General features: G+C 69.5%; 191 protein-coding genes and 5 pseudogenes (2 of these 196 cut by a window edge). 101 read left to right on the forward strand and 95 right to left on the reverse strand.

Translation table 11 applies throughout. The features are described 5' to 3' along the window. Positions 1-296 carry the final stretch of a thioredoxin domain-containing protein gene (locus FHR56_RS09180; RefSeq protein WP_160947754.1) on the forward strand. 415 nt of this gene lie to the left of the window's left edge, so 296 of the gene's 711 nt are visible here — the last part of the coding sequence; the start codon falls outside the window, past its left edge; its stop codon occupies positions 294-296. Here the strand turns inward: FHR56_RS09180 and FHR56_RS09185 are convergent. The 7 genes from FHR56_RS09185 to tssI all read right to left on the reverse strand — a co-directional run bounded on the left by FHR56_RS09185 (position 223) and on the right by tssI (position 10,483). Beyond that, on the reverse strand, positions 223-1,107 hold the full coding sequence (locus FHR56_RS09185; protein ID WP_160947755.1) for an AP2/ERF family transcription factor: 885 nt from the start codon (positions 1,105-1,107) through the stop codon (positions 223-225). The two genes, FHR56_RS09180 and FHR56_RS09185, sit on opposite strands and share 74 nt — an antisense overlap. A gap of 31 nt (positions 1,108-1,138) precedes the next feature. Next, complete coding sequence (locus FHR56_RS09190; RefSeq protein WP_343160766.1) at positions 1,139-1,630, reverse strand: DUF4189 domain-containing protein; 492 nt, start codon at positions 1,628-1,630, stop codon at positions 1,139-1,141. 77 nt (positions 1,631-1,707) lie between these two features. Beyond that, complete coding sequence (locus FHR56_RS09195) at positions 1,708-2,250, reverse strand: hypothetical protein (RefSeq protein ID WP_160947757.1); 543 nt, start codon at positions 2,248-2,250, stop codon at positions 1,708-1,710. Positions 2,251-2,281: 31 nt separating this feature from the next. Further along, positions 2,282-2,605, reverse strand: a complete 324-nt coding sequence (locus FHR56_RS09200; protein ID WP_160947758.1) for a hypothetical protein — start codon at positions 2,603-2,605, stop codon at positions 2,282-2,284. Between the two features lie 4 nt (positions 2,606-2,609). After that, positions 2,610-7,424, reverse strand: a complete 4,815-nt coding sequence (locus FHR56_RS09205; protein WP_160947759.1) for a DUF6531 domain-containing protein — start codon at positions 7,422-7,424, stop codon at positions 2,610-2,612. A 44-nt stretch (positions 7,425-7,468) separates the two neighbouring features. Next, entirely contained in the window at positions 7,469-7,927 is a 459-nt protein-coding gene (locus tag FHR56_RS09210) for a DUF1795 domain-containing protein (RefSeq protein ID WP_160947760.1), read from the reverse strand. A 30-nt stretch (positions 7,928-7,957) separates the two neighbouring features. After that, positions 7,958-10,483, reverse strand: a complete 2,526-nt coding sequence (gene tssI, locus FHR56_RS09215; protein WP_160947761.1) for a type VI secretion system tip protein TssI/VgrG — start codon at positions 10,481-10,483, stop codon at positions 7,958-7,960. A gap of 273 nt (positions 10,484-10,756) precedes the next feature. Here tssI and FHR56_RS09220 point away from each other — a divergent pair, with 273 nt between their 5' ends. The 11 genes from FHR56_RS09220 to FHR56_RS09270 all read left to right on the forward strand — a co-directional run bounded on the left by FHR56_RS09220 (position 10,757) and on the right by FHR56_RS09270 (position 20,380). Continuing rightward, positions 10,757-11,704, forward strand: a complete 948-nt coding sequence (locus tag FHR56_RS09220) for a LysR family transcriptional regulator (RefSeq protein WP_160947762.1) — start codon at positions 10,757-10,759, stop codon at positions 11,702-11,704. A gap of 131 nt (positions 11,705-11,835) precedes the next feature. After that, positions 11,836-12,723: an NAD(P)-dependent oxidoreductase gene (locus FHR56_RS09225; RefSeq protein WP_160947763.1), complete on the forward strand. Its 888-nt coding sequence runs from the start codon at positions 11,836-11,838 to the stop codon at positions 12,721-12,723. 70 nt (positions 12,724-12,793) lie between these two features. Beyond that, positions 12,794-13,732, forward strand: coding sequence for a tripartite tricarboxylate transporter substrate binding protein (locus tag FHR56_RS09230; protein WP_160947764.1), 939 nt, complete (start codon positions 12,794-12,796; stop codon positions 13,730-13,732). A gap of 171 nt (positions 13,733-13,903) precedes the next feature. Then, the gene (locus tag FHR56_RS09235; RefSeq protein ID WP_237473325.1) at positions 13,904-14,851 is read left to right on the forward strand and encodes a hypothetical protein; all 948 of its coding nucleotides are present in this window, start codon (positions 13,904-13,906) and stop codon (positions 14,849-14,851) included. 386 nt (positions 14,852-15,237) lie between these two features. Then, complete coding sequence (locus FHR56_RS09240; protein WP_160947765.1) at positions 15,238-15,627, forward strand: JAB domain-containing protein; 390 nt, start codon at positions 15,238-15,240, stop codon at positions 15,625-15,627. Between the two features lie 137 nt (positions 15,628-15,764). Further along, entirely contained in the window at positions 15,765-16,208 is a 444-nt protein-coding gene (locus FHR56_RS09245; RefSeq protein ID WP_160947766.1) for a TIGR03757 family integrating conjugative element protein, read from the forward strand. Beyond that, positions 16,208-17,137 (forward strand): TIGR03756 family integrating conjugative element protein, encoded by a 930-nt coding sequence (locus tag FHR56_RS09250; RefSeq protein ID WP_160947767.1) that lies wholly within the window; start codon positions 16,208-16,210, stop codon positions 17,135-17,137. The genes FHR56_RS09245 and FHR56_RS09250 overlap by 1 nt, the downstream gene beginning before the upstream one ends. 11 nt (positions 17,138-17,148) lie before the next feature. Then, positions 17,149-18,549, forward strand: a complete 1,401-nt coding sequence (locus FHR56_RS09255; protein WP_160947768.1) for an integrating conjugative element protein — start codon at positions 17,149-17,151, stop codon at positions 18,547-18,549. Further along, a complete protein-coding gene (locus tag FHR56_RS09260; protein ID WP_160947769.1) occupies positions 18,546-19,508 on the forward strand; it encodes a phosphoadenosine phosphosulfate reductase family protein in 963 nt (320 codons plus the stop codon). Before FHR56_RS09255 ends, FHR56_RS09260 begins: the two co-directional genes overlap by 4 nt. Further along, the gene (locus FHR56_RS09265) at positions 19,505-19,846 is read left to right on the forward strand and encodes a hypothetical protein (protein ID WP_160947770.1); all 342 of its coding nucleotides are present in this window, start codon (positions 19,505-19,507) and stop codon (positions 19,844-19,846) included. Before FHR56_RS09260 ends, FHR56_RS09265 begins: the two co-directional genes overlap by 4 nt. Before the next feature lie 285 nt (positions 19,847-20,131). Beyond that, entirely contained in the window at positions 20,132-20,380 is a 249-nt protein-coding gene (locus FHR56_RS09270; RefSeq protein WP_160947771.1) for a hypothetical protein, read from the forward strand. On the opposite strand, the gene FHR56_RS09275 is transcribed toward FHR56_RS09270, so the two are convergent. The 3 genes and pseudogenes from FHR56_RS09275 to FHR56_RS09285 form a co-directional block, all read right to left on the reverse strand. Beyond that, entirely contained in the window at positions 20,377-21,558 is a 1,182-nt protein-coding gene (locus FHR56_RS09275) for a hypothetical protein (RefSeq protein ID WP_160947772.1), read from the reverse strand. The genes FHR56_RS09270 and FHR56_RS09275 overlap by 4 nt on opposite strands. A 62-nt stretch (positions 21,559-21,620) precedes the next feature. Beyond that, a complete protein-coding gene (locus FHR56_RS09280) occupies positions 21,621-22,784 on the reverse strand; it encodes a hypothetical protein (protein WP_160947773.1) in 1,164 nt (387 codons plus the stop codon). Between the two features lie 1,019 nt (positions 22,785-23,803). Beyond that, positions 23,804-25,150: pseudogene (locus FHR56_RS09285) on the reverse strand (serine hydrolase domain-containing protein). On the opposite strand from FHR56_RS09285, the gene FHR56_RS09295 reads away from it, so the two are divergent. Genes FHR56_RS09295 through FHR56_RS09305 form a run of 3 tightly spaced genes read left to right on the forward strand, consistent with a single transcriptional unit; the run spans position 25,149 to position 26,423 of the window. Next, the gene (locus tag FHR56_RS09295; RefSeq protein ID WP_160947776.1) at positions 25,149-25,811 is read left to right on the forward strand and encodes a dienelactone hydrolase family protein; all 663 of its coding nucleotides are present in this window, start codon (positions 25,149-25,151) and stop codon (positions 25,809-25,811) included. The pseudogene FHR56_RS09285 and the gene FHR56_RS09295 sit on opposite strands and share 2 nt — an antisense overlap. A gap of 8 nt (positions 25,812-25,819) precedes the next feature. Further along, positions 25,820-26,227 carry an HIT family protein gene (locus tag FHR56_RS09300; protein WP_150409877.1) on the forward strand — a complete coding sequence of 136 codons (408 nt, stop codon included), beginning with the start codon at positions 25,820-25,822 and terminating at the stop codon, positions 26,225-26,227. Between the two features lie 28 nt (positions 26,228-26,255). Beyond that, complete coding sequence (locus FHR56_RS09305; RefSeq protein WP_003467495.1) at positions 26,256-26,423, forward strand: DUF5668 domain-containing protein; 168 nt, start codon at positions 26,256-26,258, stop codon at positions 26,421-26,423. Between the two features lie 132 nt (positions 26,424-26,555). Here FHR56_RS09305 and FHR56_RS09310 read toward each other — a convergent pair whose 3' ends face one another. The 3 genes from FHR56_RS09310 to apbC all read right to left on the reverse strand — a co-directional run bounded on the left by FHR56_RS09310 (position 26,556) and on the right by apbC (position 28,672). Next, entirely contained in the window at positions 26,556-27,083 is a 528-nt protein-coding gene (locus tag FHR56_RS09310; protein ID WP_160947777.1) for an RDD family protein, read from the reverse strand. A gap of 37 nt (positions 27,084-27,120) precedes the next feature. Beyond that, complete coding sequence (gene dcd, locus FHR56_RS09315; protein WP_010340509.1) at positions 27,121-27,693, reverse strand: dCTP deaminase; 573 nt, start codon at positions 27,691-27,693, stop codon at positions 27,121-27,123. Between the two features lie 127 nt (positions 27,694-27,820). Beyond that, positions 27,821-28,672, reverse strand: coding sequence for an iron-sulfur cluster carrier protein ApbC (gene apbC / locus FHR56_RS09320; protein ID WP_160947778.1), 852 nt, complete (start codon positions 28,670-28,672; stop codon positions 27,821-27,823). Between the two features lie 759 nt (positions 28,673-29,431). Between apbC and FHR56_RS09325 the strand changes: the two genes are divergently transcribed. Both FHR56_RS09325 and FHR56_RS09330 read left to right on the forward strand, forming a co-directional pair. Beyond that, a complete protein-coding gene (locus FHR56_RS09325; protein WP_160947796.1) occupies positions 29,432-32,191 on the forward strand; it encodes a TonB-dependent receptor in 2,760 nt (919 codons plus the stop codon). Between the two features lie 282 nt (positions 32,192-32,473). Continuing rightward, the gene (locus tag FHR56_RS09330) at positions 32,474-32,863 is read left to right on the forward strand and encodes a cupin domain-containing protein (RefSeq protein ID WP_202407029.1); all 390 of its coding nucleotides are present in this window, start codon (positions 32,474-32,476) and stop codon (positions 32,861-32,863) included. Positions 32,864-33,038: 175 nt separating this feature from the next. Here FHR56_RS09330 and FHR56_RS09335 read toward each other — a convergent pair whose 3' ends face one another. After that, complete coding sequence (locus tag FHR56_RS09335) at positions 33,039-34,604, reverse strand: sulfotransferase (protein WP_160947779.1); 1,566 nt, start codon at positions 34,602-34,604, stop codon at positions 33,039-33,041. Between the two features lie 454 nt (positions 34,605-35,058). Here FHR56_RS09335 and FHR56_RS09340 point away from each other — a divergent pair, with 454 nt between their 5' ends. Continuing rightward, positions 35,059-37,866 (forward strand): TonB-dependent receptor, encoded by a 2,808-nt coding sequence (locus tag FHR56_RS09340; protein ID WP_160947780.1) that lies wholly within the window; start codon positions 35,059-35,061, stop codon positions 37,864-37,866. Positions 37,867-37,939: 73 nt separating this feature from the next. Then, the gene (locus FHR56_RS09345; protein ID WP_160947781.1) at positions 37,940-39,949 is read left to right on the forward strand and encodes a S9 family peptidase; all 2,010 of its coding nucleotides are present in this window, start codon (positions 37,940-37,942) and stop codon (positions 39,947-39,949) included. 101 nt (positions 39,950-40,050) lie between these two features. Here FHR56_RS09345 and FHR56_RS09350 read toward each other — a convergent pair whose 3' ends face one another. Beyond that, positions 40,051-41,643, reverse strand: a complete 1,593-nt coding sequence (locus FHR56_RS09350) for an NAD(P)/FAD-dependent oxidoreductase (protein WP_160947782.1) — start codon at positions 41,641-41,643, stop codon at positions 40,051-40,053. Between the two features lie 202 nt (positions 41,644-41,845). Between FHR56_RS09350 and FHR56_RS09355 the strand changes: the two genes are divergently transcribed. Together FHR56_RS09355 and FHR56_RS09360 are read left to right on the forward strand one after the other, a co-directional pair. Next, positions 41,846-43,948 (forward strand): M13-type metalloendopeptidase, encoded by a 2,103-nt coding sequence (locus tag FHR56_RS09355; protein WP_184502611.1) that lies wholly within the window; start codon positions 41,846-41,848, stop codon positions 43,946-43,948. A 237-nt stretch (positions 43,949-44,185) separates the two neighbouring features. Continuing rightward, positions 44,186-46,198 carry a M13 family metallopeptidase gene (locus FHR56_RS09360; RefSeq protein WP_160947784.1) on the forward strand — a complete coding sequence of 671 codons (2,013 nt, stop codon included), beginning with the start codon at positions 44,186-44,188 and terminating at the stop codon, positions 46,196-46,198. A 176-nt stretch (positions 46,199-46,374) separates the two neighbouring features. On the opposite strand, the gene FHR56_RS09365 is transcribed toward FHR56_RS09360, so the two are convergent. The 6 genes from FHR56_RS09365 to FHR56_RS09390 all read right to left on the reverse strand — a co-directional run bounded on the left by FHR56_RS09365 (position 46,375) and on the right by FHR56_RS09390 (position 52,330). After that, positions 46,375-47,031, reverse strand: coding sequence for a rhomboid family intramembrane serine protease (locus tag FHR56_RS09365; RefSeq protein WP_160947785.1), 657 nt, complete (start codon positions 47,029-47,031; stop codon positions 46,375-46,377). Between the two features lie 510 nt (positions 47,032-47,541). Next, positions 47,542-47,922, reverse strand: a complete 381-nt coding sequence (locus FHR56_RS09370; RefSeq protein WP_160947961.1) for an MGMT family protein — start codon at positions 47,920-47,922, stop codon at positions 47,542-47,544. Next, complete coding sequence (locus tag FHR56_RS09375; protein WP_160947962.1) at positions 47,919-48,857, reverse strand: DMT family transporter; 939 nt, start codon at positions 48,855-48,857, stop codon at positions 47,919-47,921. The genes FHR56_RS09370 and FHR56_RS09375 overlap by 4 nt, the downstream gene beginning before the upstream one ends. Before the next feature lie 90 nt (positions 48,858-48,947). Beyond that, positions 48,948-50,309 (reverse strand): glutathione-disulfide reductase, encoded by a 1,362-nt coding sequence (gene gorA, locus FHR56_RS09380; protein ID WP_160947963.1) that lies wholly within the window; start codon positions 50,307-50,309, stop codon positions 48,948-48,950. A gap of 157 nt (positions 50,310-50,466) precedes the next feature. Next, positions 50,467-51,690: a DUF418 domain-containing protein gene (locus FHR56_RS09385; protein ID WP_160948044.1), complete on the reverse strand. Its 1,224-nt coding sequence runs from the start codon at positions 51,688-51,690 to the stop codon at positions 50,467-50,469. A 160-nt stretch (positions 51,691-51,850) separates the two neighbouring features. Further along, on the reverse strand, positions 51,851-52,330 hold the full coding sequence (locus FHR56_RS09390; RefSeq protein ID WP_160947964.1) for a peptidylprolyl isomerase: 480 nt from the start codon (positions 52,328-52,330) through the stop codon (positions 51,851-51,853). Between the two features lie 109 nt (positions 52,331-52,439). On the opposite strand from FHR56_RS09390, the gene FHR56_RS09395 reads away from it, so the two are divergent. The 3 genes from FHR56_RS09395 (at position 52,440) to FHR56_RS09405 (ending at position 55,103) form a co-directional block, all read left to right on the forward strand. Next, positions 52,440-52,982, forward strand: coding sequence for a C40 family peptidase (locus tag FHR56_RS09395; protein ID WP_160947965.1), 543 nt, complete (start codon positions 52,440-52,442; stop codon positions 52,980-52,982). Positions 52,983-53,089: 107 nt separating this feature from the next. Beyond that, the gene (locus tag FHR56_RS09400; protein WP_160947966.1) at positions 53,090-53,926 is read left to right on the forward strand and encodes a C40 family peptidase; all 837 of its coding nucleotides are present in this window, start codon (positions 53,090-53,092) and stop codon (positions 53,924-53,926) included. 427 nt (positions 53,927-54,353) lie between these two features. Next, the gene (locus FHR56_RS09405; RefSeq protein WP_160947967.1) at positions 54,354-55,103 is read left to right on the forward strand and encodes a nucleotidyltransferase domain-containing protein; all 750 of its coding nucleotides are present in this window, start codon (positions 54,354-54,356) and stop codon (positions 55,101-55,103) included. A gap of 9 nt (positions 55,104-55,112) precedes the next feature. Here FHR56_RS09405 and FHR56_RS09410 read toward each other — a convergent pair whose 3' ends face one another. The 3 genes from FHR56_RS09410 to FHR56_RS09420 all read right to left on the reverse strand — a co-directional run bounded on the left by FHR56_RS09410 (position 55,113) and on the right by FHR56_RS09420 (position 57,889). Continuing rightward, positions 55,113-55,592 (reverse strand): acyl-CoA thioesterase, encoded by a 480-nt coding sequence (locus tag FHR56_RS09410; RefSeq protein WP_160947968.1) that lies wholly within the window; start codon positions 55,590-55,592, stop codon positions 55,113-55,115. A 112-nt stretch (positions 55,593-55,704) separates the two neighbouring features. Next, the gene (locus tag FHR56_RS09415) at positions 55,705-56,472 is read right to left on the reverse strand and encodes a class I SAM-dependent methyltransferase (RefSeq protein WP_345776736.1); all 768 of its coding nucleotides are present in this window, start codon (positions 56,470-56,472) and stop codon (positions 55,705-55,707) included. A gap of 76 nt (positions 56,473-56,548) precedes the next feature. Then, a complete protein-coding gene (locus FHR56_RS09420) occupies positions 56,549-57,889 on the reverse strand; it encodes a dicarboxylate/amino acid:cation symporter (protein ID WP_160947969.1) in 1,341 nt (446 codons plus the stop codon). A 151-nt stretch (positions 57,890-58,040) separates the two neighbouring features. Here FHR56_RS09420 and FHR56_RS09425 point away from each other — a divergent pair, with 151 nt between their 5' ends. From FHR56_RS09425 to FHR56_RS09450, 6 genes are all read left to right on the forward strand, one after another. Further along, positions 58,041-59,747 carry an alkaline phosphatase gene (locus FHR56_RS09425; protein WP_160947970.1) on the forward strand — a complete coding sequence of 569 codons (1,707 nt, stop codon included), beginning with the start codon at positions 58,041-58,043 and terminating at the stop codon, positions 59,745-59,747. Further along, the gene (locus FHR56_RS09430) at positions 59,744-60,319 is read left to right on the forward strand and encodes a WG repeat-containing protein (protein WP_237473342.1); all 576 of its coding nucleotides are present in this window, start codon (positions 59,744-59,746) and stop codon (positions 60,317-60,319) included. The genes FHR56_RS09425 and FHR56_RS09430 overlap by 4 nt, the downstream gene beginning before the upstream one ends. 462 nt (positions 60,320-60,781) lie before the next feature. Beyond that, positions 60,782-62,098 carry a tRNA lysidine(34) synthetase TilS gene (gene tilS, locus FHR56_RS09435; RefSeq protein ID WP_260400253.1) on the forward strand — a complete coding sequence of 439 codons (1,317 nt, stop codon included), beginning with the start codon at positions 60,782-60,784 and terminating at the stop codon, positions 62,096-62,098. Positions 62,099-62,129: 31 nt separating this feature from the next. Beyond that, the gene (locus tag FHR56_RS09440) at positions 62,130-62,393 is read left to right on the forward strand and encodes an exodeoxyribonuclease VII small subunit (RefSeq protein WP_160947972.1); all 264 of its coding nucleotides are present in this window, start codon (positions 62,130-62,132) and stop codon (positions 62,391-62,393) included. After that, complete coding sequence (locus tag FHR56_RS09445; RefSeq protein WP_160947973.1) at positions 62,383-63,264, forward strand: polyprenyl synthetase family protein; 882 nt, start codon at positions 62,383-62,385, stop codon at positions 63,262-63,264. The genes FHR56_RS09440 and FHR56_RS09445 overlap by 11 nt, the downstream gene beginning before the upstream one ends. 958 nt (positions 63,265-64,222) lie before the next feature. Continuing rightward, positions 64,223-65,317 (forward strand): M35 family metallo-endopeptidase, encoded by a 1,095-nt coding sequence (locus FHR56_RS09450; protein WP_160947974.1) that lies wholly within the window; start codon positions 64,223-64,225, stop codon positions 65,315-65,317. Positions 65,318-65,645: 328 nt separating this feature from the next. Here the strand turns inward: FHR56_RS09450 and FHR56_RS09455 are convergent, their stop codons facing one another. From FHR56_RS09455 to pmbA, 3 genes are all read right to left on the reverse strand, one after another. Continuing rightward, positions 65,646-66,023: a DUF4870 domain-containing protein gene (locus FHR56_RS09455; protein ID WP_019797965.1), complete on the reverse strand. Its 378-nt coding sequence runs from the start codon at positions 66,021-66,023 to the stop codon at positions 65,646-65,648. A 143-nt stretch (positions 66,024-66,166) separates the two neighbouring features. Beyond that, positions 66,167-66,598, reverse strand: coding sequence for a DUF4870 domain-containing protein (locus tag FHR56_RS09460; protein ID WP_160947975.1), 432 nt, complete (start codon positions 66,596-66,598; stop codon positions 66,167-66,169). Positions 66,599-66,636: 38 nt separating this feature from the next. After that, the gene (gene pmbA / locus FHR56_RS09465; protein ID WP_160947976.1) at positions 66,637-68,001 is read right to left on the reverse strand and encodes a metalloprotease PmbA; all 1,365 of its coding nucleotides are present in this window, start codon (positions 67,999-68,001) and stop codon (positions 66,637-66,639) included. Between the two features lie 95 nt (positions 68,002-68,096). On the opposite strand from pmbA, the gene yjgA reads away from it, so the two are divergent. Next, complete coding sequence (yjgA, locus tag FHR56_RS09470) at positions 68,097-68,690, forward strand: ribosome biogenesis factor YjgA (RefSeq protein WP_160947977.1); 594 nt, start codon at positions 68,097-68,099, stop codon at positions 68,688-68,690. A 156-nt stretch (positions 68,691-68,846) separates the two neighbouring features. On the opposite strand, the gene tldD is transcribed toward yjgA, so the two are convergent. From tldD to FHR56_RS09490, 4 genes are all read right to left on the reverse strand, one after another. Beyond that, positions 68,847-70,289 (reverse strand): metalloprotease TldD, encoded by a 1,443-nt coding sequence (gene tldD, locus FHR56_RS09475; RefSeq protein WP_160947978.1) that lies wholly within the window; start codon positions 70,287-70,289, stop codon positions 68,847-68,849. Positions 70,290-70,473: 184 nt separating this feature from the next. Continuing rightward, positions 70,474-74,367: a YhdP family protein gene (locus tag FHR56_RS09480; protein WP_160947979.1), complete on the reverse strand. Its 3,894-nt coding sequence runs from the start codon at positions 74,365-74,367 to the stop codon at positions 70,474-70,476. 157 nt (positions 74,368-74,524) lie between these two features. Beyond that, the gene (gene rng / locus FHR56_RS09485; protein ID WP_010340444.1) at positions 74,525-76,015 is read right to left on the reverse strand and encodes a ribonuclease G; all 1,491 of its coding nucleotides are present in this window, start codon (positions 76,013-76,015) and stop codon (positions 74,525-74,527) included. Further along, positions 76,015-76,581: a Maf family nucleotide pyrophosphatase gene (locus FHR56_RS09490; protein WP_160947980.1), complete on the reverse strand. Its 567-nt coding sequence runs from the start codon at positions 76,579-76,581 to the stop codon at positions 76,015-76,017. Before FHR56_RS09490 ends, rng begins: the two co-directional genes overlap by 1 nt. A gap of 132 nt (positions 76,582-76,713) precedes the next feature. Between FHR56_RS09490 and FHR56_RS09495 the strand changes: the two genes are divergently transcribed. From FHR56_RS09495 to FHR56_RS09505, 3 genes are all read left to right on the forward strand, one after another. After that, positions 76,714-77,451: an SIMPL domain-containing protein gene (locus FHR56_RS09495; RefSeq protein WP_160947981.1), complete on the forward strand. Its 738-nt coding sequence runs from the start codon at positions 76,714-76,716 to the stop codon at positions 77,449-77,451. A 236-nt stretch (positions 77,452-77,687) separates the two neighbouring features. Next, positions 77,688-78,359 carry an energy transducer TonB gene (locus FHR56_RS09500; RefSeq protein ID WP_160947982.1) on the forward strand — a complete coding sequence of 224 codons (672 nt, stop codon included), beginning with the start codon at positions 77,688-77,690 and terminating at the stop codon, positions 78,357-78,359. 162 nt (positions 78,360-78,521) lie between these two features. Further along, the gene (locus tag FHR56_RS09505) at positions 78,522-81,284 is read left to right on the forward strand and encodes a TonB-dependent receptor (RefSeq protein WP_160947983.1); all 2,763 of its coding nucleotides are present in this window, start codon (positions 78,522-78,524) and stop codon (positions 81,282-81,284) included. Positions 81,285-81,426: 142 nt separating this feature from the next. Here FHR56_RS09505 and rlmH read toward each other — a convergent pair whose 3' ends face one another. The 8 genes from rlmH to FHR56_RS09545 form a co-directional block, all read right to left on the reverse strand. Then, positions 81,427-81,897: a 23S rRNA (pseudouridine(1915)-N(3))-methyltransferase RlmH gene (gene rlmH / locus FHR56_RS09510; protein ID WP_160947984.1), complete on the reverse strand. Its 471-nt coding sequence runs from the start codon at positions 81,895-81,897 to the stop codon at positions 81,427-81,429. A 22-nt stretch (positions 81,898-81,919) separates the two neighbouring features. Beyond that, positions 81,920-83,074: a J domain-containing protein gene (locus FHR56_RS09515; RefSeq protein WP_160947985.1), complete on the reverse strand. Its 1,155-nt coding sequence runs from the start codon at positions 83,072-83,074 to the stop codon at positions 81,920-81,922. Continuing rightward, positions 83,067-83,486, reverse strand: a complete 420-nt coding sequence (rsfS, locus tag FHR56_RS09520; RefSeq protein WP_160947986.1) for a ribosome silencing factor — start codon at positions 83,484-83,486, stop codon at positions 83,067-83,069. The genes FHR56_RS09515 and rsfS overlap by 8 nt, the downstream gene beginning before the upstream one ends. A 56-nt stretch (positions 83,487-83,542) precedes the next feature. Then, positions 83,543-84,205, reverse strand: a complete 663-nt coding sequence (gene nadD / locus FHR56_RS09525; protein WP_160947987.1) for a nicotinate-nucleotide adenylyltransferase — start codon at positions 84,203-84,205, stop codon at positions 83,543-83,545. Positions 84,206-84,384: 179 nt separating this feature from the next. Then, entirely contained in the window at positions 84,385-85,419 is a 1,035-nt protein-coding gene (gene holA / locus FHR56_RS09530) for a DNA polymerase III subunit delta (protein WP_160947988.1), read from the reverse strand. Positions 85,420-85,523: 104 nt separating this feature from the next. After that, positions 85,524-86,138: an LPS assembly lipoprotein LptE gene (lptE, locus tag FHR56_RS09535; RefSeq protein ID WP_160947989.1), complete on the reverse strand. Its 615-nt coding sequence runs from the start codon at positions 86,136-86,138 to the stop codon at positions 85,524-85,526. A 124-nt stretch (positions 86,139-86,262) separates the two neighbouring features. Next, positions 86,263-88,905: a leucine--tRNA ligase gene (gene leuS, locus FHR56_RS09540; protein WP_160947990.1), complete on the reverse strand. Its 2,643-nt coding sequence runs from the start codon at positions 88,903-88,905 to the stop codon at positions 86,263-86,265. Positions 88,906-89,128: 223 nt separating this feature from the next. Further along, positions 89,129-89,752, reverse strand: a complete 624-nt coding sequence (locus FHR56_RS09545) for a DUF998 domain-containing protein (protein ID WP_160947991.1) — start codon at positions 89,750-89,752, stop codon at positions 89,129-89,131. 154 nt (positions 89,753-89,906) lie between these two features. Here FHR56_RS09545 and trxA point away from each other — a divergent pair, with 154 nt between their 5' ends. From trxA to FHR56_RS09580, 7 genes are all read left to right on the forward strand, one after another. Then, positions 89,907-90,767, forward strand: a complete 861-nt coding sequence (gene trxA / locus FHR56_RS09550) for a thioredoxin (protein ID WP_237473344.1) — start codon at positions 89,907-89,909, stop codon at positions 90,765-90,767. Positions 90,768-90,977: 210 nt separating this feature from the next. Continuing rightward, positions 90,978-92,600, forward strand: a complete 1,623-nt coding sequence (locus FHR56_RS09555; protein WP_160947993.1) for a FecR domain-containing protein — start codon at positions 90,978-90,980, stop codon at positions 92,598-92,600. Next, positions 92,597-94,267 carry a CHASE2 domain-containing protein gene (locus tag FHR56_RS09560; RefSeq protein ID WP_160947994.1) on the forward strand — a complete coding sequence of 557 codons (1,671 nt, stop codon included), beginning with the start codon at positions 92,597-92,599 and terminating at the stop codon, positions 94,265-94,267. The genes FHR56_RS09555 and FHR56_RS09560 overlap by 4 nt, the downstream gene beginning before the upstream one ends. Continuing rightward, on the forward strand, positions 94,264-94,713 hold the full coding sequence (locus tag FHR56_RS09565) for a DUF4442 domain-containing protein (protein ID WP_160947995.1): 450 nt from the start codon (positions 94,264-94,266) through the stop codon (positions 94,711-94,713). The genes FHR56_RS09560 and FHR56_RS09565 overlap by 4 nt, the downstream gene beginning before the upstream one ends. Before the next feature lie 209 nt (positions 94,714-94,922). Next, a complete protein-coding gene (locus FHR56_RS09570; protein ID WP_160947996.1) occupies positions 94,923-95,600 on the forward strand; it encodes a DUF502 domain-containing protein in 678 nt (225 codons plus the stop codon). Positions 95,601-95,605: 5 nt separating this feature from the next. Beyond that, on the forward strand, positions 95,606-96,379 hold the full coding sequence (locus FHR56_RS09575) for a queuosine precursor transporter (protein ID WP_160947997.1): 774 nt from the start codon (positions 95,606-95,608) through the stop codon (positions 96,377-96,379). 200 nt (positions 96,380-96,579) lie between these two features. Next, positions 96,580-98,454, forward strand: a complete 1,875-nt coding sequence (locus FHR56_RS09580) for a DUF885 family protein (protein WP_160947998.1) — start codon at positions 96,580-96,582, stop codon at positions 98,452-98,454. 344 nt (positions 98,455-98,798) lie between these two features. Here FHR56_RS09580 and mmuM read toward each other — a convergent pair whose 3' ends face one another. After that, a complete protein-coding gene (mmuM, locus tag FHR56_RS09585; RefSeq protein WP_160947999.1) occupies positions 98,799-99,737 on the reverse strand; it encodes a homocysteine S-methyltransferase in 939 nt (312 codons plus the stop codon). A gap of 190 nt (positions 99,738-99,927) precedes the next feature. Between mmuM and FHR56_RS09590 the strand changes: the two genes are divergently transcribed. The 17 genes and pseudogenes from FHR56_RS09590 to FHR56_RS09670 all read left to right on the forward strand — a co-directional run bounded on the left by FHR56_RS09590 (position 99,928) and on the right by FHR56_RS09670 (position 114,883). Continuing rightward, entirely contained in the window at positions 99,928-100,317 is a 390-nt protein-coding gene (locus FHR56_RS09590) for a VOC family protein (RefSeq protein ID WP_202407060.1), read from the forward strand. 126 nt (positions 100,318-100,443) lie between these two features. Then, positions 100,444-100,896 (forward strand): DUF2147 domain-containing protein, encoded by a 453-nt coding sequence (locus tag FHR56_RS09595; RefSeq protein WP_019798306.1) that lies wholly within the window; start codon positions 100,444-100,446, stop codon positions 100,894-100,896. A 221-nt stretch (positions 100,897-101,117) separates the two neighbouring features. Continuing rightward, the gene (gene metG, locus FHR56_RS09600; RefSeq protein ID WP_160948001.1) at positions 101,118-103,181 is read left to right on the forward strand and encodes a methionine--tRNA ligase; all 2,064 of its coding nucleotides are present in this window, start codon (positions 101,118-101,120) and stop codon (positions 103,179-103,181) included. Positions 103,182-103,264: 83 nt separating this feature from the next. Next, positions 103,265-103,866 (forward strand): annotated as a pseudogene (locus tag FHR56_RS09605) (HAD family hydrolase). 308 nt (positions 103,867-104,174) lie between these two features. Next, a complete protein-coding gene (locus tag FHR56_RS09610) occupies positions 104,175-104,462 on the forward strand; it encodes a hypothetical protein (protein ID WP_160948002.1) in 288 nt (95 codons plus the stop codon). 108 nt (positions 104,463-104,570) lie between these two features. Then, positions 104,571-104,981, forward strand: coding sequence for an Rnf electron transport complex subunit RnfB (gene rnfB, locus FHR56_RS09615; RefSeq protein WP_160948003.1), 411 nt, complete (start codon positions 104,571-104,573; stop codon positions 104,979-104,981). Between the two features lie 91 nt (positions 104,982-105,072). Next, positions 105,073-105,861, forward strand: a complete 789-nt coding sequence (locus FHR56_RS09620; RefSeq protein WP_160948004.1) for a hypothetical protein — start codon at positions 105,073-105,075, stop codon at positions 105,859-105,861. Between the two features lie 88 nt (positions 105,862-105,949). After that, entirely contained in the window at positions 105,950-106,321 is a 372-nt protein-coding gene (locus FHR56_RS09625; protein WP_160948005.1) for a DUF4345 domain-containing protein, read from the forward strand. 58 nt (positions 106,322-106,379) lie between these two features. After that, positions 106,380-106,937 carry a sigma-70 family RNA polymerase sigma factor gene (locus FHR56_RS09630; protein ID WP_160948006.1) on the forward strand — a complete coding sequence of 186 codons (558 nt, stop codon included), beginning with the start codon at positions 106,380-106,382 and terminating at the stop codon, positions 106,935-106,937. Further along, complete coding sequence (locus FHR56_RS09635; RefSeq protein WP_160948007.1) at positions 106,934-107,722, forward strand: anti-sigma factor; 789 nt, start codon at positions 106,934-106,936, stop codon at positions 107,720-107,722. The genes FHR56_RS09630 and FHR56_RS09635 overlap by 4 nt, the downstream gene beginning before the upstream one ends. A gap of 398 nt (positions 107,723-108,120) precedes the next feature. Beyond that, complete coding sequence (locus tag FHR56_RS09640) at positions 108,121-109,038, forward strand: acyl-CoA desaturase (RefSeq protein ID WP_343160771.1); 918 nt, start codon at positions 108,121-108,123, stop codon at positions 109,036-109,038. Further along, on the forward strand, positions 109,035-110,288 hold the full coding sequence (locus tag FHR56_RS09645; RefSeq protein WP_160948008.1) for an FAD-dependent oxidoreductase: 1,254 nt from the start codon (positions 109,035-109,037) through the stop codon (positions 110,286-110,288). Before FHR56_RS09640 ends, FHR56_RS09645 begins: the two co-directional genes overlap by 4 nt. Before the next feature lie 86 nt (positions 110,289-110,374). Then, positions 110,375-111,154: pseudogene (locus tag FHR56_RS09650) on the forward strand (DUF1365 domain-containing protein); the annotation flags it as partial. After that, positions 111,151-112,464, forward strand: coding sequence for a cyclopropane-fatty-acyl-phospholipid synthase family protein (locus FHR56_RS09655; protein WP_160948010.1), 1,314 nt, complete (start codon positions 111,151-111,153; stop codon positions 112,462-112,464). The pseudogene FHR56_RS09650 and the gene FHR56_RS09655, both read left to right, overlap by 4 nt. Beyond that, positions 112,461-113,006, forward strand: a complete 546-nt coding sequence (locus FHR56_RS09660) for a DUF2878 domain-containing protein (RefSeq protein WP_160948011.1) — start codon at positions 112,461-112,463, stop codon at positions 113,004-113,006. The genes FHR56_RS09655 and FHR56_RS09660 overlap by 4 nt, the downstream gene beginning before the upstream one ends. Beyond that, entirely contained in the window at positions 113,003-113,785 is a 783-nt protein-coding gene (locus FHR56_RS09665; protein WP_160948012.1) for a DUF1295 domain-containing protein, read from the forward strand. The genes FHR56_RS09660 and FHR56_RS09665 overlap by 4 nt, the downstream gene beginning before the upstream one ends. Positions 113,786-113,806: 21 nt before the next feature. Continuing rightward, positions 113,807-114,883, forward strand: coding sequence for a cyclopropane-fatty-acyl-phospholipid synthase family protein (locus FHR56_RS09670; RefSeq protein WP_160948013.1), 1,077 nt, complete (start codon positions 113,807-113,809; stop codon positions 114,881-114,883). 210 nt (positions 114,884-115,093) lie between these two features. Here the strand turns inward: FHR56_RS09670 and FHR56_RS09675 are convergent, their stop codons facing one another. After that, positions 115,094-115,438: a RidA family protein gene (locus FHR56_RS09675; protein ID WP_017910151.1), complete on the reverse strand. Its 345-nt coding sequence runs from the start codon at positions 115,436-115,438 to the stop codon at positions 115,094-115,096. Next, the gene (locus FHR56_RS09680) at positions 115,435-116,127 is read right to left on the reverse strand and encodes a DUF998 domain-containing protein (RefSeq protein WP_160948014.1); all 693 of its coding nucleotides are present in this window, start codon (positions 116,125-116,127) and stop codon (positions 115,435-115,437) included. Before FHR56_RS09680 ends, FHR56_RS09675 begins: the two co-directional genes overlap by 4 nt. Positions 116,128-116,622: 495 nt before the next feature. Here FHR56_RS09680 and mprF point away from each other — a divergent pair, with 495 nt between their 5' ends. Then, entirely contained in the window at positions 116,623-119,187 is a 2,565-nt protein-coding gene (gene mprF, locus FHR56_RS09685; RefSeq protein ID WP_160948015.1) for a bifunctional lysylphosphatidylglycerol flippase/synthetase MprF, read from the forward strand. A 435-nt stretch (positions 119,188-119,622) separates the two neighbouring features. On the opposite strand, the gene FHR56_RS09690 is transcribed toward mprF, so the two are convergent. From FHR56_RS09690 to FHR56_RS09710, 5 genes are all read right to left on the reverse strand, one after another. Then, complete coding sequence (locus FHR56_RS09690) at positions 119,623-121,047, reverse strand: virulence factor family protein (RefSeq protein WP_202407056.1); 1,425 nt, start codon at positions 121,045-121,047, stop codon at positions 119,623-119,625. Between the two features lie 121 nt (positions 121,048-121,168). Further along, positions 121,169-121,354, reverse strand: a complete 186-nt coding sequence (locus FHR56_RS09695) for an oxidoreductase-like domain-containing protein (RefSeq protein WP_160948016.1) — start codon at positions 121,352-121,354, stop codon at positions 121,169-121,171. Between the two features lie 77 nt (positions 121,355-121,431). Beyond that, a complete protein-coding gene (locus FHR56_RS09700) occupies positions 121,432-122,031 on the reverse strand; it encodes a hypothetical protein (protein WP_160948017.1) in 600 nt (199 codons plus the stop codon). Further along, the gene (gene thpR / locus FHR56_RS09705) at positions 122,028-122,648 is read right to left on the reverse strand and encodes an RNA 2',3'-cyclic phosphodiesterase (protein ID WP_160948018.1); all 621 of its coding nucleotides are present in this window, start codon (positions 122,646-122,648) and stop codon (positions 122,028-122,030) included. The genes FHR56_RS09700 and thpR overlap by 4 nt, the downstream gene beginning before the upstream one ends. Before the next feature lie 142 nt (positions 122,649-122,790). Beyond that, entirely contained in the window at positions 122,791-123,246 is a 456-nt protein-coding gene (locus FHR56_RS09710; RefSeq protein WP_160948019.1) for a PA2169 family four-helix-bundle protein, read from the reverse strand. Between the two features lie 447 nt (positions 123,247-123,693). Between FHR56_RS09710 and FHR56_RS09715 the strand changes: the two genes are divergently transcribed. Beyond that, positions 123,694-124,878, forward strand: a complete 1,185-nt coding sequence (locus FHR56_RS09715; RefSeq protein ID WP_237473345.1) for a tetratricopeptide repeat protein — start codon at positions 123,694-123,696, stop codon at positions 124,876-124,878. Positions 124,879-124,896: 18 nt separating this feature from the next. On the opposite strand, the gene FHR56_RS09720 is transcribed toward FHR56_RS09715, so the two are convergent. Next, entirely contained in the window at positions 124,897-126,099 is a 1,203-nt protein-coding gene (locus tag FHR56_RS09720; RefSeq protein WP_184502479.1) for an MFS transporter, read from the reverse strand. Between the two features lie 263 nt (positions 126,100-126,362). Here FHR56_RS09720 and FHR56_RS09725 point away from each other — a divergent pair, with 263 nt between their 5' ends. Beyond that, positions 126,363-127,451: an alkene reductase gene (locus FHR56_RS09725; protein ID WP_160948021.1), complete on the forward strand. Its 1,089-nt coding sequence runs from the start codon at positions 126,363-126,365 to the stop codon at positions 127,449-127,451. 297 nt (positions 127,452-127,748) lie between these two features. On the opposite strand, the gene FHR56_RS09730 is transcribed toward FHR56_RS09725, so the two are convergent. Next, positions 127,749-128,090: a zinc ribbon domain-containing protein YjdM gene (locus FHR56_RS09730; protein WP_160948022.1), complete on the reverse strand. Its 342-nt coding sequence runs from the start codon at positions 128,088-128,090 to the stop codon at positions 127,749-127,751. A gap of 96 nt (positions 128,091-128,186) precedes the next feature. Between FHR56_RS09730 and FHR56_RS09735 the strand changes: the two are divergent. From FHR56_RS09735 to FHR56_RS09770, 8 genes and pseudogenes are all read left to right on the forward strand, one after another. Further along, positions 128,187-129,125: pseudogene (locus tag FHR56_RS09735) on the forward strand (cation diffusion facilitator family transporter); the annotation flags it as partial. A 126-nt stretch (positions 129,126-129,251) separates the two neighbouring features. Further along, entirely contained in the window at positions 129,252-129,722 is a 471-nt protein-coding gene (locus FHR56_RS09740; RefSeq protein ID WP_160948024.1) for a peptidylprolyl isomerase, read from the forward strand. Between the two features lie 121 nt (positions 129,723-129,843). Further along, complete coding sequence (locus tag FHR56_RS09745; protein ID WP_160948025.1) at positions 129,844-131,202, forward strand: Hsp70 family protein; 1,359 nt, start codon at positions 129,844-129,846, stop codon at positions 131,200-131,202. 318 nt (positions 131,203-131,520) lie between these two features. Continuing rightward, positions 131,521-131,847: a YkgJ family cysteine cluster protein gene (locus FHR56_RS09750; RefSeq protein ID WP_160948026.1), complete on the forward strand. Its 327-nt coding sequence runs from the start codon at positions 131,521-131,523 to the stop codon at positions 131,845-131,847. A gap of 16 nt (positions 131,848-131,863) precedes the next feature. Then, positions 131,864-132,064, forward strand: coding sequence for a hypothetical protein (locus FHR56_RS09755; RefSeq protein ID WP_019797700.1), 201 nt, complete (start codon positions 131,864-131,866; stop codon positions 132,062-132,064). 242 nt (positions 132,065-132,306) lie between these two features. Continuing rightward, positions 132,307-133,101 carry an EAL domain-containing protein gene (locus tag FHR56_RS09760; protein WP_160948027.1) on the forward strand — a complete coding sequence of 265 codons (795 nt, stop codon included), beginning with the start codon at positions 132,307-132,309 and terminating at the stop codon, positions 133,099-133,101. An 88-nt stretch (positions 133,102-133,189) separates the two neighbouring features. Next, positions 133,190-133,768, forward strand: a complete 579-nt coding sequence (locus FHR56_RS09765) for a mechanosensitive ion channel domain-containing protein (protein ID WP_160948028.1) — start codon at positions 133,190-133,192, stop codon at positions 133,766-133,768. Between the two features lie 104 nt (positions 133,769-133,872). Continuing rightward, entirely contained in the window at positions 133,873-134,139 is a 267-nt protein-coding gene (locus FHR56_RS09770; protein WP_160948029.1) for a DUF2789 domain-containing protein, read from the forward strand. Positions 134,140-134,142: 3 nt separating this feature from the next. Here FHR56_RS09770 and FHR56_RS09775 read toward each other — a convergent pair whose 3' ends face one another. Continuing rightward, positions 134,143-134,409, reverse strand: coding sequence for a DksA/TraR family C4-type zinc finger protein (locus FHR56_RS09775; protein WP_160948030.1), 267 nt, complete (start codon positions 134,407-134,409; stop codon positions 134,143-134,145). A gap of 115 nt (positions 134,410-134,524) precedes the next feature. After that, positions 134,525-135,058 (reverse strand): DUF2058 domain-containing protein, encoded by a 534-nt coding sequence (locus FHR56_RS09780; RefSeq protein ID WP_160948031.1) that lies wholly within the window; start codon positions 135,056-135,058, stop codon positions 134,525-134,527. Positions 135,059-135,174: 116 nt separating this feature from the next. Between FHR56_RS09780 and FHR56_RS09785 the strand changes: the two genes are divergently transcribed. Then, entirely contained in the window at positions 135,175-135,672 is a 498-nt protein-coding gene (locus tag FHR56_RS09785) for a YgjP-like metallopeptidase domain-containing protein (protein WP_160948032.1), read from the forward strand. Between the two features lie 67 nt (positions 135,673-135,739). Next, positions 135,740-136,450 (forward strand): rRNA pseudouridine synthase, encoded by a 711-nt coding sequence (locus tag FHR56_RS09790; RefSeq protein WP_160948033.1) that lies wholly within the window; start codon positions 135,740-135,742, stop codon positions 136,448-136,450. Between the two features lie 100 nt (positions 136,451-136,550). Here the strand turns inward: FHR56_RS09790 and FHR56_RS09795 are convergent, their stop codons facing one another. Further along, a complete protein-coding gene (locus FHR56_RS09795) occupies positions 136,551-137,357 on the reverse strand; it encodes an SGNH/GDSL hydrolase family protein (protein WP_160948034.1) in 807 nt (268 codons plus the stop codon). A gap of 508 nt (positions 137,358-137,865) precedes the next feature. Here FHR56_RS09795 and FHR56_RS09800 point away from each other — a divergent pair. The 3 genes from FHR56_RS09800 to FHR56_RS09810 all read left to right on the forward strand — a co-directional run bounded on the left by FHR56_RS09800 (position 137,866) and on the right by FHR56_RS09810 (position 141,425). Next, positions 137,866-139,467, forward strand: a complete 1,602-nt coding sequence (locus FHR56_RS09800) for a PQQ-binding-like beta-propeller repeat protein (protein WP_160948050.1) — start codon at positions 137,866-137,868, stop codon at positions 139,465-139,467. Between the two features lie 255 nt (positions 139,468-139,722). Beyond that, positions 139,723-141,123, forward strand: a complete 1,401-nt coding sequence (locus tag FHR56_RS09805; RefSeq protein ID WP_160948035.1) for a serine protease — start codon at positions 139,723-139,725, stop codon at positions 141,121-141,123. Between the two features lie 134 nt (positions 141,124-141,257). Continuing rightward, complete coding sequence (locus tag FHR56_RS09810) at positions 141,258-141,425, forward strand: hypothetical protein (RefSeq protein WP_019796935.1); 168 nt, start codon at positions 141,258-141,260, stop codon at positions 141,423-141,425. Between the two features lie 95 nt (positions 141,426-141,520). On the opposite strand, the gene FHR56_RS09815 is transcribed toward FHR56_RS09810, so the two are convergent. From FHR56_RS09815 to FHR56_RS09825, 3 genes are all read right to left on the reverse strand, one after another. Beyond that, positions 141,521-141,694, reverse strand: coding sequence for a DUF1328 family protein (locus FHR56_RS09815; RefSeq protein ID WP_160948036.1), 174 nt, complete (start codon positions 141,692-141,694; stop codon positions 141,521-141,523). Positions 141,695-141,853: 159 nt separating this feature from the next. Next, positions 141,854-142,462, reverse strand: coding sequence for an N-acetylmuramidase (locus tag FHR56_RS09820; RefSeq protein ID WP_160948051.1), 609 nt, complete (start codon positions 142,460-142,462; stop codon positions 141,854-141,856). 66 nt (positions 142,463-142,528) lie between these two features. Beyond that, on the reverse strand, positions 142,529-143,518 hold the full coding sequence (locus FHR56_RS09825; RefSeq protein ID WP_160948037.1) for a lipase family protein: 990 nt from the start codon (positions 143,516-143,518) through the stop codon (positions 142,529-142,531). 313 nt (positions 143,519-143,831) lie between these two features. Between FHR56_RS09825 and FHR56_RS09830 the strand changes: the two genes are divergently transcribed. Continuing rightward, the gene (locus FHR56_RS09830) at positions 143,832-144,320 is read left to right on the forward strand and encodes a pyridoxamine 5'-phosphate oxidase family protein (RefSeq protein WP_160948038.1); all 489 of its coding nucleotides are present in this window, start codon (positions 143,832-143,834) and stop codon (positions 144,318-144,320) included. 183 nt (positions 144,321-144,503) lie between these two features. Here the strand turns inward: FHR56_RS09830 and FHR56_RS09835 are convergent, their stop codons facing one another. The 4 genes from FHR56_RS09835 to FHR56_RS09850 form a co-directional block, all read right to left on the reverse strand. Beyond that, the gene (locus tag FHR56_RS09835) at positions 144,504-145,556 is read right to left on the reverse strand and encodes a M50 family metallopeptidase (protein WP_160948039.1); all 1,053 of its coding nucleotides are present in this window, start codon (positions 145,554-145,556) and stop codon (positions 144,504-144,506) included. Positions 145,557-145,945: 389 nt separating this feature from the next. Continuing rightward, positions 145,946-147,004 carry an HDOD domain-containing protein gene (locus FHR56_RS09840; protein ID WP_184502481.1) on the reverse strand — a complete coding sequence of 353 codons (1,059 nt, stop codon included), beginning with the start codon at positions 147,002-147,004 and terminating at the stop codon, positions 145,946-145,948. A 311-nt stretch (positions 147,005-147,315) separates the two neighbouring features. Next, the gene (locus FHR56_RS09845; protein WP_160948041.1) at positions 147,316-147,798 is read right to left on the reverse strand and encodes a nuclear transport factor 2 family protein; all 483 of its coding nucleotides are present in this window, start codon (positions 147,796-147,798) and stop codon (positions 147,316-147,318) included. 153 nt (positions 147,799-147,951) lie between these two features. Further along, complete coding sequence (locus FHR56_RS09850) at positions 147,952-151,545, reverse strand: methylmalonyl-CoA mutase family protein (RefSeq protein ID WP_160948042.1); 3,594 nt, start codon at positions 151,543-151,545, stop codon at positions 147,952-147,954. Between the two features lie 219 nt (positions 151,546-151,764). Between FHR56_RS09850 and FHR56_RS09855 the strand changes: the two genes are divergently transcribed. Together FHR56_RS09855 and FHR56_RS09860 are read left to right on the forward strand one after the other, a co-directional pair. After that, positions 151,765-152,070, forward strand: coding sequence for a YXWGXW repeat-containing protein (locus tag FHR56_RS09855; RefSeq protein ID WP_237473346.1), 306 nt, complete (start codon positions 151,765-151,767; stop codon positions 152,068-152,070). A 455-nt stretch (positions 152,071-152,525) separates the two neighbouring features. After that, entirely contained in the window at positions 152,526-153,626 is a 1,101-nt protein-coding gene (locus FHR56_RS09860; protein WP_160948043.1) for a Glu/Leu/Phe/Val dehydrogenase, read from the forward strand. Positions 153,627-153,740: 114 nt separating this feature from the next. Here FHR56_RS09860 and FHR56_RS09865 read toward each other — a convergent pair whose 3' ends face one another. Then, positions 153,741-156,578, reverse strand: coding sequence for an autotransporter serine protease (locus FHR56_RS09865; protein WP_184502482.1), 2,838 nt, complete (start codon positions 156,576-156,578; stop codon positions 153,741-153,743). Positions 156,579-156,771: 193 nt separating this feature from the next. On the opposite strand from FHR56_RS09865, the gene FHR56_RS09870 reads away from it, so the two are divergent. The 6 genes from FHR56_RS09870 (at position 156,772) to FHR56_RS09895 (ending at position 162,191) form a co-directional block, all read left to right on the forward strand. Continuing rightward, complete coding sequence (locus tag FHR56_RS09870; protein ID WP_160948355.1) at positions 156,772-157,947, forward strand: thiolase family protein; 1,176 nt, start codon at positions 156,772-156,774, stop codon at positions 157,945-157,947. Between the two features lie 122 nt (positions 157,948-158,069). Next, positions 158,070-158,411: a hypothetical protein gene (locus FHR56_RS09875; protein ID WP_160948354.1), complete on the forward strand. Its 342-nt coding sequence runs from the start codon at positions 158,070-158,072 to the stop codon at positions 158,409-158,411. 577 nt (positions 158,412-158,988) lie between these two features. Continuing rightward, complete coding sequence (locus FHR56_RS09880; protein ID WP_160948353.1) at positions 158,989-159,342, forward strand: hypothetical protein; 354 nt, start codon at positions 158,989-158,991, stop codon at positions 159,340-159,342. Positions 159,343-159,472: 130 nt separating this feature from the next. Beyond that, positions 159,473-161,182, forward strand: a complete 1,710-nt coding sequence (locus tag FHR56_RS09885; RefSeq protein WP_184502483.1) for a diguanylate cyclase — start codon at positions 159,473-159,475, stop codon at positions 161,180-161,182. A 104-nt stretch (positions 161,183-161,286) separates the two neighbouring features. Next, complete coding sequence (locus tag FHR56_RS09890; protein ID WP_160948352.1) at positions 161,287-161,832, forward strand: polymer-forming cytoskeletal protein; 546 nt, start codon at positions 161,287-161,289, stop codon at positions 161,830-161,832. Continuing rightward, entirely contained in the window at positions 161,829-162,191 is a 363-nt protein-coding gene (locus FHR56_RS09895) for a hypothetical protein (RefSeq protein WP_010342294.1), read from the forward strand. The genes FHR56_RS09890 and FHR56_RS09895 overlap by 4 nt, the downstream gene beginning before the upstream one ends. A gap of 518 nt (positions 162,192-162,709) precedes the next feature. Here FHR56_RS09895 and FHR56_RS09900 read toward each other — a convergent pair. Further along, positions 162,710-164,350, reverse strand: coding sequence for an acyl-CoA dehydrogenase family protein (locus FHR56_RS09900; RefSeq protein WP_160948351.1), 1,641 nt, complete (start codon positions 164,348-164,350; stop codon positions 162,710-162,712). Between the two features lie 111 nt (positions 164,351-164,461). Between FHR56_RS09900 and FHR56_RS09905 the strand changes: the two genes are divergently transcribed. The 4 genes from FHR56_RS09905 to pdeM are packed head-to-tail and all read left to right on the forward strand — an operon-like array spanning position 164,462 to position 170,238. Beyond that, positions 164,462-165,466: a ligase-associated DNA damage response exonuclease gene (locus tag FHR56_RS09905; protein ID WP_160948350.1), complete on the forward strand. Its 1,005-nt coding sequence runs from the start codon at positions 164,462-164,464 to the stop codon at positions 165,464-165,466. Beyond that, entirely contained in the window at positions 165,463-167,055 is a 1,593-nt protein-coding gene (locus FHR56_RS09910; protein ID WP_160948349.1) for an ATP-dependent DNA ligase, read from the forward strand. The genes FHR56_RS09905 and FHR56_RS09910 overlap by 4 nt, the downstream gene beginning before the upstream one ends. Next, the gene (locus FHR56_RS09915) at positions 167,052-169,598 is read left to right on the forward strand and encodes a ligase-associated DNA damage response DEXH box helicase (protein WP_160948348.1); all 2,547 of its coding nucleotides are present in this window, start codon (positions 167,052-167,054) and stop codon (positions 169,596-169,598) included. Before FHR56_RS09910 ends, FHR56_RS09915 begins: the two co-directional genes overlap by 4 nt. Beyond that, complete coding sequence (gene pdeM / locus FHR56_RS09920; RefSeq protein ID WP_160948347.1) at positions 169,588-170,238, forward strand: ligase-associated DNA damage response endonuclease PdeM; 651 nt, start codon at positions 169,588-169,590, stop codon at positions 170,236-170,238. The genes FHR56_RS09915 and pdeM overlap by 11 nt, the downstream gene beginning before the upstream one ends. Positions 170,239-170,582: 344 nt before the next feature. Here the strand turns inward: pdeM and FHR56_RS09925 are convergent, their stop codons facing one another. From FHR56_RS09925 to rlmD, 8 genes are all read right to left on the reverse strand, one after another. Next, positions 170,583-171,833 carry an NAD(P)/FAD-dependent oxidoreductase gene (locus FHR56_RS09925; RefSeq protein ID WP_184502484.1) on the reverse strand — a complete coding sequence of 417 codons (1,251 nt, stop codon included), beginning with the start codon at positions 171,831-171,833 and terminating at the stop codon, positions 170,583-170,585. Positions 171,834-171,931: 98 nt separating this feature from the next. Next, entirely contained in the window at positions 171,932-172,138 is a 207-nt protein-coding gene (locus FHR56_RS09930) for a cold-shock protein (protein WP_003488188.1), read from the reverse strand. A gap of 88 nt (positions 172,139-172,226) precedes the next feature. Beyond that, complete coding sequence (locus tag FHR56_RS09935; RefSeq protein WP_184502614.1) at positions 172,227-172,979, reverse strand: S-methyl-5'-thioinosine phosphorylase; 753 nt, start codon at positions 172,977-172,979, stop codon at positions 172,227-172,229. Between the two features lie 86 nt (positions 172,980-173,065). Continuing rightward, entirely contained in the window at positions 173,066-173,620 is a 555-nt protein-coding gene (locus FHR56_RS09940; protein ID WP_160948345.1) for a hypoxanthine-guanine phosphoribosyltransferase, read from the reverse strand. Beyond that, positions 173,620-174,627, reverse strand: a complete 1,008-nt coding sequence (gene nagZ, locus FHR56_RS09945; protein ID WP_160948344.1) for a beta-N-acetylhexosaminidase — start codon at positions 174,625-174,627, stop codon at positions 173,620-173,622. The genes FHR56_RS09940 and nagZ overlap by 1 nt, the downstream gene beginning before the upstream one ends. Positions 174,628-174,969: 342 nt before the next feature. Beyond that, positions 174,970-175,644, reverse strand: a complete 675-nt coding sequence (locus FHR56_RS09950) for a DsbA family oxidoreductase (protein WP_160948343.1) — start codon at positions 175,642-175,644, stop codon at positions 174,970-174,972. A 117-nt stretch (positions 175,645-175,761) separates the two neighbouring features. After that, the gene (locus FHR56_RS09955) at positions 175,762-176,286 is read right to left on the reverse strand and encodes a CYTH domain-containing protein (protein WP_160948342.1); all 525 of its coding nucleotides are present in this window, start codon (positions 176,284-176,286) and stop codon (positions 175,762-175,764) included. 88 nt (positions 176,287-176,374) lie between these two features. Then, positions 176,375-177,703: a 23S rRNA (uracil(1939)-C(5))-methyltransferase RlmD gene (gene rlmD / locus FHR56_RS09960; protein WP_160948341.1), complete on the reverse strand. Its 1,329-nt coding sequence runs from the start codon at positions 177,701-177,703 to the stop codon at positions 176,375-176,377. A 150-nt stretch (positions 177,704-177,853) separates the two neighbouring features. On the opposite strand from rlmD, the gene FHR56_RS09965 reads away from it, so the two are divergent. Next, entirely contained in the window at positions 177,854-178,564 is a 711-nt protein-coding gene (locus FHR56_RS09965; protein WP_160948340.1) for a response regulator, read from the forward strand. Between the two features lie 307 nt (positions 178,565-178,871). Beyond that, on the forward strand, positions 178,872-181,016 hold the full coding sequence (locus FHR56_RS09970) for a TonB-dependent siderophore receptor (RefSeq protein ID WP_160948339.1): 2,145 nt from the start codon (positions 178,872-178,874) through the stop codon (positions 181,014-181,016). A 506-nt stretch (positions 181,017-181,522) separates the two neighbouring features. On the opposite strand, the pseudogene recO reads toward FHR56_RS09970, so the two are convergent. The 9 genes and pseudogenes from recO to rpoE form a co-directional block, all read right to left on the reverse strand. Next, positions 181,523-182,248 (reverse strand): annotated as a pseudogene (recO, locus tag FHR56_RS09975) (DNA repair protein RecO); the annotation flags it as partial. A 220-nt stretch (positions 182,249-182,468) separates the two neighbouring features. Further along, entirely contained in the window at positions 182,469-183,374 is a 906-nt protein-coding gene (era, locus tag FHR56_RS09980; RefSeq protein WP_010340598.1) for a GTPase Era, read from the reverse strand. Further along, positions 183,371-184,051 carry a ribonuclease III gene (gene rnc / locus FHR56_RS09985; RefSeq protein ID WP_160948337.1) on the reverse strand — a complete coding sequence of 227 codons (681 nt, stop codon included), beginning with the start codon at positions 184,049-184,051 and terminating at the stop codon, positions 183,371-183,373. The genes era and rnc overlap by 4 nt, the downstream gene beginning before the upstream one ends. After that, positions 184,041-184,418 carry a DUF4845 domain-containing protein gene (locus tag FHR56_RS09990; RefSeq protein ID WP_160948336.1) on the reverse strand — a complete coding sequence of 126 codons (378 nt, stop codon included), beginning with the start codon at positions 184,416-184,418 and terminating at the stop codon, positions 184,041-184,043. The genes rnc and FHR56_RS09990 overlap by 11 nt, the downstream gene beginning before the upstream one ends. Positions 184,419-184,438: 20 nt before the next feature. Beyond that, on the reverse strand, positions 184,439-185,239 hold the full coding sequence (lepB, locus tag FHR56_RS09995; RefSeq protein WP_160948335.1) for a signal peptidase I: 801 nt from the start codon (positions 185,237-185,239) through the stop codon (positions 184,439-184,441). A gap of 112 nt (positions 185,240-185,351) precedes the next feature. Then, complete coding sequence (gene lepA / locus FHR56_RS10000) at positions 185,352-187,142, reverse strand: translation elongation factor 4 (RefSeq protein WP_019796414.1); 1,791 nt, start codon at positions 187,140-187,142, stop codon at positions 185,352-185,354. Positions 187,143-187,315: 173 nt separating this feature from the next. Beyond that, positions 187,316-188,848 (reverse strand): DegQ family serine endoprotease, encoded by a 1,533-nt coding sequence (locus FHR56_RS10005; protein WP_160948334.1) that lies wholly within the window; start codon positions 188,846-188,848, stop codon positions 187,316-187,318. 96 nt (positions 188,849-188,944) lie between these two features. Then, the gene (locus tag FHR56_RS10010) at positions 188,945-189,904 is read right to left on the reverse strand and encodes an RseA family anti-sigma factor (protein ID WP_160948333.1); all 960 of its coding nucleotides are present in this window, start codon (positions 189,902-189,904) and stop codon (positions 188,945-188,947) included. Then, complete coding sequence (rpoE, locus tag FHR56_RS10015) at positions 189,901-190,521, reverse strand: RNA polymerase sigma factor RpoE (RefSeq protein WP_160948332.1); 621 nt, start codon at positions 190,519-190,521, stop codon at positions 189,901-189,903. Before rpoE ends, FHR56_RS10010 begins: the two co-directional genes overlap by 4 nt. Before the next feature lie 239 nt (positions 190,522-190,760). On the opposite strand from rpoE, the gene FHR56_RS10020 reads away from it, so the two are divergent. Continuing rightward, positions 190,761-192,824, forward strand: a complete 2,064-nt coding sequence (locus FHR56_RS10020) for a 3-hydroxyacyl-CoA dehydrogenase NAD-binding domain-containing protein (RefSeq protein WP_160948331.1) — start codon at positions 190,761-190,763, stop codon at positions 192,822-192,824. 277 nt (positions 192,825-193,101) lie between these two features. Here FHR56_RS10020 and FHR56_RS10025 read toward each other — a convergent pair whose 3' ends face one another. The 4 genes from FHR56_RS10025 to FHR56_RS10040 form a co-directional block, all read right to left on the reverse strand. After that, entirely contained in the window at positions 193,102-194,115 is a 1,014-nt protein-coding gene (locus FHR56_RS10025; RefSeq protein WP_160948330.1) for a cation diffusion facilitator family transporter, read from the reverse strand. 66 nt (positions 194,116-194,181) lie between these two features. After that, entirely contained in the window at positions 194,182-195,375 is a 1,194-nt protein-coding gene (locus FHR56_RS10030) for a zinc-dependent alcohol dehydrogenase (protein ID WP_160948329.1), read from the reverse strand. Between the two features lie 9 nt (positions 195,376-195,384). Then, positions 195,385-195,918: a hypothetical protein gene (locus FHR56_RS10035; RefSeq protein ID WP_160948328.1), complete on the reverse strand. Its 534-nt coding sequence runs from the start codon at positions 195,916-195,918 to the stop codon at positions 195,385-195,387. 73 nt (positions 195,919-195,991) lie between these two features. Continuing rightward, positions 195,992-196,603, reverse strand: coding sequence for a DUF4142 domain-containing protein (locus FHR56_RS10040; RefSeq protein WP_160948357.1), 612 nt, complete (start codon positions 196,601-196,603; stop codon positions 195,992-195,994). 277 nt (positions 196,604-196,880) lie between these two features. Between FHR56_RS10040 and FHR56_RS10045 the strand changes: the two genes are divergently transcribed. Beyond that, the gene (locus FHR56_RS10045) at positions 196,881-197,762 is read left to right on the forward strand and encodes an SDR family oxidoreductase (protein ID WP_160948327.1); all 882 of its coding nucleotides are present in this window, start codon (positions 196,881-196,883) and stop codon (positions 197,760-197,762) included. A gap of 21 nt (positions 197,763-197,783) precedes the next feature. Here the strand turns inward: FHR56_RS10045 and FHR56_RS10050 are convergent, their stop codons facing one another. Continuing rightward, entirely contained in the window at positions 197,784-198,791 is a 1,008-nt protein-coding gene (locus FHR56_RS10050) for a putative sulfate exporter family transporter (RefSeq protein WP_160948326.1), read from the reverse strand. Between the two features lie 103 nt (positions 198,792-198,894). Here FHR56_RS10050 and FHR56_RS10055 point away from each other — a divergent pair, with 103 nt between their 5' ends. From FHR56_RS10055 to mutS, 5 genes are all read left to right on the forward strand, one after another. Continuing rightward, positions 198,895-199,788 carry a LysR substrate-binding domain-containing protein gene (locus tag FHR56_RS10055; protein WP_160948325.1) on the forward strand — a complete coding sequence of 298 codons (894 nt, stop codon included), beginning with the start codon at positions 198,895-198,897 and terminating at the stop codon, positions 199,786-199,788. A 329-nt stretch (positions 199,789-200,117) separates the two neighbouring features. Further along, complete coding sequence (locus tag FHR56_RS10060; protein WP_237473370.1) at positions 200,118-202,814, forward strand: TonB-dependent receptor; 2,697 nt, start codon at positions 200,118-200,120, stop codon at positions 202,812-202,814. Positions 202,815-202,830: 16 nt separating this feature from the next. Further along, the gene (locus tag FHR56_RS10065; RefSeq protein WP_160948324.1) at positions 202,831-204,006 is read left to right on the forward strand and encodes an arabinogalactan endo-1,4-beta-galactosidase; all 1,176 of its coding nucleotides are present in this window, start codon (positions 202,831-202,833) and stop codon (positions 204,004-204,006) included. After that, positions 204,003-206,564: a beta-galactosidase GalA gene (galA, locus tag FHR56_RS10070; protein ID WP_160948323.1), complete on the forward strand. Its 2,562-nt coding sequence runs from the start codon at positions 204,003-204,005 to the stop codon at positions 206,562-206,564. Before FHR56_RS10065 ends, galA begins: the two co-directional genes overlap by 4 nt. A 260-nt stretch (positions 206,565-206,824) precedes the next feature. After that, entirely contained in the window at positions 206,825-209,416 is a 2,592-nt protein-coding gene (gene mutS, locus FHR56_RS10075; RefSeq protein WP_160948322.1) for a DNA mismatch repair protein MutS, read from the forward strand. Between the two features lie 316 nt (positions 209,417-209,732). Here the strand turns inward: mutS and FHR56_RS10080 are convergent, their stop codons facing one another. Continuing rightward, on the reverse strand, positions 209,733-210,392 hold the full coding sequence (locus FHR56_RS10080; RefSeq protein ID WP_160948321.1) for a glutathione S-transferase family protein: 660 nt from the start codon (positions 210,390-210,392) through the stop codon (positions 209,733-209,735). Between the two features lie 57 nt (positions 210,393-210,449). Beyond that, the gene (locus FHR56_RS10085; RefSeq protein ID WP_160948320.1) at positions 210,450-211,145 is read right to left on the reverse strand and encodes a YafY family protein; all 696 of its coding nucleotides are present in this window, start codon (positions 211,143-211,145) and stop codon (positions 210,450-210,452) included. Between the two features lie 239 nt (positions 211,146-211,384). On the opposite strand from FHR56_RS10085, the gene FHR56_RS10090 reads away from it, so the two are divergent. Both FHR56_RS10090 and katG read left to right on the forward strand, forming a co-directional pair. Next, the gene (locus FHR56_RS10090; protein ID WP_184502485.1) at positions 211,385-214,693 is read left to right on the forward strand and encodes an AAA family ATPase; all 3,309 of its coding nucleotides are present in this window, start codon (positions 211,385-211,387) and stop codon (positions 214,691-214,693) included. A gap of 300 nt (positions 214,694-214,993) precedes the next feature. Then, positions 214,994-217,243 carry a catalase/peroxidase HPI gene (gene katG, locus FHR56_RS10095; protein WP_160947683.1) on the forward strand — a complete coding sequence of 750 codons (2,250 nt, stop codon included), beginning with the start codon at positions 214,994-214,996 and terminating at the stop codon, positions 217,241-217,243. Between the two features lie 434 nt (positions 217,244-217,677). Here the strand turns inward: katG and FHR56_RS10100 are convergent, their stop codons facing one another. Further along, positions 217,678-218,085: a S4 domain-containing protein gene (locus FHR56_RS10100; protein ID WP_160947682.1), complete on the reverse strand. Its 408-nt coding sequence runs from the start codon at positions 218,083-218,085 to the stop codon at positions 217,678-217,680. Between the two features lie 531 nt (positions 218,086-218,616). Between FHR56_RS10100 and FHR56_RS10105 the strand changes: the two genes are divergently transcribed. After that, positions 218,617-220,077 (forward strand): MATE family efflux transporter, encoded by a 1,461-nt coding sequence (locus tag FHR56_RS10105; RefSeq protein WP_160947681.1) that lies wholly within the window; start codon positions 218,617-218,619, stop codon positions 220,075-220,077. Between the two features lie 297 nt (positions 220,078-220,374). On the opposite strand, the gene rplS is transcribed toward FHR56_RS10105, so the two are convergent. The 8 genes from rplS to ffh all read right to left on the reverse strand — a co-directional run bounded on the left by rplS (position 220,375) and on the right by ffh (position 226,923). Further along, positions 220,375-220,791: a 50S ribosomal protein L19 gene (rplS, locus tag FHR56_RS10110; RefSeq protein ID WP_010342237.1), complete on the reverse strand. Its 417-nt coding sequence runs from the start codon at positions 220,789-220,791 to the stop codon at positions 220,375-220,377. Positions 220,792-220,922: 131 nt separating this feature from the next. Beyond that, a complete protein-coding gene (gene trmD, locus FHR56_RS10115; protein ID WP_160947680.1) occupies positions 220,923-221,705 on the reverse strand; it encodes a tRNA (guanosine(37)-N1)-methyltransferase TrmD in 783 nt (260 codons plus the stop codon). A 74-nt stretch (positions 221,706-221,779) separates the two neighbouring features. Continuing rightward, positions 221,780-222,292: a ribosome maturation factor RimM gene (rimM, locus tag FHR56_RS10120; RefSeq protein ID WP_160947679.1), complete on the reverse strand. Its 513-nt coding sequence runs from the start codon at positions 222,290-222,292 to the stop codon at positions 221,780-221,782. A gap of 43 nt (positions 222,293-222,335) precedes the next feature. Then, positions 222,336-222,596 (reverse strand): 30S ribosomal protein S16, encoded by a 261-nt coding sequence (gene rpsP / locus FHR56_RS10125; RefSeq protein ID WP_010342240.1) that lies wholly within the window; start codon positions 222,594-222,596, stop codon positions 222,336-222,338. A 171-nt stretch (positions 222,597-222,767) separates the two neighbouring features. Continuing rightward, positions 222,768-223,568 (reverse strand): aminotransferase class IV, encoded by an 801-nt coding sequence (locus FHR56_RS10130; protein ID WP_160947678.1) that lies wholly within the window; start codon positions 223,566-223,568, stop codon positions 222,768-222,770. After that, positions 223,565-224,653, reverse strand: a complete 1,089-nt coding sequence (locus FHR56_RS10135) for a nitronate monooxygenase (protein WP_160947677.1) — start codon at positions 224,651-224,653, stop codon at positions 223,565-223,567. The genes FHR56_RS10130 and FHR56_RS10135 overlap by 4 nt, the downstream gene beginning before the upstream one ends. A gap of 1 nt (position 224,654) precedes the next feature. Further along, positions 224,655-225,452, reverse strand: coding sequence for a DUF2314 domain-containing protein (locus tag FHR56_RS10140; RefSeq protein ID WP_160947676.1), 798 nt, complete (start codon positions 225,450-225,452; stop codon positions 224,655-224,657). A gap of 91 nt (positions 225,453-225,543) precedes the next feature. Further along, entirely contained in the window at positions 225,544-226,923 is a 1,380-nt protein-coding gene (gene ffh, locus FHR56_RS10145) for a signal recognition particle protein (protein WP_160947675.1), read from the reverse strand. Positions 226,924-227,028: 105 nt separating this feature from the next. Here ffh and ccsA point away from each other — a divergent pair, with 105 nt between their 5' ends. After that, on the forward strand, positions 227,029-227,823 hold the full coding sequence (ccsA, locus tag FHR56_RS10150) for a cytochrome c biogenesis protein CcsA (RefSeq protein WP_160947674.1): 795 nt from the start codon (positions 227,029-227,031) through the stop codon (positions 227,821-227,823). A gap of 110 nt (positions 227,824-227,933) precedes the next feature. Here ccsA and FHR56_RS10155 read toward each other — a convergent pair whose 3' ends face one another. After that, positions 227,934-228,998 carry an aldose epimerase family protein gene (locus tag FHR56_RS10155; RefSeq protein WP_184502486.1) on the reverse strand — a complete coding sequence of 355 codons (1,065 nt, stop codon included), beginning with the start codon at positions 228,996-228,998 and terminating at the stop codon, positions 227,934-227,936. Between the two features lie 456 nt (positions 228,999-229,454). Between FHR56_RS10155 and FHR56_RS10160 the strand changes: the two genes are divergently transcribed. Further along, positions 229,455-230,686, forward strand: partial view of an alpha-L-arabinofuranosidase C-terminal domain-containing protein gene (locus FHR56_RS10160; RefSeq protein ID WP_160947697.1) — the 5' portion only. It continues 292 nt past the right edge of the window; the window shows 1,232 of its 1,524 coding nt (coding positions 1-1,232); it begins with the start codon at positions 229,455-229,457; the stop codon falls past the right edge of the window.

Below are 230,686 nucleotides of genomic sequence, written 5' to 3' on the forward strand. Positions count from 1 at the left end.
GGCAGGCGGTGGACTGGATCTACGCGCACACGCGCGCCGAGAGCCGCGCTGTGCCGGACGGCACCCTCTACCCGGGCATGACGCCCAAGATACAGGCTTGCGCGAGCGGCGAAGAGTCGAAGACCAGCGTCAGCCAGCAAGCACAGCAGGCCGCTGCAGACGGCATCACCGGGACGCCGACGCTGCGGCTGCGGGACCGCAAAAGCGGCAAGGAATTGCGCCTCACCGGAGCGGTGCCTGCCGATGCGCTGATGTCCGCGCTCGACTTGCTGGCATCGCCGGCGCCGGCGCGCTGACCGCCGGCGAGGAGCCGCCCGAAGGGCTGCCAACGCTCGACCGCCGAGCACGGCGGGGCGCTGCCTCGGGAGGATGCGCAAGCCATTTCCGGCGTTGCTCATAGGCCAGTTGCCGCGCCTCTACCTCTCCATACTCGGACACCGCGAATTGCTTGCGCCGGACGCCACCCATGGGCACGTCGCATTCGGCTATCCAGTAGTCGCGGCGGACCTCGGTACCGTCACGCCGCGTCCACTTGAGCTCCATGCGATACACCCGCTTTTCCGGCGAGGGCTCTCGCCTGGACGCCTGAGCCGGCCGCGTATTTCGCCTGGGCGTGGCGGGCGCAACGATCTCGGATGGAGTCTGCCCATCCGGTACGGCGTCCGGGTGATGCACGAACCAGCCGTCGAGCAGCTGGAGCAATTCAAGCCGCGCTTTGATGGCCCGCTCCCGCGCCTGGTCCTCGCCGTACTTCGTCACGGCGAAGGTCCTCCTGCGCGACTTTCCGTTCGGCAGCGACACCATCGCGCACCACCGCGCAAAGCCGTTCTCCTCCCTGCGCACCACGCCAGGTACGCCAGACGTGTTGTTGGAACGGACGATCGTGGCGAAGTCGCGCCGGCTCGTGGCCGGGAACTCCTTGAGCAGTTGGTCACGATAAGCGATGGCTGCGGCTTTCGCCGCCTCCACATCACCGTACGTAGCAACACGAAATTCCTTGGCAAAGTGCTCCCCCCGGCGGACGATGGATACCGCCCAGCGCAGCAACCTTCCACGTTCGTACCTCGGGGTCAGCCCATAGATCTTCGGGGGCTTGGGATCTGCCATGACAACACCCAGAGGCGCATGCAAGGCGCTCTCAGAACTTTCTGAAAATTGGGTCCGAGCATTCGGAAACCTTCACTGCGCACTCGCCCTTTCCCAGCGCTGCGCACTTGGCCTTGCCCAGGCGCACAGACTCTTCGATCGTCGGGCCGGTCATGAATACACCGCCAGCGCCCTGTGTTGGATGCACGAGCGAGACGCACTGGTTCCGGTAGGTGATCTGCACCTTGCACTCCCCGGGTCCAGCGCTTCTGCAGTTCTCCAGCGCCTTGTTGCGCGCGGCCTCTTCCGACAGTTGCTGCGAGCTCACCCCACCATTGCCGCTGGGCGAGGTGGCAATGGCTCCCCATGTTTTGATCCACTCGCCCGTCGGCCGGGGCGGCGCCTCCGGTCCACCATCAGGGCTCGGGCCGCAGCGTGCGCTACCAGGCGCAACCCCCGAAGGGCACGCCGTCTGCGCAGAGGCCCCGGACAATAGGAGCAACGAGGAGGCCAGAAAACAGGCCAACTTTAAGTACTTCATCATCTATGCGAGGTGCGCGGGCAAATTGTGTGAACCAGCTGCTGAGACTCGACAGCTAGGGCGTGTACTTCTACCGCTCATCAGGAGACAGGGTCTTCTCTCTTAGGATGGTACGTCGCCGATAAAAATGCGGACTGCACTGTGCGTCCGACCTCGAAAGCACCCGCATTCCCGGAGAGGCTGACTGCCTTTTCCTCCATGGGACCGTTCCAGTTAATTCGATTGTGATTATCGAATGGGACGACGCGGATCTCTCCCCTTTCCAGATATCGCAACACCTGAACGACCCTGCAGTTCTTCTCCAGGATACCCATTCCTCGCGCTCCGAACCATCCGGAAACCACTTTGTTGCGACCCGCGATATCGTACTCATCGAAGGAGTGAGCCTGCGTGTCAAAGTCGTTGAGGGCCTTCAGCGTGGCTTGTCCCAACTCCTCAGCGCCAACGTCGCGGTCTAGCTTCGCGCTCAACGCACAGAACTCGCTTGCGAGTTGTTCGGAGCCGTGTTGGGGCAGCAGCACCTGTCCCTGCTGGCACATCTCCAGCACAAAATAGCTGCCCTTGTATTCGTAGATCTGGGTTTCTAGGAGCTTGTAGTTGGTGTGCGAGCTGCGACGCATCATTCTGAATCTCTTGAAACGCGCCAGGAAAAGCCTAAGCTTCTGCCAATATCTTCTTTAGGCCGTTTTCCAACTGCGTGAGATTAGAAAGATTTCCATCCTTATCACGGGCACGATCCCATGCAGGAATTGCCTTTTCAAAAAGCTTTGCCCCGGCATCTGTGAGATGCGAGCGCATCAACACCAAGTCTTCAATTGCATCGCCCGACTCATCAAGCAACTCTATTTTGCTCAGGCCGTGATCCCGTAGGAATCTATAAACAATCGTTGTCTTCGCCTTCACGCGGGAGCGCCACTCTTTATTCTTCGACGACTGGTACATATCCACCAGACTTGGGGACATCATAAAATCTTCCATCAAACTACTCCACTCGAATGACTCTAGACGTGTTCCGAACTTCAACCAGAACTTTTGACCCTGGCTCCCGGACGTAAGTTCCACCTTGGCTTCTTATACGCGCTTCCTTCAAAGTCTGCGCGCGCTTATCGGCAGTTCGACTCGTCACTTCTACAGCCGTACCCTTGCCGTCTGGACCTTTCACAACAAAGTCAACACGACGTGCTTCGCCGGTCACAGGATCCCGAACAATCTTCCCATTTGCGTCGCGCAGATATCGTTCACGCAAGACATTTGACGCGCCGAACTTACCGTCCAATTTAGCACCTACGCGCGCTTCGCGTGCCGTACCTGCCACCTTGTTCGGAATACAAGCCCAGCCCCAAGGATCGATCCAGGACAAGGGATTGGACGCATATCCATGCAGGTTGATCCCGCCAGCCAATCCAATAGGATCCGGTGCGGTGAAGGCGCCAAGGTCAGGGTCGTAGTACCGGAAGGTGTTGTAGTGCAACCCCGTTTCCCGGTCCAGGTACTGCCCCTGCATCCGCAGGTTCTGCGGCATGGGGGTCGCGCTGACTTGCGCCCGGATGCCCGTCTCCACCATCGGAGCGTTCACCGGTCGGCCCGCAGCATCGAAGGCCTGCCACTCCTCGGCGACCGCGTTGCCCCACAACCGGTACTGAGCCCTCCACACGAGGTGCCCATTGAGATCGCTCATCTCCTCAGGCAATCCGCTGGGTTGCAGGTGGAAGTAGTAGATGCGCGCAGTTGGCGTCGATGCCGGCGCGGTGCGCTGTGCCGGCCCGCACGGTTCTGCAGACCCACCGGTCTCTTCTTCCTGCACGCCCCGCTCCCGTGCTTCGATGCCAGCCAGGTAGCGCGCGGTAGCCCCCACCGGCCCTGCTACGGCATGGCGAGCATCACTGGAGTCGCCGTTGGTGACCGGGATCGAACGGACCTTGCCCGCGGCGGGGTCGCCTCGCGGGTCTTCCCCTGCCAGCGCCAGCACTGCAACTGGATGCTCCGGTTCCAGCGAACCGGTACCGTCGATGCGCGCCAGAGGCCGGTAGCTGGCCGGTTCATACACATAGGTGCTGTTGTGCGCGCCACGGCTCTCCTGCAGCAGCCTCATACCTTCCCACACGAATCGCGTCTGGCCGAAGTCGTCCTCCTTGGCAATGCGCCGGCCCAGCGGGTCGTAGCGATAGCGGAAGACCTGGCGGATGGGTTCACCGTCGCGGCCCGCGCGGATGACGGAGGCATGGGTCATGCGGTGCAGTGCGTCGTAGCGGCAGTGCAGTTCGGTGTGCGCGCCGATGCGCTTGCGCACCAAGCGGCCGAAGCCGTCGTAGTCGAAGCGCTTGTCTTGCAGCACCTTCACCCGGTTGTGGCGCACCCAGCCCCGGCTGCCCTCTGCGCCCTGCGTCACGGGCGCGTCCAGCCGGTTGCCGGCCGGATCGTAGTGGAACACCTCGTGCAACGCCTGCTGCAGGGCTGGAGACACGCCGCCCACAGCGCCTGCGATCTGCAGCGTGGCCGACAGGACATGGCCTGCCGGGTCATAGCGGTAGCGGGTCTCCCCATTACGGCTGTGGCGCGTGCGCACCAACTCACCCGCGGCGTCATAGTCCCACTGCTTGCGCAGGCCGTCCGTGGGCACTGCCAATCCCGGTGCGGTCGTCGCGTCCGGCATCTGTTGCGCCCAATCGCCGCCTACACGCAGGCTCGCCGATTGGGTCCACTGTGCCCGCTGCCGGCCCAGTGGGTCGTAGGCCCGGCGGCTCGCCCAGCGTCCTTGCGTGCGCAGCACCTCGCGATGCAGGTCATCACGCTCGATGTCGGCGACCACCACGCCGTCCAGGCTGATCTGATGGACATGGCCGCTGCCATAGTGCAACTCGCGCAGCACGCGCCCATCCGGTAGTTCGGTGGCAAGGCGATTGCCCAGCGGGTCGCAGGTGTGGCGCATTACGCTACGGGTGCCGGATGCCGTGTCCTCCGCTGCCTCCAGCGCCAGATCGCCCAGCAGGGTGTAGCCGAATTCCGCCACTTGCGCGGGCGACTGGCCGGCAGCATCGAGCGTTTCCGCACGCACCAGCCGGTTCATCTTGTCGTAGGCGAAGCGCTGCACGATGACGTCTTGCGGAGACGGTGTTCCCGTCACGGCCAGCACGCGCTTGGCGATCAGCCGCCCGATGCCGTCGCGCTCGCACGTGGTGCGGATCGGCGCCGCCGGCACATGCCCCTGGATGGCCTGCTCAACCACGTCGTCCTCGCCGGGGTCTTCTCGCAGTTCCACCACGCGCCCCAGCGGATCGTGAGAGAAGGTGTGGCGGCTACCGTCCGGCCGCAATTCCTGCACCATCCGGTTCGCCGTGTCGTAGGCAAAGCGGTAGGTGGCGCCGTTCTCGCTGACGAGGCTCGCGAGGCGGTGCGCTGCGTCGTAGCCCAGGTGGACCGTGCTGCCGTCGGGCCGCTGCAGCGCCAGCAGCTTGCCGTGGATGTCGTAGCGGTACTGCGTGAGCCGGTTACTCGAATCGCCAGCTGACACGAGCTGGTCCGCGTCGTCGTAGCTATACCGTTCCGCTGTGCCGTCCGCCCGTGTCACGCTCAGCAGCCGGCCCAGGGCATCGTGCACGTAGTGCGTGGTCTGCCCCAGCGCATCGGTGTGCTTGCTCAGGAATCCGTTGGCGTCGTACTCGAAGCGCGTGGTCTTGCCCGAGCAATCGGTGTGGCGCACCAGCAGGGCGCGTTCATCCCAGGCCCATTGCTGGCGTCCACCGTTCGCGTCGATGGTGACCACTGGCAGGCCACGGGGGTCGTGCAGCGTGGATTCGCGCCAGCGCGCCTCGCCCTCGTCGCCCGGGATATGCGGCGGCGTGCCAGGGTCCAGCGGCGGCCCGAGCACCTCCGTGCGGTTGCCGCGGTCGTCGTAGGTGTAGTGCCAGCGGGTGCCGTCCACGGCGGCGGCCGCGCGCACGCGTTGCAGGCGTTCGTGCCAGTCCAGCCGGGCGGTCTGCCCCAGCGGGTCGGTGGCGCCGGTCAGGTTGCCCAGGCGGTCGTAGGTGAAGGTGAACCGGCTGCCGTCCGCACGCGTCCAGGCCAGCAGTTGCCACAGGCCGTTCCACTCCATGCGCTGCACCTGCCCCAGCGGATCCTCGATGCGCGTGACGTTCTGGTCCGCGTCGTGGTCGAAGAGCTGCACCCGTCCGAGGTGGTCCGTGACGCGCGTGCGCCGATCGCCGGCCCGTTCGCCGGGCAGGTCGTACTCGAAGGTCCAGGCCGTGGCGGGCATGCCCGGGGCCGCATCCTCCAGCCAGTGCTGCACCACGCGGCCTTCCGGAGCCGGCCGGTCCCACCGGTAGCGGGCCACCAGCCCGCTGGCGAAGGTCTGTGCGACGAGGGTGGAGCCCTCCCAGGTGAAGCGCCGCACGCAGCGCCCCAGGCGGTCGATGACCTGGGCGAGCTGGCCATGGGCGTCGTAGCGGTATTCGACCAGCGTGCCGGCCGGGCCGCCCGCCGTGAGGTCCACGCGCACGAGGCGCAGCCCGCCGGCCTGTGCATATCGCAGTGCGAGCCGGTGGCCCGCGCTGTCGGTCACATGCCGCACCACGCCATCGGCATCTCGGTGGAAGTCGATGGTGTTGCCGTTGAAATCCGCCCATTGCAGCAACCCCAGGCGTTCTCCATCGCTGCTGCCGGTGCGCTGGCCGAAGCAGTAGATCCAGCCCAGCGCAGGCATGCCGATGAAGTAGGCGCCGCCCTCCCCGCGGCTCAGTTGCACGCCTTCCGGCACGCTGAACATCTGGCCGCCGGGCGGCAGGTCGTCGAAGGGGATGTCGCGGCCGGACTCGTCGATGAAGTGCGCCTTGCCGCCTTCGAAGACCAGTTCCACGCTGAAAGGCACGCTCCAGCCCGTGCCCAGCGCGCCCGTGCGCGCATCGCAGGATGCATACGTGCGGCGCCAGACGATGGGCAGCGCCCCTGGCAGGCTGAAGTCGGTGTCATCGTCGCCCAGCAGCACCTTGGCGCCGGTCACCACGTGCACCGGCTTGCCCTGGAGGAAGTTGCCCACGGCCGTGCCCGCTCCGTCCCCCCAACTGGTTGCGGTGGACGACCCGCCGTCGAAAGACGGCATCACTTCGCCCATCACCTTCGCGCCCACCACGCCCGAGAGCACGGCCATCCCGAAACACTTGACGCCGGCCTTGAGCGCGCCGGCAGCGCCACCGAGGATGCCCGCCCAGAAGCGCGCCTTGCTGGCGAAGTCCCGATCGGACTGCGGCACCTCGCGCACGCGGAACTCCGCGATAGGCACGGACTCGCCACCGATGAAGACGTCTTCCGAGCCCTTGCTGATCTTCGCCTCGCAGTCCACGCAGTCGCCTTCGCGTGCGGCGCGGTAGCTGTCGATGAAGACGTTCTCGCTGCCGAAGATGACCAGGCTGGTGGGCATGCTGTGCTTGTCGCACATGGCCACGTCCAGCCCCGTGCGGATCGCCGGCTTGCCGTTGATGAAAACCGTGGTCGATCCGGTCGCTGTGAGCGTGCCGCACTCGGACGTGAAACTTCGCCCGAAGGCCTCGCCGAACGACTGAACGAAGTCGCCCACCAGCGAGAACGCATGTGCCACGACGAACGACGCCACGGCAACACCCAGGCCGATCGCAATCCCGGCGGCCGTGCCCAGGCCCGGACAGGCGATCGTACCCACCACGGCGCCGATCGCCACCGCGGCCCCGAATTCGATGCCGACCGCCGCGGCCGCGCCGGCAGCGTGCCCCTCCCTGGCATAGCTGTGGGCGATCGGATCGTGCAGACGGGCGGCCTTGGGCATGGCGTAGTGCGGTTAAAGCTGGTGTGGGAAAGAGACCGGTGGCCTCACGCGCGCAGGCGCAGGCTGTGCAGGACCGAGGCCCAGTGGGCGACGTGCTCCTCCTTCCAGGGGCCGGCATACGTGCCGGTCACGACCAGTGCGCGGCGCCCGGGCATCTCCGCGAGCACGATCTTCTGGTGGATGGGATGGCCCTGCTTCGTGTAAGTGACGTATGCACCCGCAGCGTTGTGCGCTCCGCCGGAAGAAGGTGCGCCCGCCGGCGAATTCAACGGCAGATGGGTCGTGCCGAACTCCAGTTCCTTGAACTGCTTGCCCGACGTGGACAGCGCCTTGACCTGCTCGCGCAGCAGTTGCTCAACGCTTCCGCCCTCGTCGAAATAGTCGCGCGTGATGACCACGCTGAAAGGCAGGGCGGGATCACCGAAGACCAGCACGTTCACGCTGCGGTCGATGAAGCTGCCCTCGGGCAGGTCGAAGGTGGCTTCCTGGATGTGGTACTGCATGGATGGTTCCGCGGCCGGGGCCGCGGGAGGTCAGTTGATGTTGACGGGCTTGCCCAGCACGGTGAGCACGTCCTTGAGCTCGATGAGCCCGTTCTTGCCGCGGATCTCCACCTTGCCGTCGCTGGTGAGGGTGATGGAGGCCCCCTCGCCCGCGGTGAGCGTGATCGTCGCGCCCGCCTGCAGGCGGATGTGCTGGCCGGCCTTGACGAGCACCGAGTCCTCGGTGGCCTGCAGGTTGACGTTCTGCTGGCCCACGACGGTGGCGGTGTCCGTGCGCGAGGCCAGGGTCGCGTTCTGCTGCGCGGTGAGGTTGAGGTTGCCCGTCTGCGCATCGGTGGCGATGTCGCCCGCGCCCACGGTGGTGCGCTGCCCGCCTTCGGAGACGTGCGTCAGCATGCCGGCCTTGGCGAGCTGTGTGAGCTGCGCGCCGCTGGAGACGGTGATGTGCTGCGTGGCGTGCATCGACGCGCTCTGGCCCGAGCTGATGACGATCGGCTTGGGGCTGACCATTGTGTGGCCCTGCGGGCTCACGATGGAGACGATGGGCTGCGTGATGTCGCGCGAGAGTTCGCGCAGCGCCTGCGACTGCGGCATGGCCGGATCGGTGTCCGACGGCAGGGCCGCTTCCGGCGCACCACCACCGCCGCCCTGGAAGGCCGACAGCGCGGCAGCCGCCTTGGACAGCGATGCCGATGCCGCCTGCGCGCCGGTCATGGCCGCGATGCCCGCGCCCAGTTCCATCATGTGCGAGGTCTTGAGCGAGTTGAGTGCGCCAAGATTCGAGTCCAGCGTCTGCGCCGCCTGGCTGGCCTGCTGCATGAGCGATGCCGTGCCGGACAGGCCCGCGCCCAGCTGGTCGAAGCCGTCCGGGTTGAAGTTGGCCACCATGGACGTGAAGTCCTGCGGGTAGGTGGTGATGAGCAGGCCCTTGTCCGCCCGGATCGAGCCCCACAGGTCCGTGCGCAGCTCGAAGCCATATCCCCGCTGCGACCCCGTGCCCTGGTGCATCAGGTACCCCATGTTCAGGTACGTGTTGCCGTACGTGTTCGACAACTCCAGGTGCTCTATCCCCTTCTGGTCCTCGAAGCGCAGCATGCTCGCCCCGCCACCTCCCTTGCTCCAGCGCGTGAGCGTGCCCGACTGCGTCTTGTGTTCCGGCAGCTTCCACGGCGGCATCTGCTCCGCGTTGTACACCCGCCCCGTGATGATCGGCTGGTCCGGGTCTCCGGAGAGAAAATCCACGATAACTTCTTGGCCTATGCGCGGCAGGTAGATGCTCCCGTAGTTCTGCCCCGCCCAGCCGTGCGACACGCGGATCCAGCAGCTGGACTGCTCGTCGAACTTGCCCTGCCGGTCCCAGTGGAACTGCACCTTCACCCGCCCGTACTGGTCCGGCCAGATCTCCTCGCCCGGCGGGCCCACCACCACCGCCGTCTGCGGCCCCGTCGTCTTCGGCTTGGGGGTCACCCGTGCCGGCGTGTACGGCAGGCTCGTGGGCTGCGCCTGCAGCGTGAACCGCTGGAACGAGCCCTCTTCCTGCACCGTGCCCTTGCCCCCCGGGTTCGCCGCGCTCACCCGCGGGTTCTCCTTGAAGTGGTACTGCAGGCCGGTGATCAGGTACTGCTGGTTCTGGTCCCCGCGCGGGTAGTTCTCCAGCGTGAAGAGGTAGCCCGTCGCCAGCGACCGGTGGCGCGATTCGCCGCGCACCGTGCTGCGCCCGCTCAGGTTCTCCTGCAGCCGCACCCGCGCATAGGCTTCTCCGTCGCCGAACTCCGTGTAGCCCCCGGGCCACTCGTAGGTTTCGTAGGCGTCGTGGCTGTGCCCGGGCGGCATCTGCCGCATGTTCGCCAGGTCCGCCTTGGGCTTCTTGAAGTCGTAGTCGTCGTTGTAGAAGCGGCCCGAGTGGATCTCCTCGTGCAGCTCCCAGGCGTGGATGTTCTCGCGGTCCGCCGTGGCCGACTTCTCGGGCGGATAGAACGGAATCGTGGCCGCCCCGGGCAGCGGCTGGTGCGAGGCCACGATGTCGTCGGCCAGCGTCAGCGTGTGCTGGCCCTGCGCATGCTGGTGGTAGTAATAGATGCCCTCGTGCTCCATCAGCCGCGAGACGAACTGCAGGTCGCTCTCGTCATATTGCACGCAGTATTCCCACGTGCGGTAGCTGCGGCTGAGCTTCTTTTCCATCGGATATCCGTACGCGCCCAGCACCTCCTCGATGATGTCGGGCACGCTCTTGTTCTGGAATATCCGGAAATCGCTCTTGCGCGAGGCCAGCCAAAGCCAGGGCTGCAGCCGCAGGCGGTAAGCGTAGAAGCGGTGGTCCTGTCCCTGCGTGCCGAAGCGCGTCACGATCCCGTTGAGGTAGCGCCGGCCTCCGCCTTCGGTCTCCACCACCACCGTGGCGCTCTTGCCCAGCAGGGCCTTGGGGTCGATGCTTTTGTCTTCGCTCAGCAGGTCGATGTCGAGGCTGAAGACCTGGCTCAGTTCTTCCCGCCCCTGCAACTGCCGGAACTGCAGTTGCTCTCCCAGGGGCGTCTGTATGGTGACGCGGCGTGTCATGGTGGTTGGCCGCGAGCCATGAGCGGCTGCACGGACGAGTCAAAACGGCGGCGATCATAGGGCCGGCGGTGGCATATTGGGTAGCCGTAAAGCGGAACAAATTTGTTTTTAAATGTTCGATACAAGTGCAGGCTACGGCTCTCACCCTTGAATCACAGAAATATTTATTGAAGGCATAACGAAAGAAGCCGGTACAACCGCTACACCAGAAGACGCATAACCGATAAACAGCGGCCATGATCTGCCAATCCTGAACGCTATCGAGTAGCCGCCATGCAGTTTCGACTCAAACAGATGGAAGTCTTCCGCGCGGTGATGCTGACCGGCACAGTGAAAGGCGCCGCCGCCATGCTTTGCTCGTCACAGCCCGCCGTCAGCCGCTCGCTTGCGCACACCGAGCAGTCACTGGGCCTCACACTCTTTCAACGCACCAAGGGTAGATTGGTGCCCACGCCGGAAGCAGAAGCGCTGATCGAGCAGGTCAACGCGTTCTTCCAACACGCGATCCGCGTAAATGATTTCGTGACAAGCCTGCGCACCGCTTCAGTGGGACACCTCACCGTGATTTCCAGCTATTGCTTGAGTCGGGGCCTGGTATCCAGAGCGGTTGTTCGCTTCATGGAGCGGCACCCGAAAGTACAGGTACAGCTGCGCACCAGTCTTCTCGCCGACATGCCCAAGGCATTGCTCAGCGAAGAAGCGGATATCGCGGTTGCCGCCGTGGCAATGGATCATTTGCAACTCCAGGTCCAACCGCTCACGGAGGGACGCATGGTGTGCGTGATGCAGAGCGGACATCCTTTGGCGACGGCCGAAAGCGTGTCCTTCACTGACTTGGCAAAGCATGCCGTGATCACACCCCACCCAAGCATCCCATTCGGGCAATTGCTGTCCGCAGCCCTGGAGCGGGCCGGCGTGTCCCTGGACGCACGCGTCAACGTCCACAACATGGACCTCGCCTGTGCATTGGTACGTTCCGGTGCCGGACTGGCCATCGTGGACGAATTCACCGTGGACGGACTGGACGGCACGCAGGGCCTCACGACTGTCGCACTCAAGGAGGACGTACTGATTGCGCCTGCCGTCCTCAGCTCCGCGCACAGAGCAACGCGGCCATGCACCGAATCCTTCTTGGACGCCTTGACGGAGCAGGCATACATGGATCGCCAAAGGCGAAGAGGCATGGACCGCGAGCAAAAGCCGTGTTTATCGGCAACATAAAAGTCGGCGCAACTCCCCTGTGAGTGTCGGAGTGCCTTAACTCGACAGTCATACTCCCAAGACGATTTTGCAATCGGTAGATTCCGCGCTGCGGCATAGCATTTCATCCAGAAGTCATTCGGAAGGAAGCTATGCGGATCGGGTTGGTAGGAGCCGGGAATATCGGCAGGCATTTTGCAGCGCGATGGGCAGCCGCCGGGCATTGCGTAACGGTGTACGACACCTGCAAGAAGGCCATGGGTCATGCAGCGAGCATGGGTGCGATACCGGCGACCGACCTCGGCGGGCTGATCGCGAACCAGGACGCGATTGCGCTGAGCCTTCCCACGCCAGAAGTCGTCATCGATGTTGCACAGGCTATCGCTGCCTTGGCCTGCGCCCATCCAGTGCGTCTCATCGTGGATCTGTCCACGACGGGCGCGGACGCCACTGTCCGCGTGGATACGATACTGAAAGAGGCCGGAGTGCCATTCTTCTCTGCGCCCGTGAGCGGTGGCACCGTCGCAGCCGCGGCGGGGCAGTTGACGGTGATGGCGGCGGGCCCGCTGCCCGGCTGGGAGCGCGCCATGCCGATGTTCGATGCCATTGCGCGGCATACGTTCTACCTCGGACCGAACATACGGCTCGGCCAGACGCTCAAGCTCATCAACAACACGTTGTACGCGGCATGCATGCTCGCCAGTTGCGAGGCCCTCGTGTGCGGAACGAAGGCAGGGATCGAGGCGCATACCCTGCTGAACGTCATCAACCGCTCCAGTGGACGCTGCTTCGCGACGATGGAGCGCCTGCCCAACGCACTGGACCGCAGCTTCCCTCTTCGCTTCAAAACCTCGCTGCTGCACAAAGACATGCATCTGGCGCTCATGGCCGCAGACGAACTGGGGGTCCCCATGCAAGTCAGCAAGGCCGCTTTGCGGCTACTGGACGACGCGATGGTCGCGAGCCTCGGAGAGGCCGACAACATCACAGCCATCCAGGTCGTCGAGCGCCATGCCGGCGTCGTTTTTGGCGAGTTGTGACATCGCCCTGCCCAAGGCGAGTGCTCGCCACACCCTACACAAGAACACCAGACCATTGAGGAGAAGAACCATGAAACGAAAAATCGTCGCCGCGCTCGTCGCAGCCCTTCCATTGCTGGCTTCGGCCTTTCCCGAGAAACCAATCAAGCTGATCGTGCCAATGGCGGCAGGGAGCATCACCGACGTGGCGGCGCGCTCGGTCGCCGAGGCCATGTCGCAACGCCTCAAACAACCTGTCGTCGTGGACAACCAACAGAACCTGGTCGGCACGATGGCCGCCGTCCGCGCTGCCCCCGACGGGTACACGCTGCTGATCGTCGGCATCACCAATGCCGCAACCAACCTCATCACCATGAAGTCGCCGCCCTACGATCCGCGCAAGGACTTCACGCCGATCGGGCAGATGGCCGAACTGCCCTACCTCCTGGTATCCAGTACGAAACTGCCGGTGCAGACGATGAAGGACCTCATCAGCTACGGAAAGTCCCATCCGGACAAGCTGTCCTATGGTTACGGCTCAGGCAGCGCCCAACTGGCGACGCTGCGCTTCACATCGATGGCCGACATAACCGCCACGGGGGTAGGCTACAAGGGCGTCCCGCAAGCCATGACGGACCTGATGGGCGGCACCATCGACTTCGTCGTCGCCGACCTGAACAACGGGCTCCAGGCAGCTCGGGCCGGCCGCGTCACGGCGCTTGGTGTGACCTCCGCGAAGCGCTCCCCGCTCGCGCCCGACGTTCCCACATTGCACGAGCAAGGCCTGGACGGCTATGACATCTCGGTTCGCTTCGGCCTTGCCGGGCCGGCGCACCTGCCCGCCGCGATCACCGAACAGCTCAACGCGGTATTGCGCGAAGCCCTCGCCGATCCTGCTGTCCGGCAACGCTTCGACGGTGCAGGCATCGCGATCGTGCCTTCCTCCCCCGAAGTCTTCACCCGGAACATCAGGGACGACATTGCCAAATGGTCGGCGATCGCTAAGGAAGCCGGCATCGCACCGCAATAGCGGCCGCGCTCGCCGATCCCTCGTCCGTCTGCACTGAGGACGGGGCGCCTCTGCGGCTGGCCGCGCTCGCCTCGCCCTGGGCGGCGGCGCCCGGCTCGCCCATGCTCCACTCGTAACAATCGCATGCCCGCGGCGGCAGGGATCGGCTCGTCCCTGTCTCTCGAAAGATCCATGACCATGACGCCAACCCGAATCAACACCCACGTGGCCCTGGCCCAGGCCATATCACCTCTCAAAGTGTGGGGCAGCTTTAAGGACGCGAATGTCCGCCAACACGTGTTGCGCGTGGCAAAGGCCCTGGTGGCCGTAAGACGCGACCTGGAAGCCAGCGCGCACGCCTTGGCGACAACCAGGTTGCGGGCCCTGGGGCACACATTGGCGCAGCTTGCACAGGTTGCGGACCGGCTACCTCGTGGGCCCCTTCACGGTGTTCTGTTGCCTCAAGACCGCAACGCCGCCAACTGGTCCAGCGGCATGCTGAAACACGGGTGGCATGGGTTGGCGACGACATCACAGATCGCCTGGGCCCTGGGATTCGACCACGCCAGCTTCGCCGGAGCCGCGGACAACCCGACACTGCGCTGGATCGCCTGCGGCGATGTGCCTCTGTATCTGCGAGGCTACTGGCAAGTGCTCGGAGGGGTGATCGACGCGCCGCTGCTACGTTGGATGAGCGACCTGGGACAACGCCAATACGAGCCGCCCGAAGCGAACTCTGCAGCGCTCAAGGGAAGCTACCGCGACACGATCCAGCAGTTGGATTTCATGGCTTCCGCGCTGCGTGACCTGGATCTGCGCATGCAGGAGTGCTGTTGGATGCTCAATAAGCTTTGCGAGCGGCTGGACCCACTGGGTCAACGGGTTCTTTCTGCTCTGGAGACTCGATACCCAGGAGCCGGCGGGGGCATCCCCACCGACCACGTGTATGCGGAGTTCGACTCGGACCAGCAACACAACATGCGAACCGGGTGTGCTGCGTTACTTCGCCTGGCGCAAATCCGGCTCATCGACGATGGGGGGGCACTGACAGATCACGGTCGCGATGCGGTGGTGGACGCTCGCCGGCTACTCCTGGGCGGTATGTCCCTGGCCGCCCCGAGCCCCATGGCCACGGCCTAACCGGGTCACCTCCAGGCCCGGATTCTGCCTGGGCGCCCGCGCTCCAGATGCGCACTATCGATCGCAGGTCGCGGAGGATGACATCCTCCCTTCCCAGGCAGCCATGATCTTCGAGGCTGCGGCGCGCCGGCGCCGATCACACCAGTCCGCCCAGCATCCGAACCGCGGACGAGCAGCGCGAAAAGCGCTGGGGATGCACTTCATCGTCAACCCATGGGGCCTTCACCCCGATGGGCGTGTAGCCCCACTTCCTATGAAAGCCGGAGGCTACATATGCCGCAACTTGCCACGTCCGAGGTGCTGCAGCCAGCACCACGCCCTGCCCCACGCTCACCGTCCAGGAAACCCGCCTGGTCCACCGCGCCCTCCACGTGCTGGAGCGGCGCATGTTCCAACGGGAAGCAACGATCTCGAGCCCCAGAGTGCTTTACGACTACCTGCGGCTGAAGCTCGCCGGTGAACACCACGAGGTCTTCGGCGTTGTCTTCCTCGACAGCCAGCTTCGGGCCATCACCTTCGAGGCCCTGTTCCACGGGACCATCAACCAGGCTGCGGTCTACCCGCGCGTCATCGTAAGGCGAGCCATGGATCTGAACGCCAGTTCGGTCATCCTCGTGCACAACCACCCGTCGGGCGCCTCCCAGAGCAGCGACGCCGACCGGGCCCTCACCGAGCGCATCTGCGCTTCGCTGGGCCTGATCGATGTCCGCGTGATGGACCACGTGATCGTCGGCTCGGGCACCCCCTACTCCTTCGCCGAAGTCGGCCTGTTGTGATCCAACGACGCCCCGGCCACCGGGGCGTTCTCTCCCCGCCGAACAACACGGCGGCGGGCGTTGCCGATTTTCCCTGGCCGCGCCCGGAGGCCTGCGTTCGACTTGGGCCCCAGCGAACACACCTCCCGGGTTCCCACGTGCCATCCCATCGCCTCTCCCTGCACCCGAGTCTCGTCCCTCTCGCGAGAGCGACAGCCGGCCTCGCCTTGATGACCTCCGCAACGGCTTTCGCTGACGACGTGAGGATCTTCACCGACGAGGCCCACCCGGTCGCCATCGTGCCCGGTGCGACCGTCGTCGAGCTGGACGCCCCCGCCCGCCTGGTTTCGGAACTGAGCGCGGGCCTGCCGGTGGACCCGCAGCGAGCGGAAGCCATGCTGCGCCAGCGTCTGGCGAGCCCTGGCTTCGCCGACAGGCAGAAGAAGATCGGCCTGGCCTACCAGGCCGTGGCTGACGCGTACTCGCTCGGTGTCGCGAAGCTGCCCGCCGTCGTTGTCGATGGACGCTACGTCGTCTATGGAGACGCGGACACGCGCCGCGCCCTGGGCTGCATCGCAGCGTATCGGAGGGCTGGCCAGTGATGCGCTCGAAGAAGCTGCGCGCCGCGACCTTCGGCGTCCTGTTCGCCGCGACTGTGCCCTCGTATGCACTGGATACGGCGACCATCGTGGCGTCGGCCCTTTCGCCCGACTGCTTCGCGTATCGGGTATCGGGCATCTGCTACTGGCTGTACTGCACCTGGAGCGGCTGCACGGTGCGCACCTCCGTGAAGGTGCGGCACTACGTACCCGATGCGGTCGTCTCCAGCTACAGCAACACCGGAGCCAACCCCTGGGTCGAAGTGCGCGCGATGAGCGTACCCAACCCCACCGCACAGGCGGGGGGCGACGGAACCACCAACCAGAGCCACGAGAACAATCTCGCCAAGTTCAAGGACGCGGACGTGATCGGGCACCCAGCCGGCGAAGCATTCTCCGCGTTCGCAAGTGCTTCCGGGTACACGTGCGAGGGAGCGGGCACGCCATTCATGCCGTACCTGCTGAGCACCTACGACACCCTGGCGTGGCGCTACAACGTGCCGGAACTGGCGTACCCCGAGTCGCTGACACCCGGCATGCGCGAGATCGGATCGCGCCTGTCGGCGGACCTGTGGGGCAATGTCTATCCGCGCGGCGGGTTCCTTCACCAGACAGACGACTACTTCAGTGGCGCCGTGGTCGCGCAGCGGGCAGGCGATGTGGTCACACGCACCGGCCAGCCGCACGTGTACCAGCCGCTGCTCGCGAGCCCGCGCGCCGGCTATTGGCCCGCAGGCCCGCTGGTCGAGAGCAACGCAGATTCGGGCAAGTGGCAAGAGCTGACGCCCACCCTCTCCAGCCAATGCGCGGTCTTCCCCAACCGCGGCCCCCACGTGCAGGCCCAGCAAGGTGACTACGCCTGGGCGCTCTGGCGCCCGTACAGCTGCTGCCAGCGGCGCGGCCAGGTCTTCCTCGGCAGCACCGATTTCTGATGGAGACGCCCATGGACAACATGGCATTCCCCCGTACTTCTCCCCGCGCAGGACTGCGCAGACTGATCGCCTGCGCCGCACTCGTCACCCTCTGCAGCACGTCGGGTGCGCAAACGCGGATCGACGAGGATGGCATCCGCACCAGCGGCAAGGTAATCGGCAGCGACGTGCTCTACAGCATCGGGGGTGGCCGCGCCGTGTCGATGACGCCTGCGGGGAACATGCAAAGCATCGGCGTCGGCGTGGGCTGGAACAGCAACCTGATCTGCGGCGACATGAGCATCACCACCACGCTGCAGAACCAGTTGAACGGCATCAGCAACGGGTTCCAGTCGATCATGAGCAACGTGATCCAGTCCGCAACGAGCGCGGTGGCCTCGCTGCCGGCGCTCATCATCCAGCGCGCAGATCCCGGGCTGTACAACCTGCTGACGAACGGCATCCTGCAGGCCCGGCTCGACTTCGACCGCTCCAAGATGACCTGCCGGGCGATCGCGACCCGGATGGCGGACATGGCGGGCGGGCAAACCGGCTGGGACCAGTTGGCCGAGGGCATGGCCCTCAAGCAGGCGGTCGCCAGCACCGATGCGGTTTCGGCCATCGAGCGCGCCGAAGCCAACAAGGGCAACAACGGCGTGCCCTGGGTGGGCGGGGGTAGCGCAGGTGGCTCGGGCCAGTCCTCGATCAAGATCGTGGGAGACGTCACGCGTGCGGGCTACAACCTGCTGAACGGACGTGGGGCCACCGATACGTCCTCCATCTCGGCGAGCGACTGCAATGGTCGCCTGTCATGCCAAACATGGAGCTCGCCCCAGGCCGCGGCCACATGGGCGACGCGGGTGTTGGGCGAGCGCGAGCAGCGAACCTGCGAGGCCTGCACGAAGACCTCGACGACACCCGGCGTGGGTCTGACGCCACTGATCCAGGAAGAGTACGAGGCTAAGCTCAAGGCCCTGCAGGAACTCGTCTCGGGGGCGAAGCCAACGACCGCTGCAAACCTGGACGCCGCCGGCAGCGCTTCGCTGCCGCTCACGCGCGGCGTCATCGAAGCTCTGCGCGACGAGCCCGACCAGGATCTGCTGGGCAAGCGCCTGGCGTCGGAGGTCGCTCTCGCCTCGGTGATGGAGAAGGCCCTGCTGCTGCAGCGCACGCTGCTGACCGGACGCAAGGAACCCAACGTCGCGGCCAACGAGCTCGCGACGAAGGCCGTGGACCAGGAAAGTGGAGCACTGGAACAGGAGATCCAGAACCTCAAGACCGAGCTCGAACTGCGCCGCGAACTCGCCGGCAACTCGCCGATGACATTGATCCAGCGCTACAGCACGCGCGCCGCCGGCTCGCGCGGCATCTACCAAGGCGATCCAACCCGTGATCGTGTCCAGGAAATTCAGAAACCGCGGAGCACGCAGTGAACGCCAGCAACGGCGTCAGGCGCGTCCAGCACCTGGTCAACGTCTCGGGCGGCAAGGACTCCACCGCGACCTATTTGCTCGCCCTGGAGTCCGGGCGGGACTTTCGTGCGGTCTTCGCAGACACCGGCAACGAGCACGAACTCACCTACGAGTTCGTGCAGCGACTGCCGGAGCGCACAGGCGGCCCTGGGATCGAGTGGGTGAAGGCAGACTTCCGCGCAAGGATGGCGAAGCACAAGGCTTATGTGCTGGAGCGGTGGCCGCAGATGGGCATCCCCCATGCGCTCGTGCGCGAGGCTGCGGAACTGCACGAGCCCACGGGCAACCCCTTCCTCGACCTCTGCATCACTAAGGGACGCTTTCCATCGAGGATGGCTCAGTTCTGTACCTCCGAGCTGAAAGAGCTGCCGATCACCGAGCAGGTGGTCCTGCCGATGCTCCGGCGCGGGCCCGTCATCCAGTGGCTCGGGATCCGTGCGGAGGAAAGCCGACATCGCGCCCTGCAGCCACGCCTCAACCGCCATGAATCCGGCTGCTACCTCTGGCGGCCGATCTTCGACTGGACGCTGCAGCAGGTCTGGAAAAAGCACGCCGACCATGGGCTCACGCCCAACCCGCTCTACTCCATGGGCATGGGCCGCGTCGGCTGCATGCCCTGCATCCACACTCGGAAAGCCGAACTCAGGTCAATTGCCGAGCGCTTCCCGGAACACGTTGATCGCATCGAGCGCTGGGAACGGGTCGTCGCGGCGGCGAACAAACGCCATGCCGCGACCTTCTTTCCGGTACGAAAGGACCCTACCGATGTCGACCGACCGGGCCATTACTCGGGCATCCGGCGCGTGGTGCAGTGGTGCCGCACCGCGCGCGGCGGCCGCCAATATGCGCTGTTCTTCGATGACCAGCCCGGCGGTGGCTGTTCCTCCGACTTGGCACTGTGCGAAAGGAGCAGCCTGTGACCAGGCCTGCCGAGGGCCGCGGCGCAATGTCGATCGTGCGATCCCTGGGCCGCGCGGCGATCTGGATTGGCCTTCTGATCGGCGTGGCGGTTACGGTCAACGTGCTGGGAATTCGGGCCGTCGGCGGCACCGAAGCCTGGGCGCAATGGCTGAAGGCGCACGCTGGCTACTTCATGGCTTGGCGCATCGTTCTGTACGCGGTTGCCATTGTGCTGTGGCGTCGCCTTCGAGTTCGACTGCAGCAAGCTGGGACCGGCGTCGAAGAACTTGCGCGTATTCGCCGCGTTGAAATCGCAGCGGTGCTTGCTGTTCTTGTCCTCGAAGCGAGCACCCTCTGAGAGTCAAAGAATAGGGGGCTGCGCGCCACCGCATTTCTCATGGCCCCACTCTGACGGATGCGTTCGACTTGCGGCATACACGCACCAGGAGTTTCACGTGCCGGTCCGTCGCCCCCCTCTCCGCCCTAGCGCATTCCATTGCATGGACGCACGGCCCAGCCATGCCGAGTGTCCGGTCGCCACTGCATTGATCGACGACCACCATGCCCACCGCGGGATCACTGAGCCGGCAGTCGCCACCCATCACTCGGTCGCGGGCCCTAAGTGGCATGAAGAGGTCCGGCGATGATCGGGACCCAGCGCACCGGCAGGCTTCCCGGCGTCGTGATGCACGCGACCTCGCATGAGGGCTTGCTCGTGGACGTGGATGGAAAGCCCGCCCGCTTGGCCATCATCGATGCTGATGGCAAGGTCATCGCGGCAGGCGCTGAGGTGGCCCGTGAAGCCGAAGCTGTGGCGCTCAACAACTACCGCAACACGCTCAAGGGCCAGGGCTTTTTGCGCACCTACGGCAGGCCTATTCAGAATGGTTAGAGTTCAGGCAAGTCGTACTCTCCAGCCTTGGCGTTTATGAAGCTAGAGAGTGGCAACCGGGTGCCTGCTGCCATTGCTGTTAAGGCCTGAGCAGACGACCAGCCAGGCTGAAGAAGCGCTGTGTTTACCTGAACATCGAGTTCCATGGCGGTCGCTTGCTGTTCCAGCGACCTCCATGCATCGGACGCATTCGCGAGGTCCGAGGCAACGGCAGCAAAATCTGCAGCACTGCCATCTGACAAGGATTGCTTCAGCAACGCTATTTCTTGCACGAGCGCGGCACTGAGGGCCTGCCAGTCAGATGTAAGAACATTGGCACTACCAATCGCCGAACTGATAGCACTAGAGACGCTCTGGTAGGCACGTACCTGAAGCTTACACGCTGCGACATCCGAGGACGCGCTAGACATCTGCGCTTGATTAACGGAGATTTTCGCAAGATCGTTTTCAATATCCACTGTATCGAGATCGATAATGTATTGTGCGGCAGCCGAAATACCCACCAAAACTAGCTTCAATGCAAGAAATGGCGGATCCCAAGCAGGAGTAAAACGAGATAACCAAAGGATGATATTCGATGCCGTAGTCTCGAAAATTATATTGTTCTGCAAGGCTCTGATATCGTTTTCTAGCGCCTCTACAGCGGCAGTCAACGCTTCGACCTGCGCTTGATCGACAGTTTCTTCGCTCATGAAATCAGCGACCAATCGCTGCAGGCATGCCGTCAAGGATGGCAGGCCGCTGTCGAACGCCTCGATATCGGAGAGGCAAGACGCGACAAAAAGTGACACCTGATTTACCTGATCAATGACCAAACCGAGCTTTTGATTCAAGTCAGATAGCACCTGCGGGTCACTTGGCGATTCCTCCAGAGAGCTCGCGTCGGCAGCGGCGGAAGCTAACACAGCCGCCACCAGTGGACCATTGGCGATCACGAACGAAGGCAGAGAACTGAACTTGCTAGCGACTCCATTGAACCAAGAAACCGCCTGCATCTGGGCAATCAGGTAGGTGCTGGTGAACTCGGACCAATTCGCCGGCGTGTTCTGCAGCACCGGAAGCGAAGATGCGGCCACTCCGGCAATCGCAACATTGACAGTTAGGAAACTTTGCCGATAGGTCTGGCCTGAGACAGTCAACTGGGGAATGCTTGCTTGGATGATCGGATGCAATGGCATGTCTTAATTCCCTAAAGCACACTACGCAGTACGATTGGGCCGGTTATGGCACAGAACGATAATTAAGCTGCTACCGCCTGGGGACCGGTCAGATAGGAAATGAGATCTTGCTTGGGCGCTCCAGCAACCTCCGCTTGTACTTGAGCGGGTGTCATACCAACTTGGATATCGGCTTCAGAGTAATTGACACTGAGAGTCAGATTGATAGCGAGTTGATCGACCGCATTCCATTCCTCAAGCGCGGAATTGATGTCCGCAAGCGCAGAGCTGTATGCCGCGCTAGTCGCATCCGCCAATGCATCGTTAGTATCGGCAATGGCAGCCTTAATTTCTGATTCAAAAGTGTTCCATTGTTCAAGGACGGCTTGCACACTCGTGGTGACTGCCGCCATGTCTTTCACGAACTTAGTGAATACTTGTACAGTCGCCACGCACGTAGCCACGTCTGCAGTGTATTCGCTCATTTGATTCGTGTCGTTGACGATTTTTGCCTTGTCGGCAGCGATTTGCTCGGCAGCAACATCGATCCCATAGGCGGCGCCTGCAATCATTGCGATAGATAAAAATTTCACAAGGCAGCCAACCGGGGTCCATCCGGATATGCGCCCAACATATAATGCCGCACCTGCTATCACAGCATCAAAGATGATCATGGACTCTTGACTACTTATGTCCTGATTGAGGCTGGCCATGTCGCTTTGGAACTGTTCGATTTGCCCCTGATCGACATTCTCCGCATTGGTAAAATCAGTCAACAAGGCATTCAGCTCCGAAAGGAGCGCCGGCAGCCCATCATTGAACGTACTTACCAAGTACTGACAATTACTGATGAATCCGCTTGAAAATTGAAGTTGCTGGATGACGTTGTTGAGATCCAGCTTCAGGAAACTCAGTGTCGACGGATCAGGGTTACTCTGGAGAGAGGTGGCGTAGCTGGCACAGGAAGTTAAAGCCTGCTGGACAACTTGGTAACTACTCTGCACGTTCTGCGGGACCGAGTAGAGTTGGACCAACACATCTTGAAGCCATTGCTGCGCATTGGCCTTGGCGGCGGTGAGCGTCGCGCTGAACTGGGGATAGTTTTCGGGAGGATGGTTCAAAGGTGGCAGCGAAGTTTTGGCCACAGCTGTCATGGCCGAGCTCACCGTCGCAACATTTTGTTGATAAGTCTGCTGTGCCGAGACAAGGTTTTGGGCATTTTTCGCGATCGCGTGAGAAAGAAGCATGGTCACTCCTTGAAATGAACTCCGGTGGGCTGATGATAGACATGGCTTAGCCCAATCTCTTAGATAGCCGTCGCATACATCCGATCGAAAACGGCGGGAACATCACGCTTGCTGCCGAAAAAATTGCACCTTAAAAGCGTCGCTTGCGGACGATCACGTAACTCGCGCCAATATGGAGCAACCGGCCCCACGCTGCAGTACCAGTGGTCGGGAGGGGTGAAGAGCTCTTTCAGGTTAACTGAGCATGCATCGATAGCGGATCATTTGCGGCGCCCGAATACATATTCTGCAGGTGGCATGCGGCCAATGCTTCCGCGCACGGGCAACTTCGTTGTAGTTCTTGCGCCACAATATGGTGCTTCTCACGCTTGGGCCAAACTCTCGGCCCGTTATTTTTGAGGCTCGCGTCTCAAAATTAGCCGTTGAGCCGTTCCATGGATGCGCTCTAGCCGCGCTTTCCTGGCACTTGTCAGCATGTACCCGATGCCTCAGGCCTGTAACCAGGCCTCGGGACCCGGCAGGTGAATTCGGATCCTTTCCGGTCCTGCAGACTTGCGGCTACCCACCGACGCACTGTCGCTAGCAGCGCCGAAGGTGTTGCTAGCGACAACACGGATACCCTCCCCAGATCCGGCCGCCACTCTTCAGTGCGGCGCGACGCGCGATCTTCTTCCACCGACTGGTCACGAATCCGGCGGTTTCCTGCATCCGCCCCTCCTCAGCATGGAGGTAGCGCATGAATGTGACTGGGAACCTGTCGACCGCCCCTACCGCGCCGGCGCTTTGTTGCGGCCTCAAGAGATAAATAGGTTGGCTTTTGGGCAGCCCAGCGAAACGAACCCCACCTTCGGAGGCAGCTGGTCAGCAGGGGAGGCAGGCAGAACGTTCTTCACAGGGTCACCGATTCGCGTGGGCGCAGATGCCCTGACTGATAAACCTTGGAATTTTACCTTGCAGAGGGTGGGGATGCGCAAAAGCGCCTCTACCGCTGCACCCTGGCGGCTGAACGCGCCGCGCGGTCAACGGGGCACGGCGATGATCTGCACCGAATCGACCAGGGTCCTGGACCACACATCGTCGCGATTGCCGTTGGTCAGGTAGACCATCACGTAATGGTCGTCCAGATTCGCGCCGTAGAGAATGCGCACGCGCACCTTGGTGCCACCGTCATGGCCCAGTTCATGCCAGCGCCCCTGTTCGCCGTAATCCCAGCCGGATGCAAAGCCGCCCTGCGCGCCATTGGGAAACAGATAAGGGCGCCAGTGCTTCAACAGCGCCGCGCGCGAGACGAGCTTCCCATCGGCGATGGCCGACATGAAGGTGTCCACGTCCTCGAGGGTTGAAACGATGCAGCCTTGGGCGATGGCGTAATCGGGCCACCGGATCGGCGCATCGACGACGGCGCGCCCGTTGTCCGCGTGGTAGCTCGCGACCATCCCGACGGGCGGACGTGCCGGCTCCAGCACCGTCCCGTGCAAGCCCAGAGGCCGGATGATCCGCTCTTCAACCAGCAACCGGTAAGGCTTGTGCGTCACGCGCTGCAGAACTGCCGCGAGCACGAGATAGTTCGTCCCCGCATAGCGCGTCTGGGCATCCGGCGCCGAGGTGGAGGGCCGCTTGCTTGCGGCGGCCAATGCCGCCTCCAGCGTCGGCGGGAACGGCCGATCCAGATGCTGGGGATCGAAGAAGTCCGGCAGCCCGGTGACGTGATTCATGAACTGCTCGACGCGGAGGGAGCGCCACGTCTCGGGCAGGTTGGGCACGTAGCGCGAAGCCGGCGCCGCCAGATCGATCCTGCCCTCTTCCACCAGTTACAGCACCAGCGTGTTGGTGAACAGCTTGCTTACCGAATAGATCGGGAATGGCGTCTTGGACGTGATGGGCTGTCCGCCGCCCATTGCCGTCGTGCCGGTGGCCCCTTCATAGACCAGCTCGCCATTGTGCCTCACCCGTACCGCCTGGGCCGGAATGCCATGACCCAAAGCATTGGCCTTGAGCTGCGCGTCCAGCGCCTCCTTCAGATCGCTGGCGCTACCCGACCCACTGGCCGCAAGAAAGAGACCGACGATGACAAACCATCGTTTCATGTTGCCTCCCGATCCCCGGGCGCAAGCGCGCCAGACGCCATGCGGCGATGCCCGGATGGTAGCAGCAGGGCCGCTCCCCACGGACAGGCCTGCGGCGCTCTGGGACGCCGAGACCGGATGTTGGATCCCAACGACAGCGGATGCCTGAAGAGGAGCGCAGCGCGTCGTCGTCCCGCAGCACCGCCGGGCGGCCGCCCCGGGCGTGCCTCCGCACTCACCCCGGTTTAGCCCGGGCGATGGATAATCGGCCGCTCCCCCACTCCACAGGATTCCCCGCATGGGCCACTGGACCACGCTCGACACCGCTCACGGCCAGGTTTCCGCCTGGCACGCCCTGCCCGAGGGCACGCCGCGCGGCGGCCTGGTGGTCATCCAGGAGATTTTCGGGGTGACCGACTACATCCGCCAGGTCGCCGACCGCTACGCCGCGCACGGCTACGAAGTGCTGGCGCCGGCGCTGTTCGATCCGGTGGAGAAGGACGCGCAGCTGGCCTACGACCAGGAAGGCGTGCGCAAGGGCCTGGAACTGGTCGGCGCGCTCGGCTTCGACCGCGCCCTGGATATCGTGCAGGCGGCGGCGCAGGCGCTGGCGCCGGCCGGCAAGGTCGGCACCCTGGGCTACTGCTGGGGCGGCAGCGTCGCGTTGCTGTCGGCGCTGCGCCTGGGCCTGCCCTCGGTGAGTTACTACGGCGGCCGCAATACCCAGTTCCTGGACGAGACGCCGAAGGCGCCGGTGCTGTTCCACTTCGGCGCCCAGGACGGCAGCATTCCGGCCGAATCGATCCAGCAGCACCGCGAGAAGCTGCCGCAGATGCAGACCTTCGTGTACCCGGCCGGGCACGGCTTCGACCGCCACGTGGATCCGAACCACTACGACGCCGACAGTGCCGAGCTCGCCCGCGAACGCAGCCTGGCGTTCCTCGCCGAGCACCTGGGCTGAGCCGCGGCATGGCCGACTTCGTCCTGGACCCGCGGCTGCAGGCCGACAGCGCGTTCGTCGCCGACGGGCCGCTGTCGCAGGTGCGGCTGATGGACGACGCCCGCTTCCCGTGGCTGCTGCTGGTGCCGCGGGTGGCCGAGGCCAGCGAGTGGATCGACCTGGACGGCGGCCAGCAGCGCCTGCTGCTGGCCGAGATCAATCAGCTCTCGCAGTTGCTGCGGCAGGAGCCGGGCGTGCACAAGCTCAACATCGGCGCACTGGGCAACGTGGTGCGGCAACTGCACGTGCACGTGCTGGGGCGGCATCCGGGCGATGCCGCCTGGCCCGGCCCGGTGTGGGGCAGCGGCGCGGCACAGCGGCTGCCGGCCGAAGAACTGCAGGCGCGTGTTGCGGCGTGGCGCCAGCGGCTACGATAGGCGCCCTTTTTGCGGAAGCCGCGCCTCCATGAAATCCAATGTGATCGCCGCCATCGTGCTGATCGTGATCGGCCTGGTGTTCCTGGCCAACAACCTGGGCTGGACCAACCTGAGCCTGGGTCGGCTGATCGCCACCTGGTGGCCGGCGATCCTGGTCGCGGTCGGCGTCGGCATGCTGTTCGGCCGCGGCAAGTAGGTGGAGCCGGGATTGGGGATTTGGGAGTGGGGATTCGCAAAAGCGATCCCCCACTCTTAGCTGCGACGTCGCGTTAGCGGCTTTCGGGAGCGGCGCCTGCGAACGCAGGGGCGCCGTGTCGCGACTGCTGGCTCAGCGGCGGACGTTGACCACGCGGGTGCCGGCGATCAGGTCGTGCAGGCAGCGCTTGTCCTGGCGGAAGATGAACAGCGCGTCCACCAGGGCGTAGATACCGCCGACGATCGGCAGCAGCGAGATCGCCTGGGTCGGCAGGTAGCGCAACGCGATCAGGCGCCAGAACGGCGGCTGCCCGCCGTCCAGGTCGGCGATGCGGATCCACAGCAGCTTCTTGCCCCAGGTCTGGCCAGTCTTGGCCAGCGGGTAGCCCTGCACCAGCAGGAAGATCACCATGCCCAGCACGCCGTAGCCGAGCGTGGTCAGGAACGACACCTGCACGCCGCTGCGCGCGGCCTCCATGACCTTGCCGAAGTAGCCGGTCAGCGCCGCCACCGGCAGGAACGTCGCCAGCGAGATCACGCCATCGATCAGCGCCGCGCCGAGGCGCTCGCCACGGCCGGCGAGGACCTCGCCGCCGGCGGCGTCCGGCAGCGCGGGCGGCAACGCCGCGTCCGGGGCCTGGTAGGGATTGGGGTCGTTCATTGCGCGCTCCTTGTGCTGTGGGAAAGATCGGGTGGGGTCAGGTCTTGGGCAGGGTCACGCCGGTCTGGCCCTGGTACTTGCCGCCGCGGTCCTTGTAGCTGGTCTCGCAGACGTCGTCGGCATCGGACTGGAAGAACAGCATCTGCGCCACGCCCTCGTTGGCGTAGATGCGCGCCGGCAGCGGCGTGGTGTTGCTGAATTCCAGGGTCACGTGCCCTTCCCACTCCGGCTCCAGCGGGGTGACGTTGACGATGATGCCGCAACGCGCATAGGTGCTCTTGCCCAGGCACACCACCAGGGTGTCGCGCGGGATGCGGAAGAACTCCACGGTGCGCGCCAGCGCGAAGCTGTTGGGCGGGATGATGCACTCGTCGGCCTCGATGTCGACGAAGCTCTTGGGGTCGAAGTGCTTGGGGTCGACAATGGTCGAGTTGATGTTGGTGAACACCTTGAACTCGCGCGAGCAGCGCACGTCGTAACCGTAGCTGGAGGTGCCGTAGCTGACGATGCGCTGGCCGTCGACCTGCTTGACCTGGCCCGGTTCGTAGGGCGCGATCATGCCGTGCTGTTCGGACATGCGGCGGATCCAGCGGTCGCTCTTGATGCTCATGGGGGTTCCTGATGCGGTGGCGGCGGCCGCAGCCTGCACGCCGGGAACGCGGCCGGCGAAGGGGCCGGCCGCAATAGCCGGCGATTCTAGCCGGTGCAGGGCATTCGCGGCAGGCGCCGCGTGCCGCTCAGCGCAAGGCCGCGGAGATCGGGATGGCCGCGCGCGGGCGCTTGCGCAACTCTTCGGTCAGGCGCTGCGCGGTGGCCAGGTAGGCCTGCGCCGCGGCTGACGCCGGCGCGGCGGCCACCACCGGGGTGCCGGCGTCGCCCTGCTCGCGGATCGCGATCGCCAGCGGCAGCGACCCCAGCAGCGGCACGCCGTACTGCTGCGCCATGCGCTGGCCGCCGCCCTCGCCGAACAGGTGCTCGACGTGGCCGCACTGGCTGCAGGTGTGCACCGCCATGTTCTCGACGATGCCCAGCACCGGCACCTCGACCTTCTCGAACATCTTCAGCGCCTTCTTCGCGTCCAGCGTGGCGATGTCCTGCGGGGTGGTGACGATCACCGCCCCGGCCACCGGGATCTTCTGCGCCAGGGTCAGCTGGATGTCGCCGGTGCCCGGCGGCAGGTCGATCAGAAGGTAGTCCAGGTCGTCCCACAGGGTGTCGGCGAACAACTGGGTGAGCGCCGAGGTCGCCATCGGGCCGCGCCAGATCATCGGCGTGTCCTGGTCCACCAGCAGCCCGATCGACATCGCTTCGATACCGAACGCACGCATCGGCTCGATGCTCTTGTCGTCCGGGCTGTCCGGGCGCCCGCTCAGGCCGAGCATGGCCGGCACGCTGGGGCCGTAGACATCGGCGTCCAGCACACCGACGCGCGCGCCCTGGCGCTGCAGGGCCAGGGCCAGGTTCACGGCAGTGGTGGACTTGCCCACCCCGCCCTTGCCGGAGCCGACGGCGATGACGTTGCGGATGCGCGGGTGCGGAGCGAGCTTGGGCTGGACGGCGTGGGCGGGGAGACGGGGGCGTTCGGTCATCGGGAACTCAATCAGGAAGCGTCCGGCAGCGCACGCAGCGGTGCACGGGACGAAGAGGACACATGGCCCGCGAACGGGCCGCGGGCAGCGGCAGCGTCGCGGGCCGCACAGACACATGACTATACAAGTGTCTCCGTGCAGGGTCCCGCGGCGATGCGAGCGCTGGCGAATTTGCGCAAATGGCACCCGGTAGCCGCAGCGGCGCGCCATTCGCCCGGGTCGGCCATCGGGGCGGACACCGCCCCACACAGGAGCCCGATGCAGGGATGCCAGGCGGTCGACGGCACGGTCCACGCCGCCACGCCCCACGATGGCGAATCTCGCTCACCGAAATGGTGCGCCGACAACCTGACCAAGGCGCCGGCGTTGTCGATACCAGGCTAATGGGGGCGGGCTCTCCCGGGCGCGTATCGCACCGACGCGAGGAAGTTCAGAAACCTGTACCTGTAACGCCCCGCAATGGTGCAAAGCAGCGCGGAATTTGTCTACACATACCCCGAAGCCCGCTGTTTACCGACGTTTCCTGCGTGTTCACGGCACTTTTCGCTTGTAGACGAAAAAAGTGACACCCACGTACAAACGGCGTTAAGTCCGTGTTACGTTTGGGTCGGTCGCAGGATGCGATCCCACTTTCAAGGCACATGTCGCGGCACGAGGCCCCTCGCCTTATCGATTGATTTTCGGGGATAGAGAAAGATGACTGCTCGTCATACTCGTAGTTTCAAGCACAGCCACCTGAGCGCCGCGCTGGCCTCCGCCATGCTTGTCCCGGCCGCGTTCGCCGCCTTCGCGCAGGACGCCACGACCGACGGCAAGACCGACAAGGCGACGGATCTGGAAAAGATCACCGTCACCGGCTCGCTGATTCCGCAGACCGAGATCGAGACCGCCACCCCGGTCACCACGATCAATGCCGAAGAGATCAAGGCGCGCGGCTTCAGCACCGTCGCCGACGTGCTGCAGAAGAGCTCGTTCGCCACCGGCGGCGTGCAGGGCGGGCAGAGCTCGGGCACCTTCACCCAGGGCGCGAAGACGGTGAGCCTGTTCGGCCTGCCGCCGGGCTACGTGAAGTACCTGATCGACGGCCGTCCGATGTCGAACTACCCGGCGCTGTACAACGGCAGCGATACGTTCAACAACATCAGCGGCATTCCGATCGACCTGGTCGACCGCATCGAGATCCTGCCGGGCGGCCAGTCGTCGCTGTACGGTTCCGACGCGATCGCCGGCGTGATCAACGTCATCCTCAAGAAGAAGATGGATGGCGCGGTGTTCAGCATCCGCGGCGGCGGCTTCTCCGAGGGCGGCGGCAGCAACTTCCGCGCGACCTTCGCCGATGGCTGGACCTCGGCCGACGGTCGCACCAGCGTGCTGGGCGGCGTGCAGTACGAGGAGAAGGATCCGATCTGGGCCTACCAGCGCGACATGACCAAGCAGTTCAACACGCAGGGCTACAGCGCCCAGCTGCCGAGCCGCGACTTCCTGGTCTACAGCCCGTTCACCAGCTACAAGTTCCTCGACCCGAACGACTGCAACAACGTGTCCGGCCTGTTCGGCGGCACCATTGCCAAGCAGCAGCGCCGCGGCTTCGGCGACGAGTACTACTGCGGCTCCAAGTACACCCCGGGTTACCGCACCCTGGATGCCGGCAACAAGTCGCTGCAGGCCTACGTGCACGCCACCCACGACCTCAACGACAACGTGCAGCTGTACGGCGACGTGCTCTACAGCCACGACGAGGTCAAGTACAACTCCGGCTCCAACTACATCTGGTGGGGCACCGCCGCCGACTTCGGCTATTACTACGACCCGAACGTGGGCGACCTGCTGAACCTGCAGCGCTCGTTCGCGCCGGAAGAAATGGGCATCAACGGCATCAAGGACACGATGAGCCGCGACAAGAGCGACTCGGTGCGCGTGACCTTCGGTGCCCAGGGCCAACTCGGCCAGTCGAGCTGGGACTACGATGCCGGCGTCACCTACACCCAGTACAAGCTGGAAGAGCGCCAGTTGGTCCGCTACAAGAACGCGATCGACCAGTTCTTCGTGAACCGCGTGCTGGGCCCGCAGCTCGGCCTGGATCCGCTGTACGACACCTACCCCGTGTACTCGCCGAACTACGCGGCGTTCTACTCGCCGATCAGCCAGGCGGACTTCGCCAGCTTCACCGGCCAGGCCACCAACAAGAGCAAGACCTCCGACGGCATGATTCGCCTGCAGGCCACCAACGCCAAGCTGTTCAGCCTGCCCGGCGGCGACGCCGGCCTGGCCGTGGTCGGCGAGTACGGCAAGCAGAAGTGGGACTACGATCCGGATCCGGTGATCCTCAACGGCGAAGTCTGGGGCTTGACCTCGGTGGCCGGCGGCGGCCAGCGTGACCGCTACGCGCTGACCTCGGAACTGCGCATGCCGGTGTTCGATCCGCTGACCATCACCCTGGCCGGCCGTTACGACGCGTTCAAGGCAAGCGGCCGCACCATCGACAAGCCGACCTACAGCATCTCGCTGGAGTACCGTCCGTTCGAAACCCTGCTGCTGCGCGGCAAGTACGGCACCGCGTTCCGCGCGCCGACCCTGTCCGACCTGTACCAGGGCCAGAGCGGCTACTACAACAGTGTCATCGACTACTACCAGTGTGCGCGCCGTGGCTACCTGCCGGGCAACACCGACAACTGCCCGGCGGCCTACTCCAGCCGTCAGTTCCGCGGTACGCAGTCCGGCAACCTGGACCTGAAGCCGATCAACGCCGATGTGTGGAGCGCCGGCTTCGTGTGGTCGCCGGTGGACCGCATGGCACTGACCGTCGACTACCTCAACTGGGACATCAGCGATGAGGTCACCCAGCAGAGCGCCAATGGTCTGAGCCTGCAGGACTACCGCTGCCGCGCCGGCATTGACGATGCCGCTTCGGCGCTGTGCCAGGCCACGTTCTCGCAGGTCACCCGCAACGCGGCCGGCCAGATCACCAATATCTACACGCCGAAGGTCAACGTCTCCAACCAGAAGCTGGAAGCGGTCACCGCCTCGTTCCGCTATGGCTACGACTTCGGCCGCTGGGGTGACCTGAGCACCATCGCCAGCTACAGTGAGAACCTGCGCCACAAGTACGTGCGCTATGCGGGCGACCAGCCGGTGGACCTGCTGAACGATCCGTACTGGAGCACCGACCCGAAGCGCAAGGCCGACGCGTCGCTGACCTGGGACATCGGCAAGTTCTCGACCACCTGGTACGCGAGCTGGTTCGACAAGACCCCGAACTACGCCGCCACGATCAGCGCCGACGGCTACGCCGCTCCGCGCGCCGGCAAGCTGCCGTCGCACATCACCCACAACGCCAGCGTGACCTACAAGGCGTTCGAGGGCATGGAGCTGTCGCTGATGGTGACCAACGTGTTCAACAAGATGCCGCCGTTCGACGCCTCCTACCCGGGCAGCGCGCAGTGGGCGTACAACGAATACAACTTCGATGTGTACGGCCGTGCGTACTACCTGGAAATGCGTTACTCGTTCGGCAAGTAAGAACGCGCGCAGGCAACGAAGAAACCCACCCGCAAGGGTGGGTTTTTTTATGCCCCGCAGTCGTGGCCCGCTCGGCGATGCCGGCAGTCACGGGGCCTGCCGGTCTACGCATCAGACATCTCCTGCCAGACGCGCGCGATGTGCGCACGACAGCGTTTCGACACCGGGGCCGCTGGCGCCGGCAGCCCATGCTGTAATCGCGCCCAGCACATCCGTCGTCGCCGACACGTCCATCTCGTCGACGCAGTCGGTGCCGCATCACGCCTCATGGAGATACCCGGCATGCCGCGTCGCGACTTCGATCCCGCCACCTTCGCCGCGGATGGGCGGCCGGCGACGCAGGCACGGCTGTTCGACCCGGACACGCCGCCGCCCTGGCACGGCTTCGTCGCCGGCGCCGCCCTGGGCGGCGCAGTCACCGTGCTGACCTACGGTACCGAGGCGATCGACGACGGTCCGCCGCTCCATGTCCATCCGTACGACGAAACCTTCGTGGTGCTGGTTGGACGTGCCGCGGTTCTTCGTCGGCGACGGGACGCTCGAGGCGGCGGCTGGCGAGGTGGTCTTCGGCCCACCGGCGTGCCGCACCGATTCGAGAACCTTGGGCCGGGCCGCCTGCAGACGATGGACATCCATCATGCGCCGACCTGGATCCAGACCGATCTGGACTAGGCGGGGCCAGGCGCGCGCAGTGCGGCAGCGTCGCTGCGCTCAACAACGCCACGCAGACAAGTAGGTAGCGCTCCCTGCGTCGCACCTGGCCTGAAGCACGTGCAAGGGCGCGCGTCGGATACGACAGCGACCGATGGCGGATCGGTGGAGACCGGCCGCGTGGCCGGCCCAGCGGTTACGGATAGAACGCCGACAACAACGCCTTGAGCTCGTCCAGATCCTCGCCATAACGCTGCCAGCGGCCCATGTAGGAACGCGTCATCGACGTGCGCACCTGCACCACGCTGGCGGTGGCCACCGGCGCCTGGTTCTGTTCGAAATGCAGGCAGGCGTCGTCCCAGGGCAGGCCGCAGAAGTCCAGCAGGCGGCGCGTGGTCGGCTCCTGCGCGGTCACCAGGTCCTCGTAGTCGACCTGCAGGATGCGCTGCGGCAGCACCGCGTTCCAGTGCGCCATCAGCCGGTCGAACCTCAGGAAGTAGCGGCCGACGTCCATCAGGTCGAAGGAATAGTCGTAGTACGGCGAGGACAGCGCGAACAACTGGCGGAAGTTGCTCAGGCAGGTGTCCATCGGATCGCGCCGCAGGCACACGATCTTCGCCTTCGGCAGCGCGCGCGCGATGTGGCCGGCGTAGAGGAAGTTGTGCGGTAGCTTGTCCACGAAGCGCGGCTTCAGCGCGGTGCCGGGGCGCGTGGATTCGACATAGCCGCGACCGAGCGCACGCCAGTCCAGCCCCTGCACCTGGCTCAGCGTGGCGACGTCGAGGATCTCCGGCGACGGTGTACCGGTCAGGCGCTTGAGCACCACCGAGAAGTTCTGCAGCTCGCCCGCCGAATGCACCTGCGGATGGCTGGACAGGATCCGGTCCACCAGCGTGGTGCCGCTGCGCGGCATGCCGATCACGAAGATCGGCTCTTCGCTCTCGAAGCCCGCCACCGGCGCGTCGTCGGCGCGGAAGCTGCGCTCCAGCGCATCGAACAGGCGCGCATCGCGCTCGGAGGTGTAGCCGCGCGCCCGCTTGTGCACCGACTTGCCCTGCACGTAGCCGCGGAACGCCGCGCGGTAATCGCCGAGATCCTCGTGCTCCTTGGCCAGTGCCAGGTTCAGGTGCAGCACCGCGTTCGGATCGTCGCCGGCCGACGCCAGCGCGGCCTCGAGCAGCGCCAGATTGTTCTCTTCCGGCGTCCACTTGCGCAGCTGCGACAGCGACAGATACACCTTCCAGTAGCGCGGCTCCAGCGCCAGGCAGGCGCGGTACTCGGCCTCGGCCTCCTGCAGCCGTCCGGAGAACAACAGCGAGGTCCCCAGGTTGTAGCGGAAGCTGGCCTGCTGCGGCGCCGCCTGCACCGCACGCGTGAACGCCTGCAGCGACGCGGCATGTTCGTTGACCTGGCTGTAGACCACACCCAGCGTGTCCAGGGTATGCGCGTCCGTGGGCTGCAGCGCCATCGCATGATCGGCGAAACGGTGCGCATCCTGCAGGAACCGCCCCATCGCCAGCACCCGTGCCAGTTGCGCCGCGTAGTCGGCGCGTTCGGGGTTCAGGGTCGCCGCCTGGTGCAGATGCATGGCCGCGACCTGCATCTGCTGCAGCTCCAGCGCCGCCACGCCGGCGACGAAATGCACGCCCGCATGCTGCGGCGAGGCCTGCAGCAGATGTTGCGCGATCCGCTGCGCCTGCGGCCAGTCGCTGCGGTTGAGCGCGGCGATGGCCTGGTTGTAGAGCTGAACCTGTTCGCTCATGGATGCGCCCGATCTCCCCTGGAAGGCTAGCCGCGGCGGCATGCAGGCACGCGGCGGTCACCGATTATGACTGCAGTGCAGCATGCGCGTGCACGCCGCGGGTGTCTGCTGCCCGTGGCTGACGCGTGCGCCACGTTGGGCGAAGGCGTTGCGAAACGACACTCGCCTGGAGGGAAGCGCCGCCGCGACAAGGAGTTGCGTCGGCCCTGACCCCAGCGAGCAGCCGCTGAGGCCGCTCCTACAGCAGGCCTGCTTCAAAACCATGTCATGTAACGGAAATTTTTCGTTACTTTTCCGATTCGTTCATGCTACGGTCACGAAACGTGAAACGGACCTCACACTCTCTACACGTACCTGTCCAGGAAGGGACCCGGGTACTGCACATGCACCTAGGGGAAATTTGTCAATGTCAGTCAAAGCACCGACTCCCAAGCGGAGTCTTCTGGTCGTTGCTGTGTCCGCCATTCTGGCCCTGCCCGCCGCATCGGCGCTAGCGCAAAGCCAGAACCCGAGCGAGGAATCGGAAACGGAACAACTGACCGAGGCCACCGGCGCCAAGGCGCATACCCTGGAGAAGGTGACCGTGACCGGTTCGCGCATCCAGCGCACCGAGGTCGAGGGTCCCTCCCCCGTCACCATCATCTCCGCCACCCAGATCGAGCGCGAAGGCTTCAACACCGTCTTCGACGCGCTGAGCACCCTCACCCAGGCCTCCGGCTCCACCCAGAACGAGCTGTTCCAGGGCGGCTTCACTCCCAATGCCAGCGTGATCAACCTGCGCGGTCTCGGCCCCGGCCGCACCCTGCTGCTGATCAACGGCCGCCGCGCCGCGGACTACCCGCTGCCGTACAATGGCCAGAGCAACTTCGCCAACTTCGGCAACATCCCGGCCGCGGCAGTCGATCGCATCGAGGTCCTCGCCGGCGGCGCCTCGGCCATCTACGGCTCCGACGCGGTCGCTGGCGTGGTCAACGTCATCCTTAAGACCAACTACGAGGGCGACCTGGTCAAGCTGCGCGGCAGCACCCTGACCCGCGGCGGCGGCGACACCGGCGACTTCCAGTGGATCGGCGGCAAGACCGGCGACCGCTGGAGCCTGACCTACGCCTTCGAATACACCGCCGGCGAGCCGCTGTACGGCTACCAGCGCGACTTCATGGATTCGGCGCTGGACAATCCGTTACCGCCGGACTTCGTCGGCATCCAGCCGACCGGCACCATGCGCGTGCGCCGCCGCACCGGCTCGACCGCCAACTCCTATTTCGCGCCGCCGGCTGGCGCGTGCGAACAGTTGGGCGACGAGTGGGTGCGCTGGAACTACCGCACCGCCAGCACCGCCGGCGCCATCACCAACCTCGGCCAGGCCTGCGGCAGCTTCAAGGACGTGGCCTACCAGACCATCCGCAACGAGAACAACGACCTGTCCGGCTACGCCTACGGCACCTTCGATTTCGACGGCGGCATGCAGGGCTGGGCCAGCCTGCAGGCGTGGTCCTCCGAGTCCAAGTACACCTCGGGCACGCAGTTCTGGTCCGGCCGCACCAATGGCGCGCTGTGGTTCGACCCCGGCTTCAACGCGCTGGTCGACGCGCAGCGCCTGTTCGCCCCGCAGGAAGCCGGCGGCGTCGAGCACCTGATGGCGCGCAACAAGGAGAAGTCCTACGATTTCGCCGCCGGCCTGCGCGGCAAGTGGGGCGACCGCTTCGACTGGGACCTGACCCTGTCGCGCGCCGAGTACAAGGTGAAGGTCGACCGGCCGCGCCTGGTGGCGTCGGCGGTCAACGACTATTTCCTGGGCCAGCAGTTGGGCACCCGCGTGGTCGGCGGCGTCTCCTATCCGGTGTACCGCCTGAACCAGCAGCGCTACTACAGCGCGCTGACCCCGGACCAGTTCGCGGCGCTGAGCACCACGGTCAAGACCGACGCCAACTCGCACGTCAACCAGGGCAGCTTCGTCCTCTCCGGCGACCTGTTCGAGCTGCCGGCCGGCGCGCTGGGCTTCGCCGGCATCGTCGAAGCTTCGCAGCAGGAGTACAAGCTCAACGCCGACCCGCGCATCCTGCCCGACTACACCGGCGCAGACCGTCCGTACAACCTCACCGGCACCGGCGGCGGCGGCAAGCGCGACCGCTACGCGCTGGGCGTGGAGCTGTCGATTCCGATCCTCAGTTCGCTGAAGGCGCATCTGGCCGGGCGCCTGGACAAGTACGACGACGTCACCGCGGTGGACGACGCCAAGACCTGGAACGCCGGCCTGGAGTGGCGCCCCCTGGACAGCCTGCTGCTGCGCGGCTCCTACTCCACCAGCTTCCGCGCGCCCGACCTGCACTACGTGTTCGCCGATCGCAGCGGCACGTTCTCCAGCATCTTCGACACCCGTCGCTGCCTGGAAAGCGGCCGCGCCGCGGCGCAGTGCCCGACCTCGGACACCACGGTGAACTACACCGCGTACGGCGTGCGCCAGGGCACCACCGACCTGTCCGAGGAAACCGGTACGTCGTGGACCGCCGGTTTCGTGTGGGACGTGATCGACGGCCTGTCGGTCACCGCCGACTACTACGACATCCGCCTGAAGAACGTGGTGGCCGACATCACCTCCACCTACATCCTCGACGGCGAAGCCGGCTGCGTGACCGGGCTGACCCGCAACCGCAACCCGTTCACCCTGGGTGCGCCGGGCTCGGCGTTCTGCGCCGACATGCTGTCGCGGGTGACCCGCCTCAGCGCGCCGGGCACGCCGAACGACGGCCAGATCACCGAGATCCGCCGCGGCCCGATCAACCGCGCCTTCCTCGGCACCAAGGGCATCGACGCGTCGCTGGACTATCGCCTGGATACCGACCGGCTGGGTGACTTCCGCTTCCAGGTGGGCTACTCGCACACCCTCGAGCAGAAGTCGGCCGAGTTCAAGGGCGACCCCGTCCTCGACTACCGCGACGACCTGAGCAACTTCGACTTCCGCAGCCGCATCCGCACCACCGCGACCTGGCAACGGAACGATTGGCAGGCGGCGGTGTTCATGCTCCGCTACGGCAGCCTGCCGAACTGGCAGGAGACCGGCCGCATCGCGCCGTACTTCATCTGGAACGCCAACGTGGGCAAGAAGCTGACCGACAAGCTGACGGTCAACTTCTACGTCAACAACGTGTTCGACAAGACCCACCCGAAGGACAGCGGCTACAACACGTATCCGTACTTCTGGCGTGCCTACAGCCCGTACGGCCGCGAAGTGGCGGCGGAGTTCCAGTACCGCTTCCGCTGAGCCGCGGCACGCGCACTGGAGGTCAGCGAGAGCCCGGCATCGGGCTCTCGCTTTGTGCACTCACGCAAAAAGGATGCTCGTGAAACGACTCGTTGCTTTCTGCGCGCTGGGGCTGTGCCTGCACGGCAATGCCGCCGCGGCCGCGCCCCCGCCCATTGCGGATTTCGTCAAGCGCCCCACCTACAGTGCGGTCAAGATCTCGCCGGACGGTGAGTATCTCGCGCTGACCGTGGACCGCGGCGAACAGGACGTGCTGACCGTGCTCGGCACGCGCGACCTCAAACCGATCAAGGTCAACGTGCTGCCCGACGGCAAGAGCGTCGGCGCGTTCTACTGGACCGGCCGCAAGCGGCTGCTGTTCACCGCGGTCAAGAAGGTCGGTGCGTTCGAGCGGCCGATGGGCACCGGCGAATGGTTCGCGGTCGACGCCGACGGCGGCCAGCCGCGCACCCTGATCGAATACGGCACGCAAGGCGTCACCCAGCGCGGCAAGAGCGTGGGCCGCGAATCCTTCGCCCTGCTCGACACGCTGCGCGACGACGAGCAGAACGTGGTCATGCAGGTGCGCTATCCGCGCTCCTCGGAGGGCGCCGGCACCGAGGTGGTGCTGATCGACACGCTCAGCGGGCGGCGCAAGTCGCTGGGCCGCGCGCCCAAGGCGAACTGCTCCATTGCCCTGGACGCCGCCAAGCAGCCCGCCTTCGCCACCTGCCAGAGCGACAAGGATGAGGACACCGGCTACGACAGCCACAGCGAGGTGTACGCGCTGAAAAACGGCATGTGGGAACTGATCAATGCCAGCAAGGCCGACGGCGCGCGTCTGGACATCGCCTGGTCCACCGCCGACGGCCGCGTCTACGCCACCCGCGACGACGGCAAGGCGCCCGGTGCGTTCGGCTACCTGGATCCGCAGAGCGGACGTTTCGTCTCGCTGTTCCAGGACGCCACCAGCGAGGTCGCGCGCACCATCAATGCCACCGACGGCTCGGACACCGCACTGGCTGTCGTCACCGAGGCCGGCGCGCCGCAGGTCAAGCTGATCGACGAGGCGCATCCGGATGCGACGCTGTACGCCAACCTGGCCGCGGCCTTTCCCGGCCAGTACGTCGATTTCGCCAGCGCCACGCGCACCGGCGACACCATCGTGGTCAGCGTGCGCAGCGACCAGAATCCGGGCGAGCTGTACCTGTACGAACGCGCCACCGGCAAGGCGCGGTTCCTGATGAAGAGCCGGCCGTGGATCGATGCGGCGAAGATGGCCACGGTCATGCCGATCCAGTTCACCGCCCGCGACGGCCTGCGCATCCACGGCTACCTCACCGTGCCGGCCGGCGCGCAGGCCAGGAACCTGCCGCTGATCGTCAACGTGCACGGCGGGCCGATGGGGCCGCGCGACACATGGGGCTTCCATTCCGAGGCGCAACTGTTCGCCAGCCGCGGCTACGCCACCCTGCAACTCAACTACCGCGGCTCCGGCGGCTTCGGCAAGGCATTCATGGACCGCGCTTACGGGCAGTGGGACGGCGGCATCCTCAACGACGTCGTCGACGGCACCCAGTACGCGATCCAGCAGGGCCTGGTCGACAAGTCGCGCATCTGCATCTACGGCGGCAGCTTCGGCGGCTATGCGGCGATGATGACGCCGGTGCGCGCGCCCGGCCTGTTCCAGTGCGCGTTCGGCTACGTCGGCATGTACGACGCCAAGCTCCAGCTGCGGCTCAGCGACACCAGCAAGAGCGAGAGCGGCAGGCGCTACCTGCTGCGCGCCTTCGGCCGCAGCAGTGCCGAGCAGGAGCGGATGTCGCCGATCAACCACGTGCAGGCGCTGACGTTACCGATCTACCTGGCCGCCGGTGCCCGCGACGACCGTTGCCCGCCGGAGCACACCGAAGCGCTGGCCAAGGCCTTGCAGGACGCCGGGCATCCGCCCGAAGGCGTGATCGTGCAATCCGGCGAAGGCCACGGCTTCTACAAGGAAGCGCACAACCTCAACCTCTACACCAGGATGCTGGCGTTCTTCGACGCGCATCTGGGTGGTCGCGCCGCACAGGCCGGCGCATCCGCGCAGGCCGGCGCGCCCTGACCCGGCGCGCAGACAACGCCACGGCGCGCTGCACGCGCCGCGCCTTTCCTCGCCCTGGCCGCCATGCCAGGGTTTTTTTTGCCCTGCCGCCGGGTCGCCGCTCAGCCGCGCAGCAGCGCCATCGCCGCGTTGTGGCCGGGCGCGCCGGTCACGCCGCCGCCGGGATGGGTGCCGGAGCCGCACAGGAACAGGCCCGGGATCGCACCGCGGTACGTCGCCTGGCCGAGCATGGGCCGCGCACTGAACAGCTGGTTGAGGCTCAGCGCGCCGTGGAAGATGTCGCCGCCGATCAGCCCGAAGGTGCGTTCCAGGTCCAGCGGGCTCAGCACCTGCCGGCCCAGCACCGAGGCGGCGAAGCCCGGCGCGTAGCGCTCGACGGTGGCGATCATCAGGTCGGCGACCTCCTCGCGGTGCGCGTCCCAGCTGCGCCCGTCCGGCAACTGCGGCGCCACGTGCTGGCAGAACAGGCTGGCCACGTGCTGGCCCGGTGGCGCCAGGCGCTCGTCCAGGGTGCTGGGAATCAGCAGTTCGACGATCGGTTCGCGCGACCAGCCGTGCGTGCGCGCGTCGTGGTAGGCGCGGTCCATGTAGTCCAGGCTCGGCGCCAGCACGATGCCGGCGGTGAGATGGTCGCCCGGCCCCGGCAGCGCGCTGAAGCTGGGCAGGCACGACAGCGCCACGTTCATGCGGAACGTGCCCGACCCGCAGCGCCAGTGCGCCATGCGCGCGCGGGTCGCGGCCGGCACGTGCGCCGGATCGAGCAGGCGTTCGTACAGCAGCTTGGGATTGACGTTGGCGACCACATGCCGCGCCCGCAGGCGCTCGCCCTGCTCGGTGACCACGCCGACCGCACGCCCGTCCTCGACCAGGATCTCGCGCACGCCCGCATCGGTGCGGATCTGCGCGCCGGCGGCGGTCGCGGCGCGCGCCATCGCCTGGGTGATCGCGCCCATGCCGCCCAGCGCATGGCCCCAGGCGCCCTTGACCCCGTTGCTCTCGCCGAACACATGGTGCAGCAGCACGTAGGCCGAGCCCGGCGTGTACGGGCTGGCGTAGTTGCCGACGATGCCGTCGAAGCCGAACAGCGCCTGCGCCGCGTCGCTCTCGAACCAGCGCTGCAGGTAGTCGGCGGCGGAGATGGTGAACAGGTCCAGCAGATCCTGGCGCAGTTCCGCGTCCAGTGCATGCAGGCGGCGGCCGAGGCGGCCGGCGCGCAGCAGTTCGGGCAGCGCCTGCAGCCAGCCGCCGTCGGTCACGTTGGGCGGTGGCTGCAGCGCCAGCGCGCGCAGCACGTCGGCGATGCCCTCCAGCCGCGCTTCGTACGCCGGCAGGCGCGCGGCGTCGTGCGCGGAGAACTTGGCCAGTTCGGCCTGGGTGTGGCCGGCGCCGGTCAGCAGGTAGCGCCCGTCCGGCAACGGCAGGAAGTTGTTGCGCCGGCGCGGCACGATGCGCAGGCCGTGCCCGGCCAGGTCGAGATCGGCGATCACCTTGGGCTGCAGCAGCGACACCGTGTAGGACGCCACCGAGTTGCGGAACCCGGGGTGGAATTCCTCGGTCACCGCCGCGCCGCCGACCACGCCGCGCCGCTCCAGCACCGTCACCTTCCAGCCGGCCCGCGCCAGGTAGGCGGCGCAGACCAGGCCGTTGTGGCCGGCGCCCACGATCAGGGCATCGCATGGCGGTTCGCGGGTCATGGCCGCATGGTAAGCCAGCGCCGGCAGCCCTGCCGGCCGGCAGGCGACGCGGCCGTCCCACGGCCCAACGCGCGTGGCCGCCCATGACCTTCGACACCCCTGAAACCTCCCGCGGCGGCGTAGAGTCTCGCCACGGCCCGAGCGGGCCATCCTTTTATCCACGTTGGCCTGGAGCCTGCCTGTGACCCTTCGCAATCCCAAGATGCTGCTGTTGACCCTGGCCGTGAGCACCGCGCTGAGCGGCTGCGGCAAGCACGACGATGCCGCCACCGCAGCCGATGCTGCCAAGCCCGCGACCGCCGCCCCGGCCACCGCTGCGGCGCCGGCCGAGCTCAAGCTCGACACCAGCAAGCTGCCGGCCTACAACGCGTTCAGTGTCAACGACCTCGACGCCAGCAAGAACGCCTGCGACGACTTCAACGGCTACGTCAACGGCAAGTGGCTGGCCGCCAACGAAATTCCCAAGGACCGCAGCAGTTGGGGCGCGTTCTCGATCCTGGACGAACGCTCGGTGGCCGTGCAGCACCAGCTGGCCGAACAGGCCGCCTCTGCCGCCAACCCGCAGGGCGTGGAAAAGATCGTCGGCGACTTCTGGTCCTCGGGCATGGACGAAGCCAAGATCAACGCCCAGGGCATCGAGCCGCTGAAGGCCGACCTGGCCGCGATCGACGGCCTCAAGGATGGCCCGGCGATCGCCGAGTACCTGCGCCAGAGCGCGGCCAAGGGCGAGAACGGCCTGTTCGGCTTCGGCGCCGAGGCCGATTTCAAGAACTCGACGATGAACATGGCCTACGCCATGCAGGGCGGCCTGGGCTTGCCCGACCGCAGCTACTACGTCGACGCCGACAAGCAGGACAAGCTCAAGGCCTACCAGGCGCACGTGGCCAAGGTGCTGGAACTGGCCGGCGTGCCGGCCGCCGATGCGGCCAAGCAGGCGCAGGACGTGGTGGCGCTGGAAACCCGCCTGGCCAAGGTGTCCAAGTCCAGCGAGCAACTCTCGCGCGACGCCGAACTGGCCTACAACCCGGTCACCCCGGCCGAGGCCGACAAGCTGACCCCGAACTTCCCCTGGACCAAGTTCTTCGAGTCGCAGGGCGTGGCGGTGCCGGAGAAGTTCTCGCTGGCGATCCCGGCCTTCCACCAGGAAGTGAGCAAGGCGCTGGGCGACACCGACCCGTCGGTGTGGCGTGCCTACCTGCGCTTCCACACCGTGGACAGCGCCTCGCCGTACCTGAGCGATGCCTTCGCGCAGGAGAACTTCGCCTTCTACGGCAAGGAGCTCAACGGCCAGGCCGAGATGAAGCCGCGCTGGAAGCGCGTGCTCGGCAGCATCGAGAACGGCGCCGGCGAGGCGATGGGCCAGATGTACGTCAAGGTCGCCTTCTCGGCCGACGACAAGGCCAAGATGCAGCAGTTGGTGCAGAACCTGAGCCAGGCGCTCAAGGCGCGCCTGGAGAAGCTGACCTGGATGAGCGACGAGACCAAGGCCAAGGCCCTGGAGAAGTGGAAGACCTTCACCCCGAAGATCGGCTACCCGGACAAGTGGCGCGACTACAGCAGCCTGACCACCAAGCGCGACAGCTACCTGGACAACGTGCGCGCCGCCACCGCGTTCAACTACAAGTACAACCTGAGCAAGATCGGCAAGCCGGTGGACAAGACCGAGTGGGGCATGACCCCGCAGACGGTCAACGCCTACTACAACCCGCTGCAGAACGAGATCGTGTTCCCGGCGGCGATCCTGCAGCCGCCGTTCTTCGACCCGAAGGCCGACGACGCGTTCAACTACGGCGGCATCGGCGCGGTGATCGGCCACGAGATGACCCACGGCTACGACGACCAGGGCGCGCGCTTCGGGCCCACCGGCAACTTCGAGAACTGGTGGACGCCGGCCGACGCCAAGAAGTTCTCCGCGCTCACCGGCAAGCTGGTGCAGCAGTTCGACGGCTACGAAGTCGACGGCAAGCACGTCAACGGCAAGCTGACCCTGGGCGAGAACATCGCCGACCTGGGCGGCATCACCACCGCCTACGACGCCATGAAGAAGGCCACCGAGGGCAAGGACGACCCGAAGGTCGGCGGCATGACCCGCGACCAGAACTTCTTCATCAACTGGGCCACCGTGTGGCGCACCAAGTACACCCCGCAGAACGCGATGGTGCGCCTGACCACCGACCCGCACGCCCCGGCGCAGTTCCGCGCGATCGGCGCGCCGTCGAACCTGGAGGCCTTCGCCACCGCGTTCCAGTGCAAGCCTGGCGCGCCGATGGTGCGCAGCGGCGACAAGCGCGTGGTGATCTGGTAAGCGACGGCGCTGCTGCCGTCTCGCGAAAAGGCCCGGCATGTCCGGGCCTTTTCGTTGCGTGGCTGCCGGGCGCCGTCAGCGCCGGCGATGCCGACCGCCCTGCCCGGCCACCGGCGCCCGTGGTCGCCGACGCCGCTCGCTGAATCCGGTCGGGCGATGGACGCGCGTCATCGCCACAGTTGCACACCGCGGCTTGTTAAACTCCGCCGACTTTAATCCTGACCGGATGCGTTCCCGATGCCCAATGCCCGTCCGCTTGCCCTCGCCGTCGCCCTCGGCCTGATCGCCCTCGCCTCGGCCGCCGACGCCGCGCCCAAGAAGAAGCGCGCCGCCACGCCCAAGGCGCCGCCGATCAGCGCCGCCTGCAGCGATTTCTACGACGACGCCAACGCCGACTGGCTGAAGCAGAACCCCGTGCCGCAGACCGGCGCGGTCACCGCGCTGGGCCAGCTCGCCGAGCGCGCGCAGCAACAGCAGCGCGACCTGCTCGACGCGTCCATGCAGTCGCCGCAGAACGCGGTGCAGAAGGCGCTGGGCGACTTCTGGGCCAGCGGCCTGGACGAGGCCGCCGTGGAGAAGGACGGCTCCAACCCGATCGCGCCGCTGCTCGGCCGCATCGATGCGATCAAGAAGGCCAAGGACGTGCCGGCCTCGATCGCCGCGCTGCACCAGATCGGCATCCCGGTCGCGTTCAACTTCGGCGCCGACGTCGACCTGAAGGCGCTGGACCGCCACATCGGCTACTTCATGCAGGGCGGCATGGGCCTGCCCGACCCGGCCTTCTACACCCGCACCGACGCCGACACCGTGGCGTTGATGGGCCGCTACCGCACCTACGTCAAGCAGATCCTGACCCTGACCGGCACCCCGGCCGACCGGCTCGAGGCCGACACCCAGTCGGTGCTGCAGATCGAGACCGCGCTGGCGCGCAGCGCCAAGTCGCTGACCGGCATCAACAACCCGTTCAACAACTACGCGCCGATCTCGACCAAGGAGTTGAACAAGCAGTACCGCAACCTGCAGCTCGACGCCTTCCTCAAGGCGCAGGGCGTCAACGACGACCTGGTGTCGATGGCCGACCCGGACATGTTCAAGCAGCTCGACGGCATGATCGTCAGCATCAAGCCCGAGCAGTGGAAGGCCTACCTGCGCTGGCGCGTGGGCGATGCCATGGCGCCGTACCTGTCCAAGAGCTTCCGCGACGCCAGCTTCGAGTTCCGCGGCCGCGTGCTGCAGGGCCAGGTCGCGCCGCCGCCGCGCTGGGCGCAGGTGCTGGACGCGATCAATGTCGCCGCCGGCCCCATGCTCGGCCGCGAGTACGTGGCCCGCTACCTGTCGGCCGACACCCGCCGCCAGGCCGAGACCATCGCCGACCAGGTGCGCGACGCGCAGATCGCCGCGGTCAAGCGCAGCACCTGGCTGAGCGAGCCGGCGCGCACCGAGGCGCAGGCCAAGCTGGCCGCGCTGAAGATCGAAATCGGCGCACCGCGCCGCGATCTGGACTACACGCTGCAGCCGATGGGCCGCGGCAGCTTCGGCGGCAACATGCTGATCGCCTCCACCTGGCGCCACCGCGAGGAGATGAAGCGCATCGGCAAGGGCAACGCCGACCGCCGCTGGGACGTGCTGCCGCAGCAGCCGGCGCTGACCTACGACATCGCCCAGAACCGCCTGATCGTCACCGCCGCGGTGCTGCAGCCGCCGGTGTACGCGGCCGGCGGCGACGCCGCGGCGCTGTACGGCGCCTACGGCGCGATGGTCGCGCACGAGTTGATCGGCGCCATCGACAACAAGGGCAGCCAGGTCGACGCGCAGGGTCAGTTGCGCAACTGGTGGACCCCGGAGGACAAGAGCGCCTGGAACGCGCTGGCCGCCCGCACCGCCGCGCAGTACGGCGCCTACGACTTCCCCGGCGTGAAGGGGGCCAAGGTCAATGGCCCGCTGACCCAGGACGAGGACCTGACCGACATCGGCAGCGTCGAGCTGGCCTGGCAGGCCTACGCGGCCGCGCAGCCGAGCGCCAGCGAGGCCGGCAAGCAGGCGTTCTACAAGGCCTGGGCCGGCCTGTGGGCGCAGCAGCTGTCGCCGAACGAAGCCGTGCAGCGGGTCACCGCCGACGTGCACGCGCCCGGCCGCTGGCGCACCAACGGCGCGCTGGCCAACCTGCCCGCCTTCGCCGCGACCTTCACCTGCAAGCCGGGCCAGCCGATGGTCCGCAGCGAGGCCGAGCAGATCCACCTGTGGCCGTGAGCCGCTGCCGGCGCTAGCCGCCGACCAGGCACGCACAGCAAGACGGCGCGGGCAACCGCGCCGTCTTGCGTTCAGGGATGGGAAAACGTGTCGTCGGCGCCTGCGCTGCGCAGGCGGCTGTCAACGCGAAGGCGCTGCGCGCGCGGCGATGCCTGCGCGCGGAGGCCGGCGTGCGCTCAGCGCACGATGCGCGGACGCGGCGGCTTGCGCTTGCCGAACGGCGGCTGGCCGCGCCAGTAGCGGATCATCAGCCAGCCGAACAGCATGCCGCCCAGATGCGCGAAATGCGCCACGCCCGGCTGCCAGCCGGTGAAGCCCATCAGCAGTTCCAGCGCGCCGAACACGATGACGAAGGTCCGCGCCTTCATCGGGATCGGCGGGAACAGCAGCACCACCCGCTGGTTCGGGAACAGCATGCCGAAGGCCAGCAGCAGGCCGAAGATGCCGCCGGAGGCGCCCAGGGTCGGATACGGCTCGTTGCCGTTGCTGAGCATCCACCAGCCGACCAGCAACTGGCACAGGCCGGCACCGACCACGCACACCAGGTAGTAGGTCAGGAAGCGCTTGTTGCCCCAGGTCTGTTCCAGCGGCCCGCCGAACATGTACAGCGCCAGCATGTTGAACAGCAGATGCGAGAAGCTGCCGTGCAGGAAGCCATAGGTCAGCAACTGCCAGAGCTGGAAGTTCTGCCCGGGCGAGAACGCATCGAAGGCGCCGATCGGCCACAGCATGAAGGGATCGAAGGTGTTCGTGCCGAGCAGCATCTGCAGCAGGAACACCACGACGTTGCCGATCAGCAGCGCTTGGGTGACGGGCGGAAGTCTGGGGAACATGGTCGGGTCCGTGGCAACTGCCCCCATCATAGCCGCTCGCCGGAGACTGCACTCCAACCAGCGCGGCGGCATGCCGGCGCCTCGACTGCGATCGCCCCCGAGGGAACCGCCACACCCTTCTCGATAACTTCTGTAGGAGCGACTTCAGTCGCGACGAACGACACCGGCCAACCCGCGGGCTGCGCAAAGAGCGTCGGGCCTGAAGTCCCTCCCACAAGGACCAAGCCCTCTTTTCCAAGCACCATCACCAGTGCGGTGCGCCGAAGGGCGGATGGTGTTCGGGGCGCAGCCTCGTGCAGTTGAAACACCGCATGCGCTACGCGCCCGCACCCTCACCCCAACCCCCGCTCCGCGCCCCGGCCCGCGCTTGCGGCGCGGGCGCTCCAGGGCGCCCGCGCCAGTGGCGCGCACGCCGCGCCCTGTCGCCCCGGAGGGAGAGGGGCTAAACCATCCGCCTGCGCCCCCCCCCCTTTGTGAGAGAGACCGCTGCAGTTCCCCCCCCGGGTGCCGCTACGGCGGCCCCCACACTTCGGCATCGAGATCGCGCGCCGGCGTCGCTGCGCGCTTCACGCGTCCGCCTTGCACCACCACGCCTTCGGCGCGCAGGCGCTGGCATTGTTCGCGGTGGCCACGCGAGCCTTCGGGGAACGCGATGCGGCCGTCGCTGCGCAGCACCCGGTGCCAGGGCAGCGCGGCGTCGGTGTTGCCGCCGAGCAGGCGTGCCACCAGGCGCGCGCGCCCCGGCAACCCGGCCAGCATCGCCACCTCGCCATAGCCGCGCACCTGGCCCGGCGGGATCGCCTGGATCGTCGCCAGGATCCGCGCGTGCGCCTCGGCCGTCGTCGTGGCCGACGCCGTTGCCGTCGCTGCGGGCGGCCGTCGTGGACTCATGCCGCCGGCCGCGCCCGCACCGGCCGCGACACCAGCAGCACGCCGCCCAGCACCAGCACGGTGCCGGCGATCTGCCACGGCCCCATCGCCTCGCCCAGCAGCAGCACGCTGAGCACGATGGTGGAGACCGGGCCGAGCATGCCGATCTGCGACGCCAGCGCCGAGCCGATCCGCTGCACCGCCAGCATCGTCGCCAGCACCGGCACCGCAGTGCACAGCGTGCCGTTGAGCAGCGACAGCGCGTACACGGGTGCCGGCAAGGCCAGCGCCTGCAGCGGCCGCAGCAGCAGGAACTGGGCGATGCACAGCGCGCAGGCGACCAGGCTGGCGTAGGCGGTCAGCCGCACCGCGCCGACCCGCGCCACCAGTTGGCCGCTGCCGACCAGATAGGCCGCATAGGCCAGCGCGCTGCCGAACACCAGCAGGCTGCCCCAGGCGGTGCGCGCGCCGCCGATGCGCAGGTCGTGGCCGAACGCCAGCAGCACGCCCAGGTAGCTCAACGCCAGCGCCCACAGCTGACGCCGCTGCGGCCGTCGCCGCCACAGCAGCACGCCGATCAGCAGCACCAGGGTCGGGGTGAGATAGAGGATCAGCCGCTCCAGGGTCGCGGTGATGTAGGCCAGGCCGAGGAAATCCAGGAAGCTGGCCAGGTAGTAGCCGAGCACGCCCAGCGCGACGATCCGCCAGCGGTCGCCGGGCTGCAGGGGCGGCGCGCGCCGCGCCGCCCACAGCGCCATCGCCGCGAAGCACGGCAGCGCCACCAGCATGCGCAAGGCCAGCAGGGTCACCGCATCGACACCGTAGCGGTAGCCGAGCTTGACGATGATGGCCTTGCCGGAAAACGCGATCGCGCCGCCAGCGGCGAGCAGCACCCCGCCGAGGCTGGCCTGTGTGGCGGCGGGCGCGACGCTGGCGGAGGTGCCGGGCGCGCTCATCGCGCAGCGCCGCGGCAAGGAGGAGAGAACACGTGCATGCCGCCATTCTACGGCGCGACGGCCGGCCAGCCGTCGGATCGCCGCTTTCTCTCAGCGCATCAGCACCACTTCCTCGGCCGAGGTCGGATGGATCGCCACGGTGTCCTCCAGTTGCTGCTTGGTCACGCCCAGCTTCAACGCCACCGCGAAGCCCTGCAGGATCTCGTCGGCGCCATCGCCCAGCAGGTGGACGCCGACCACGCGCTCGTCGGTGCCGACGCACACCAGCTTGAACAGGCTGCGCTGCGGCGAGTCGGCCAGCGCCTGCAGCATCGGCCGGAAGTTGCTGCGGTACACGGTCACCGCATCGGCACCATAGCGCTCGCGTGCCTGTTCCTCGCCCAGCCCCACCTGGCCCAACGGCGGATGCGAGAACACCACGCTGGGCACGTTCTCGTAGTCCAGTCGCGCCTGCGGCCGGCCGCCGAACACGCGGTCCATCAGCTTGCGCCCGGCGGCGATCGCCACCGGGGTCAGGCCGACCTTGCCGGCCACGTCGCCGATCGCGTACAGCCCCGGCACGTCGGTGTTCTGGTAATCGTCCACCACGATCTCGTGCTTGTCGCCCAGGCGCACGCCCAGCGCTTCCAGGCCCAGGTCGCGGGTATTGGGGCGGCGCCCGATCGCGAAGAACACCTTGTCGACACTGTCGCCCGGCCGTCCCTGCGCGTCGACCACGCACAGGCCCTCGCCGCTGCGGCGCAGGGCGCTGGCGCGATAGCCGAAATGCAGGCGCACGCCCTGGTGGCGAAGGTTGTCGGCGAGCTGTCGCGCCAGTTCCGCGTCGAAGCGCTCCAGCAGGCGCTCGCCCTGCACGTACAGCTCCACCCGGCTGCCCAGCGCCTGCAACAGCCCGGCCAGTTCCACCGCGATGTAGCCGCCGCCGACGATCGCCACCCGCGGCGGCGCCTCGCACAGGTTGAAGAAGTCGTCCGAGACCAGGCCCAGGTCGGCGCCTTCGATCTGCGGCCGCAACGGATGCGCGCCGGTGGCGATCACCACGTGGTTGGCGCTGACCCGCACGCCGTCGTCGCATTCGACGGTGTGCGCATCGACCAGCCGGCCGCGCCGCGGGATCAGCACCACGCCATCGGCATCCAGGCGCCGCCGGTAGCTGGCGTGGATGTTGCCGATGTAGCCCTGGCGATGCGCCACCAGTTCCGCCCACGACAGCGTGGCCTCGGGAATGGCGAACCCGACCGCACGCGCCAGGTCGATGCGCTCGACCAGGTCCGCCGCCAGCCACATCGCTTTCTTCGGCACGCAGCCGACATTGACGCAGGTGCCACCGAGCGCGCTCGGCTCCAGGATCGCCACCCGCGCGCCATGGCTGGCGGCGCGGAACGCAGTGGCCAGGCCACCGGACCCGCCGCCCAGCACCAGCAGGTCGTAATCGCGGATCGGCCCGCTCACGGCGCACGCTCGGCGCGCAGGGGGGCGGTATCGCTGGCGGGCCTGTTGCCGCCTCTCACGTCATCCATCGGCTGTCCTGTCGCATGTCTCGGTCGCCGCGGAGCATGCCATGGGCGGCCGCGCGGCAGATGTGAGGACGCCGCGGCAGCGCCTGCGCTCAGGCCACGTCGCGGCGGCGCATCGGCTGCCAGCGCAGATAGCTGGCCGAGCGCCACAGCCACTCCACCGGGCCGAAGCGGAACCGCTGCAACCACCACTGCGACACCACCACCTGCAGCGCGAACAGCGCGACCGCGAACGGGATCTGCCAGGCACGCGGCAATTGCTCGAAGTTGCCGAAGCCGTAGCCGTAGAACAGCGTGGTGCAGACCAGCGACTGCAGCAGATAGTTGCTCAGCGCCATGCGCCCGGCCGGCGCCAGCCACTGCAACGCGGGCGCGGCGCGCACCAGCCAGGCCGCATAGCCCAGCGCCATCAGGCCGCTGGCGATGCTGGCCAGCGCATAGGCACAGGTCAGGCGCAGATCCAGCCGCGCCGGGTCCATCCACGGCTCCAGCCGGAAGCTCAGCAGCATCAGCGCCAGGCCCAGCGGCAGCACGCCCCAGCGCAGCACCGCCAGCAATCGTGGGAAGCGCTGCGGTTGCGCGGCCAGGCCGCTGCGTACGCACCAGGCGCCGAGCAGGAACATGCCGAAGATGCTCGGCGCATTGAACAGCAGCCCGCTCAGCGATTCGACCAGGTCGCGCGCGCGTTGCGCGGTGGCCTGGACGTAGCTGCCGTGGCCGAACACCTCGCGCTGCTGCGCCAGCGCCGCGGCGCTGTGCCGCGCCTGCTCGGCCATGTCGCGCTGCCACTGCGCCGCAGCGTGCGGATCGGCCTGCGCCGCCCACGCCACTGCGCCGATCAGCAGCCATAGCGCCGGCGCGAACAGATACACCACCAGCGCCATCCCCGGCAGCCAGCGCGTGGGTGCCTCGCGGAACGCCAGCAGCATGAACGCCAGCAGCGCATAGCTGACCAGGATATCGCCGGACCACAGCAGCAGCGCGTGCAGCAGCCCGATCAGCAGCAGCCCCGCGCTGCGGCGCAGGAAGAACCCGCCGAACGGCCGCCGCGCGATCTCGGCGCGCTGCGCCATCACCGCAAAGCCCATGCCGAACAGCAGCGAGAACAAGGTGTAGAACTTGCCCTGCACCAGGATGTAGACCAGTGCGTCGGCGATGCGGTCGGCGCCGCGCAGCGCCGGATCCAGGCCGGTCATCGCCGCGTCCAGCGGACCGACGAAGCCCTCGATGTTCATCAGCAGGATGCCCAGCAGGGCGAAGCCGCGAAGCACGTCCAGCGTGGCGATGCGCTCGGCAGGCGCGACGGGCTGCAGCAGGGGGGCGGAGGAAGCCAAGGCGGGCACCGGGCGGAAGGCCGGCGAATGTCCCCTCGCCGCGATCAGGAGGGCCGCCGGCGTCCGCGGCGGCGCGACGGCGCCGCTGCGCGCGGCGCCAGGGCCGGCGGCACCGGCGCGACCGGCACCGCCGCCAACGCAATCAGTGGTGGTGGCCGCCGTCGCCGTGCACGTGGCCGTGCTCGATCTCTTCGGCGCTGGCCTCGCGCACGTCGACGATCTCCACGTCGAAGTGCAGGTCCTTGCCGGCCATCGGGTGGTTGAGGTCGACGTCGACCACGCTCATGCCGACCTTCTGCACGGTCACCGCGCGCGGGCCGAAGTTGGTCTGCAGCACCACCTGGCTGCCCGGCTGCAGCTTGGCCGCGCCGAAATGCTTCTTCGGCACGCGCTGGCTCAGGCCCTCGCGGTATTCGCCGTAGGCGTCCTTGGCGGCCACGTCGACGCCGAAGCTGTCGCCGGCGGCCTTGTCCAGCATCGCGTTCTCCAGGCCCGGGATGATGTTGCCGTGGCCGACCAGGATCACCAGCGGATCGCGGTCCTTGGAGCTTTCGATCGGTTCTTGACCGACTTCCGAAACGGTGTAGTGGAAACGGACGACGCGGTCTTTTTCGATCTTCATGTGCACTCTGCGCTGTGGCTGCCGGGGGCAGACGGGATGGGCGGCTTGTCGGCCGCCGGGAGCGCCGCCATCATGGCGGCCTTCTGAGGTCGCGCATTATCCCGGCTCCATGCACAACACGCCAGTTTCGCCGCGCGGCCGCCGCGCGTTCCCGTGGTGGCTTCCGCTGCTGTGCACCGCTGCGCTGGCGGCCTGCGGACGCCACGAGGTCCGCCACACCCGGCCGGCACCGGTGACAGTGCGCGAGTGGCCGCAGGTGGCGCCGGCCGACCCGGTCGCGGCCAATGCGGTGCTGATGCGCGCGCTGGGCCTGGTCGGCACGCCCTACCGCTACGGCGGCAACACCCCCGAGTCCGGGTTCGACTGCAGCGGCCTGGTCGCCTACGTCTACCGCGACATGCTCGACCTGCGGCTGCCGCGCACCTCGCGCGAACTGGCCGCGGTACAGGGCCCGCGGATCGACCCGCAGCGCCTGAGCACCGGCGACCTGGTGTTCTTCGGTAGCGCAGGGAGTGTGACGCACGTCGGAATTTACGTCGGCGAAGGCCGTTTCGTGCACGCCCCCAGCACCGGCGGAACGGTGCGCCTGGATTCGTTGGACGGGGCCTACTGGCGGGACCATTACACCGGCGCAAAACGGGTTTTGCGCTGAACTGTGATTTCACCCACATTCATAATTACGAAAATTTAACCTTATTTGAACTTCCTATTTCTGTCTACAAGGCATGATCCCCCATCGTTTTATTTTGTGATCCAAGCGTGACGACCGAAGCCCAGACCTCTCCAGGCAAGACCGCCGTTCCCCGCCGGACCGCTTTCCGCCTCTTCTGCACCGCCTCGCTCTGTTTCTCGGCCCTCCCAGCCCTGGCCCAGACCGCTCCCGCCGACACCGTCGTCCCGGAAGCGATCGCGACCGTCGCCCCCGCTCCGGCCCAGGTCGGCGCCGCCGCGACCACCGCACCGGCCGCCGCGCAGACCAGCACTCCCATCGCCTCGGCCAAGCCGGCCGCCGCCAATCAGGCGCCCGCGCCGTCGCGCAGCAAGGCCGACGCTGCCGCCACCGCCACCCTGGCCGCCCTGCTGCCGCACCTGGCCGCCAACGACACCATCCCGCTGATGGACCGCTCGGCGATGTTCGCCGGCGACATCAGCCGCCTGCTGGCCAACTACGACGTCTCCCAGCCGGTCCCGCGCGAAGGCGTGGTGCCGGGCGGCGACAAGGTCCAGTCCGTGCTCAAGCGCGCCATGGCGCTGCTGGGCACCCCGTACCGCTGGGGCGGCGAAGACACCGAAGGCTTCGACTGCAGCGGCCTGGTCGGCTACGTGTTCCGCACCGCGCTGGGCATCGAGCTGCCGCGCGTGTCGCGCGAGATGGCCCGCGAGGCCAACGCCCAGCTGATCAAGGACCGCGACGCGCTGGCGCCGGGCGACCTGGTGTTCTTCGGCCGCAAGGGCCGCGTCGACCACGTCGGCCTGTACGTCGGCGAGGGCCGCTTCCTGCACGCCCCCAGCCGCGGCAAGGACGTGCGCGTGGACACGCTGACCTCGGGCTACTGGGGCGAAAAGTTCGTGCAGGCGCGCCGCGTGGCGATGTAAGCCGTCCCGTCTGCAGACATTTCAGGAAAGGCCGCTGGCGACAGCGGCCTTTTTCGTTGTGGGGATTCGCGGCCACCTGGCTGGCCGCCGCACCACGGGCGCACGGCGTCGCCCGCGGGAGACGGCGACGAGCGGGCTAGCGTCGCCGTGGCCAGTAACACCTGCCCGCGCAGCCACGGAGACCAGCCGGCACGGCCGCACCTGGCATGCCGCGACTTGCGCTGCGCCGGCGGGACTCGCCGCATTGCCCGCTGCAGTTGCGCGCTGTCCGCATGAGCGTCATTGCCGCCGTCCGCATTGCCCACCGGCACGTTACGCTGGGCGGCCTCGATCGCGTCAGCCGAACTTCGATGACAGCACTTCCCTCGCCTGCCCTGCAGGTCTGCCATGCGGCCGCGTCCTGGCCGCGCCAACGGGCGCTGCGCTGATGCCGACCGCCCCCACCCTGCCCACGCACGCACAGGCACTGGCGCTCGCGCACTCGCTGTTGTCCACCCGTTACGCCGACGCGGCCTTCGGCTTCGCCGCCGGCTCGATCCTGCGCGGCGAAGGCACGCACCTGTCCGATCTCGACCTGGTCGTGGTCTATGCGCATCTGCCGGCCGCACGCCGCGAATCGTTCCTGACCGGCGGCGTGCCGGTCGAGGCCTTCGTGCACGATCCAGGCACGCTGGCCTGGTTCCTCGATGAGGACGCAGCGCGCGGCCGTCCCAGCCTGCTGCACATGATCGCCGAGGGCCACATCGTCGGCACGGCGACAGACGCGGCCCACGCCCTGCAAGCCCAGGTCGCCGCGCGGCTGCAGGCCGGGCCGCCGGCGCTGACGCCGGCGCAACGGGACGCGCTGCGCTACGAGATCACCGACCTGATCGACGACCTGTGCGGCGAGCGCAGCGCCGCCGAGATCGTCGCGATCGGCGCCCTGCTGCATCCGCGCCTGGCGGAACTGGCGCTGCGCGGGCGCGGCCACTGGTACGGCAGCGGCAAGTGGGTGCCGCGCCTGCTGGCACGGATGGACCCGGCGGTGGGCGCACGGTTCGAGCAGGCCTTCGCCACGCTGTTCGCCAGCGCCGACTGCGCGCCGGTGCTGGCCCTGGCGCAACAGGAACTGGCCGCGCACGGCGGCCGCCTGTTCGATGGCGACTGCCGCACCGCGCCGGCGGACTGGCGCGCGTAAGGTTCGCGCTCAGCCGTGGTAGTGGGCGATGGTGTCCTCGATGCCCTTGCTCAGCTCCATCACCTTCTGCGCGTACTCGGCCAGGCGATGGTCTTCCGGCGTGTCCGGATGCCAGGCCGGCACCGCGGTCGGCCGGCCTTCGACGCCGTCCAGGGCCACGAACACGATGATGCAATGGGTGCACAGGCGCGGCTCGCCGCCCATCGGATCGCGGGCGCGCACCTCGATGGCGAAATGCATGCTGCTGGTACCGGTGTGGACCAGCTTGGCGCTGACCGTGACCATGTCGCTGATGCGGATCGGCGCGACGAAACGGATGCCGCCCACCGCCACGGTCACGCTGTAGTGGCCGCTCCAGCCCACCGCGGCGGCGTAGCCGACCTGGTCGATCCACTTCATCACCACGCCGCCGTGGACCTTGCCGCCGTAGTTGACGTCGATCGGTTCGGCCAGGAAGCGGAAGGTCAGTTCGCGTTGGGTGCCGCTCATCGGGAGTCCATGCAGGGGAAGAAGGCGGCAGTCTGCCATGCGCCGACGCCGCCAATCGCAATGGCGGCGCAATGGGCTGCGGCCACGGCCGCGCTGGCGGCCGACGGGTCGGCTACGCCGCGGCCAGCGCCAGGTTGTCGCGCTTGCGGATGCACAGCCACGGGAAATGCGGCTGGCGCCAGCGCAGCGCGCGCAGGCAGCGCGCGGACCAGCGGCGCGGGTCGAACAACCGGCGCAGCACGATGCCGTCCAGCACTGCGTCGGTGTGCTGGTGGTACTGCTGCGCCAGTTCGGCGCAGCCCAGGTCGCTGAAGTAGCGCAGGCTGCGCGCGGCGCTGGCCCGGGCCTGGTCGGCGTCGGCGTAGAACGGACTGTCGAGGATATGCAGTTCGCCGTCGTGCTGCAGCAGCTGCAGCAGGCGCGCGATCAGCGCACGCGGGTCGGCGAAGTACTGGAGGCAGGCCGGCACCACCACCACATCGAACCGCTGCGTCGGCAGCGGCAGGCGCAGGATGTCGCCGGCGACGAAGCTCAGCCGCGGCTCGGCGGCGAACACCCGCGCCGCCTGCGCCAGTTCGGTGCGATTGACGTCGACGCCGCAGACCTCGCGCTGCAGGCCGCTGGCCAGGCGATGCGACAGCCAGCCGTTGCCGCAGCCCAGTTCCAGCAGCGGCCCGTCGCCGCCGCGCGCACGCAGATGGCGCAGCAGGCGCCGGCACGATTCGGCACGCACCCGCCATTCGTGGCTGGCGCCGAGCGCGCCGGACGGCTGCGGCAGCATGCGCACCTGCGCATCGCTGTAGAGCCGGCCTTCGCGTCGGCGCACCTCGAGATACCGCTGCTCGAACGGGTCGTCCGGCAACGCGTCGTGCACCAGCACGCCCTCGCGCAGCGTCAGCCCCGGCAACTGCCGCAGCTGCGCGCGCAGACGCTCGACAGGCGCGCTCACGGCAGCATCAACGCACCTGGCCGGAACCGTTGACCGGCGGATCTTCCAGGCCGACATTGCTCGGGGCCGCCTCGTAGATGGTGCGGTCGAGCAGGCCGGTTTCCTTGGCCACCAGCACCGGCACCAGCATCTGCCCGGTCACGTTGGTCATGGTGCGCATCATGTCCAGCACGCGGTCGATGGCGTACAGGTAGCCGATCACCTCCAGCGGCAGGTTGGCCGCACTCAGCACCACCGTGGCCATCACCACCGCGGTGCCGGGCACGCCGGCGGTGCCGAAGCTGCCCAGCACCGAGGCGATCAGCACCACGAAGTACTGGTTGGCGGTCAGCGGCACGCCGGTGTACTGGGCGATGAACACCGCGCACAGCGCCGGGAAGATCGCGCCGCAGCCATCCATCTTGATGCTCGCGCCCAGCGGCACCGCGAACGCCGCGTAGTCCTTGTTGACGCCGAGATTGTGGGTGATCGAGCGCAGCGCCACCGGCATCGCGGCGAAGCTGGAGGAACTGACGAAGGCCACCTGCATGCCCGGCGCGGCGCCGCGGAAGAACTTCCACGGGTTCAAGCCATGCACCAGCAGCAGGCCGCTGTAGACCACCACGATGTGGATCGCGCAGGCCAGATACAGCGCCAGCACGAAATTGCCGAACGGCAGCAGCTTGCCGAAGCCGTAGCCGCCGACCAGTGCGGCGATCAGGCCGAAGGTCCCGAGCGGGGTCATCTCCAGCACGAAGCGGGTGACCTGGATCATGATCTCGCTCATCTGCTTGGTGAGCTTGCGCGCCTCGGCCACGCGCTCGCCGAGCTTGACCATGGCGAAACCAAGCAGCGCGGCGAAGAAGATCACCGGCAGGATCGAGCCGCGTCCGGCCGCCAGCACGGTTTCGCCGGCGGCATTGGTCTTGGTGCCGATGCCGGTCAGCGCGTAGAACGGATTGGACGGCACCACGTCGAGCAGCACCTGCACCGGGCTGGGCACGTCGCCCGGTTTCCAGGCGCTGTCCACGCGCAGGCCCAGGTGGCCGGCCCCTGGCTGCAGCACGGTGCCCACGGCCAGGCCGACGCCGACCGCCAGCGCCGCGGTGACCACGAACCACAGGAAGGTGCGCCCGCCCAGCTTGGCCACCGACTGCTGCCCGTGCAGCGCCGAGATCGCATTGATGACCGCGAAGAACACCAGCGGCACCGCGATCATCTTGATCAGGGTGACGTACAGATCGCCCAGCGGCTTGAACCAGGTTTCCGCGGTCGGCCCCAGCGCCCAGCCGGCCAGGGCGCCCAGCACGAAGCCGGCGACCACGCGCTGCCAGAACGGAATGCGTAACCAGGCCGTCACCAGTTTCATCGACGCTGTCCAGAAATCTCGGGGGTTTCGCACGATAGCGCACCCCGGCGGCAACGACGACGCCATGGCTGGAAAGGCGCGATGTCATCGGCGTGCCTTGTCGCAACCGGCATAATGCGGGGGACTTCGTTGTTCAGGACCCGTTCCGCGTATGCGCCTTCCCGTTTCCGCCCTCGCCGCCGCCTCCACCTTGCTGCTGGGTGCCTGCGCCAGCGCGCCGCACGCGCCGGCCGCCAGCGCCAACGTCGCGCCGATCATCGTCCCCGCCGTCGCCCATCCGGCCGGCGAGACCCCGGCCTGGTGGTACCGCAGCGGCGCGGCCAAGGCCGCCAACAACGGCGCCATTCGCGGCAAGGCCAAGAACGTGATCCTGTTCCTGGGCGACGGCATGAGCCTGACCACGGTCGCCGCCGCGCGCATCCTCGACGGCCAGCGCAAGGGCGCCTCCGGCGAGGAGAACCAGCTGTCGTGGGAGGCGTTCCCCGCCACCGCGCTGAGCAAGACCTACAACACCGATTCGCAGACGCCCGACTCGGCCGGCACCATGACCTCGATCACCACCGGGGTGAAGACCCACATGGGCGCGATCGGCGTGGCCGCCGGCAAGCGCGACGCCTGCGCCGACAGCCTCGGCAAGCAGTTGCTGAGCTGGCTGGAACTGGCCGACAGTGCCGGCATGGGCACCGGCATCGTCACCACCACCCGGCTGACCCACGCCACCCCGGCCGCGACCTATGCGCACGTGCCCGAGCGCAACTGGGAAAGCGATGCCGACCTGCCGGAGAAGGCGGTCGCCGAGGGCTGCCGCGACATCGCCCAGCAGATGGTCGGCGCGCGCTTCGGGCGCGGCCCGCAGGTGATGCTGGCCGGCGGCCGCGGCCAGTTCACCACCGTCGAACAGCGCGACCCGGAGTACGACGACAAGGTCGGCCTGCGCCTGGACGGCCGCGACCTGGTCGGCGAATGGCGCCAGCGCCATCCGCAGGGCGCCTACGTGTGGACCCGCGGGCAACTGGAGGCGGCGCAGAACGCACCGGCGCTGCTCGGCCTGTTCGAGCCGGACCATATGCAGTTCGACCACGACCGCGACCGCAGCGCCAACGGCGACCCGAGCCTGGCCGAGATGACCCGCGCCGCGATCCGCACCCTGTCGCAGGACAAGAACGGCTACGTGCTGATGGTCGAAGGCGGCCGCATCGATCACGCGCACCACGCCGGCAACGCCTACCGTGCGCTGGACGAGACCATCGCGCTGTCGCAGGCGGTGCAGGCCGCGGCGGATGCGACCTCGGCCGAGGACACGCTGATCATCGTCACCGCCGACCACTCGCACACGCTGAACTTCGTCGGCTATCCGCAGCGCGGCAACCCGATCCTGGGCAAGGTGCGCGGCACCAGCGGCGAGGACGCCAACACCGGCGACCTGGCGCTGGACGGCAACGGCCAGCCCTACGCCACGCTCAGCTACGCCAACGGCCCCGGCTACACCGGCGCCAGCAACCAGCAGCTGGCCGGGGTCAAGACCTTCCCGCATGCGCCGAGCAGCTTCGAGCCGGCCAACGGCCGTCCCGACCTGACCCATGTCGACACCGAAAGCCCGGACTTCATGCAGGAAGCGCTGGTGCCGACCAAGGCCGAGACCCACGGCGGCGACGACGTCGGCATCTGGGCGCGCGGCCCCGGCAGCAACGCGTTCCGCGGCAGTCTGGAAGAAAACGTGATCTACCACGTGATCGTGCAGGCCACACCGACGCTGCGCGCGCGGCTGTGCCAGGCCGGCACCTGCAACGGCGATGGGGTGCCGGTGGAGTTGCCCAAGCCGGCGGCGTTCATGACCAGCGCCGCGACTGCGCAATGAGCCGGCATCGGCTGCACGGCGGCCGCCTGCGCGGGGTCGTTGCGGTGTTCGCAGGGTTCGCTGCGTTTGCCGCGCTCGGCGCCGCGTCGGCGGCCACGGCGCAACCGGCCGCCGCGGCCTGCCGACTGGGCGACCCGAATAGCGACCGGCCGGTGGTGCCGGGCTGCCGGCTCGGCGCCGACGAACGCCTGGTACTGACGCCGCAGGCGCTGCGGCACCTGCATTTCGATCGCGACGGGCTGGCGCTGCTGAGCGTCGGCGCACGCTTCTACTACGTGCGCGCCGATGGCCGCAGCCTGCCGGTGATCACCTGGGACAACGGCCCGGACGGCTTCGCCGAAGGTCTCACCCGCGGCATCGTCCACGGCCGCATCGGCTTCTACGACCGGCAACTGCGCGAGGTCATCGCGCCGGTCCACGACTTCGCCTGGCCGTTCGAGCACGGCGTCGCCGAGGTCTGCGATGGCTGCAGCGCCGGCACACCCGACGCCGACGGTCATACGCCGATGCAGGGTGGCCGCTGGTACTCCATCGATCGCCATAACCGCGAAGTGCCGGCGCCGACGCGCTGAGCCGATCTGCGAGCGCGGCATGGCCGCGTTGTCGCGGACAACGTCGCCAAGGCTGGTCCTCTGCAACGCGTCTCTTGCTGCAGCTCCACGATATCGGCGGAAGCGCATCGTCCGCGAGGTGAGACATTCCCGCGTCGGGACTGAAGTCCCTCCCACAGGGAGCTGACTCACCTTTGCGCTGCTTCAGACGCCGTCGCGCGCTGGCCACAGGCCGGGCGTCGCGTGCTGGCGGTCGACACCGAGCACGCGCCCTGACGAGCAGGCAACCGAATAGTCCCGGGTGCCGACACCTGCTTTTGTGGGAGGGACTTCAGTCCCGACGCGTCGAACTGACAGGCATCGGGACTGAAGTCCGTCCCACAACGCTGGTCGGGCTCAAAGACGTCGCCCTGGTCGCGCGTCGCGCTGGCAAGCGCTTGCGTCTACAGTGACGCGATGGCTCCGCGCGTCTCCACGTCCCCCTTGTCCGCCCTCGCCGCCGCACTGCCCGATCCGGCACCGGCGCCGCTGCTGCTCGGCTTCAGCGGCGGACTGGATTCGACCGTGCTGCTGCACCTGCTCGCGCAACACCCTTCCTACCGCGCCGCCGGCCTGCGTGCGCTGCATGTGCACCACGGCCTGCATGCCGAGGCCGACGTCTGGGCCGCGCAGTGCGCGCAGGCCTGCGCGGCACTGGCGGTGCCGCTGCAGGTGGTGCGGGTGCAGGTGCCGCGCGACAGCGGCGATGGTCTGGAAGCGGCGGCGCGGCAGGCGCGGCGCCACGCCTTCGCGCAGGCGCTGCAGCCCGGCCAATGGCTGGCGCTGGCGCAACACCGCGACGACCAGGCCGAAACCTTCCTGCTGCGTGCGCTGCGCGCGTCCGGCCCGGATGGCCTGGCGGCGATGCAGGCACTGTCCGACTTCGCCGGCAGCCGCCTGTGGCGGCCGCTGCTGGCGCAGCCGCGCAGCGCGTTGCACGCCTATGCACAGCAACACGGCCTGCAGTGGATCGACGACCCCAGCAATGCCGATCCCGGCTTCGATCGCAATTTCCTGCGGCTGCAGGTACTGCCGCTGCTGCGCCAGCGCTGGCCGCATGCCGACGCCGCCCTCGCCCGCAGCGCGGAGTTGTGCGCCGACGCCGGCGCGTTGTTGGACGCGGACGACCGCGCGGTGCTCGAGACCCTGCAGGACGCCGCAGGCACCCCGCTATCGATCGCCCCGCTGCGCGCCCTGCCCGCGGCACGGCGCGCGCGTGTACTGCGGCGCTGGATCGCGCAGGCCGGGCTGCCACCGTTGCCGGCAGCCGGCCTGGCCGCGATCGAACGCGACCTGCTGCAGCCGCGCGCCGACGCCGCGGCGCAGTTCGCCTGGCATGGCGCCAGCGTGCGCAGTTGGCGCGACACGCTGTACGCCGAACACGACCTCGCGCCCTGGCCGGCCGACTGGCAGGCGCAGTGGGATGGTCGTGCGCCGCTACCGTTGCCCGACGGCCGCCGCCTGCGCCTGCTCGCCGACACCACGCTGGCCTTCGACACGCCGCTGCTGGTGCGCGCACGCCGCGGCGGCGAGCGCCTGCGCCTGCCTGGGCGTGCACAGTCGCAGTCGCTCAAGCACCTGCTGCAGACCCAGGCGCTACCGCCATGGGAGCGCCAACGGCTGCCGCTGCTGTTCGACGCCACGCAACTGCTGGCCGCCGGCCCGGACCTGCTGGCCGCGCCGCTGCACGCCTGGCTGCAGGCACGCGCCGCACGCCTGGTGCTGGATCCGCTGACAGTGCCGGCGACAGCGTCGCATTGACCCTGCTGCCGCCGCCGCGCACACTTTCGCCATGCCCAAGAAGCCTCAAGACGATGCCTCCCCGGTCGCCCGCTTCGAGCAGTCGCTCGAGGAACTGGAAGTCCTGGTGGAGAAGATGGAAGCCGGCGACCTGAGCCTGGAACAGTCGCTCAGCGCCTACGAGCGCGGTGTGGGCCTGTACCGGCAATGCCAGCAGGCGCTGGAGCAGGCCGAGTTGCGCGTGCGCCTGCTCAGCGATCCCGAGCAGCCCGACAGCGCCGAACCTTTCGACCCCGTGCCGCCCCATGGCGGCTGACGCGGCGTTCGCGCACTGGCGCGAGCGGGTGGAAGCCGGTCTGCAGGCGCAGCTGCCGGCGGCGACGCTGCCCCCGCAACGCCTGCACGCGGCGATGCGCCACGCCACGCTCGGCGGCGGCAAGCGCATGCGTCCGCTGCTGGTCTACGCCAGCGGCGCGCTGTTCGGCGCCGACGCTGCGCGCCTGGACGCACCGGCGCTGGCGGTGGAACTGATCCACGCCTATTCGCTGGTCCACGACGACCTGCCGGCGATGGACGACGACGCCCTGCGTCGTGGCCAGCCCACCGTGCACATCGCCTTCGACGAAGCCACCGCGATCCTCGCCGGCGATGCGCTGCAGAGCCTGGCGTTCGCGCTGCTGGCCAATGCCGAGGACGCGGCGCCGACGCTGCGCGTGCAGTGGCTGCAGACCCTGGCCGAGGCCGCCGGTGCGGCCGGCATGTGCGGCGGCCAGGCGTTGGACATCGACGCCACCGGCCGCGTGCAGGCGCTGACCGACCTGCAACGGATGCATGCGCTGAAGACCGGCGCGCTGATCCGCGCCAGTGTGCGCCTGGGCGCGCTCGGCGGCGGCGCCGACGCCGCGGCGCTCGCGCAACTGGACAGCTTCGCCGCCGCGCTGGGCCTGGCCTTCCAGGTGCGCGACGACATCCTCGACGTGGAAGCCAGCTCCGAACAGCTCGGCAAGACCGCCGGCAAGGACGCAGCGCAGGCCAAATCCACCTACCCCGCCCTGCTGGGCATGGACGGCGCCAAGGCCAAGCTGGCCGAACTGGCGCAGGCGATGCAGGACAGCCTGCACGGCTATTGCGGCTCCGCCGAGGCGCTGGCGGCGCTGGCGCGGCTGGCGGTCGACCGCGCGCACTGAGCGCGGCGCTCGACGCGTGCGAGTGCCGCAGCTGGCCGCACGCGTCGTTGCCACAGAACATGCGCCGCCTCCGCGAAAGCAAGGAGTGATGCTGGCGCTGGCCGCACGCAGCCGTGGATGACCAGAGGCGCTGTCGTAGGAACGGCTTCAGCCGCGACACACGTCATCGGTAACGCCTGTCGCGGCTGAAGCCGCTCCTACAAGGTGTCTGGGGGCAATGTGGGAGGAACTTCAGTCCCGACTACGTTTACCGTCCGATCGTCCGCTACGCCGGTCGTCGCGGATGCATGACGATCGATGCTGGCGCTGGCCGCACGCAGCCGTTGATGACCAGAGGCGCTGTCGTAGGAACGGCTTCAGCCGCGACAGACGTCATCGGTAACGCCTGTCGCGGCTGAAGCCGCTCCTACAGGGAGTCGAGGGTGAGGTGTCTGGGGGCAATGTGGGAGGGGCTTCAGTCCCGACTACGTTTACCGTCCGATCGTCCGCTACGCCGGTCGTCGCGGATGCATGGCGGTTGACTCCTACACCAGGCAACCAGGCGCATCTCGCACCACCAATCCCGCGGTGTCGCAAACGTCCCGACGCCGCTTGTACCGCTGCAGATCGCGCTGACGCCAACGGCAGCGAAGGGAATCTCTGCATTCCTCATCGCCTTCGGTGAACGTGCCGCCAGCGCGATCTTCACCCACTGCACGTGCAGCGCGCGGGCGAGCGTCATCACCACATGGCCTAGCGCAGCGCGGCCCTCGATCCGCGCGTGCGACTGAGCGTTGCCGCTGCAGCGCGACAGCCACGCACGGCGATGCGTTCTCTCGGCGCCGATACTGAGACCTGGCGCGCGCTTCGCTGGACGAAATCGAAGACAAACGCGCCTGCGGCGCGCACGCGTGCAGCACCGGGCTAGTTTGCTTCGGCCCCTGTCATGGGGCGCCCACTTTCGACGGAGAGAGACTGCATGAAACACGCATCCCGGATCTCGGCAGCGATCGGCTTCAGCCTGGTCGGCATCATCTCGGCGGCTACCGCGCAATCGCAACTCACGCGCGCGCCCGCGCCGCTGCAGGTCGAACTGACGCCGGTCGCCGACGCCGACGGCCAGCAGCGCGGCCAACTGGCGGTGACCGTCCGCAACACCGGCGAGCAGGTCGCGCGCGTGCCCAAGTGGGAACTGCCGCTGGGCGATCTCGACAACGCGCTGTTCCAGGTCCAGCGCGACGGCAAGCCGGTGGATTACGTGGGCCGCCTGGTCAAGCGCGCCGCGCCGCGCGCCGACGACATGGTGGTGCTGCAGCCGGGCGAAGCGCGGCAGGCACGGATCGATCTCGGCCAGGCCTATGACCTGAGCCGCAGCGGCACCTACAGCATCCGCCTCGACGCGCCGCTGCAGGGCGCCGCGTTCGCCGATGGCGCGCGCATGCTGCGCGCCGATGGCGCGCCGCAGACGCTGTCCAGCGCCCCGCTGACGGTGTGGCTGGACGGCGGCCGCGGCCGCGCAGTGCGCAATGACCTGATGGTCGGCCCGCAGGCGGTGGTCAACGGCGTCAACTACGCCTCGTGCAGCACCAGCCAGATCAGCACCATCGGCAGTGCGGTGAACGCGGCGCGCACCTACTCGCAGAACGCCAAGACCTACCTCAACGGCGGCAGCACCGGCGCGCGCTACACCACCTGGTTCGGCGCCTACAACGCCAGCCGCTACAGCACCGCCACCTCCAACTTCGTCAACATCGATTCGGCGATCGACCAGAACAACGGGCAGATCACCATCAACTGCGGCTGCAGCGACAGCTCCTACGCCTACGTCTATCCGAACCAGCCGTACCAGATCTACGTCTGCAACGCGTTCTGGAGCGCGCCGCTGACCGGCACCGACTCCAAGGCCGGCACCCTGATCCACGAAATGAGCCACTTCAGCGTGGTCGCCGGCACGCAGGACACCGCGTACGGGCAGAGCGCGGCCAAGAGCCTGGCCCAGAGCGATCCGGCGCGCGCGGTGAAGAACGCCGACAGCCACGAGTACTTCGCCGAGAACAATCCGTCGCAGAACTGAGTCCGGTACGCCGGTGATCGCCCGGGCGCCGACCTGCCGTCGGCGCCCGGTTCGCGTGCGGCAGCAGCCGCACACTTTGTGGCGAGTGCACGCCCCCTGAAGCCAGATCCCCAACCCAGGCCGACGCGATTGGCGGCGCTCAGGCGCTCGCGGCGGATCATGCGGCGCTCGGCGGTGCGACAGCCTCGCAACGGGCCGCTCGCGGCGCGGCTGACGTGCTTGCGCCATCCCCGGTGCGGATCCCTGCCAGCGTCCTCGCGGGCGCGGTGCGGACACAAAAAAGGCCCGGCGCAGCGGCCGGGCCTTCGGAGAAGCGTCGCAGCGGCGCTTACTTGATCAAGCGCAGCGCGAACGGGTAGCGGTAGGCGACGCCTTCGTTGGCCTTGATGCCGGCCAGGATGCAGAACACCAGGTTCACCACCCACACCACCGGCATCAGCAGGCCGCCGATGACGATCACGCTGAGCACCACGCAGATCACGTACGCGATGGCGACGGTGATCTGGAAATTCAGCGCTTCCTTGGCCTGGTCGTTGAGGAAGGACTTGGCCGGGTTGTCCTTGTTGATCAGCCAGATGATCAGCGGCACGATGAAGCCGGCGATGATCCCGGACAGATGGGTGATCAGCGCGACCGTGCGGTCTTCCTGCGGCCCTGCCGAGGCCGGCGGCGGCGGCGGGGCGGTGACGTTGTCGAATTCGCTCATCGGTATTCCGTTCCTTTGGTGGTGAGGGGACAAGACGTTTGGCGCGTCACTCTCGGCGGCTGGCGTAGCGCTGTCAAGCGATCCAGGCGCACCGCGCCGGACTTCGCGAAGGGCCGAACGCCCTCGCCGTGCCGGGCGCCACGCTAGCGAACGCTTCCATACGGCAGCGGATAGCGGTAGCGCCGACCGCGCATGGCGCTGGCCGCGGCGCCCAGGCTGAGGCACAGCGCTGCCAGCAGCATGAGGATCAGCAGCCACCCGAACACGAGCACGGCACCGAAGATCAGCACGCTCGGCGCCAGCAAGACCGCACTCAGCAGCGACAGGCCGAGGCCCATCCGCATGGCCTGGCGCGCGTGTTCGGCGGCGAACGGCTGCCTGCCCCGCAGCGCCCACCATTGCACGCCCGGCAACAGCCACAGCAACAGCAGCCACCACAGCGCGTCGCCCAGGTGCACATTGCAGGCGGCGAACAAGCCGATCCACATCGACAGATGCGCAAACGCCGCCAGCACGCGCTCCCACGCGGAGGCGGGGCCGTCGGTGATCGTGTTCTCGGTGTCGGTTGCCTGCATGCCTAAAGCGTCCTTGCGCGCTGCCTGGATCGGGCCGCTTAGTCGTTGCCGGCCACCGTCATCCTGCCGACCAGCACCGCACCGATGTGCACGTGCGAGCGCACGTCGATGTCGGCGCCGACCGCCTCGATGTCCTGGAACATCTGCCGCAGGTTGCCGGCAATGGTGATCTCGTCCACCGGATAGGCGATTTCGCCGTTCTCGATCCAGAACCCGCCGGCGCCGCGCGAGTAATCGCCGGTGACCGGGTTGACGCCGTTGCCCATCAGGTCGGTGACCAGCAGGCCGCGCGGCAGGCCCTTGACGATGGCCTGCAGATCTTCGGCGTTGGCCGCCACCTGCAGGTTGTGCACGCCGCCGGCGTTGGCGGTGGTCTGCAGGCCGAGCTTGCGCGCCGAATAGCTGCCCAGCACGTAGCGCTGCAGCACGCCGTCGCGCACCAGCGGCGCCTCGCGGGTGGCCACGCCCTCGCCGTCGAAGGCGGCCGAGCGCAGGCCGCGGCGCAGGTGCGGCCGCTCGTCGATCGCGAACCATTCCGGGAACAGGCGGGTGCCGGCGCTGTCGAGCAGGAAGCTGGCGCGGCGGTACAGCGCACCGCCGGACACCGCGCCGAGCAGATGCCCGATCAAGGAGCGTGCCGTCTCCGGCGCGAACAGCACCGGCACCTCGCCGGTCGGCAGCGAGCGCGGCTGCAGCCGCGCCACGGTGCGCTCGGCGGCGCGGCGGCCGATCGCCGACGCGCGCTCCAGATCCTCGCGCGCCAGGGCGCTGCTGTACCAGCCGTCGCGCTGCATGCCGTCGCCCTGCCCGGCGATCAGCGTGCAGGCGATCGAATGGTGGGTACTGCGCTCGCAGCCGATGAAACCGTGCGAATTGGCGTAGACCGACAGGCTCTCGCTGGTACCGGCCGAGGCACCATCGGAATTGCTGATCCGCGCATCGGCGTCGCGGCCCGCGGCCTCGCAGGCCAGCGCCAGGTCGATCGCCTCCTCGGCCTGCAGCGGCCATGGATGCCAGCGGTCGTAATCCGGCTGCTCGCGGGCCATCAGCGCCGCGTCGGCCAGTCCGGCGGCCACATCGTCCTCGGTGTAGCGGGCGATGGCGCAGGCCTGCGCCACGGTGGCCTCCAGGCTGGATTCGTGCAGGTCGGCGGTGCTGGCACTGCCCTTGCGCTGGCCGAAATAGACGGTGACGCCGATGCCGCGGTCGCGGGTGGACTCCACCGTCTCCACCGCGCCCAGGCGCACGTTGACGTCCAGTCCGCGGTCTTCGCTGCAGCTGACCTCGGCCTGGCTGGCGCCGAGCGCGCGGGCGCGCGCCAGCAGCCGTTCGGCGATGTTGGACAAGCGCTGCAGGCGCTGCTGGCTGTCGTCGCGGTGCAAATCGGGGGTGATCGCGTTCAATGCTTTATCCTTGTTGTGCGAATCCCTTCGCCCCTGTCCGGCCGTCCTGGCCGGATGTGTTGATTTGATTTCCAGCCCGATCGAGTAGTACGAGCATGCGCGGACGCGACGAAGATACCGGTGAATTCCGCGGCGAAAGCCGCAGCCAGCAACGCCGCGAGGCGCTGGAAGTGCTGAGCCTGGGCGAGAAGCTGGTGGCGCTGACCCCGGCGCAGCTGGCGAAGCTGCCGGTGCCCGAGTCGCTGCTGCCGCACATCGCCGAAACCAAGCGCATCACCTCGCACATCGCGCACAAGCGGCAGCTGGCGTTCCTGGCCAAGCAGATGCGGCGCGAGGACGAGGCGGTGCTGGAGGCGATCCGCGAGGCGATGGACGTCAATAGCGACAGCGCGCGCCGCGAAGTGGCGGCCATGCACCGGGTCGAGGACTGGCGCGAGCGGCTGCTCGCCGAAGGCGACACCGCGCTGGCCGAACTGCTGGCCGAGCATCCCGATGCCGACCGCCAGCGGCTGCGCCAGCTGGTCCGCAACGCCAAGGACGAACGGCTGAAGAACAAGCCGCCGCACGCCTACCGCGAGTTGTTCCGGGAACTGCGCGAGCTGATCCTGGAGGCGGCGGGACCCGGGACCCGGGACTCGGGACCCGAAGAAGCCGACGACGACGCGGCGTTCGACGACACGCGCGACTGAGGTACGGCAGCATCGGCTGCGGCGCACGGCCGCCGACACTCGCCCAGCCCGGCGAGCGCGGCGCGTGATGAACCTACCCGTCAGGCCGGCACTGCCGCAGCGCACCGCGGCGCCCGCTTTGCCGATTCCCGATTCCCGAATCCCCACTCCCGGCTCCTAGGCCGTCCCGCCCACGGTCAGCCCGTCGATCAGCAGCGACGGCTGGCCCACGCCCACCGGCACGCTCTGCCCGTCCTTGCCGCAGACGCCGACGCCTTCGTCCAGCGCCAGGTCGTGGCCGATCATGCGCACCTTCTGCATGGTCTCCGGGCCGTTGCCGATCAGGGTGGCGCCCTTCACCGGCGCGGTGACCTTGCCGTCCTCGATCAGGTAGGCCTCCGTGGCCGAGAACACGTACTTGCCGCTGGTGATGTCGACCTGGCCGCCGCCGAAGTTGACCGCGTACAGGCCCTTCTTCACCGAGCGGATCATCTCCTGCGGGTCGTGCTGGCCGGCGCGCATGTAGGTGTTGGTCATGCGCGGCATCGGCAGGTGCGCGAACGATTCGCGGCGGCCGTTGCCGGTCGGCGCCACGCCCATCAGCCGCGCGTTGAGCGTGTCCTGCATGTAGCCGACCAGCACGCCGTCCTCGATCAGGGTGGTGCAGTTGGTCGCGGTGCCCTCGTCGTCGACGTTGAGCGAGCCGCGGCGGCCGTCCAGGGTGCCGTCGTCGACGATGGTGACGCCGGGCGAGGCCACGCGCTGGCCGATGCGGCCGGCGTAGACACTGGTGCCCTTGCGATTGAAGTCGCCTTCCAGGCCATGGCCGACCGCCTCGTGCAGCAGCACGCCGGGCCAGCCCGGGCCGAGCACCACCTGCATCACTCCGGCCGGCGCCGGTACCGCCTCCAGGTTCACCAGCGCCTGGCGCAAGGCCTCGCGGGCGAAGGCTTCCGGGCGGCCGTCGGCGAACAGCGTGGTGTAATCGTAACGGCCGCCACCGCCGGCATAGCCTGACTCGCGGCGGCCCTGCTGTTCGACGATCACCTGCACGTTGAGTCGCACCAGCGGGCGCACGTCGGCGGCGAGCACGCCGTCGCTGCGCGCCACCAGCACCGTGTCCACGCCGCCGGACAGGCTCACCATCACCTGCTGCACGCGCGGGTCGGCAGCACGCAGGTACTGGTCCAGCCGCCGCAGCAGCTCCACCTTGTGCGCGTTGTCCATCGCGTCCACCGGATCCAGCGCCGGATACAGCGCGCGGCCGCCGCCGCGCTGCAGCGCGTGCGCCGGTTGCGCGCCGCCGTCGCGGGAAATGGCCCGCGCCGACTGCGCCGCAGCCAGCAGCGCGTCGCGGTGGATGTCGTCGGAATAGGCGAAGCCGGTCTTCTCGCCGGAGATCGCGCGCACCCCCACGCCCTGCTCGATGGAGTGGGCGCCGTCCTTGACGATGCCGTCCTCCACGCTCCAGCTCTCGCGCCGCGAATGCTGGAAATACAGGTCGCCGAAATCGATGCCGGGGCCAAGCAGCGTGCCGAAGGCGCGCTCCAGGCTGGCGGCATCCAGGCCGGCGGGAAGCAACAGGCGGGTTTCGGCGAGGCTCAGGGCGTGATCGTTCATAGGCTCAACATGGGGGAGGAAGGCGCGCAGCGCAAGCGGCGCGCGGCAGGAACGCGAATGACCAGCGCGCCGCGGGTCTCTGTGCCGTCACCCCAATCGCCTCGCAGGAGCGGCTTCAGCCGCGACGGGCCTTACCGGTAGCGCCCCATCGCGGCTGAAGTCGCTCCTACGGACGGCGCGCGATCTAGGGCGTACCCGACGGCGCCGGCGGCCGCGCCGATTCGCGCTCGATCACGTCCACCTTGGGATCCTTCCACGGTCCGGTGACCCGGTAGGTGCGCGCGCCGATATTGCCCAGCGGCTTGCCCAGCACCGCGTTGGCGGCGGCGCCGACCGCCGCGCCGACCGGCCCACCGGCGACCGCACCGACCACGGTCAGCAGATTGCCGGACTTGGGATTGACGTCGATGGTCTGGTCGAACTGCTGCGCGCGCAGATCCGCCTCGCCGCGCACCTTGATCTCGGCGGCCGGGCCATCGATGACCAGGTTGTCGCTGCGCGCCATCCCGTCGCCGAAGCGGATCTGGCCGTCGATGCGGTTGAAGGCGAAGCCCTTGGAGAAGAAGTCGCGGAAATCGAACATCAGCCGCCGCGGCAGCTGCGCCACGCTGAGCAGGCCGAGCACGCGCCCGGCGCCCGGGTTCAGCTCCAGCAACTGGCCGTTGCGCGCGGCCACGTCGAGCTGGCCCTGCACCGTGGCCAGCTGCAGGCCGGCCGGCGTGCCCGGCCAGGCCGCGCTGAGCTTCAACTGGCCTTCGCCGCCGCGCACCTGGCCACCGAAGTCCAGGTTCTGCATCAGCTCGCCCAGGTCGCGGCTGTCGACGTTGGCGTCGAGCTGGGTATGGGCGGTGGCGCCCTTGCCGCGCCAGTCGCCGCTGATGTCGATCTTCTGCTTGTCCGAGCGCAGGTGCAGTTGGTCCACCTGCATGCCGTCGGCGAGCTTGCGCGTGCGCAGCGAGGCCGCGCCGAGGGTGATCGCGCCGAAGCGCAGGTCGTCCACGTCCAGCGCCAGCGCCGGGATCGTGGCCGGATCCAGGCTGTCGGCGAACGGGCCGGCCGGAACCGGGCCGGCGCTGCCGGCGACGCCATTGTCGGCGGGCGTGGCGACCACCGCCGTCGGCGCGCCGGTCGCCGCCGGCAGCGTGGCCGTGGCCGAGCGCCAATGCACCCGCGCCAGGCGTCCGCCAAGCACGCCGCCGTCCTTGGTCGGCACGCTGAGGTCGCCGGCCAGGGCCGGGCCGTCCAGGTGCACGTCGATGCTGTCGGTCTGCGGCAGCAGGCGCAGGCGGGTGTTGTCGAACACCCCGCCCAGCAACAGCAGGTGGTCGGCGAGGATCTCGATGCGGCGCAGCGGCATCGGGTCTTCGCCGCCGTTGGCCGCGGCGGCGTTCGGATCGGGGCGGCTGACCACGCTGATCCAGTCGATGGCGTTCAGCGCTGCGGTGCGCCCGGTCACGACCAGGCCGCTGGCCGGCGGTTCGTCGGCGACATGATCGCTGCCCATCACCACGCGCACGCCGGTCTTGCCGCCCTGGCTGCGCGCCGCCAGCGCCATCAACTTGCCGAAGACCACCTCGATGCGGCCGCTGCCGACCGGCAGCGGCACGTTGACCGAGGTCGCCAGCGGCGTCGCCGGTGCCTTGTCCATCGGCGCCGGCATCAACAACTCGGTGCCGACCAGGTCCGAGCGCAGTTGCAGCCGGGTCGGCGGCTGCGCGCCGCCGTCGGGCGTCTTGGGCAGGCCCACGCCGATGTTCCAGCGCGAGCGGCCCTGCACGTAGGGTTTGAGCCAGGCCATTTCCGGCACCCGGTCGAGCAGTTCGTTGGCGTCCAGCGACGCGCTCAGCGCGGCCTCGAAGGCCTGCTGCGGATCCTGCACGCCATCGCCGGCCCGCAGCGCCAGTTCGCCCTGGTGGCCCTGGTAGGACACGCTCAGCTTCTGCGCGGCGAACCCGGTATCGCTGTAGTTGGCGCTGCCGCGCATGTCGTCGAAGGCCAGGTCCCAGCGCTTGTCGGCGATATGCGCGCCGAGCAGGTCGACCGTGCCGCGCAGGTGGTGGGTGCCGACGTCGGCCCGCAGCGGCTGCAGCAGATCGAAGGTGACGTCGGCCGGCCCCGAAGCGCTGAGCGCATCCAGGGTGTCGCCGTAGCGGGCGCGCAGCGGGCTCTGCCGCAGCATCGCCAGCAGCTTGCCGGTCTCGGCGCGGGTGCTGGCCAGCACACTGAGCTGTCCCTCCTTATAGTCGGGCAGCGCCGCGGACAGCTGCTCCACCGGCACCCCGCCCATGCTGCCGCGGCCGTGCACCTCGAAACCGTTGCCGATGAAGGCGACGCTGGCGTCCACATTCTCCACCGCCGGCCAGTCGTGCTGGAAGCGCACCTTGGCGTCCTCCAGCCGCGCGGTCGCCTCGAAGCGGCCGTTGTGGTCGGCGAACGGCCAGTCGTCCAGGTCGCCGGAGACCAGCGCATGGCCGTCGCGCAGGCGCCCGCCCTGCAGCGCGGCGTCGAGCCAGTCGGTGGCGGCCTTGCTCATCTTGGAGTGCACCCAGAACTTCTTCGCCGCCACCACCGGCGCGTCCTGCAGGTCGGCGGCCAGGTCGATCCACGGCCGCGAGCCGTCGTCCTGGAAGCGCAGCCCGCCGCGCACGTCGGCGCCATAATCGCTGCCCTGCACGCGCAGCCCCGGGGTCGCCACGCGCAGGCCGTCGCCGTCGCGGAAGGCGACGATGCGCCCGGCCAGTTGGACCTGGTGGACCACGCCGAAGCCGCTGGGCCAGTCGACCCGGACCGGGCTGCCGGCCTCCAGCGCCAGTTCGCCGGCCTGCGCATCTCCGTCGAAGCGGCCGCGCAGCCCGCTCACGCCGGGCGCGCCGCCGGCCGGCGCGAACGCCAGCTCGGCCAGGCGGCCCTGGCCGTACAGCGGGCCGCCGGGCACCCCGCTCACCGCCACCTGGGTCAGCTGCAGGCGCGGCTTCGCCACCGACAGCCAACTGCGCAGGCCGGGCGAGAGGCGGTCGCTGAGTCCGGCCACGGCGATCAGCGGCGCCACGTCGAGATGGTCGCCGAACAGGGCGTAACGGCGCCCGCCGGCCACGGTCAGCCCGTCCAGGCGTTGCAGCGGCTGCCCGGCCTGGCCGAACTGCAGCTGCGGCGCATCCAGCCGCCAGCCACCGTCGATCTGGCGCCAGCGCGCCTTCGCGCGGAAGGTGGTGAAGGCGAGTTGCGGCCGGGTGCGGCCGTCGGCCAGCGGCGCGCCGCGCAGGCGCAGTTCGCGCAGCGTCGCGTCGACGGTCACCCCGGCGACCCGGCGCTGCTGCAGGTCCAGCCAGGCCTGGACTTCGCCGACGCCGCCCTGCAGTTCGATGCCCGCCGCATGCAGCAGGCCGGCCCAGCCCGCCAGCTCCGCCGGCCGCACCGCCAGGTAGGCCTGGCCGTCGCCGCGGTGGCGGTCCAGGTCCAGCACCGCGGTCAGCGGCGCCTGTTGCAGATCGCTCCAGCCCTGCACGCCCACCTGCAGGCGCTCGCCGTTCACGCGCATCCGCAGGTCGATCTTCGGCACCTGCGCTTCCAGGCCCAGCGAGGGGGCGTGCACGCGCAGGCGGCCGTCGATGACCTGCAGCTCGCCCAGCCCTTCCAGCGCATCCAGCGGATCGCCGCCCTGCCCCGAGCTCGGCAGGCCCTGCACGTTCCAGTTGCCGTCGTCGCCGCGCAGCAGGGTCAGCGCCATGCCGCGCAGGCGCAGTTCGGTGAACGAGCGCCCCGGCAGCAGTCCCGCATACATCGACACCAGCACCTCGGCCTGGCCGATGCGCACGCCGTCGCCGGCGCCGATGCGCAGCCCGTCCAGGCGCAGCAGCGGGCCGCGCCGGGTCCAGGCCGTCTCCAGCCGGTCAAAGCGGATCGGCCGCCCGGCGCGCTCGCTCAACCACGCCGCCACCTGCTGCGGATGCCGCTCCACGAACGGCAGCGCCTGGCTCAGCGCCCCCACCACCAACGCCACGCACACCAGCGCGATCGCCACCGCGTAGAACGCGAAACGGCGAGCCAGGCGCAGGCGGCGGCGCAGGGGGGTATGCATCAGGGGCGGGGAATGGGGAATCGGGAATGGGGAGTCGCAACAGCAGCACGCGAACCGCTCATTGCCACGTGAAATTCGGCAAAGGAATCAGGGGATGCATCCGCACCGACAGCGCGCTCTTCCCCCATTCCCCATTCCCGAATCCCCACTCCCTGCCTCACAACAACACCACGTCGAACTGCTCCTGCAGGTATTGCTCGTCGGCCTGGAAGCGGATGGTCTTGCCGAGGAATTCCTCCAGCTCGGCCACAGCCGCCGATTCCTCGTCGGTGATGCGCGCCACCACCTTGGTCGAGGCGATCACCAGCAGACGCGCCGCGTCGAACTGGCGCACCGCGCGGGTGATCTCGCGGAAGATCTCGTAGGTCACCGTCTCGGCGGTCTTGATCGAGCCGCGCCCGCTGCATTCCGGGCACGGTTCGGACAACTGCCGCTCCAGGCTCTCCACGGTGCGCTTGCGGGTCATCTCCACCAGGCCCAGCGGCGAGAACTCGTACACCGTGGTCTTGGCGTGGTCGCGCGAGAGCGCCTTCTCCAGCGTGCGCAGCACCTGCCGGCGGTGCTCGGCGTCGTCCATGTCGATGAAGTCGATGATGATGATGCCGCCGAGGTTGCGCAGGCGCAGTTGCCGCGCCACCGCCTGCGCCGCCTCCAGGTTGGTGCGGAACACCGTCTCCTCGAGGTTGCGCTGGCCCAGGAACGAGCCGGTGTTGACGTCGATGGTGGTCATCGCCTCGGTCTGGTCGATGACCAGGTAGCCGCCGGACTTCAGCGGCACCTGCTTGTCCAGCGCACGGGCGATCTCGTCCTCGACCCCGTACAGGTCGAAGATCGGGCGGTCGCCGGTGTACAGCTCCAGGCGCTCGGCCAGCACCGGCATGTACTTGGCGACGAAGGCCTGCAGCCGCTCGAAGGTCTCGTGCGAATCGACCTTCACCTTCTCCACGTCCTTGCGGATCAGGTCGCGCACCGCGCGCAGCGGCAGGCTCAGGTCCTCGTAGATGATGCTGGCCGGGGCGCCGTCGCGGCCGCGCCGCTCGACCACGTTCCAGACCCGCGACAGGTAGGCGATGTCCTCGGCCAGCGCCTCGGCCGGCTGGCCCTCGGCATTGGTGCGGATGATGTAGCCGAAGCCGCCGTGGCTGGCGGCCAGGTCGGCGACCAGGGTCTTCAGGCGCTGCCGCTCGGCCTCGTCCTCGATCCGCGCCGACACCCCGATCACCCGCGACTGCGGCAGCAGCACCAGGTAGCGCGAGGGAATGCTGATCTGGGTGGTCAGCCGCGCGCCCTTACTGCCGATCGGGTCCTTGACCACCTGCACCACGATGTCCTGGCCGTCGCGCAGCAGTTCCACGATCGGCACCGCCGCCGACACCGGCAGCGGCGTCGCTTCCTCGGTGTCGCCGTTGCCGACCGGCGCCGGCCGCACCACGTCGTTGGCGTGCAGGAACGCGGCGCGCTCCAGCCCGACCTCGACGAAGGCCGCCTGCATGCCCGGCATCACCCGTTGCACCCGGCCCTTGTAGATGTTGCCGACCACGCCGCGGCGCCAGCCGCGCTCGATGTGCAGCTCCTGCAGCATGCCGTTCTCGATGACGGCCACCCGGGTCTCGCGTGGTGTGACGTTGACCAGGATCTCTTGCGACATCACAGCACTCCGAAGGTGCGCAGCAGGTGGTGGGTCTGGTGCAGGGGCAGGCCCATCACCCCGGAATAGCTGCCGTCGAGACGGCTGACGAAGCGCTCGGCGCCGCCCTGGATCGCATACGCGCCGGCCCGCCCCATCGGCTCGCCGCTGGCCACGTAGTCGGCGATGTCGCGCGCGGACAGGTCGGCGAAGGTCACCGCCGTGGGCACCAGCACCCGCTCCTCGCGGCCGGCGGCGACCAGCGCCACCGCGGTCATCGCCTGGTGGGTGCGTCCGGACAGGGCCGCCAGCATCGCCGCGGCGGCCTCGGCGTCGGCCGGCTTGCCGAAGACGCGGTCGTCCAGCACCACTTCGGTGTCGGCGCCGAGCACCACCGCGTCGGCGCTGTCGGCCAGCTGCGCCAGCCCGGCGCGGGCCTTGTCCAGCGCCACCCGGCGCACGTAGGCCTGCGCCGACTCGTCGGCCGCGCGCACTTCCGGCACCTCGAGATCGAGGATCCGGAACGGCACGCCGAGGCGGGTCAGCAGTTCGTTTCTGCGAGGGGAACGGGACGCGAGATACAGCATGGCCGAAGGATAACCCGAGCGGACTGGCTGAACGAACGCCGATGGCGCGACGATCGCTTCAACCCCGGCGAAGATCACGACGCGTTCATCGTCGCGGCAACACCCTCGCCCCATTCTTCAAGGAGAACACCGATGCGCGCATTGTCCGTCCGCCCGCTGCTGCTGGCCCTGTCCCTCGCCCTAGGAGGCACGATGACCGCCCATGCCCAATCCGCCGCGCCCGGCTACGCCGTGCCCGCCGACGGCACCCTGCTCAACATCGCCGCGCAGGCCGAGGCCAAGCGCACGCCCGACGTGGCGGCGATCTCGGCCGGCGTGGTCACCCAGGCCACCGACAGCGCCGCGGCGATGCGCCAGAACGCCGAGCAGATGACCAAGGTGCTGGCCGCGATCCGCACCGCCGGCATCGCCGACAAGGATGTGCAGACCAGCGGCGTCAGCCTCAACCCGCAGTACAAGTACGCCGAGAACCAGGCCCCGCAGATCATCGGCTACCAGGCCAGCAACTCGGTCAACCTCAAGGTGCGCGACATCGCCAAGCTCGGCAAGGTGCTCGACGCGCTGGCCGCGCAGGGCGCCAACCAGATCAACGGCCCCACCTTCGAGATCGACGATCCGGAACCGCTGTACGACCAGGCCCGGGTCGATGCACTGAAGAAGGCGCAGGCGCGCGCGCAGAGCTACGCCAAGGCGCTGGGCCTGCGCGTGCGGCGCATCGTCAGCATCTCCGAGGGCAGCGGTGGCGGCGTGCGTCCGCCGATGCCGATGATGCGCGCGATGGCGATGAAGGCCGAGGCCGACACCCCGGTGGCCGCGGGCGAAAGCAGCGTCTCGGTCAACCTGGACGTGGTGTTCGAACTGGGCAAGTAAGCCGGCGGCCCCGGCCACACCTCGCGACGGCGCCTGCGGGCGCCGTCGTCGTGTCCGGATCCGGCAGCACCGCCCTTCGCCACTGTGGCACTTGGCGCCGATCTCCGCCACCGCTTGCCAAAGCGCCCGCGACCGGCGCACTGTCGAAGCGCGGACCGGCGCCACGACCCCATCCGCCGCCCCCGTGCGTTTCCCCGTACCGCAGTCCACGACACTCCTATCGCAGAGGTGGATCCATGGTTCGCACGCAACTCCCCGCCCCGTCCTTCCGCATCGACCTGTCCCGGGTCCTGGCCTACAGCACCGCCATCGCCCTGCACCTGCTGGCCGCCCTCTTGCTGCTGCTTCCGCTCTCGCACGTGGCCGCGCCGCCGGAACCGGCGCAGGTGCAGCCGCGCTGGCAGCAACCCATGGTGATCCCGGTTACCCCGACGCCGCCGACACTGCCCACCGTCGAGAAACAGCTGCCGACCCAACCGCGCGCGCCCACCGCGGTGCCGGTGCCGACCCCGACACCGGCGGCGCTGGTCGACAGCAGCCCGGTGGCGCTGGACACCGCGCCCAGCGTCGACCCCACGCCCAGCATCGCCGCGCCCAGCCTGCCGCCGGCGAGCGTGGGCACACCGGTGGAAGGCATGCAGTTGCAGTACCTGCGGGCGCCGGCCCCGGCGTATCCGCGCGACGCGCTGCGCGAGCACCTCCAGGGCAGCGTGCTGCTGCGGGTGCTGGTCGGCACCGACGGGCAGCCGCTGCAAGTCATCGTCGAGAAGAGCAGCGGCCACCGGGCGCTCGACCTGGCCGCCCGCGATCAGGTGCTCAAGCGCTGGGCGTTCCAGCCAGCGCTGCAGAACGGCACGCCGGTGCAGGCGTACGGGCTGGTGCCGATCGATTTTTCGCTGGATCGCTGAGGCAACCGATGCGGCGGCCGGGGCAGCCTCGGTCGCTCGCGTTAGGCAAAAATTCACCTTTTGTTCACGATAGATACACCTAGATGGAAACCAGCCGATCGTCAAAACGTCGGCACTTTCGCCAGAAAGCCACAACCTGCGTTTCCAGTTAGGAGAGAAACTGTGAACACCCTGATCCAACGGCGTGCAACCCGCCGTTCCCTGCTGTGTGCCTCCGTTGCCGGCGTGCTCGCCGCCCTCGCAGGCCCTGCCGCCTTCGCCCAAGAAGCGGCCACCAGTCTCGACCGCATCACCGTCACCGGCTCCAACATCCCGCGCACCGATACCGAGACCCCGTCGCCGGTACAGGTGGTGACCCGCCAGGAAATCGACCGCACCGGCAAGACGTCGCTGGCCGAGTACCTGCAGACCCTGACCGCCGATGGCGCCGGCTCGATCCCCAAGAGCTTCGGCAACGGCTTCGCCGGCGGCGGCGCCGGCATCTCGCTGCGCGGCCTGGGCGCCGGTTCCACCCTGGTGCTGTTGAACGGCCGGCGCATGGCCACCTACGGCCTGGCCGACGACGGCCAGAAGGTCTTCACCGACCTTAGCACCATCCCGCTGGACGCGGTCGAGCGGGTCGAAGTGCTGAAGGACGGCGCCTCGGCGATCTACGGCTCCGACGCCATTGCCGGCGTGGTCAACATCATCCTGCGCAGCGACTTCCAGGGCGCGATCCTGCGCGGCTCCTACGGCATCTCCGGCGACGGCGATGGCGATGCGCGCAAGGCCACCCTGACCGCCGGCACCGGCGACCTCTCCAGCGACGGCTGGAACGCCTTCTTCAGCCTGGACGTGGGCAAGACCGACGCGATCAAGATCAGCGACCGCAAGGACCGCAAGTGGATCGGCACCGGCGACATCCGGCGCTGGGGCTACGCGGCGCAGGACGCGCAATTCCTCGGCGGCGCCTACCTCAGCGGCGGCACCGCCGGCGGCACCGGCCCCAACGGCTCGGTGTTCAACACCGCCGGACAACTGGTGGCGCTCCCCGGCTGCGCCGGCCTGACCACCATCCCCGGCCAGAGCGACGCCACCGCGCAGGCGCAGGGCTGCCTGTGGGATCCGGCCCAGCAGTTCCGCGACCTGGCGCCGGAAGAGAAGTACGTCAACGTGTTCGGCCGCGCCAGCTTCGCCTTCGGCGAAGGCGGCGAGATCTACACCGAGATCGGCTACTCGAAGAAGAACACCGTGTTCTCCAACACCCCGTCGGCCGTGTCCGGCGGCTGGGGCTACCCAGGCGGCCCGGTCAACGCCAACAGCGGCGCCGGCGCCACCGTGCTCTACGCCGGTCATCCGGACAATCCGCTGCCCTACGCCGCGCGCCTGCGCTACAGCGCCTGGGACGTGGGCCCGCGGGTGACCGACAACACCAACGAGTTCAACCGCTTCCTGGTCGGCGTGAAGGGCAACTGGGGCGACTGGAGCTACGACACCGGCTACCTGCACTCGGGTACCGACCTGGTCAACAAGCGCACCGGCTTCCTGCGCTACAGCGCGGTGCGCTGCGTGCTGGGCAACCCGGCCTGCCCGGCCGGCACCTGGCGCATCGGCGACAATGCCAATCTGAACTCGCAGGCGCTGTACGACTACATCTCGCCGACCATCAGTGCGCGCGCCAAGTCCGAACTGGACATGTTCGACTTCAACGTCTCGCGCAGCCTGGCCGATCTCAAGGGCGGCCCGCTGGGCCTGGCGTTCGGCGCCGAATGGCGCAAGACCAGCAATAGCCTGACCCCGCAGACCTACACCGACGTCGGCGACATCATCGGCCTGGGCTACTCGGCCTACGACGGCACCCAGAACGTCTACGCCGCCCACGTCGAGCTGTCGGCGCCGGTGCTGGAGCAACTGGAACTGTCCGCGGCGCTGCGCTACGACAAGTACGACGGCGGCGACGGCAAGGCCACGCCGAAGTTCGGCGTGAAGTGGACCCCGGCCGACTGGATCGCGCTGCGCGCCAGCTACGCCGAGGGCTTCCGCGCGCCCAACCCGGCCGAGAACGGCGACGGCGGCCTGGCCGCGTTCTCCAACGCCCGCGATCCGGTGCGCTGCGCGATCGATCCGGCCAACGAGTGCACCGCGCGCTCGGTCGCGATCATCACCCGCCCGAACCCGGCGCTGAAGCCCGAGGAATCCAAGAGCTACTCGGTGGGCTTCGTGCTGCAACCGACCTCGACCACCTCGCTGACCGTGGACGGCTGGGAGATCAAGCGCACCAACGAGATCGCCCAGGGCAGCACCGCCGACGCGATCGCCGCCGGCAACGTCCTGCGCGACAGCAACAACATCGGCGGCGTGCCGAACAGCGGCACCATCCTGGCGGTCAACACCGGCTACGTGAACGCGAACTCCTCGCGCGTGCGCGGCATCGACACCGACATCCGCCAGACCTTCGCGATCGGTCCCGGCCAGCTGGAGCTGGACGCGCAGTGGAGCCACCTGCTCAAGTTCGAGCGCACCGAAGGCGACACCACGGTCGACTACGTGGGCACGCACGGCAACTGCGACGTGACCAACTGCATCGGCACGCCGCAGGACCGCATCAACTTCGGCACGACCTGGAAGCAGGGCACCTGGAGCGTGAGCGGCGTGGTCAACTACATCGACAGCATCGAGAACAAGGATCGCCGCGGCGGCGACTACCAGGCGTTCTACGCCGACGGTACACCGGTCAAGAAGATCGCCTCGTTCACCACCTTCGATCTGTCGGGCCGCTGGAACATCACCGAAGCCTTCGAACTGAACGCCTCGGTGCAGAACGTGTTCGACCGGATCGCCCCGCTGGATCCGACCACCTACGGTGCGGTCAACTACAACCCGCTGCACTTCAGCGGTGCGGTCGGCCGCTACTTCACGGTGGGCGCGAAGTACACGTTCAACTGATCGCGAACGTCGCACTGCAGTCGCAACGAAAAGCCCGGGCGAGAGCCCGGGCTTTTTTTATGGGACCTCCGCGCACGACGTTGCCGTGCACGCACGCATGCCACCGCGCGCGCTTTACCAGGCCGCGATCAGCGATCAGCGATCAGGCGCGATGATAGGGGTGATTGGCCAGCATCGCCGCGGCGCGGTAGAGCTGCTCGGCCACCACCAGCCGCACCAGCATGTGCGGCAGGGTCAGCGGCCCCAGCGACCAGGATTCGCTGGCGACCGCCAGCACCTCCTGCGAATGGCCTTCGGGCCCGCCGATCAGGAACGCCAGGTCGCGCCCCTGCCCGCGCCAGTGCTCCATGCGCTGCGCCAGTTGCTCGGAGCTGTGTTGCTTGCCGGGCACGTCCAGCGCCACCACCAGCGCGTTCTTCGGCAGCGCCGCCAGCACCCGGCGCCCTTCGTCCTCGATCGCGCGCTGCGCATCGCGGCCCTTGCCGCGCATGCCGGGTTCGATCTCGACCAGCTCCAGCGGCAGCCAGTGCGAGAGCCGCTTGCGGTACTCGGCGAACCCCTGCGCCACCCAGGCCGGGGCGCGCTCGCCGGTGGCGATGAGGCGCGCCTTCATGGCGCCGACCGCCGCGCGCGCATCATCCGCGCTCCGCCACGCAAGCAGCCGCGGCGGCGTCCTGCGCCTCGCGCGCCGCACGCTGCTGGCGCAGCCACTGCTTGAGCGTGGACGGCTGCTGCAGCGCGCGCCGGTCCTCCTCGCAATACGCGATCTCGTCCTGCAACTGGCGCTTGATCTGCGCCATCAGCGCATCCAGGCGCCGCGGCTGCGGGCGGCGCTCCAGGGCCAGCCCGTAGTCGGCCACGAACGCATCGACCACCTGCGCCAGCTCCCGCTCGACCTGCTGCAGTTGCGTGGCGAACATCGCGGCGTAGTCGCCGATCCGCTCCTCGGCCATGGACGCGATTCCGGCGTGGTCCAACTGACCGATCTCAAGTTGCAGTTCCAGCAGGCCCAGCAGATCGTCCTGGCGGTAGACGCGGTTGAGTTCCTGCATCAGCGCGGTCTTGCGTTCGCGTTGCCGCGCATCGGGCTCGCGGTCCGGATGCAGCGCCGCGACCAGGCTGCGGTACAGCGCGCGCCGTGCCTGCTGCGGATCGAACTCGCTCGCGGCCGCCGGGCCCGCGCCGGCGCGGCGGCGCTTGGCATGCCGTTGCGCGCGCCCGTCCGCATGCGCCCGCTGCTGGTGCTGGCGCTGCTGCAGTTGCGCGTACAGCGCTTCCGGGGACGGCAGGTGCTGCAGTTCTTCGACGGTCAGGCCGAACTCCGCGGCGAGCGCCGCCTGCATCGCGGCGTCCTGCATGACGTCGCCGCCCTCACCTTGCGCGCCGCGGTGGCGCGCATGGATCGGCTTCAGCGCGTCGAACCCGGGTTGCTCCAGCAGCGGCGCGGCCAGCGCGCAGAGCGTCTCGGACAAGTCCGCACGCTCGCGCTTGCCCAGCTTGTGTGCGGCATGCGCAGCGTCCAGATCCTGCACCAGCTGCGCCTGCGCGGCGTCGCGCGCCTGCAGCAGAGGCTCGACCTGCGCATGGAAACGCTGTTCCCAGCGCGGCAGCGCCTCGCGCCAGTCGCGCAATTCCAGCCGGGTCCGCTCCAGGCGCTCGATCAGTGCATCGAAGCGCTTGCGCGCCGGGGTGGCCAGCGGCTGTGCGGCGGTGTCGGCCGCGGCGCGGAGCCGTGCGGACGGCGCAAGGTCGGACGCGGCCGCCGGCGCGCCGGCCTGGCGCTTAGGCATCGCGTGCCGGGTCGTCGCCGTCGTCGTCGCCCGGCGGCTGGTCGCCAACCGTCCACAGCCGCTCCAGCGCATAGAACTCGCGCACCCGCGGCAGCATCACGTGCACCACCACGTCGCCGAGATCGACCAGCACCCACTCGGCCTCGCGCTCGCCTTCCACGCCCAGCGGCATCACGTCCAGGCGCTTGGCGTACTTGATGACTTCGTCGGCGATCGACTTGACGTGGCGGGTGGAGGTACCGGAGACGATGACCAGGTAGTCGGTGACGCTGGACTTGCCGCGCACGTCGATTTCCGCCACGTCCTTGGCCTTGAGTTCCTCGACTGCCTCGCGGACATGGGCGAGCAGGACCGGCAGCGGCGGCGGCGGATTGGGGACTTGGGTCTTGATGACGTGGGCTTGACTGGACAAAGCGGCGAACTCGATGGAATGGGGCGAATTATAGGCGACCCCGGCACGGCGCGTATTCAGCCGGCGCGGGCGGCGCCGGAGGCATACAGGCCATGGTCGCGGATGTAGGCGGCCACCGGTGCCGGCAACAAGGCCGGCCAGTCCTCGCCGGCGGCGATGCGCGCGCGCACCAGGCTGGCCGATTCGCTGCGCAGCGGCTGCCGCAGGCACCACAGCCGGCCGCCCGGCGCCCGGGTCAGCGCCTGCGGCGTGTCGGCCCAGCGTCCGGCCACCGCCTGCGCCAGTTCCGCCGGCACCGCCCGCTCCCAGCCGCTGCCGGCGCGGTCGGCGACGATCAGGTGCGCGGCCTCGAGCAGCGCCCGCCACTCGCGCCAGCCGTTGAAGCCGACGAAGCTGTCGCTGCCGATCAGCAGCGCCAGCGGCGCCTCGGCACCGAGTTCGCCGCGCAGTTCGCGCACCGTGTCGATGCTGTAGGACGCCACGCCCGGCCGGGCCTGCGCGCGGTGCAGTTCGTGCAGGTCCAGCACCAGCCCCGGCGTGTCGGCGATCGCCAGCGCCAGCATCGCGCAGCGCTGCTGCGCATCGGCCCCGGGCGCCGGCCGATGCGGCGGATCGGCCGCCGGCATCAGCCGCACCGGCACCCCGAACGCATCCCGCGCCGCCCGCGCGATCGCCAGGTGGCCGTTGTGGATGGGATCGAAGGTGCCGCCGTAGAGCAAGTGGAGCCGGGACTCAGGACGATGCCGAGACCCGGGACCCGGGACCCGGGACCCGGAAGAGCAGGAAATCGGCGACGAGACGGAATCCGAAGAAGAACCAAGGTCGGATGCAGTGCTGCCCACGCTCGCAGTGAACTCGCTTTCCCGGGCCCCGGGTCCCGGGTCCCGACTCCCGGCGTTCATACCACCAACAACCGCACCGCCCGCGCCTCGGCGATCGCCAGCAGCAGGCGCTCCAGCGCGATCCAGGCGTCGCCATCGGCGCGGCCCTTGGCGATGCGGTCGATGCGGCCGGCCTCGGCGGCGAAACGCTCCCAGCGGCGCGGTTCGGCATGCCGCTGCAGGGCGCGCTTGAACGGCGCCTGCCGCGACTCCCAGATGCCCTGCCCCTTCATCTCCGCGGCCAGGTTGCCGCCGGCCGCCTGCACCTTGGCCAGCGCGGCGGTGCGCAGCAGTTCCTTGATCAGGATCGGCAGCAGCGCGGCCACTGCCTCGCCCTCGGCGCGCAGGCCGGCGAGCATGCGCCGCACCGCCGGCGCCTGTCCGCCGAGCGTGGCCTCGGCCAGGCGGAACACGTCGTAGCGCGCAGCATCGGCGACCAGCGACTCCATCGCCGCCACGTCCAGGCCCTGGCCGTCGGCCAGCAGGGCCAGCTTGTCGATCTCCTGCGCCGCCGCCAGCAGGTTGCCTTCCACCCGCTCGGCCAGGCGTTGCACCGCGCCGGCGTCGGCGCGCAGGCCCTTGCTGCGCAGGCGCCGCTCGATCCAGTCGCCCAGTTCGTGCGGCTTGATCGCCCAGGCCACGGCGATGGTGCCGATGCGGCCGACGGCGTCGGCCCATTTGCCCTGGTGCGCCTTGCTCCACTCGTTGCAGGTGATCAGCAGCACCACGTCCGGCGGCGGGTGGGCGCAGAACGCGCTGATGACCTCGCCGCCCTCCTTGCCGGGCTTGCCGCTGGGCAGGCGCAGCTCGATCAGCCGTTGCGCGCTGAACAGGCTGGGCGCGTTGAAACTGGAATACAGCTGGCCCCAGTCGAAGTCGCGGCCATCGGCGTCGAACACCTCGCGCTCGCTGATGCCGGCGGCGCGCGCGCGGGCGCGCACCGCGTCGGCGGCCTCGAGCACGCGCAGGGTTTCCGGACCGGCGATCAGGTAGACCGGCTGCAGCGGCTGCGAGGCCGGCTGGGTGGCGAGTTGTTCGGGGCGCAGTTCCATGGCGACAGCCTACGCCATCGCCGCGGCGGACTGCGGCGGACGCGTCGCCTCCGCGCCGGGCGACGCGGACACCGCGCGCGGCGACGGCGGCAGCGGACGCGCGCTCAAGGCTGCGGCGTGGTCGCCGGCTTGCCGTCGGCCGGCGTGGCGTCGGCCGGCTTGCCCTGCACAGGCGTGCCGTCGGTCGACGGCGGCGCGGCGTTGACGTCCTTGCCGTCGCGCACCTGGGCGCGCACCACGCTGTCGATCCGACGCAGCATCGAGGCCGACATCTCGCGGCGCAGTTCGTCGGCCAGGATCTCGCGCTCGGTGGAGGTACCGGTGGCGTCGGTCGGTGGCGACACGTAGTCGCGCGACAGTTCGATCACCTGCTGCGGCACCAGCACGCTGCCGTCGGCGCGGCGGAACACGAAGATCGCCGCGTAGCGCAGGCTGTATTCCTGGGCGCGGCCTTCGGCGTCGAGCGCGATCGGCAGGTCGCCCCAGCGCTCGGACAGCACTTCCAGGCGGGCCACGCCGGTGTTGACGTCCTTGGGCGCGATCTGCGCGCCGGCGGCGCGCAGGCCGCGCTCGAGCAGCTTGGCCAGTTCGCTGTACGGCGCCGAGGACACCACCTTCACCGACGGCGTGTCGGCCGGCAGGGTCAGCTTGTTGCGCAGGTGGAAACCGCAGGCGGTCAGGGACGCCGCGAAGACGAGAGCGAGCAGGAGTCGGGTCATGGACACAGTCTGGAGGAGCCGGCTGGGTGCGGCAACAGGCGGCTAGCCTGCCGTACGCCGCGTGAACGCGGGTTGAGACCTGCCGCGCCGCGCGGCCGCGGCGCGGCCGATGCGGCGCGCCGGCTCACGCCGCCACCAGGTTCACGATCTTGCCCGGCACGATGATGATCTTGCGGATGCTCAGCCCTTCCAGGAACTTGGCCGCATTCGGCTCGGCCTGGGCCAGCGCCTCGATCTGCTCGCGCGGGGTGTCGGCACCGACCTCGATGGTGCCGCGCAGCTTGCCGTTGACCTGCACCGCCAGGGTCACCGCGTCGCGCACCAGCGCGGCCGGGTCCGGCTGCGGGAACGGTACGTCTTCCAGCAGCGTCGGTGCATGGCCCAGCGCCTGCCACAGCGCGTGGCTGGCATGCGGGGTGATCGGGTTGAGCAGCAGCACCGCCGCTTCCAGCGCTTCCTGACGCACCGCGCGGCCCTGCGCGCTGGCGTCGTCGAACTTGGCCAGCGCGTTGGTCAGTTCCATCACCGCGGCGATGGCGGTGTTGAAGCTGTGGCGGCGGCCGTAGTCGTCGGCGACCTTGCCGATGGTCTCGTGGGTCTTGCGCCGCAGCGCCTTGTGCTCGGCGTCCAGCGCGGCGGGGTCCAACGCCGGGGCGGCGCCGTCGGCGGCGTGCTTGTGCACCTGCGCCCACAACCGGCGCAGGAACCGCGCCATGCCGTCCACGCCCGCCTCGTTCCACTCCAGCGACTGCTCCGGCGGCGCGGCGAACATCGAGAACAGGCGCACCGTGTCGGCGCCGTACTTGCCGACCATGGCCTGCGGATCGACGCCGTTGTTCTTGGACTTGGACATCTTCTCGGTGCCGCCGATCAGCACCGGCTGGCCGTCGCCCTTGTGCACCGCGCCGATCACCCGCGCCTTGTCGTCGCGCTGCACGTCCACGTCGGCCGGATTGATCCAGTCCTTGGAGCCGTCCGGGTTCTGCCGGTAGAAGGTCTCGGCGATCACCATGCCCTGGGTCAGCAGGTTGGTCGCCGGCTCGTCGCTGTCCACCAGGCGCGCGTCGCGCAGCAGCTTGTGGAAGAAGCGGAAGTACATCAGGTGCAGGATCGCGTGCTCGATGCCGCCGATGTACTGGTCCACCGGCAGCCAGTAGTTGCCGCGCTTGTCGACCATGTCCTTGGCGCCGGGCGAGGTGTAGCGCGCGTAGTACCAGCTCGACTCCATGAAGGTGTCGAAGGTGTCCGTCTCGCGCTCGGCCGCCGCGCCGCACTGCGGGCAGGTGGTCTTGCGCCATTCCGGGTCGGTCTTCAGCGGCGAGCCGGTGCCGCTCAGCGCCACGTTCTCCGGCAGCAGCACCGGCAGCTGGTCTTCCGGCACCGGCACCGCGCCACAGCTTTGGCAATAGATCACCGGGATCGGGCAGCCCCAGTAGCGCTGGCGGCTGACGCCCCAGTCGCGCAGGCGGTAGTTGACCCGGCGCTGGCCCTGGCCCTTGCGCTCGAAGCGCTCGGCCAGCGCCTCGAACGCGCCCTGGAAGTCCAGCCCGTCGAACTCGGCGGAATTGACCAGTTCCAGCTCACGGGTCTTGTCGCCGTACCAGTCCTGCCAACGGCTCGGATCGTAGTGGCGCTCGTCGTCGTGCTTGGGCGCCTTCAGCGCGATCACCTGGCGGATCGGCAGGGCGTACTTGCTGGCGAATTCGAAATCGCGCTGGTCGTGGCCGGGGACCGCCATCACCGCGCCGGTGCCGTAGCCCATCAGCACGAAGTTGGCGACCCACACCGGCACCTGCTCGCCGCTGATCGGATGCACCGCGGTCAGGCCGGTGTCCATGCCGCGCTTTTCCTGGGTTTCCAGTTCCGCCTCGGAGACGCCGCCCTGCTTCAGCTCGGCCAGCAGCGCGGCCAGCTGCGGATTGGACTTGGCCGCGTGCAGCGCCAGCGGATGCTCGCTGGCGATGGACACGAAGGTCACGCCCATCAGCGTGTCCGGGCGCGTGGTGAACACGCGCAGCGGGTCCAGCGCGCTGCCGTCGGCGTCGCGCACGTCGAACTGGATCTCCAGGCCCTCGGAACGGCCGATCCAGTTGCGCTGCATGGTCTTGACCGACTCCGGCCAGCCCGGCAGCTGGTCCAGGCCGTCCAGCAATTCCTGCGCGTAGTCGGTGATGCGCAGGAACCACTGCGGGATCTCGCGCTTTTCCACCAGCGCGCCGGAGCGCCAGCCGCGGCCGTCGATGACCTGCTCGTTGGCCAGCACGGTCTGGTCGATCGGGTCCCAGTTCACCACCGCGTTGCGGCGGTAGGCCAGGCCCTTGCGCATCAGCCGGGTGAACATGCGCTGCTCGTGCACGTAGTACTCGGGCCGGCAGGTGGCGAACTCGCGCGACCAGTCGATGGCGTAGCCCAGCGACTTGAGCTGGCTGCGCATGTGGTCGATGTTGGCGTAGGTCCACTTCGCCGGCGCGGTCTTGTTCTTGATCGCCGCGTTCTCGGCCGGCAGGCCGAACGCGTCCCAGCCCATCGGCTGCAGCACGTTCTTGCCGATCATGCGCTGGTAGCGGCTGATCACGTCGCCGATGGTGTAGTTGCGCACGTGGCCCATGTGCAGCGCCCCGGACGGGTACGGCAGCATCGACAGGCAGTAGAACTTGGGCTTGTCGGAGGTCTCGTCGACCTCGAAGGCGCGGGTGGCGTCCCAGAACTGCTGGGCGGACGATTCGACCTGCTGCGGGTCGTAGGCGGTGGGCTCGACGGCGGACATGGAAACGGGCAAGGGCCAGGCGGCAACAAAGCAGCCAAGGGTACCGTAGCGCGGCAAGCCGCTCCAATCCCGGCGACGGACGGCAACGGCGCGCACCGCCCCCTGCGCGCACGGTAGGCGCGGGGAACCGCGGCTGCAGTGGCTTCGGCGCCGTGGGCGAGCACGGCGGGCCTCGGCCATAGCACGGCACGCCGCGCCGACCGAGTGCGCAAGGCCCGCGGGGTCAGCCGCGGTGCGCGACCGCCTGCGGTCCCGGCCAGCAGGCCAGCAACGCCAGCCAGCCCCACCACAGCAGGAACACCAGCCGCTGCGCCAGTGCCGGCGACAGCAACCGGTCCAGCGCGAACGCCCCCAGCGCCACCAGCAGCGCCATCCCCAACGCCAGCGCGGCCCAGCCGCGCGCGGCGGGATCGCGGCGCGCGCCCAGCCCCAGCAGGGCCGCGGCCGCCACCAGCGCCACCACCCACAGCAGCCAGGCGCTGGCATGCAACTGGGTCGCGCGCGCCTCCAGGTCGGTCGGGTCCAGCGGCAACAGGCCCATGCCGGCGAAAGCCAGCCCCGCCAACAGCAGCAGTTGCCCGCCGACCCGCAGCGACCAGGGCGCGTGGCGGCCGGCGCGGCGCAGCAGCCGCAGCGCCAGTGCCAGGGCCAGGCATCCGGGCAGCACGAACGCCAGCAGATTGAACGCCCAGGCATGCGGAATGCCGCGCGCACCGAGCAGGGCCAGCGGATGCGACCACGGCAGATATCCGGGCAGCACCGCGCCGAAGCCCAGCATCGCCGCCACCGCAGCCACCGCCAGCAGCGGCCCGACCCAGCGCATCACCCGTTCGCTCACCTCGCCCATCCGCCACCGTCCTTTCGCGCCGCCATGGCGCCTGCAGCCGCACATTGTCGCCGCTGCGGCCGCGACCGGCACCCATGGCACGGCGACGCCACCCTTGCATCGGCGCCGCCGCGCCTCCATACAGAGCGTCCTCTCGCCTGCGATGACACTGCCCATGTCCGACACGCCCCACGTTTTCGACGCCAAGACCGAGACCTTCGAAGCCGACGTGCTGCAGCGCTCGCTGCAGACGCCGGTGCTGGTGGACTTCTGGGCGCCCTGGTGCGGCCCGTGCAAGACCCTGAGCCCGATCCTGGAAAAGCTGGCCGCCGAGTACAACGGCGGCTTCGTGCTGGCCAAGGTCGACGTGGACCAGGAGCAGCAGATCGCCGCGGCGTTCCAGATCCGCTCGGTGCCGACGGTGTTCCTGGTCAAGGGCGGGCAACTGGTCGACGGCTTCCCCGGCGCCCTGCCCGAGGGCCAGTTGCGCGAGTTCCTGACCCAGCACGGGATCGCGCCGCTGGCCGCACAGGAACCGGCCGAGGCCGTGCCGGCCGCGCCGCTGGATCCGCACGCCGAGGTGCAGCGCCTGCGCGAGGCGGTGGCGGCCGAGCCGGACAAGGACGAACTGAAGCTGGACCTGGCGCTGGCCCTGGTCAAGGTCGGCGCCGCCGCCGAGGCCGAGACCCTGATCGACGCGCTGCCGGCCAACCTGGCCACCGACGAGCGCGCGGTGCGGGCACGGGCGCGGCTGGGCTTCGTCGGCGCGCTGCAGGCAGCGCCGCCGCTGGAGACACTGCAGGCCACGCTGGCGCAGGATCCGAGCGATCTCAAGGCGCGCTACCTGCTGGGCGTGCGCCACCTGGTCGGCGGCGACGACGCGGCCGCGCTGGAGCAGTTCCTGGAGATGCTGCGCCAGGACCGCACGTTCGAGGACGGCCTGCCCAAGAAGGCGCTGATCGACGCGTTCCGGGTGATCGAGGACGAGGACCTGGTGGGGCAGTACCGCCGCAAGATGTCCGCTCTGTTGTTCTGAGACTACAATCGCATTTCCGGCGGCTGGCAACGGCGTCTCCAGCCGCCGCGACAGTCGGACACGCCCCGGCCTGCCTCGTGGATGCCGTGATCAGGGACGAACGCTGCCTGGCGATCCGCAGGCAGCGCCGGCCCGGTCTTTTGCCGGACAGATGACGTGAATCAGTACGACCGCCGCATGCCCCTGCCCCCCCATCGTGCCCGGGCAAGCATGCGCCGGCTTGCCGGCCTGCTGTGCTGGATCGGCCTGCTGCTCGCTCCTGCGGCGATGGCGCAGGACTGGCACTACCGTGTGCGCCCCGGCGACACGCTGTGGGACCTGGGCCGGCGTTATCTGCGCCCGGACGTGAACTGGATGCTGCTAGGCCAGCACAACCAGGTGGCCGATCCGTACCGGTTGGCCCCCGGGGCGCGGCTGCGCTTCCCGATCGCCTGGCTGCGGGTGCAGCCGGCACCGGCGCGGTTGGTCGCGCTGCGTGGCCAGATCAGCGTGCAGACCGCCGACCGCGCGACGCTGTCGGCGCAGGAAGGCATGCCGCTGCCGATCGGCAGCGCGCTGCAGACCGGCGCCGACGCCAGCGCCACCGTGCAGTTCGCCGACGGCTCGCGCATGCAGGTGCGCGAGAACAGCCTGATCCGCTTCGACCAATTGATCCGCTACGGCGCCACCGGCATGGTCGACACGCGGGTACGGCTGGAGAAGGGCCGCACCAGCAACGATGTCATCCCCGCCAACGGCCCCGCCTCGCGCTACATCATCCAGACCCCGAGCAGCACCAGCAGCGTGCGCGGCACCCGCTTCCGCGTCGGCGCCGGCGACGGCCACCAACTCGCCGCCACAGAGGTGCTGCAGGGCGCGGTGCGGGTGGCCGGCGGCGGCGGCCAGCGCCTGCTGCAGCCGGGCGATGCGGCGCGGGTGGGCGCGGGAGCGGCGCCGCTGCCGGAACCGCTGCTGCCGGCGCCGATGCTGGACCTGGCGCACAGTCGCCTGCAGCGCCCGCCCTACCTGCTCGCCTGGGCGCCGCTGGCCGGCGCCAGCCGCTACCGCCTCGAGGCGGTGGACGCGCAGCAACGCGAGGTGCTGCGCTTCGCCCAGGAAACCGAGGGCACCGCACTGGCGCTGGACGCGCTGCCGGCCGGCGACCTGCGGCTGCTGCTGCGCGGCGTCACCGCCACCGGCGTGGAAGGCCAGGACGCCGAGCAGCCGCTGCTGGTCTCGGCCACGCCGCTGCCGCCGCTGACCGTGCAACCGCTGCAGCAGCAGCGACTGCGCATCGCGCGGCCGCGTTTCGCCTGGACCCGCAACCCGGAGGCGATCAGCAGCGTGCTGCAACTGGCGCGCGATGCGCAGTTTCGGGACCTGTTGCTGGAGCAGGAGACCGACGCGACCCATCTGCGCGCGCCGCAGCCCCTGCCGCCCGGCACCTACTTCTGGCGCCTCGCCTCGCGCGATGCGCAAGGCCGGCAAGGCCCGTTCGGGCAGGCGCTGACGCTGCATCTCAGCGATACGCCGGTCGATCCCGGCCTGGCGCCAGCGCAGGCCGAGCGCGGCACGCTGACCCTGCGCTGGCAGCCCGACCCGGACGCGCGCCATTACCGGGTGCAACTGGCGCGCGATCCCGCGTTCCGCCGCGGCCTGCTCGAACGCACCGTGACGCAGCCGCAGGTCGCGCTGCCGCGGCCGCGCCGCGGCACCTGGTACGTGCGCATCCAGACCCTGGACGCGGAGGGCGAGGCCGCGCCGTTCTCGACGCCGCAGACGCTGGACCTGCCCTGCCGCTACTGCAAGCTCGGCACGGCCGGCGGCGTGCTGCTGCTATGGCTGGCGTTGTGAACGCCGCGCTGCTGCGACACGTGCTGGTGGCGCTCGCCGCAGCCGCACTGGCTGCGGCCCTGAGCCTGGGCGATGTCACCGAGCGGCTGGACAACGCGCTGTACGACGCGGCGATCGCGCAGGCGCCGCGTCCGGCCGATCCGCGCCTGCTGCTGATCGCCATCGACGACCGCAGCCTGCAGGCACTGGGCCAGTGGCCATGGCGACGCGACCTGCACGCGCGCCTGCTCGACCGGCTCACCGCTGCGGGCACCGAGCGGGTGGCGCTGGACCTGCTGTTCAGCGAGCCGGGCCTGCAACACGCCGACGACGATGCGCGCCTGGCCGCGGCGCTGCGGCGCAATGGCCGCACCGTGCTGCCGGTGATCGGCAGCGCCAGCGGTGCGGACATGCCGCAGGAACTGGTGCCGATCCCCGCCATCGCCAGCGCCGCGGCGGCGCTGGCGCACACCGACCTCGCCGTCGATGCCGACGGCGTCGCGCGCGGCGTGTACCTGCGCGCCGGGCTCGGCAGTGCGCACTGGCCGGCGCTGGCCGCAGCCCTCACCGGCCGCGCGCTGCCGCCGGCGCCGGCCGCCACCGACGCGCCCTATGCCTGGCATCGCGCCGACCACGTCGGCCTGCATTTCGCCGCGCCGTCAACACCGCTCGCGCAGGTGTCCTACGTCGACGTCGTGCAGGGCCGGATCCCGCTGCAGTCCCTGCGCGCACGCCTGGCGATCGTCGGCGTCACCGCCACCGGCCTGGGGCAGCGGGTGATGACGCCGATGTCCGATGCGCGCTGGATGAGCGCGCCCGAATACCAGGCCAACATCGCGGCGATGCTGTTGCGCGGCGATCCGATCCTGCCGTCGTCGCGCACGGCCCAGGTGGCCGGGTCCGCGCTGCTGGTGCTGCTGGCCTGCCTGGGGACGCACTGCGCCGGCTGGCGGAGACGGCGCTGGCTGGCACCGCTGGCGAGCATGGCGGTGATCGCCGGCGGCAGCCTGCTGTGGCTGCTGGTCAGCAACCGCTGGTTCGCGCCGGGGGCGGCCCTGCTCGCCCTGGCCGTCGTCGCCGCCGGCCAGTTGTGCCTGCACGCGGCACGCTGGCGCCGCCAGGCGCGTCGCGACGCCCTGACCGGGCTGGTCAACCGTCACGGCTTCGAACAGGCCTTCGTCCAGGCGCTGGACGAGGCGCGGCGCAGCGGCCGGCCGCTGACGCTGATCATCGTCGATGTGGATCATTTCAAGCGCTACAACGACACCCTGGGCCATCGCACCGGCGACCGCGCACTGAAGCTGGTGGCCGCCGCGGTGGCGCGGCATGCGCGACATCCGCGCGAGGTCGCCGCGCGCTTCGGCGGCGACGAGTTCGCCATGATCCTGCCCGCCACCGACGCCACCGATGCCGGCCGCATCGCCGCGGCGCTGGTCGAGGAGATCCGCGGGCTGTCGCTGCGCGCGCCGAACGGCAGCGTCGCCATCACCGCCAGCCTGGGCGTGCACAGCGCCACGGCGACAGCGTTCACGTCCGAGCGCGCCTTTTTCGAATCTGCCGACGCCGCGCTGTACCGGGTCAAGCGCGGCGGACGCGACGGCTACGCGCTCAGCGACGCGCCACCAGAGCACCATACGCATGCGTCTGGTACCCTGCCGCGCTCCGATCCACCCACGGCCGCGCAATGAAGCCATCGCTGTTCCGTCTGGGCCTGAACCTGTGGCCGCCGTTCCTGTTCGCCGGCATCCATGTGACCGCGCTGAGCGCCGACTACCGCCACGCGCGGGTCGAACTGCGCATGCGCCCGTGGAACCGCAACTATGTCGGCACCCATTTCGGCGGCAGCCTGTTCGCCATGACCGACCCGTTCTGGATGCTGCTGACCATGCAGAACCTGGGACGCGACTACTACGTCTGGGACAAGGCCGGCAGCATCGAATTCGTGCGCCCGGGCCGCGGCACGGTCAGCGCGCAATTCGACCTGGACCAGGCCCTGTTGGACGACCTGCGCGCAGCCACCGCCGGCGGCGACAAGCACCTGCGCTGGTTCGAGACCGACGTCGTCGACGCGCAGGGCGAGGTGGTGGCGCGGGTGCGCAAGCAGGTGTACGTGAAGCGCAAGCCGCCGCGCTAGCGCGACCCGCGGCCCGCAGGTCCGCCAAGGCCGGCGCGGCATCTGCGCAGGCGGACACACCCCGCATGCGAACGCGACCGCGCCATCGGCGTGCGCGGCGTTGCGACGCGGGCCGCATGTGCACGCCCCAGCCCAATCGCAGCTGCACGGCCGCCGCGCGACCATGCGGCGGCGCACCAACGGTCATCACGCGCCGCTACACTACGCGGATGTCGCCCGATCTCTCCGCTCCCACTCCCCGCCCGTCCCTGCAACGGCTGTTCTTCACCGGCCTGCTGACCCTGTTGCCGATCTGGCTGACCTGGGTCGTGGTCAAGTTCGTGTTCGTGCTGCTCTCGGGCATCAGCAGCCCCTGGGTGGTGCCGCTGTCGGTGCGCATCGCCGCTTCGTTCCCGCGCGAGCTGGGCTGGGCCACCGCGCAATGGGTGCAGAACACCATCGCCCTGATCGCCACCCTGGCGGTGATCCTGCTGGTCGGCATCCTCAGCCGGCGCATGATCGGCCAGCGCCTGCTGCGCTGGTTCGAGGCGGTGATGCGCCGCATCCCGCTGGCCAGCGTGGTCTACGACAGCGTGCGCAAGCTGGTGGACATCCTGCAGACCCAGCCCGGCAGCACCCAGCGCGTGGTGCTGATCGACTTTCCGCACCGGGACATGAAATCCGTCGGCCTGGTGACGCGGGTGATCAAGGAACACGGCACCGGCCGCGAACTGGCCGCGGTGTACGTGCCGACCACGCCCAACCCGACCTCCGGCTACCTGGAGATCGTGCCGGTGGAGCTGCTCACGCCCACCGACTGGAGCGTGGACCAGGCCATGAGCTTCATCATTTCCGGCGGCGCAGTGGCGCCGGAGAGCGTGCCGTTCACCCGGACCGTGGACCGCTGACGCCGATGCGCCGCGGCACGCTCGACGATCGCGCGGTCCGTCTGTTCATCGCCCTGGCGGCGTTCTTCTGCGTCAACGCCGCGCTGGCCGAGTTCATCGGGGTCAAGATCTTCGCCCTGGAAGACACCCTGGGCATCGCCCCGCTGAACTGGAACCTGTTCGGGCAGACCGGCTCGATGAACTTCACCGCCGGCACCCTGCTGTGGCCGCTGGTGTTCATCCTCACCGACACCATCAACGAGTTCTTCGGCCGCCGCGGCGTGCGCTTCATCTCCTGGCTGGCGGTGGCGCTGATCGGCTATGGCTTCCTGTTCGCCTTCGCCGCGATCGCGCTTGCCCCGGCCGGGTTCTGGGTCACCGCGGCGCAGAGCCAGGGCGTGCCCGACTACCAGGCCGCGTTTGCCGCGGTGTTCGGCCAGGGCATGTGGACCATCGCCGGCTCGCTGGTCGCGTTCATGGCCGGCCAGTTGATCGACGTGGCGGTGTTCCACCGCATCCGCAGCGTGACCGGCGAGAAGCACGTGTGGCTGCGCGCCACCGGCTCCACCGCGGTCTCGCAGCTGATCGACAGCTTCGTGGTGATCTACATCGCCTTCGTGCTCGGCCCGCAGCACTGGTCGATGCAGCTGTTCCTGGCGGTGAGCACGCTGAACTACATCTGCAAGATGCTGCTGGCGGTGCTGCTGATCCCGTTGCTGTACCTGATGCGGCGGCTGATCACCGACTACCTAACCCCCGAGCGCGCCGAACAGCTGCGCGAGGAAGCGGCCGCCGACTGAACGCCGGCACACGCGCGAGCGCCCCGCACGCCCTCGCGCGCGGCCATCGTGCAGCGCCGCAGACGTCGGCCCCGCCTGGCCCGCCACGGCGAGGCGCGGACCGAAGGTAGGGTCAGCAGGCGCCCGCGGGCAGCGGCCACGGGTGGCCTCCACGGTGCGGATCGGGCAAGCTCCCCGCTCGCTTGTCGTTGGAGCCCGCAATGCCGCCCCGCTTTCCCCGCCTGCTGTCCCTTGCCATCGCCACCGCCCTGAGTCTGTCGCTGGCGGCCCCGGCGGACGCGGCCAAGAAGAAGACCACCAAGCAGACCACCGCGCAGACCCGCGCCAAGGCCAGCAAGGCGCGCAAGGCGCGGCCGGCACCGGCCCCGGTGGTGCTGACCAAGGCGCAGCAACTGAACAAGCTGTACGACGATTACTGGGAGGCCTCGCTCAGGCTCAATCCGCTGCAGGCCACCTTCCAGGGCGACAGCCGCTACAACGACCAGTTGCCGAACTTCCTCTCGGCCGCGTTCCGCCAGCAGTCGCATGACTTCACCGTGGAGTGGCTGGGCAAGGCCGAGGCGATCGGCAAGGACGGCCTGACCGGGCAGGACCTGCTCAGCTACGAGATCTTCGTCGGCGATGCGCGCAACGCGCTGGAGGCGGAGAAGTACCCGAGCTGGATGCAGCCGGTGAACCAGTTCTACAACGTCGGCAGCATCATGGTGATGCTCGGCTCCGGCACCGGTGCGCAGCCGTTCCGCACGGTCAAGGACTACGACAACTGGTCGCGGCGCGCGCTCGGCATTCCGGCTCTGTTCGACCAGGCCATCGCCAACATGCGCGAAGGCATGAAGGCCGGCGTGGTGCAGCCGCGCGCACTGATGGAGAAGGTGCTGCCGCAGCTGGATGCGATCATCAAGCCCACCGCCGAGGAGAGCCTGTTCTGGGGTCCGGTGCGCAACCTGCCGGCGGACATCCCCGAGGCCGAGAAGCAACGCATCACCGCCGAATACAAGCGCATGATCGAGTACCGCATCATGCCCGCCTACCGCTCGCTGCGCGGCTTCATCGCCACCGAATACCTGCCGGCCACGCGCACCACCGCCGGCGTCGGCGCTCTGCCCGGCGGCGACGCCTGGTACGCCTGGAACGTGCGCCAGAGCACCACCACCGACCTGACCCCGGCGCAGATCCACCAGATCGGCCTGGACGAGGTGGCGCGCATCCAGGGCCAGATCCAGGCGGTGATGAAGCAGGTGCGCTTCCGCGGCTCGATGCAGAAGTTCTTCAAGTTCATGCAGACCGACAAGCGCTTTACCTTCAAGAGCGAGGACGAGCTGCTGACCTATTACCGCGGCCTGGAAGGCCGGGTCGACGCGGCGGTGCCGCGCATGTTCTCGCTCAAGCCCAAGGCCGCATTCGAGATCCGCCCGGTCGAGCCGTACCGCGCGCAGTCGGCCGCCGGCGGCTCGTACATGCGCCCCAGCGAGGACGGGCGTCCGGGCATCTTCTACGTCAACACCTACGACCTGCCCAGCCGCAAGACCTGGGATGCGGAAGACCTGTACCTGCACGAGGCCATTCCCGGCCACCACTTCCAGCTCGGCCTGCAGCAGGAGCTGACCAACCTGCCCAAGTTCCGCCGCTTCGGCGGCGAGACCGCCTTCATCGAAGGCTGGGGCCTGTACGCCGAATCGCTGGGCAAGGAGTTGGGCCTATACCAGGACCCATACAACTACTTCGGCTACCTGCAGAACGAGCTGTGGCGCGCGATCCGCCTGGTGGTGGACACCGGCCTGCACAGCAAGGGCTGGACCCGCGAGCAGGTGATCGACTACATGCTGCAGAACTCGGCCACCAGCCGCACCGACGCCGAAGCCGAGACCGAGCGCTACATGGCCATCCCCGGCCAGGCGCTGTCCTACAAGATCGGCGAGATGAAGATCCTGCAGCTGCGCGACTACGCCCGCGCGCAACTGGGCGACAAGTTCGACATCCGCGAGTTCCATGCCGAAGTGCTGAAGGACGGCTCGGTGCCGCTGAACGTGCTGCAGGAGAAGATCGAGCGCTGGGTGGCGAGCAAGAAGGGGTGAGCGGGCGCTGCCCCGCGCGCGGGGTATGTGGCCCGAATGGCGCAAGATCCGGAATGTCGCGAAATCTCTCGCAGAAGCGGCTTCAGCCGCGACCGGACATGCCTGGTAAAGCCCGTTCCCGGCTGAAGCCGCTCCTGCGAAAGAAGCTGCAATGGCGACGCGGAGACGGATCGTGCCTGTGTCCCCCTTGTGGGAGGGACTTCAGTCCCGACGCCGCTCACTGCAACGCGTCGGGACTGAAGTCCCTCCCACAAGAGCTGGAGGCGACTGACCAGCGCCGACATCCGCTGCGACACCACCGGCGAAGACAGCGTACGGCTGCGCGCAAGGCGAGCGCCTCATCGCTATGGCGATGCCAGATGCCGCGCCAGCTGCGCGATGTCCTGCGGTGTGGTGCGACAGCAGCCGCCGATCAGTCGAGCGCCGGCCGCACGCCAGTCGGCGAGGTGGTCGGCCAGGGTGCCAGCGTCGGCACCGTCGGTCTGCCAGCATTTGCGGTCGGCGTCGTAGCGCTCGCCAGCGTTCGGATACACCACCAAAGGCAACCGGGTCAGTGTCGCCAGATGGCGCAACGCCGCGGTGGCAAGCGACGGCGCAATGCAGTTGACGCCGAGCGCGACCACCTGCGGATGGCCATCAAGCAACGCCACCACGTTGTGCAGCGGCGTGCCGTCGCTGAGATGCGCGGCGTCGCGCAAGGTGCAGGCGAACCAGGCGACAACCCGTGGAAATTCCTCCAGTACCTGCAGCAACGCCGCCATCTCCGACAACGACGGTTGCGTTTCGCAGGCCAGCAACGCCACGCCGGCCGCGACCAGGGCAGCGATGCGCGGGCGATGGAACGCCCGCATCTGCGCCGGCGTCAGCACGTAGTCGCCGCGATATTCGGATCCGTCGGCCAGATAGGCGCCATACGGACCGACCGAGCCGGCGACCAGCAGCGGCCCTGCCTGCGGATGCCGCGCGAGATGCGCCTTCCGCGCCTGCTGCGCCAGTTCGACGCTGCGCGCGATCAAGTGCTGCGCTTGCGCGAGGTCGATTCCGCGCGCGGCAAAGCCCTGCGGCGTGGCCTGGTAGCTGGCGGTGATCGCGCACTGCGCACCGGCGGCGAAATAGTCCTGGTGCACCTGGCGGATCAACTGCGGCTGCTCCAGCAGGATCTTCGCCGACCACAGCGGATCGCGCAGATCGCAGCCGCGCCGCTCCAGTTCGGTGGCCAGGGCGCCGTCGAGCACCAGGCACCGGTCCTCGGCCAGCAGCGCGGCAAGCGGGTTGTGCGGCATGGCGTCAGCCTCGCAGCGACGGAACGCGTAGTGTCGCAGACGGGGCCGGCGCGGTCGCGCCGCTGCGCTATGCTGCCGGCATGCCGCTCTCCCTATTGCTGACTGTGCACGACAGCACCACCGCGCCGCCTGCGCGCACGGCCGCCAGTGCCCACGCCCACTTCCCGAGCGCGCCGCGATGACGTCACCGCTGACCCTCGACGGCCTGCACCACGTGGCGATCATCGCCTCCGACTACGCGCGCTCCAAGGACTTCTACTGCCGCATCCTCGGCCTGCCGGTGATCGCCGAGGTCTACCGCGACACCCGCGACTCCTGGAAGCTGGATCTGGCCCTGCCCGACGGCAGCCAGCTCGAACTGTTCTCGTTCCCCGCGCCGCCGCCGCGGCCGAGCCGTCCGGAAGCCTGCGGGCTGCGCCACCTGGCGTTGCGCGTGCGCGACCTGGACGCGGCCGTCGCGCACCTGCAGGCGCACGGCGTGGCGGTCGAGCCGATCCGCGTGGACGAATACACCGGCCGCCGCTTCACCTTCTTCGCCGACCCCGACGACCTGCCGCTGGAACTGTACGAGAGCGGCTGAATGCATGCCGGTGGTCACGCTGAACCGCATGCCGCAGTGCGGATTCCCAGCACCATACGCTTGGGTATACAGTCGGATCAGCCCGGCATCGCGCCGGCCGCACCGGACATCCCTCGGGAGGGGAACATGCGCACGAGCTTCAAGACCCTGATGCTGGCCCTGCCGCTGAGCGCGGCGGCATTCATGGCGCACGCCGCCGACACCACGCCGGTCGGCCGCTGGCAGACCATCGACGACGAAACCGGCAAGCCCAAGTCGATCGTGCAGATCGAACAGGCCGCCAACGGCACGCTGAGCGGCAAGGTGGTGGAGATCCTGCAGTCCAACCACGGCCCCAACCCGATGTGCGACAAGTGCGACGGCGAGCGCAAGGGCAAGCCGATCAAGGGCATGACCATCCTGTGGGGCCTCAAGCCCGACGGCGCGGCGGTGTGGGACGGCGGCTCGGTGCTGGACCCGGCCAAGGGCAAGACCTACAAGGCCAAGGTCACCCTCACCGACGGCGGCAAGAAGCTGCAGATGCGCGGCTACATCGGCATCGAGGCCCTGGGCCGGACGCAGACCTGGATTCGGGAGTAAAACCGGGGACTCGGGGCTCGGGACCGGGAACCCGGAAAAGCGAGGGAGCGCGAAACGGAAGTTTTTCGCGCAACATGTTTCTCCAAAGGCGTCCGCGAGGGCGCCTTTTTTGTGGGCTGTCAGCGCGTCATGCACCGCTCTTCCGGGCCCCGGTCCCGGGCCCCGGGTCCCGGCTTTCCATGCCATGCGATAATCTCGCGCCCCCAAACACGCCGGCCGCCATGACCACCGCCCTCGTCACCACCGCCCTGCCCTATGCCAACGGACCGCTGCATCTGGGGCATCTGGTCGGCTACATCCAGGCCGACATCTGGGTGCGCGCGCGGCGGCTGCGCGGCGACCGGACCTGGTTCGTGTGCGCCGACGACACCCACGGCACGCCGATCATGCTGGCCGCGGAGAAGGCCGGGGTCACCCCGGAAGACTTCATCGCCGCCATCCAGGCCAGCCACGAGCGCGATTTCGCCGCGTTCGGCGTGGCCTTCGACCATTACGACTCCACCAACTCGGACGCCAACCGTGCCCTGACCGAGGCGTTCTACGCCAAGCTCGATGCCGGCGGCCACATCGCGCGGCGCTCGGTGGCGCAGTTCTACGATCCGGCCAAGGGCATGTTCCTGCCCGACCGCTACATCAAGGGCATCTGCCCGAACTGCGGCAGCGCCGACCAGTACGGCGACAACTGCGAGGTCTGCGGCGCCACCTATGCGCCGACCGAACTGAAGGAGCCCAAGTCGGTGATCTCCGGCGCCACGCCGGAGCTGCGCGATTCGGAGCACTTCTTCTTCGAGGTCGGCCGCTTCGACGGCTTCCTGCGCGAATGGCTGGCCGGCGACGTGGCCCTGCCCGGGGTCAAGGCCAAGCTGATGGAATGGCTGGACAGCGAAGGCGGCCTGCGCGCCTGGGACATCTCCCGCGACGCGCCGTACTTCGGCTTCCAGATCCCCGGCCAGCCCGGCAAGTATTTCTACGTGTGGCTGGACGCGCCGATCGGCTACCTGAGCAGCTTCCAGACCCTGTGCGCGAGCCTGGGCGAAGCGTTCGAGCCACATCTGGCCGCCGGCACCGCCACCGAGCTGCACCACTTCATCGGCAAGGACATCGTCAACTTCCACGGCCTGTTCTGGCCGGCGGTGCTGCACGGCACCGGTCACCGCGCGCCGACCCGGCTGCACGTCAACGGTTACCTGACGGTGGACGGCGCCAAGATGTCCAAGTCGCGCGGCACCTTCGTCATGGCCCGCACCTACCTGGACGTGGGTCTGGAGCCGGAAGCGCTGCGCTACTACTTCGCGGCCAAGTCCTCCGGCGGCGTCGACGATCTGGACCTGAACCTGGGCGACTTCGTGGCGCGGGTCAATGCGGACCTGGTCGGCAAGTTCGTCAACCTGGCCAGCCGCTGCGCCGGCTTCATCGACAAGCGCTTCGACGGCAAACTCGCCGACGCGCTGCCGGACCCGGCGCAATACGCGCGCTTCGTCGCCGCCTTGGCGCCGATCCGCGAGGCCTACGAGCGCAACGACCCGGCCAGCGCGATCCGCCAGACCATGGCCCTGGCCGACGAGGCCAACAAGTACATCGACGAACACAAGCCCTGGGTGCTGGCCAAGCAGGACGGCGCCGAGGCGCAACTGCAGGCGGTGTGCACGCAGGGCCTGAACCTGTTCCGGGTGCTGGCCGCCGCGCTCAAGCCGGTGCTGCCGCGCACCTGCGCCGAGGCCGAGGCGTTCCTGTCCGCCCCGCTCGGCGCCTGGGACGACCTGCAGGCGCCGCTGCTGGCGCACGTGATCCAGCCCTACGCCCCCCTGTTCACCCGTATCGACCCAAAGCTGCTCGACGCCATGACCGACGCCTCCAAGGACACCCTCGCCCCCGCTCCGGCCGCCGCGGCCCCCGCCGCCAAGCAGGAGGCGAAGGCAGTGACGAATCCGCAATCCCCACTCCCCAATTCCAGCGTCATCGGCATCGACGACTTCGCCAAGCTCGACCTGCGCATCGGCAAGGTGCTGGCCTGCGAGTTCGTCGAAGGATCGGACAAGCTGCTGCGCTTCGAACTGGACGCCGGCGAGCTGGGCAAGCGGCAGATCTTCTCCGGCATCCGCGGCAGCTACGGCGAACCGGAGAAGCTGGTCGGCCGCAACGTGGTGTTCATCGCCAACCTGGCCCCGCGCAAGATGCGCTTCGGCCTCAGCGAAGGCATGATCCTGTCGGCCGGCTTCGACGGCGGCGCCCTGGCCCTGCTCGACGCCGACAGCGGCGCGCAACCGGGCATGCCGGTGCGGTAAGGCCGGGATTGGGGAGTCGGGATTGGGGATTGGTTGAGCCACTCTCGGCGCCGATGGGTCCATGACGCGGTGACGAATCCCCAATGCCGAATCCCCAATCCCTCGCTCTATTCGACTTCGACCACACGGTCACAACCACCGACACCTATTCGGGGTTCCTGCGCCGTGTGGCGACGCCGGCGCAACAGGCGACTGCGCGCTGGACGGTCGGACCTGGCTGGCCGGCTACCGGCTGGGCCTGGTGTCGGCGACGGCGTTGCGCACGCGGGTCACCCGACTGGTGTTCGCCGGACGCGATGCGGACGACATCGCCCGCCAGGCCGAGCACTATGCGCAGGAGGCGCTGCCGTTGCTGCTGCGGCCGGACATGATGCAGCGGATCGCCTGGCATCAGGCCCAGGCGCACGCCGTGGCGGTGGTGTCCGGCTCGCTGGACCTGTATCTGCGGCCCTGGTGCACGCAACACGGGCTGCACGTGATCTGCAACCGCCTGGATGTGCAGGACGGGCGGCTGACCGGCCGCTATCGCCACGGCGATTGCGGGCCGCGCAAGGCGGCGCTGATCCGCATGCACTACGACCTCGGCGCCTATCAGCGCATCTATGCCTACGGCGACAGCCGCGAGGATCGACCGATGCTGGCAATGGCGCACGAGCGCTGGTACCGCGGGCGCCGGATCGCCTGAGCCGATGACGCTGCGCCAGACACCGCCGCCCCTGCCGTCCGCTGCGCAGCGCGTGGCCGCCTCGGCGGCACGCAGCGACGCCGAAGCGACGCCACCGCGCGACCGCGGCGCGGTCGTCGCCTTGTCGATCGTGGCGCTGGCGATCCTGCTCGGCATCGCATTCGCCGTCAGCGTGTGGGGGTGGCGCATGTACCCCGCGGCGCGCAGCGACGACGCCTGGGTGGCGACGCCGGCGTCGCGCGCCGGTGGCGCCCAGGCCCGGCGCGCCGGCCGCCGTCTCCACGCATGCGTCCCCGGACGACGCAACCGTGGTGATCGCCCGGTTCCGCGAGGACGTGCTGCCGACGATCCGGGTCGGCCAGGCCGCGCAGGTGCGCCTGGCCGGTGATGCGGAGAGCGCCTGGGTCGGCCACGTCCAGGCGATCGGCGCCGACACGGACGCGGCGCTCGACAGCGCCGCGCAGGCCGGCAACCATGTCCAGCGCGTGCAGCGGCAGCCGGTGCGGATCGTGCTGGACCGTGCCCAGGACGCGCCCGCCACGCCGGCGCCGGGCACCGCGGTCCAGGTCGTGATCGACACCTACAGCGCGCGCTAGGCGCGGGCCGCAGCGGACGCCGCGCTACACTGTGCCGGCTCGCCACGCCGGCGTTTCCGCTCTTTCGCCTCTGCTCCACGCCGTGCGCCGCCGCGCGCTGCCTCCGCCATGACGCCCACCCACGACGCCCTGCTCGAACGTCTCGATCGCCTTCTGCCGCAGACCCAATGCGGCCAGTGCGGGTTCGACGGCTGTCGCCCCTATGCCGAGGCGATGGCCGCCGGCACGGCGCAGGTGGACCGCTGCCCGCCCGGCGGCGATGCCGGCGCGCGCGCCCTGGCGCGGGTGCTCGGGGTGCCTGCCCTGCCCTACGACCGCAGCCGCGGCACGCACGCGCCGCCGCAGGTGGCGTGGGTGGTCGAGGCCGACTGCATCGGCTGCACCAAGTGCATCCAGGCCTGCCCGGTGGACGCCATCGTCGGCGGCGCCAAGCACATGCACACGGTGCTGGCGCCCTTGTGCACCGGCTGCGCGTTGTGCCTGCCGGCCTGCCCGGTGGATTGCATCGTCCTGCGCTGAGACGGCCACCGCAACGCGGCCGCCACGGCGGGCGCATCCGGATCGGCGCCGGCCGCGTATGTCCTGGTGTCATCCCACCGGAGCGCCGTGCATGCCGACGTCGACCGCTGCCTTCCCACTCTCCCGACCGCACCTGCCGCTGGCCCTGGCCCTCGGCACCGCCGCCCTGGTCGCTGCGGCGCCGGCCAGGGCCATGCTGCACTACGAGGGCGTCGCCTATGCCGCCGACGGCAAGCAGGTGCTGTATCGCGAAAGCCACTGGGTGCGCGAGGATGGCGCGCGCCTGGTGCTGTACCAGTGCGCCGATGGCGCTGCATTCGCGCGCAAGCGCGTGGACGACGGCAGCGCTGCGCCGGACTTCGAGCTGGTCGATGCGCGCAGCGGCTACCGCGAGGGCGTGCGCCGCAGCGGCAGCGGGCGCGAGATGTTCAGCCAGGCCAAAGGCCAGGCCGAGCGCCGCGCGCCGTTGCCGAAGCGCGACCAGGCGCAGGTGATCGACGCAGGCTTCGACGCCTACCTGCGCCAGCGCTGGGACAGCCTGGGCAGCGGCGCGCCGCAGCGTATCGCCTTCGTGCTGCCCAGCGAACTGCGCACGCTCGACTTCCGCATCACGCCCGGCCCGGCCGATGCGAAGGTGCAGCGCTACACCCTGAGCCTGGCCGCCTGGTACGGCACGCTGCTGCCCGACCTCAGCGTCGCCTACGCACGCCAGGACCGGCGTCTGCTCGAGTTCCGCGGCGTCGGCAACATCCGCGACGCGCGCGGCCGCTACCCGAGCGTGCGCATCGAATTCCCCGAACGCCTGCGCGGCCAGGCCGATGCCGGCGCCTGGGAGCAGGCGCTGCGGCAACCGTTGGTCGCGCAATGCAGCGCGCGCTGAGCCGCGCCGCCAGCGCGTTCACGCCGGCCCGCGCCGCACCCGCTACAACCATGCCTGCGCATCGCCCGCGCATCGACGAGGACACCCCATGGCCAAGGCCTATCTGTGGTTCAACGCCGCGCTGTACGCGCTGCTCGCCGTATGGTGCACGCTGCTGCCGGCGCAGACCGCCGCAGCGGTGGGCTATGTCGGCCTGGACCGGTCCGGCCAGTCCGAATACCTGGTCATCTACGGCGGCCTGCAGTTGGGCATGGCCTTCCTGTTCGGCTACTTCGCCCGCACCGGGCAACTGCGCACCGGCCTGCTCCTGGCGCTGGCGTTCTACGTGCCCATCGTGCTCTACCGCAGCGCCAGTCTGCTGCGGCTGTGGCCGGTGGGCCCGACCACGACCGGCCTGGCCGCGTTCGAGATCGTCCTGCTGCTCGCCGCGCTCGCGCTGTGGCGGCACCAGCGCGCCTGAGCGACGGACGCGGCGAAAGCCTGTAGCATCGCGCCGACCTTCGCCACCGTATCCCGGCATGACCGAGACGCCCGATCACGACGAAGCAGGACAATTGCTGGTCGCCACCGCCAGCGGCGACAGCGCCGCCTTCGAGCGCCTGTACCGCAGCACCTCGTCGCGCCTGTTCGGCGTGTGCCTGCGCATCGTGCCGCAGCGCGGCGAGGCCGAGGACGTGCTGCAGGAAGTGTTCTCCTCGGTCTGGCGCAAGGCCGCGCAATTCGACCCGCAGCGCGCGCGCGGCCTGACCTGGCTGACCATGATCGCGCGCAACAAGGCCATCGACCATCTGCGCGCACGTGCGCCGGCGCGGCAGTCGGTGGCGCTGGACGACGCCGGCGAGCTGCAGGACGAAGGCCGCGATCCGCTCGCCGACACCGAGTGGCGGGTGGCCGGCCGGCGCCTGGACGTGTGCATGGGCGAACTGGAGCCGCCGCGCGGCGAGCTGATCCGTACCGCGTTCTTCGAAGGCATCACCTATGAAGAACTGGCCCATCGCAGCGGCACGCCACTGGGCACGGTCAAGAGCTGGATCCGCCGCGGCCTGGCCAAACTGAAAGCGTGCCTGGAACGATGAACGCCTCCGTGCCCGATCCGCAGGAAACCCCGCCGCCGCGCGACGTGCTGGCCGGCGAGTACGTGCTCGGCGTGCTCGACGCGCAGGAGCGCCGTGCTGCCGAGGCGCGCATCGACAGCGACCATGCATTCGCCGCGGCGGTACTGCAGTGGCAGCAGCACCTGATGCCGCTGGCCGACGAGATCGCCCCGGTGGCGGTGCCCGAGCGCGTGTGGGTGCGCATCCGCGCTTCGCTGGGCCTGGATGCGCCGGCGCCGCGCCCGCGTCCGGCCGCGCCCGGGTTCTGGGACAGCGTGCGGACCTGGCGCTGGCTCAGCGCCGGCGGCTTCGCCACCGCCACCGCCTGCCTGCTGGCGCTGCTGCTGGCGCGCGCGCCGGTGCCACCGCCGGCCGCGCAGCCGCCGCCGGTCGCCACCACCACGCCCAAGCCCAGCGGCATCGCGATGACCTCCACGCTGATGCAGGACGACGGCAAGCCCGGCTACGTGGCGCTGATGGACGCCGACAAGCGCAGCATCACCCTCACCCCGCTGGGCGGCACCCGCGACAGTGCGCGCGTGCCCGAACTGTGGCTGATCCCGGCCGACGGCAAGGCGCGCTCGATGGGCGTGTTCGACGAGGCCAAGGCGCGCGTGGCGCGCATCCCCGATGCGCTGATGCCCTTGCTCAGCGACGGCGCGGTGCTGGCGGTGACCATGGAACCGCCCGGCGGCGCGCCCGGCGGCGTGGCCACCGGCCCGGTCGTGGCCAAGGGCGGCATCAGCACGCTGCAGCTGGCGCCGTAGACAAATTGCGGCGGCCCTGCGCCGCCGCATCGCCCGCGCGCGGCCACTTGGCGCGCGTCGCGGCGGCCGCCGACCGCCGCCGCCACGGCGGCCGCGGCGCGTATTCACTTAACCGCTACCGCAGCCTGGGCAGGATACGCGCGCTGTCATGCATGCGCGGTTCCGTCCTGTGTCGCGACACGATCGTCCCCCCCTCGGCGCTGCGATGCGCAGGCGGGGAACACGTGCGCCACGCGCGACGAGCATGCACCACGCGCAGGGGACGGCGCGCGACGCGGGTGCATCCGTCTTCCGGTTTCGCCCGTATCGCTCCCCAAGTCCCCCAATGAGACGCGCTTGTGCCGAGTCCCGTTCCGGAACGCCCGCATTCGACAACGCCGCCTGCGCGGCGTGGCCGCATCCTGCGCACCCTGCGCCGCTGGTTCGACACCAGCGCCGAGATCGAACTGGACCCGGCGCGCGCCGACCGCATCGACTGGCTGCGCGCCGCGCCCTACATCGGCCTGCACCTGGCCTGCCTGGGCGTGTTCTGGGTCGGCGTGTCGTGGTTCGCCGTGGGCATGGCGGTGGCGATGTACGCGGTGCGCATGTTCGCGCTCACCGGCTTCTACCACCGCTATTTCGCCCACCGCGCGTTCAAGACCTCGCGCCCGGTGCAGTTCCTGTTCGCCGCGATCGGCGCCACCTGCGTGCAGCGCGGGCCGCTGTGGTGGGCCGCCCACCACCGCAACCACCATCGCCACACCGACACCCCGGCCGATCCGCATTCGCCACGCCAGCACGGCTTCTGGTGGAGCCATAGCGGCTGGTTCCTGACCCCGCGCGGCTTCCGCACCGATTGGGACGCGATCCCGGACCTGCGTCGCTTCCCCGAACTGCGCTTCCTCGATCGCTTCGACCTGCTGCTGCCGGTGCTGCTGGCGCTGGCACTGTTCCTGCTCGGCGAGTGGCTGCAGCAGCACGTGCCGCAGCTCGGCACCGATGGACCGCAGTTGCTGGTGTGGGGCTTCTTCGTCTCCACCGTGGCGCTGTTCCATGCCACCTTCACTATCAACTCGCTGGCGCACCGCTTCGGCAGCCGCCGCTTCGACACCCGCGACGACAGCCGCAACAACCTGTGGCTGGCGCTGCTGACCTTCGGCGAAGGCTGGCACAACAACCACCATTTCTTCCCCGGCGCCGCGCGTCAGGGTTTCCGCTGGTGGGAGCTGGACCTGACCTGGTACGGACTGAAGGCGCTGTCGTGGACCCGGGTGATCCGCGAGCTCAAACCGGTGCCGGCCGGGCTGCTGCGCGCACAGGTGCGTGCCCGATGAGCCGGATCGCGGTAGTGGGCTCGGGGATCGCCGGCCTCGGCGCGGCGTGGTTGCTGTCGCAGCGCCACGAGGTGACGCTGTACGAGGCGGCCGATTATCTCGGCGGCCACACCCACACCCATGCGATCGAACTGGACGGTGTGGAGTACGCGGTGGACAGCGGCTTCATCGTGTTCAATCCGCAGCACTACCCGCTGCTGAGCGCGCTGTTCGCGCGGCTCGGGGTGGAGTCGCAGCCGACCACGATGAGTTTCTCGGTACACGAGCAGCGCACCGGGCTGGAATACAACGCCGGCACCCTCGGCGGCCTGTTCTGCCAGCGCCGCAACCTGCTGTCGCCGCGCTTCTGGCGGATGCTGCGCGACCTGCGGCGGTTCTACCGGGAGGCGCCGCAGGTGCTGCACGACGCCACCCTGGCGCAGCTGACGCTGGGCGAATTCCTGCAGCGCCATGGCTATTCCGAGGTGTTCCGCGACGCGCACCTGGTGCCGATGGCCTCGGCGCTGTGGTCCTCGCCGTCGCGGCAGATCCTCGACTTCCCGATGCGCCAGTTGATCGGCTTCATGGCCAACCACCACATGCTGCAGGTCAGCGGCCGCCCGCAGTGGCGGGTGGTGCGCGGCGGCTCCAACAGCTACGTGCGCGCGCTGCGCAGCCGCTGGCGCGTGCGCGAGCGGCTGGGCACGCCGGTGCGCGCGATCCAGCGGACCGCGCACGGCAGCGTCGCCATCGCCTGCGACGCCGACACCCAGCAGTACGACCACGCGGTGCTGGCCTGCCACGCAGACGATGCGCTGCGCCTGCTCACCGATCCCAGCGACGCCGAAACCGCGATCCTCGGCGCGATCGGCTACCAGGACAACGAGACCGTACTGCACACCGATGCGCGCGTGCTGCCGCGCGACCGCCGCGCCTGGGCCGCCTGGAACGCGCACGTGCCGGCCGATCCGGACGCACCGTGCACGGTGAGCTACTGGATGAACGCACTGCAGTCGCTGCAGGCGCCGCAGCCGTTCATCGTCAGCCTCAACCGCAGCGATGCGATCGATCCGACCAAGGTGCTGCGGCGCATGCGCTATCGGCATCCGCTGCAGACCCAGGCATCGGTGGCGGCGCAGGCGCGCAAGGGCGAGATCCAGGGCCAGCGCAACACCTGGTTCGCCGGCGCCGGCTGGGGCTTCGGCTTCCACGAGGACGGCCTGCGCAGCGCGGTCGACGTGGCCGCCGCGCTGGGGGTACCCTGGTCATGACCGTGCTGCGCCGCGCTGCCGTGTCCGCCCCGCCGGCTGGCGCCGTCTCGACAACGTCGGCGGCGGCGGGCACGACCTTGCACGGCCTGCACAGCGCGGTGTACACCGGCTGGGTGCGGCATCGCCGGTATGCGCCGAAAGCGCTGGCGTTCCGCTACCCGCTGTTCCTGCTGTACCTGGACCTGGACGAACTGGAGCAGGTGTTCGCGCGGCGCTGGCTGTGGTCGGTGAACCGGCGCAACCTGGCCGAATTCCGCCGCAGCGACTACCTGGGCGATCCCGCGCAACCACTGGACGAGGCAGTGCGCGACCGCGTGCAGCAACACACCGGCGAGCGCCCGCTGGGGCCGGTGCGCATGCTCACCCACCTGCGCTACTTCGGCCACTGCTTCAATCCGGTCACGTTCTACTACTGCCACGACGCGCAGCAGCGCCTGCACAGCATCGTCGCCGAGATCACCAACACGCCATGGCGGCAGCGCCACGCCTACGTGCTGCCGATGGCCGAGGCGCGCAGTCACGGCGCCACGCATGCCTGGCGCTTCGCCAAGCGCTTCCATGTCTCGCCGTTCATGGCCATGGCGCACACCTACGCCTGGCGCTTCAGCGAACCCGGCGCGCAACTGCGCGTGCACATGGACGTGCTCGATCCCGCGCCGGCGACGACGCGGCGGCGCTTCGACGCCACCCTGGTGCTGCAGCGCCGCGCCCTCGGCGGCGCCAGCCTGGCGCAGGCGCTGCTGCGCTATCCGGCGATGACCCTGCAGGTCATGGCCAAGATCCACTGGCAGGCGCTGCGGCTGTGGCTGCGCGGCAACCCGGTGCACGACCATCCCGATCATTCCCTTCCGCGAGAACGCCGATGAACGCTCCGCACGCGCCCTCTTCCGACGCCGCGCTGACCCCGGCCGCACCGCCGGTGCGCGGTCTCGATCGCCTGCTGCGGCAGCGCCTGCTCGCCACGCTCGATGGCCTGCACGATGGTCAGCTGCGGATCGAGGAGGCCGGCACGCTGACCACACTGGGCGATGCCAGCGCCGGCGCCGACGCGTTGCAGGCGCATCTGCGCATCCACGACCCGCGTTTCTACCGCCAGGCTGCGCTCAACGGCAGCGTCGGCGTCGGCGAGGCGTACATGGACGGGCTGTGGGACTGCGACGACCTGGTCGCGCTGGTGCGCCTGCTGGTGCGCAACCGCGACCGCCTGGACGCGATGGAGACCGGCCTGGCCCGGCTCGGCGGCCTGGCGATGCGCGGCCTGCACGCGTTCGCGCGCAACACCCGCGCCGGCAGCCGCCGCAACATCGCCGCGCACTACGACCTGGGCAACCAACTGTTCGAGCTGTTCCTGGACCGCAACCTGATGTATTCCTCGGCGATCTTCCGCGATGCCGACGCCGCCTTGGGCGAGGCGGCGCTGGAGCGTGCCGCCGAGCGCAAGCTGCAGCGCATCTGCGCCAAGCTCGATCTGCAGCCGCACCACCATCTGGTCGAGATCGGCACCGGCTGGGGCGGTTTCGCGCTGCATGCGGCCAAGCACCACGGCTGCCGCGTCACCACCACCACCATCTCGCGCGAGCAGTACGAGCTGGCCCGGCAGCGCATCGCCGCCGCCGGGCTGTCGGACCGGGTCGAGGTGCTGCTGCGCGATTACCGCGATCTCGATGGTCGCTACGATCGCCTGGTCTCGATCGAGATGATCGAGGCGATCGGCCATCAGTACCTGGATACCTACTTCGGCAAGGTCGGCAGCCTGCTCAAGGACGACGGCCAGGCGCTGATCCAGGCCATCACCATCGAGGATCACCGCTACGCGCAGGCGCTCAAGTCGGTGGACTTCATCAAGCGCCACATCTTCCCGGGCAGCTTCATTCCCTCGGTGGCGGCGATGACCGGCGCGATCGGCCGCGCCAGCGACCTGCGCCTGTTCAATCTGGAAGACATCGGCCCCAGCTACGCGCTGACCCTGCGCGCCTGGCGCGAGCGCTTCATGGCCAAACTGCCGCAGGTGCGCGCGCTCGGCTACGACGAACGCTTCATCCGCATGTGGGAGTTCTATCTGGCCTACTGCGAGGGCGGCTTCCTGGAGCGCTCGATCGGCGACGTGCACCTGTGGCTGAGCAAGCCGCGCGCGCGGCCGGCGCAGTTCGCTCCCGCGCTGGCGGGCGACGCATGAGCAAGCTGATCAACTACCTGGCCCTGCAGGGGCTGTGGCTGGCCGCGGTGGTCGGCGCCGCGCACGGGCTGGCCTGGGCCGGCCCGGCGGCGCTGGCGCTGTTCGCGCTGTACCAGTTGCAGCAGCGCCGTCGCGCCCGCGGCGACGCCACGCTGATCGCCCTGGCGCTGCCCCTGGGCGCCGGCGTGGATGCCGCCATGCGCGCCGGCGACTGGGTGCGCTATGCCGCCGCGCCGCCGGCGCCGTGGCCGCCGCTGTGGATCCTGGCGCTGTGGGCCGGCTTCGCGCTGACCTTCCAACATTCGCTGGCGTGGGTGATGCGCCATCCCTGGCGCGCGGCGCTGTTCGGCGCCACCGCCGGTCCGCTGGGCTATGTGTTGGCCGCGCGCGGCTGGCAGGCAGTGACCCTGACCGAGCCATTGCCGCAGGCGCTGCTGGCGCTGGCGCTGGGCTGGGCCGCGGCACTGACCCTGCTGAGCCTGGCGATGCGTCGCCTGACGTCCCCAACGCCAGCGATGCCGGCAACCGGAGCGATGCGATGAACGCCTGGCCGCTGCTGCATGTGGGCGTGTTCACCGTGCTGGTCATGCTCGCCGGCTGGGCCTGGCAGCGACACACCCGCAACGCCGGCGTGGTCGACGTGCTGTGGTCGGCGTGCATGGCGCTGACCGCGGTGTACTGCGCCTGGCGTGCCGACGGCGCGTTGCTGCCGCGGGTGCTGACCGCCGTGCTGGGAGGGCTGTGGGGCGCACGCCTGGCCTGGCACCTGGGCGTGCGCGTATTCGGCGATGCGCACGAGGACGGCCGCTATCGCGCCCTGCGCGAGCACTGGCACGGCGACCAGCGCAAGTTCCTGGCGTTCTTCCTCGGCCAGGCGCTGGTGGTGCTGGCGTTCGCGGTGCCGCTGTCGGTGGCCGCGCACAATCCGCAGCCGCAATGGAGCGTGTGGACCACGCTGGCGCTGGCGACCTGGCTGATCGCGGTGGGCGGGGAAAGCCTGGCCGACCGGCAACTGGCCGCGTTCCGCGTCGACCCGGCCAACAAGGGCACCACCTGTCGCCGCGGCCTGTGGCGCTATTCGCGGCATCCGAACTACTTCTTCGAATTCGTGCACTGGTTCGCCTACGTGTTCCTGGCGGTGGGCAGCGGCGCGCTGTGGGTCGGCGTGGCCGCGCTGGGACCGCTGCTGATGTTCGCCTTCCTGTACCGCGTCACCGGCATTCCCTACACCGAACAGCAGGCCCTGCGCTCGCGCGGCCGCGACTACGCCGACTACCAGCGCAGCACCAGCGCCTTCTTCCCCATGCCGCCGCGGCACTGAGCCGCGCCAGGAGATCCGCCGATGTCCAGCACCTTCGCCACCTCTTCCCCGCCCGCCGCGCCGGCCGAGCCCCTGGCCACGCGCCTGGCCGAATCCGGCCTGCTGCCTGACGCCGTGCTGCGCGCGGCCATGCGCCGACTGTGCGCGCAACGCCTGCGCGACGAGCGCGCCGGCGGCGCCGACGCGGCCTGGGAACGCCAGCGCCTGCTGATCGAATCGCTGCGCGAGAGCGCCATCGCCATCGAGACCGACGCGGCCAACCGACAGCACTACGAAGTGCCGCCGCGGTTCTTCGAGCTGTGCCTGGGCAAGCGCCTGAAGTACAGCAGCTGCTACTGGGACGCGAGCACGCCCGACCTGGACGCGGCCGAAGAACGCATGCTGCAGCTGTACGGCGAACGCGCGCAGTTGCGCGATGGCCAGCGCATCCTCGAGCTGGGCTGCGGCTGGGGCTCGCTGACCTTGTGGATGGCCGAGCAGTTCCCCGGCGCGCGCATCACCGCGGTGTCCAACTCGCGGCCGCAGCGCGAGCACATCGAAGCGCAGTGCCGCGCGCGCGGGCTCAGCAATGTCAAGGTGATCACCCACGACGCCAACACCCTGACCCTGCCGACCGAGAGCTACGACCGCGTGGTCTCGATCGAGATGTTCGAGCACATGCGCAACTACCGCGAACTGCTCAAGCGGGTCGGCCACTGGCTGGTGCCGGGCGGGCGGCTGTTCGTGCACATCTTCTGCCATCGCGACCTGGCCTACCCGTTCGAGGTGCAGGGCGAGGACAACTGGATGGGCCGGCACTTCTTCACCGGCGGCCTGATGCCGGCGGCCGACACCCTGCTGCAGTTCCAGGACGACCTGGCGATCGAACGCCGCTGGCTGCTGTCCGGCCAGCACTACGAGAAGACCGCCAACGCCTGGCTGCACAACCAGGACCGCCACCGCGATGCGCTGATGCCGGTGCTGCAGGCCACCTACGGCGCCGACGCCAAGATCTGGTGGCAACGCTGGCGCATGTTCTGGATGGCCTGCGCGGAACTGTTCGGCTACGAACAGGGCCAGCAGTGGGGCGTGGCGCATTACCGGTTTGTCAGGCGCTGAGGCGCCGGGATTGGGGAGTCGGGATTGGGGATTGGCAAGGGCGGCGTGCTGCCGCCTGATCGAACGCGCGTAGGAGCGGCTTCAGCCGCGAGGGGCGTTACCGGTCATGCCTGTCGCGGCTGAAGCCGCTCCTACGAGGATCAGGGATGCGCCAGCGAGACCGGGATGGGCGAGACGAATCCCCACTCCCGAATCCCCAATCCCGGCCGCTCAAGCGGCCGCGGTAATGACGATCTCGATCTTCCAGGCCGGGTCGGCCAGCTTGGCCTGCACGGTGGCGCGGGCCGGGGTGTTGCCCGGGCTGACCCACTCTTCCCAGACCTTGTTCATCTCGGCGAATTCGGCCAGATCGGTCATGAAGATCTCCGCGCGCAGGATCCGGCTCTTGTCGGTGGCGGCGAGCGCCAGCAGTCGGTCGATCGCCGCCAGCACCTGGCGGGTCTGGCCGGCGATGTCTTCGCTGGTGTCGTCGGCGATCTGCCCGGCCAGATAAGCCACGCCGTTGTACACGGTCATCTCCGACATCCGCGGGCCGGTATCGAAACGCTGGATCATGATGCGCTGTCCTGTAGTGGGAAGACCGTGCCATTGTCGCGCGATTGCGCCGCGCGTGCAGGCGCCGGCCGCCACAGCCGATACGCCACCGGCAACAGCCAGGCCAGGATCAGCACGATCGCCAGCTTCTGGGTCAGCCCGCGCGGCGGCGCTCGCCACAGCACATGCCCCCACAAGGCCACGAACGCCAGCACTGCCAGCAGCAACAACGGCCCGGCGCGGCGCTGCCACGCCTGCTGCCGGCGCAGCCAGGCGCTCTGCAGCAGCATTGCCGTGGTCGCGCACAGGAACGCGGTCTGCGCGGATAGCCCGTGCACCAGCGGCGCCAGCAGCGGTGCGCGCTGCGGCAGGTAGCTGTCGCCGACCGCGACGCCGCACAACCCCAGCGCAGCACCATAGAACAGCAGCACCGGCGCGCCGCTGCGCGCGCGTGGCGGCGCTTGCGCGTACAGGCCGGCCGCCAAGGCCATCACAGCCGCTGCCAGCAGGACGTAGACAGTGCGCAACAGCAGGCCGCCCGGCCCATGGAGGTATTGGCTGAGCGTGGCCTGCTGCCAGTGCAGATCGGTGCGCACGACCTGCAGCGCCAACGCCACGCCGAGGAACAGCAGCGCCAGCAGCAGCGCGGCGGCACCGGCCAGGCGCGGCCAGTGCGGCGGCGCGGGAAAGGGAGATGCGGACAGCGGCATCGACAGGCTCCGGAACCAGCACAGACCATGGCCGCAACCGCCGGCCGCGGCCCCTGCCGCGGTCCCGACGCCGTGGCGACGTACGATTCCACTATCATGCGCGTCGCCGGCGCGGCCGGTATAGCCTAGAACGTGTGATGCACGGTGAGAGGAGCGGCATGGGTAGTGGAGGATGCGGTACGTGCGCGGCGTGGTGCTGCCCGGGATGGCGCCAAGCCACCCCGTACAGGGCCGGGTTCGCGCCGTTGATCGCGCTTCTGTCGGGACGTGGCGCCTTGCGTGGCCCGAAGGGTGCGCGGCGTGCCGGGCAACCTGCGTTGCTCCGGCGTACCACACACCTTGCCGTCGCCCCCTGTTCGCCGCTCCCTCCATGTTCGTAACACGCTCTCACCCAACCGGTATCGCGATGGCCTCTCTTCGTTCCGTCTGCAGTTCCGCTCCGGCCTCGTCGCGCATCGCGTGCCGCGGGTCGTGGCACCTTGCCGCTCGCCCGCAATGACCGACGCCGCGCCCTCCGCTCCCGCGTCCACTCCCGGCTGGCGCCGTGCGCTGCCGGTGCTGGCCAGCCTGGCGATCCTGGCCCTGGCGCTGCATGCGCTGGCCACGGAGTTCAGCACCCATGGCTACAGTGCGATCCGTCACGCGTTCAACCAGCTGAGCCTCAGCCAGATCGTGCTGACCCTGCTGCTGGGCCTGAGCAGCTACGCCTGCCTGATCGGCTTCGATGCCGTCGGCCTGCGCCGCAGCGGGCGCAAGCTGCATCCGATGCGGATCAGCATCACCGCGTTCCTGGCGCATGCGGTCGGACAGACCCTGGGCTTCGCCGCGCTGACCGGCGGCGCGGTGCGTCTGCGCGGTTACGGCCGGGTCGGACTGAGCCTGGCCGAGATCGGCCAGGTGGTGCTGATGAGCACGCTCGGCTTCGTGTTCGGCGCCTGGTTGCTGCTGGCGCTGGCCCTGACCCTGGAACCGGCCGCAGCGGCGCTGGCGCTGCCGGTCGGCGCGACCGCAGTGCGCGCCATCGGCATCGCGTTGCTGGTGGGCTTCGCCGCGATGCTGCTGCTGGCCGGCCGCGACGGCCGCACGCTGCGCTGGCGCAGCCACGAACTGTGGCTGCCGGACCGGCGCACCACCCTGGGCGTGACCGCGCTGAGCGTGGTCGAGCTGGGCCTGGCCAGCGCCGCGTTCTACGTGCTGCTGCCCAACGAATCGGGCATCGAATACATCGGCTTCGTCGGCCTGTACCTGGTCGCGGTGGTGGCCGGCCTGGTCTCGACCGTGCCGGCCGGCCTGGGCGTGTTCGAGTGGAGCCTGCTCAAGCTGCTGCCCGGCGTGGCGCCGGCGGCGGTGCTGGCGGCGGCGCTGATCTACCGCATTACCTACTACGTGGTGCCGCTGCTGCTGTCGGTGCTGATGGCGTCGCTGTCCGGCCTGCGCCGGCCGCTGGCCGCCAGTGCCGGCGGAGTGCGCGTGGCCTGGCGCACGCTGCGCCCGTGGTTGCCGCAGATCATCGCCCTGGCGGTGTTCGCGGTCGGCGCGGCACTGGTCATCGACGGCACCCTGCCCACGCCCAAGCGCCGCCAGGACATGGCGCCGCTGTCGATCATGGAGACCTCGCACCTGCTGGCCAGCCTCGGCGGCGTGGTGCTGCTGCTGATCGGCCAGGGCCTGCAGCGGCGCAGCCATGCGGCCTGGGTGCTGGCGATCGGCATCTGCGTGCTGCTGCCGCTGCCGGCCTGGCTGCGCGGCGGCCACGTCTCGGTGGCGCTGTCCTCGCTGGTGGTGGCGGTCGGCCTGTGGGGCGCGCGCCGCGAGTTCTACCGCGAAGGCGCGCTGCTCGACGAGGCCTGGTCGTGGCCGTGGCTGCGCAACCTCGGCCTGGTGCTGATCGCCACGATCTGGCTGCTGTTCTTCGTCTACAGCCACGTCGAATACCAGAACGAGCTGTGGTGGGAGTTCGCCACCTCGGCCAACGCGCCGCGCGCGCTGCGCGCGGTGCTGCTGGTCAGCGTGGCGGTGGTGGTGTTCGGGATGGCGCGGCTGCTGCACAGCACCCGGTCGCCGCTGCCGCCGGCCGATGGCGCGCAGCTGGACGCGCTGGCGCCGGTGCTGGCCCAGGCCACCGATACCCAGGCCTGCCTGGTGCTGACCGGCGACAAGGCCCTGCTGCAAGCAGAAGAAGGCCCCGGCTTCGTGATGATGCAGCGCTACGGCGGCTCGCTGGTGGCGATGGGCGACCCGGTCGGCGCACCGGAGGTGGCGCGGGCGCTGATCTGGCGCTTCCGCGAGGAAGCCGACCGCATGGGCCTGCGCCCGGTGTTCTACCAGGTCGGCGAGCAGCACTGGCAGACCTACCTGGACCTGGGCCTGACCCTGGTCAAGCTCGGCGAGGAGGCGATGGTGTCGCTGGAGGGCTTCCACCTGGAGGGCCGCGACCGCGCCGACCTGCGCCAGGCCTGGAACCGCGGCAAGCGCAGCGGACTGAGCTTCCGCATCGTCGAAGCCGACGCGGTGGATGCGCTGATGCCGGTACTGGCCGAGGTCTCGCAGCAATGGCTGGAAGACAAGGCGGGCGCCGAAAAGGGCTTCTCGCTGGGCAGCTTCGACCCGGCCTACCTGCGCCGCTTCCCGGTCGCGCTGGTGGAGTTCGAAGGCAAGGTCGTGGCCTTCGCCAACCTGTGGCAGGCCCCGGCCGGACACGAGCTGTCGGTGGACCTGATGCGGCATATCGCCGATGCGCCGAAGGGCACCATGGATTTCCTGTTCATCGAGCTGTTCCTGTGGGGCCGCGACCAGGGCTACAAGCGCTTCTCGCTGGGCATGGCGCCGCTGTCGGGCCTGGCCCAGCACCGCCTGGCCGGCCGCTGGAACCGCTTCGGCAACCTGATCGTGCGCCACGGCGAACGCTTCTACGGCTTCACCGGCCTGCGCCGCTTCAAATCCAAGTTCGCCCCCACCTGGCGCACCCGCTATCTCGCCGCCCCCGGCGGCATGCACCTGCCCGCCGCCCTGCTGGACGTGACCCGGCTGATCTCGCTGGATCCGCGCAAACCGGAGTGAGGCCGGGATTGGGGAGCCGGGATTGGCGATTGGCCTGGCTATCCCTTTTCCGGGGCATTGCAAGGCTTCGCGCCGTACCCGCATCCGCCCCTTCGGGGCACCTTCCCCCGAAAAGGGGGCCGTCGTCCCGGTGGGAGAAGGAACAGCAAAGCCCCTCTCCCACCGGGGCGACAGGGTGGGCTTGCGCGTCACTGACGCGCGCACACCGGAGCGCCCGCGCCGCAAGCGCGGGCCGGGGCGCGGAGCGGGGGTTGGGGTGAGGGTACGGCCGCCCATGGAGTGCCCGGCGGCGGCCAACCTCGCTCGCCGCCTTGCAGGACCGATGTTTCAGTGGCCCGCGTCGCGGCTGAAGCCGCTCCTACGACGGCGCGAGCAGGCAAGCCCGCACGCGCGACCAGCCACCAATCCTCAATCCTGACTCCCCAATCCCCGCGCCTACTGAATCCGCTGCAGGATTTGCTTGGCCAGGGTGGCGTAATCGCCCTGGAAGTGATGGTCGCCGGGCAGCTTGACCAGTTGCGCCCCGCCCTTGGGCAGGTCCGGGCACAGCGCGTCGTCGTCGTCCTCGCCGTAGATGCACAGGGTCTGCGCCGGCGGCATCTTCGCCACTTCCGGGGCGATCGGCAGGCCGTCGTCGCCGGAACTGATCCAGTTGGACACGTGGAACTCGTAGTCGGCGGTCTTGCCCACCGACAGCAAGGCGGTCATCTGCACCTGGTCGCGCATCGCCTCCGGCAACTGGTTGTAGGCCGCCGGCAACACGTCGGCGCCCTGCGAGAAGCCGATCAGCACCACTCGCCCGCGCTGCCACAGGTGGCTGTAGTGGCGGTAGATGCGGTCCAGGTCGGTGGCGAAGCCCTGCGGCGTGCGCTCGCTCCAGAAGTAGCGCAGCGAATCCACGCCCACCACCGGGATGCCGGCCTTGGCCAGGGCGCCGGCGACCTGCTGGTCCAGCCCGGCCCAGCCGCCGTCGCCGGAGACGAAGATCGCGAACACGTTGCCGTTGCCGGCACCGCCCGCACCCGCGGCGGCCGGCACTTCCACCACCGGCAGGCCGGCCAGGTCGGCCGGAGTCGGCGGCAGGCTGACCCCGGGGCGGTCGCCCAGCGAACGCACCGCCGCGCGCAGGCCCGGCAGCGCATCGCCGCTGGCGCTGCGGCGGAACTGCCGCGCCTGTGCCACCTTTTGCACGAACGCATCGCTCTGCTGGGTGCAGCGGTCGCGCCGGCTCTTTGCGTCGAGCGCCGCCAGCCACGGCACCGGCAGCGCCGTTGGCTGCAGCGCGCGCGCCGGCGCGGTGATGCCGGCGCCGCAGATCTGGTCGTCGAGCACCTGCACCGGGCAGAAATCCTCGGTCAGCAGGCCCGCCAGCAGATGCTTGGGCGCCTGCGCGGCGACCGCATAGGCCAGCGCGGCGCCGTCGCCATCGCCGACCAGCAACGGCAGGTGGTAGGTCGGCACGTGGAAATAGGCCTGCACGTAACGCGAGAAATTCTCCACGTCGCCGGCCGAGAAGCCGCAGGTGCCGTCGATCTTGGCCAGCACCGCCTGCAGGTGCGCGCTGTCGATCACCGCGACCATCGCGCCGTCGTCGCGCAGCGCCTCGATCTGGCGCATGCGCGCAGCGTCGGCGTGCTTGCCGCCGGCGAACCACAGCACCACGCGCTGCGCGTTGCCCTTGGGCAACAGCACCGGCACCTGCTCGAAGCGGCCATGGCTGAGCTTTTCCGGCGAGGCTGCCGGCGCACCCGCGCTCGGCGCGGCGGCGGCCGCGGCGCCCGGCGCCGCACCGGCGATGCCGGCCACCAGCAGTCCACCCAGTGCACATCCCCACACCCAACCGCCACGCTTCTGCATCATCCAGCCATCCTGAAAAGGCGCGTTAAAGATAATCCCGAACGGCGGCGGCGCGAAGCGCGGCGCGCGCCGCGGTTCATGCCGGGTACGCCGGAGAGGGCCATCACCGGCGCGGCCGGGGCCGTCAGCCGTCCGCGTCGGCGCCGGGATGGCGCAGCCGCCACGCCGCCAGCGCCTGCCGGTAGCGCTCCAGTTCCTCGTGGTAGAGGTCGTAGACGCACAGCGGGCAGCCGCTGTCGCAGCAGTCGCTGGGGGCCGGCGGCTGCGGCGCCTGCGGGCGGGGATCGGCGTTGGCGGCAGGGTCGGACATGGGGCTCCGTGGCGGCGGCCGGAACAGACCGGCGCGGCAGTGTAGAAGAAGGCGGCGCCGGCCGCGGCGCCGCCCTGTCAGCCGATCGCCTGGCGCAGGTTGGCGCGGGCGGCCGCGTCGTAGCGCGCATGGAAGCGCTCGCTGAGGAAGATGCGCGGCTGCGCCAGCACGGCACGCAGGAAGGCGCGGCGCTTGCGTCGGTACAGCCAGCCCGGCACCACCCCGCGGTACTCCTCGGCGATGGCACGGTCGTAGTCGGCGAAGGCCTCAGGCGCGGCACCGAGGATCGCCATATCGCAATCCAGGAACAACGCCGCATCCGCATCCACTGCGTCGACGGTCAGTTGCCCGTGGCGCGCGGTGAGCGCGATCAACTCGGCCACCCGCGCCGCCTCCACGCCGGCGCCCGGCAGCCACTGCGCGATCGCCGCCTCGGCCAGGCGCGCCGACTGCGCCTCGTTGTCGCTGCGGCCGGCGCGGTAGACCGCATCGTGGTAGAGCACGGCCAAATACACCTCGCGCGGCTGCCACCAACCGGTGTCGGCGGCGACCTCGGCATAGTGCGCCAGCACCGCCTCGACGTGGCCGAAATGGTGATAGGCGCGCGGCGGCTCGGCATAGGCGGCGCGCAGCTGCGCCCACTGCGCCTCGGGCAGGGTCAGCGGCGCCGCGCTCATGCGCCGCTCCGCGCTGGATCGGCGCGCAACGGCCAGCTCGCTTCGTGCAGGTAACGGCCCTGGCCCTGCACGCTGCGGATCAGGCTCAGCGACGCCGCCTGCCAGGGCAGCGCCGGTACGCGCTGCGGCGCCAGCGCCTGATCGACGTACGCCAGGGTCATGTGCGGCACATAATGGCCGTCGGCGCGTGCGGCCACGCCGTGCCGGGCCAATTGCTGCTGCAGCGCCTGGCGCAACGCCAGCAACGGCGCGGGTTCGGCATCGCCGCGCAGGACCAGCGGACGACTGCGCGCGCGACTGTCGAAGGTCACCACCTGGTCGAATGCCAGCGCGAACGGCGTAGCAGCAAGCGCCTGCCCTGCAGCGCATGCCTGTTGCAGCAGGCGCGGCGGGATCCCGGCGTACTCGCCGAGATACTGCAAGGTCACATGCAACCGCTCAGGCGGCAACGCGCGTCCGTGCAGTCCACGGTCGTGGCACATCTGCTGACCGAGGCGATGGACCGCCTGCGCAGTCTGCGGATCGGGCAAGAGGGCGAAGAACAGGCTTTCGCGCGCGGCGGGCGCGTCGAAGCCGAACGAGAACTGGGCGCCGGCAGGCGCGGCATCGGGAGACATGGGTAGCAGCGGCAGGCGCCGCAATCAGCTCGGGCAGCGGTCGAGGCCGCATGGTAGCAAGCACGCCCCGCCGCTGCCGACTCCGCGACGCCGACCCGGCAAGCACCGCGATGGCGGCGCGCCGGGTCGGCGACGAACGGCCTTACGCCGCGTTCTTCATCGCGTGCTTGCGGGTACGCATCACGTCGTGGCAGGCGCGCACTTCCGGCAGCAGCCGGGTGGCGGCATCGCGCGCGGCAACCGGGGTGTCGGCATCGGCGATGGTCTCGTTGAAGGCCTTCAGCAGGCGGTCCTCGGACTCTTCCAGTTCTGCCACATAGCCGTACTTGGTGTCGCCCAGCGCCGCACGGACCTTGCCGTACATCTGCTGCATGCTGCCGACCATGGTGCCGTGTTCTTCCGGCTTGCCGCCGATCGACTGCACCACCGCGCTCAGGCTGCTGACGATGTCCGACTTGACGCCGGCGATGCGCAGGAACAGTGCCGACAGTTCGGCGTCGCCCACCTTCTTCGCGGCTTCTTCGTAGAAGTCCTTGCCGTCGCGGGAAATGGCGATGAGGTCGTTGAGGCTGTGGGTGGTCTTGCTCTGGATGCTCATGGGAACTCCTGTGGCGCAGCCGGCGATATCGCGCAACGGGCACGCGGGGGTGGACCTTGGATATCGCGCGGCGCGGTCGAAAGAATTGCCGCGTTGCGTGGTGGTGGCGATGCTGGGCAGATCGGCATAAAGCGCACGTGAGCCGTTCGCCGTTGTTCGTCACGCCGCATTGCCGGTGGTGAACATGCGTTCATTGGGGTTTGCACGCAGTCAGGCATGTGGCGAAGTTTTCACCATCCTGTCTGCGCGTGTTGCGGCGCTTGGCCGGAAGCGACTTATCCACACCGTTGCCCCATGGTCGTCCACAGCGGCTGTGGATGACGCCCGTCGCGAGTCGCGCCGCCGGGAACCGTTCGTCGGCGCCGCCGCAGCGGCCTCCCCGCACCGCCGGCAAGCCCTATAGTGGAGGCGAGCCCTGGCCCTGCAGGGCACCGCGAGGGGTGCGTCATGTTCGCCTGGACCGCGTTCGCCCTGCTCGCCGCTGCCGCGGCCGCCCCGTCGCCGCCGCCCCCGCCGATGCCGCCATCGCACTTGGCAGCGGCAGTACAGAACGAGGCGACACCGCCAGCTCCTGCAACGCGCATCGCGGGAACCGCCGCTCCGACGCCGACGCCGACGCCGACGCCGGAGCAGATCATGCAGCTGCCGCCGGCACTGCACGCGCTGCTGCAGCAGCGCATCGACCGCAGCGCCGACGCCGAGCACCGCCTGCAGCAACTGGTGGCGCTGGCCTTCGACGCCAACGGCCTGAACCTGCAGTACGACGCCAACGCCACCCACAGCGTTGCCGAGAGCTACACCACGCGCCAGGTCAACTGCCTGTCCTTCACCCTGCTGTTCGTGGCGATGGCGCGCGACGTCGGGTTGCAGGCGCAGGTCCAGGAAGTGCGCCGCGTGCTGAGCTGGTACGAGGACGGCAATGCGCTGTACAACGTCGGCCACGTCAACGCCGGCGTGCGCGTGGACAGCGGCCGCGGCAGCATCGACCTGGACCGCAGTGTGCTGATGGACCGGCGTGGGCCGCAGCCCATCTCCGACCGCCGCGCCCTCGCCCATTACTACAACAACCGTGGCGCCGAACTGATGGTCGACGGCGACCTGGACGGCGCCCGCGCGCATCTGGCGATGGCCTTGCAGATGGATCCGCGCTTCGCCGGCGCATGGAACAACCAGGGCGTGCTGGCGATGCGCGATGGCGACAGCGCCGCCGCGGCACGCGACTACGCCAAGGCGCTGGAGATCGATCCGGAGCACCTGCCGGCGCTATCCAATGCCGTCGGCCTGGCCCGGCGCCTGGGCGACGGCGCGCGCGAGGCCGCCCTGCAGCGGCAGATGGAACACGTGCGCCAGCGCGATCCGTTCCAGCAATACCTGCTCGGCACCGAGGCCGAGCAGCGCCAGGACTACGCCGCAGCCATCGCCTATTACCGACGCGCGCTGCACCTGTACGACGGTGCCCATCTGCTGTACTTCGCCCTGGCCCGCGCCTACCTGCACAGCGGCGACATCCGCCGCGCATCCGTCGCGCTGCGCGAGGCCATGGCACACGCAGATCCGGCCACCCAACCCCGCTACCAGGGCAAGCTGGAGGCGTTGCGGCGGCTGTCCTCGACCGCGCGGCCGCCGCGCTAGGGCCGCCCAGGGCGTGTCCTAGCCGGCCGCCGGTGCGCAGGCCGTACGCCGCGCCGCTTGGCGCGCCCACAGGTAGATCAGCAGCCCGCCCAGCGCCATCGCCGCGCCGACATAGCCGGTGGAGGTCCAGCCCAGGCCGGCGCCGATCGCGATCCCGCCCAGCCACGGTCCCAGCGCGTTGGCCAGGTTGAACGCGGCATGGTTGGACGCCGCGGCCAGGGTCTGCGCGTCGCTGGCCACGTCCATCAGGCGGGTCTGCAGTACCGGCGCCAGCGCGCCCATGCTGCCGACCGCCACCACCGCCGGCAGCACCGCCCACGACGAAGTCGCCGCCAGCGGGAATGCCAGCAACACCACCAGCGACCACAGCAGCACCAGCGGCACCGCGCGGAACTGCATGCGGTCGAACAGCCAGCCGCCGGCCAGATTGCCGAGCAATCCGCCCAACCCGAACGCGCCCATCGCCACCGGGATCCAGTGTTCGGACACGCCGGTGACCTCCATCAGGGTCGGCGCCAGATAGCTGAAGACGCAGAACATGCCGGCGAAGCCGATCGCGCCGATGCCCAGCGCCAGCCACACCTGGGTGCGGTTGAAGGCGCGCAGTTCGCGCAGCGGCGAGGGCCGCGCCTCCTGCGGATCGGCCGGCAGCAGACGCCACACCAGCACCACCGTCAGCACCGCGATCACCGCCACCAGCGCGTAGGCATAGCGCCATTGCGCCACCTGGCCGAGCCAGGTCGCCAGCGGGTTGCCGACCAGCACCGCCAGGTTCAGGCCCAGCAGCACCCGGCTGACCGCCGCGCCACGCTGGTCGGGCAGACCGATCGAGGCGGCCACCAGCGTCGCTACGCCGAAGTAGGCGCCATGCGGCAGGCCGGCGACGAACCGCGCCAGCAGCATGCTGTGATAGTCCGGCGCCAGCGCGCTGGCGAGATTGCCGAACGCATAGAAGCCCATCAGCGCCAGCAGCAGATGCCGGCGCGGCCAGCGCGCGCCGAGGATCGCCAGCAGTGGCGCACCGACCACCACGCCCAGCGCATAGGCGCTGATCAGATGCCCGACCTGCGGCGCATCGATGTCCAGGCCATGGCCGATGTACGGCATCAGGCCCATGGTGGAGAACTCGCTGGTACCGATCGCGAAACCGCCCATCGCCAGCGCGAACAGGATCAACACGTAGCCGCGCCGCGACAGCGGCGCCGTGGCGGATGAGGTCATGCGCACGTCCAGAAAGGAGGGCTGCCCATTATTGTGCATCGCAGCAAGCCTTGCAGCCCCAGGGCTGCAACGCCGCGTTGCGGCGTGCCGCTGGCGTCACCTCACGCGGCGATGGCTCGCGAAGATGCCGCGGCAGCAACGCACTGTCCCATCGCGCCGCGGCGAAACGCTTGCCATCTGTCCCCATGTCCTGCACGCACGCCGCCTTGCAGCACTCCGCCGTAAGGTCGCCCGTCCCACCCCCACCACCGAGAGACGCACCGATGACCGATACCGCTTCCCCGCTGTTCACGCCGCTGCGCCTGGCCGCGATCGCACTGGCCAACCGCATCGTGATGGCGCCGCTGACCCGCAACCGCGCCGAAGGCGAAGGCCGCATCCCCTCGCCGCTGGCCGCCGAGTATTACGGCCAGCGCGCCAGCGCCGGCCTGATCGTTGCCGAGGCGACCCAGATCAGCCCGATGGGCCAGGGCTACAAGGACACCCCGGGGATCTACAGCGACGCCCAGGTCGCAGCCTGGAAGACGGTCACCGACGAGGTACATCGCCGCGGCGGCAAGATCGTGCTGCAGCTGTGGCACGTCGGCCGCATCTCCCACGTCAGCCTGCTGCCGGACGGCGCCGCACCGGTGGCGCCGAGCGCGCTGCGCGCCAACGCCAAGACCTTCACCGCCGAGGGCTTCACCGATGTCTCCGCACCGCGTGCGCTGCGCCTGGACGAAATCCCCGGGCTGATCGAGGACTTCCGCCGCGCCGCCCGCAATGCCATCGCCGCCGGCTTCGACGGCGTGGAAGTGCATGCCGCCAACGGCTATTTGATCGACCAGTTCCTGCGCGACGGCAGCAACCACCGCGACGACGCCTACGGCGGCAGCATCGAGAACCGCACCCGCCTGCTGTTCGAAGTGGTGCAGGCGGTGGCACAGGAGATCGGCGCCGACCGCACCGGCGTGCGCCTGTCGCCGGTGACCCCGGCCAACGATGCGCACGACAGCGACCCGCAGCCACTGTTCGAGCGCGCGGTGGAACGCCTGGATCCGCTGGGCCTGGCCTTCGTGCACGTGATCGAAGGCGCCACCGGCGGCCCGCGCGACAACATCGCCTTCGACTATGCCGCGCTGCGCGCCAAGTTCCATGGCCCGTGGCTGGTCAACAACGGCTACGACAAGGCGCTGGCCGAAGCGACCGTGGCCTCCGGCCGCGCCGATGCGGTGGCGTTCGGCCGCCCGTTCATCGCCAACCCGGACCTGGTGGAACGGCTGCGCCGCGATGCGCCCTTGAACCAGGTGGACGCCGACACGCTGTACGGCGGCGGCGCCAAGGGCTACACCGACTACCCGACGCTGGATTGAACCCCACTGCGTGGCGGCGGCACGCGCGTGCCGCCGCCCGCATCAGCGGAGGCGATGACCTCCGATCAGCGTGCAGCATTGGCCACGCCGCTGCACGAGGCCCTTGTTGGGTTCCAGCGCGCCTAGAACACCAACCGCTCGCCGAGGAAGAGCGAGGAAGTGGACGTGCGTCCACGCCTGAGCGATGACGCGGCCACGGGTGCGCGCAATCGCGGTCCTTCGGGTTGGGCCTGGCAGGCGCGGCATCCTCGGGAATTGGTGACACGCCCTAGGATGCGACGGCCACGCCGCGCAGCATCAGGCCTTGCGCAGGAAGCAGGTCTTCAGCACCAGGCCCTTGATCTTGTCCGAGTTGCCTTCGATGTGTTCGGCATCGTCCTCGACCAGGCGGATGCCGCGGATCACCGTGCCCTGCTTGAGCGGGATCGACGAACCCTTGACCTTCAGGTCCTTGATCACCACCACCGTATCGCCGGCCTGCAGCACGTTGCCGTTGCTGTCGCGCACCACCGTCGCCGCGTCGTTGGCGGCCTCGGCCGCGACCGGCCACTCGTGGCCGCAGTCCGCGCACACCCAGTTGGCGCCGTCGACATAGGTGTTTTCCAGGGTGCATTGCGGGCAAGCGGGTGCGGCGGGCATGGGAATCCTTGATACGGCAACGACGGCGAGCCGCCTATTGTAGCCGCCCGCCCCGTGCCGCCGTGCGGCCGCAGGAATGCCATGTCCGCTTCGTCCGGGTCCCGTCTCGCGATCTATGCTGCGCTCGCCGGCAATCTGGCCATCGCCATCGCCAAGTTCGTCGCCGCGGCGATCTCCGGCAGTTCGGCGATGCTCAGCGAAGGCGTGCATTCGCTGGTGGACACGGTCAACGAGCTGTTGCTGTTGTACGGCCTGCGCCGCGCCGCGCGCCCGGCCGATGCCTCCCATCCGTTCGGCCATGGGCGCGAACTGTACTTCTGGAGCTTCATCGTCGCCCTGCTGGTGTTCGCGCTCGGCGCCGGGGTGTCGCTGTACGAGGGCATCGCCCACATCCGCCATCCGCAGCCGGCCAGCGACCACACCCTCAACTACATCGTGCTGGGGCTGTCGCTGCTGTTCGAGGGCGGCTCGTGGTGGATCTCGCTGCGCGAGTTCCGCGCACGCAAGGGCCGCCTGAGCTATGTGCAGGCGTTCCGCGAGAGCAAGGATCCGAGCCTGTTCACCGTGCTGGTGGAGGACAGCGCGGCGCTGGTCGGCCTGCTGATCGCGCTGGCCGGGCTGCTCGCCGCGCAGTGGCTGGACATGCCGGAGCTGGATGGGGTCGCGTCCATCGGCATCGCCGCGGTGCTGGCCTGCTCGGCGTTCGTGCTGGCGCGCGAGACCAAGGGCTTGCTGATCGGCGAGCCGGCGGCGCGCCCGCTTGGCGACGCACTGCGGCGCATCGCCGCCGCCGATCCGGACGTGCGCGCGGTCAACGGCGTGCTCAGCGTGCAGATGGGACCGGACCAGGTGGTGGCCGCCCTCAGCGCCGAGTTCGAGGACCAGCGCAGCACCGCGCAGATCGAAGCCTGCATCGAGCGCATCGAGGCGGCCGCGCGCGCCGAGCACCCGGAACTACAGGCGCTGTTCGTCAAACCGCAGACCCCGGAGACCTGGCTGGCCCGGCGCACCGCGCTGCGGCAGCCGGCGCCCTGAATGGCGGCGTGCAGGCGCGACTTGCGGCCCTGCGCCGCTTTTCGTTAGGGTAGCCGGGTAGCACCCCTCTCATCGCGCTGTGACTGTGCCGGCGTATCCCCCCTTACTCACTGAACGAGGTTTCCCATGGAGATCGCCAACGGGCTTGTCGCCACCATCCACTACACCCTCACCGACGATGCCGGTGAAGTGATCGACCAGTCCTCGCCGGACAATCCGCTGAGCTACCTGCACGGCGCCGGCAACATCGTGCCTGGCCTGGAAAAAGCCCTGACCGGCAAGCGCACCGGCGAATCGGTCAAGGCCGACGTGATCCCGGCCGAAGGCTACGGCCCGCGCCACGACCAACTGGTGCAGCAGGTGCCGCGCCGCTCGTTCCCGGATGCCGAATCGCTGGCGCCGGGCATGCAGTTCCAGGCGCAGACCGACCAGGGCCCGCTGCTGGTCACGGTCACCGAAGTCGGCGAAGAGCTGGTGACCATCGACGGCAACCACCCGCTGGCCGGGCAGGTACTGCATTTCGCGGTGGAAGTGGCCGGTGTGCGCGAGGCTACCGAGCAGGAAAAGAACCAGGGCCACGCCGGCGCCGCGCTGTAAGCGACCCGGTTTCCGGTTTTCAACGAGGCCCGCCGATGCGGGCCTCGTGCGTTCCGGGCCGCGCTTGCGTCGCGCGGCGGCTTGCCCCACAGTGCGCGGCCCTCCCGCCCCCGGCACCGTCATGCGCCTCGGTATCGACTTCGGCACCAGCAATTCCGCCGCCGCCGCGGCGATCGACGGCCGCGTGGTGCCGATCGATTTCGGCACGCAGCAGCAGTTCCGCACCACGGTGTACTTCCCCGAGGTGATGCGCGACCCGGCCGAATTCGACCTGACCCCGGCGCTGGAACGGCAGGTGGACGAATTGATCGAGTCCGGCCGCCGCGATGCGCTCGCCGCCGGGCGCGAACGCAGCCCCGAGGCGCTGCGCCGCGACGCGATCCGGGTGGTGCGCCGGCAGTGGATGGAAACGCAGATGCGCGAGCCGCGCAGTTCCGCGGCGCTGCTGCAGAACGCGGTGTACGGCGACGACGCACTGGACGCGTATTTCGTCGAGGGCGAAGGCAGCCTGGTGCAGAGCCCCAAGTCGATGCTGGGCTACAACCTGCATCCGCGCGCGCGCCAGACCATCACCGGCATCGCCGCGCACATCCTCGAACACATCCGCCTGACCGCCTCGCAGCAGCTGGGCGTGCAGGTGCGTCGCGCCCTGCTCGGGCGCCCGGTGCAGTTCCGCAGCTCGATCGGCGAGGCCGGCAACGCGCAGGCGCTGGAGATCCTGCACAGCGCGGCGATCACCGCCGGCTTCGACGACGTCGCATTCCTGGAGGAACCGGCCGCCGCGGCGATGCACTACCACGCGGTCAGCCGCGAGCGCCACGCCGCGGTGGTGGTGGACATCGGCGGCGGCACCACCGACATCGCCTACGCCAGCGTCGGCGGCGACGCCGCGCCGCAGGTGCACCGCGCCTGGGGCATCCCGCGCGGCGGCACCGATATCGACCTGGCGCTGAGCCTGGCCGGATTCATGCCGCAGTTCGGCCGCGGCCTCACCCGCGTGCCCTCGCACCACTACGTGGAAGCGGCGATGGTGCAGGACACCACCCGCCAGCGCGACTTCCGCCAGCACCGCTACGATGCCGTGCCGGCCCCCTACGACACGCGCCTGCAGGCCTTGCAGGAACCCGGCAACACCGCGCGCCTGTACCGCGCGGTGGAGCGCAGCAAGATCCGCCTCAGCGACGCCGAGCAGCACCAGGAAACCCTGGACTACATCGAAGCCGGGCTGCAGGTGCAGGTGCAGGCCGAGGAACTGGTGCAGGCCGCGCGCAGCTACCTGGAGGCGCTGCAGGAGCTGCTGGCGCAGGTGCGCCAGGACGTCGGCGGCGATCCGGCCGCGGTGTTCCTGACCGGCGGCATGTCGCGCGCCGGCTACCTGCAGCGCCTGGTCGCCGCGGCGTTCCCGCAGGCGCGCCTGGTCCACGGCGATCCCTCGTTCGGCGTGGTGCAGGGCCTGGCGCTGGCCGCCGCGCAGGATTAACGCGCGCGGGCGAGCCGTCCGCGCGGCGTCCGATCTCACTCGCGTCCTACGCATCTCCGTGGCCAACACCGTTCACACTGCGCCGCAACAACTGGCGTAGCATGGCGGCACGCCCAAGTCTCACGCCGCTACGCGCGTCTCGTCCGGCCGTTTCTGTCGCCCGACTCGCCTCCTTCTCGCGCCAATCTCCGTCCCGCTGTGGGCCGGACCCATCGGAAGCGCCATGTCCCCCGCCCTTGCCACGCGCCAGACCGAGCGCCTGGCCTCGCCGCTCCAGCCTCCGTGCCGACCGACAGGTCCGGCGCACGGCGGCCACGCATGAGCGAAACCGCGCTGGACGCGACCGACGCCGACATTGCCTGCGACCGCTGCGACGCGATCTGCTGCCGCCTGACCGTGCTGGTGATGCCGGACGACCAGGTCCCCGAGCATCTCACCGAGTACACCCGCGAGGGCCTGCACGTGATGGCGCGCGACGAGGACGGCTGGTGCGTGGCGGTCGACGGCGCGCGCATGTGCTGCTCGATCTATGCGCAGCGCCCGGGGATCTGCCGCAAGTTCGCGATGGCCGGCCCGTACTGCCGCGAGGTCCGCCGCACCCACCACGAGCAACTGACCCGTGGCATTCCCCTGACGATGTACTGACTGCAGGAGTTCCAGCATGGCACGACCCACCGGCAACACCGCTTCGCCCAGCGCCAGGAACGCGCGTGGCGCCAGCGCCGGCGACAAGGCGCAAAAGGGCCTCAGCCGCGAGCGCATCGAGGCCGACCTGGCCGCATTCCATCAGGCCGGTGGCCGCGTCGAGGTGCTCGGCACTACCCGCGTGCTGAAGAAGGTCGACGTCGCCGACGCGGGCTAGGGCGTGTCGTCCACCCCCGAGCATGCCGCGCCGCGATTGCGTTTGCCTGCGGCAGCACACCGCGAGGACGTGGCCGGTCCACGCTGAGCGGCGACGCGGCGCTAGGCGCGTCACCACGACGTCCGTACCGACGGGGCGTCCAACGCGGCGCCCCTCGGGAAATCCCGCGCCGGCCCGAAGGCACGGCGCCGTCTTCACGCCGGAAGCGCATACTGCGGTCTCGTCCAAGGTCTCGCTTCGGCATGCTCCTGCGCTCTCTGTCCGCCGAACTCGGCCAGCCCGCCTGCGGCAACTGTCGCGATGGCGAGCCGCTGGATTTCGCCGTGCGCATGGCATTCCAGCCGATCGTCGATGCCGCCAGCCGCTCGATCTACGCCTACGAGGCGCTGGTGCGCGGCGAGGACGGCAGCGGTGCAGCGGCGGTATTGGCGCGGGTGCGCCCCGAGCAGATGTACCGCTTCGACCAGACCTGCCGGGTGCAGGCCATCGCCACCGCCGCGCAGTTGGGTTTGCGCACGCGCCTGTCGATCAACTTCATCCCCAATGCGGTGTACGAGCCGGCGACCTGCATCCGCCTGACCCTGAAGGCGGCCGAGCACTTCGGCGTGCCCACCGGCGACCTGATCTTCGAAATGAGCGAATCCGAACGCGTCGCCGACCTGCCCAAGGTCGTGCGCATCCTGCGCGACTATGCGCAGCGCGGCTTCCTCACTGCGATCGACGACTTCGGCGCCGGCCACTCCGGCCTGAACCTGCTCGCCGATTTCCAGCCGCACCTGATCAAGCTGGACATGGCGCTGATCCGTGGCATCGACGGCAGCGCCGCGCGCCGCCACATCGTCGGCGGCATCGTCGCGATGGCCGCGCCGCTGGGCTGCCGCATCCTCGCCGAGGGCGTGGAAACGCCCGCCGAGTACCGCGCACTGCGTGCGCTGGGCATCGACCTCTACCAGGGCTATCTGTTCGCCAGGCCGGCGCTGGAGGCGCTGCCCGAGATCACCGAGGCGCAGTGGGACGCGCTGGAGCGCGCCGACTAAACGGGCCGCCGCAAGCACACGCAGCACGACTTGCCCGCAACGGCCTCGCTTGCGACCATCGCAGTCCCCCTGCGTTGTCCGATGTGCGATGCCTCCGCTCCATACCTTGTTGCCGCCATGGACGCACCGCTGGCTCGATGTGATCGTGCCCGGCGCGCAGATCGTGCTGATCGTGCTTGCGGCGTGGTTGCTGCGCACCCTGCTGCGGCGGCTGATCCGGCGCCTGGGCGAGCATCACGCGCTGCCGCCGGAACTGGTGCTGATGGCGCGTCGCGGCAGCGGCTTCGTGATCTACGCCGCGGCGCTGCTGCTGATCCTGGACCGCTTCGGCGTCTCCGGCACCGTGCTGTGGACCGCCTTCACCGGATTCGCCGCGGTCGCGGCGGTGGCGTTCTTCGCCGCCTGGAGCGTGCTGTCCAACATCTTCTGCACGCTGCTGATCTTCACCACGCGCCCGTTCCGCCTGCACGACCACATCGAGCTGCTGGAGAACGGCGAGAAGCCGGGCCTGAAGGGCCAAGTGATCGACATCAACCTGATCTACACCACGCTGCGCGAGGAACGCGACGGTGACGGCGAGAGCGTGCTGCAGATCCCCAACAGCCTGTTCTTCCAGCGCAGCACGCGCCGCTGGCGCGGCCACCCGGTTCCGCCCGGACTCGGCTGAAAACGCCGCGACATCAGCGATGCTGACGCCATCCACATGGCGCAGCCGGTATGGTCGCTGCCAGCCGCCTTGCGCGGCGATCTCCCCTTCCGACCAGGTACAGCATGGAACCCGTCATCCCCCCGTTCGCCGACCTTTTCGCCCAACTTGGCCTGCCCAACAGCGAAGGCGAGATTCGCCAGTTCATCGCCCAGCACGCGCCACTGCCCGATGACATGCGCCTGGAAGAAGCACCGTTCTGGACCCCGGCGCAGGCGCAGCTGTTGCGCGAGGAACGCCTGGAAGACGCCGACTGGGCGGTCGTGGTCGATCAGCTCAACATCGCCCTGCACGCACGGCCCACGACGCCAGGCGCCGACCACGCCGGCTAAGCGTCAACGCAGCTGGCTGTCCTTGCTGCCGCGGCGGTTGTAGCCGCTGTGCTCGTGCTGCGCGCGGTCCTGCGCGTCCTGGCAGGCCACGCACAGGCGCACGCCCGGCACGGCCTTGCGCCGCGCCTCGGGAATCGGCGCGTCGCAGTCTTCGCAGCGGCTCAGTCCCGGGCCCTGCGGCAGTTGGCTCCGCGCCCGCTTGATCGCATCCTCGACGGTCGCATCGATCTGGTCCTGCACCGCGCTGTCGCCTGCCCACCCAGTGGCCATGGCCGTCTCCGCACTGTTGCCCTGTCTGAATGATGCGGCCGCCCCCGGCGAATGCAATGCACGCCGGCTTCACTTTTCCGGGACATTCATGCGGCGCCGATGTGGACGGCGGGCGTCACCAGATCAGATCGTCCGGCACCTCGAACTGGCTGTAGTAGGGATCGTCCTCGCCGCTGGCCGGCGTTGCCGCCAGCGCATCGAACACGATGGTCGCCGGATCGCGGGCGACGATCCTGTCCACCACCGCACGCGGGATCGGCACGTAGCCGGCCTCCAGCCGCGCGATCACCACGCTGCCGGCGATCAGTTGCGTGCGCAGCGCCGCATCCACGCGCAGCCGCTGGATCTTGCCGGCATCGGTGAAGTGGTAGTCGATCTCGCCGTCGGCCTTGAGCTTGTGGCTTTCGACCAGTTGCCGCGCCTGCGCACGCTGCTCCTGCGCACGCGCCTGCGCGTTGCGTTCGGCGGACAGCGCGCGGTCGCGCTCCACCCGCTCCTGCCGCACCCGCTCGCTCTCGCGCTGCTCGGCGCTGGGCGGCGGCGGGGTCTTGCCCTGGCGCGCCTTGGCCTGCTCGCGTGCGACCTGCGCCACCTGGCTCTTCTTCACCAGGCCGGCCTTGAGCAGTTGCTCCTGCAGGGGATTGCGCATCGGAAGCGTCCACGGACTCGGATTAGGGAGCCGCATGATACCCGCAGCGCCGGCAGCCGCCCGCGAAGGCGCTGGTGCCGGATGCCCTGCCGCACGCGGCACGCTAAGGTGGCGGCATGGACACCCTGCGCTATCTCGTCGGCTACCCGCCCCAGGTCCTGGACCAGGTGCGCGAGCTGATCGCGCGCCAGCGCCTGGGCGACTGGCTGCGCAGCCGCTACCCCGAGGCCAATGCGGTGCGCACCGATCGCCAGTTGTACGACTACACCCAGGCACTGAAGGACCGCTGCATGCGCAGCGCCGAGCCGCTGCACAAGGTGATCTACGACAACCGCCTGCAGGCGGTGAAGCACGCGTTGGGCACCCACACCACGGTGTCGCGGGTACAGGGCGGCAAGCTCAAGGCCAGCCGCGAGATCCGCATCGCCGGGGTGTTCCGCGATGCCCCGGCGGCGTTCCTGCCGATGATCGTCGCCCACGAACTGGCGCATCTGAAGGAGAGCGCGCACAACAAGGCCTTCTACCAGCTGTGCGCGCACATGGTGCCGGACTACCACCGGCTGGAGTTCGACCTGCGCCTGTACCTGACCCAGCTGGAACTGGGCGAGCGCTGACACCGCTGCGTGGCAGCGCCCCCGCGACGCCCGTACACTGCGCCCCCGACCGATCGCCGCACCGCCGATGTCCAGCCCCGTCCGTCTCGACAAGCATCTCGCCGCCCTGCTGCCGTGTTCGCGCGGCGAGGCGCAGCAGTACATCGAAGGCGGCTGGGTCAGCGTGGACGGCATGGTGGTCGAGGAACCGCAGACGCCGATCACCAACCAGCAGGTGACGCTGGCGCCTGACGCGCAACTCGGCCCGGCACAGGCGGTGACCCTGCTGCTGCACAAGCCGGCCGGCATGCGCGCCGAAGAGGCGCTCGCGCTGGCGACGCCCGCCCACCGCAGCGCGCTGGATGCCAGCGACGTGCGTGTGCTCAAGCGCCATTTCCTGCGCCTGAGCATGCCGCTGCCACTGGAAACCGAAGCCAGCGGACTGCTGGTGCTGAGCCAGGACCGCCGCGTGCTGCGGCGACTGAGCGAGGACGCGGCCACGCTGGAGCAGGAGTTCGTGGTGGAGGTCGACGGCACGTTGCAGCCCTACGGCCTGCACCGGCTCGCGCATGGCCTGCGCCATGGACAGCGCACGCTGCCGCCGTGCAAGGTCAGCTGGCAGAGCGAACAGCGCCTGCGCTTTGCGATCAAGCACGTGCACCCGGGCCAGTTGCGCGACATGTGCGCGCAGGTCGGGCTGGAGGTGAGCGGGCTGCGCCGCCTGCGCATCGGCCGCATCCCGCTGGGCAAGCTGGCGCCGGGCGAATGGCGTTATCTGCCGGACGGCGAGCGGTTCTGAGCGGTGGCGGTTGCTGCGGCGACGATCGTTGTTGCCAGCGACCCGACCCTCACCCCCACCCCTCTCCCGGCGGGAGAGGGGCTAGAGCGCGCGCGGTGGATCAGGGCTGCGCGAGCGCGCGCTGGATCGCCTGCTCGGCCAGCGGCGCCATCACCGCATAGCCGGCGTTGTTGGGGTGCACGCCATCGATGGCCACGGTCTTGTCCATGCCGCCGTCATGGTTGCTCAGCTTGCTGTAGTAATCCAGGTACACCGCGCCCTGCTGCTGCGCGTACTGCTGCATCCAGGCATTGAGCGCACGCACCTTCTGCGCCGGCTGCAGGCCCGGCCGCCACGGATAGTCGGTGACCGGCAGCACCGAGGCCAGCACCACCTTGATGTGGTGGGCCTGGGCCAGTTCGGTCATCGAGCGCAGGTTGTCCTCGATCATCTCCAGCGTGGACAGCCCGGTGTTGCCGGCCAGATCGTTGGTGCCGGCCAGGATCACCACCACCGCCGGCTTCAGGTCGATCACGTCCTGGCGGAAGCGCACCAGCATCTGCGCGGTGGTCTGCCCGGAAATGCCGCGGTTGACGTAGGCGGACTTGCCGGGGAAGAACGTGGTGCCTTCGCGGCGGCCCCACGCGTCGGTGATGGAATCGCCATAGAAGACCACGCGCGGCGCGTCCGCTGCCGGCGCCGGCAGCGCGGCATTGTCGGCGCGATAGCGCTGCAATTGCGCCCAGTCCAGCAGGCGCTGCTGCATCGCCTTCACTTCGTCGGGCTTGAGCGTGTCCGGCGCACGCGTGTACAGCGCATCGACCTTGCCCTCCAGCGCGGCGGTGGACGCCGGCGTTGCCGCCTGCACGGCACCGGCGGCAGTGGCGCACAGCGCGATGGCGAGGGACAACAGCGAGGGGCATTTCATCGAGGCATTCCTTGTGCGGACAACGGTGATCGCACAGTGTAACCAAGCGCGCGCATCGGCCATGCGGCATCGCCGCAGCGGCAGCGCCAGACGCCTCGCGCTGCACCGCGATTCAGTCCGCGCTCACGCGTCGAATCCTGTGCTCAGCATCGACAGCACATATCGCCACGCGCTACGTCGGCACGTCGCGCGGCGCCCTGTCGATGCAATGCAACGCACGGCCGCGACCGCCCTCGCACCATGGCCCGACCTGCGTCACGTGGATGCCGACACGATGACAGGGCGATGCTGTCGCCATTGTTTTTCGCTATCGCCGCAACCTTTTGCGAGCGCCCTAACTTTTTCGTAAGTACATGACACGCAAGGATTTCCGCTTCTAGGATGGCCGCGGACGTGACGGGGGGATCCTCACTCCCAGGCCCGAAGGACATCCATGAAAACGCGTGATGCACACCAGAACCACTCCCGCCTGCGGCTGGCGTTGATTCCCGGCTTGATGTTCAGCGCAATGGCGATGGCGCAGTCCGCAGGCACCGCAGCGGCGACGACCGACGCCACCGCCGCCAGCGCACAATGGCGCAGCACCTTCTCCGGCGGCACGCCGTTCGCCACGCACAACCTCTGGGAAAGCGCCGGCGGCGGCTTCCTCAACACCCGCTTCGCGCCCGGCGAATGGCAGATCACCCCGTTCAACGCGGCGCGCCTGAAGACCGCGTGGACCTTCACCACGCAAGGCGACGTGTCGGCCACGCCGACCGTGCAGGGCACGGCGCTGTACGTGCCCGATTGGGGCGGCCAGCTGTATCGCATCGACACCGACCTGGGCAAGGCGGTGTGGCAGGTGAAGCTGTCCGACTACACCGGCATCGCCGGTTCGTTGTCGCGCAACAGCCCGGCGATCGCGCGCGACAGCGTCCTGGTCGGCGACCAGGCCAGCGGCACCGTGCTGGCGATCGACAAGACCACCGGCAAGCTGCTGTGGAAGACCCTGGTCGAATCCAACCCGCAGGCGCGCATCACCGCCTCGCCGGTGATCTACGGCGACCGCGTGTACGTCGGCGTCTCCTCGGGTGACTGGGGCGGGCTGAGCGCCGGCTACAAGTACACCTTCCGCGGCAGCGTCGCCGCACTGGACCTGAAGACCGGCAAGCTGCTGTGGAGCTTCCGCACCGCGCCGGAGGGCTACACCGGTGCGTCGGTGTGGGGCACGCTGGCGATCGATCCGCTGCGCCAGCGCGTCTACGCCACCACCGGCAACAACTACTCGGTGCCGACCGACGTGGCCAGTTGCGTCAAGAACGCCAACGGCGACAAGACCGCGCAGCTGGCGTGCATGGCGCCGGACAACTACGTCGACTCGGTGCTGGCGCTGGACATGCGCAGCGGCAAGCCGGTGTGGACGCGCCGCCTGCAGGGCGCCGACGCCTGGTCGCTGTCGTGCCTGGTGGCGCCGACCAACGGCCTGTGCCAGGACCCGCAGGGACCGGACTACGACTTCAGCGGCGGCGGCGCCAACCTGTTCACGGTGATCCGCAACGGCAAGCCGCAGGCGCTGGTCGGTGCCGGCCAGAAGAGCGGCGTCTACTGGGCGTTCGACGCCGACAGCGGGCAGACCGTGTGGTCGACCCAGGTGGGCCCGGGCGGCACCGCCGGCGGCATCGAATGGGGCTCGTCGGTGGATCCGTTCGCCGCGCGCGTGTACGTGGCCATCAACAACAACGAGCACACGCCCTACACCCTGGCGCCGGGAAACACCGAGACCTGGAATGCCGGCTCCTGGGCCGCGCTGGATGCGGCCAGCGGCAAGATCCTCTGGCAGGTCAAGGTGCCGGGCACCGACCCGGTGCAGACCGCGTTCGGCGCGGGCGGCCGCGGCCCGCTGGCCGCGTCGCCGGGCTTGGTCTATGCCGGTTCGATGTCCGGCGCGATGACCGTGCTTGACGCCAAGACCGGCGCCACCCTGTGGAGCTTCGATGCCGGCGGTTCGGTGTCCAGCGCGCCGGCGATCGTCGATGGCGCGGTGTACTGGGGCGCCGGCTACAGTCGCTTCAACTTCGGCACCGGCGTCAACAAGCTGTACAAGTTCGTGCCGTCGAACCGGCGCCGCTGAGCGCCCACTGCGTCGCGTCACGCGGATCGCATCGCCTCTCCTGCGCAAGCAGGGGAGGCTTTTTTATGCGTCGCGCATAACCCGCCATCACACGCAATGTGAGCAGCTGTCTACGAAACCGGCCTCCCGAGCGTGACGCCTGGCACGCAATCATCGTGGCGTCGTCCGTAGCCTCGGCAGGCACCCTGAACTCGGGTGCAACGGCATCCGGTCCCCTGCCGGATGGTCTCGTCCCTCTTCGCAGAAGGAAGATCGATGAATCGCAAGCATGCGTTGTATCTGGCGTTGCTGGCCGGCATTGCCGGCATGTCCCCCGTCGCCATGGCTGCCACTCCCCCAGCAGCCGAGATGGACTCCGCCCCGGTCGAAGCGCGCCCGGATGCCGCCGCACTCGGCGGCGCGGAACTGCGCAGCCTCACCCCGGGCAGCGCGCACGCGCCGCGCCTGATCGACCTGGCCGCCCCCGACAGCAGCAAGGCCGCGGCGATGAAGCAGGCGCGCGGGCAACAGGTCAAGAACGGCCAGCCGCTGCAGATCGGCTTCTCCCGCGACGTCGCCAAGCCCGAGATCAACCTGCGCCGCCTGCGTTGGCAGACCCTGCCCAACGGCGCCCAGGTGACCAGTTTCGAAATCGTCTCGGCCAACGCGCAGGCGCTGCGCGCGGCGCTGCAGCTCAGCGGCAGCGGCGCCCAGCCCGGCGATCCGGGCAAGGCGACGCTGCGCTTCGCCGGCGAAGACGGTCGCGTATTCCAGCAGAGCGGCGCCGATTTCGCCGGCAGCCAGCCCGGCTGGTCGGCGGTGATCGCCGGCGCGCGCATGGTGGTGGAGATCGAACTGCCGGCGGGCCAGTATCCGCAGGGCTTCGCTCTGAAGATCCCGCAGCTGTCGCACCTGGACATCAGCCCGGTCGCCAGCGACACGATGATGCGGCCGATGATCGGCGAGAGCGATTCGTGCGAGCGCGACATCGTCTGCCGCGCCAGTCCGACCTCCGGCTTCACCTCGGCGGCCAAGTCGGTGGCGCGCATGACCTTCACCAGCGGCGGCAGCACCTACCTGTGCACCGGCACCCTGCTCAACAACAGCAACTCGCCGAAGAAGCCGCTGTTCTGGACGGCGGCGCACTGCATCAGCACCCAGACCGTGGCCAACACGCTGCAGACCTACTGGTTCTACGACGCCACCACCTGCGGCGGCTCCACGGTCAATTCCAACTACACCACGCTCGGTGGCGGCGCCTACCTGCGTCATGCCAACACCACCCGCGACACCTCGCTGCTGGAGCTGAAGAGTACTCCGCCCAGCGGCGCGTTCTATGCGGGCTGGAGCAGTTCGGCGATCGGCTCGACCGGCACCGCGATCGAAGGCATCCATCACCCCGCCGGCGACGTCAAGAAGTACTCGCTGGGCAAGGTCACCGCGCTGTCCAGCTCCATCGACGGCAAGTCGCCGCTGTACCGCGTGCAGTGGAGTACCGGCGTCACCGAAGGCGGCTCGTCCGGCTCCGGCCTGTTCACCGTCAACAGCAGCGGCGCCTACCAATTGCGCGGCGGCCTGTATGGCGGCACCTCGTACTGCAGCGCACCGAGCGATCCCGATTATTACTCGCGCTTCGCCGACGTGTATTCGTCGATCCAGCAGTATCTGAGCCCGTAAGCCAAGGTCCGGGAGGGCCGTACTCCCGCACCTGCGCCTAGGACAGGCCGTCTCACACGGGCGGCCTGTCCGTTTCGTACGCCGATGGCGCACACCGGCTACACTCGGCGCACTCCCTCACCGGCAGATGCGCATTGGCCAAGCCCAACTACTCCTTCGAGAAACGTCAGCGCGAGCTGGCCAAGAAGAAACAGCAGGAAGAAAAAGAAGCGCGCAAGCGCGAAGCGCGCGCCGCAGCGGCCAAACCGGCGTCCGACGATGCCGCCGCGCAAAACGACCCCGATACCGCCAGCGACGCTTAGGGCGACGGCGACGCAGCAGGCGGCTGCTGGCCACCGTGGCGCGTCTACCCGTCTGCCGGCCGCGCCTGCTCAACGCGACCTGCCCGGTCTTGGGCTCAACTGACCTTCTTGGCCAGCATGGTGCCCAGCACGAACAGCACCAGGGCGATGGCGATGCCGGCCCAGAACAGGAACTTGGCGACGCCCATCGCTGCGCCCGCCACGCCGCTGAAGCCGAGCGCGCCGGCGATGAGTCCGATGATGGCGATGATGATGGCCCACTTGATCATGATGCGGTCTTCCCGAAACGAGGACAGGCGCACGCCATAACGGCGTGCGGTGGCATCGGCAACGGCCGACGCTTGTCCGGGAGACTAGCCAGCGCGGCATGCGCAGGCGGTGAAACGCAGATGCACGCGCCGTACACGCGTGGCGCGGCGCGCGACCGCTCAGGCGGTCCCGTGCTGCGCGGTCTGCGGCGGTGACGACGCATCCGCCGGCAGGCTTGGCGGAAACCATTCCGCGCGGCGCAGCCAGCCGGCCAGGAACTTGGCGTCGGCCGGTCGCTCCGCCACCAGGCGCTGGTAGTAGGCGATCCGTTGCTGCCGGTACTGCGCATACACCTGCGCCGGGTCGGCGCTGGCCAGGGCCGCCAGGGTGGTTGGGCCCATCGCGCCATCGACCACCACGTCCGTCGCGCCCAGTTGCTGCAGGACGCGCTGCAACAGCTCGATCGCCACCTTACCGGCGTTGACGTAGAAATCGAACACGAGCTCGGCCAGGGGCTGCGAGGCGATCTGGTCGGCGCCGATCCCGTCCCAGTACACCTGCTTGTAGATCGCCGCAGCCTGCTGCACGGTCAGCGCGCGCAAGGCCTGCAGGGTCGGCGCCTCGCCCAGCAGCGCCTGCGCATCACGCTGGAAGGTGGCCAGGCTGATGCCGTAGTTGGTGGCGCCGCCCGGATTGTCCGGATCGTCAACGAAGCCGCCTTCGAAGCGCAGCAACTGCGGGAGATACAGGTCGACGAAGCCATGGCGAACTCCTCGCGGACGATGCAGGTTGCCAACAGCGTGGCGCCCTCAGCAGTGCCACTCGGTTCCCGGGCACACCGGCAGCCCCCTAGCTCACGGCGTGGCCATTGGCGGCGCTGGCGGTGCTGGTGGCGCTGGCGCATTTTCCGGAAAACCCAGCGCCTGCTCGGCCGCACGCGCGGTCAGCGCCATGTCCGCCCAGGGCGGATGTGCCGTCGTAGGCGGCAGTTGGCTGCGCATCAACCGCTGCGGATCGGTCTGGTCGGCGAAGGTGCCGCTCCAGGCCTGCGGCGTCTGCCACAGCGCATGCTGCAGCACGACCTGCATGTTGGCGATGGAGTGCCGCGGCAGCAGGTGCGGAAACCAGGCGCCGTTGACCTCGTAGGCGGTGCGGAACGCCTGCCCCACCGGCGCATAGCCGAACGTGGACGGCGGCAGCGACGGCACGTAGTCCCAGTAGTTGTAGCAGCGCGTGCTGTCGGCCGCGGCGATATGCGTGGCATAGACCTGCTCCCAGCTCGCGTCGCCGACCATCGGGCTGCAGAAGTTGATGTTGCGGCTGGGCAGCGCCGGCCGGCTCAGCGCCAGGTCCAGCGAGAACAGCTGGCTCAGCGCGCCACCCAGGCTGTGCCCGGTGACGTAGACCTGGGTCGGCGCGAAGTGCTCCAGCAGCGCGAACAACTGCGCGCGCATCGAGGCGCGCATGGCGCCGCCCCTGGCGTCGTAGATGCCGTAGAACCCGGCCGACACCTGCGGCACCGGCGTGGCAGTGCCGGCGGTGGGTACGAAGGCGGTGGTGGAGAAGTCCAGGTCCTCGTAGATGTCCAGGTCCGAGTCGGTGCCGCGGAACGCGAACAGATAGGTCCCGGCGGCGACCGTGGAGCGGAACAGCAGGCCGAACAGTTCCTCGCTGCCACCCAGCGGATCGCCGTCCCAGCCGGACCAGCGGGCGACCAGGCGGTAGTCGGACGGCGCAACAACCGGCTTGCCTTCGTAGGCGGCGTACGCGGCGATGCTGGCGGCTGCCATCGCCAGGGTCAGTTGCGGCGGCAACAGCGGTTGCGTCGCGGGAATCGCACTCATCGGCGAACGTCCTGTCGAAAGCGCGGCGCGCGCCGCGGGAACCGGCACACCTTCCCTGCGGAACCGTGGTCCGTCCGCCACGCTGCGGCCGCCATCGGGACGATGGCAAAGTGCAGCGGGGCGTGGTCGCTTAGTAGCATTGCCGATCCAGGCGGTGCTTCGATACGCATCGCATCGCGCGTCGCAACGCAGCACTTGTCTACGACACCCGCGCGCACTGCCTCTCCACATCCCCTGCACCCTCCCGTCACGGATCGCGCGCGCCGCGCCGGGCACAGTGCAGGCGGGCACTGTCGCCCGCTCGGAGATCCGCATGGCCAGCCCGCAGGAACTGGAAGAGAAATTCTGGAAGGCATTGAAGTCCGACCGCACCGTGATGCTGGGCCTGGACGGCGTCGAGGACGGCCACGCCCGCCCGATGACCGCGCAGTTCGAGGGCGACCACGGCGGCCCGATCTGGTTCTTCACCTCCAAGGACAACGCGCTGGTGCAGAAGCTGACGGAAAGCCAGCGGGTGATCGCGGCGTTCAGCGCCAAGAACCACGATCTGTTCGCCAGCATCAGCGGCACGCTCAGCGTGGACAACGACCAGGCGGTGATCGAGCGCCTGTGGAACGGCTTCATCGACGCCTGGTACGAACAGGGCAAGGATGATCCGAAGCTGGCGCTACTGCGCCTGGATCCGGACCACGCGCAGATCTGGCTCAATGGTTCCAGCCTGATGGCCGGCATCAAGGTGCTGTTCGGGATCGACCCCAAGCGCGACTATCAGGACAAGGTCGCCGACGTGCCGCTGCGCTGAGGTAGACGCGCTCGCCACGCCGCCGTCGCGCCGGCTGCATGCGTGCAGCCGGGGCATCCCGCTCGGCAGGCCGGCTCCCGCCCGCCGGGCGCATCGCGTCTGCATGATGTCGAGAAAACCCGCCGCGCGTCATGCAAGCGGCGCATGGCGTCGACCGCGCCGAAGCAACGGGTTATTCGGCCTTTAGCAGTCCACGGATCGCATCGCGCAGCACGGCTTCGTTGGCCCGCAGGGCACGATCGACCTGGTCTTCGGCCGCCGCCTCCGCCAGGCCTGCGCCTCCGCCGCGTCGCCGTGCCGCACGGCCATCAATGCCCGGCAGCGCGGGCGCAACGCAGGCGCGATCCAGTCCGCCTCCGCCGTCAGTCCCGCATCCAGCATCTCCATCTCGGCGCTTCCTGCCATTGCCCGCGAAAATGCGAATTCGCACCGCAGCAGCATGACCAGCGTCTCCCAGTGCGCGGCAGCGTGCCCCGTCTCGGCGAGGCGCTGTTCCATCTGCGGTTGCAGTTCCGCCGCTTGCCGCCACTGACCACGCTGTTGCGCTGCCTTCAACGCAAACCAGCTGTGGCACAAGGCCAGATCGCTGCGTGCCAGCACGTCCAGGCGGGACGACGGCAGCCTGTCCGCAGTGACGCCCTTGCACGTCCACCCATTGAGTTCGGCAAGCACGTACGCCGGGGCATCCGCGTCGTGCCACCGCGCCACATTCACCCATTGCAAGCCGTCGGTTGCGCCCGACCGCCCCTGCACCGGCAACAGATTGATCAGTGCGACCGCGAAGTTGAGGACGCCGATGCCAACGCAGAATGCGCCCAGGTTGCTGTCGAGGCCGGCGCCTCGCGCGGCAAGCCATGCGATCGACGCCACCAGCAGATTGGCCGCCGGCCCGCCGACGATCGTCAATCGATACTGCCGGCACAGCGACAGGGAGGGATCCGGCACGGGCAGCACGAAGCCGATCGGATGGCCGGGGCGCACGCGCCGCCAACGCATCCTCCAGCCACGGCGGCGCGCATGCAGTTGCAGCGGGCCGATATGGATCAGGTAGACGGTCATGCCCGCGGCACGCGCCGCCAGCACGTGGCCACACTCGTGCAGCGCCACCGTCGCCATGCCCGCCAGCGGAAGACTGAGCAGGATCACCGGCAACTCGACCATGCCCGGTGCCCAGACGCCCTGGACCAGGGCGATAGCGCCGACCGCCATCGCCGAGACGCCGATCAGCAACAGCACGCCCTGCACGCCTGTCAGGAGCCGATTGAGCCAAGGCGATGGCGTCCACACCCCGCGTGTTGTCCCGGCCGAACTCATGGCCGGCTCCGCGCGGCACCGAGCGGCCGCTTGCCACGCCGGAACCGCGCGGCGCACGCATGCGCATGCGCCGCCAGCAGGGCGCCACCTTCATGGACGGCGATCGTCGCCAACGGCGCCAGCAAGCAGATCAGCCTCGGCGCCAGCGCGGACACGACAGCGATCGGCGCCCGCGTCGGCGCATGCTGTCTCGCACTGCTGGCTGCGCCGACATCCCGTCGCATCGCCCGGTGGCCGAGCATCGCTGCGGCACCCGGCCGCTCTGCCGCACGTGTCGACCAATCACTGGCTGGATCACGCAACGGCGCCACCTAACGGCGATAGCGCACCGCCAACTGTGCGGCCGCGGCGGCGCGATGCCGGCGCAGGGCCAGGCCGAGCGCACTCATGGTCGCCACATCGGCGTCGCTGGCCTGCTCCTCCAGGGCGCGCTGCACGCGCGGCGACAGCCCCCAGTCCGCGGAGATGGCCTTGGCGCAGTGCGCCGACCAGGCCTCCAGCATCTCGGTCATCGCCGCCGGCGTGGGAGCCGCCTCGGCATGGCGTGCGTGGACATCGCGCAGCACCTGCACCACCGCGACCGCACCCAGCCCGCACAGCAGCGCCAGCAATTGCGCGGCGTTCGCATCCTCGCGGTCCGGCACCTGCGCGGCGGCGTGCGCCGACAGCAGGGTGTGTTCCCACAGCACCGCCGCACAGCGGCCGAAGACGCTGCCGTCGTCGACGATCACCGGCTGCAGCAACGCCGCCAGCACGATCTGGCGCAGGCCCTCAGTGCCGAGCAGGGCCACCGCCCGCTCCAGGTTCTCGATCGGCTCGGGATGGCGGCGGTAGACGACGCTGTTGGCGATGCGCAGCAGGTTGCCGGCCAGCGCCGGGTCCTGGCCCAGAATCGTGGCGATGGCGTGGGCGCCGGCGGCCGGATCGTTGATCGCACGGGTCAGCTGCGGCAACAGGTGCAGGCGCCGCGGCGTGTAGCGCGGATGCGCATCGATGCGCGCCAGCACCGCGGCGGCATCGGCCATGACCGCCGGCGTGGCCGCGGCCGACGCGTTCACCGGCCGGCCGGCGAACGCCAGCTCGCACAGGCGCGCCAGGATCGCCGCGTCCGGCACCGGATCCAGATCGATCAGCGCCGGATCGGCGAATGGGTCGATGCCCGGGTCCGCTGCGGCACCAGGCGCAGCCGATGCCGCGCGTGCAGGCGCTGCCGACGCATCGAGTTGGCCCGCGTCCTCGAACGCCGTGCGCGCCTGCGGCGCTTCGGCCGCATCGCCATGGCCGCGGCGCAGCCACCACCACAGTCCGGCCCCCAGCACCAGCACACCCGCACTGATGGCAATCCACATGATCGGCACGATCGTCGTCATCCGCAAAACATCGCCAGGTCCCCGCGCCCGGCCACCGGTGCGCGCCCACGCGGCGCGCCATGTCATTCAAGCACGCCGCGCGGGTTTCTGCGCAACGCCGACGTGATGCGGCGGCCGATCTCCGTCAGGGGGTCAGGGACACGCGCGATCGCGCTACCCAGTCGCAAGCAAGCGGCGTGCCGGCGGTGCCCGTCACCACCCCGCCGGCCTGTGCGTCGACACCCAGCATCCACTACGTACGGCAGGTGGCTGATCCGGCCCAGGCATGGGCTTGGCCGCCTGCTTCCCGGCGGCGACCGCCGCGCGCACGCTCAGTGCGGCGCCGGCTCGGGGGCCGCGCGGTGGCCGTAGCTGAGCACGCGCGTGAGCTTCCACCCGTCCGGGTCCTGGCGCCACACCATCACGAACTTGGCGATGCCCTCGCAACGGCCACTGGCCAGGTCGCAGAAGCGGTGCTCCCCCTCCTCGATCGCCCCGAAGTCCTTGACCGGGTAGACCCGCAGCGTGCCGGACACCAACGCACGACGGACCTTGCCGCAGATCCATTTGCGCGTGCTGTCGACGACGCTCGCGCGATCCCAGGTGACGCCACCGGTGTCGTGGTAGAACTCCACGTCCGGCACGAACAGCGACTCGAACGCCGCCAGGTCGCAGCGGTTGTAGGCGTCGAACAGGCGCTGGTCCAGCGCCGCGACGGTGTCGAACAGCGGCCCGGCAGCACCGTCCCCGGCCGGTTCCGCCGCCCGGGTCGCCGCCGCGCACGCCATCAACGCCCCCGCTGCCCAGGCTTTCATCGGCCACCTCTACGCTCGTCGATGCGAAGAACATGCGCTCCCTTGGACAGCGGCCGCAAGCTTGCGACGCACGCAGGCGCCTTGCCGCGACACCCGCGCAGGCACACTCGCCGCCCCGGCGTCGACGGCGTCAGCGCCGGCGCCCGACCGCGCCTACATGTTGCGCCGATACTCGCCACCCACCTCGTACAGCGCGTGGCTGATCTGGCCCAGGCTATGGGTCTTGACCGCTTCCATCAGTGCCGCGAACACGTTGCGGCGCTCGCGCGCGGTGCGCTGCAGCGCGCCCAGGCCGGCGCCGTCGGCGGCCAGCGCCAGCGCATTGCGGCGCCGCTGCCAGTCCTGCACGTTGCCGATCTGCTGGTCCTTCTCCTGCTCGGTGGAGCGGATCAGCTCGATCTCGGTCGCGGTCTCGCCGGCGTGCTCCTTGGGCAGGAAGGTATTGACCCCGACCAGCGGCAGGCTGCCGTCGTGCTTCTTGTGTTCGTAATACAGGCTCTCTTCCTGGATCTTGCCGCGCTGGTACATGGTGTCCATCGCGCCGAGCACGCCGCCGCGCTCGCTGATCGCCTCGAACTCCTTGTACACCGCCTCCTCGACCAGGTCGGTGAGCTGCTCGACGATGAAGCTGCCCTGCCAGGGGTTCTCGCAGAAGTTCAGCCCCAGCTCCTTGTTGATGATCATCTGGATCGCCACCGCGCGGCGCACGCTCTCCTCGGTCGGCGTGGTGATCGCCTCGTCGTAGGCGTTGGTGTGCAGGCTGTTGCAGTTGTCGAACAGCGCGTACAGCGCCTGCAGCGTGGTGCGGATGTCGTTGAACTGGATTTCCTGCGCGTGCAGCGAACGGCCCGAGGTCTGGATGTGGTACTTCATCATCTGGCTGCGTTCGTTGCCGCCGTAGCGCTCGCGCATCGCCCGCGCCCAGATCCGCCGCGCCACCCGGCCGATCACCGTGTACTCCGGGTCCATGCCGTTGCTGAAGAAGAAGCTCAGGTTCGGCGCGAAATCGTCGATGTGCATGCCGCGCGCCAGGTAGTACTCGACGATGGTGAAGCCGTTGCTGAGAGTGAAGGCGAGCTGACTGATCGGGTTCGCCCCGGCCTCGGCGATGTGGTAGCCGGAGATCGACACCGAGTAGAAATTGCGTACCTTCTGCTCGACGAAATACTGCTGGATATCGCCCATCATGCGCAGCGCGAACTCGGTGCTGAAGATGCAGGTGTTCTGCGCCTGGTCCTCCTTGAGGATGTCGGCCTGCACCGTGCCGCGCACGCTGGACAGGGTCTGCGCCTTGATCTGCGCGTAGGTCTCCGCGTCCACCAACTGGTCGCCGCTGACCCCGAGCAGGGCCAGGCCGAGGCCGTCGTTACCAGGCGGCAACTCGCCGTGATAGCGCGGGCGCGCGCGGCCGTCGAACAGCCGCGCCAGGGTCTGCTCGGCCTGCGCCCAGCGCTGCGCGTCGGCCTTGAGGTACTTCTCCACCTGCTGGTCGATGGCGGTGTTCATGAACATCGCCAGGATCATCGGCGCCGGGCCGTTGATGGTCATCGACACGCTGGTGGTCGGCGCGCACAGGTCGAAGCCGGAATACAGCTTCTTCATGTCGTCCAGCGTCGGGATGTTGACCCCGGAGTTGCCGATCTTGCCGTAGATGTCCGGGCGCGGCGCCGGGTCCTCGCCGTACAGGGTGACGCTGTCGAAAGCGGTGGACAGGCGCGCGGCCGGCTGGCCGACGCTCAGGTAGTGGAAGCGCCGGTTGGTGCGCTCGGGCGTGCCCTCGCCGGCGAACATGCGGATCGGATCCTCGCCGGTGCGCCGGTACGGATACACGCCGCCGGTGTACGGATAGCTGCCGGGCAGGTTCTCCTTGCCGAGGAAGGTCAGCAGTTCGCCCCAGCTCTTGTAGCGCGGCGCGGCGATCTTCGGAATGGACTGGTGGCTCAGCGACTGCCGGTAGTTCTCCACCCGGATCGACTTGCCTCGTACGGCGTATTCGGTGACCGGATCGGTGATCGACTTCAGCCGTTGCGGCCACTCGCGCAGCAGCTTCAGCGATTCGCTGGACAGCGACTGCAAGGCGTCGTTGTAGCGCTGGCGCAGCAACAGCAGGCTGGCGTCCACGGCGGCATCGGGCGCCTCGGCGGACGTGCGCGGCGCCGGCAGCAGGTCGTGCGCCGCATACAGTTCCAGTTGCGCCGGCAGCTGCGGATCCTGCAGCGCGTGCAGCGCCTGCCAGAACGCCTGCGCACGGTCGGCCGCTTCGGCCTGGCGCAGCACGCCGGCATTGAGCGCCCTTCCCTGCTCGGCGATCTCGGCCAGGTAGCGCACGCGCGCCCCGGGAATCAGCACGGTGGCGCGCGGCTCCTTCAGCGTGGTGTCGAGTTGCGGATGGAAGTCGCAGTGCACCGGCATGCCCGGCGCGCCTGCAGCGGCCTCCACCTGCGTCGCCAGCTTCTCGCGCAGCAGGCGGCACAGATTGACGAACATCCAGCTCACGCCCGGATCGTTGAATTGACTGGCGATGGTCGGATACACCGGCACCGCCTCGTCCTCCAGCTGGAACGCCGCGCGGTTGCGCCGCCACTGCTTGCGCACGTCGCGCAGCGCGTCCTCGGCGCCGCGCCGGTCGTACTTGTTCAGCACCACCAGCTCGGCGAAGTCGAGCATGTCGATCTTCTCCAACTGGCTCGGCGCACCGTAGTCGCTGGTCATCACATACACAGGGAAATCGACCAGATCGACGATCTCCGAATCGCTCTGGCCGATGCCGGCGGTCTCCACGATCACCAGGTCGTAGCCGATGCCCTTCAACAGCGCGATGCAGTCCTTCAGCACCCGGTTGGTGGCGGCGTGCTGGCGCCGCGTGGCCATCGAGCGCATGTACACGCGCGGACTGCGCAGCGCGTTCATGCGGATGCGGTCGCCGAGCAGCGCACCGCCGGTGCGGCGCCGGCTGGGGTCCACCGACACCACCGCGATGCGCATCTGCGGGAAGCTGGCCAGGAACCGATTGAGCAGTTCGTCGGTCACCGAGGACTTGCCGGCGCCACCGGTGCCGGTGAGGCCGAGTACGGGCGCGGTGCGCCCGCTGCGGAACCCGGGACCAGGGACCGGGGACCCGGTGGTGCCCGGCAGGCCGGATTGCCACTGCTTGCGCAGCAGCGCCAGCTCCGCTTCGGAGAACGCCCCGTCCTCGATGGCCGACAACATCCTGCCGATGCCGATCTCGTCGTCGATGCCCGGAAGCGGAATGCCGGCCTGTTCCGGGTCCCGGGTCCCGGGTCCCGAGTCCCGCGCCCGCCCAGCCCGCGCCACCACGTCCTCGATCATCTCCACCAGGCCCATCTTCATGCCGTCGTTGGGGTGGTAGATGCGCTCGACGCCGTAGGCCTGCAGCTCGGCGATCTCCTCGGGGGTGATGGTGCCGCCACCGCCGCCGAACACCCGCACATGGCCGGCGCCGCGCTCGCGCAGCATGTCCACCATGTACTTGAAGTACTCCACGTGCCCACCCTGGTAGGAAGACAGCGCGATGGCATCGGCATCCTCCTGCAGCGCCGCGCGCACCACGTCCTCGACGCTGCGGTTGTGGCCGAGGTGGATCACCTCGGCGCCCTGCGCCTGGATCAGGCGGCGCATGATGTTGATCGCCGCATCGTGGCCGTCGAACAGGCTGGCGGCGGTGACGAAACGCAGGGGACTGGCGTCCGTCTGCGGCAACGGAACGCGGGACGCGGGAAGGCTCATCGTGCGGACATCGAAAAGAGAATGCCGCGATTCTAGGCGCGCAACGCGACACGGGCAGGTTGCGCTGCAGCATGCACGCTTGGGCGGCGCCCCCGCATGGCGCCGGCGCGCCTGGCTATCCGCTGCATGAATACGCCCCAGACAGTGCGTCAACATCCGCGCCGATCGCGGCGTTTCCTCCCGCGTCGGCGCTCCCGCCGATGCCTTCGGAGACCTCGCATGTTCGCTCGTCCCTTGTTGCTGGCCACCCTCCTCGCCGGCGGCATCGCCACCGTGCCCGCGCAGGCGCGCGACGTGGTGGAACTGTCGGTCCGCACCGCGCCGCCGCCGCCGCGCGTGGAACGGGTGGTGGTGCGACCCGGCTACGTGTGGATGCCCGGCTACTGGCAGTGGAATGGCCACCACCACGTCTGGGTCGCCGGCCGCTACGTGGTGGAACGGCCGGGCTACGTCTACGTCGGCCCACGGTGGGAGCACCACGGCCCTGCCTATCGCTTCCGCGCCGGCTATTGGGTCCGCCGCTAGTCCATCCGTCCCACAAAAGACGCGCGATCGCGGACCGCGCCGCCGCGGCATGCAGGGCCGCGGCCATGCGTCGACCAGCGCTGCCGCCCACGGCGCCAGCGCTCGCCCCCGCGTCACCCCACCCCGCGCGGTCACCGATGCCCCAGGGCGGACCCGGACGCCACCGCGCCGTGGCCCCTGTGCCAGGCGCCATTCCCGCCCAACTCCGCCCGCTCCAAGCCTTCGCACGTGGCCCGGCGAACGGCCGCTGCTTGCCCCTGGCGTCGCACGCAGTGGCGAGATGCCCATGCCGCGGGCCGCGGCGCCAGCGCGCGGGCGGCAGGCAATTGCTTTAAAATGCCGCCATCGCGACGCTCAGGGCCTGTTCCGGAACCGTCGCGTTTTTGTTTTGCGCCACCCACCAGGCATGTTCCTGGACCATGGTGTCCGACACCTGCAACGCCAGCGGAGCCCCCATGCTTTTCGAAACGCTAGCCAACACCGGCCACGAACAGGTCGTCTTCTGCCACAACCGCGACGTGGGACTGCAGGCGATCATCGCCATCCACAACACGGTGCTCGGCCCTGCGCTGGGCGGCGTGCGCATGCGCCCCTACGCCAACACCGAGTCGGCGCTACAGGACGCGCTGCGGCTCAGCCGCACCATGACCTACAAGAACGCGCTGGCCGGGCTCAACATCGGCGGCGGCAAGGCGGTGATCATCGGCGACCCGAAGAGCGACAAGTCCGAAGCGCTGTTCCGCGCCTTCGGCCGCTATGTCGATTCGCTGGGCGGGCGCTACATCACCGCCGAGGACGTCGGCACCGACGTCAACGACATGGAGCAGATCTACCTGGAGACCGAGTACGTCACCGGCGTGCACCAGGTGCATGGCGGCTCCGGCGACCCGGCCCCGTTCACCGCCTACGGCGCGCTGCAGGCGCTGATGGCCTCGTTGCAACGCAAGTTCGGCCACGAGGAGATCGGCAAGACCAGCATCGCCGTGCAGGGCCTGGGCCACATCGGCATGGAGCTGGTGAAGCTGCTCAAGGAGCGCGGCGCCAAGCTGTACGTGACGGATCTGGACCCGGCGCTGGTCGCGCGCGCGGTGGCCGAGTACGGCGCCGAGGCGGTGGACCCGGACGACATCTACGACGTCGCCGCCGACGTGCTGGCGCCGTGCGCCCTGGAAAGCGCGCTCGACGAGGCCAAGCTGCCGCGGCTCAAGGTCAAGATCGTCTGCGGCACCGCCAACAACCAGTTGGCCAATCCGGCGGTCGGCGAGGAACTGCACCGCCGCGGCATCCTCTACGCGCCGGACTACGCGGTCAACGCCGGCGGCGTGATGAACGTGTCGCTGGAAATCGACGGCTACAACCGCGAACGCGCGATGCGGCTTATCCGCAGCATGTACCACAACCTCGGCAAGATCTTCGACCTGTCCGAGCGCGAGAACCTTCCGCCGCAACAGGCCGCCGACCGCATCGCCGAGGCGCGCATGCAGGCGATCGGCAAGCTCAAGCTGCCGCTGGGCCGCACCGCGCCGCGCTCGATGGGCCATCTGCGCGGCGAGTGACGCGGCGCCGCCTGCGCCGCAGGCGGAGAGGTCGCAGCGCGCAGGGCCGGAACAGCTGGCCCTGCCTGAGCGCCCCTGGTCCGGCGCAACACGCGCCGGACCGGTGACCGGGACTCAGAAGCCCAGGCGATAGCGCAGCGACACCGCACGGTCGTCGCCGCGCGGACCGAACCGCTGGTCGTAGCCCAACCCCAGCAGCGCGCCGTTCCAGCGGGTTTGCAGGCTGGCGCCGAACAGGCCGCCCGAACGCGCCGGCTGCAAATCCACCAGCGGCGCCCAGGCGTTCACGCCAACGAAGCTGGCCTGCCGGTCCAGCCCCTGCGCGGCCAGCGTCTGCTGCCACTCGGCATAGCCCTGCAGCGACCAGCCGCGCCCGCCGAATCCGCCACGCAGGCCGGCCAACGCCTGGCTGCGCGAGGAACTGGCGGCACCGGCCATCAGCCCGAAGCCATCGCCGCCCTGTTCGCGGAAGCCATCGCTGTCGATGCGGCTGTAGTCGGCGGCCGCATACGGGGTCAGCCATGCCGGGCCGCGCCCGAACCGGTAGCCGACCTCGACGCTGGAGGACAGGAAGCGACCGGCGTAGCGGCTGGAGGCATCGGCGACGGTGTCGCCGAGCAGCAGGCTGCGGTCGAGCTGGCGCTGGTACTGGCCGCTGCCCAGTTGCGCCAGCGCGTAGGCGTTGCCGGCCACCGCACCGAGATAGACCTGGCCCTGCACCTGGCGGTTGCGGCTGCGGTCCAGGCTGCCGGCGTCGCTGGCGCGACTCTCGCCGAAGGCGAAGCCGGCCACAGCGTGGTCGCCCAGGCGCAGGTCCTGGCCCATCAGCCAGCCATCGAGCTGGAACTGGCTGCCGGCGAAGCTGCCCTGCCCGGTCTCGCCCAGGCGCTGGCTCCAGGCGCCGACCGCGCGCGGCTGGTCGACCAGCGTGTCGAAGCGGCTGGACAGCGCGCGCCGCTGCAGGTCCATGGTGTCGAAGGTCATCGCGGTGGCCGCGGCATGCGCCTCGCCGGACAGGCTGCGCAGCGTCGCCGACGCCGCCGCCACGCTCGGCGACTGCTGCACCGCGCCGGCCGCCTTAAGCAGGGCGCCGTCGACCGTGGCCGGGGCCTGGCTCAGCTGCGTATTGAGCTGCGCGAACGCCGCGTCCACGCGCGTCGCCGACGCCAGGGTGGCCGCGGTGATGTTGCCGAAGCTGGCCGCGGCGGCGGTGACGCTCAGCGACTGCACGGTGATCGAGGCGCTGGTGGCGTCGTAGGACAGCGACGAGGTCAGGAACACGTTCGACGGCGTGGTCACCGAAGCGAACGTGCCGGTGAGCCCGCCATTGGCCTCCAGCACCTTGTACGCGGTGTTGTTGACCACGTAGTCGCGCTTGCCCAGCACATACAGCGAGCCGCCCTGCAGGGTGGCGCTGCCGCCGACCGAGAGCTTGTCGCCGACCAGCAGGGCCAGGCGGCCATTGCTGCTCTGCACGTAGTTGCCGCTCAGGCTCAGCGTGGCCGCGCCGACCTGGAAGGTACCGGCATTGGCGACGCTGCCGCCGAGCGCGCCGGTGCCGACGAAGGTGGCGCCATTGCTGATCGCCACGTTGGAACTGCCGAGGCTGGCCGCACTGAGCGTGCCGCCCTGCACCTGGGTGTCGCCGCTGTAGCTGTTCTGGGTGCCGCTCAGGGTCAGCGTGCCGCTGCCCTGCTTGATCAGGCCGCCGCTGCCGGCGATGTCGTTGGCCCAGGTCGAACTACCGGTGAAGGCCACCGTGACATCGCCCCAGTCGAAGCGCCCCGGTCCCTGCACCGCCTTGCCGACGTTGAGCAGGCCGTAGCCGAACGTCGCATCCACGCCCGGCGTGCCCAGGTCGGTGGCGGTGCCGAGCAGAGTCTGCCGGACCAGGTCGTTGTTGAAATACGGGAAGGCCTGCCAGACCAGCGCCGCCGCACCGGACACCAGCGGCGCCGCGTACGAGGTGCCGCTGCCGTAGTAGTAGTCGGGGTTGCTGGTGGAGGTGGTCGCCTTGGGATCGACGAACACCTCGGTGCCGGGCGCGACCAGGCAGTAGCGCATCGCCGCGCCGCAGGCGTTGGAATACGACGCCAGTTGCGTGCCGGTGCTCGAATCCGTCGCCGCCACCACCAGCCAGCCGCGCTCCAGGTCCGCCGCCGGCAGCGTGCCGTTGGGGCCGGCCTTGCTGGGCAACGAGGCGATGTCCGAGGGCGTGGACTTGGATTCGTTGCCGGCCGCGAACACCACCAGGCCGCCGTAGCCGAGCACGAACGGGCGGTACTCGTCGGCGATGGCGTTGGTCGAGTTCAGGTCGGTCCAGTAGATGCCGCCCCAGGAGTTGTTCATCACCTTGACCCCGGCATTGATCAGGTCCTGGTGCACCTGAGTCAGGCCCAGCCCGCCGCTGACCTGGTTGCCGCTGCCGCTGCCGTCGTCCTTGGGCGGGGTATCGGAAATGATGCGCGCGGACACGATCTGCGCGCCCGGCGCGATGCCGCCCGGCCACTGCCCGACCGACTTGCCCGCCGCCAGCTGCGCCACGGTGGTGCCGTGGCCGTCGACGTCGTCGACCTTGGTGTTGTTCTGGCTCGGGTCGACGTAGATCAGGTTCGACACCACCCGCCCGGCCAACGCCGGATGATTGCGGTTGACGCCGGTGTCGACCACGCCGATGCGGTAGCCGCTGCCGTCGTAACCGGCGCTGTGCGCGGCCAGCGTATTGGTCAGGGTCAGATGCGCGTCGAACGCCGGCTGTGGCGGCGGTGGCGAGGTCGGCGGCGGTGACGTCGGCGGCGGAGGGGGCGGCGGCGGCGGTGGAGGCGGAGGCGGCGAGGTCGGCGGCGGACTGCCGTGGACCAGATTGCCGCCACCGCCACCGCCGCCACCGCAGGACGTCAGCGCAACTGCCACAGCGGCCGCCAGCAGCGACCGCGCCATCAATGTCCGCATGGTATTCCCCTCAGATGTCGTCTGCCGGCCATATCGGCCGGTGCTACCCCCGTTAGCGGCCGCCTACGACGGCGCTGAACAACGTCAAATCTACACTGGAATGCAGACCATAGGACTGGCCCGGCGGTTGACGCAATTGGCAGAACCCGCGCCGCGGCCGATAATCGGCGCACCTCTTTCGTAAGGGTTTGCCATGACCGAGATCGTCATCGCCGCGGCCAAGCGCACCGCCATCGGCGCGTTCCTGGGCCAGTTCAACGGTGTGCCCACGCCGACGCTGGGCGCCGCGGCCATCCGCGCCGCGCTGGAGCAGTCCGGCATCCCCGCCGCGGACGTCTCCGAGGTCATCATGGGCTGCGTGCTGCCGGCCAATCTCGGCCAGGCTCCCGCACGCCAGGCCGCGCGCGCGGCGGGCGTGCCCGACGCCACCGGCGCCACCACCATCAACAAGGTCTGCGGCTCGGGCATGAAGGCGGTGATGCTGGGCCACGACCTGATCAAGGCCGGCTCGGCCAGCATCGTCGTCGCCGGCGGCATGGAGTCGATGAGCAACGCGCCGCACATGCTGCCGAACTCGCGCACCGGCAACCGCTACGGCAACTTCCAGGCGGTCGATCACATGGCCTGGGACGGCCTGACCAATCCCGACGACGGCCAGGCGATGGGCGTATTCGGCGAGGCCACCGCGGAGAAGTTCGGCTTCAGCCGCCAGGACCAGGACGCGTTCGCGATCGAATCAGTGAACCGTGCGCAGGCCGCGCAGCGCGATGGCGCCTTCGCGGCGGAAATCGTTCCGGTCGCCGTCGCCACCCGCAAGGGCGAGGTGCAGGTCGACAGCGACGAGCAGCCGGGCAAGTCCGACGTGACCAAGATCCCGGCGCTGAAGCCGGCGTTCAAGAAGGACGGTACGGTCACCGCGGCCAGTTCCTCCAGCATCTCCGACGGCGCCGCCGCGCTGGTGCTGCTGGAGGCCGACGAGGCCGCACGCCGCGGCGTCGCGCCGCTGGCGCGGATCGTCGGCCACACCACCTTCTCGCAGGCCCCGGAATGGTTCACCACCGCACCGGTCGGCGCGATCCGCAAGCTGCTGGACCAGGTCGGCTGGAGCCTGGACCAGGTCGACCTGTTCGAGATCAACGAAGCCTTCGCCGTGGTGGCGATGGTGCCGATCAAGGAACTGGGCCTGGACCACGCCAAGGTCAACGTCCATGGCGGTGCCTGCGCGCTCGGCCATCCGATCGGCGCCTCCGGTGCGCGCCTGCTGGTGACATTGCTAAATGCGTTGCGCAGCCGTGGCGGCCGCCGCGGAATCGCGACCCTGTGCATCGGTGGCGGCGAAGCGACAGCGGTCGCCATCGAATTGATTTGATTGAAATTAACCCCTGAAACACAAAAATGAATGCGCGTGCGCTTGACAGCCGACTTTGGCTTGTCATCATGTTGAGGGCGCGCATTCGCGCGTTGCCTAACTAAACGACGAGGATAGACACAATGAGCATCAACAAGCTGCTGATCGCAATGGCCCTGGGCCTGGCCCTGGCCGCGTGCTCGAAGCAGGAGCAGGCCCAGGACGCCGCGCAGTCGGCTAACGAAGCCGCCACCGACGCCCAGGCTGCTGCCGACCAGTCGGCTGCCGCCGGCGCCCCGACCGCCGACGCCGCTCAGGCCGCTGCCGACACCGCTGCGACCGCCGCCAACACCGCTGCCGACGCTTCGGCCGCTGCCGGCGCTGCCCCGACCGACGCCGCTGCCGACAAGGCTGCCGACACCGCCAAGGCTGCGGAAGACACCGCCGACAAGGCGAAGGACGCTGCTCAGGAAGCCAAGAAGTAATCACTTCTTGCTTTTTGCAGTCCTGAAAGAGCCGCTGGTCCGCCAGCGGCTTTTTCTTTGCCTGGCGTTTGCCGAACAGCGCCGCCACGGCCGCCGCCATCGTTCCGGCGCATTGCCTTTGTTGGGCGGCGCAGGTAGCGAAGATGCCTGCCTCTCCACGGCGAGACGGCAATCGTCCGTCGTCGCGTCGCGAGCGCGCCACCCGCATGACGCCAGGCCATCGCCGCGCCACCACGCTCGCCGCAGGCAGTCCTTCGCGCACGGCCAGGAAGACGTCGCAGGGACAACCATTGCGCTCTGCGCGACACCAGGGGCGTGTACAAGGCGCCGGATGCGCATCCGTCCCACGCGCACCACGCAAAGGGCGACGCACCGAGCGCAACGATCCGCTCCCGCGCATGACGGACGCCCGCTCGCAGACCTGCGCGCCGCGGTGCCAGGCTTCCGCCACCGGCATTCCCTCCAGTGTGTCGGCCTTCCTGAACACTGACCCGCGCCACCGCCCCGCCTTGACGCAGGCTGCATGCGCGCCCGCCTAGGCTGCGCCGCGTCACCCACCCGTGGACGGAGAAGCCGCATGAACAAGACCCCGATCGTGGCCCTGCTGGGCGCCCTCGCACTGGCCGGCTGCCAGGGCCCGGAATCGCAGCAGGCCCAGCGCGACGCCAAGGTCGCCGCCGAGCAGACCGGCGAGGCCGCCAAGGAAGCCGCGGGCCAGGTCGCACAGACCGGTCGTGAGGTGGCCGCCGATGCCCGCGACGCCGCGCACCGTGCCGCCAACTCCGAGGCCGTGCAGGACGCCTCGGCCGCGGCCAAGGAAATGGCGGCCGACGCCAGCGAAGCCACCGCGAATGCGGCGCAGAAAGTCGCCGACAAGGCCCGCGAGAACGCCAACGAAGATCCGCACAACGGCGACCGCGAGCGCCATTGAATCACCGCCGCTCCCGCCTGTGCGGGGGCGGCACCTGCGGCGCGGCGGGTACCGCGTGACGCAGCGGTTCGGGAGGTCTTTTTTGTGACGCCGGTCCAAGGCGTTTGCGCCGTCACAGTAGACTTTTGCGATGCCGATCCTTCTTCGTGTGCGGGCCAGGACCCGCCTAGCCCTGCTGTTCTCCGCCGCGGTTTTCGTACTGATCGGCTTCGGCGTCTTCACCGGCGCGCAGCGCGCCATCTCCGACGCCGAGCGCGTCGCCCACACCCATGAAGTCCTGCGCAACATCGACGAGGTGCAGTCCACCTTGCTGATGACCGAGTCCTCGTTGCGCGGCTACGAACTGACCAACAACCAGGCCTACCTGACCCTCTATTACGACAGCGCCGAGCGCGTGCCGCGGCAGCTGGCGCAACTGCGCAAGCTGGTCTCCGACAATCCCGTGCAGGTCGCCAACGTGCAGGCGCTGGAGCAACTGATGAACACGCGGCTGACGCAGATGCGGCAGATGCTCGCGGTGTACCAGCGCGACGGCCTGCAGGCGTTGCAGCAGGCGATGGCGCCCAACGTGTACCAGAGTTCCAGCGCGCTCCGCGACCAGGTGCAGCAGATGACCGACGTGGAGTTGCAGTTGCTGCAGCGTCGCGACCTGTCCAACCAGCGCAGCGCCGACCTGCTGCTGCTCCTGGCCCTGGCAGGCATTCCGTTCGGCCTGGGCAGCGTCGGCGTGGTCTACGCATTGCTGTTCCGCGAGCTGCGCAACCGCAGCAACGCCGAGCAGGCCGCCTCGGTCGCCAACGAGAGAATGGAAGCCGGCATCCGCGAGCTGGAGCGCACCACTGCCGATCTCAACGCGCTCAGCCGCTACACCGGCCTGTTGCAGAGCTGCGCGGAGCCGGCCGAAGCGCTGACGGTGACCGCGCGCCTGCTCGCTGCGCTGATGCCCGATACCGGCGGCAGCGTCTACCTGCTGCGCGCCTCGCGCGACCGCGCCGAGGCGATCGTCAGCTGGGGCGATGCGCCGGTCGGCAGCGAGCCGGCGGTGGCGCCGCAGGACTGCTGGGCCTTGCGCCGCGACAAGAGCCACTTCGTGCACGCGCAGGGCCATGACTCGGCCTGCGCGCACCTGCGCGAGGATCCGTCCGCCGTCGGCGCCAGCACCGCCTGCATTCCGCTGTCGGCGCAGGGCACGCAACTGGGCTTCGTGTACCTGGCCGGACGCAGCGCGGGCCCGCTGCCGCGCATCGCCATCGCCGAGGCGGCCGCCGAGCAGCTGTCGCTGGCCTTGAGCAACCTGCGCCTGCGCGAGTCGCTGCGCCTGCAGTCGATCCGCGACCCGCTCACCGGCCTGTTCAATCGCCGCTACCTGGAAGAATCGCTCAACCACGAACTGGCCCGCTGCGGGCGCCGGCAGATGCCGCTGTCGCTGCTGATGCTGGACGTGGACCACTTCAAGCAGTTCAACGACCTGCATGGCCACGGCGGCGGCGACAGCCTGCTGGCCGCGGTCGGGCAGATGCTGTCGACGCGTCTGCGCGGCGAGGACATCGCCTGCCGCTACGGCGGCGAGGAGTTCACGGTGATCCTGCCGGAGACCGGCCCGGAACAGGCGCAGGCGATCGCCGAACAGATCCGCAGCGCGGCTCAGCAACTGAGCGCCAGCGTGGACGGCAAGGCGCTGCCGGCGGTGACCATGTCGATCGGCGTGGCCAGCTACCCGCGCGATGGCGTGGTCGCCACCACCCTGCTGCGCAAGGCCGACGCGGCGCTGTACCGGGCCAAGCGCTGCGGCCGCAACCAGGTGCAGGCCTACGATTCCACGCTGGACGGCATGGGCTGAACTGGCGGCGGCCACCGCCGGCCCACCGTTCTGAAGAAAGCGTCACAAAATCGACGCGGTAGAGCGGCGATAGTCGCGCTTCCCCCGACTGGAGACGACAGCCCATGTCCATCTGGAAAGACCAGGGTCCCGCGCGCAAGGATGGCCTGCCGCCCGTTCCCGGCAACGGCGCAGTGCCGCCGGAGCCGCGCCCGCCGGGCGATAGCGGCCCGAGCGAACCGCTCGCCGCGGTCGCGGCCGCCGCCCCTGCCGCCCGCGCCCCCGCGCCGGCCCCGGCCGCCAAGGAATCGCTGATCGCCGCCGACATCAGCATCGAAGGCAAGATCGAGGGCACCGGCCACATCCGCATCGCCGGCAAGTTCAAGGGCGACGTCAACGTGCAGGGCGACCTCACCATCGAGACCGGCGCCAAGCTCAGCGGCGGCGTGCGTGCCGACAAGGTGGTCATCGCCGGCGAGCTGGAGGGCAACATCGAATCGGCGTCGCGGGTGGAACTGCTCGCCTCCGGCGCGCTGGTCGGCGACGTCAAGGCCGGCTCGCTGACCGTGGCCGCCGGCTCGCGCATGCGCGGCCAGGCCGACTTCGGCTGGGACGACGACAAGCACGCCCGCAAGGGCGGCAAACCCGCGGAGTCCGACGCCGGCGCATGAGCAGCCCGCGTCCCGGCAGTCCGGGGGCGACCCGGACCTGCCCGCACTGCAAGGCCACCATCCTCGAAAGCGCCAGCGTCTGCCCGGCGTGCAAGCACCATCTGCGCTTCGATTCGGCGGTGCTGCAGCAATCGGCGCCATCGGCGCTGGTACCGCTGCGGGTGGAGGGCAGCATCCGCCATCCGGACGACGGCAGCGCCTGGGAATACACCGTGCTGGTCAGCATCCGCAACGGCCGCGGCGAGGAGATCAAGCGCCAACTGGTCGGCGTCGGCGCCATGCTCGACGGCGAGGAGCGCAGCTTCACGCTGTCGGTCGAGGCGACGCCGGTGCGTGGGGGCAAGCGCGGGAGGCACTAGCGCCTGTGGCGTGGGATTTGGGATTTGGGATTTGGGATTTGGGATTTGGGATTTGGGATTTGGGATTTGGGATTCGGGATTCGGGATTCGGGATTCGGGATTCGCAAGAGCCTAGCCGCTCTCCCATCGGGAGAGGGGTTGGGGGTGAGGGTACGGTTGCGTGCCGCCGGTGGTGCTGCACTTGCTGCCTGGCTACGCTGGCTGTCGTACCCTCATCCGCCCCTTCGGGGCACCTTCTCCCGGAGGGAGAAGGAATGCCGGGTAGGCTGCTTTCCACCCGGTGAAAACGCGATGGACAGCCACGCTGCACGCCCCTGCGGCGCAGCGGCCTAGCCCCTCTCCCACCGGGAGAGGGGTTGGGGTGAGGGTACGGTTGCGTGCCGCCGGTGGTGCTGCACTTGCTGCCTGGCTACGCTGGCTGTCGCACCCTCATCCGCCCCTTCGGGGCACCTTCTCGCGGAGGGAGAAGGAACTGCTTTCCGCTTGGCGAGGGCCCGATGGGCCGCCATGCCGCGCGCCTACGGCAAGGCGCGCGCCAGCAGTTCCTCCACCGGTGCACCCGGCTGCAGCGTGCCGAACGCCAGTCCATGCGCGCCGGCCAGGCGGCTGTGCACGAACGCGGTGGCGGCCGGACTGGCGCTGCGCAGCATCAGCGCGGCCTGCACGACCAGCGCGATGCGTTCGGCCAGGTGCCGTGCGCTGAACGCGTCCACCTCGGCGTTGCCGGCCAGCGGCGCGCGCAGTGCGTCCAGCGCTGCGTCGTAGACCGGGTCGATGCCGGCCGCCGTCTGCAGTTCCGCCAGCACCGCGGCGCCGGTGGCCGGTTCGCGCGCCAGCGCGCGCAACACGTCCAGGCACTGGATGTTGCCGCTGCCCTCCCAGATCGAATTCAACGGCGCCTGCCGGTACAGCCGTGGCAGGATCGACTCCTCGACGTAGCCGGCGCCGCCCAGGCATTCCTGCGCCTCGTTGACGAAGGCCGGCGCGCGCTTGCACAGCCAGTACTTGCCCAGCGCGGTGGCGATGCGTGCGAACGCAGCCTCGGCGGCATCGGTATCGGCCGCGTCCACCGCGCGCGCCACCCGCAGCGCGAACGCGGTGGCGGCTTCCGATTCCAGGGCCAGATCGGCCAGCACGTTGCGCATCAGCGGTTGCTCGACCAGACGCCTGCCGAAGGCGATGCGATGCCGGGCGTGGTGCAGCGCCTGCGCCAATGCCATGCGCATCTGCGCGGCGGCGGCGAGCATGCAGTCGAGCCGGGTCAGCATCACCATGCCGATGATCCGCGCAACGCCGCGCCCTTCCTCGCCGACGCGCTGCGCCCAGGCACCGGCGAACTCCACTTCGCTGGACGCGTTGGACCAGTCGCCCAACTTGTCCTTCAGCCGCATCAGCCGCAGCGCGTTGAGCCGGCCATCGGGCAGGCGCCGCGGCAGCAGGAAGCAGGTCAGGCCGCCCGGCGCCTGCGCCAGCACCAGGAAGCCGTCGGACATCGGTGCGGAGAAGAACCACTTGTGCCCGACCAGGGTGTACGCGCCGGCGCCGTCCAGCGGCGTGGCGACGGTGGCGTTGCTGCGCACATCCGAGCCACCCTGCTTCTCGGTCATGCCCATGCCCAGGGTGACGCCGGTCTTGTCGGCGATCGGCACGTCGCGCGGGTCGTAGTGCGGCGCGGCGGCCTTGTCGGCCCACTCGCGCAAGGCCGGATCCTGGCGCAGGACCGCCACTGCAGCGTGGGTCATGGTCAGCGGGCAACTGGTGCCGGCCTCGGCCTGGTGGTGCAGGTAGCTCAGCGCAGCGCGCGCCACATGCGCGCCCGGCTGCGGGGTATGCCAGGACAGTCCGGCCACGCCATGGCGCTTGGCCGCGTCCAGCAACTGGTGATAGGCCGGATGGAACTCGACCGTGTCGATGCGATGGCCGTAGCGGTCGTGCGTGCGCAATCGCGGACGGTCGCGGTTGGCATCGAAACCGAGCCGGTACAGCGTCTCGCCGGCGAGCGCACCGTAGTGCGCCAGCGCCGCGGCGAAGCCGTCGGCACCCTCGCGTGCGATGGCCTCGCGCAGCACCGCGTCGTCGGTCCACAGATCGCGTGGTTCGAACGGCGGCGGCTGGTTGTCGACCGTATGCGTGGCGTAGGCCGGCAGGTCCGTGTGCATGCATCTCCCTCCCAGAAGCGCTGCACGCATTGTGGCCGATCCGTCGCGCGGCCGCGAACCCGCGTGGCGGATTCTCATCTCCTGCACACCGGCTTGGACACAGTGGCGCCCATGCCGAATGCCGCTTCCCAGGACCTGGTGGTGCTGCGCCCGGAAGGGCTGTACTGCCCCGCCGGCGACTTCCATATCGATCCCTGGCGGCCGGTGCCGCGCGCGGTCATCACCCACGGCCACGGCGACCACGCGCGCTCGGGCATGGGCGAATACCACTGCGCCGCCGCCGGCCTGCCGATCCTGCGCTGGCGGCTGGGCGAGCAGGCCTATCGCGCCTACGACTACGGCACCCGCTTCACGCTCGGCCGGGCCCAGGTCTCGCTGCATCCGGCCGGGCACGTGCTCGGCTCGGCGCAGGTGCGGATCGAAGTGGATGGCGAGGTCTGGGTCGCGTCGGGCGACTACAAGCGCCAGCCCGATCCGACCTGCGCGCCGTTCGAGGTGGTGCGCTGCGACACCTTCATCAGCGAGGCCACCTTCGCCCTGCCGGTGTACCGGTGGCCGGACACCAGCGAGGTGGCGCGCGAGATCGTCGCCTGGCGCCGCGAGTGCAGTGCGCGCGGCGAGGCCGCGGTGCTGTTCTGCTACGCCCTGGGCAAGGCGCAGCGCGTGCTCGCCGAACTGCAGCCGTGGGACGACCAGCCGGCATTGCTGCACGGTGCGGTGGCGGCCGGCGTGGCGGTGTATCGCGAGGCCGGCGTGGCGATGCTGGAGACGCTGACGGTGTCCGAACTGGACAAGCGCGCCGACTACGCCGGGCAGTTGGTGCTGGCGCCGCCGTCGGCCGCCGGCAGCCCGTGGCTGCGTCGCTTCCGCCACGCCCAGCTCGGCTTCGCCTCGGGCTGGATGCGGCTGCGCGGCAACCGCCGCCGGCGCAACTACGACCGCGGCTTCGTGGTCTCCGACCATGCCGACTGGCCCGACCTGCTGCGCACCATCGACGAAACCGGCGCGCGTCGCGTGATTGCGACGCACGGCAACACCGACGCGATCATCCGCGCGCTCAACGAACGCGGCGTCGCCGCCGAAGCATTCCGCACCGACTACGGTGGCGAGGAATGAAGCACTTCGCCGCCCTGTACCGGCAACTGGACCAGAGCACCGCGACGCTGGACAAGCGCGCCGCGCTGGTGGCGTATTTCGAGCAGGCGCCGCCCGCGGACGCGGCCTGGGCGATCTGGCTGCTCAGCGGCGGCAAACTGCGGCGCATCGCCAACACCCGCGAACTGCGCGAGTGGATCGCGCAGGAAAGCGGCCTGCCCGGCTGGCTGGTGGACGACAGCTACGACCATGTCGGCGATCTGGCCGAGACCCTGACCCTGCTGCTCGACGATCCGGCGGAAACCCCCGACCCGGCGCCGCTGCGCGACTGGATCGAGGAGCGCCTGCTGCCGGTGGCCGCACAAAACGATGCCGCACGCCGCGCCGCGGTGGTCGCCGGCTGGCGCAGCCTCGCCTTCGACGAGCGCCTGCTGTTCAACAAGCTGCTCACCGGCGCGCTGCGCGTCGGCGTGTCGCAACGGCTGGTCCAGCAGGCGCTGGCGGCGATGTCCGGGATCGACATCGCCCGCATCGCCCAGCGCATGCTCGGCGCCTGGTCGCCGACGCCGCAGGCACTGGAGCAATTGCTGTCCGACGAGGTGCTGCCCAGCGACCGCCAGCAGCCCTACCCGTTCTTCCTCGCCTCGCCGCTGGAAGCCGAGGCCGACACGCTTGGCGCCATCGACGACTGGCTGCTGGAATGGAAATGGGACGGCATCCGCCTTCAACTGATCCGCCGCGACGGCGAGGTGGCGCTGTGGTCGCGCGGCGAGGAACGCCTGGACGGACGCTTCCCGGAAATCGAGGCGGCCGCGGCGACGCTGCCGCGCGATGCGGTGATCGACGGCGAACTGCTGGCGTGGCGTGAGGGCGAGGACGCGCCACTACCGTTCACCGCCCTGCAGACCCGCATCCAGCGCCGCAAGCCCGGCGCCAAGACCCTGGCCGACACGCCGGCGCGCGTGCTCGCCTACGACCTGCTGGAACTGGACGGCCACGACCTGCGCGAGCAGCCGCTGCAGCAACGGCGCGCGCAACTGCAGGCCTTGCTGGAAGCGCACGCCGACCCGCGCCTGACGCTGTCGCCACAGGTGCAGGCGGCAACGTGGGAGCAGGCGGCGACGCTGCGCGAGGCGTCGCGCACGCGCGGCGTGGAAGGCTTGATGCTCAAGCGTGCGGGGTCGCCTTACCAGTCCGGCCGCCGCCGTGGCGACTGGTGGAAATGGAAGGTGGCGCCGCTGACCATCGACGCGGTGCTGCTGTACGCCCAGGCCGGCCACGGCCGGCGCAGCACGCTGTACACCGACTACACCTTCGGCCTGTGGGACGGCGAGCAACTGGTGCCGGTGGCCAAGGCCTACTCGGGCCTGGACGACAGCGAGATCCTGGCGCTGGACCGCTGGATCCGTGCGCATACCACCGAGCGCTTCGGCCCGGTGCGCGCGGTGACGCCGTATCACGTGTTCGAACTCGGCTTCGAGGCGGTGAATCGCAGCAGCCGGCACAAGTCCGGGATCGCCGTGCGCTTCCCGCGCATCCTGCGCTGGCGCCACGACAAGCCGTTCGCCGAGGCCGACCGCTTGAGCACGCTGCAGGCGCTGGCGCGATGAGCGCAGCGGCGGCGCGCCGGCGCCCGGCCGATGCGCCGCTGTACGCCTGGTTCGCGCAGCAGGGCTGGCAGCCGCTGCCGTTCCAGCGTGCGGTGTGGCGGCACTACCTGGACGGCGGCTCCGGGCTGCTGCACACGCCCACCGGCAGCGGCAAGACCCTGGCCGCGTTCGGCGGCCCCTTGCTGGAGGGCCTGCGTACGCAGGCCGCGGCGCAGGCGGCCGCCGCCAAAAAAAAGCCCGCCCGTGGCAATGGCGCCAGCGCGACTGCCAAGACCGCCTCGCCGCCGCGCACGCGCCGGCAGGCGCAGCGCGACCTCAAGGTGCTGTGGATCACCCCGTTGCGCGCGCTCGCCGCCGACACCGTGCGCGCGTTGCGCGAACCGGCGCAGGCGCTGGGCCTGGACTGGCAGATCGGCCTGCGCACCGGCGATGCCAGCGCGCGCGACAAGCGCTTGGCGCGCAGCGGCAAGCTCGACGTGCTGGTGACCACCCCCGAATCGCTGGCGCTGCTGCTGTCCTATCCGGACACCGCGCCGCAACTGGCGACGCTGCGCTGCGTGATCGTCGACGAGTGGCACGAACTGCTCGGCAACAAGCGCGGCGTGCTGCTGCAACTGTGCCTGGCGCGGCTGCGCGGCTGGGCGCCGGCGCTGCGCACCTGGGGCCTGTCGGCCACGCTCGGCAACCTGGACGAAGCACGCGACGTGCTGCTGCCGCACCTGCCGCAGGCACCGATCGTGGCCGGGGTCAAGCCGCGCACGCTGACCCTGGAGACGCTGGCGCCGGCGGTCGGCGAGCGCTTCCCGTGGGCCGGGCACCTGGGCCTGGCGCAGTTGCCGCGGGTGCTCGAAAAACTCTTCGCGGTGCGCACCAGCCTGCTGTTCACCAACACCCGCGCGCAGGCGGAGCTGTGGCACCAGGCGCTGACCTCGGTATGGCCGGAAGAGCCGCACACGCTGGCGCTGCACCACGGCTCGCTGGATCCGGCGCTGCGCAGCGCCGCCGAGCAAGGCCTGCGCGACGGCAGCCTGCGCTGCGTGGTGGCGACCTCGAGCCTGGACCTGGGCGTGGACTTCCCCGCCGTCGACCAGGTGCTGCAGGTCGGCAGCCCCAAGGGCGTGGCGCGGCTGCTGCAGCGCGCCGGCCGCGCCAAGCATCGCCCCGGCGAGGCCGGCCATGTGCTGTGCGTGCCCTCGCACGCGCTGGAACTGGTCGAGTACGCCGCGGCGCGTCGCGCCATCGCCCATGGCCGCATCGAATCGCGGCCCTCGCCACGACTGTCGCTGGACGTGCTGGCCCAACACTGCATCACCTGCGCGCTGGGCGGGGGCTTCGCGGCCGAGGCGTTGTACGCCGAAGTGCGCGGCACCGCCGCCTTCGCCACGCTGGATGCGCCGACCTGGCAGGCCGTCCTGGAGTTCGTCGTGCAGGGCGGACGCGCGCTGGCGCAGTACCCCGACTACCGCAAGGTGGTGCGGGACGAAGACGGCCTGTACCGCGTGCACGACCGCCGCATCGCCCTGCGCCATCGCCTGTCGATCGGCACCATCACCAGCGACGGCAGCGTTGCGGTGCGCTTCCTGCGCGGCGGCCGGCTCGGCGCGGTGGAGGAGCAGTTCGTCGGCCGCCTGCGCCGCGGCGACCGCTTCCAGTTCGCCGGGCGCATGCTGGAACTGGTGCGGCTGGAGGACATGACCGCCTACGTGCGCCTGGCCAAGGGCGGCGACGGCAGCGTGCCGAAGTGGATGGGCGGGCGCATGCCGCTGTCCTCGGAACTGGGCCGCGAGGTGGAGGCGGTGTTCGCCGATCCGCGCGGCGAGGCGGAACTGCGCGCGCTGGCGCCGCTGCTCGGCTTGCAGCGCGCGCTGTCGGATCTGCCGGCGCCGCAGCGGCTGCTGGCCGAGCGCGTTCGCGCGCGCGACGGCCAGCATCTGTTCGTGTATCCGTTCGCCGGACGCCAGGTGCACGAGGGCCTGGCCGCGCTGCTTGCGCTGCGCTGGGGCCGACGGCAGCGCAATACCTTCAGCTTCGCCGCCAACGACTATGGCTTCGTGCTGTCGCCGGCGGAGGACGCGCCGATCGACGCGGCGCTGCTGCGCGAGCTGTTGAGTCCGGCGCAGTTGTTCGAGGATCTGCGCGAGAGCCTCAACCTGGGCGAACTGGCGCGGCGCCAGTTCCGCGAGATCGCCCGCGTCGCCGGCCTGCTGCCGCCCAGCCTGCCCGGGCGCCTGCCGCGCAGCCTGCGCCAGTTGCAGGCCTCCAGCGGCCTGCTGTACGACGTGCTGAGCCGCTTCGATCCCGAGCACCTGCTGCTGGCGCAGGCCGAGCGCGAGGTGCTGCAGGGCCAGATGGAACTGACCCGGCTCGCCGCGACCCTGGACGATTGCGCCGCGCGCGAGCTGGCACTGCACAGTCCGCGCAGCCTCACTCCGCTGGCGTTCCCGCTCTGGGCCGAAAGCATCCGCGGCCAGCTCAGCACCGAGGACTGGAAGGCGCGGGTGATGCGCGCGGCGGCGCAACTGGAGCAACGCCATGCGCGCTGAACTGGACTGGCTGCTGGCCGGTGAGCCGATGCGCCTGCTCGGCGACCGCGCGCTGTACTGGCCGGCGCGGCGGCGGCTGCTGATCGCCGACCTGCACCTGGGCAAGGCCGACGTCTTTCGCCGTGCCGGCATCGGCCTGCCGCGTGGCGGCACCGCGCTGGACCTGGCGCGGCTTTCGGCCTTGCTGCAGGCGCAGGACGCGGTGGAACTGTGGATCCTCGGCGACGTGCTGCACGGCGCCGCAGCCGATGCCGACTGGCAACGGCAGTGGCATGCGTGGCGCGCGCAGCATCCGCAACTGCGGGTAGCGGCGATCGCCGGCAACCACGACCGCGCCCTGGCCGGCGCCGGGCTGGACATCGCCCTGCTCGGCGCGCAGGTAGAGGACGGCCCGTTCGTGCTGCGCCACGATCCGGTCACGGATGCGCAGCGCCACGTGCTGTGCGGACACCTGCACCCGCTGGCCAAGCTGCCCGGCATGCGCCCGCGCTGGCCGGCGTTCTGGCTGCGCGACGGCATGACCGTGCTGCCGGCGTTCTCGCACTTCACCGCCGGCGTCGCCCCGGTGCTGGCACCGGGCGAGCGCCTGGTGGCCTGCGTGGAGGGCGCGGCCTTCGCCCTGCCGGTGGCGGCGGCATAGGTGGGGCGCAGTTGCGTGGTCGATCGTTAGCAGACACCACAACAGACACATCAGCTTGTGGGAGGGCCTTCAGTCCCGACACGTCCGCCACAAGGCGTCGGGGCTGAAGCCCCTCCCACAGTGCAGTCGCAATGCATTGCGCGAGTGCGGATGCCCTGCCACCTGTCGTAGGAGCGGCTTCAGCCGCGACCGGGCTTTATCGGGAAAGCCGGTCGCGGCTGAAGCCGCTGCTACGACACCACGGCACCATCGCCGTCGGACCGCGCTCGCTGCGTTGCGCTCTGCACGCGCCGCCGCGACGAAGCACCGAAACTCGCGTCCAACCGCGCTCGCGACCTCGCCGCCTACGGCAGCGACGCACGACGCGCCACTGCCTCCTGCAATGCCACGACAAACTCCGGCGCCAGCGGCAGCTTGCCGAACCAGCCGTACTGGGTGCCGCTGAGCACGCGCAGCATGTGCCCGCGGCCGCCGGGCATGCGCCCGGCCGGACGCATGCCCAGGTCGCGTAGCCGCGCCGCCAGATCGCGCTCGGACTGGAACAGCGGGGTCAGCCAGCGGCTCCAGAACTGGTACACCGCCACATGCGCCTGGCGTTGCGCCTGGTAGCGCGCCAGCGCCGCGTCGATGTCCGCGGCGGTGCGCAGGCTCTCGCTCAGCGCCCAGGCGTCCATCAGCGCCATGTTGACGCCCTGCCCCAGCTGCGGACTCATCGCGTGCGCGGCATCGCCGGCCAGGACCAGGCGGCCGCGGTACCAGTGCCGCTGCACCGCGTCGCGGTAGCTGGCCCGCGCCAGTTGCGCCGGCGCATCGATCTGCGCCAGGCGTTCGCGCGCCTGCGGCCACAGCTGCGCGATCTCCTCCAGCCACGGCTGCATGCCGCGCGCCTGCCAACCATCGAAGTCGGCGGTCGGCAGGCTCCAGAAGAAACTCACCCGCGGCTCGGGATCGCCGGGGCGCGTGCCCACCGGCAGCAGGCCGATCATCTTGCGCGCGGCCACGTAGCGCTGGCGCAGCTCGTCGGCGAAGGCCCAGTCGCCGCGCGGCAGCAGGCACCACAACGCGCCCCAGGGATACACCCGATCCAGCCGGGTCGCCTGTACCTGCGCGCGCAGCACCGAGGCCGAGCCGTCGCAGGCGATCACCAGGTCGAACGGTCCATGCCAGCGGCCGTGCTGGTCCTGCACGCGGCGCAGCGTGTCGTCGATGGCGACGATGTGCGTATCGCGCTGCAACGTGGCGTAGCCGTCCCAGGCCTGCGCCAGCAGCGCGAACAAGGCGCCGCGCTGCAGGCCCAGCCCGAACAGGCGCGCGTCCAGGTCGCGGTAGCGCATGTCCATCACCGCGCGCCCGCACGGGGTCTCGCCATACAGGCGGTGCACCGGCGCACCGTAGGCCAAAGCCTGCTCGAGCAGGCCGATCCGCCACAGCACCTGCAGGCCGGTCGGCTGCAGCAGGAAGCCGGCGCCGACCGGCCCAGGCTGCGCCGCGCGCTCGAACACCTGCACGCGGTGCCCGTCGCGCGCCAGCAGCAGCGCCAGCGTCTGCCCCGCCGTGCCGTAGCCGACGATGCCGATGTGCAGTCCTTGCTTCATTGCGTTCACGACGTCCGGACGCCGCCACGGCGGCGGTGTCTCCCACAAAAAACCCCGCCGAAGCGGGGTTCAAGGCACAACCGAGTCAACGCGCGCGCTTACTCGACCGGCGTGATATTCGAGGCCTGCGCGCCCTTCGGACCCTGGGTCACGTCGTAGCTGACACGCTGTCCTTCCTGCAGGCTGCGGAAGCCCTTGGAGTTGATCGCGGAGAAGTGCGCGAACACATCGGCGCTACCGTCTTCCGGAGAAATAAAACCAAATCCCTTGGCGTCGTTGAACCACTTGACGGTACCGTTCGGCATGGTGATGCGAGACCTTTTGCAGTGAATGGGTGGTGGTTGTGCGGCAGCCGCACCGGCGGAGTATGCAAAGCTTGCGCAGCGAAGACAATCACCCGCGCGCCAGTTCCCCGACCAGCTCCGGCAGGCCGACCGAAGCCGCCTCCACGTTGGCCAGCACCTCGGCCAGGGTGATCTCCTCGGCGTCGCCGCAGCCGGCCGCCCAGTTCGCCACGATCGCCAGGCAGGCGTAGTCCAGGCCCAGCTCGCGCGCCAGCCCGGCCTCGGGCATGCCGGTCATGCCGACCAGGTCGCAGCCGTCGCGGCGCAGCCGGGCGATCTCGGCGATCGTCTCCAGGCGCGGCCCCTGGGTGGCGGCGTAGCAGCCGCCATCGACCAGGGCGGTGCCGGTGACGCGCGCGGCGGCCAGAATCTTGCTGCGCAGCAGCGGCGAGTACGGATGACCGAAATCCACGTGCAGCACCTCGCTGCCCGGCTCCTCGCACAGCGTGGAGATGCGCCCCCAGGTGTAGTCGATCAACTGGTCCGGGCAAGCCAGCACGCGCGGGCCAAAACGCTCGGTGATGCCGCCGACGGTGTTGAGCGCCAGCACCCGGGTGGCGCCGATCTGCTGCAACGCAGCAAGGTTGGCGCGGTAGTTGATCTTGTGCGGCGGCAGCGAATGGCCTTCGCCATGGCGGGCCAGGAAGGCCACGCGGTGACCGAGCAGCGTGCCGACCCGCACCGGGCCGGAGGGCGCGCCGTAGCGCGTCTGCACCTCGTGGGTCTGCACGTCGTCGAGCTGTGCGAGCTTGTAGACGCCGGTGCCGCCGATGACGGCCAGTGCGATGTTGTCCATGCGGATCCTCGAACGAAAAAGAACACCTGCGCCGGCGACACGCGCCGGCAGGGGGGATGGCAGCGAAGCGGCGAGGCTGGCTCGCCTGCCGCTTACTCCTTCATCGCGTAGATCGCCGGCAGGTTGCGCAGGGCTTCGTTGACGTCCATGCCGAAACCGAACACGTAGCGGTCGGGCACCTCGACACCGATGTAGTCGGCGGTCACCCCGGGCACGCAGCGGTCGTGGCGCTTGACCGTCAGCGCGGCGATGCGCACGTCGGTGGCCCCCTGCTCCAGGCACCACTCGCGCACCGCCTTCAGGGTCAGGCCTTCGTCGAGGATGTCGTCGAGCAGCAGCACGCGGCGGCCGTACAGCGCGGTGGCCGGGCGGTGCTTCCACACCAGTTCGCCGCCGACGGTCTCGCCGCGATAGCGGGTGGCGTGCAGGTAATCCAGTTGCAGGTCCTGGCCACGGCTGCCCAGCTCCAGCGCCAGCTGGCCGGCGAACGGCAGCGCGCCATGCATGATGGTCAGGTAGACCGGGGTTTCGCCGCGGTAATCGGCGGCGATGGCGTCGGCCATGTGGGCAATGGCCTGGTCGATGCGCGTGCGATCGACCAGCAGGTCGGCCTGGGCCAGGGCCTGGGCGATGGTGAGAGTGGACATCAGGCGGTTTTTCCGAAGGTGGAGAGCAGATGGGATTGGGTGTGGCCGTAGCGGGCGTCGGCCAGCAGGCCGTCCCAGCCGAGGCCGCCGCGGCCGATCAGGCCGAGCAGCGCGGCGGTGTTGAGCGGGCGGTCGCGCACCGCCTGCAAGGAATCTTCGACCAGTTCCGGGTGGCAGACCAGGACCACGTCGCAGCCGGCGTCCAGGTGCGCGGTGACCCGCGCAGCGACGCCGCCGGCGGCGAACGAGGCGGCCATGCCGATGTCGTCGGAGAACACCACGCCGCGGAAGCCCAGGTCCTGGCGCAGGATCTGCTGGATCCAGCGCGGCGAGTAGCCGGCCGGCTCCGGCGCCACCTGCGGATAGACCACGTGCGCCATCATCACCGCATCGGCGCCGGCGGCGATGCCGGCGGCGAACGGCACCAGGTCTTCCTGGCGCAGGGTCTCCAGCGGACGCGGGTCTTCGGCGTTGTCGACGTGGGTGTCCTCCAGCACGGTGCCGTGGCCGGGGAAATGCTTGAGGGTGGCGCCCATGCCGACGCTGTGCATGCCGCGCACATAGGCTTCGGCGAAGGCGGCGACCACCTGCGGGTCGTCGCTGAAGGCGCGGTCGCCGATGGCGCGGTTGCCACGGGCCAGGTCCAGCACCGGCGCAAAGCTCAGGTCGACGCCGCTGGCGCGGATCTCGCTGGCCATCAGCCAGGCGTGCTGCTCGGCCATCTGCAGCGCCGAGGCCGGATCGCGCGCGTACAGCGCGCCGAAGCCCTGCAGCGGCGGCAGCGCGCTGTAGCCCTCGCGGAAGCGCTGCACGCGGCCGCCCTCCTGGTCCACGCAGATCAGCAGCGGCCGCGGCGCGGCGGCGCGGATCGCCGCGCTCAACTCGGTCACCTGCGCGCGCGAGGCGAAATTGCGTTTGAACAGGACCACGCCGGCCACCGCATCGTGCTGCAGCCAGTCGCGCTCCTGCGCGGTGAGTTCGGTACCGGCAACGCCGATCGCGAGCATGCGGGGGATTCTCCTGCCGGCGCGGTTCAGGCGCCTGTGGGCCGGCATTGTCGCAGATGCCGGCGTCGGCGGCAGGTTGCGCCCTAGGCTGACATGCCGCGGTAATGAACTGCGTGCGCAGCGAGGCGCCGGGCAATCCCGGCCGGGCCGCATGACCGGTACACCGCAGGCGGTCCTCCTGCCAGCAGTCATGGACCGGTGCAGTGGGGAGACGCCCAGGCGAGCCGATGTCAGGACCGGCAGGACGCCTGTGCACCATCGCGGGCTGCCTTCTTTCGCCTCATATGGCGCTGCCCCGCGTGCGCCCCATGGCGCGAAGCTCGACGTGCCGTGCGCGCCCTCCTAGACTGCGCAGCCGTCCGGACCGCACTCGCGGCCCGCCTGGGCGTCGGCCAGCAGGCCGCGCACCGTGGCGGCGAACACCTCCGGCGGCTGCGCGCCCTGCAGCGCCTGGCGGCCATCGATAACGTAGGTGGGCACCGCGCGGATCCCCATCGCCTGCGCCTGCTGCAGTTCGGCCTGCACCTCGTCCAGGCCCTCGTCGCCTTCCAGCAGCGCCTGCACCCGCGCCGCCGACAGCCCGCCCGCGGCGCCGGCCTCGCACAGCGTCTGCGGATCGGACAGGTTGCGGCCCTCGGCGAAGTGCGCATGGAACAGCGCTTCGGCGACCGCGTCGACGTCGCCCTCGCGCGCCGCCAGCCACAGTAGCCGGTGCGCCGGCAGCGTGGTCACCCGCACCTGGCCGCGGCCGAAGTCGAACGGCAGGCCTTCGGCACGCGCAGTGGCCTGGGTCTGCGCCAGGATCTGCTCGGTGCGCGCCGCACCGCCGAACTTGGCCGCATAGGCCTCGCGCAACGGCACCGGCTCGGCGCCGGCGTCCGGATCCAGCAAATACGGATGCCAGTGGATCTCCAGCGCCGGCGCGTCCGCGCCGAGCGACGCAAGACCTTGCTGCAACCGGCGCTTGCCGATCCAGCACCAGGGGCAGACCACGTCGGACCAGATGTCGATGCGCATGAGCGGGGATTCGGGATTCGGGATTCGGGATTGGCAAAAGCATAAGCCCGATTGCCGCGAGAAGCGGGGATTCGGGATTGGGGATTCGCAAAAGCGGGCCGCATGCGGCGCTTGGCTTTACGCGTTTGCCAATCCCGAATCCCCACTCCCCAATCCCGTCCATTCGCGGAATGGACGGCTTGCCAGCGCCACGTTGTAGTACCGCGGATCGTCGGTGACTTCGGCGCCGAGCCAGTCCGGCCTGGCGAACGCTTCGTCGGCGCTGTCCAGCTCGATCTCGGCGACCACCAGCCCGGCGTTGTCGCCGAGGAACTCGTCCACTTCCCAGAGGTGGCCCTGGTGCTGCACGAGATGCCGGCGCTTGTCGATCAGCCCGCCCACGCACAGCGCCAGCAGCGCGCGCGCATCGTCCAGCGGAATCGGATACTCGAACTCCTGGCGGGTATGCCCGAGCTCGCGCGACTTGAGGTTGAGAAACGCGGCCTCGCCCTGCACCCGCACCCGCACCGACGCCTTCTGCGCCCCGCTGGCCAGCGCCGCCTGGTCGTTGAGATAGCCCTGCGCCATCGGCATCACCGCATGCGCCGCCGCACGCCAACCGTCGCCGGTCACCAGGAATTTGCGTTCGATTTCTAGAGGCATGGGATTGGGGAGTAGGGCTTCGGGATTGGTGAAAGCATAAGCCAGCGCGCCGACACGCCGTTGCGAATCCCCAATCACCAATCCCGAATCACGGCTTTTCAAACACCGCAATGCTCTCCACATGCGCGGTATGCGGGAACATGTCCATCGCGCCGGCGGCCTTGAGCACGAAACCCTGGTCGTTGACCAGGTAGCCGGCGTCGCGCGCCAGCGAGCCGGGATGGCAACTGACGTAGACGATGCGCTGGAACTGCTTCAGCGGCAGTTGCTGCAGCACCTCCAGCGCGCCGGAGCGCGGCGGGTCCAGCAGCAGCTTGTCGAAGCCCTGGCGCATCCACGGCGCCTGGCGCTGGTCCTGGGTCAGGTCGGCGGCGAAGAACTGGGCGTTGTCCAGGCCGTTGCGCTGCGCGTTTTCCCGCGCACGCGCCACCAACCCGGCGTCGCCTTCCACGCCGACCACCTCGCGCACGGTGCGCGCCAGCGGCAGGGTGAAGTTGCCCAGGCCGCAGAACAGGTCCAGCACCCGGTCGCCAGGCTGCGCGTCGAGCAGCGCCAGCGCGTGCGCGATCATCTTCTCGTTGAGCGCGGCATTGACCTGGATGAAGTCCAGCGGCCGGAACGCCAGTTCCACGTCCCACTGCGGCAACCGGAACGACAGCGGCACCTCCTGCGGATACAGCGGATGCACGCTGTCCACGCCGCCGGGCTGCAGGAAGATGGCGAAATCGTGTTCCTGGGCGAAGGCGATCAACGCGTCCTGGTCGCGCGCGCTCAGCGGCTGCATGTGGCGGAAGGTCAACGCCACCGCGGCGTCGCCGGCGATGAACTCGATCTGCGGGATGTCGCGCTTGCCGTCCAGGCTTTCGACCAGCTCCGCCAGCGCGGTCACCTTGAAGCCGATCTGCGGGATCACCGTATGACAGACCGACAGGTCGGCGACGAAGCGCGGGTCCTGCTCGCGGAAGCCGACCAGGGTCTTGTCCTTCTTCTCCACCCGCCGCACCGAGAAACGGCCCTTGCGCCGGTAGCCCCAGGGCGCGCCGGTCAGCGCCGGCAGCACCGCTTGCGGGGTCACGTGGCCGATGCGCTCCAGGTTCTCGGTCAGCACCCGCTGCTTGGCGACGATCTGCTGATCCTCGGCCAGGTGCTGCAGCACGCAGCCGGCGCAGACCCCGAAATGCGGGCAGCGCGGCGTCACCCGCTGCGGCGAGGCCTGCAGCACCTGCACGGTGCGCGCCTCGTCGAAGTGGCGGTTGCGCGCGGTGGGTTCGGCCAGGACGGTCTCGCCAGGCAGCGCGCCGGCGACGAAGGCGACCTTGTCGCCCTCGCGGCGGGCCACGCCGCGGCCATCGTGGCTGAGGTCGGCGATGTCGGTCTGGAAGGGCGTGCGGTCGAGACGGTTTCTGGATCGGGCCACGTGGCAACAGGCTGCGGGCGGAAAAGGGCGGCCATTGTCGCAGATGGACCGGGCCGGGACCGGCTTGCGATTGCCGCGCCGGCGAGGCAAAGTGGCGCGACGCACGCGCGCCGCCGCGCGGGATGCGACCACGCCGCATGGAGGCTCAGCATGGCATCGACCCAGGACCCGGTAACGCGACTGCTGCTCGTCGAAGACGACCCGATCAGCCGCGCCTTCTTCGACGCGACCCTGCAGGCGTTACCAGCACACGTGGACCTGGCCGACTCCGTCGCCAGCGCCCTCGCCCGCGCGCAGACGCAGGCGCACGACCTGTGGCTGATCGACGCCAACCTGCCCGACGGCAGCGGCAGCGACCTGCTGCGCCAGTTGCAGCGGCAACGTCCCGGCACCCTGGGGCTGGCGCATACCGCCGACGCCAGCGCCGCGGTCCGTGCCCAGTTGCTCGACGCCGGGTTCGCCGACGTCCTGCTCAAGCCCCTCAGCACCGAGCGACTGCTGCAGTCGGTACGCAGGCTACTGGCGCGCGGCCGCCTCGGCGGCGCACCTGGTACCGCCGAGCCGACCCTGGACTGGGACGAAACCACCGCATTGGCTGCACTCAATGGCGAGCGCGCGCACCTGATCGCCCTGCGCGAATTGTTCCTGGCCGAACTGCCCGGCACCCGCGACGCGGTCGCTTCGGCCCTGCAACTCAGCGACGACCAGGCCGTACGCAGCCACCTGCACCGATTGCAGGCCAGCTGCGGCTTCGTCGGCGCCGCCCGCCTGGCGCGCGCCGTGCGCCAGTTGCACGGCGACCCGGCCTCCTCGCAGGCCCGCCACCAATTCAGCGAGGCGGTGGCGGCGTTGTTGCACTGACGGCTGGGATTGGGGATTGGGGATGGCGCTAGATCTTCTGCGCGAGGCGGCGTAGACGCGGCGTCGGCCGCGACCGGCGCGCCGGACGCTGCCTCGCGATCCTGGCCTGGGCCACTCTCGTCCCCCACCTCCCGTCACGGATCCCGTACTGCACTGGTGCTCGTGACGGCCAAGTTGCAAATGAGATTCTTTATCAACTAAATTAACGCCCCGACGACATCTTCGGACCAGCCATCGCCCCGTCCGGTCATTACGGCAACAGGGGCATCGCATGTTTCAGACTTCACTCCACCGGCAAGCGCCGGCGATGGGCCTGCTAGCCCGCGCCTTGCTGGCCGCCCTCGTGGCCGCCGCGTCCACCTCGGCCAACGCCCAGGACGCCGCCACCGACGACGACACCCGCGATGCCCAGCCACCGGCCGATGCCACGCAACTGGACACGGTCATGGTCAAGGGCCAGCGGCTCAGCCTGGACCTGCAGCAGGACGCGGCGGTCGGCGCGCTGGGGACGTCTCGCCTGCTGGACACGCCGTTCTCTGTGGCGCTGGTCGAAGAACCCGAGATCGCGCGGCGCCAGGCCACCACGCTGGGGCAGATCTTCATCAACGATCCGTCGGTGTTCGCCGCCGAGCCGCCGGCCAGCACCAACTGGTGGGGCACGCAGATCCGCGGCATCGAGGTGCGCAATTTCTATGTCGACGGCGTGCCGATGCTGATGGAATGGGGCGGCGAGTTCCCGCTGGAAGCGGTGCAATCGGTGCAGGCACTGAAGGGCCTGGGCGGCTTCATGTATGGCTTCGGCACGCCCGGCGGCATCGTCAGCTACCAGACCAAGCGCCCCACCGACACCGCGCTGCTGGCCACCACCTTCGGCTATCGCAACGACAGCGCGTTCTCGGCCCAGCTCGACGCCGGCGGGCGCGCCAACGGGCCGGACTCCTTCGGATACCGTCTCAACGGCGGCATCGAACGCGGCGATGCCTACAACGGCGCCGGCATCGACCGGAAGACGCTGGCGCTGGCGGTCGAGCAACCGATCGCCGAGAGCCTGACCTGGCATGCGGAAGTGGTGCACGAGCGCAACACGCTCGAGCACGAACCGCTGTACTTCTACTGGGACAGCTACGACGGCGCGCACCTGCCGCGACCGACCAACGACTACGCCAAGATCCGCGTCGACGGCGCCTATTACAGGACCGCCCTGCTGCACGCGACCACCGGCCTGAACTGGCGCATCGACGAACGCTGGAGCGCGTCGCTGAGCGTGGGCGGCAGCCGACGCCGGCACGAGTCGCACAAGATGTTCGCCAATCTGCTCAACGAAGCGGGCGACTACGCCGGTTTCGCCTATGACTTCGGTGCGGTGCTGCGCAACAGCGTGGTGCAACTGCTGGTCAACGGCCGCATCGACACCGGCCCGGTGGCGCACGAACTGGTGTTCGGCACCTCGGTGCAGCGCAGCTGGGACCAGTGGAGCAAGGCGTTCTACTGGAGCCACGACTTCGACGGCAACCTGTATCGCCAGCAGTCCTTCCGCCCGACCCGGCGCCCGGACTACAGCCTGGCGCCGGTCAGCGCGGACCTGCGCCAGAAGGCGGTGTTCGTCAGCGACACCATGCAGCTCGGCGACCACTGGCGCGCCATCCTCGGCGCGCGCCACGTGGAGTATCAGCAGCGCGACCTGGATGGCGACGCGACGGTGGACAGCGGTTACCGCACCTCGGTGACGACCCCGACCGTGGCGCTGATCTACAAGCCCATCGACGACGTGTCGCTCTACGCCAGCTACGTCGAGGCACTGGAGCCGGGCAGCCGCGTCGGCGCCGATGCGGTGCCCGCCTACGCCAACGCCGGCAGCGTGCTGCAGCCGACGGTGAGCAAGCAGTACGAGCTCGGCGCCAAGCTACAGAGCGGGCGCTTCGCCCTGACCACCGCCGCGTTCCGCATCGAGCGCGGCGCGCAGATCGACGCCTACCGCGACGGCCTGCGCTATCTGACCCAGGACGGCCTGACCCTGTATCGCGGGCTGGAAGTGATCGGCAGCGTCGGCCTGACCGACGACCTCGAACTGGGCGTCGGCGGACTGTGGATGGACCCGCGGCTGAAGGATCTGTCGCCGGACAACGCGGCCTTGCGCGGCAACCGCCCCGCCGGCGCCGCACGCCGGCAACTGCTGGCCAATGCCACCTGGCGCGTACCGGGCGTGCGTGGCCTCAGCCTGCACGGCAACGTGCGCTACTCCGGCGATGCCTACTACGAGGACCAGAACCGCATCCTCATCCCCGGGCACACCGTCGCCGCGGCCGGCTTCCAGTACGCCACCACGCTGGGTGGCTACGCCGCGCTGTGGACCGGCAACGTCAACAACCTGTTCGATCGCACCTACTGGAACCAGCACACGCTGGGCGAGGCACGCAATGCCGCGCTGAGCCTGCGGATCGACTGGCGCTGAGTGCTGCCTGCCGCTGTCGTCGCCGCACGCGGCGGCGACGGTCGACGGTAGCGCGGCCCCGGCGCGTTAGCGCCTCCGATCGCGACGGAAGCGGCTATCGCAACGGCTCTTGTCTTTTTTACCGGATCAGCTGCGACGGGCATGACCAAGAAAGCCCATCGCGGCTGATCCCGCAAAAGGGGACAAGAGCCGCTCCTACGGAGCAACCTGCATCCGCTTGCGCTGTGACGAACGCAGGTCACTCGGGTATCCGCTTGCCGAGCACGCGCGCTGCCGATCAGGCGCGTTCACGATGCATTGGACGGCGGCGACCGAGGCGGCGCTTCCGGCGTGGATGCAGGCGTCGCATCGCGCTGCGCATCCAGCTCGGCGTCCGACGCCGGCGTCGCCACGCGCGGTGCCGACTCAGGCATTGCGGCGACGCCGGGTGCATCCGCTCGGAGCGGATCGTCCTGCGGCAGCTCCGGATCGGCCGCCGCCGGCGCGATGCCCGCGGCGCTGGCGCTGCGCTGCCGCGCCAGGTCCTCGACCATTTCCCAGGACTTCAGTCCGCGCCCGCCGAGGTGGTGCAGCAGCACCACGCGCATGCCACGGCGCAGGCCGGGCAGATCCTCGGCAACCGGTTCGGCGTCGTCGGCCAGGGCCAGCAGGGCGCGCCCGGTGGCCATGCCGCTGCGCTGGTCGTGGCCGCGGTCGCTCAACAGCCGGCGCGGTCCGTGCTCGGCGTCCAGCACGTAGCGCGCGGCAGGGTCGATCGGCTCGCCGTCGCCGTCGTGGCGCAGGTCGAAGCCCACGCCCAGCGCCTCCAGCAGGTCGCGCTCGAAGCAGCGCAGCGACCAGGCCAGCGGCGCCTCGGCCGCCAGCCGCGCCCGCACCCGCGCGTAGGCCAGGTACAGATCCGGCGCCGGGTCGTCGCGCGGCGCCAGGCGCAGGGTCAGTTCGTTGATGTAGAAGCCGGCCAGCATCGCCTCGCCGCTGAGCCGCGGTGCCGTGTCCACGGCCTCGGCCGCGCGCAGTTGCGCCAGTTCGCCGCGGCGCTGTGCGCTGAAGCGGATCGACTGCAGCGGCTGCAGCGCCGCGCGCAAGGCCTGCTTTTTCGGCCCCTGCACGCCGCGCGCCAGCACGCCGAGCCGGCCGTGGTGCACGCTCAGCACCTCCACCAGCAGGCTGGTCTCGCGCCAGGGCCGCGCATGCAGGACGAAACCGGGTTCGTGCTCGATCAAGGCGGGGATTCGGGAGTGGGGAATCGCAGGAGCGGCGGTCAGGGGACGGAGCGCGTGCGTGGGAAGCAGGAAGCAGGAAGCGGTGCTGTAGCGAATTGAACGAGGCAAGCAATGAAATGGCCACGCCTTGTAGGAGCGGCTTCAGCCGCGACGGGCGTTACCGGGACAGCCTGTCGCGGCTGAAGCCGCTCCTACAACATCCCGAACCCCGAATCCCGGCTTCCCAGCCTTATTCCCCGTACCCGAACGCCTTCAGCGCCGCCTCGTCGTCGGACCAGCCTTCGCGCACGCGCACCCAGGTCTCCAGGAACACCTTGGCGCCGAACAGGCGCTCCATCTGCTGGCGGGCCTTGGCGCCGATGTCCTTCAGGCGGGTGCCGCCCTTGCCGATCACGATCGCCTTCTGGCCTTCGCGCTCGACCCAGATCACTGCGCCGATGCGCAGCAGCGCGCCGTCCTCGGCGAAGCGCTCGATCTCCACGGTGGTCGCGTACGGCAGCTCCTCGCCGAGCTGGCGCATCAACTGCTCGCGCACCAGTTCGCCGGCCAGGAAGCGCTGGCTGCGGTCGGTGATCTCGTCCTCGCCGAACATCGGCGGCGCTTCCGGCACCAAGGCCAGCAGGTCGCGCACCAGCGCCTCCAGGCCCTTGCGCTTGAGCGCGGAGATCGGGTGCACCGCGGCGAAGCTACGGCCCTCGCTGACCTGCTGCAGGAACGGCAGCAGCGCGGTCTTGTCCTTGAGCCGGTCGACCTTGTTGACCACCAGCACCACCGGGATGCCGGCGTCGCTGAGCACGTTGAACGCCAGCGTGTCCTCTTCGTCCCAACGCCCGGCCTCGATCACCAGCAGGCCGGCGTCCACGCCTTCCAGCGAGCCGCGCGCGGCGCGGTTCATCACCCGGTTCATGGCGCGCTTCTGCTCGCGGTGCAGGCCCGGGGTATCGACCAGCAGCAGCTGGCCGGCCGGGAAGCTGGCGATGCCCAGCAGCCGGTGCCGGGTGGTCTGCGGCCGGTTGGAGACGATGCTGACCTTGGCGCCCACCAGGGCGTTGGTCAGGGTGGACTTGCCCACGTTGGGGCGGCCGATCACGGCCACGCTGCCGCTGCGGTAAGGGGGGGTGGCTTGCTCGTTCACTTGCTCGAATCCAGTTGCTCGATGGCGGCGGCGGCGGCCTGCTGCTCGGCCAGGCGCCGCGAGGTGCCCTCGCCCTCGGTCACCAGGGCGGGCTCGGCGAGTACGCAGCGTACCCGGAATAGTTTGGCGTGGTCGTCGCCGGTCTCGCTGATCAGTTCGTAGGCCGGCAGGCTGCGCTGCCGGGCCTGCAGCCATTCCTGCAGGCGGGTCTTGGCGTCCTTCTCCACCTTGCCGACCGGCAGCGCCGCCAGCGCAGCCTCGAACCAGGGCAGGATCGTGGCGCGGCAGGTCTCGAAGCCGGCATCCAGGTAGATCGCCGCGACCACGGCCTCCACCGCATCGGCCAGGATCGAGTCGCGGCGATGGCCGCCGGATTTCATCTCGCCCGGCCCCAGGGTCAGGCGTTCGCCCAGCTCCAGCTGCCGGCCGATCGCGGCCAGCGAAGCCTCGCGCACCAGCTCGGCGCGGGCGCGGGTCAGCGCGCCTTCGTCGGCCTTGGGCCAGCGCTGGTACAGCGCCTCGGCGATCAGCAGGTTGACGATGCCGTCGCCGAGGAACTCCAGGCGTTCGTTGTGCGGCGCGCCGGCGCTGCGATGGGTCAGCGCCTGCGCCAGCAACTGCGGCTCGGCGAAGCGGTGACCGATGCGGTCACCGCGCAGGATGGTCTTACTGGCCACCACGCGTCGTCAGGTCCTGGGTGGCGTCGAACTTGCCGACCACGTCCAGATTGGCGATCAGCGGGCGGCGCACTTCGTAGGCCACGTGCATCTTCACCCCCGTATCGGTGCGCTCGAAGGTGACGTCGCTGGGCTTCACGTTGTCCGAGTTGTTGATGTCCAGCCGCCGGAACAGCGAGGCCTTGGCCTGCGACGGGTCCATCTCGGCGCTGCCGGCTTCCGTCGCCAGGCCCTTCATCGCCGAACGCACGGCATAGAACTCCATGTACATCGGGAACAGCTTCATGCCGATGTAGACGAAGAATCCGACCACCGCCAGCACGATCACGAACGAGGTCAAGGTCATGCCACTTTGCTTGTGCTTCATCGCGCTTCCCCTCACGCAAGTCACTGAATGGACGTTCCGATCCGCGACGGATCGAAACTGCCGCTGCAGAACCACCCTTCGCAATTGAGCCAGATCAGGAACGCCTTGCCGCGCAGGTTCTCCTCGGGCAGGAAGTGGGTCTGGGTCCAGAACCGGCTGTCCTCGCTGTTGTCGCGATTATCGCCCATCACGAAGTACTTGCCCGGCGGCACCACCCAGTCGCCCTGGCCGGCCGGATTGTTGCGGTCGATCCATTCCAGTTCGGTGTGGGTGCGGCCCGGCAGGTACTCGGTGAGCAGGGTCGCGCCGGTCATCTCCGCGCCCTTGCCCTTGCCGACGTACTCGCCCATCACCTTGTACTTCATCGGCGTGCCGTTGATGTACAGGGTGTCGCCGTGGAAGCCGATGCGGTCGCCCGGCAGGCCGATCACGCGCTTGATCCAGTTCTCGTCCGGCTTGTGCGGCGGCTTGAACACCACCACGTCGCCACGCTTGGGCTCGCCGACCGGAATGATCTTCTGGTTGGTGATCGGCAGGCGGAAGCCGTAGGAGAACTTATTGACCAGGATGAAATCGCCGACCAGCAGGTTCGGCATCATCGAGCTGGACGGGATCTTGTACGGCTCGGCGATGAAGCTGCGCAGGATCAGCACCACCGCCAGCACCGGGAAGAACGCCCGCGAGTAGTCCACCAGCACCGGCTCGGCGTCCAGCAACCCGGCCCGCGCGGCACGGCGCTTGGCGAAGAACAGCTTGTCCAACAGGGTGATGATGCCGGTGGCGAAGGTCAGGACCACCAGCGCGATTTCAAACCATTTCATTCGGGTTCCTTCGGAACGGGATTTGGGATTGGGGATATGGGATTCGCAAGAACGGGACGGCGGCAGGCGCACCCGCCTTGGCCAATCTCCAATCCCGAATCCCCAATCCCGGCTACTTGTCCATCTGCAGCACAGCCAGGAAGGCTTCCTGCGGGATTTCCACGCGGCCGACCTGCTTCATGCGCTTTTTGCCTTCCTTCTGCTTTTCCAACAGCTTCTTCTTGCGCGAGACGTCGCCACCATAGCACTTGGCCAGCACGTTCTTGCGCATCGCTTTGACCGTGGTGCGGGCGATGATCTGCGAGCCGATCGCGGCCTGGATCGCCACGTCGAACATCTGCCGCGGGATCAGGTCCTTCATCTTCTCGCACAGCTCGCGGCCGCGGCGATCGGCGTGGCTGCGGTGCGCGATCAGCGACAGCGCATCGACCTTGTCGCCGTTGATCAGCACGTCCACGCGCACGAACGGGCCGGTGTCGAAGCGCACGAAGTGGTAGTCCAGCGAGGCGTAGCCGCGGCTGACCGACTTGAGCTTGTCGAAGAAGTCCAGCACCACCTCGGCCATCGGCAGCTCGTAGCTGATCTGCACCTGGCTGCCCAGGTAGTTGATGCCGATCTGGCTGCCGCGCTTTTCCTCGCACAGCTTGATGATGTTGCCGATGTATTCCTCGGGGGTGAGGATGTTGGCGCGGATGATCGGCTCGCGGATCTCCTCGACCATGTTCACCGGCGGCAGCTTGGCCGGGTTGTCCATGCTGATGATGCTGCCGTCGGTCTTCAGCACCTCGTAGACCACGGTCGGCGCAGTGCTGATCAGGTCCAGGTTGTACTCGCGCTCCAGGCGCTCCTGCACGATCTCCATGTGCAGCATGCCGAGGAAGCCGCAGCGGAAGCCGAAGCCCATCGCCTCGGAGCTTTCCGGCTCGAAGCGCAGCGCCGCGTCGTTCAGGCGCAGCTTGTCCAGCGCCTCGCGCAGGTTGGTGTAGTCCTCGGCGTCGACCGGGAACAGGCCGGCGAACACGCGCGGCTGCATTTCCTGGAAGCCGGGCAGCGGCTTGCTGGCCGGGTCGCCGGCCAGGGTCAGGGTGTCGCCGACCGGTGCGCCGTGCACGTCCTTGATGCTGGCGGTGACCCAGCCCACCTCGCCCGCGCGCAGCGCCGGCAGCACCTTGCGCTTGGGCGTGAACACGCCGACGTTGTCGACCTGGTGGGTGCGGCCGGTGGACATCACCAGCAGCTTGTCGCCGGCCTTGATCTCGCCCTGCATCACCCGCACCAGCGAGACCACGCCCAGGTAGTTGTCGAACCAGGAATCGATGATCAGCGCCTGCAGCTTGTCGGTGTCGCGCGGCACCGGCGGCGGGATGCGCTGCACGATCGCCTCCAGCACGTCGCGCACGTTCAGCCCGGTCTTGGCGCTGACCGCCACCGCGTCGGTGGCGTCGATGCCGATCACCGCCTCGATCTCGGCCTTGGCGCGGTCGATGTCGGCGGTGGGCAGGTCGATCTTGTTCAGCACCGGCACCACTTCCAGGCCCTGCTCCACCGCGGTGTAGCAGTTGGCCACCGACTGCGCTTCCACGCCCTGCGCCGCATCCACCACCAGCAGCGCGCCTTCGCAGGCGGCCAGCGAGCGGCTGACCTCGTAGGAGAAGTCGACGTGGCCGGGGGTGTCGATGAAGTTCAGGTGGTAGACCTGCCCGTCCTGCGCGGTGTACGGCAGCGACACGGACTGGGCCTTGATGGTGATGCCGCGTTCGCGCTCGATCGGGTTGGAGTCGAGCACCTGCGCTTCCATCTCGCGCGCCTGCAGGCCGCCGCAGAGTTGGATGATGCGATCGGCCAGGGTCGATTTGCCGTGGTCGACGTGGGCGATGATGGAGAAGTTGCGGATGTTCCGCATCGAATCAGAGGACATGAGGTGGGCGGCGGCCAGGACCGTCGTCAGGATAACGGGCCATTATCGCATGGCCGGCGGCCGCTGGTGACGGCCGCCGGATTCGCCCCCGGCCCCGGGCGCCGACCCGGCTGGATCGGCGCCGGGGATGGCGCCCGGCCACGGCCGGGCGCGCGGGATCAGCCGCCGGCGCGTACCGCGACGAAGCTGGTGGTGTCGCGGACGCGGATCAGCAGCATCACCACGTCGCCCTTCTTGTAGGCGCTCAGCTGCTGGTTCAGGGCGGCCACGCTGCCGACCGGGGTGCGCCCGACCTGCAGGATCACCATGCCCGGCACCAGCTGCGCGTCGCGCGCGGCGCGGCCGGTCACCGCGGTGATGCGCACGCCCTTGCCCGGCTCCACGCCCAGTTGCTGGCGGGTGGCAGCGTCCAGATCCGCCACTTCGATGCCGAGCAGCGCATTGGCCCCGGTGGCCGGGGCGGCGTTGTCGCCCACCACCGGGCCGGCGTTGGGCTGGGCGTCGTCGGCCAGCGCGGTCAGCTGCACGGTCAGCTCGCGCGGCTTGCCGTCGCGCAGGATGCCCAGGCGCACCTTGGCGCCCGGCTGCATCGCGCCGATCATCGGCGGCAGGTCGCTGGACGCGCCGATCTCGGTGCCGTTGACGGTGCGGATCACATCGCCCACTTCCAGCCCGGCCTTGGCCGCCGGGCTGCCCTGGACCAATTGGTTGACCAGCGCGCCGCGCGTATCCGGCAGGCCCAGGCCCTGCGCCTTCAGCGAATCGATGGCGCCGACCATCACCCCGAGCTGGGCGCGGGTGACCTTGCCGGTCTTCTTGATCTGCTCGACCGCGCTCATCGCCAGGTCGATCGGGATCGCGAAGCTGATGCCCATGTAGCCGCCGGAGGCGGAGAAGATCTGCGAGTTGATGCCGACCACTTCGCCGCGGGTGTTGAGCAGCGGGCCGCCGGAATTGCCCTGGTTGATCGCCACGTCGGTCTGGATGAACGGCACGTAGCGCTGGTCGGCGTAAGGGTTGCTGCGCCCGGTGGCGCTGACGATGCCGGCGGTGACCGAGTGGTCCAGGCCGAACGGCGAGCCGATCGCCACCACCCACTGGCCGGGCTTGAGCAGGTTGGAGTCGCCGATGCGCACCGTCGGCAGGTTCTTGCCGTCGATCTTCAGCAGCGCCACGTCGTACTGCTGGTCGCTGCCGACCACCTTGGCGGTGAACTCGCGGCGATCGGTGAGCTTGACCTTGACCTCGCTGGCGCCGTCGACCACGTGGTGGTTGGTCAGCACGTAGCCATCGGGCGAGATGATGAAGCCCGAGCCCATCGAGCGGCCCGCGGGGCCGTCGTCATCCGGCGCGCCGCCGCGCGGCTGCCCGGGCATCCCCGGCATGCCCTCCGGACCGAAGAAACGGCGGAAGAACTCGGGGATCTGGTCGTCGTCGGGCATGCCGCCGCCGGAGCGCGCGGCCGCGGCGCGGCGGCTGATGGTGGTTTCGACATTGACCACGCCCGGCCCGACCTGCTCGACCAACCGGGTGAAATCGGGAAGGTTGCCGACCAGTTGCGGTGCCGGCGCGGACTGCGCGGCCAGCGGCGTGGCGCTGGCGGCGCTGGGGCTGGGCTGCTGCGCACAGGCGGCCAGCGGCACGGTCAGCGCCAGCAGGCCCAACAGATGGTGGCGGATACGGTGAGTCATCGGACGCGAGCCTCCGGTTCGGGAAGGGGAAGAACGAGGGGACGAAGCAACGGGCCCACGCGCCGGGCGAAGCAGGACGCCTGCCGGCGCGCGGGGTCAGGGCTGCTGCGGCGGCGGCGGGTTGGCCACGGCGTCGGCAGGCAGGCGGGGTTCGAACGGATAGAACGCCGCCGGGTCCACGCCGCTGCGCGGGAAGCTGGCGGTGAAGGCGCTGCCGGCGTCGGCGGCCGGCAGGGTCGAGCGCGGCCACGGCCGGGCCTGCAGCGGCGCGGCCGGATGCCCGAACGGATCGCTGGCGCGCTGCGCGACCATCGTCGGAGGCACGACCGGCGCCACGAACGGCGTCTGCGCGGGCATCTTGGCTTGCGGCCTGGTGGGCGCCGCCGCGGCATAGGCGCGCTCGGCCGGGGCGCTGCGGGGCCGCGCGGCCTGCTCGCTGCGCGCGGCCTCGCGTCGCGCCGCCGCTTCCTGGCGGCGGTTGGCCGCGATCGCCATCGCCGGCGCCGCCGCGACCGCCGCGGCGAGGTCGCCTTGCGGATCGGCAGGCGCCGGTGCAGGCGTCGGGATCTGCGGCGCGGTCGCGGCAGGCGCCGGCGTCGGCGCGGCGGCATCGGCCACCCGCGCCGGCGTCAGCGCCTCGGGGGTTTGCGGCAGGCGCTGGGTCACGAACAGCGCCAGCAGGGCGACCGAGGCGGCCAGGGCCGCACTGCCGCCCCAGCGCCAGGTGCGGCGCTTGCCGGCCGCGCTGGCCACTTGGGCGCGCGCGGCCTGCTGCGCTTCGGCGGCCACCGCCTGGCGCACGCGGGCACTGAAATCGCTGGGCGCCGGCACGCTGACGCGCCCGCGCAGGATGTCGCCGCACAGCTGCCAGCGCTCGTGGCAGCCGGACAGTTCCTCGTCGTGCTGCAGCCGGCGCAGCACGAAGCGCGCTTCGTCGGCCGGCAGTTCGCCGTCGATCAGCGCGGACAGTTGCTGCCGGTAGTGCAGCTCGAACTTGTCCGGCGCTGCGCTGTCGGGCGCCGGCACTGGCTTGGGAAAGGGCGTGCTATCGGTCATACGCGGTGTCGCTCACGGGTGGCGCTGTCGGTATCCAGCAGGGGACGGAGTTCGGCGTCGATGGCCTCGCGGGCGCGAAAGATCCGCGAACGCACGGTGCCGATCGGGCAGCCCATCTTCTGCGCGATGTCCTCGTAGCTCATGCCCTCCACCTCGCGCAGGGTGATGGCGGTGCGCAATTCTTCCGGCAAGGCATCGACCGCCTTCATCACCGTGCGCTCCAGTTCCTGGCGCATCAACTCGCGCTCGGGCGTGTCGGTGTCGCGCAGCCGGGTGCCGCTGTCGAACTGCTCGGCATCGAGCACGTCGACATCGTCGGTGGGCGGCCTGCGGTTGTGCGCGACCAGGTAGTTCTTGGCGGTGTTCACGGCGATCCGGTGCAACCATGTGGAGAACTGGGCGTCGCCACGGAAGCTCCCCATCGCGCGGTAGGCGCGGATGAAGGTGTCCTGGGCCACGTCCTGACATTCGCTCCAGTCGGCGATGTAGCGCCCGATCAGGCCGACGATCCGATGCTGGTACTTGCGCACCAGCACATCGAACGCCGCGCTCTCGCCGCGCTGCACACGCCGGACCAGTTCCAGGTCCAGCTCCTGGGGTGTTTCGACATCGGCCATAGCGGGCCGCACTCCTGTCAGCCCAACCTACGTCGGACCCTCTGACCGCCAATTCGGAAAAAAGTTCAGCGCCCCTCAGCGGATCGCCGCCCCACGACGTTAACCGGCGTTCCGTTAGGCTGGCGCAAGGCCAGCGGTCGCGGGACGCGCCTCAATTCCCCTGCATTGGGATTTGACGCGACGGAAACAACCTCTGGATGATAACGATCTTCTCCATACACAAGCGGATGGTCCTCCCCATGCTTTCAGGCTTCGACGGGCTCCGATTCAGTCACTGGCAAGCGGACATCCGCGGCGACGGCGTCGTCGTGCTCAGCCTCGACCGCCAGGACGCGCCCGTCAACGCGCTGTCGCAGGACGTGCTGCTGGAGCTGGGCGACCTGCTCGAGCGCATCGCCATCGATCCGCCCAAGGGCGTGGTGATCCGCTCGGCCAAGGACAACGGTTTCATCGCCGGCGCCGACCTCAAGGAGTTCCAGGAATTCGACCGCCGCGGCACCGTCAACGACGCCATCCGCCGCGGCCAGGCCACCTTCCAGAAACTGGCGGAACTGCCCTGCCCCACGGTGGCGGCGATCCACGGCTTCTGCATGGGCGGCGGTACCGAGATCGCCCTGGCCTGCCGCTACCGCGTCGCCTCCAGCGACGCCGCCACCCGCATCGGCCTGCCCGAGACCAAGCTCGGCATCTTCCCCGGCTGGGGCGGCAGCGCGCGCCTGCCGCGGCTGATCGGCGCGCCGGCGGCGATGGACCTGATGCTCACCGGGCGCACCGTGTCGGCCTCGGCAGCACGCGCGATGGGCCTGGTCGACAAGGTCGCCGCGCCCGCCGTGCTCACCGATACCGCGGTGGCGCTGGCGCTGTCCGGCACCACCCGTCCCTTCAAGCAGCGCGCCACCGCCTGGGCCACCAACACCTGGCCGGCGCGCAAGCTGCTGGCGCCGCAGATGCGCAAGCAGGTGGCGCGCAAGGCGCGCAAGGAGCACTACCCGGCGCCATACGCGCTGATCGGCGTGTGGGAACGCAGCGGCGGCAGCGGTATCCAGGCGCGCCTGGACGCCGAGCGCAAGGCGGTGGTCAAGCTGGCCAGCACGCCTACCGCGCGCAACCTGATCCGCATCTTCTTCCTCACCGAACGGCTCAAGGCGCTGGGCGGCAAGGCGCACGGCATCCGCCACGTGCATGTGGTCGGCGCCGGTGTGATGGGCGGCGACATCGCCGCCTGGTCGGCCTACAAGGGCTTCGAGGTGACCCTGCAGGACCGCGAGCAGCGCTTCATCGACGGTGCGCTGAGCCGCGCTGGCGAACTGTTCGCCAAGCGGGTCAAGGACGACAGCAAGCGTCCGGCGGTGGCGGCGCGGCTGAAGGGCGACCTGGCCGGCGACGGCGTGCCGAAGGCCGACCTGGTGATCGAAGCGATCATCGAGAATCCGCAGGCCAAGCGCGAGTTGTACCAGGCGCTTGAACCGCGCATGCAGCCGAATGCGCTGCTCAGCACCAACACCTCCTCGATCCCGCTGACCGAGCTGCGCGAGCACATCCAGCGCCCGGCGCAGTTCGGCGGCCTGCACTACTTCAACCCGGTGGCGCAGATGCCGCTGGTGGAGATCGTCTGCCACGATGGCCTGGCGCCGGAGAATCAGAAGCGGCTGGCCGCCTTCTGCAAGGCGATCGACAAGCTGCCAGTGCCGGTCGCCGGCACCCCCGGCTTCCTGGTCAACCGCGTGCTGTTCCCGTACATGCTGGAAGCGGCCACCGCTTATGCCGAGGGCATTCCCGGCCCGGCGATCGACAAGGCCGCAGTCAAGTTCGGCATGCCGATGGGGCCGATCGAGCTGATCGACACGGTGGGCCTGGACGTGGCCGCCGGCGTCGGCGCCGAGCTGGCGCCGTTCCTGGGCCTGCCGATCCCGGCGGCGCTGCAGACCGTGGAGCCGGGCAAGCGCGGCAAGAAGGATGGCCAGGGCCTGTACACCTGGGAGAACGGCCGCGCCAAGAAGCCGGAGCTGGCCAAGGACTACCGCGCACCGGACGACCTGGAAGACCGCCTGATCCTGCCCCTGCTCAACGAAGCGGTCGCCTGCCTGCACGAAGGCGTGGTCGCCGATGCCGACCTGCTCGATGCCGGCGTGATCTTCGGCACCGGCTTCGCCCCGTTCCGCGGCGGCCCGATCCAGCACATCCGCGCCGCCGGCGCCGACGTGCTGCTGGCACGCCTGCGCGCCCTGCAGGCGCGCTATGGCGAGCGCTTCGCGCCGCGCCCGGGCTGGGAGTCGCCGGCGCTGCGCGAACCGGTGGTTTAAGCTCGCGCCCTGATCGTGTTTTGCGTAGGAGCGGCTTCAGCCGCGATGGGCATTACCGGGTACACCCATCGCGGCTGAAGCCGCTCCGACAAAAGACGCGTTGCGGCGACGGGTCGCGCGCATGCGCATGATCCGGCCATGGCTGCGGCCGTCGGCGCCAAGTCGCTCGTAGGAGCGGCTTCACCCGCGACCGGCATTCCCGGTGCTCGACGGCTGCCACTCCGGAACGGCAAACGACCGCGGCGCCGGCATGCGTGCCATCCGGCAACCGCGTCGTTTACGGATGCGAATGCCCATGCGCATGGCCATGCCCGTGCGCACGATGGCCATGGGCATGATCGTGCGCGTAATGACCCTGCCCATGATGATCGTGACCACCGCCCTCGCCCGCCGCGGCCGGCGCGCCACACGGTGTGGCGCCGCAATGGCCGGCTTCCATCTGCAGGGTGATGTGGTCGATGTCGAAACGCGCATGCAGGCCATCGCAGAGCGCGGCACGCAATGCGTCGGCGTCGGCACCCTCGGCCACCACCACGTGCGCGGTCAGCGCCGGGGTGCTGGAGGCCAGTGCCCATACGTGCAGGTCATGCACGCTGGCCACGCCAGGCGCCGCCTGCAGGTAGCCGCGCACCGCATCCAGGTCCACGCCCTTGGGCACGCCTTCCAGCAGCACGTTGATCGCCTCGCGCAGCAATACCCAGGTCCGCGGCAGCACCCACAGGCCGATCAGCACCGCCAGGATCGGATCGATCAGCTTCCAGCCGGTGACACGGATCGCCAGCGCGCCGACGATCACCGCGACCGAACCGAGCATGTCGCTCCACACTTCCAGATAGGCGCCCTTCATGTTGAGGCTCTCGCCGCTGCCGGCCTTGAGCAGGCGCATCGAGATCAGGTTGATCAGCAGGCCGAACGCGGCGATGCCGAGCATGCCGACGGTGGCGATCTCCTGCGGCTGGCGGAACCGCTGCACCGCCTCCCACAGGATGTAGCCGGCCACCACGAACAGCAGCGCGCCGTTGACCAGCGCACCCAGCGCCTCCAGCCGCGCATAGCCGTAGCTGCGCTTGGCATCGGGCGGGCGCCGGCTCAGCCGCACCGCGATCAGGGCGATCATCAGCGCCAGCGTGTCGGTGGCCATGTGCGCGGCGTCGGACAACAGCGCCAGGCTGTTGGTGACGAAGGCGCCGGCCACTTCCACCACCAGGAACAGCGCGGTGAGGCCGAGCGCCCACCACAGGGGCTGCTCGTGACGGATCTCGGTGGGGGCGTGGCTGTGATCGTGTCCCATTGGGCGACCGGGCGGCGATGCGGGGAAGATGGCCGCTACCTTAGGCCGCCGCCTGTGCGGAGACTATTACACCGCCGCTGCGGCCGCCTGCCCCGGCACGAACACCGCGCGCACGCAGCCGTCGTGCTTGTGCTTGAACAGGTCGTAGCCGCGCGCCGCCTCCTCCAGCGGCATCCGGTGCGTGGCCAGGAAGCGCGTCTTGAACGCGCCGCTGCGCGCCAGCTCCAGCAGGCGCGGCACGTAGTGCTGGCCGTGCTGCTGGGCGGTGCGTACGGTCATTCCCTTGTTCATCACCGCACCGAGCGGGAACTTGTCCATCAGCCCGTACACGCCCAGGATCGACAGCGTGCCGCCCTTGCGGCAGGCCAGGATCGCCTCGCGCAAGGCCTGACCGCGATCGGTGTGCAGGTGCAGCGCCTGCTTGACCCGGTCGTAGGCGTAGCCGAGGCCGGTGCCGTGCGCCTCCATGCCGACCGCATCGATGCAGGCATCGGGGCCGCGTCCGCCGGTCATTTCGCGCAGCATCTCGACCACGCTGTCGACCGCGCTGTAATCGATCACCTCGTTGCCGAGCACGTCGCGCGCCAGCGCCAGCCGCTCGGGCAGGCGATCGATGGCGATGACCCGCTCGGCACCCAGCAGCCGCGCGCTCTGCTGCGCCATCAGCCCGACCCCACCGCACCCCCACACCGCCACGGTCGCGCCGGGCTGGATGTTGCAGAAATCGGCGCCCATGAAGCCGGTGGGGCCGGCGTCGGACAGGAACAGCGCGTCCTCGTCGTCCACCTCCTCCGGGATGGCGAAGCAGCCGACGTCGGCATGTGGCACGCGGATGAAGTCCGCATGCGAGCCGGCATAGCCGCCGAAGGCGTGGGTGTAGCCGTAGATGCCGGCGGTCGGATAGCCGAGCAACGGCTCCTGCATCTCCCAGTTGGGGTTGGTGTTGTCGCACAGCGAGAATTCCTGGCGCCCGCAGTGCCAACATTCGCCGCAGGAAATGAACGAGGGCACCACCACGCGCTGGCCGACGCGCAGGTTGCGCACCTGCGGTCCGACCTCGACCACTTCGCCCATGAATTCGTGGCCGATGATGTCGCCTTCGCGCATCGTCGGCAGGTAGCCGTCGATGAAATGCAGGTCCGAGCCGCAGGTGGTGCTGAGGCCGACTTTCAGGATGACATCGCGTGGGTTGACGATGCGTGGGTCGGGAACCGTTTCCACCCGCAGATCGTTGACGCCGTTCCAGCACAGTGCGCGCATGGCGGACTCCTAGTGTTCGTGGTGGTCGCGGCCGCGCGCGGACGGGTTGTCGCGCAACGTCGGCACTTCGCCGCACTCGATCCAGGCCTTGAACCGATGCAACACCTTGCCGACCAGCGCATCCGGGGCGGCGCCGACCAACTTGGCCACGGCCTGGGCGACGATGCCGCCCTCGACGCGGTACTCCACCGCCAGGGTGGTTTCGCAGCCGAATCCGTCCGGTGCGGCACGCACGCTCAGCGTGGTCTGCAGATGCAGGCCGTGCTCGCCGCTGCCCACATAGCTGACCGATTCGCCAAGACAGGCCTCGCCGCGCCGGTACTCCAGTTCGAGGTGGCGTTCCAACGGCAGGCGCAAGCGCCAATGCGAGGCGTAACCGTCGCCCGACTGCAGCTCGGCCAGGCCCGACAGCACCTGTTGCTGCACGCCGACGTCGCACCAGGCATCGAGGATCTGATGCGGTTCGCCCAGAATGCTGAGGGTACGGACCAGGCGCGTGCCGTCCAGGGTAACGGCCGCGTCGGTGACCGGGGATTCGCGCATGGGAAGGCTCCTGGCAGGACCGGAACGATCGCGATGCGGGTCACGGCGTGGCGGCCGCGACCCGCAGCGCAGTTCAGCGGGTGGACGCGGCCGGCGGCGTGCCGGCACTCTGCAACTGCTGCGCCTTGGCCAGGTGCTCGGCCACGTGCGCGCGGGTAGTGCGCAGGTGCGCGGCGACCTCCGGAGTCTTGGCCGCGGGGATCAGGGTGCTGTCGAGCATCTGCAGCGCCGCCTGGTGGTCCTTGACCATCGCCATCACGTAGGCCTGCGCGAAGCGGTCGCCGTCCAGTGCCTGCAGCTTGCCGGCTTCCGCCTTGGCCTTCTGCATCTGCTGCTGCGCCGGTGCGGCCTTGGCATCTGGGCCCCACGGTGCGATCTTGGCGTTGTTGTCCGAATGTTCCTTGACCATCTGCGTGGCGTAATCGCGCACCGGGCCCTTCACCTGCTTCTGCAAGGCCAGGTTGCCGGCGTTGATCTCGCTGGTATTGATCGCCGACAGCACGCCGAGCGCCTGCTTTTCGTTGAGCGCAGACGCGCGCGCGCCTTGTGCGCCCTGCATGCCGGACGACGTCTGCGCCGCAGACGTCGATGGCGTTTGCTGTTGCATCGCGCCGGGATCGCGACTGCCGGCCTGGCCGGAGGTGTCGGTCTGCGCATGAGCAAGGCCGACGCCGAGAACCGACATCAGCGCCAGAGAAAGACCGGAACGGTAGCTACGCATGACAGTGTCCTTTGCATGAGAGGTGCTGCGCATGCTCCGCGGCGCGTCGTGAGCGCATGGTTGAACGCGAGTGCAGGCGATGCGAAATGCTGCGAGCGCAAACAAATCGGCGCGGCCGCGCGATGCTGCGCACCGGGCGCCTGTGATGGCTGTGGCCATTGACGCCACCGCGATCCGCGCGTCACGCCGCGCGACGTGCCGCGGCCCATGCTGGAGCGAACCCGTTTGCGGAGCACAGCACATGGCACAACGACATCTCCCGCTGGCGCAACAGGTGATCGTGATCACCGGCGCCTCCAGCGGCATCGGCCTGTGTACCGCGCTGCTGGCCGCCGAGCGTGGCGCCCGCGTGGTGCTGGTGGCGCGCAGCCAGGGTGTGCTCGATGCGACCGTGCAGACCATCCGCGATGCCGGTGGCGAGGCGATCGCGGTGGTCGCCGACGTGGCCGAGCGCACGCAGCTCGACGAGGCCGCAGCGACGGCGATCCGGCACTTCGGCCGCATCGACACCTGGGTGAACAATGCCGGCGTGGCGATCTACGGCAAGCTCGCCGACGTCGACGAGGGCGACAGCAGGCGCCTGTTCGACGTGAACTTCTGGGGCGTGGTGCATGGCTCGATGGCGGCGCTGCCGCATCTGCTGGCCTCGCGCGGCAGCCTGGTCAACCTGGGCAGCGAGGCCTCCGAGGCGGTGATTCCGCTGCAGGGCATGTATGCCGCTTCCAAGCATGCGGTCAAGGGCTTCACCGACACCTTGCGGATCGAACTGGAGCACCTGGACGATGCGCCGGTGTCGGTGGTGCTGATTCAGCCGACCGCGGTGAACACGCCGTATCCGCAGCATGCACGCAACTACCTGCGCGAGGAACCGACGCTGCCCAAGCCGATGATCGCGCCGCTGCGGGTGGCCGAGGCGATCCTGCACGCGGCCGAACACGGCGGCCGCGACGTGAAAGTGGGCTTCCTGGCCAGCGCCAACGTGGCGATGACCCATCTGCTGCCGCGCCTGGCCGACCGGCTCTCGGCCCTGCGCAGCGAACGGCAGCGGCAGGCGCAACCGGCGCGCGATCGGCAGGGCACGCTGTACCGTGCCGGCGAGAGCGGCCGCATCCACGGCGACTGACCGCGGCGCAGCGCGCCGGCGCTACGGCAACCAGCGCAGCAGCAGCACGCTGAGGCTGGCCAGTGCCAACAGCGATAGCGTTCCGGCCGCCAGCACGCGGCCACCGGACGCGAGCACGCTGCGCAGGTTCACCGACAGGCCCAGCGCGGCCATCGCCACCAGGGTGAACAGCAACGACAGCGCTTGCGCCGCCTCGATCAGCGGCGCCGGCAGCACGCCCAGCGCGCGCAGGCCCATCATGCCGACGAAGCCGAACACGAACCACGGCACCAGCGCGTGCGCCGGGCGCCGCTGCGCCGGCGATCCGCCGTGGATCAGCCCCAGCAACAGCATCACCGGCCCCAGCATCAGCACCCGCATCAGCTTGACCAGTGCACCCACCTGCGCGCTCACCGCGCCCACCGGCACAGTCGCCGCCAGCACCTGCGGCACCGCGTACACGGTCAGACCGGCGAGGATGCCGTAGTGACGCTGGTCTAACCCCAGCAACGGCACCGCCAGCGGCAGCAGCAACACCACCAGCACGCCAAGCGCAGCGGTGAAGGCGATCGCCGCGGCCACGTCGTCGGAGTCGGCGTCGATCACCGGCGCCGCGGCGACGATCGCCGAATTGCCACAGATCGCGTTGCCGCAGGCGACCAGGGTGGCCAGGCGCGACGGCAGCCCCAGCGCGCGGCCGATGCCGTAGCCGAGGGCGATCGCCAGCACCACCACCCCGGCGATGACGCCCAGCAACAGGCCGCCGGCCGCGCCGATGGCGCCGATGCCGACCGACGCGCCGAGCAGCACGATCGCCAGTTCCAGCGGCAGCTTGGCGGCGAAGGCGATGCCGGCGTGGCTGGACGGCGGCAGCCGCCAGGCCGTGCGCAGCAGCGTGCCCAGCACGATCGCGAACACCAGCGCGTCGATCCAGCGCCGGCCCAGCCACTGCAGTTGCGCGCGCTCGGCCAGCCACGCCAGCGCCGCCACGGCGATGGCCAGGGCCAGCCCGGGCAGCAAGGTCGAACGTCTGTGCAGTTGCGTAAGCATGGGAACGAACCGGATCGAAGTGGCGGCAGCGTGCGACTGCAAACCGTTTGATTCCATCGCATAATGGTGCACATTTCATTCGACCATCCCGAATGGTTGCCGCATGACCCTGGAACAACTCGCGCTGTTCGTGGCGGTGGCCGAACGCCAGCACCTGACCCTGGGCGCGCACGCCGCGCATCGCACGCCGTCGGCGGCCAGCGCCGCGATCAAGGCACTCGAGCATCGATACGGGGTCGCGCTGTTCGACCGGGTCGGCCGCGGCGTGGTACTGACCGCGGCCGGTGCCGCGTTCTGCGAGGACGCCAAGGCGATCCTGGCGCGCAGCCGCGCCGCCGAACTGGCCCTGAGCGAATGGCGCGGCGTGCTGCGCGGCACGCTCGACCTGCACGCCAGCCAGACCGTGGCCAGCTATTGGCTGCCGACCCGGCTGATGGCGTTCCATGCGCGCTATCCGCAGATCGAGATCCGCCTGAGCGTGGGCAACACCGACAGCGTGGCGCGCGCGGTGCGCGAGGGGCGCGCCGAACTGGGCTTCGTCGAGGGCGGCGTGCAGGCCCCCGAGTTGCTGAGTTCGCCGCTGGACCACGATCGGCTGCGCGTGGTCGCCGCGCCGGACCATCCGTTGGCGGGGCGTCGCCGCCCCGGGCTGGCACGGCTGGTCGCCGACAGCACCTGGATCATGCGCGAACCCGGCTCGGGCACCCGCTCGGCGTTCGAGGCGGCACTGCGCGCCGCCGGCATCGCCCCGGAGTGCCTGCGCGTGGCCCTGTCCCTGCCCTCCAACGAAGCGGTGCTGTCGGCGGTGCAGGCCGGGCACAGCCTGGCGGCGATCTCGCAACTGGCCGCGGCCCCGTGGCTGGAGAGTGGCCGCCTGCAGCCCCTCGCCGTGGCGCTGGGCGAACGCAGCTTCCATGCGCTGCGCCACCGCGAGCGCAGCCTGGGTGCGGCGGCCGCGGCCCTGCTGGGCTTGCAGGCCGCGTCCGCCGCGGCCTGAGAGTCGCGCGGACCGGCAGCGGGACCCGGCGCGCGACATCCATTCCAAAACGAGATAGCCCTCGGCAAATGCTTCATTGGAATGGAATGCCTGGCGCTTCTATCCTCGCTCCCGGTCTCTCGCGCGCCAAGGCAGCGAATCGGGGATGTCCGTGCAGCCATCGCCGGACATGCCGCGCCCGCCCCGCCACGCCGACAGACACGTCATCGAGGACAACGATCGGGACAGCCTGCCGTCATGCAGGGCCGCCCTGCCGGTGCCCCCAGGACCGGATTTTTTCGGTCCATGCCAACTTGATCGGTCACTTTTTGTCCTGGGAGGGAACAAAAATGCCTTTGGAACAGCTCCGTCGCCCGGCCGGCCGGCGCGCGCACCGCCCTGCCGCCCGCAATCTGCTGGGCGCGGCCATCGTCCTGGCCCTGTCCGGCAGCTTCGCCGCGCACGCGCAGAGCACCCCCGCCGATCCGGCGGCCGCGGCCACGCCGCCCGCCACGACCGACGCCAAGAACGGCCAGCAGCCGGTCACCCTGGACAACGTGATGGTAGTCGGCCAGCGCGCCAGCCTGGAACAGGCGGTGCAGGCCAAGCAGCTCGACGACCACGTGGTCGAGGTCATCTCCGCCGACAACATGGGGCAGATGCCCAACGTCACCGTGGCCGAGGCGCTGGTGCGCCTGCCCGGCGTCAACGGCACCCGCGACCGCGGCAACGAAAGCCTGGCCACGGTGCGCGGCCTCGGCCCGCGCATGACCATGGGCACGGTCAACGGCCGCGAGATCGCCTCCTCCGAACCCAACCGCGCGGTGCGCTGGGAAGTGTTCCCCACCGAGATCGTCTCCACCGTCAAGGTCTACAAGACCCCGTCGGCGGACCTGATCGCCGGCGGCATCGCCGCCACCGTGGACATCTCCACCATCAATCCGCTCGACCACACCGGCCCGACCTTCGTCGCCACCGCCGGCCCGGTGTACTACGACGAGGCCAAGGACGCACGCGACTATTCGCCGTGGGGCCAGCGCCTGGGCGCGAGCTGGATCCACCGCATCAACGACAACCTCGCGGTCGCGCTCGGCGCCACCTACCAGAAGCAGAAGAACGCCGGCGTCTCGATCGGCACCTGGGGCTACACCGACGCCAGCAACGCGCGCGACGTCGATGGCGACGGCAAGGTCGACTACACACCGTGGGGCGCGGCCGACCAGCTCAAGCTGACCGAGCAGACCCGCACCGGCGCCATGGGCACCGTGCAATGGCGCTCGGGCAACCTGGAACTCAAGCTCGACGGCCTGTACTCGCGCATCCGCATCGACGAGGACCAGCGCCAGAACTGGTTCAACAACCTCGGCTACAGCATCTACTCGGCCAGCAATCCGTACACCACGCCCGGCTCGTCCTACACCATCGTCGATGGCGACGTGGTCGCCGGCACCCTGGCCAATTCCAGGCTGCAGGTGGACCACGTCATCGCCAACTACGACGAGGTCAAGACACTGGCGGCCGGCGGCCTCAACGCCAAGTGGCGCGGCGACGTGTGGACGCTGGGCAGCGACCTGTCGTTCTCGCAGGCCAAGCGCGACAACGACTGGCGCGCGGTGCGCTTCGGCAGCAATCCGGACACGGTATCGTTCGACTTCCGCCACGGCGTCACCCCCACCATCAGCACCAGCTCCGATGCGCCGGAATGGGGCATCAGCGGCCAGACCGAGCCGCAGGCGCTGCGCGACCGCATCGCCGCGCTGGCGCTGAGCGCCAGCCGCTCGATCGAGAATTCGCCGATCACCGCACTGGAATTCGGTGCGCGCGCCGCGCGCCGCGAGAAGCAGAACCGCCACTTCACCAGTTCCCAGTCCGGCTACGGCCAGCCGATCTCGGCCTACCAGGACCTGATCTACCCGGTGACGATGCCGGACCTGAACGTGCCGACCCTGACCGGCGGCGACCTGGACGCGATCGCCAGGCTCGGCTTCGGCGGCTTCGATCCCAGCCTGGCCGTCGAACAGCGCCTGGACCACTGGAACGTCGAGGAAAACGTGCGCGAGGCCTTCGCCAAGGCGGTGTTCAGTTCGCAGTGGTTCGGCGTGGACGTCACCGGCAACGCCGGCGTGCGCGTGGTCCACACCGATACCGACAGCCACGGCTACGACACCGTCGGCGGCGTGGTGCAGCCGAGCAGCGCGGGCAAGACCTACACCGACGTGCTGCCCAGCGCCACGGTCAACTTCCTGATCGATCCCGAGCGCATCCTGCGCGTCTCGGTAGCCAAGGTGATGGCGCGGCCGCCGCTGGACGAACTGCGCACCGGGCGCGCGCTCGACGACCCCAACACCACCGTCGGCCAGCTCACCGGCAGCGGCGGCAACCCGCAGCTCAATCCGTTCCGCGCCACCCAGCTCGACCTGTCCTACGAGTGGTACTTCCACAAGGAAGCGCTGGCGGCGCTGGCGCTGTACCGCAAGTGGGTGGATTCGAGCATCGGCTACAAGACCCAGCACGAGACCATCGACGGCCGCGACTACCTGATCAGCGGCCCGTTCAACGGCGGCGGCGGCTACATCAACGGCGCCGAACTGACCTTCCAGACCCCGTTCTTCTTCATCCCGCACATGGAGAACTTCGGCATCTACTCCAACTACTCGTACGTGGAATCCAACCTGCACGAGTTCTCGCCAGCGGACAATCCGCTGCCGCTCAGCGGCCTGGCGCGCAACACCGGCACGCTGGACCTCTGGTACAACAACGGCAGCTTCGAGGCGCGGATCGGCTACAAGTACCACAGCCCCTACACCGTGGTGTACGGCTGGAACGCGGCGCGGCTGGCGCGGCTGGAGAGCGAAGGCACGGTGGACCTGAGCCTGGCCTGGCGCTACAGCGAGCACCTGGGCTTCAAGTTCCAGGTCGGCAACCTGACCAACGAGCCGCTGCGCGCGTACAGCGACAACAAGCGCAACCGGCTCGCCAACCAGGACGACGGCGGCTACCAACTGTTCGGCCGCCGCTTCGCCCTGGAAGCGACCTACACGTTCTGAGCCGCCGGAGACCCGCATGCGATCCCAACGCACCTGGCTGCCGGCGCTCGCGCTGGCCCTCGCCGCCGCCCTCGCCGCGCCCGTGGCCGGCGCGGGCCCGCTGTACCTCGGCGCCGACCTGTCCTACGTCAACGAGATGGAGGATTGCGGCGTGCAGTACCGCGACCACGGCACGGTGCGCGACCCGTTCGAGCTGTTCCACGCGCACGGCGCCAACCTGGTGCGCGTGCGCCTGTGGAACGATGCGCGCTGGACCCGCTACAGCGACCTGAGCGACGTCAAGAAGACCATCCGCCGCGCGCGCGCGCAGGGCATGCAGGTGCTGCTGGACTTCCACTACTCCGACGATTGGGCCGACGGCGACAAGCAACTGATCCCCAAGGCCTGGGCCAACATCACCGACCAGGACGAACTGGCGCGCACGCTGTACGGCTTCACCTACGACACGCTCAGCGCGCTGGACCGCGCCGGGCTGATGCCGGAACTGGTGCAGGTGGGCAACGAAAGCAATTCCGACCTGATGGACAGCCAGCCCTGGGACAAGCGCCGGCCGATCGACTGGACCCGCAACGCCAAGCTGTTCAACGCCGGCATCCAGGCGGTGCGCGACGCCGGCGCGCGCTCGACGATCAAGCCCAAGGTGATGCTGCATATCGCCCAGCCGGAGAACGTGGAGCCGTGGTTCGCCGACGCCGCCAAGGCCGGCGTGCGCGACTTCGACTTCATCGGCATCAGCTACTACCGCAAGTGGTCGCGCGAGACCATGGACCAGCTCGGCGCCACCATCAAGCGCCTGCGCCAGCGCTATCGGGCCGAGGTGATGGTGGTGGAGACCGCCTACCCGTGGACGCTGGAGAGCGGCGACCCCTCGCCCAACCTGCTCGGCGCCGACTCGCTGATCAAGGGCTACCCGGCCACGCCGCAGGGCCAACTGAAGTACCTGGTCGACCTCACCCAACTGGTGATCGACAACGGCGGCAGCGGCGTCGTGTATTGGGAGCCGGCGTGGACCAGCAACACCTGCAAGACCCGCTGGGGCGTCGGCTCCTCGTGGGAGAACGCCAGCTTCTTCGACTTCCGCCACGGCAACGAACTGCTGCCCGGCATCGGCTTCATGCAGCACGCCTACCGGCCGGCGCCGGCCACAGCAGCGGGCAAGGCCAACGCGCCGGCGCAGGACGCGCAGCCATGATCGAACTGAGCCGCCGCGACCTGCTGCGCTCGCTGGTCGCCGGCGGCGTGCAGGTGGCGGTCCCCGGCGCGGCCGCGGCCCTGGCGCCGGCCGCGCTGGCCGCCACGCCCGCCAGCGGCAGCGCCGCGCTGCCGCTGGCGCTGGACCTGGACGACGACGCACCGCGCCGGCGCCTGCTGTGCGATACCGGCTGGCGTTTCCATCTCGGCCACGCCGACGACCCGGCGCGCGACTTCCATTTCGGCACCTTCCAGCGCACCTACGCCAAGGCAGGCAAGGACACCGCCGACGCCGCTCTGCTCGCCTTCGACGACAGCAACTGGGAGCGCATCGACCTGCCGCACGACTGGGCGGTGGCGCTGCCCCCGCGCCAGGACCCGACCTCCACCCTGGTCAACAGCGAAGACCCGGCCGCCGCGCACGGCTACATGCCGCTGGGCCGCACCGATCCGCAAACCAGCATCGGCTGGTACCGCCGCGTGCTGGAGATTCCGGCCGAGGACCTGGGCAAGCGGATCAGCCTGGAATTCGACGGCGTGTTCCGCGATTGCATCGTGTTCTGCAACGGCCACATCGTCGGCCGCAACGGCAGCGGCTACTGCGGCTTCGAGGTCGACCTCAGCGACGTGCTCGACTACGGCGCCAGGAACATCATCGCCGTACGCGTGGACGCCACCCTCGGCGAGGGCTGGTTCTACGAAGGCGCCGGCATCTACCGCCACGTCTGGCTGCGCACCACCGACGCGCTGCACGTGCCGATGGACGGCGTGTTCGTGCGCAGCGCCTGGGACGGCGGCGACGCGCAGGCCCTGGTCGAGACCGAGCTTGGCAACAATGGCGCCACGCCGCGCCAGTGCAACGTGGTGTCGGTGATCCGCGCGCCCGACGGGCGCATCGTCGCCCAGGCCAGCTCGGCGCCGGTCACGGTCGAACCGGGCGTGGTGCAGCGCGTGCAGCAGTCCCTGGACCTGGGCACGCCCGCGCCGTGGTCGCCGGAAAACCCACAACGCTACACGCTGTCCACGCGCGTGCTCGGCGATGGCCGTACCTGCGACGCGACCACGACGCACTTCGGCGTGCGCCGCCTGCAGTTCGATCCGCAGCGCGGCCTGCTGCTCAACGGCGCCGTCTACAAGCTGCACGGCACCAACAACCACCAGGACCATGCCGGCGTCGGCACCGCCATTCCCGACCGACTGCACGAATGGCGCCTGCACCAGCTCAAGTCGATGGGCTGCAATGCCTACCGCAGCGCGCACAACCCGGCCTCGCCGGCGGTGCTGGAGCTGTGCGACCGGCTGGGCCTGCTGCTGATCGACGAGACCCGGCGCATGTCCTCCGACGACGAGGCCATGGCCGAACTGACCGCGATGGTGCGGCGCGGCCGCAACCATCCCTGCGTGATGCTGTGGTCGCTGGGCAACGAGGAGCCGCAGATGGTCACCGCGCGCGGCGCGCGCATCGTCGCGCGCATGCAGCGCCTGGTCCGCCGACTGGACCCGACCCGCCCTACCACCTTCGCCATGGACAAGGGCTTCGACGACGGCGTCGGCCAGGTCGTGGACGTGGTCGGCTTCAACTACCGCACCACGCAGATGGACGCCTTCCATGCGCGCCATCCGCAGATCCCGGTCTACGGCAGCGAAACCGGCAGCACCGTCGGCGTGCGCGGCAACTACCGCACCGACGACGTGCGCGGCTACGCCCGCGCCTACGACCTCGACTATCCCTGGTGGGCCAGCAGCGCCGAAGCCTGGTGGAGCTATGTCGCGCAGCGCCCGTACATCGCCGGCGGCTTCGTCTGGACCGGCTTCGACTACCGCGGCGAGCCGACCCCGTACAACCGCTGGCCGAACGTGGCCTCGCAGTTCGGCATCCTCGACAGTTGCGGCTTCCCCAAGGACAACTACTGGTACTACCGCGCGCAATGGACCGCCGAGCCGGTGCTGCACCTGTTTCCGCACTGGAACTGGGACGGCCTGCTGGACGAGCGCGACAACGGCATGGTCGACGTGTGGTGCCACAGCAACCTGGACGCGGTGGAACTGCTGGTCAACGGCATCAGCCAGGGCCTGCAGCAGGTGCCGGCCTACGGCCACGTCGAGTGGCGCGTGCGCTACGCGCCCGGCCGCATCGAAGCGCGCGGCTACCGTGACGGCAAGCAGGTGCTGACGCAACGCCGCGAAACCGTCGGCGCGCCGGCCGCGGTCCGCCTGCGCTGCGATCGGCCGAATCTGCTGGCCGACGCCGAGGACGTGGCCGTGGTCGCGGTGGAGATCGTCGACGCGCAGGGCCGCATCGTGCCCACCGCCGGCGACACCGTGCACTTCGCCGTCCGCGGTCCCGGTCGCCTGATCGGCGTGGGCAACGGCGACCCGTCCAGCCACGAACGCGACAAGGCCGACCAGCGCCGCGCCTTCAACGGCCTGTGCATGGCGTTGCTGCAGACCACGCGCACGGTCGGCACGCTGACGTTGGAGGCCACGGCGCCCGGGTTTGCCTCGGCGCGGCTGGCGCTGCCGGTGGAACGCGCGCGGTCGCGGCCGTTCGTGGCCTGAGCGATGCCGCGGCCATGCCCAGCATGGCCGCGCTCCACTACTGCTTGATCGGCAACCGGCGCTCACTTTCCGGGCGGCACCTGCGCGCCCGATCGCGCGCCGCGCTCCATCCAGCGTGGGCGGCGGCAACGCGGATAGGTCGCCCGCAACCCCAATCCACTAAACTTGCCTCCCCCACGGGCGGCCTGCCGCCCCATGCCCCTGTCGCAGCGGCGGCGCATCCCATGCGCTGCCGCCCCGCACGTCCGCACGAAGGCGCCATGACCTCCGAGAAAGTCCCCGAACACACCCCGCTGATGAAGCAGTTCTTCGCCGCCAAGTCCGAGTATCCGGACCTATTGCTGTTCTTCCGCATGGGCGATTTCTACGAACTGTTCTACGACGACGCGCGCAAGGCCGCGCGGCTGCTGGACATCACCCTGACCCAGCGTGGCAGTTCCGGCGGAGCACCGATTCCGATGGCCGGGGTGCCGGTGCATGCCTACGAGGGCTATCTGGCGCGGCTGGTGGCGCTGGGCGAGTCGGTGGCGATCTGCGAGCAGATCGGCGATCCGGCCCTGGCCAAGGGCCTGGTCGAGCGCAAGGTGGTGCGGATCGTCACCCCCGGCACGGTGACCGACGAGGCCTTGCTGGACGAGCGCCGCGACACCTTGCTGATGGCCATCGCGCGCACCAAGCAGGGCTACGGCCTGGCCTGGGCCGACCTGGCCGGCGGCCGCTTCCTGGTCAACGAGGTGGACAGCGAGGACGCGCTGGAAGCGGAACTGGCGCGGCTGGAGCCGGCCGAGCTGCTGGTGCCCGACGAGGACCAGTGGCCGGAATTCCTGCGTGAGCGCCGCGGCGTGCGCCGCCGTCCGCCGTGGCTGTTCGACGCCGACAGCGGCCGCCGCCAACTGCTGGCGTTCTTCCAGTTGCACGATCTGAGCGGCTTCGGCATCGACGACAAGCCGCGCGCCACCGCCGCCGCCGGCGCCCTGCTCGGCTATGTGGAAGAAACCCAGAAGCAGCGCCTGCCGCACCTGACCGCGATCGCGATGGAGACCGCCGGCGAGGCGATCGCGATGAACGCGGCCACCCGCCGCCATCTGGAACTGGACACGCGCGTCGACGGCGACACCCGCAACACCCTGCTCGGCGTGCTCGACAGCACGGTGACGCCGATGGGCGGGCGCCTGCTGCGGCGCTGGCTGCATCGTCCGTTGCGCCTGCGCGAGGTGCTGGTGCAGCGCCACCACGCGGTCGGCACGCTGATCGATCGTGGCGCCGATGCCGACCTGCGCGAGGCGTTCCGCGCGCTCGGCGACGTCGAACGCATCCTCACCCGCGTCGCCCTGCGCTCGGCGCGCCCGCGCGACTTCTCCACCCTGCGCGATGGCCTGGGCCTGTTGCCGAAGGTGCGCGCGATCCTGGCGCCGCTGGATTCGCCGCGGCTGGCAGCGCTGGCCGCGGAGCTGGGCCAGCATGACGAGATCGCGCACCTGTTGGCGGCGGCGATCGCCGAACAGCCGCCGCTCAAGCTCAGCGACGGCGGCGTCATCGCCGCCGACTACGACGCCGAGCTGGACGAACTGCGCCGGCTCAGCACCAACGCCGACCAGTTCCTGATCGACCTGGAAGCGCGCGAACGCGCCAGCAGCGGCATCGCCACGCTGAAGGTCGGCTACAACCGCGTGCACGGTTACTACATCGAGATCAGCAAGGGCCAGGCCGACAAGGCGCCGGTGCACTACAGCCGCCGCCAGACCCTGACCAACGCCGAGCGCTACATCACCGAAGAACTGAAGAACTTCGAGGACAAGGTGCTGTCGGCACGCGAGCGCGCGCTGTCGCGCGAGAAGCTGCTCTACGAAGGCCTGCTGGACACGCTGGGCGAGCGCCTGGAGCCGCTCAAGCGCGCCGCCGCCGCGCTCAGCGAGCTGGACGTGCTGGCCGGCTTCGCCGAACGCGCACAGGCGCTGGACTGGACCCAGCCGGAGCTGGACAGCGGCGCCTGCCTGCGCATCGAACGCGGCCGCCACCCGGTGGTGGAAGCGGTGCGCGAGCAGCCGTTCGAACCCAACGACCTGGACCTGCACCCCGACCGGCGCATGCTGGTGATCACCGGTCCGAACATGGGCGGTAAGTCCACCTACATGCGCCAGAACGCGCTGATCGTGCTGCTCGCGCACATCGGCAGCTACGTGCCGGCACGGCGCGCGGTGATCGGCCCGATCGACCGCATCCTCACCCGCATCGGCGCCGGCGACGATCTGGCCCGCGGCCAATCCACCTTCATGGTCGAAATGGCCGAGACCAGCTACATCCTGCATCACGCCACCGCGCAGTCGCTGGTGCTGATGGACGAGATCGGCCGCGGCACCTCCACCTACGACGGCCTGGCCCTGGCCGATGCGGTGGCGCGCCACCTCGCCCACCACAACCGCTGCTACACGCTGTTCGCCACGCACTATTTCGAGCTGACCGCGCTGGCCGACGAATCGGTCGAAGGCGGCCCCAGCGGCATCGCCAACGTGCACCTGGACGCAGTCGAGCACGGCGACCGCCTGGTGTTCATGCACGCGGTCAAGGACGGCCCGGCCAACCGCAGCTTCGGCCTGCAGGTGGCGGCGCTGGCCGGCCTGCCCAAGGCCACCGTGGCGCAGGCGCGGCGGCGCCTGGCGGAACTGGAGCAGCGCGGCGGCGAGAGCCATGCCTCACAGATGGCACCGCAGGCGCTGGACGCGCCGCAGCAGTTCGGCCTGTTCGCGGCCACGCCGTCCGCCGCGCAGGAAGCGCTGGCCGCACTGGACCCGGACGAACTCACGCCCAAGCAGGCGCTGGAGGCGCTGTACCGGCTCAAGTCGCTGCTGTAGGCGGCCTGCGGATTTAGCCCCTCTCCCACCGGGGGAGGGGTTGGGGTGAGGGTCCGGCGCGAAGCGTCTCGCCGCGTCAGGACGCACGACGCTGCGCCCGCACCCTCATCTGCCCCTGCGGGGCACCTTCTCCCCAAAAGGGAGCCATGGTCCCGGCGGGACAAGGGAAGCGCCGTAGCCCCTCTCCCACCGGGAGAGGGGTTGGGGTGAGGGTCCGGCCACACGGCATACCCAACCACCCCTCTCCCACCGGGAGAGGGGTTGGGGCGAGGGTCCGGCCACACGGCATACCCAACCGCCAGTCATCCACATCCCGCTAGACGCTCGCCGGCGCCGCGCTCGGACGCGGCATGAAGGGATTCGGATGCGTGGCCAGCAACGCATCGTCGATGGCCGCGGCACGCTGCGCCGCCGGCCGAGCCATGTGCCGCTGCGCGAAGGCGACGAACGCCGGCCGCGCTTCCAGCACGCCGATCCGCGTGTAGAAGCCGAGGAACGCGGCGACATACAGATCGGCCGCGCTGAAACGGTCGCCGGCCAGGTGTTCGCGACCGGCCACGCCCTGCTCCAGCATGTCCAGCAGGTCCTCGCCATGGCCGTAGCCGGCGCTGTGCGCCGGTGCCAGCGCGCCCTGCTGCCTGGCGGTCAGGAACGCCTCGGCCGGTCCGGCCAGCAGGAACAGCCAGCGGTAGTACTCGCCCCGCGCGGACGATCCCGGCGGCGGCGCCAGTTGCCGCTCCGGCACCAGGTCCGCTAGGTAGGCGCAGATCGCGGCGTTTTCGGTGACCGTGGCGGTGCCGTGGACCAGCGCCGGTACCTTGCCCATCGGGTTGATTGCCAGATAGTCGGGCGCCTTCATGCCGGTGCCGTAGTCGAGGATCTGCGCGCGGTACGCCAGGCCGGTTTCTTCGAGCATCCAGCGCGCGATGCGGCCGCGCGACATGGGGTGGGTGTAGAGCACAAGATCGTGGGACATGGTCGAACTCCGTGGTGGACGCCGCGCAGTCTGCGCCGCCCCTGCTGACAGCCGCTGTCAGGAGCCGACGCCGTGTCCGGTGGCGGCGCGCCAGCGCCGGATCAGCAAATGCCTGCGGTCCGGATAGCGCGCGCCGTCGTCGCGCAGCGCCAGCACCCGGTCGGCACGGAAATGGCGGAAGTCGCCGCGCAGTTCGCACCACGCCGCGATCATGCCGAAGCCGCCCAGGAAAGCCATCGCGAACGGCCAGATGCGCCGCTGCGAGGCAACCCCCTCGGCGTCGGCATAATCCATGTGCAGCACGTGCTCCAGGCGGATGCCGCGGCGCAGGACCGGCAGCCATGGCGCCGCCGGCTGCGCAGGCGTGGCCGCGGGCACCAGCAGCCCGCTGGTCTCCAGCGCCAGCCGCAACGGCGCCGGCAGCGACGCCCCGATCCGGGCGATGGCGCGCTGCGCCGCCTGCGCCAGTTCCGGATCGGCCTGGCTCGCCACCCAGCGCGCGCCCAGGGTCAGCGCCTCCAGCTCGTCCTCGCTGAAGTTCAACTCCGGCAGCAGGAAACCCGGGCGCAGCACATACCCCACGCCGGGATCGCCGAGGATGTCGGCGCCCTGCCCGCGCAGGCTGGCGATATCGCGGTACAGCGTGCGCAGGCTCACGCCCAGGTCGGCGGCGAGCTGCGCCCCGGCCACGGGGCGGCGGCGCCCGCGCAGGGCGTCGAGCAGGCGCAGCAGACGGGTGGCGCGTTGGGTCATCGCGACAGGATAGTGCCGCACGCACACGCTCGCAGCAGTGCGTCCACGGTGCGCAACCAGCACGAGCCGTCGTGCGCGGACCGTATACTCGACCGCTGCCAGGCGGGAGCACGGCAGCGGCCGGGCCATCGCGCGTGGACGCGCCCACACAAGGAGAGACCACCGCATGTCGACACGCCGGCCAAGCACCCCGCCCGCGGCCTGCCGCGCCCACGCCGACAGGTCCTGAGGAGCGCCGCATGGAGATCTTGGTGTTCGTCATCGGCGCCGTGGTGGGCGCGGTGCTGTCGCGCGTGCTCGGGCATGCGCGTTCGGCGCGGACTTCGGCCGCCCCGCCCGATCCCGCCCCGGCCGGCAGCGCCCCATCCGATGCGCAGGACGCCGACCTCGCCGACGCGCCCGAGCAGCAGGTGCAGCGCCTGCGCCAGCAGGTGGAAGCGCTGGACGACCAGATCCACAGTCCCGCCGACCTGGCGCGGGTCGCGCAGTTCGAGCAAGGTGCCGCGCTGCTGGCCGGTCCGGCGTTCTCCGACCAGGCCGTGATCGAGGCGCTCGGCAGCCCCGGCTGGGCATTGCCGTCGATGGCGGCCGTGGCGCTGCAGCACCGCCGCAACAGCGATCTCGACCCGGTGCTGGAACTGCTGCCGCACCTGGGCTCGTATCCCCTCAACTTCGTGCTCGACTACCTGCAGGCGCAGCCGGATGCCGACCACCTGCACGTGCTGCTGCGGCAGGCGCGCGACTGGTGGTGGGACGTCGTCCCGTTCCGGCAGCGTTTGCGCGCTTACCTGCACTGGGCCGCGAGCAAGGCGCCGGCGGATCGGGCGGTGGATGTCGACGGCCTGGACGATGCCGCAGTGGCCAAGCTGGGCGAGATCCTCGGCCGGTTCAAGGAGCCGGTGCTGGATCCCTTCCTGCAACGCCTGCAGGAGGCGCGCGCGCAGCGCCGCGAGCAACGCGTGCTGGGCGGTTTCGGCCGCGTCGTGGCCGCGGTGCCGCCGCGCCTGCGCCTGCCGCACCCGACGCTGGACGCAGCGCTGCAGCGCGCCTACGACCTGGTGACGGCCGTCCCGCCGCAACCGGTGCTGCTGGTCGGCGAACACGGTGTGGGCAAGAGCGTGCTGATCGACCTGCTGAGCGAACGCCTGCTGGCGGAAGGCTGGCGGGTGTTCGAGGCGACCGCGGCAGAGATTCTCGCCGGGCAGAGCTACATCGGCGAGCTGGAGGGCCGCATCCGCGAAATGCTCGCGGTCCTGCATCGCGAGCGCGCGCTGTGGCGCGCGCCGGACTTCTACGACCTGCTGCACAAGGGCGCGCATGCACGCGACCCGAGGGGCATCCTCGACCTGGTGATGCCGGCGCTGGAGCGCGGCGAGTTGCGCCTGATCGGCGAGATCACGCCACAACAGCTGGCACAGCTGCAGGTGGCACGGCCGACGACGCGGTCGCGCTTCGAGGTGGTGACGCTGGCGCCGGCGGCACCCGCCGCACTGGCCCAGATCGGTGCGCAGTGGGCGCAGGCGCAGCAGCAGACGCTGCAGGCGGAAGTGATCGACGCGCACACCCTCGCCGAGGCCCAGCGCATGGCCGCGCAGTATTCCCCCGAGCAGCACGAGCCGGGGCGGCTGCTGCGGTTGTTGGAGGAAACCCTGCAGGCGGCCACCAGCGCCGAGGTGCCGCGCCTGCCGCTGGACGACGAAGCCCTGCTGCAGGCCGTGTCGCGGCGCAGCGGCCTGCCGCTGGACGTGATCGACGATCGCCAGCGGCTGGATCTGGACGCGCTGCGCCACTTCTTCCGCCAGCGCGTGCTCGGCCAGGACGAGGCGGTGGAGACCCTGCTCGACCGCATCGCCATGCTCAAGGCCGGCCTGATCGACAGCCGTCGTCCGATCGGCGTGTTCCTGTTCGCCGGCCCGACCGGCACCGGCAAGACCGAGCTGGCCAAGGCGCTGGGCGAACTCCTGTTCGGCACCCCCGAGCGCCTGCTGCGCCTGGACATGAGCGAGTTCCAGGGCGAGGACGCGCTGTACCGGCTCACCGGCGACGACAGCGCCGGGCAACGCACGCTGATCGCGCGCATCCGCGAACAACCGTTCTCGGTGGTGTTGCTGGACGAGTTCGAGAAGGCCCACCCCAAGGTCTGGGACCTGTTCCTGCAGGTCTTCGACGACGCCCGCCTGAGCGACCGCAACGGCAATACCGCGGACTTCCGCCACAGCATCATCATCCTCACCAGCAACGTCGGTGCCACGCTCGCCCGCGCCGCCGGCCCGGGCTTTGCCACGGTGGCCGGCGGCTACTCGCGCAGCGCGGTGGAAAAGGCGGTGTACGAGACGTTCCGCCGCGAGTTCGTGAACCGGCTCGATCGTCTGGTGCTGTTCAACCCGCTGGACCGCGCGCTGATGCGCGAGATCCTGCACAAGGAACTGGATCGCACGCTGACCCGGCGCGGCCTGCGCAATCGCGCCTGGGCGGTTGAATGGGAACCGTCGGCGATCGAGTTCCTGCTCGACCGCGGCTTCACCCCGGACCTGGGCGCGCGGCCGCTGCGGCGTGCGATCGAGCAGCATCTGCTCGCCCCCCTGGCGCGCAGCATCGTCGAGCAGACCGCGCCGGAGGGGGACCAGTTCCTGTTCGTGCGCGGCGCCGGCGATCGCCTGGACGTCCGTTTCATCGCCCCGGACGCGCCCGCCGCGGCGCCGGCGCCATCGGCGGCGGGACGCGCGGACGCGCCGCTGGACCTGCGCGACATCGTGTATGCGCCCGTGGCCGACGAGGCAGCGCTGGCGCGGATGGATGCCGCGCTGAGCGCACTGCAGGCACTGCAGGCCAGCGACGCCTGGCAGCAGGCGCGCGATGCCGATTTTGCCAGCATGGGCGAACGCGATTTCTGGTCGCAGCCGGGGCGTTTCCAGGTGCTGGACCGCATCGAACGCCGCGACCGCATCGACAGCGCCCTGAACAGCGCGGTGCGCATGCGCGCGCGGCTGCAGGCGGCACAGTCCGATGGCGGGTTCGTCGGACGCCTGGCGCAATTGCTGTGGCTGCTGCGACTGGCCTGCGATGCGCTGCAGGACCAGCGCGCGCAGGATGCGCTGCTGGACCTGCGCATCGGCGCCAGCGAACTGCACCGCCACGGCGCTGATGCGCGCCAGTGGTGGCAGCGCGTGCTGCAGATGTATCTGGCCTGGGCCGAACAGCGCAACATGCGCGTGGACGTGCTGCGACAGGATCCGGAACAGGGCCACGCGTGGCTGGCCATCGGCGGCTTCGGCGCGCTGGACCTGCTGGAAATGGAGAGCGGCCTGCACGTGCAGGAACAGGACGCCGACGAACCGGCCTTGCGCCGCCTCGCCGTCCAGGTCCGGGTCGCTGCCGACGTGGCCGGACAGCCACGGCGCCCCGCACAGGCCGAGGACGAGTTGCGCGTGTGCCGGCGCTACCGGATCGCGCCGTCGCCGCTGGTACGCGACAGCGTGCGCGGCTGGCGTAGCGGTCGGCTGGAGCGGGTCCTGGGCGGCGATTTCGACGTGATGCCGATCGCCTGAGCGCTGCAGGCAGCGCTGCGCCCGGTGCGAGACGGCAGGCCGTGGCGCATGGCGTCGTCCGTGCCCCAAAGGCCCCCCGCGCAACCGGAACGCGGCCCGTCGCTCGGCGATCGACGCACCACGCGCGCGTTACCGCATTGCCATCAAAGCAATAGCCAATAGCTATCGATTGATTAGAAGAATTCGAATTCTATAGATCGCCGCTTCCGCCTATCGTGTCTCCAGTTTCACCGTACCGCCGCCGTATGATCGCGGCGTCGCGCCACCCCATATCGTTCATCCAGATCAAGGCAGCCTCCCATGACCAGCGAATCGAAATGCCCGTTCCACCAGGCTGCCAGCGGCAGCGGCACCAGCAATCGCGACTGGTGGCCCAAGCAGTTGCGCGTGGACCTGCTCAACCAGCATTCGGCCCGCTCCAATCCGCTGGATCCGCAGTTCGATTACGCCAAGGCGTTCAAGCAACTCGATCTCGACGCGCTCAAGCGCGACCTGCACGCGCTGATGACCGACTCGCAGGACTGGTGGCCGGCCGACTTCGGCCACTACGGCCCGCTGTTCGTGCGCATGGCCTGGCATAGCGCCGGCACCTATCGCACCGGCGACGGCCGTGGCGGCGGCGGCCGCGGCCAGCAGCGCTTCGCTCCGCTCAACAGCTGGCCGGACAACGTCAGCCTGGACAAGGCCCGGCGCCTGCTGTGGCCGATCAAGCAGAAGTACGGCCAGGCCATTTCCTGGGCCGACCTGCTGATCCTCACCGGCAACGTCGCGCTGGAATCGATGGGCTTCAAGACCTTCGGCTTCGCCGGCGGCCGCGCCGACACCTGGGAGCCCGACCAGGACGTGTACTGGGGCCGCGAGACCAAGTGGCTGGGCGGCGACGAACGCTATTCGCGCGGCTCGCCGGGCGTGGACGAGGCGCACGGCGTGCTGGTGAAGGACGACGACAGCGAAGTGCAGCACAGCCGCGACCTGGAGAACCCGCTGGCCGCTGTGCAGATGGGCCTGATCTACGTCAATCCGGAAGGCCCGGACGGCAATCCCGATCCGCTGCTGGCGGCCAAGGACATCCGCGACACCTTCGGCCGCATGGCCATGAACGACGAAGAGACCGTGGCGCTGATCGCCGGCGGCCACACCTTCGGCAAGACCCATGGCGCCGGCCCGGCCGACCACGTCGGCGCCGAGCCGGAAGCGTCCGACCTGGAGAGCCAGGGCCTGGGCTGGTCCAACAGCTTCGGCAGCGGCAAGGGCGGCGACACCATCACCAGCGGCCTGGAAGTCACCTGGACCACCAAGCCGGCGCAGTGGACCAACGAGTTCTTCGAACACCTGTTCAAGTTCGACTGGGAACTGAGCAAGAGCCCGGCCGGCGCGCACCAGTGGGTGGCGAAGAACGCCGAGGCGGTGATTCCGGACGCGCACGATCCGTCGAAGAAGCACCTGCCGACCATGCTCACCACCGACCTGGCGCTGCGCTTCGACCCGGCCTACGAGAAGATCTCGCGTCGCTTCCTGGAGAACCCGCAGCAGTTCGCCGATGCCTTCGCCCGCGCCTGGTTCAAGCTGACCCACCGCGACATGGGTCCGCGTGCGCGCTACCTCGGCCCGGACGTGCCGGCCGAAGAGCTGCTGTGGCAGGACCCGATCCCGGCCGTGGACCACCCGCTGGTCGACGCGCAGGACATCGCCGCGCTCAAGCAGACCCTGCTCGACTCCGGGCTGAGCGTGGCGCAACTGGTGTCCACCGCCTGGGCGTCGGCGTCCACCTTCCGCGGTTCGGACATGCGCGGCGGCGCCAATGGCGCGCGGATCCGCCTGGCCCCGCAGAAGGACTGGGAGGTCAACCAGCCGGCGCAACTGGCACAGGTGCTGGCCACGCTGGAGCGCATCCAGGCGCAGTTCAACGGTGCGCATCGCGGCGGCAAGAAGATCTCGCTGGCCGATCTCATCGTGCTCGGCGGCGTTGCCGCGGTGGAACGTGCGGCTTCGCTGGCGGGTCAGACCGTCGACGTGCCGTTCGTGCCGGGCCGCATGGATGCGTCGCAGGAACAGACCGACGTGGAGTCGTTCGAGGTGCTGGAACCGCTCGCCGACGGCTTCCGCAACTACGCCAGGCGCCGTTACGCGCTGTCGGCCGAGGCGCTGCTGATCGACAAGGCGCAGTTGCTGACCCTGACCGCGCCGGAGATGACCGTGCTGGTCGGCGGCCTGCGCGTGCTCGGCGCCAACAGCGGCCAGTCCGCGCACGGCGTGTTCACCGATCGCCCGGGCGTGCTCAGCAACGACTTCTTCGCCAACCTGCTGGACATGGGCACCGAGTGGAAGGCGACCTCGGAGATGAAGGACGTCTACGAAGGCCGCGACCGCCACAGCGGCGCGGTGAAGTGGACCGGCACCCGTGCCGACCTGGTGTTCGGCTCCAATTCGGTGCTGCGCGCCGTGGCCGAGGTCTACGCCAGCGCCGACGCGCAGGAGAAGTTCGTGCGTGACTTCGTCGCCGCCTGGACCAAGGTGATGCAGTTGGATCGCTTCGACCTGGCCGCCTGACGCCACACCGCTCGCTCCACGACAACGCCCCGCTTGCCGGGGCGTTGTCGTTTCCGTCGATGTCGCCAGTGTCGGTGTCGGCCGCGGTGCATCGAGCGTGAGCCAGAGACGGCAGCGGATCGTTCCGCGGCTGACGGTGTCGCGGCTGACGCCGCTCCTACGGCCTAGCCGACCATGCTGAGCACAATCGCACTCGTGGGAGGGACTTCAGTCCCGACTGCTGGCCGGCCCGGGCAGACCTCGCTCGTCGCCACTGACGTCGCTCCCACAGGGACACACCGCGTGCCGTCCGCTCGCCGTAGGAGCGGCTTCAGCCGCGACGGCAGCACTACAAAAGCGTCGCAGCACCAACAAAACCCAGGCGGCGTGCACGCACCCAGCCGACCCCGTCACCCATGCGCGCCGGCCAGCCCCACGGCAACGCACCAGCTCGGCTACAACGCGTCCAGGTCGCCGAGCGCGCGGATCAGGCGGCGGGCGCGCTTGTCGGGTTTGCCGTCCGGGGCCTGGTAGCCGTTGCGCTCGGCGCTGCGCTGCGCGCGCAGTTGCGCGCGGCGTTCGCGCGAGGCCTCGCTCTCCTGGTACAGCGCCTGCGCCACGCTGGCCGGGCCGCGGGTGTCACTCAGGCCCAGCACCTGGATCTCGAACACCTCGTCGCCGCGCTGCACGCGCAACTGTTCGCCCACGCGCACCGCGCGCGAGGACTTGGGCCGCTGCCCGGCCACGTCCACCTTGCCGGTTTCCACCGCCTGCTTGGACAGGCTGCGGGTCTTGAAGAAGCGCGCGGCCCACAGCCAGACATCCAGGCGCACCGCGGCGGCTTGCACGACAGATTCGTTCATTGCGTTGCTCGACATCCACTTGCGTTGGGGTTGCAGGCAGCCAGAGGGCGATGCGGATCGGAAGCCATCGCGCCGACCGAAGGCATGGGCGGCGCACATGTCTCTTCGCACAGATGGCGATGCCGTCGCGTCAATACAAGCACGGCGCCCGCCATGACCTGTCCGTGCAGGATGAATGGGTTGGCGGGGAAGAATGGGAGAGCGGGCAGCACCCGGCCACGCTGCAGGCGCGCCCGGGCGCGGCTTGCCCAGGTCGATCGTCGCACACCGGTCCGCACGTCGATCCACGCCCGCCCAAGGAGCGCATGACGCGATCTCTGGCGAACGCGCGCCCGTCCTCGGCGCAAGCGCATGACCACGCACGACTCGAGCAGGGCCGGCCGCCGCGCATGGGCGCCCAGGCGTCATGAGGCGGCCAGGGCCCGGCCATGCACGCCTGCTGCACGAACGCTGCAGGCCGCGGTTCGCCCATCGCCCCACTGCCATCGGTCGGTGCTAGTGTGGCCGGCTCACGCTCTATCCCGACCCGCGATGCAAAAGCCCGCCACGCTGACCGAAGGCCCGATCGGCCGCCAGTTGTTGCTGTTCTCGCTGCCGATCCTGGCCGGCAACATCGCGCAGTCGCTCAACGGCTCGGTCAATGCCGTCTGGATCGGCCGCTACCTGGGCGAAGCGGCACTCACCGCGGCGGCCAACGCCAACAGCATCATGTTCTTCCTGATCGGTTCGGTGTTCGGCATCGGCATGGCCGCCACCATCCTGATCGGCCAGGCGATGGGCCGCGGCGACGTGGCCCAGGCGCGACGGGTGATGGGCACCAGCGCCACCTTCTTCATCGGCATCTCGGTGCTGATCGCCGCCGGCGGCTGGTGGCTGGCGCGGCACCTGCTGGCGGCGATGGGCACGCCGGCGGCGTCGCTGCCGCTGGCCGAGGCCTACCTGCGGGTGATCTTCCTGGCGATGCCGCTGCTGTACACCTTCGCGTTCCTGTCGGCGGCGCTGCGCGGCACCGGCGATTCGCGCACGCCGTTCCGCTTCCTGCTGCTGTCGGTGGTGCTGGACATCGGCTTCAACCCGCTGCTGCTGTTCGGGCTGGGCCCGTTCCCCAAGCTGGGCATCGCCGGGGCGGCCTGGGCCACCTTGATCGCGCAGGCGGTATCGCTGGCCGGGTTGCTGCTGTATCTGCGCCACAAGCGCCACGTGCTGTGGCTGGGCCGCCGCGACGCGCGGCTGTTCCGGCTCGACCTGCCGATCCTGCGCGCGCTGATCGTCAAGGGCGTGCCGATGGGGCTGCAGATGGTGCTGATCTCGCTGGCGATGATCGTGATGATCTCGCTGGTCAACGGCTACGGCACCGCCACCTCCGCCGCCTACGGCGCGGCGCTGCAGCTGTGGGCCTACCTGCAGATGCCGGCGATGGCGATCGGCGCGGCCTGTTCGTCGATGGCCGCGCAGAACGTCGGCGCGCAGCGCTGGGACCGGGTCGCGGCGACCGCGCGCAAGGGCGTGCTGTTCAACTTCCTGCTGACCGGCGCGCTGATCGCGCCGTTGATCCTGTTCGACCGCTGGACCCTGGCGCTGTTCCTGCCGCCGCACAGCGCGGCGCTGGAGATCGCGCGCCATCTCAACCACATCGCGGTGTGGTCGTTCCTGTTCTTCGGCGTCACCTTCGTGATCTCCGGCGTGGTCCGCGCCACCGGCGCGGTGATCCCGCCGTTGCTGATCCTGGCGCTGTCGCTGTGGGGCATCCGCGTGCCGTTCGCGCAACTGCTGCAGCCGCAGCTGGGCGTGGACGCGGTGTGGTGGAGCTTCCCGACCAGCGCCACCTGCGCGATGCTGGTGTCACTGGCGTACTACCGCTGGGGCAATTGGCGCAAGGCGCGGATGCTGGCGCCCTCGCGGCCGGAAACCGTGGCGCATCCGGCGGAAGTGCCGGCGCAGCCGCCGGCACCGGTCGCCGACGTGGCGGTGGCGCAGGATCCGGCGCGCTGAGCGCCTGGGCGGCGGCAATGACTTGCCGCCGGATCCCCCCATGTGTAGGAGCGGCTTCAGCCGCGACCAGGCCACCGACCATCGTCAAGAGGGACGCAGACGCTCGACGGCGAGCGGTTCTGGGAATGCCTGGTCGCGGCTGAAGCCGCTCCTACGAAGGCATCGCGCGCGGCGTCGGTTGAAAACAGCGCTGGGACTGAATGCACCACAGGCCACGGCGCACATGCTGCCATCCCCCAAACGCAAACGGCCGCCCGAAGGCGGCCGTTGCGGCAGCGACCCGAGGGTCGCCGGGGATTACTCGGCCTTGGCGGCAGCCGCAGCGGCCTGGCGCGCGACCTTGGCCTGCGCAGCGGCGGCCAGATCTTCCTTGATGCGGGCGGCCTTGCCTTCCAGGCCACGCAGGTAGTACAGCTTGCCGGCGCGGACCTTGCCGCGGCGCTTCACTTCGACCGAGTCGATGGTGGCGCTGTGGGTCTGGAACACGCGCTCGACGCCGTAGCCGTGCGAGATCTTGCGCACGGTGAACGAGGAGTTCAGGCCGGCGTTCTTGGTGCCGATCACCACGCCTTCGTAGGCCTGCACGCGCTCGCGGTTGCCTTCCTTCACCTTGACGTTGACGACGACGGTGTCGCCCTGGTTGAACTCCGGCAGCTTGCGCTGGATCTGGGCGGCTTCGAAGTCGGCCAGGATGGTCTTGTTGAGCTTGCTCATGGTGGGCACCGCTTGTGTCTGGTGAGGTGGTCCGGCAGTCGCCGCACGGCGATTGCGCGATATCGGATGGGCCAAGCACGGAACGCACTGGCCGGAAAGCCGGGCATTTTAACCCAGCCCGGCGGCCATGGCTAGGGCCTGGGTGGATTTTCCTGTTCGGCGGCCAGGGCCGCCTCCCGCTCCTGGCGGAATTCCTGCAGCAGACGGCGGTCGGCCGCACTCAGCGCCGCCTCGTCCAGCAGTTCCGGGCGCCGCAGCCAGGTCCGCCCCAAGGCCTGCTTGCGACGCCAGCGCGCGATCGCGGCATGGTTGCCGGAACGCAGCACCGCCGGCACCTCGCCCAGCGCATGTTCGCGCGGATGGGTGTAGTGCGGGCAGTCGAGCAGGCCGTCCGGGCCCTCGAAACTGTCCTGGGCGGCGGATTCGGCGTCGTTCAGCGCACCCTCCTGCAGCCGGGTCACCGCATCCACCAGCACCGCCGCGGCCAGTTCGCCGCCGGACAGCACGTAGTCGCCGATCGAGATCTCCTCGTCCACCGCGGCGGCGACGAAGCGCTCGTCCACGCCTTCGTAGCGCCCGCACAGCAACAGCAGCCGCGGCAATGCGGCCAGTTCGCGCGCCTTGGCCTGGGTCAGCGGCCGCCCCTGCGGGCTCAGGTAGATCAGCGGCGCCGGCTGCGGATCGGCCGCGCGCACCGCCTCAAGGCAGGCCTGCAGCGGCTCGATCATCATCACCATGCCGGGGCCGCCGCCGAACGGGCGGTCGTCGACCTTGCGGTAGCCGCCGCTGGCGTAGTCGCGCGGGTTCCAGCCGCGCAGCTCCAGCAACGCCCGCTCCTGCGCACGCCCGACCACGCCGAACCCGGCGCACTGGGCGACGAACTCGGGGAACAGGCTGATGACGTCGATGCGCATGGGGCGGAGATTGGGGAGTCGGGAGTGGGGATTCGCAAAAGCGACAGCGGGGCCAGCGCACGCGCCGGCATCGCTCAAAATTCGGGGTCCCAGTCGACCACGACCAGGTTGGCCTCGAAATCCACCGACTTGATGTAGTCCGGCTGCACGAACGGCACCAGCCGCTCGCGGTCGCCGCGCACCACCAGCACGTCGTTGGCGCCGGTGGAGAACAGGTGCGAGACCTGCCCCAGGGCCACGCCGTCGACGGTGCGCACGTCCAGGCCTTCCAGGTCCACCCAGTAGTACTCGTCCGGACGCGGCGGCGGCAGGCTACTGCGCGCCACGTAGATCTCGGTGCCGCGCAAGGCTTCCACCGCGTCGCGGTCGGTGACCTCGGGCAGCGTGGCGATCAGGTACTTGCCGGATTCGCGGCCGCGCACGCCGGTGAGGCTGCTCTCGCTGCCGTCGGGTTTGCGCACGATCCAGGGCTGATAACGGAAAATGGCGAGGCGCGGCTCGGTCCAGGACTCGAGCTTGGCCTCGCCACGGATGCCGAACGCGCCGAGGACCCGACCGAGCAGGATGCGGCGCTGGCTGTCTTTCATCGGGGCAAACGCAAGGGCCGCGCACTCGGCGCGGCCCGCGGAATCAGGCCGCGGCGGCCTGGTTCTTGGTGGCTTCCTTGTACAGGTTGCGCACCTTGTCGGTCAGCTGCGCGCCATTGGACACCCAATGGTCGACGCGGGCCAGGTCCAGCACCACGCGCGGCTCGGCGCCCTGGGCGACCGGGTTGTAGTAACCGACGCGTTCGATGTTGCGGCCGTCGCGCGCGCTGCGCACGTCGGTGACGATGATGTGGTAGAAGGGGCGCTTCTTGGCGCCGCCACGGGTAAGGCGGATCTTGACCATGGTGAGTTTCCGGTGTTGCCCAGTCGCCAGGATGGCGCGGTGAACCGACGATTATAGCCACCGCCCCCGCCGCTGCCAAGTCGTTGCCGCTGACGCGGCAAGGGATTGGGGATTCGGGATTGGGGATTCGTCAGAAGCGCGCCGATGGTGGCGAGCTCCCATTCTAAACGTTCAGATCGCCTGCCAGGGCTGGGTGCGCAGTGCTTGCTCCAGCAGGGCCAGCAACTCCTCGGCCGGGCGCAGCGCGCGCTCGTCCACCGCCGCCACCGCCTGCTGCCCGCGGGCGTTGCAGGTGAAGGCGGCCACGTCCGCCCCGAGTTCCTGCAGCGACAGCGGCCGCTCGCGCTGCGCCACACCCAGCTGGGCCAGGCCCGCCTGCAGCAACCGCTGCTGGGTGCCGTGCAGCGCCGGTGCCTGTGGCCAGTGCAGGCAGGCGCCGTCCCACAGCCCCAGGTTCCAGGTCGGCCCCTCGGCCACCTGCCCCTGTGCGTCGACGAACAGCGCATCGTCGGCGCCGGCCTGCAGTGCCAGGCGGCGCTGCTGGAATGCGCCGAACGTGCCGACGTGCTTGAACTGCGGCGCCTCGCGCGCGAACACGCTGCTGCGCAGGCGCAGCGGTGCCGCCTCGGCCTGCGCCGGTTCCGCCAGCGACACCAGCAGTTCCACCGCGCAGTCGTCGGCGGCCCGGCGCAACGAGAAGGCCGGCGCGACCACCGTGATGCGCAGCGACGCATCGCCACTGCCGAACGCGGCCAGCGCCGCCCGCAGTGCGTCGCACACGCGATCGGCCGGCAACGCGTTGCCGAACAGCGCCGCGTTGGCCTGCTGCAGCCGCTGCAGATGCAGGTCGAGCCCGCGTACGCCGCCGCCGCGGACCTGCATGGTGCTGAAATGCCCATAGTTCACCAGGGCGGCCGCGGCCAGCAACTCGGCCGGCGCAGGCTGCCCGTGGTGAAAAACCTGTGCGTTCACGACAAGGCCTGCGCCTGTGCCCACCAGCGCGCCAGCAGCGCCGCGGCCGGCTCGGCCGGCGCCATCCATGCCGACTGCCCCGCCCAGGCCTGCATTGCTGCGAGGCGGTCGGCGCGCTGCGCGGCCTGGCGCATCGGCGCGGTCAGCCCGCGCTGTACCGGGTACGGCCGCGGCGGCGGCGCGTCCGGCGCGGCGGCGGCACGCACGTAGTCGGTGACCAGCGCCCGGCCCAGGCGACCGGAGAAGGCGCGGGTCAGCGTGGTCTGCTCGGGTTCGGCCCGGGCCAAGGCGGCCGCCCAGGCCGGCGCCAGCGCTGCCTCGGGGGTACGCAGGAAGGCGGTGCCGATCTGCACCGCGCTCGCGCCCAGGGCCAGCGCGGCGGCGATGCCGCGGCCGTCGCCGATGCCGCCGGCAGCGATCACCGGGATCTGCAGGCGATCGGCCAGCCGCGGCAGCAGCGCGAACAGCCCGGTCAGCTGCCGCTCGGCACGGCCTGCGGCGAAGGCGCCACGGTGGCCGCCGGCCTCGGCGCCCTGCGCGACCACCGCATCGGCGCCGGCGGCCTGCGCGGCCAGCGCCTCGTCCAGGGTGGTGGCGCAGGCGAACCAGGCGATCCCCGCCTGCTGCAGGCGCTGCACCTGGTCCGGCCGGAACAGGCCCATGATCGAGGAGGCCACCGCCGGGCGCGCTGCGAGCAAGGCGTCGAACTGGGCGTCGAAATCGGCCGGCGCCGCATCGCCGGCGGCGGCCTCGACCGGCGGCCCCCAGGCAGCGAGAAAGGCGCGCACTTCGGCCTCGGCGGCGGCATCGCGCACGGGCGGCGGATCCGGCGCCCACAGGTTGACTTGCGCCGGCCCGCCACCGGCGGCGCGGAACGCGTCCATCCACGCTCCGATGTCCTGCGGCGCGGACAGCACCGCGCCCATCGCGCCCATGCCGCCGGCCGCGGCGACCGCGGCCGACAGCGGCACCGGGCAAGCGCCGGCCATGGGGCTGAGCAGGATCGGCAGGCGCAGGCCGAAGCGCTCGCAGAACTGCAGCGCCCGCGCCTGCGCCGCAGAGCCCGGGCGTGGCGACGGCGCCATCTCAGCCGGCCTGCTGCAACAACTGCACGATGCGCGGCCAGCCCATGTGCTGCGCCAATTCCAGCGCCGTACGGCCTTGCGGCGTGCGCAGCGACGGGTCGGCGCCATGCTGCAGCAGCAACGCCACCGGCTGGTAGTTGCCGGCCAGCGCGTCGCGCTGCAACAGCGTCCAGCCCTGCCCGTCACGCGCATGCACCGCCTCGGGGTGGCTGCGCAGATTCTCGTCGATGCGCGGCGCGATGTTCTCGCTCATCGGGTGCTCGCGCAGCGACAGTTCGGCAGCCGCGTCGGCGGCGGCGCTGTCGTCCGTCGCCTGCGCTGGCGACGGCACCAGCTGCACCTGCCCGGGCGGACCGAATTCCAGTCCCCAGGCCGCGTCGTGTTCTGCGCGCTCGTCGGCCGCCATCTCGCGCCGCTGCGCGTCGATGGTGTAGCCGCCATAGACCTTGCCGCCGATGACGTACATCCAGTCCTCCAGTTCGGCGAACGGCAATGCCACCTCGGCTCCGGCCTGCAGCGACGCGATGTCGTGCGGATCGTTGAGCAGCGTGCCGAAGACGGTCTCGCCATCGAACTGCACGTCGCCGACCCACATGTGTTCGAACGGCGGCGCCTCGGGATCGCCGGCATCGGTCGCGAATGCGAACTTCACCGCCGCCATTTCCAGCCCCGGCACGATACGCCGGTACTCCCAGGACAGTTCGCGCCAGAAGAACTTGAACGTCCCGCGCGCGGCGATGTAGGCCGCCTGCATCGCGGCATCCTCGTCGCCGGTGAAATACATCGAATGTTCGCTCATCGCAGTGATGTCCCTTTCAAAAAAAATCCACGGTCCGACGGCAACGCCGCCGTCCAGGTAATGCCTCGCGCGGCTCGCCCGACGGACGCGCTCAGCGGAACGGCAGGCCGCCGCGACCGCCCATGCCGCCGAGCATGCCCTTCATGCCGCGCATCAGGCCCTTCATGCCGCCGCCGGCCATCTTGCTCATCATCTTTTCCATCTGCTGATACTGCTTCATCAGCTTGTTGACGTCGGCCGGCTGGGTACCGGAGCCGCGGGCGATGCGCGCGCGGCGCGAGCCGTTGAGCAAGCCCGGGTTGCGCCGCTCCTTCTTGGTCATCGAACCGATGATGGCGATCATCCGCGGCACGTCCTTGTTGCCGGCGACCTGCTGCTTGAGATGGTCGGGGATCTGGCCCATGCCCGGCAGCTTGTCCATCAGCCCGGACAGGCCGCCCATGTTCTGCATCTGCTCGAGCTGATCGCGCATGTCGTTGAGGTCGAATTTCTTGCCCTTGGCGACCTTCTCGGCCAGCTTCTGCGCCTTGTCCTTGTCGACCTGGTGCTCGACCTGCTCGACCAGCGACAGCACGTCGCCCATGTCGAGGATGCGGCTGGCCAGGCGATCGGGGTGGAACACGTCCAGGCCGTCGGGCTTCTCGCCGACGCCGATGAACTTGATCGGCTTGCCGGTGATGTAGCGCACGCTCAGCGCGGCGCCGCCACGGGCGTCGCCGTCGGTCTTGGTCAGCACCACGCCGGTCAACGGCAGCGCCTCGCTGAACGCCTTGGCGGTGTTGGCCGCGTCCTGGCCGGTCATCGCGTCGACCACGAACAGGGTCTCGGCCGGGGTGATCGCCGCATGCAGCGCTTTGATCTCCTCCATCATCGCCGCGTCGATCGCCAGGCGGCCCGCGGTATCCACCAGCAGCACGTCGACGAAGGACTTGCGCGCGTCGGCGATGGCGGCGCGCACGATGTCCACCGGCTTCTGCGAGGCCTCGGACGGGAAGAACAGCACCCCGACCTGCTCGGCCAGGGTCTTGAGCTGCTCGATCGCGGCCGGACGGTACACGTCGGCCGACACCACCATCACCTTCTTCTTACGCTTTTCCTTCAGGTGCTTGGCCAGCTTGCCGACCGTGGTGGTCTTGCCCGCGCCCTGCAGGCCGGCCATCAGCACGATCGCCGGCGCCGGCACGTTGAGGTTGAGGTCGCTGGCGGCCGAGCCCATCACCGCGGTCAGCTCGTCGCGCACGACCTTGATCAGCGCCTGGCCCGGGGTCAGGCTCTTGAGCACTTCCTGGCCGACCGCGCGCACCTTGATGCGCTCGATCAGCGCCTGCACCACCGGCAGGGCGACGTCGGCCTCGAGCAGCGCGATGCGCACTTCGCGGGTGGCTTCGCGGATGTTCTCCTCGGTCAGGCGACCGCGGCCGCGCAGGCGCTGCATGGTGCCGGAGAGGCGTTGGGTGAGGGATTCGAACATGCGGGCGGGTCGCGAGCGGGAAACGGCCGTCGATTATAGCCGGGCGCGCCGCCGATCCCTGCCGCGGCCGTCACGGCGGCCTGTCCGATATGCGAAACTGCCGCGATGCTCATCACCGTCCTCGCCACCCTGCTGTACCTGGCCGCCACCGGCCTGCTGATCGCCGCGGTGGTGCGCGACCGGGTGGACCGCAGCCGCGCCTGGCTGTGGCCGGCACTGCCGGCGGTGGCGCTGCACGCCGGCTACCACGTGCAGGTCGCCCTGCACACCGCCGGCGGCCCGGACATGCATTTCTTCGCCGCGCTGTCGCTGGTCAGCCTGGGCATGGCGCTGATGACCACGCTGGTCGGCGCCAGCGGGCGCATGGCCGCACTGGGCGTGGTGGTGTTCCCGCTGTCGGCGGCGCTGCTGCTGGCCTACCACGGCTATGGCCACGAGCCGGCGCCGGTGCTGGACTGGCGACTGCAGTTGCATGCCTGGCTGGCGCTGCTGGCCTACGCCACGCTGGGCATCGCCGCCCTGCTGGCGGTGATGCTGTGGCTGCAGGAACGCGCGCTGCGGCGCCGCGACTTCCATCCCTGGCTGCGCGCGCTGCCGCCGCTGACCGCGCTGGAGACGCTGCTGTTCCGCACCATCGTGGTCGGCTTCATCCTGCTGACCCTGACCCTGCTGACCGGGGTGCTGTTCGTGCAGGATTTCCTGGCGCAGCGGCTGGTGCACAAGACCGTGCTCAGCGTGCTGTCGTGGATCGTGTTCGGTGCGCTGCTGTTCGGCCGCTGGCGCTACGGCTGGCGCGGAGTCAAGGCGGTGCACTGGACCCTGGCGGCAATGGTGCTCCTGTTGCTGTCGTTCTTCGGCAGCAAGTTCGTGATCGAGCTGGTGCTGGGGCACGCGCAGTAGTCCGCCCAGCCTGGCGCAGCGCATGTTTTGTAGGAGCGGCTTTAGCCGCGACCGGGCGTTCCTAGGAATGCCCGGTCGCGGCTAAAGCCGCTCCTACAAGATCTCACGCATCAACCATGGCCCTGCCCCGTCAGCGCCGCCTCCACTGCCGTCCAGTCAGCGCCGCGGCCGACTTCGGCAAAGTGGTAGGCGATGCGGTGCCGGTAGACCTCGCCGGGGCGCAGGACGCTGTCCGGGAAGTCTGGGTGGTTCGGCGCGTCCGGGTAACCCTGCGGCTCCAGGCAGATGCCGCGCCCCAGCGTCGGGTGCTGCCGGTCCAGGCCCTGGCCCTCGTACAGCTGCACGGCCGGCATCGGGCTGGCGATGCGCATGGCCACGCCGCTGTGCGGCGAATACAGCAGCGCGGTGCAATCGTGGCCGTCGGCCAGCACCAGGCAGTGGTCGTAGCCGGCACTGAGCGAGAGCTGCGGATCGGCGGCGATGTCCTTGTCGGCGATGGCGCGCGCCTGGCGGAAATCGAACGGCGTGCCGGCCACCGTGGCGACGTCGCCACGCGGCAGCAGCGCCGCGTCGCGCACCGGCAGGTAGCGATCGGCCGGCACCCGCAGCCACTGTGCCGCGGCGGGCACCGCGGCGTCGCCGGCCAGGTTGAAATAGGGGTGATGGGTGAGATTGAGCGGGGTCGGCGCATCGGTGTGCGCGACGAATTCGACGCTCAGGCAGCGGCCGTCGACGCGGTAGGTCGCCTCCACCGCGACGTTGCCCGGGTAGCCCTCCTCGCCGGCCGGCGAGTCGTAGCGCAACTGCAGCGTGCGCTCGGTCTGCGCCAGCACCGTCCACACCCGGCGGCCGAAGCCCTGCGCGCCGCCATGCAGGTGATTGGCGCCCTCGTTGGCGGTGACCGCGTAGTGCCGGCCATCGATGGCGAAAGCCGAGCCGGCGATGCGGTTGCCGAAGCGCCCGACCAGCACGCCCAGGTAGGCCGGATCCTGCAGATAGTCCTGCAGCGTCGGCAGCCCCAGCACCAGGTCGGTTTCGCCATGCATGCCGTGCAGGCGCAGGCTGCGCAACAGGCCGCCGTAGGTCAGCAGTTCGGCACGCAGGCCGTCGCCGCTGTCCAGGACCACGCGCTGGATGGCAGTACCGTCGGGAAGATGACCGAAGAGCGAGGACATGCAGGGGCCTGGAGTCGGTGTGCGCATGCGCGGGGCCCGCAGCATAACCAGCGATGGCGCGGCACGGCCATCGACACGCGAGCATCGGCGCTGCGCTGTGCGATAGCGCGCACATTCGCGCGACGCACCCGCTGCGGCACCACGCCGCGCATTGCAATTCCGATATGGCGGCGGCGCATTTGGGCATTGGTCCGCCGTCGGCGTGTCTTTTATGCTCGGGCCGGGGGATGGACAGGGGAACCAGGCACACCGTACCGAGCGGCGCGGACGCGATCGCCCGGATTGCCTCCCTGGACGGGACATCCCCTCAGCGCTACACCGAGGCCGCGTGCCGGCCGTCACTCCCACGCAGCGCTGGCGACGGCGCGCCTACCCGACAAGGAGTTCCCGATGCGTTCGCCCCGTTTCCTGAAGCAGCGTGCGGTGCGGTGGCGGCGGCTGCCGCTGATCGCCGCGATGCTCGGCCTGGCACTGGCCGCCACGCTGGCGCAGGCCGCCGACGTCGAGGTGCGCGGCACCTTGCGCGCCGACCGCCCTGGCCCCACGGTGTCGCGCCACCTGTTCGGGCAGTTCGCCGAGCACCTCGGCACCGGCATCTACGGCGGCGTCTGGGTGGGCCCGGACTCGAAGATCCCCAACACCCGCGGCTACCGCAACGACGTGGTCGCCGCGCTGAAGGCACTGGACGTGCCGGACATCCGCTGGCCGGGCGGCTGCTTCGCCGACGAGTACCACTGGCGCGACGGCATCGGCCCGCGCAGCCAGCGCCCGACCAGCGTCAACACCCACTGGGGCGGCGTGGAGGAACCCAACAGCTTCGGCACCCACGAGTTCATGGACTTCACCGAACTGCTCGGCACGCAAGCCTACGTCGCCGGCAACGTCGGCGACGCGGCGCCGGACGAGATGGCGCAGTGGGTGGAATACATGACCGCGCCCACGCGCTCGACCCTGGCCGAACAGCGCCGCCGCAACGGCCGCCAGGACCCGTGGAAGGTGCCGTTCTTCGGCGTCGGCAACGAGCTGTGGGGCTGCGGCGGCAACATGCGCGCCGAATACGCCGCCGACGTGTTCCGCCGCTACCAGACCTTCGTCAAGGCGCCGGCCAACCAGAAGATCATGAAGATCGCACCCGGCCCCAGCGATGCCGACTATCACTGGACCGAGGTGATGATGCGCGAGGCCACCAAGTTCATGGACGGCCTCAGCCTGCACTACTACACCATCCCCGGCGGCTGGCCGCCGCGCGCCTCCTCCACCAGCTTCGACGAGGCGGCCTGGATCGAGACGCTGTCGCGCACCCTCCTGATGGACGAGCTGATCACCAAGCACAGCGCGATCATGGACAAGTACGACCCGGACAAGAAGGTCGCGCTGGTGGTCGACGAATGGGGCACCTGGTACAAGGGCCTTCCGGACGTGAACCCGGGTTTCCTGCGCCAGCAGAACACCTTGCGCGACGCGCTGGTGGCCTCGCTCAACCTGGACATCTTCGCCCAGCATGCCGACCGCGTGCGCATGGCCAACATCGCACAGATGGTCAACGTGCTGCAGGCGATGATCCTCACCGACGGCGACAAGATGCTGCTCACGCCGACCTATCACGTCTTCATGCTGTACAAGCCGTACCAGGACGCGACCGCGCTGCCGCTGCAGATCGGCACGCCGGACTATCGGCATGCCGGCTA

The sequence above is a fragment of the Xanthomonas sp. F10 genome (assembly GCF_014206815.1).
GTDB lineage: Bacteria > Pseudomonadota > Gammaproteobacteria > Xanthomonadales > Xanthomonadaceae > Xanthomonas_A > Xanthomonas_A indica.

Bases quoted from the DNA above. Each gene is read 5' to 3' on its own strand.
- FHR56_RS09555 (WP_160947993.1), top strand. From the start codon at position 90,978: ATGCGCCGGCTTGCCGGCCTGCTGTGCTGGATCGGCCTGCTGCTCGCT.
- FHR56_RS09280 (WP_160947773.1), bottom strand. From the start codon at position 22,784: ATGCTTCTTTCTCACGCGATCGCGAAAAATGCCCAAAACCTTGTCTCG.
- FHR56_RS09545 (WP_160947991.1), bottom strand. From the start codon at position 89,752: ATGGGCGAGGTGAGCGAACGGGTGATGCGCTGGGTCGGGCCGCTGCTG.
- FHR56_RS09635 (WP_160948007.1), top strand. From the start codon at position 106,934: ATGAACGCCTCCGTGCCCGATCCGCAGGAAACCCCGCCGCCGCGCGAC.
- FHR56_RS09790 (WP_160948033.1), top strand. From the start codon at position 135,740: ATGTCCAGCCCCGTCCGTCTCGACAAGCATCTCGCCGCCCTGCTGCCG.
- tssI (WP_160947761.1), bottom strand. From the start codon at position 10,483: ATGACACGCCGCGTCACCATACAGACGCCCCTGGGAGAGCAACTGCAG.
- FHR56_RS09195 (WP_160947757.1), bottom strand. From the start codon at position 2,250: ATGATGCGTCGCAGCTCGCACACCAACTACAAGCTCCTAGAAACCCAG.
- mprF (WP_160948015.1), top strand. From the start codon at position 116,623: ATGACCGACGCCGCGCCCTCCGCTCCCGCGTCCACTCCCGGCTGGCGC.
- FHR56_RS09990 (WP_160948336.1), bottom strand. From the start codon at position 184,418: ATGAAGCACAAGCAAAGTGGCATGACCTTGACCTCGTTCGTGATCGTG.
- FHR56_RS09770 (WP_160948029.1), top strand. From the start codon at position 133,873: ATGGAACCCGTCATCCCCCCGTTCGCCGACCTTTTCGCCCAACTTGGC.
- FHR56_RS09800 (WP_160948050.1), top strand. From the start codon at position 137,866: ATGGCGATGGCGCAGTCCGCAGGCACCGCAGCGGCGACGACCGACGCC.
- FHR56_RS09420 (WP_160947969.1), bottom strand. From the start codon at position 57,889: ATGAAACTGGTGACGGCCTGGTTACGCATTCCGTTCTGGCAGCGCGTG.
- FHR56_RS10030 (WP_160948329.1), bottom strand. From the start codon at position 195,375: ATGCGCGCACTGTGCTGGAACGGCGTCAACGATCTGCGGGTGGAAACG.
- FHR56_RS09270 (WP_160947771.1), top strand. From the start codon at position 20,132: ATGATCGGGACCCAGCGCACCGGCAGGCTTCCCGGCGTCGTGATGCAC.
- FHR56_RS10035 (WP_160948328.1), bottom strand. From the start codon at position 195,918: ATGCGCGAATCCCCGGTCACCGACGCGGCCGTTACCCTGGACGGCACG.
- FHR56_RS09965 (WP_160948340.1), top strand. From the start codon at position 177,854: ATGGCATCGACCCAGGACCCGGTAACGCGACTGCTGCTCGTCGAAGAC.
- FHR56_RS09580 (WP_160947998.1), top strand. From the start codon at position 96,580: ATGCCGCCCCGCTTTCCCCGCCTGCTGTCCCTTGCCATCGCCACCGCC.
- FHR56_RS09450 (WP_160947974.1), top strand. From the start codon at position 64,223: ATGAAACACGCATCCCGGATCTCGGCAGCGATCGGCTTCAGCCTGGTC.
- FHR56_RS09755 (WP_019797700.1), top strand. From the start codon at position 131,864: ATGGCACGACCCACCGGCAACACCGCTTCGCCCAGCGCCAGGAACGCG.
- FHR56_RS09455 (WP_019797965.1), bottom strand. From the start codon at position 66,023: ATGAGCGAATTCGACAACGTCACCGCCCCGCCGCCGCCGCCGGCCTCG.
- FHR56_RS09870 (WP_160948355.1), top strand. From the start codon at position 156,772: ATGACCGAGATCGTCATCGCCGCGGCCAAGCGCACCGCCATCGGCGCG.
- FHR56_RS10140 (WP_160947676.1), bottom strand. From the start codon at position 225,452: ATGAGCGAACATTCGATGTATTTCACCGGCGACGAGGATGCCGCGATG.
- FHR56_RS09390 (WP_160947964.1), bottom strand. From the start codon at position 52,330: ATGAAGATCGAAAAAGACCGCGTCGTCCGTTTCCACTACACCGTTTCG.
- FHR56_RS09375 (WP_160947962.1), bottom strand. From the start codon at position 48,857: ATGAGCGCGCCCGGCACCTCCGCCAGCGTCGCGCCCGCCGCCACACAG.
- apbC (WP_160947778.1), bottom strand. From the start codon at position 28,672: ATGACCGAACGCCCCCGTCTCCCCGCCCACGCCGTCCAGCCCAAGCTC.
- FHR56_RS09785 (WP_160948032.1), top strand. From the start codon at position 135,175: ATGGACACCCTGCGCTATCTCGTCGGCTACCCGCCCCAGGTCCTGGAC.
- FHR56_RS09255 (WP_160947768.1), top strand. From the start codon at position 17,149: ATGGACAACATGGCATTCCCCCGTACTTCTCCCCGCGCAGGACTGCGC.
- FHR56_RS09235 (WP_237473325.1), top strand. From the start codon at position 13,904: ATGACCATGACGCCAACCCGAATCAACACCCACGTGGCCCTGGCCCAG.
- FHR56_RS10060 (WP_237473370.1), top strand. From the start codon at position 200,118: ATGCCTTTGGAACAGCTCCGTCGCCCGGCCGGCCGGCGCGCGCACCGC.
- dcd (WP_010340509.1), bottom strand. From the start codon at position 27,693: ATGAGCATCAAGAGCGACCGCTGGATCCGCCGCATGTCCGAACAGCAC.
- yjgA (WP_160947977.1), top strand. From the start codon at position 68,097: ATGCGCGGACGCGACGAAGATACCGGTGAATTCCGCGGCGAAAGCCGC.
- FHR56_RS09850 (WP_160948042.1), bottom strand. From the start codon at position 151,545: ATGAGCCTTCCCGCGTCCCGCGTTCCGTTGCCGCAGACGGACGCCAGT.
- FHR56_RS09730 (WP_160948022.1), bottom strand. From the start codon at position 128,090: ATGCCCGCCGCACCCGCTTGCCCGCAATGCACCCTGGAAAACACCTAT.
- FHR56_RS09720 (WP_184502479.1), bottom strand. From the start codon at position 126,099: ATGACCTCATCCGCCACGGCGCCGCTGTCGCGGCGCGGCTACGTGTTG.
- FHR56_RS09430 (WP_237473342.1), top strand. From the start codon at position 59,744: ATGAGCCGGCATCGGCTGCACGGCGGCCGCCTGCGCGGGGTCGTTGCG.
- FHR56_RS09570 (WP_160947996.1), top strand. From the start codon at position 94,923: ATGTCGCCCGATCTCTCCGCTCCCACTCCCCGCCCGTCCCTGCAACGG.
- pdeM (WP_160948347.1), top strand. From the start codon at position 169,588: ATGCGCGCTGAACTGGACTGGCTGCTGGCCGGTGAGCCGATGCGCCTG.
- FHR56_RS09185 (WP_160947755.1), bottom strand. From the start codon at position 1,107: ATGGCAGATCCCAAGCCCCCGAAGATCTATGGGCTGACCCCGAGGTAC.
- FHR56_RS09670 (WP_160948013.1), top strand. From the start codon at position 113,807: ATGTCCAGCACCTTCGCCACCTCTTCCCCGCCCGCCGCGCCGGCCGAG.
- rpoE (WP_160948332.1), bottom strand. From the start codon at position 190,521: ATGGCCGATGTCGAAACACCCCAGGAGCTGGACCTGGAACTGGTCCGG.
- rpsP (WP_010342240.1), bottom strand. From the start codon at position 222,596: ATGGTCAAGATCCGCCTTACCCGTGGCGGCGCCAAGAAGCGCCCCTTC.
- FHR56_RS09660 (WP_160948011.1), top strand. From the start codon at position 112,461: ATGAGCAAGCTGATCAACTACCTGGCCCTGCAGGGGCTGTGGCTGGCC.
- FHR56_RS09950 (WP_160948343.1), bottom strand. From the start codon at position 175,644: ATGCGCATCGACATCTGGTCCGACGTGGTCTGCCCCTGGTGCTGGATC.
- FHR56_RS09210 (WP_160947760.1), bottom strand. From the start codon at position 7,927: ATGCAGTACCACATCCAGGAAGCCACCTTCGACCTGCCCGAGGGCAGC.
- FHR56_RS09305 (WP_003467495.1), top strand. From the start codon at position 26,256: ATGAAATCCAATGTGATCGCCGCCATCGTGCTGATCGTGATCGGCCTG.
- rplS (WP_010342237.1), bottom strand. From the start codon at position 220,791: ATGAGCAAGCTCAACAAGACCATCCTGGCCGACTTCGAAGCCGCCCAG.
- galA (WP_160948323.1), top strand. From the start codon at position 204,003: ATGATCGAACTGAGCCGCCGCGACCTGCTGCGCTCGCTGGTCGCCGGC.
- rnfB (WP_160948003.1), top strand. From the start codon at position 104,571: ATGACGCCCACCCACGACGCCCTGCTCGAACGTCTCGATCGCCTTCTG.
- FHR56_RS09895 (WP_010342294.1), top strand. From the start codon at position 161,829: ATGAGCAGCCCGCGTCCCGGCAGTCCGGGGGCGACCCGGACCTGCCCG.
- FHR56_RS09625 (WP_160948005.1), top strand. From the start codon at position 105,950: ATGGCCAAGGCCTATCTGTGGTTCAACGCCGCGCTGTACGCGCTGCTC.
- FHR56_RS10105 (WP_160947681.1), top strand. From the start codon at position 218,617: ATGCAAAAGCCCGCCACGCTGACCGAAGGCCCGATCGGCCGCCAGTTG.
- FHR56_RS09365 (WP_160947785.1), bottom strand. From the start codon at position 47,031: ATGTTCCCCAGACTTCCGCCCGTCACCCAAGCGCTGCTGATCGGCAAC.
- FHR56_RS09955 (WP_160948342.1), bottom strand. From the start codon at position 176,286: ATGCCTCTAGAAATCGAACGCAAATTCCTGGTGACCGGCGACGGTTGG.
- FHR56_RS10050 (WP_160948326.1), bottom strand. From the start codon at position 198,791: ATGCTTACGCAACTGCACAGACGTTCGACCTTGCTGCCCGGGCTGGCC.
- lepA (WP_019796414.1), bottom strand. From the start codon at position 187,142: ATGCGGAACATCCGCAACTTCTCCATCATCGCCCACGTCGACCACGGC.
- FHR56_RS09395 (WP_160947965.1), top strand. From the start codon at position 52,440: ATGCACAACACGCCAGTTTCGCCGCGCGGCCGCCGCGCGTTCCCGTGG.
- FHR56_RS09970 (WP_160948339.1), top strand. From the start codon at position 178,872: ATGGGCCTGCTAGCCCGCGCCTTGCTGGCCGCCCTCGTGGCCGCCGCG.
- FHR56_RS09855 (WP_237473346.1), top strand. From the start codon at position 151,765: ATGTTCGCTCGTCCCTTGTTGCTGGCCACCCTCCTCGCCGGCGGCATC.
- metG (WP_160948001.1), top strand. From the start codon at position 101,118: ATGACCACCGCCCTCGTCACCACCGCCCTGCCCTATGCCAACGGACCG.
- FHR56_RS09490 (WP_160947980.1), bottom strand. From the start codon at position 76,581: ATGCTGTATCTCGCGTCCCGTTCCCCTCGCAGAAACGAACTGCTGACC.
- FHR56_RS09310 (WP_160947777.1), bottom strand. From the start codon at position 27,083: ATGAACGACCCCAATCCCTACCAGGCCCCGGACGCGGCGTTGCCGCCC.
- lepB (WP_160948335.1), bottom strand. From the start codon at position 185,239: ATGAAATGGTTTGAAATCGCGCTGGTGGTCCTGACCTTCGCCACCGGC.
- FHR56_RS09620 (WP_160948004.1), top strand. From the start codon at position 105,073: ATGCCGACGTCGACCGCTGCCTTCCCACTCTCCCGACCGCACCTGCCG.
- FHR56_RS10100 (WP_160947682.1), bottom strand. From the start codon at position 218,085: ATGAACGAATCTGTCGTGCAAGCCGCCGCGGTGCGCCTGGATGTCTGG.
- FHR56_RS09930 (WP_003488188.1), bottom strand. From the start codon at position 172,138: ATGCCGAACGGTACCGTCAAGTGGTTCAACGACGCCAAGGGATTTGGT.
- FHR56_RS10090 (WP_184502485.1), top strand. From the start codon at position 211,385: ATGGAGATCTTGGTGTTCGTCATCGGCGCCGTGGTGGGCGCGGTGCTG.
- FHR56_RS09565 (WP_160947995.1), top strand. From the start codon at position 94,264: ATGAAGCCATCGCTGTTCCGTCTGGGCCTGAACCTGTGGCCGCCGTTC.
- FHR56_RS09745 (WP_160948025.1), top strand. From the start codon at position 129,844: ATGCGCCTCGGTATCGACTTCGGCACCAGCAATTCCGCCGCCGCCGCG.
- lptE (WP_160947989.1), bottom strand. From the start codon at position 86,138: ATGACCCGACTCCTGCTCGCTCTCGTCTTCGCGGCGTCCCTGACCGCC.
- FHR56_RS10045 (WP_160948327.1), top strand. From the start codon at position 196,881: ATGGCACAACGACATCTCCCGCTGGCGCAACAGGTGATCGTGATCACC.
- FHR56_RS09200 (WP_160947758.1), bottom strand. From the start codon at position 2,605: ATGGAAGATTTTATGATGTCCCCAAGTCTGGTGGATATGTACCAGTCG.
- FHR56_RS09445 (WP_160947973.1), top strand. From the start codon at position 62,383: ATGGCGGCTGACGCGGCGTTCGCGCACTGGCGCGAGCGGGTGGAAGCC.
- FHR56_RS09460 (WP_160947975.1), bottom strand. From the start codon at position 66,598: ATGCAGGCAACCGACACCGAGAACACGATCACCGACGGCCCCGCCTCC.
- FHR56_RS10155 (WP_184502486.1), bottom strand. From the start codon at position 228,998: ATGTCCTCGCTCTTCGGTCATCTTCCCGACGGTACTGCCATCCAGCGC.
- FHR56_RS09880 (WP_160948353.1), top strand. From the start codon at position 158,989: ATGAACAAGACCCCGATCGTGGCCCTGCTGGGCGCCCTCGCACTGGCC.
- FHR56_RS09750 (WP_160948026.1), top strand. From the start codon at position 131,521: ATGAGCGAAACCGCGCTGGACGCGACCGACGCCGACATTGCCTGCGAC.
- FHR56_RS09715 (WP_237473345.1), top strand. From the start codon at position 123,694: ATGTTCGCCTGGACCGCGTTCGCCCTGCTCGCCGCTGCCGCGGCCGCC.
- FHR56_RS09240 (WP_160947765.1), top strand. From the start codon at position 15,238: ATGTTCCAACGGGAAGCAACGATCTCGAGCCCCAGAGTGCTTTACGAC.
- FHR56_RS09230 (WP_160947764.1), top strand. From the start codon at position 12,794: ATGAAACGAAAAATCGTCGCCGCGCTCGTCGCAGCCCTTCCATTGCTG.
- FHR56_RS09795 (WP_160948034.1), bottom strand. From the start codon at position 137,357: ATGAAATGCCCCTCGCTGTTGTCCCTCGCCATCGCGCTGTGCGCCACT.
- ffh (WP_160947675.1), bottom strand. From the start codon at position 226,923: ATGTTCGAATCCCTCACCCAACGCCTCTCCGGCACCATGCAGCGCCTG.
- FHR56_RS09725 (WP_160948021.1), top strand. From the start codon at position 126,363: ATGACCGATACCGCTTCCCCGCTGTTCACGCCGCTGCGCCTGGCCGCG.
- FHR56_RS10025 (WP_160948330.1), bottom strand. From the start codon at position 194,115: ATGGGACACGATCACAGCCACGCCCCCACCGAGATCCGTCACGAGCAG.
- FHR56_RS09680 (WP_160948014.1), bottom strand. From the start codon at position 116,127: ATGCCGCTGTCCGCATCTCCCTTTCCCGCGCCGCCGCACTGGCCGCGC.
- FHR56_RS09905 (WP_160948350.1), top strand. From the start codon at position 164,462: ATGCCGAATGCCGCTTCCCAGGACCTGGTGGTGCTGCGCCCGGAAGGG.
- FHR56_RS09665 (WP_160948012.1), top strand. From the start codon at position 113,003: ATGAACGCCTGGCCGCTGCTGCATGTGGGCGTGTTCACCGTGCTGGTC.
- FHR56_RS09360 (WP_160947784.1), top strand. From the start codon at position 44,186: ATGCCCAATGCCCGTCCGCTTGCCCTCGCCGTCGCCCTCGGCCTGATC.
- FHR56_RS09780 (WP_160948031.1), bottom strand. From the start codon at position 135,058: ATGCGCAATCCCCTGCAGGAGCAACTGCTCAAGGCCGGCCTGGTGAAG.
- rng (WP_010340444.1), bottom strand. From the start codon at position 76,015: ATGTCGCAAGAGATCCTGGTCAACGTCACACCACGCGAGACCCGGGTG.
- FHR56_RS09825 (WP_160948037.1), bottom strand. From the start codon at position 143,518: ATGAGTGCGATTCCCGCGACGCAACCGCTGTTGCCGCCGCAACTGACC.
- rimM (WP_160947679.1), bottom strand. From the start codon at position 222,292: ATGAAAGACAGCCAGCGCCGCATCCTGCTCGGTCGGGTCCTCGGCGCG.
- FHR56_RS09840 (WP_184502481.1), bottom strand. From the start codon at position 147,004: ATGACGACGATCGTGCCGATCATGTGGATTGCCATCAGTGCGGGTGTG.
- FHR56_RS09925 (WP_184502484.1), bottom strand. From the start codon at position 171,833: ATGAAGCAAGGACTGCACATCGGCATCGTCGGCTACGGCACGGCGGGG.
- trmD (WP_160947680.1), bottom strand. From the start codon at position 221,705: ATGCGCATCGACGTCATCAGCCTGTTCCCCGAGTTCGTCGCCCAGTGC.
- FHR56_RS09425 (WP_160947970.1), top strand. From the start codon at position 58,041: ATGCGCCTTCCCGTTTCCGCCCTCGCCGCCGCCTCCACCTTGCTGCTG.
- FHR56_RS09655 (WP_160948010.1), top strand. From the start codon at position 111,151: ATGAACGCTCCGCACGCGCCCTCTTCCGACGCCGCGCTGACCCCGGCC.
- FHR56_RS09890 (WP_160948352.1), top strand. From the start codon at position 161,287: ATGTCCATCTGGAAAGACCAGGGTCCCGCGCGCAAGGATGGCCTGCCG.
- FHR56_RS10055 (WP_160948325.1), top strand. From the start codon at position 198,895: ATGACCCTGGAACAACTCGCGCTGTTCGTGGCGGTGGCCGAACGCCAG.
- FHR56_RS09330 (WP_202407029.1), top strand. From the start codon at position 32,474: ATGCCGCGTCGCGACTTCGATCCCGCCACCTTCGCCGCGGATGGGCGG.
- FHR56_RS09760 (WP_160948027.1), top strand. From the start codon at position 132,307: ATGCTCCTGCGCTCTCTGTCCGCCGAACTCGGCCAGCCCGCCTGCGGC.
- FHR56_RS09775 (WP_160948030.1), bottom strand. From the start codon at position 134,409: ATGGCCACTGGGTGGGCAGGCGACAGCGCGGTGCAGGACCAGATCGAT.
- FHR56_RS09940 (WP_160948345.1), bottom strand. From the start codon at position 173,620: ATGTCCACTCTCACCATCGCCCAGGCCCTGGCCCAGGCCGACCTGCTG.
- FHR56_RS09845 (WP_160948041.1), bottom strand. From the start codon at position 147,798: ATGAAAGCCTGGGCAGCGGGGGCGTTGATGGCGTGCGCGGCGGCGACC.
- FHR56_RS09325 (WP_160947796.1), top strand. From the start codon at position 29,432: ATGCTTGTCCCGGCCGCGTTCGCCGCCTTCGCGCAGGACGCCACGACC.
- FHR56_RS09645 (WP_160948008.1), top strand. From the start codon at position 109,035: ATGAGCCGGATCGCGGTAGTGGGCTCGGGGATCGCCGGCCTCGGCGCG.
- FHR56_RS09675 (WP_017910151.1), bottom strand. From the start codon at position 115,438: ATGATCCAGCGTTTCGATACCGGCCCGCGGATGTCGGAGATGACCGTG.
- mmuM (WP_160947999.1), bottom strand. From the start codon at position 99,737: ATGCCGCACAACCCGCTTGCCGCGCTGCTGGCCGAGGACCGGTGCCTG.
- FHR56_RS10010 (WP_160948333.1), bottom strand. From the start codon at position 189,904: ATGACCGATAGCACGCCCTTTCCCAAGCCAGTGCCGGCGCCCGACAGC.
- FHR56_RS09495 (WP_160947981.1), top strand. From the start codon at position 76,714: ATGCGCGCATTGTCCGTCCGCCCGCTGCTGCTGGCCCTGTCCCTCGCC.
- FHR56_RS09300 (WP_150409877.1), top strand. From the start codon at position 25,820: ATGGCCGACTTCGTCCTGGACCCGCGGCTGCAGGCCGACAGCGCGTTC.
- FHR56_RS09860 (WP_160948043.1), top strand. From the start codon at position 152,526: ATGCTTTTCGAAACGCTAGCCAACACCGGCCACGAACAGGTCGTCTTC.
- FHR56_RS09630 (WP_160948006.1), top strand. From the start codon at position 106,380: ATGACCGAGACGCCCGATCACGACGAAGCAGGACAATTGCTGGTCGCC.
- FHR56_RS09220 (WP_160947762.1), top strand. From the start codon at position 10,757: ATGCAGTTTCGACTCAAACAGATGGAAGTCTTCCGCGCGGTGATGCTG.
- FHR56_RS09205 (WP_160947759.1), bottom strand. From the start codon at position 7,424: ATGCCCAAGGCCGCCCGTCTGCACGATCCGATCGCCCACAGCTATGCC.
- FHR56_RS09830 (WP_160948038.1), top strand. From the start codon at position 143,832: ATGGCCAGCCCGCAGGAACTGGAAGAGAAATTCTGGAAGGCATTGAAG.
- FHR56_RS09355 (WP_184502611.1), top strand. From the start codon at position 41,846: ATGCTGCTGTTGACCCTGGCCGTGAGCACCGCGCTGAGCGGCTGCGGC.
- FHR56_RS09345 (WP_160947781.1), top strand. From the start codon at position 37,940: ATGCTCGTGAAACGACTCGTTGCTTTCTGCGCGCTGGGGCTGTGCCTG.
- FHR56_RS10040 (WP_160948357.1), bottom strand. From the start codon at position 196,603: ATGTCGGTTCTCGGCGTCGGCCTTGCTCATGCGCAGACCGACACCTCC.
- FHR56_RS09695 (WP_160948016.1), bottom strand. From the start codon at position 121,354: ATGTCCGACCCTGCCGCCAACGCCGATCCCCGCCCGCAGGCGCCGCAG.
- FHR56_RS09295 (WP_160947776.1), top strand. From the start codon at position 25,149: ATGGGCCACTGGACCACGCTCGACACCGCTCACGGCCAGGTTTCCGCC.
- nagZ (WP_160948344.1), bottom strand. From the start codon at position 174,627: ATGCTCGCGATCGGCGTTGCCGGTACCGAACTCACCGCGCAGGAGCGC.
- FHR56_RS09190 (WP_343160766.1), bottom strand. From the start codon at position 1,630: ATGATGAAGTACTTAAAGTTGGCCTGTTTTCTGGCCTCCTCGTTGCTC.
- FHR56_RS09690 (WP_202407056.1), bottom strand. From the start codon at position 121,047: ATGATGCAGAAGCGTGGCGGTTGGGTGTGGGGATGTGCACTGGGTGGA.
- trxA (WP_237473344.1), top strand. From the start codon at position 89,907: ATGTCCGACACGCCCCACGTTTTCGACGCCAAGACCGAGACCTTCGAA.
- FHR56_RS10020 (WP_160948331.1), top strand. From the start codon at position 190,761: ATGCTTTCAGGCTTCGACGGGCTCCGATTCAGTCACTGGCAAGCGGAC.
- FHR56_RS10080 (WP_160948321.1), bottom strand. From the start codon at position 210,392: ATGTCCCACGATCTTGTGCTCTACACCCACCCCATGTCGCGCGGCCGC.
- mutS (WP_160948322.1), top strand. From the start codon at position 206,825: ATGACCTCCGAGAAAGTCCCCGAACACACCCCGCTGATGAAGCAGTTC.
- holA (WP_160947988.1), bottom strand. From the start codon at position 85,419: ATGGAACTGCGCCCCGAACAACTCGCCACCCAGCCGGCCTCGCAGCCG.
- FHR56_RS09335 (WP_160947779.1), bottom strand. From the start codon at position 34,604: ATGAGCGAACAGGTTCAGCTCTACAACCAGGCCATCGCCGCGCTCAAC.
- FHR56_RS09440 (WP_160947972.1), top strand. From the start codon at position 62,130: ATGCCCAAGAAGCCTCAAGACGATGCCTCCCCGGTCGCCCGCTTCGAG.
- FHR56_RS09740 (WP_160948024.1), top strand. From the start codon at position 129,252: ATGGAGATCGCCAACGGGCTTGTCGCCACCATCCACTACACCCTCACC.
- thpR (WP_160948018.1), bottom strand. From the start codon at position 122,648: ATGTCTCCCGATGCCGCGCCTGCCGGCGCCCAGTTCTCGTTCGGCTTC.
- FHR56_RS09370 (WP_160947961.1), bottom strand. From the start codon at position 47,922: ATGAGTCCACGACGGCCGCCCGCAGCGACGGCAACGGCGTCGGCCACG.
- FHR56_RS09900 (WP_160948351.1), bottom strand. From the start codon at position 164,350: ATGCACACGGACCTGCCGGCCTACGCCACGCATACGGTCGACAACCAG.
- FHR56_RS09875 (WP_160948354.1), top strand. From the start codon at position 158,070: ATGAGCATCAACAAGCTGCTGATCGCAATGGCCCTGGGCCTGGCCCTG.
- FHR56_RS09575 (WP_160947997.1), top strand. From the start codon at position 95,606: ATGCGCCGCGGCACGCTCGACGATCGCGCGGTCCGTCTGTTCATCGCC.
- ccsA (WP_160947674.1), top strand. From the start codon at position 227,029: ATGCTCATCACCGTCCTCGCCACCCTGCTGTACCTGGCCGCCACCGGC.
- FHR56_RS09765 (WP_160948028.1), top strand. From the start codon at position 133,190: ATGCCTCCGCTCCATACCTTGTTGCCGCCATGGACGCACCGCTGGCTC.
- FHR56_RS10065 (WP_160948324.1), top strand. From the start codon at position 202,831: ATGCGATCCCAACGCACCTGGCTGCCGGCGCTCGCGCTGGCCCTCGCC.
- FHR56_RS09885 (WP_184502483.1), top strand. From the start codon at position 159,473: ATGCCGATCCTTCTTCGTGTGCGGGCCAGGACCCGCCTAGCCCTGCTG.
- FHR56_RS09405 (WP_160947967.1), top strand. From the start codon at position 54,354: ATGCCGACCGCCCCCACCCTGCCCACGCACGCACAGGCACTGGCGCTC.
- FHR56_RS10135 (WP_160947677.1), bottom strand. From the start codon at position 224,653: ATGGCGCCGTCGCCACGCCCGGGCTCTGCGGCGCAGGCGCGGGCGCTG.
- FHR56_RS09350 (WP_160947782.1), bottom strand. From the start codon at position 41,643: ATGACCCGCGAACCGCCATGCGATGCCCTGATCGTGGGCGCCGGCCAC.
- FHR56_RS09595 (WP_019798306.1), top strand. From the start codon at position 100,444: ATGCGCACGAGCTTCAAGACCCTGATGCTGGCCCTGCCGCTGAGCGCG.
- katG (WP_160947683.1), top strand. From the start codon at position 214,994: ATGACCAGCGAATCGAAATGCCCGTTCCACCAGGCTGCCAGCGGCAGC.
- FHR56_RS09910 (WP_160948349.1), top strand. From the start codon at position 165,463: ATGAAGCACTTCGCCGCCCTGTACCGGCAACTGGACCAGAGCACCGCG.
- FHR56_RS09225 (WP_160947763.1), top strand. From the start codon at position 11,836: ATGCGGATCGGGTTGGTAGGAGCCGGGAATATCGGCAGGCATTTTGCA.
- FHR56_RS09515 (WP_160947985.1), bottom strand. From the start codon at position 83,074: ATGCCTAAGCGCCAGGCCGGCGCGCCGGCGGCCGCGTCCGACCTTGCG.
- FHR56_RS09915 (WP_160948348.1), top strand. From the start codon at position 167,052: ATGAGCGCAGCGGCGGCGCGCCGGCGCCCGGCCGATGCGCCGCTGTAC.
- rlmH (WP_160947984.1), bottom strand. From the start codon at position 81,897: ATGAAGGCGCGCCTCATCGCCACCGGCGAGCGCGCCCCGGCCTGGGTG.
- FHR56_RS09865 (WP_184502482.1), bottom strand. From the start codon at position 156,578: ATGCGGACATTGATGGCGCGGTCGCTGCTGGCGGCCGCTGTGGCAGTT.
- FHR56_RS09250 (WP_160947767.1), top strand. From the start codon at position 16,208: ATGCGCTCGAAGAAGCTGCGCGCCGCGACCTTCGGCGTCCTGTTCGCC.
- FHR56_RS09700 (WP_160948017.1), bottom strand. From the start codon at position 122,031: ATGAGCGCGGCGCCGCTGACCCTGCCCGAGGCGCAGTGGGCGCAGCTG.
- FHR56_RS09805 (WP_160948035.1), top strand. From the start codon at position 139,723: ATGAATCGCAAGCATGCGTTGTATCTGGCGTTGCTGGCCGGCATTGCC.
- FHR56_RS09815 (WP_160948036.1), bottom strand. From the start codon at position 141,694: ATGATCAAGTGGGCCATCATCATCGCCATCATCGGACTCATCGCCGGC.
- FHR56_RS09275 (WP_160947772.1), bottom strand. From the start codon at position 21,558: ATGCCATTGCATCCGATCATCCAAGCAAGCATTCCCCAGTTGACTGTC.
- FHR56_RS09500 (WP_160947982.1), top strand. From the start codon at position 77,688: ATGGTTCGCACGCAACTCCCCGCCCCGTCCTTCCGCATCGACCTGTCC.
- FHR56_RS09410 (WP_160947968.1), bottom strand. From the start codon at position 55,592: ATGAGCGGCACCCAACGCGAACTGACCTTCCGCTTCCTGGCCGAACCG.
- FHR56_RS10005 (WP_160948334.1), bottom strand. From the start codon at position 188,848: ATGACTCACCGTATCCGCCACCATCTGTTGGGCCTGCTGGCGCTGACC.
- leuS (WP_160947990.1), bottom strand. From the start codon at position 88,905: ATGTCCGCCGTCGAGCCCACCGCCTACGACCCGCAGCAGGTCGAATCG.
- FHR56_RS09480 (WP_160947979.1), bottom strand. From the start codon at position 74,367: ATGCATACCCCCCTGCGCCGCCGCCTGCGCCTGGCTCGCCGTTTCGCG.
- FHR56_RS09710 (WP_160948019.1), bottom strand. From the start codon at position 123,246: ATGAGCATCCAGAGCAAGACCACCCACAGCCTCAACGACCTCATCGCC.
- FHR56_RS10085 (WP_160948320.1), bottom strand. From the start codon at position 211,145: ATGACCCAACGCGCCACCCGTCTGCTGCGCCTGCTCGACGCCCTGCGC.
- tldD (WP_160947978.1), bottom strand. From the start codon at position 70,289: ATGAACGATCACGCCCTGAGCCTCGCCGAAACCCGCCTGTTGCTTCCC.